Source organism: Mesorhizobium sp. WSM4809 (assembly GCF_055811655.1).
In genome coordinates, this window is record NZ_JBVVQW010000002.1 from 1 (window position 1) to 220391 (window position 220391).

Here is a 220391-nt window from a genome sequence, read left to right on the forward strand (position 1 = left end):
CGGTCCTCCCGGCGGACAAGAAAACTGTCACCCATCTAATCAGTCCATTCTGTTACCTATCTATCGGGTTCGGACAGGCGTGCTTTCCTCTCCCTCCGGAGGGGGGAGAGGAACGGGGTAGAGGAACCCAAGTTCTGAGAAGTCTCTCAAGCCGCCACCGGCCGCCGCGCCAGGCCATCGCGGATGTGCCGCGCGAATTCCTGCGCCGCCGGCCCGACACCGTGCCTCGGCAGATGCAGATTGATGGCAAAATTCGGCAGCGGCGGCAGGCCGGACTCCGCTGGAAATATGTCGAGATCCGCCGGCACGGTGGAGGCTAGCCAGGCGGTGACGGCGAGGTCCGACCGCACCGTCGCCGTCGTCGCGTCGATGTTGCCGTTTTCGAACACGGTGCGCCACTCCAGCCCGTGCTCACCGAGCGCCGCCAGCACCGCCGGGCGGAAGGCGCAGGTGTCGGCGACGATCGAAACCGGCAGCGGCCGCTTGGCGCGGGCAATGCCGCCCTTGGCACCGACCCAGACCAGCCGGTCGATGGCAAGGCACTCACCGGCCGACGGGCCGACGCGTTCCTCGATCACCGCAAGGTCGATGGTCCCGGCCGCAAGGGCAGCCGTCAGCTCCGGCGACGAGGCGCAGACCAGCGATATCTCGATCTGCGGATAGGTCTCGGCATAGGTCTTCAGCACCGGCGCCAGCAAGGTGCCGACAAGGTCGTAGGGCACGCCCAGCCGCACCTGGCCGGCCACCGATGTCCCAGCCATCTCGGCCCAGATCTCGTCATTCAAGGCCAGCAACCGCTTGCCCCTGCCGAACAGCTGTTCACCGGTGCGCGTCAGCCGCAAGCCGCGCCGGTCGCGCGTAAACAGGCTGGAGCCGAGCGCCTCCTCCAGCCGCTTGACCTGCTGGCTGACAGCACCTTGCGTCAGGTGCAGCGCATTGGCCGCCGCCGTCATGCTGGCCTTGTCGGCGACGGTGATGAAGGTGCGGATCAGCGCCATGTCGAGATTTCGGATCATGGGTGGCATTATCTATCCTAATGCTGACCATGGCAAACATTGCATTTACTGAAGTTCGCACGCAGCTACGATCGCAGCCCTCTGACAGAGGACGCCGCATGCTCGAGCCCATTCTCCCGCTCATCCTTTTTGCCATCGTCGCCACCACCACGCCCGGCATCGCCACGACCCTGTCTACGGCGTCCGGCGCGCAGTTCGGCTTTCGCCGTTCCGTGCCCCTGCTGGTCGGCAGCGCCGCCGGCCTCGCCACCGTCACGGGTGCCGCTGCCGCCGGGCTTGCCGGTCTGCTGCTTGCCGTGCCTTCGCTGCAACTGGCCATGAAGGTCGTCGGCTCGCTCTATCTCGTCTGGCTGGCGATCAAGATCGGCCGCAGCGGACCGCCCAATATGGATGTGAGCATGGCCAGGCCGAACAGCTTTCTCGGCGGCGCCGGCATTCAATGGATGAACCCGAAAGGCTGGGCGATGGGTCTAGGTGCCGCGGCCTCGTTCGCGGCATTGGCCAGCGGACCGGTGCAGCTCGCGCTGCTGCTCGGCGCCACCTTCGGCCTCGCGGCCGCCGCCTCGCTTTCACTGTGGTGCGTGGCCGGAATGGTGCTGGCGCGGCTGCTCAAGACCGAATGGCAATGGCGCGCGCTCAACATCGTGCTGGCACTGGTGCTGGCCGCCTCGATCATTCCGATGTGGCGGACGGCTTAGACGGCCATGGAATTGCGAAGAAGGAGCCAAGTCCTGCAAGGTCAGCGCAGACCCCCACCCGGACCTTCGGTCCGACCTCCCCACAAGGGGGAGGTGGGGAGCGTGCCTTTTGCAAGCCTCAAAAGGGGGTTGGCGCGCCCCTAACCCTCCCCCTTGTGGGGTGGGGCGCGGCGCAGCAGCGGGGTGGGGGTACTGGTTTGCGAAGCAAACCAGCCTCTGCGCTCAACCTCAAGCCGCGTAGCGGGCCGCCGGCTTGTCGGCGTGCAGGCTGCCGTAGAAGGCCTGCCGGGCACCGAGGAAAATGTCCAGTTTGGCCGGCTCGGCGAGCGCCGGCACGGTGACGGCTTCACCCCTGGCAAGGCCGACAAGGGCCGCATCCACCATATCGTCGGCGCTCATGATGATTTCCTTCGGAAGCTGGTCGATATCGCTGCCGGCAAGCTCCCAGAAATCCGTCCGTGTCGCGCCCGGCAGCACCACCTGCACCTTCACCTCCGTACCCTCCACCTCGCGGTGCAGAGCCTCGGTGAAGTTGACGACATAGGCCTTGGTGCCGCTGTAGATGCCGCCGAACGAGGTCTCATAGGCGAGCACGGAGGCGATGTTGACGACCGCACCTCTGTTGCGCGCCAAAAACCCCGGCAGCACGGCACGGGTCAGCCGCGTCAGGGCGATGACATTGACCTTGATCATGCGTTCGGCAGCGTCCGCATCGGCGATTGCCACCACGGACTGGCCGCCAAGGCCGGCATTGTTGACCAGCAGCGTCACGCTGTCGTCGCTGGCGATCGCCTGTTCGACGCGGCGGACGTCGCCGTCGTTGGAAAGGTCGGCGCTGATCACGCTGACCTTGCGGCCATAGGTCTGGCGCAGCTGCCCGGCCAGTTCCTCCAGCCGGTCGGCGCGCCGCGCCACCAGCACCAGATCGTAGCCCTGCCCCGCCAGCCGGTCGGCATAGACCGCGCCGATGCCCGACGAAGCACCGGTGACGACCGCCGTGCCCTTGTTGCCCTGTCCACTCATTGTCCTGTTCCTTCTTCGACTGATCTGGTTCGTTTCGACTGACCCGGCGCCGTGGCATCTGCCGCGCTACCGAAAGCCGCGTGATTGATTTAGTGGCATATACCACTAATTGGGAAGTAGGCATATGCCACTATCTTGTCAATGATACGGACGGGGATTATTTGAGGGGTGCAGCCGGGCCTCATTCGCCGGCGCCAAGGACCATCATGTCAAAGGACAGCTTGCCCGGCCTCACGCTCTGCAACAACGCCGCGCTGCGCCGCGCGACGCGCAAGCTCGGCAAGTTTTATGATGATGTGGTGGAGCCATCAGGCCTCAAGGCGACGCAGCAGGGCCTGCTCTACCAGATCCATATCGGCGACGAGCCGGCGATGGGGGCCATCGCCACGTCGCTGATCATGGACCTGTCGGCGCTCGGCCATACGCTGAAGCCACTGATCCGCGACGGCTATGTCGAGACCTTCGCCGATCCGGAGGACCGCCGCGTCAAGCGTGTGCGGCTGACGCCCCAAGGGTTGGCCAAGCTAGAGGCGGCGATGAAACTGTGGCAGATCGCCCAGCAACATTTCGAGGATGTCGTCGGCAGGGACAAGGCTGAAAAGCTGCGCGCGGCGCTGGATGACATCGCCGCGCTCGATTTCGATCTGCCGCCGGCCAGCTGAGCCGGCCGACGGCTTTCAAAGAGATTACTCGGCAGGCATCTCTACAGGCCGAGCCGCCCGGCGGCCGGCCACCACGATGCCAAGCCCGATGATCGGGAAGATCGCGGCGACCAAGCCGAGATCGGCCGGCGCGCCGTAGCGCAGCACGGCACCGCCGACCACCGCGCCGAGTGCGACGCCGAGATAGAGCGCCGAGGCGTTGAGCGACAGCACGATCGGGGCGGCGTCGGGCGCCAGCTTGATGATGCGGCTGGCCTGCGCCGGCGGGAAGGCCCAGCCGACGATGCCCCACGGCACCATCATCGCCATCAGCGCCGGTCCGGCAATATGCGGCGGCAGAAAGGTCGGGATGACCGACAGCAGGACCAGCATGCCGGCACTCAGCGCCAACGACCAGCCGACGGTGCGGGTCGCGCCGAACCGGTCGGCAGCCTGGCCGCCGCCAATGTTGCCGATGACGGCGCCGACGCCGAAGGCGAGCAGCATGCCGGGCAGCGCGATCTGGCTGAGACCGCCGCCCTCGATGGCAAGCGGCGCGACATAGGCAAAGACGGTGAAGGCGCCGATCAGCGCCAGCACTGTCGTCAACAGGATCGGCATCACGCCGGGACGCAGCGCTGCCGCCAGCCTGCGCTTCAAGGGCAGCCTGGTGCCAACGATGCCCCGCGGCAGCCGGTACCACAGGATCGCGCCGGCAAGCGCGCCAAGGCCGGCGATGGCAAAGAAGGTGCCGCGCCAGCCGGCAACTGTGGCAACGAGCGCGCCCAGTGGCGCCCCCAGGGCAACGGCCACCGTGGTGCCGCCGACGACGACGGCGATGGCACGCGCCCGGTGATGATCATCGACCAGCGCCACCGCGGTGCCTTGCGCGGTTGCGGCGAACAGGCCCGACGACAGCGCCATGACGATGCGCGCGATCAGCAGCAGTTCGAAGGAGGAACTCAAGGCAGCGGCGACGTTGCCGAGCACAAAGAACACCAGCGTCCACAGGATGACGCGGCGCCGGTCCCACTCGCCTGTCAGCGTCGCCAGGATCGGCGTGCCGATCGCATAGGCGAGCGCGAAGGCGGTGATCAGCGTGCCGGCCAGCGGAATGGAGATACCGGCATCCGCCGCGATGTCGGGCAGAAGGCTGGAGATGACGAAGCCTTCGGTCGAGATCGTGAACGATCCGAGCGCGAGCCAGAAAAGGCGCTTGTCCATGGCGGGATGTCCTTAGTTCAAAAGTTATTGAACAATTGGACACAATAGGGCATCATGTCAATGAAGCCAGGGAAAAATAGCTGAACCTTCCTGACAGCCCTGTGTCAGCACAGGTCGGGAGCATCGGCGCCAGACGGAGAAAGGTCGCGTGCGGGCCAACAATGATGGATGCGTTGAAATCGGACCCGACTGTGCTTAGTTTCGAGCCATGACCTTGCCACACCCCAATACGGACCAGATCAGCCTGCCGATCGTGCTTGGCGTGCTCGGCGATCCGACCCGGCTCGCCATCGTGAGCTATCTCGCCAGCAAGCAGGGCGTGCCGCTGAACTGCAGCCAGTTCCTCGATTTCGGCTCGAAGACCAATCTGAGCTACCACCTGGCCAAATTGCGCGAGGCCGGCGTCACCCGCGCCGAAGTGGTCGGCACCAACCGCATGATCACACTGCGCCGTGCCGATCTCGACGCCCGCTTCCCCGGCCTGCTCGACAGCGTCATCGCCGCCGCCGGCGACGATCCGGCACTGCCGGCGGTTGGCGGCCACGACATCGAAGTGCACGCCTGACCTTGCAGAACTTGGGTTCCTCGCCCCACGGACGTGGGCAAAAGGAAAAGCGGCGTCACACAGGAGCTTCCCGAAATGCGCATCGCCGTATTCGCCGATATCCACGGCAATGTGCTGGCGCTCGACGCCGTGCTTGATGACCTTCGCCGGCGCGGCGGCGCCGACCTGACCGTCAATCTCGGTGACAGCGTTTCCGGCCCGCTCTGGCCGCGCGAGACATTTGCGCGGTTGGAGGCGCTGAACCTGCCGACGGTGCGCGGCAACCACGACCGCCGTGTCGCCGCCGACCCCGCTGATGACACCATGTGGCCCTCCGACGTCTATGCGCAGGCGCGGCTGACCGAGACGCAGCGCCAGATGCTTTTCGCCCAGCCGCTGACGCTGGAGATCGCACCCGGAATCATCGCTTTCCACGCCCGTCCCGACCATGACGAGAAATATCTCGCCGATACCATCGTCAATGGCCAGCTGGTGCGTGCGCCGTTGGCGGCGATCCGGCGGCGGCTGAAGACGCTCGACCCGGCTTGCCGCATCGCGCTGTGCGGCCACAGCCACCGCGCGGAACTGATCCGCGTCCCCGATGGTCCCGTCATCTTCAATCCGGGCAGCATCGGCTGCCCTGCCTATGACGATTCCACACCGCCGGCGCATGTCTCCGAGCAGGGCTCGCCGTATGCGCGCTACGGCATCGTCACCTTGGGCAGCAACGGCCAGCCCGACCGCTTCGAGGCCATCGCCGTCGACTACGACCATGGAGGCGGCCGCCAGACAGGCCGAACAGGCGGGCCGGCCGGAATGGGCTCACGCGCTCAGAACCGGGTTCATGCCCCTGCCCGGCTGAACGCTCTGGCGTTCATGCCCGGCTGAACGCTCTTGCGCGTTCACGCCCGTCCAGCTGAGCTGCCTCACGGCCCGGCGGTCCGGGTTGAGGCTGGCGAAACGGCGAGCCGAATTTTCGGGCTTACATGGCGCCGCGTCGTCCCTTATAAAACCGGCCGGGCTTGCGGCGGGCTCGATCCGCCGCGGCACGGTATCAGCGCACGGCCAAACGATGAGGCGCACAGTTACGCTCCGAACAACCCTCCATGCGCTGATTGCGGCTCCGCTGTTGATGACGGCGTGGCCGGTGATTGCCCCCGCTATGGCTGAAGAGATGGCCCAAGAGGCGCCGGAGCTCGTCATCTCCGTCGTCACCGGCCTGGCGCCGGACGACCTTCTCAAGGTCCGCACCACCGCATCGCCGGTCGCCACGGTCGAGGCGCGGCTGAGCAGCGGCGACATGGTCACCAATCTCGGCTGCAACGATATCAACGGCTACAAATGGTGCAAGATCGAGAGCACAGGCAAGGAGAAGCTGAGCGGCTGGGCGCCGGCGCGCTATCTCATCCCCCTCAATCCGGCCCCCTATGTCGAAGGTGAGACAAGACCGGCCGATGCGCCGGTGGTTGCCTCCACCGGCAGCGCCAATGAGACCGGGCAGGCCTCGGCGCCGGATCAATCCCAGGCCACCGGCTCGGCCAACAGCGCGCCAGTCCCGCCGCCCGACCTGACAGCGCGGCTTGGCGGCGCCGGTCCGGCAGCCGAAAGCACGCCAAAATCCGCCGCCGAAATCGGCCGCGCCGCGATGCAGGATGCGTACGTACTGGCGCTGGCGGCGCCTGACGTCTCGCCGGATCCCGAGATTCCCTGCGCCCGCTATGTCGGCCAGCCGATGGAGCGCTGCAAGGTCAGCGTGGTGCACACCGCCGACAAGGCGAACATCACTGTGACCTGGCCCGATGGCGGCACGCGCGTCATTTCCTTCCGCGGCGGCCGGCCGGCCAGCTCCGACGCGCCCAGCAATTTCCGCTTCACCCGCGAGGGCAGCCTCAACATGATCCGCATCGGCGACGCCGAGCGGTTTGAGATCACGGATCAGCTGGCGCTGGGGAATTAAAATTTATGGGAGTAAGGGAGTAGGGGAATAAGGGAGTATGTTTGGAATGCCTTCGAACCCACCCTACTCCCCTACTCCCCTACCTCGCATTTTCGGGGTTACATCAGTCAAAACTCTTCCCTATAAGGCCCTCCTAGCCTGATACCAGAATCGCGAGCACAACCGGCCGGGTCTTCCCGTCCCGGTTTTTTGTGCAAGCCGCCCGCCGAACGGACCTTTGACATGCCAAGACGCACTGACATCAAGTCGATCCTGATCATCGGGGCCGGCCCCATCGTCATCGGCCAGGCCTGCGAGTTCGACTATTCCGGCACGCAGGCCTGCAAGGCACTGAAGGAGGAAGGCTTCCGGGTCATCCTGGTCAATTCCAACCCGGCCACCATCATGACCGACCCGGAACTGGCCGACGCCACCTATATCGAGCCGATCACGCCTGAAGTGGTCGCAAAGATCATCGCCAAGGAGCGGCCCGACGCGCTGCTGCCGACCATGGGCGGCCAGACCGCGCTCAACACCGCCCTGTCACTGCGCCGCATGGGTGTGCTCGAGCGCTACAATGTCGAGATGATCGGCGCCGACGCCACGGCCATCGACAAGGCCGAGGACCGCGCGCTGTTTCGCGAGGCGATGAAGAAGATCGGGCTGGAAACGCCGAAGTCGATGCTGGCCAACGCCACCGACGTCAAGAACACTGACCGCAAAACGCATGAGGCCGAGCGCGCCGCCGTCAAGGCCGAGGCGCCTGCCGATCTCGACGCCGCGCTCGACGCGCTGGAAACCCGCTGGAACCTCGGCGAAGGCGACCGCAAGCAGCGCTACATCAGCCATGGCATGGCGATCGCAGCACAAGCGCTCGACCATGTCGGCCTGCCCGCCATCATCCGCCCGTCCTTCACCATGGGCGGCACCGGCGGCGGCATCGCCTATAACCGCGCCGAATTCTACGAGATCGTCCAGTCCGGCCTCGACGCCTCGCCGACCACCGAAGTGCTGATCGAGGAAAGCGTGCTCGGCTGGAAGGAGTACGAGATGGAGGTCGTTCGCGACAGAGCGGACAATTGCATCATCGTCTGCTCGATCGAGAACATCGACCCGATGGGCGTGCACACCGGCGACTCGATCACCGTCGCCCCTGCCCTGACGCTGACCGACAAAGAATACCAGATGATGCGCAACGCCTCGATCGCGGTGCTGCGCGAGATCGGCGTCGAGACCGGCGGCTCCAACGTGCAGTTCGCCGTCAACCCGGCCGATGGCCGCCTGGTGGTCATCGAGATGAACCCGCGCGTCTCGCGCTCGTCCGCTCTGGCCTCCAAGGCGACCGGTTTCCCGATCGCCAAGATCGCGGCAAAACTCGCCGTCGGCTACACGCTGGACGAGCTGGAGAACGACATCACCGGGGGCGCCACGCCGGCGTCCTTCGAACCGAGCATCGATTACGTGGTGACAAAAATCCCGCGCTTTGCCTTCGAAAAATTCCCCGGCGCCGAGCCGGTGCTGACCACCGCCATGAAGTCGGTCGGCGAAGTCATGGCCATCGGCCGCACCTTCCAGGAATCGCTGCAGAAGGCGCTGCGTGGACTTGAAACCGGCCTCACTGGTTTGGACGAGATCGAAATCCCCGGTCTTGGTTCCGCCAACCATGCCGACGACCGCAACGCCATTCGCGCAGCCCTGGGCACGCCGACGCCCGACCGGCTGCGCATGGTGGCGCAGGCGATCCGCATGGGCACCTCGCTGGAAGACGTGCACGCCATGTGCAAGATCGACCCGTGGTTCCTCGAACAGATCGCCGGCATCGTCGCCATGGAAGCCCGCATCCGCGAGCACGGCATTCCCGAGGATGCCGTCAATCTGCGCATGCTGAAGGCCATGGGCTTCTCCGATGCCCGCCTCGCGTCGCTGACGAAGACCGACGCCGAAGTGATTCAGAAAGCTCGCGAAAAGCTCGACGTTCATCCTGTTTATAAGCGCATCGACACATGTGCGGCCGAGTTCGCCTCGCCGACCGCCTACATGTACTCGACCTATGAAGTGCCGTTTGCCGGCGCGCTGGCCAACGAGGCACAGGTCTCGTCGCGCAAGAAGGTCGTCATCCTCGGCGGCGGTCCGAACCGCATCGGCCAGGGCATCGAGTTCGACTATTGCTGCTGCCACGCCGCCTTTGCACTGCGCGACGCCGGCTATGAAGCGATCATGATCAACTGCAACCCGGAGACGGTCTCGACCGACTACGACACCTCAGACCGGCTCTATTTCGAGCCGCTGACGGCCGAAGACGTGCTGGAGATCCTGCGCGCCGAGCAGGCCTCGGGCGAACTGGTCGGCGTCATCGTCCAGTTCGGCGGCCAGACGCCGCTGAAGCTCGCCGATGCGCTGGAGAAGGCCGGCATCCCGATCCTCGGCACCTCGCCCGACATGATCGATCTCGCCGAAGACCGCGACCGCTTCCAGAAGCTGCTGCACAAGCTCGGCCTCAGCCAGCCGAAGAACGGCATCGCCTATTCGGTCGAGCAGGCCCGCCTTGTCGCCGGCGAGCTCGGCTTCCCGCTGGTGGTGCGCCCCTCCTATGTGCTCGGCGGCCGCGCCATGCAGATCATCCATGACGAGGGCATGCTGCAGACCTATCTGCTCGACACCGTGCCCGGCCTGGTGCCGGAAGACATCAAGCAGAAATACCCCAACGACAAGACCGGCCAGATCAACACGCTCTTGGGCAAGAACCCGCTGCTGTTCGACACCTACCTGTCAGGCGCCATCGAGGTCGATGTCGACTGCCTCTGCGACGGCAAGTCGACCTTCGTCTCCGGCATTCTGGAACACATCGAAGAGGCCGGCATCCATTCGGGCGACAGCGCCTGCTCGCTGCCGGTGCACTCGCTGCCTTCCGAGCTGGTCGACGAGCTGGAGCGCCAGACGGCAGCGCTTGCGCGTGCGCTCAATGTCGGCGGGCTGATGAACGTGCAGTACGCGATCAAGGACGGCACGGTCTATGTGCTGGAGGTCAACCCGCGGGCGTCACGCACCGTGCCCTTCGTCGCCAAGACCATCGGGCGGCCCATTGCGAAAATTGCCGCCCGCATCATGGCCGGCGAGAAACTGGAAGACGCCTTCGCCCATTACGGCGCCATGCCCGACCCCAGGAACCCCGGCCACATCGCGGTCAAGGAAGCCGTCTTCCCCTTCGCCCGCTTCCCCGGCGTCGACATATTGCTCGGTCCGGAAATGCGCTCGACCGGCGAGGTCATGGGCCTCGACCGCGACTTCGCGCTCGCCTTCGCCAAGAGCCAGCTCGGCGCCGGCGTCGACCTGCCCCGCTCCGGCACGCTGTTCGTCTCGGTGCGCGACGAGGACAAGAAAGGCATATTGCCGGCGGTCAAGCGCCTCGCCGGCCTCGGCTTCAAGGTGCTGGCGACCTCAGGCACCGCCCGCTTCCTCGCCGAAAACGGCGTCGTCGCCGAGAAAATAAACAAGGTGCTGGAAGGCCGCCCCCACATCGAAGACGCCATCCGCAACCGCCAGGTGCAGATCGTCTTCAACACGACCGATGGCCAGAAAGCGGTGTCGGACTCCAAGTCGCTGCGCCGCGCGACGCTGATGCAGAAAGTGCCGTATTACACGACGCTGTCGGGTGCAGCGGCTGTGGCCGAGGCGATTGCTGCGCTGAAGGCGGGGAGCCTCGAAGTGAGGCCGCTGCAGGAGTATTTTGCTTAGGTGATTAGCTCTCTTCTCCCCGTTCAACGGGGAGAAGATGCCGGCAGGCCAGAGGGGGGCGCTGTCCCGCCGAGGCTGCGTGCTGTGGCATCGCTTAAGCCTGGACACCACGATTTCTGTTTTAATTGTAAACAGAAAACCGGCAGTCAGTTCGAGACATCGACAACAACTGCTTTCGCAACTTTGTTCTTCGCTCTCTCCAGCTTGTTTAATGCTTTACGCATCCTGGCCACAGCTTCTTTCGCCTTGTCGCCTTCAACCGTGTCACGCTTGATCACCTCATTTTCGATGAGCAGCGATAGGTTCTCGTTGCCGACCTTGATGTCTGGAAAGAGCTTACGGATTTCCCTGCGCACCACCGAAATCACTGCCTCGGAACGGATGATCGCGGAAACGGTAAACTTGTTAAACAGCTGGGCCTGCTGATGAAAGGCATCCATTGCATCCGTCGTCAGCCCTTCCTTAGCAAACAGGAAGAGGCACTGCAGATGATCCTCATTCTTGGGATTCATGTCGGCAAGGACAATGCGACAAACTTCTTCGTGGCTGATCTGATTTGCCACGTAGATACGGACCAGCCGCCATTCGACCGCATTGGTCAGGATCACCCAGTGAATGCCTTGATGAGCCCCGTAGTCGATGACTTGCCGTAGATGATTGTCGGCAAGCCCGCTGCCAGCTGATTTCACTTCGACGAGCAGCCGCAGTTTTCCACCAATCTTTATAGCAAGATCGCAGTATGTGGATTTGATCTGATGTTCTGATGTGAGTTCGTCATATTTGTCGTAGCCAAACACCTCGGCCAAAATGTCCTTGATCAACGTAACCGTGTCGGCCTCCGCCACGTCGGATTTCTGCTGAGCCAGCGTGATCCGTTGATATTTCTTGAGATTCGACGCTACACGTTCGACGAATTTCTTCGGCAATTTGTTCAATGACTCGCCCTCCCTATCCCCAATATGAATTGAGGACGAGTTTACTTGAAAGACAAGTAAAAACTTATGTTAGAGATTGCGGCCCTTCGCAGGCTCAGGGCGTTCGAAGCTCGAAAAGCCAAGCAATTGGCTTTTCGTCCGCTACGCGGACCGCTTCTCACCCCTCACGCCACAGCCACACACTCAATCTCAATATCAAACTCCATCGGCCATGAAGCCACTGGCACAAAACTCCGCGCCGGCGGGTTCGTCGTAAAATACTTCGCATAGACCCGGTTGATGGCGTTGTAGAAGCCGGAATTGACGGCGTAGATCCGCACCATCACCACATTGTCCAGCGAGGTGCCGGCCGCTTCCAGGCAATGTTTCAGCGCCTTCAGCGATGCCTCGGTCTGCACCTCGATGTCGCCGCGCACCATCTCGCCGGTCACCATGTCCACCGGCGGCGTCGCCGAGATGAAGACGAAGCCGTTGGCCTTCACAGCCGTCGAGCAGGGCAGGCCAAGCGCCCGCACCTTGGCCGACATGACAGGCACTTCGATGATTTCTTTCTTCACGCAAATCTCCCTCTCCTGCATTTGCAGGGAGCTTATCCCGGCACGGGCGGAACGCCAGCGCCGTTCTTCCCTTCTCCGCCTGTGGGAGAAGGTGGATCGGCGCGATAGCGCCGAGACGGATGAGGGGTGGTCCAGCGGAGTGAGACGTTGGCGTTCCCTGGAACACCCCTCATCCGTCGCCTTCGGCGACACCTTCTCCCACAGGGGGAGAAGGAAGATGCGGCGCTAAAGAAATCCGATGAACCGTCCGGCGAAAAGCACGGATGTCCACAGCAGTATCGAGAGCACAGCCAGGATGGCGCTGCCGGCCGGCTCGTCACCGCCTCTGGCGAAGCGCAGGAAGGTGAAAAAATTGACGCCGGCGAGAAGGATGAGTGCCATCTTGGCGAGGAAGATCGGCATCGCCGCATAGGTGCCCGCCTTGACCGAAAACAGCAGCGAGCCGGTGACAAGCGCACCCGCGAACGCATTCAGTGCGGTGCGGCGCAGCAGCGTGACGAACGCGGCGTAAGGCAGCGAACGGAAGGCGCCGCAGATCCTCAGGTCCATGAGGAAGACGCTGGTCAACAGCGCGCCGATCGACATGATGTGGAGCGCATTGACGATGGGGTAGGCGATGAAGGACGCCTTCAGCCACCGCGCCAAAGCGAGTTGCTCGATGCCGGCGAAAAACTCCGTCATCTAGGCCGGCGGCACGCGGTCGGGATAGACATCATACGTCTTGCCGCCGACGATGACGCGCACCGCTTTCATGCGCTTTTCGCTCGCCTCGAGCGAACGGTTGCCGATCGCGGTCACCTCGTCGCCGACCTTGGCCACCTCCTCCGTGAAGCCGGCGGCGATCGTGCGGGATGGCGGCGCCATCTCCACCCGCCAGGCCTCGCCCTCGGCGTCGACATCCAGCGTGGCGTGCGGATTGCCGATATAGATGGCCGTGATCTTGCCCCTGAGTTCGAAAAACCCGTCCTGCGTCCACGACCAGCCATGATGCGCATAGGCCGCGGTGCCGGCGGCAAGCATCACGGCCGCCGTCAGCGCGACGCTGCGAATTCCATTGAAAGGCGACTGCATCACTCGTCTCCTCGGTTCGTCCAGCAGCATTCGAGAGTAGGACACGGCGCGGCAACGTCAAATCACATCGGCCAAATGACCGGAACCGCCAAGCACCCCGCTCAATCGCCGGCGTGAACGATCCGGCCTTGCTAAAGACATCCATGCACGCCACTCTCGCCTTCCCTGCCCGCTTTTCCCTTGGGCTGAAGATCGGACTCACATCGAACGAGGCAAACCATGAGCAGCATGAGAGACCGTCAGGAAGGCTTCGAAAAGAAGTTTGCGATGGACGAGGATACGAAGTTCAGGGCCATGGCGCGCCGCAACAAGCTGCTCGGCCTGTGGGCCGCCGAAAAGCTCGGCAAATCCGGTGCGGATGCCGACGCCTATGCCAAGGAAGTCGTGCACGCGGATTTCGAAGAGGCAGGCGACAACGATGTCTTCCGCAAGGTACGCGCCGATTTCGACGCGGCGGGCATCGCCCAGTCGGATGCCCAGATACGCACCGCCATGGAAGAGCTGCTGGTGACCGCGGTGGAGCAGATCAGGTCGACCTGAGCGCCGCTCATTATTGTGCTTGGTTTGCCACCGTAGCGCTCTACGGCGCCCCCAGACAGAGGGGGGCGCCATAGAGCGTCGGCCTTGAACCGCCCTCACCCCTGATGCGCGGCGGCCAGTTCCTTCACATGTTTTTCGTGCATCTGCAGCGTCGGCAGGGTTTTCTTGGCGAATTCCTTCATCGCCGGGTCGTCGCCGGATTGCGCATAGCCGCTGAACAGCGCGACGGCTTCCTTGTGCGCGTTGGTCTGCATCTCGATGTATTTGGCCTGGAACTGATCGCCGCTGGCGCCCTTTAATTCATCGAGCATCTTCTGCTCCTTGGGCTGCAGGGCCGGACCGGACGGCGCGGTGGCCGAGGTTGTCTGGCCCTGGGCAAGCGCCGCCTTGAATTCCTCGCCGGCCTTGGTGTGATCGGCGATCATCTGTTTGGCGAACGCCTTGACGTCGGCGTCGGTCGCCTTCTGCTCGGCGAGCTTGCTGGACTCGATCTCGAACTCATTGGCGCTCGGCACCGTCTTGATGAAGGTCGAAGTGTCGACCTTCGTCGTCGTAGCGAGCGGCGTGGTCGTGGCGGTCGTGTTCGACTGGGCAAAGGCCGGCGCGCCGGCAAGCAATGCTGCTGCGGTCAGAATGGTAAGCGTCTTCATGGCATGTCTCCGGTTGGAATTGTCCCTCGGACAATCCAACGTCGCTTGGGCACTCCGGTTGCAGCTCTTGAGGAAGAAGCCTGCGCATATCGCCTCGATCGCCCCACCGTTTCCGTGCCTGACTCGAACGCTCGTCGATGCCCTCGTTCGAGCCAGCCCATGGGACTCATGTTCCGAAAACTGAAACGCGGCGGCTGGCCAGAGCTGCCTTTCAGTGGCAACACGCCTCGCCATATTGCAGCTGCTCGTTCCAGTTCGGGCGGCCTTCCGGCGTGAAATCCATCAGGTTCCACAGCGTTTCGCAGGTGCCGAGGCTGCGCGGATCCTGGCCCGGCTCCGTCGGCGCGAAATCCAGTTCCGAACTCCAGAAATGGCGTATGCCGTCGGGGTCGCGGTGAAACACCGACAGCAGCGGGATCTGTGAGCCGTCGGCCGCCTCCGCATTGTAGTCGCGCTTGAAGCTGTTGGAAGCCGACGAGACCAACCGCATGTTGCGCCAGCCCCTATCGCGGCCGAGCGTGACCAGGTTTTCGAGCGCGGTCTTGCCCACCACGGCGAAATTGAAGCCGGCGGCCTGGAGATGCCCGACCGCGCCGTCGAACTGGTCGAGCAGCGCCGTGCAGGAGGGGCATGGCTGGTCCTGCCGGGCGAGCTTCGCCGTGCCGCCGCTGGTCGCCACATCGCGCTTCTCCTGCGGGTGGCGCGGGAACATCATGTTGTAGAGGATCAAGCTGTCCTTGCCGGGCGCGAACAGCTCCGACAGTCTTGTCTTCGCGGACTTGCCCTGGGCATCCAGTGCGTCGAATTCATAGTCCTGGCGGATCAGCCCGCCCGGCGGCAACGCGCGCCGGGCCTCGGCGACCTCTTCCATGGCGCGGCGCAGCTCGATTTCCTTCTTCAGCAATTTTTCGCGCGCGGTGCGGTATTTGGCGGATTCATTGGGAAAGGTGATCATGATCGGCTCCTTCAAGTCGCGGCGCCGGCGTCCCGGCGCGGTTGCTCTGCGACCCAAGGACGTTTGGCAGCGATCGGTCCCGACATTTATTGCGCATGGTGAGATGTCGTAATACCTGTTCGGGCAGCGTGATCCGGGGAACAACATGCACGACGGCGAGATCGATCTGCGCTGCCCGCAAGTGGTGGCCGACAATGCCGCCAAGGGCCTCAGGCTGCGCGGCGAGTTCGGCCGTGGCGGCACCGAGATCGGCGTCGCCCGAGCCACCGAGCTGAAGAACCGGGAAAAGCTCGCGCCCTCCACCATCCGCCGCATGGTCAGCTATTTCGCCCGCCACGAGATCGACAAGCGCGGCAGGAACTACGGCAATGAGCAAAACCCTTCGGCCGGTTATATTGCCTGGCTGCTGTGGGGCGGCGACGAAGGCCGCGCCTGGGCGCTGGAGCTTAAGCAGAAGATCGGCAACGCGCCGGACATCTGAGGACTCGTCCCTCACCCCTTGACCCCGCCCGCGGTGAGGCCGGAGACGATTTTGCGCTGGAAGATCAGGACCAGCACCACCAGCGGCACCGTGACGATCACCGAGGCGGCCATGATGTTGCCCCATGGGATCTCGAACTGCGAGTTGCCGGAGAGCAGCGCGATCGCCACCGGCACGGTCCGCTGTGCGTTGTTGGAGGTGAAGGTCAGGGCAAACAGGAACTCGTTCCACGCGCCGATGAAGGCCAGCAGGCCGGTGGTTGCCAGCGCCGGCCACATCAGCGGCAGGAAGACCCGGGTGATGATGAGCCACGGCGTCGCGCCGTCTAGGATTGCCGCCTCCTCGACCTCGACCGGCAGGTCGCGGACGAAGGTGGTGAGCACCCAGACGGTGAACGGCAAGGTGAAGATCATGTAGGAGAAGATCAGCGCGAACAGCGAATTGTAGAGGCCGAACATGCGGACCAGTTCGAACAGCCCGGCCAGCAGCGCCACCTGCGGGAACATCGAAACCGACAGGATGATGAACAGCAGGGCCGAGCGGCCGCGGAATCGAATGCGCGCCAGCGCATAGGCCGATGTGACGCCGAGCAACAGCGAAAGGGCAACCACCGCGCCGGAGACGAACAGCGAGTTCAGCAAGTTGCGCACGAAGCTGCCTTCGGTCAGCACATTCCGGTAGTTGGCGAGGCTGATCGTCGTCGGCCACAGATCGGCCCGGAACAGGTCGGTCCCCGATTTCAGGCTGGTGACGATGGCGTAATAGAACGGAAACACGGCGACGAAGACGATGACCGCGACCAGCAGGTAAAAGGCCGTGCGCTTCACGATCCACATGTCAGCGGCCTCCGTCCAGGCTGATCCGGCCGATGCGGATGGTGACGATGGTGAGCAGAGCGAGGATCAGGAAAAGCAAGGTCGAGGCGGCGGAGCCATAGGCGAACTTGTCGAACTCGAACAGGTTCTCGCGGGCGAACACCGACATCGACTTGGTGTGCACATTGTTGGGCGTCAGCACATAGATCAGGTCGAAGATGCGCAGCGCATCGAGCGCGCGGAAGATCACGGCCACCATCAGCGCCGGGCGGATGAGCGGCAAGGTCACCCGCCAGAAGATCTGCCAGGGGTTGGCGCCGTCGAGCCTGGCGACCTCGATGATCTCCCTCGGCAGCATCTGCAGCGCAGCCAGGATGAGCAGCGTCATGAATGGTGTCGACTTCCAGATATCGACGATGAGGACGGCCGCCATCGCCGTGTCGGCGTCGGCCGTCCAGGCGATCTTGGTGCTGATCAGGCCGAGGTTGAGCAGCACGACATTGATGATGCCGAACTGGTCGTTGAGCATCCATTGCCACATCTTCGCCGAGACGATCGTCGGGATCGCCCAGGGGATCAGGATCGCTGCCCTGACGACGCCGCGGCCTCTGAATTCGGCATTGAGAACCAGGGCAACGATCGTGCCGAGGATGATTTCGCAGGTCACCGAAATCACCGTGAAACGAACCGTGTTCCAGACGGCACGCCACCAGACCGGATCGACGAGCAGCCCGTCATAGAGGGTCCGGCCGCTCGGCATGTGCAGCACCGAGAAATAATTGCCGAAGCCGACCCATTGGCGCGCGTCGAGGTCGGCCAGCGAGGCGTCGGTCAAGCTGAAATAAACCGTGCGGGCAAGCGGCCAGCCGGCCGCCGCGGCGAGCACCAGAAGCATCGGCGCCAGGAAAAGCCACGCCGAGCGAACGCGTTGTGCCGTCAATGGCGAGTGCGCGGCCCTGGCTGTTTCCGGTTCCATTCCTGTCATTTCGCTCCCGCTCGTTGCGGTCCCGCCGGGCGTGTGCCCCGGCATCGTCGCGTCACCAGCCTCGGCCCTTCAGCTTGGTCAGCATCGCTTCGAGGTCGCCCAGATTGTCGGCGGCGGTGCCGTCGCCCGACAGCGTGTTGTGAACGGCGTTCCAGAACTGGCTCGAGGCCTCGTTGTATTTGATCCTGGCCGCGGCCGACGGGCGCGGCACCGCATTGAGAAATATCTCCTTCCAGCGCGGAATAATCGGCTGCTCCCTGGCAATGTCGGCATCGTCATACAGCGCCTGGATGGTCGGCAGGTTGGACGTCTTCAGCGCGCGGTATTTCTGCATCGCGGGCGAAGCGATGAACTTGACCAGCTCGATCGCGGCATCCGGATGCTTCGAATATTTGGAGACGGCGAGATTCCAGCCGCCCAGGGTCGCGACCGGTCGGGCGCCCTCGCCCGTGCCGGCCGGCAGCGGCGCCACGTCGAACTTGCCCTTGATCGGCGAGCCCTCGCCGTTGCCGAGCGCGTAGGCATAGGGCCAGTTGCGCATGAACACCGCATTGCCGGTCTGCCACACGCCGCGCGATTCCTCTTCCTGGTAGGCGAGCACGCCGGGCGGCGCGATCGTCCCGACCCAGCCCTTGGCCATGTCGAGCGCCGCCGCCGCTTGACTGTTGTTGACGGAGATGGCGCCGTCCGGCTCGATGATCTGGCCGCCGCCATTCGACATCACCCATTCGAGCGCGTCGCAGGTCAGCCCTTCATAGGCGTTGCCCTGGAAGACGAAGCCCCAGATATCCCGATTGCCGGCCGCACGCTCCTTGTCCATGACCAGCCTGGCGGTGTCCGCCAGTTCCTTCCAGGTGGCCGGCACCTTGGCGCCATATTTGTCGAGGAGATCCTTGCGGTAGTAGAGCGCCGGCGCATCGGTGAAGATCGGCAAGGCGACGAGCTTGCCGTTGACGGTCTGTGACTGGATGATCGATGGGAAATGCTCGGCCACGACGTCCTTGGTCGCTGCCGTCAGATCCACCAGCTGGCTGGCGAGCTGCGGTGCCCAGATCACGTCCGTCTGGTAGACGTCGATGTCACTGTTTCCCGCGGCGAGCCAAAGCCGGTATTGGCCGAACTGGTCGGTCCCGGACGTCGGCATGACGACGATGCTGACCTTGTTGCCGCTGTCTTTCTCGTAACGGTCGAGGATCTCGCGCAGCACCTTGATGCCGTCGCCGGTATCGCCCGACACCATCGACAGCTCGACGGCCCGCGCCGGCGTGCCAGCCAGAATGGCAGTGACGCCGAGCGCCAGGAATGCGCGAGAGAGTTTCATAATGGTGAATGTCCCTCCGCAGCCGGCCGCGGAAAATCCTCCCACCCGCCGGCAGCTTGTCAGGCCCTCACCTCCCATTGAATGCGAAGCGGCGCTTTTGGGTTCCCAAATCGCGCCGTTCCTGCGTGAGGCGACACCCATCAGGGGGTGTTGAGATTCAGGTCAGGCCGAGTCGAAAATGGTGGTTTCCGAGAACCGGAGCGGAGCGTATTTTTGGGTACGTGAGCACCGGAAGCGCAGGAAGCCATCATTTGCAGGCCGGCATCACCTGAATATCAGCACACCCTAGCCTTCCCAGGCGACAGGCATCATGCCCAGCCGCTCATAGAGCCGGACGGCGGCGGGATTCTCGACCGTGTTGGTCTTGAGGTCGACATGATCGGCGCCGCGTTCGCGAAAAACGGCGAAGGCGTGCCACATCAGCGCTTCGGCAACGCCCTTGCCGCGAGCCTCCGGATGAACGGCTAGATCCTTGACGAAGGCGCGGGTCCAGCACAGTGCCGCTGCCGCCAGCCGGCCCTTGGCGTCGATGACGAGAAAGCACAGTGCCGGGTCGAATTCGGGATCGTCGGCGATGCGCGGCCACCACTCGTCGAACGGACCGTCGGCGCCGTCGTCGAACACTTCGGTCAACAGCGCATGCAGGGGCAGCGCATCACCGGGCTCGAAGCTGCGCATGACAAAGCCGTCGGGCCAGTGCGGCGGAACCAGCGTCTCGTCGAGGATTTTGCGCAGCCGGATGTCGTTGAGAGCCGGCGGGCGCGGTTCAGGCATCGCGCTCAGGCGTCGGGCTGCAGGCGACGGCGCTGGCGGTCGCGGCCAAGGCCGGTCGCCTCGAGCAGGCCCTTGCGCTTGGCGTCGTAATAATAGCCGGTCTGGTAGAGCCAGTCGGCCTTCTTGGCGTTGCCGCCGGCCACCAGCCAGGCGCCGCGCAGATATTTCACCGCGTATTTCAGATTGGTTTCGGCATCGAACAGGCCCTTGGCCGGCCCGTCATAGCCCATGCCGCGCGCCGTCGCGTGTTTGATCTGCATCAGCCCCCAATGGCCGTTGTTGTAGGCTTTCGGGTTGAAGGTGCTCTCGCGGTTGACGACATGGCGCACCAGATCCACCGGCACCTGATAGATCACGGCGTATTTCTCGATCAGCCGCTCGACATCGCCACGCACGCCGGTCGCGTGTTCTTCTTGCACGGGCCCTGCCGGGAACTGGACCAGGGCCGCCGGGTTCTGCGGCACGACATAGGCGACCTGCTGGACGCCGGGCATACGATCGCCCTTGGCGGTTGCCGGCACGACCAGCCCCGCGGTCGTATAGGTCTCGGCCGCCTTGACCGGCTTGCTCGCATCTGCCGGCGGCGGCGCCTGCCAGGCATTGGCGGCCATGACCGCGGGCACGGCTGGTGCCGCCGGTGTCGATCCGGCAAAAGCGGCGGTCGCGGCAGCCGGCTGTGCGGCGGGATCGAGCGGCAGCTCGGCCGCCTGAACGGGGGCGATTCCTGATGATTCCGGCAGCACCGAAACCGTCTCCGGCAGCGGCACGGTGAAACCGGCGTCAGTGCCGGCGACGGTCGCTGTTTCGGTGAGAGCAGGCGCGGGCTTCATCTGCGAGGTCGACGTGCAGCCGCTGATGCCGACGGCGGCCAGGATCACGCCGATCGCGATAAGGTTGAGTTTTGCTGGCAAGCCGCGCTCGGGTCCGGTTTGTCGGGTTGTTAAGAAATTCCTTACACCAGCGATTCAGGCCGGGCAATCGGGGCGCTCAGGTGGTTTTCGGGTGGCGAGACGCAGGCGGTGATGCCATATTGTTCCGCATATGTACCGGGACGAATCCCGGATTTCGCCACTTTGCGGGAAGGAACGCATCATGGTCACGACAGCTTCGATCACGGCCGGCCACGCAGTGTTAGAAACAGTGATCGGTTTCATGGGCATTGCCTGGAGCGAAAAGGGCCTGATCCGGCTCTGCCTGCCCGAACGCAGCCCCGAAGCGGTGGAGCGACGCCTGCTGCGCCATGGCGGCGTTTCCAGTGCCACGGCGCAGCCGCCATGGGTGGTCGAGCTGATCGCGGCGATCAAGGCCTATGCGGCGGGCGAGGACATCGATTTCTCCGCCGTGCCGGTCGATCTCGACGGCGTCGACGATTTCCGCCTCGCCATTTACGACGCGGCGCGAAAACTCTCCTTCGGCAAAACAACCACCTATGGTGAGCTGGCCAAAACCGCCGGCCATGCCGGCCTCGCCCGCGAAACCGGGGCCGCCCTTGGCGCCAATCCGGTGCCGCTGGTCATCCCTTGCCATCGCATCCTTGCCGCCGGCGGCAAGATCGGCGGCTTCTCGGCGCCCGGCGGATCGATCACCAAGGAGAAGATGCTGGCCATGGAAGGCGTGCGCGTCGGCCCCCCGCCACCAGCGCAGGTGTCGTTCGGGTTTTGATGTACGCAGGTGCCTAATTGTTGTAGGCAGGTGCCTAGTTGTTGTGGAAGAACCGCCGGCGGAAATGCCGGTCATTGTCCGGCCGCTTGCAGTTGTAGACCGGGCAGGACTTTGTGTCGGCGCTCGGCACGTAGGCCCGTGTCCTCACCTCGCCCATGCTGCAGAATCGCTGGCTCTGCACATAGCGGTCGTAGAGCGGCAGTCCCGGCACCCGCTTCGACTGGTAGCGCAGGATGACCGCCCCTTGCCGGGCGATCGTCCCCTGAACCTTGCCGCAGCTCATACGCGTCGGGTCGTAGCGCGAGATCGCCTGCGCCTGAGCGGCGACAAGCGTCAGGCAGGCGGCAAGCAGAATGATTTTCATGGTCCTCTCCCCCAAAATCCCCTCCCAAGCGGGTGTGGATCGAGCGCCCACAGGCTCCGATCATCGCGACGCTCTCACGCGATTGGGGCGGCCATTGGGCGGCGCCCTCATCACGGCTTTCTCACGCAGTCTTGTTTTTCGTGCGAAAGCAGCCTATATGCCTTCCATTGATATTTCGGCCGATCGATCCGGGCCTCGCGATAATCGCGTTTGCTGACGTCTATCTCCAAAATCTCGATGCACACCGGCTGGACCTCGGTCCGGTCAATCTAAAGCAAATGTGAAGGACTATCTAAATGGCAACTGGAACGGTCAAGTGGTTCAACGCCACCAAGGGCTTCGGCTTCATTCAGCCTGACGCGGGCGGCGCGGACGTTTTCGTCCACATCTCCGCTGTCGAGCGTGCTGGACTGTCGACCCTGGTCGAAGGCCAGAAGATCAACTTCGAGATCGAGCAGGACCGCCGCACTGGCAAGTCGTCCGCTGGATCTCTGAGCAAGGCAGCCTGATTTTGCGATAGCGCGCGCCGGGCGAGAGCTCGGGGCGCGCGGCAAGTCACGGATGTACTGACAGTCGCGCGAGAAGCGCGCTGGAGCGGAAAGACCCGACAAGCTGGATCAGCAGATAGCTGCCAGCCCGGACCGGACCCTCCCGATCAGGCTACCAAGCATGGAAGGCGGGATTTATCCCGCCTTTTTGCTGTCTGGGGTTAGGTGCTGCAACGGGCGCTACAGTCCCACCGGTGGTACTTTTAGCCTAGTAGTGGTATCATTCGGCCATGACCAAGCTTGAGCAAATTGAAAAATCCGTTGCGGAACTGAGCCCTGAAGAACTGAAGGCGTTTGCTGCCTGGTTCGAAGCGCTTCGGGAGGATATGTGGGATCGGCAGATCGAGGCCGATGCGAAGGCCGGCCGATTGGATAAGCTTGCCGAACAGGCACTGACGGACCATCGCGCTGGTCGGACGCGGCCTCTGTGAATCACGTCGCCTCCCCATCGTTCTGGGAGGCTTACGAAAAACTGCCATCGGCGATCAGAGCAAAAGCGGACAGGCGTTTTGAAAGACTCCGCTCCCACCCTTTTGATCCCTCGCTGCATTTCAAACAGGTCGGACGCTACTGGTCTGCGCGAGTTGACGACAATTACCGGGCTGTTGCCACCCGCACCAACGATGATGTGATCTGGTTCTGGATCGGCACCCATGCGGACTATGATCATCTCTTGAAGTAGCTACCCATCCGCCCACCTGGCGCGGGACAAACTACCCCATCCACCCGATCAGCACATGCCCCGGATCCGCTTCCACTCGGCCAAGCCAGGCCGCCACCGCCGGATAGGCGTCGAGCTGGAAGCCGCCCTGCTCCGCCGTATGCGTATAGGCATAGAGCGCGATGTCGGCGACGCTGAGCGCGCTGCCGGCGAAGAAGGCATTGTTTTCCAGATGCCTGTTCATCACGCCGAGCGCCTTGTTGCCGCGCTCCAGCGTCACCGCCAGCCGCTCCGGGGTCGCATCCCCAGCACGTTCGGGGAAGGTCAGCAGCGCCTTGCGCACGGCGATGTAAGGCTCGTGGCTGTATTGCTCGAAGAACAGCCATTGATAGGCAAGCCCACGCTCATACCTGTCCGCCGGCAGGAAGCGTGTGCCTTCGGCGAGATAGAGCAGGATGGCGTTGGATTCGGCCAGCCGCCGGCCATCGTCGAACTCGAGCAGCGGCACCATGGCGTTCGGATTCTTGGCGACAAAGTCGGCTTTGCGCGTATCGCCGGTGTGCGAACTCACTTCGACATTGGTAAAGCCAAGGCCAAGCTTGGCCATCAGCAGGCGCGGCTTGTAACAATTGCCGCTGTCGATCATGCCGTAAAGTATCATGGCTGTTCCCCGGAGCACTGTCTCCGCGCGATTATCGCAGCGGCGGCGGTCTCAACCAATGATTTGTTTTGGTACGACGATCAGCGCCGCTGATGTGTGAATCGCCGAAAATCTGAGGCCGTTGAAGGGCATGTCGAGATTCAGGTCAGGCCGAGCCGAAAACGGTGGGTTCCGAGAACCGGAGCGGAGCGTACTTAAGTACGTGAGCTCAGTTCTACTGCGTGGCAGTAGAACTAGGGAAGCGCAGGAAGCCGCCGTTTGCAGGCCGGCATCACCTGAATATCGACATGCCCTAGCCAAAGAGGGGCACGACCTTGCTGTCCCGGCCCAGCAGCGCATCGATGACCAGCGGTTTCTCCTCGAATACCGTGCCGGCCAAGGCCGGACGGGCAAGGAGAAAACCCTGCAGCAGGTCGACGCCGCCTTCGAGCGCGACGCGCAGATGGGTGGGCTGCTCGATGCCTTCGACCAGCACCTTGGCGCCGCGGTCATGCAGGCTGGAAACCAGCGGGCGGAAGAACCGTTCGGCGGCAGCGTGGCGGCAGAACTCCGCGAACCAGGTGCCGTCGATCTTGACGATGTCGGGCTTGAGCAGGCTCACCCGCTCCTCGGTCGAGTGCCCGGTGCCGAAATCGTCGATGGCGATGCGGATGCCGTCGCGCCGCATCTCGCGCACCAGCCGCACGAGAAGCGCATCGTCCGCCGCCTGTTCGGTGATTTCGCAGACCAGCATGGCCGGCGCCAGGCCGAACTCGCCGAGATGCCTGGTCATCAGGCGAATTTCGGGCAGTGCCCGCCCGGCATGGTCGTTGATCAACGGGTTGTAGTTGAAGAACAGGTCGAGCCCGTCGACGCCGATGTTGCGGAAATTCCTCAGATGCAGCGCCCGGCACATGGTTTCCACAAACAGCCGGTCCGAGACCGCAACGCTTTCAAAGAACACCTTCGGCGCGCCGGGGCGGCCGGCACGGTGCGGCTCGATCAGGGCTTCGGCCGCCACCGCGTGAAGCGACCGGCCGCGCGGCGCGAAAATCGGCTGATAGGCGCTACGCAGCCGGAACTCGCCATAGATGCCGTATTCGATGCCGACTTCGTCGACCTGGATCGCATCGCCGACATTGCGCCGCCGATCGTCTCTCATGTCGCCACCCGGCGCCCGAAGGCCTTGACCGGCCGCGCCGAAGGCATTGCCGCGGCAGGAGCAGCCGTGTCGACGGCAGCAGCGGCAGGCGCCTGCCTGGCCTTGTCGAAGACGCCAAAGCTGGTCGGCGCCAATTCGGGCCGCGCCAGCACGAAACCCTGCACCATCGACGCACCCGATTTCTCGGCGAGCTCCAGTTGCCAGCCCTCCTCGATGCCTTCGAACACCGTATGGATACCTTGCTCCTCGAAGTTCTTCACCATGGTGGTCAGCAACGCAAAGCCGGCGCCGGACTCCATCAGCTGCGTGATCCAGTAGGCATCGAACTTGACGATATCCGGCTTCAATTCCTTGACCCGATTGATGTCGGAATCGTCGGCGCCATAATCGTCGACGGCGATGCGAAAACCGTTGGCCCTCAGTGCCGCGACGAAGCCGTGCAAGGCTTCCTGCGACGCCGACCGCTGCTCGGTCACCTCGCAGACGACGCGACGCGGGTCGATGCCGGCCTCGTGCAGCACGAGCCGCATTTCGCGCAAGGCAGCGTCGGCAACGGCGCGTTCGGTGAACACTGACGGGTCGAAATTGACGAAGATCGATGCTTCCCGCGGCAGGCAGGCACCGGCGTTGAGAAGATGCAGCGTCCTGGTCAGCGCCTCGATATGCAGCCGGTCGGCGGCCGGACAGGTCGAGAAGAAATTCATCGGCGATTGCGGCTCGCCGTCGCGGAACGGTCGGATCAGCCCTTCGAACGCGACCACTGACAGCTTGCCTTCCTTGAAAGCGAAGATCGGCTGGAAGGCGCTTTGCAGCGTGTAGATACCCCAGACACCGGTGGAGGTGCCGTCGTCCTGACGGATGATGTGGGCAAGCCCGACGCTGCGCGACACGGTTCCTCGCTCCGCAATTGGTCTGCCATCCTGCCACTCAAGCCTCTACCGCTCGTTAATGAATTTATTGTTGCCGACCCCGGGTCCCGATCACAGCTCCTTGAGACCTGGATCAGCCGACAATGCTTGCGTTGCGCGAAATCATGCGACATGAGAAGCGCCGCGGTCGCTCCTGGCCGCGCCGATCTTCCATGGAGACGTCAAGCTCATGGCCTTTCTTGCCGACACCCTTTCCCGCGTGAAGCCTTCCGCCACCATCGCGGTCACGCAGAAAGCGCGCGAGCTGAAAAATGCCGGCCGTGACATTATCGGGCTCGGCGCCGGCGAACCGGATTTCGACACGCCAGACAACATCAAGAATGCGGCAATCGAGGCGATCCGCCGTGGCGAAACCAAGTATCCGCCGGTTTCGGGTATCGTGCCGCTGCGCGAGGCGATCGCAAAAAAGTTCAAGCGCGAGAACAATCTCGACTACAAGCCCGAGCAGACCATAGTCGGCACCGGCGGCAAGCAGATCCTGTTCAACGCCTTCATGGCGACGCTGAACGCCGGCGACGAGGTCATCATTCCTCGCCCCTATTGGGTCAGCTACCCCGAGATGGTGGCCATCTGCGGCGGCACCTCCGTGTTTGCCGACACCTCGATCGACAATGGCTTCAAGCTGACCGCTTCCGTGCTGGAAAAGGCGATCACGCCGAAGACCAAATGGCTGCTGATGAACTCGCCGTCGAACCCCTCGGGTGCCGCCTATACCGAGGCCGAACTGCGCGCGCTGGCCGACGTGCTGTTGAAGCATCCGCATGTCTGGACGCTGACCGACGACATGTACGAGCACCTGACCTATGGCGATTTCGTCTTCAGGACCATCGCCGAGGTCGAGCCTAAGCTCTACGAGCGCACGCTGACCATGAATGGCGTGTCGAAAGCCTATGCAATGACCGGCTGGCGCATCGGTTATGCGGCGGGTCCGGTTCAACTGATCAAGGCGATGGACATGATCCAGGGTCAGCAGACATCGGGCGCCTGCACCATTGCGCAATGGGCATCCGTCGAGGCGCTGAATGGCCCGCAGGATTTCATCGCCAAAAACAAGGCGATCTTTCAAGGCAGGCGCGACCTTGTCGTGTCGATGCTCAACCAGGCGCGCGGCATCACCTGTCCGTCGCCGGAAGGCGCCTTCTATGTCTATCCTTCCTGCGCCCAGCTGATCGGCAAGAAGACCAAGGCTGGCAGGCTGATCGACACCGACGAGACCTTCTGCTCGGAACTGCTCGAAGCCGAGGGCGTCGCGGTGGTGTTCGGCTCGGCCTTCGGCCTCGGGCCCAACTTCCGCATCTCCTACGCGACCTCGGAGACGCTTCTGGAACAAGCCTGCACACGGATCCAGCGTTTTACGGCTTCGCTGACCTGACCGACGCACTATGAACGCAAAAACCCGGCTTCACCGCCGGGTTTTTTAATGGGCCGTCAGCCTCACGCCTCGTGCTTGGTCTCTTTGGCCGAGCGCGCCTCGGCCGGCGCCAGCACGGCAACCAGCAATGCGGCGGTGAGGAACGCGCCGATCGCTGCCGTCAGCATCGCGGCGTGGAAGCCGCCGGCATAGGCGGCAGCATAGAGTTCATGCACGCCGCTTTCGCCCATCGCCGCATCGGTTGCGAAATCATGCCGTGAAATCGCAGCACGGGCGACCGCTTCCGCGTTGGCGACACCGGCATCGCCGAGATACCCGGTCAAAAGGTTGGTTGCCCGCATGCTCATCAAGGCGCCGAGCAAGGCGATGCCGATGGCAAGGCCGCTCTGGCGGGTGGCATTGATGACCGCCGACACCATGCCCGAGCGTTCGCGCGGCGCATAGGACATGGCGGCAGCGCTGCCGGTCGGGATTGCAAGCGCGTTGCCGAGGCCGCCAATGGCGAACAGAAGGCACAGCATCGCGTAGGACGTCGAAGGGCCGGCCCAGCACATGCCGAGCATGGACAGGCCGATAGCAACATAGCCGATGGTCATCAGCGCAGAGTGACCATAGCGGGCGCTCAGCCTGCCGATCCATGGCGACACCACGATCTGGACGATGAAGGCCGGCGCCATGCGCAGGCCGGTCTGCGTCGGCGACCAGCCCTGCACCTGCTGCAGGAACATCGAGAAGAAGAAGACGCTGGAATAGGAGGTGAAGCCGAGCGCGAACGAAGCGACATTGGCGACGGCAAAGCGGACATCGCGGAACAGGCCAAGCGGCAGCATCGGGCGTGCAGTGCGCGCCTCGAAGCCGAGGAAAGCAGCCAGGCCGACGACGCCGGCGACCAGCGCCGCGACCGTCCTTGGCTCGCCCCAGCCATTCTCGCCGGCCGAGATCAGGCCGAAGGTCAGCGCCCCCAGCCAAAGGATGCTGAGAGCCAGGCCGACGAGGTCGAGATGGGCATGTTCGGGATGCGCCGTCTCGTTGATCGAAACAGCACCGAGCGCGATCGTGATCAAGCCCAGCGGCAGGTTGATCAGGAAGATGCTTTGCCAGCCGACGGTCTCGACCAGGATGCCACCGAGGACGGGACCAACGAGCAGAGAGATGGCGGCGAACGACGCCCAGCCGCCAATGACGCCAGCGCGCTGGCGCGCATCGGGAAAGGCCTGCGTCAGGATCGACAGCGCGCCTGGAATGAGCAGCGAGCCGGCGATGCCCTGTACCACCCGGCCGGCCAGCAGAACCGGCAGATTGGGCGCGACGGCGCAGATCAGCGAGCCGGCCACGAAGATGCCGACGCCGGCCAGCCACGAGCGCTTGCGGCCATAGCGGTCGCCGATCAGGCCGGACGACAGCATGAAGGCGGACAGGCACAGCGTGTAGGCGTCGACCACCCATTGCAGGCCGCCGAAATCGGTTTGCAACGCCTGCTGGATGGTCGGCAGCGCGACATTGACGATACTGACGTCGAGCAGAGCCACGAACGAACCAAGATAGATAGCGGCGACCAGGGGCAGACGGTGCTTTGACATGGCTATATCCAGACGTGAGTTAGAGGCCATGCAGGTGCTACAGTCAAAGCCGAAGTGGCTCCGAGGGACGTTGCCGGCCGGCATGGCGTGCGAGCCAGACGCGCGAAATCAGCTTACAATCCGGGAAACGTGCGCAGCGAACCCGCGGACCATCGTCATATGACGACGAGGAAGCCGGCCGCATTCGATCAACCATGAAGCCTCGGAAGGGAGATGCATCATGGCCAAAGGCGGCAATCCATCAAACAATCACGACGGCGAATTCATAGTGTCCGGGCCGGGCACTGAAAATACCGAGCGGTTCAAGCAGGCGCTCAGTGTTTCATTTGCCGAGCAGACAGCCACATCAATGAACTATTTCAAGCAGTCGGACCCTAACGACGAGGGCCAGATCTCCGCTCTTGGCGAGGCAAAAATTGATTACCTGAAAGCACAGTCGGGCTGTTACTGGACCGAGGAAACTGAAAAATGGACCAGGGCAAAACTGAAACGCTTTGCCGATCGCAACGATCGAAAGCGAATTCTAGGCAACAGTTTCGATCGCTCCGAAATGGTTGTCTTGCCGCGCCGCAAAGATGGGGCGATGCCGATGGAAACGCGGCAACTGCAAGGCGATCCCTATGAGTATTTCCATTTTTGGCCTGGCACCTTCGGTAACTACAAATACAGCTGGTTCAACCGGACCGGGGACGGACGCATTCTGCGAGACGAATCTTACGAGTGGGATGGAGCGCCGGATTTGGGCGGCTTGGTATTTTTCGAAAACAACAGCGCCGGCGATAGAGATTACCTGCACGCCATGCTCGAAAGCGGCATCTGGTTTACCTACACTCCCAAGAAGACCGGCCGGCTCGACTTGTTTGCGGAATTCGTCTCCACCTACGACACAAGGTACAGGTGGATGCGTGACGAAATCGGCTACAGCCACACCAGAGTCCTTCAGGCGACCGATGTCGTTTTTGGCACCTTTTCAGGCGATCAAGCCGTGGGACGAGATTACCGAAGCAACAGCACCCTTGTCGATTTTCAGCGTTGGTTTGAAGGGGACGTAGGGGGGGTCTCCGATTTCGGAGAAAATGGCTTTGACGACGGAACAATACACAATTTTTTTGGGCGGCCGGGCGCAATGGTTTTGCCGGACAACCGATCGAGATTTTGGTCGGCTGCAGGGTCTTGATGGACTGCTATCTCAACGATGTCAGCATCAGGGCGTGGGAAGGCGCCCGGCGGAGGCTGAATTTTCTGGGCGTCAGAGTGGTTTAAATGCCAGCGGTTTTGCAGCTGGCGCGACGATCGCTGCGGCAGGAAGCCTGCCCTCCGCCGGTTAGGTGTCTCGGCCGCCAAACTGCTCGTCGGTGACCCCCTCCAGCCAATCGACATGGACATCGTCGAGCGCCTCCTGCATCGCGATATGCGTCATCGCCGATTTGGGCGCCGCGCCATGCCAGTGTTTTTCGCCAGGCGCGAACGAGATGACGTCGCCGGCCCTGATCTCCTGGATCGGGCCGCCCCACGTCTGGGCAAACCCGGCGCCCACCGTCACGTACAGCGTCTGGCCAAGCGGATGCGTATGCCAGTGGGTGCGCGCGCCCGGCTCGAAGCTGACCAGCGTGGCCCGCAGCCGCGCCGGCGCCTCTTTCTCGATGATCGGCGTCTGCAGCACCCGGCCGGTGAAGTATTTTTCCGGCGCGATGACGGTCGGCACGCTGCCGCAGGCAATGATCTTCATGGGTCGATGGTCCTTCAAACAGCGGGCGATGGGTCGCCTGTTTTCAGTTTCGGCCGATATCGGTCGACGTGCAACAGCTTCCCGCTGCCAGCCCAGCATATGATCCGCACGGTCCACTGCCGAGCAAAGGGTTTCTATTTTTCTTGCCCTGCCGGCAAACAAGTGGGACGATGGCTTTGGGCAGGTGGCACTTGAAAAGAACCCGCCCGCGACGGTCGAACAGGCCGGCCGCCGCTCAGGACCGATTGACCAAGCCTGAACCATACATGCCAGTCGGTCCTACGGGAAACGCCTGAGTGGAGGTCAGTCATGGGTACTCGCGCCGGAGGACGACGCACGGGACCGAAATGCATTGCCATAGTCGGTCCCTTCGCAAGCGGTAAGACGACACTTCTCGAAGCCATATTGGCCCGTACGGGCTCAATTCCCCGACAAAATCCCGTTTCATCAGGTAACACCGTTTCGGATCATTCGCCCGAGGCGCGCGCCCACGCCATGAGCGTCGAGGCGACGGTCGCCACGACCGAATTCATGGGCGAGCAGATCACCTTCGTCGACTGTCCCGGTTCCATCGAATTCTCTTTCGAGGCCGAACCGGTGCTGGCCGCCTGCGACCTCGCGGTCGTCGTAGCCGAGGCCGATGAAAAGAAGATCCCTGCCCTGCAACTGATCATGCGCAAGCTCGACGATCTCGGAGTGCCGCGCATTCTGTTCCTCAACAAGGTCGACAAGGCAATCACCGGCGTGCGCGACACGCTGAAGATGCTGCAGCCGGCCAGTGCCGTGCCGTTGCTGCTGCGCCAGATTCCGCTGCGCAAGGACGGTGTCGTCATTGGTTCGATCGACCTGGCGCTGGAGCGCGCCTACATCTATCGCGAATATGCCGAAAGCGAGGTGGCGCAGATTCCCGGCGACGACAAGGCGCGCGAGCTCGAAGCGCGTTTCTCGATGCTGGAGACGCTGGCCGACCATGATGACCAGTTGATGGAACAACTGCTCGAGGAGATCGAGCCGCCCAAGGATGCGATCTTCGACGACCTCGCCGCCGACCTGCGTGACGGTGCGGTGATCCCGGTGCTGATCGGCACCGCCGAAAAAGGCAACGGCGTGCTGCGCCTCCTGAAGGCGATCCGCCACGACGCACCCGACATCGAGGCGACCCGCAAACGGCTCGGTGCACCCGACGGCGCGGCTACCCTGGTCCAGGTGATGAAAACCATCCACACCTCGCATGGCGGCAAGCTGTCGGTGTCGCGCATCCTCTCCGGTCAGGTCGTCGACGGTTCCGAACTCTGGCTGCCCGGCGGCGACACGGCCAAGGTTTCCGGCATCTACCGGATGCTCGGCAAGGACCAGTCCAAGCTCTCCATCGCCAAGGTCGGCGACACGGTGGCACTGGGCAAGCTGGACGAGGTCAAGACCGGCCAGACGCTGAGCTCGGCCAAGGGCGGCATCAAGCCGCTCGTCCAGTTCGAGCCGCCGCAGCCGGTCTTCGCCTTCGCGCTCCGCCCCAAGGAGCGCAAGGACGAAGTGAAGATGTCGGCTGCCATCCAGCGGCTGGCCGAGGAGGACCCCTCGCTCAGCCTGCGCCACAATCAGGACTCGGCCGAAACCGTGCTGTCGGGCCATGGCGAGATGCATCTGCGCGTGGTGCGCGAGCGGCTGGAAGGCAAGAACCAGATACCGGTCGAAGGTCATCCGCCGGCGGTGCCCTATCGCGAGACGATCCGCAAATCGGCGCAGCAGCGCGGCCGTCACAAGAAACAGTCCGGCGGCCATGGCCAGTTCGGCGACGTGGTGATCGAGATCAAGCCGCTGCCGCGCGGTTCCGGCTTCCAGTTCACCGACACCATCACCGGCGGCGTCGTGCCCAAGACCTACATCCAGTCGGTCGAGACCGGGGTCCGCGACTATCTGAAATCCGGGCCGCTGGGCTTTCCGGTCGTGGATGTCGCAGTCAACCTGTCGGACGGCTCCTATCATGCGGTCGATTCCTCCGACATGGCTTTCCAGATGGCGGCCAGGCTGGCGATGAAGGAAGGCATGGCCGCGTGCTTGCCGGTGCTCCTGGAGCCCGTGATGAAGGTCGAGATCGTCACCCCCTCCGACGCCACCTCGAAGATCATCGCTCTCATCCCGCAGCGGCGCGGCCAGATCCTCGGCTACGACGCGCGACCCGACTGGCCGGGATGGGATGTCGTCGAGGCAACCATGCCGCAAGCCGAGATCGGCGACCTGATCATCGAGTTGCGCTCGGCGACCGCGGGCGTTGCCAGCTATCGTGCCGTCTTCGACCACATGGCCGAACTCACCGGCCGTCTGGCCGACGACGCCATGAACACCAACGGCAAGGCTGCCTGATGGCGTGGCGTTCCTCTCGAACCTGATTCGGGGGAACAAAAGAAAACGACGTCCGGCGGGGACCGGACGTCGTTTTGTTCGCGGACCGTTTCCTTGGGAGGTAAAACGTCAGGTCCGCCGCATTTGGTACCGCCGAGTTCGGCGGAAAAACGGTTCGGACGCGGTAGCCGCCTGAGCCCGGGCCGTACGAGTGATGCCCCCATCTCCCGTCCGAACCACACCGCGTCCTATGATCTACATAGCAGGTCGCGGGCGTCCGGGATATGTTACCAGAGGTTACATGTCACCGTTACGTGGCAATTGTGATGGAATTTTTGGCCGGCCCAGCAGGGTACAGGCAACAAAAAAGCCGGATCAATGAAGATCCGGCTGAGTTTGATTGGAGTGCCTGTTAAGGCTAACCTCCAGAGGGGAACACTCGAGGGCGCTAATGGGAGGAGAACGCGCCCAGGAGATGATCTATATATGTGCTCATCATGCCCAAGAAACAAGCATCTATTTTGCAACACACACATGCAAAAAGACGCAGGCTGTGGTCTAACCCATTCCAGAAGCCAATAGGACCAGCAAAATCGTCGAAATGGAGCGCTGAATCGGGCAATTGCAACTACAGAATCGCTAATCTCGGCTGGCTTCCGGCTCGAAATGCCAAAACTGGGCAATGATGTGGAAGCGGGCAGCAGGCGTGCATTTCTAAGGCAATCGCGGAGCAAGCAGCCAATGCGGAGGTTTTCGGCGATCGCCGGCAGTGCGGCCTTCTTCATCGCGGCGCCGTGCGTGGTTGCCGGGCTGGTGCCCTGGCTGTTGACCGATCGCTGGGGCTTGCCCTGGTCGGGCCTGCCGGGCTTTGCCCCTGTTGGCGGGCTTCTGATCGTTGCCGCGGGCGCGGCACTCCTGCATGCCTTCGGCCATTTTGCGCTTGAGGGCCTGGGCACACCCGCACCGGTCGCCCCGACCGAGAGGCTGGTGATAGGCGGCATCTACCGCCATGTCCGCAACCCGATGTATGTCGCCGTGCTGTCGATCATCCTCGGCCAGGCGCTGCTGTTCTCGAGCTGGGCGCTGGTCGCCTATGCCGCCGTCAGCGCTGTCTCCATGGGCGCCTTCGTCAGGCTCTATGAAGAGCCGACGCTTAGCCGCCGTTATGGCGCCGAATACGAGACCTACCGCCGCAACGTGCCCGGCTGGCTGCCTCGGCTGATGCCCTGGCGGGGATAATCCCGCAGGGCGTGAAAACGAAAATCAGAAGGACCAGCTTCGGGCTTTGGCGATGATGAAGTCCCGGAACACATGCAGCTTGGCCTGGTTCTTCATCGCGTCGGGATAGGCGAAATAGGTGTCGAAAGACGGCACCTCGGTCTCCGGCAGCAGCTGCACCAGATCGGAGTCCTTGCTGATCACATAGTCGGGCAGCATGGCGATGCCGGCACCGCCCTGCACCGCCCGCTTGATCGACAATATGTCGTTGATCTGCAGCGTCGGCACCCTTTGTCCGCCTTCGAAATCACCGACCGTTTCCAGCCAGTTCAGCTCCGACAGATGCGACGGCACCGGCACGCCGAAGGTGACGATGCGATGGGCCTTCAGCTCGGCGACGGAAGACGGCTTGCCGTGCTTGGCGACATAGGATGGGGCCGCGTAGAGGTGGAAATGCACGGTGAACAGGCGGCGCTGGATCAGGTCCGGCTGCTGCGGCTGGCGCAGCCGGATGGCGCAATCGGCCTGGCGCATGGTGAGATCCAGCTCCTCGTTGGCGAGGATCAACTGCAGGCTGATTTCGGGATAGAGTTCGATGAATTCCTGCACCCGCTCGGTCAGCCAGCCGGCGCCCAGCCCCACCGTCGTTGTCACCCGCAGCACGCCCGACGGGCGATCCTTGGTCTCGGTCAGCCGGGACTTGATGGTCTCCAGCTTCATCAGCACGTCATGCGCCGTGCGAAACAGCATCTCACCTTGCTCGGTCAGCACCAGCCCGCGGGCGTGGCGGTTGAACAGCGGCACGCCGACATCATGCTCGAGCGCGCTGACCTGCCGCGAGATCGCCGATTGCGACAGATGCAATGTCTCGGCCGCATGGGTAAACGACCCCGCCTCCGCCGCAGCGTGAAACACGCGTAGCTTGTCCCAGTCCAACGCCATGATTCCCCTCGTTCTGTTTTGGCGTCTGAATGAAAAATCAGGCTTTTACACGGCGTTTCTAAGCCGCTCTCTGAACTCTCTACTCGGCCGCTTCGCGATGCACTTCGATGCCGGCCAGATACTTCTCCGCCTCGAGCGCGGCCATGCAGCCGAGCCCCGCTGCCGTCACCGCCTGGCGGTAGATATCGTCGGTCACATCGCCGGCCGCGAACACGCCCGGCACATCGGTGCGGGTCGAATCCGGCGCTGTCCACAGATAGCCGTTCGGCTTCTGCTTGAGCTTGCCGGCGAACAGTTCAACCGCCGGCGCATGGCCGATGGCCACGAACACGCCGTCGATCTTGAGGTGCGACACCTCGCCGGTCACCGCATGCTTGAGCTTCAGCCCCTCGACCGAGGGCGGCAGCGGCGTCTTGCCGGGTCGACCGGTGATCTCATCGACGATCGTGTCCCAGATGACGCGGACATTGTCCTTCTTCAGAAGCCGCTCGCGCAGAATACGTTCAGCGCGAAAATCGCTGCGCCTGTGGATGACCGTCACGCTCCTGGCGAGATTGGACAGATAGAGCGCCTCTTCCACCGCGGAATTGCCGCCACCGACCACCGCGACATCCTTGCCCCTGTAGAAGAAACCGTCGCAGGTGGCGCAGGCCGAGACTCCAAAACCCATGAAGTCCTGCTCGGTCGGGATGCCCAGCCATTTCGCTTGCGCGCCGGTGGCGATGATCAGCGCGTCGGCGGTATAGGTCGTGCCGGAATCGCCCTTGGCGCGGAACGGTCGCACGTTGAGGTCGACCTCGGTGATGATGTCGTTGATGATGTCGGTGCCGACATGCTCGGCCTGTTTCAGCATCTGCTCCATCAGCCACGGACCCTGGATCGGGTCGGCGAAGCCGGGATAGTTTTCGACATCGGTGGTGATCATCAACTGCCCGCCCTGCTGCAGGCCGGCGACCAGCATCGGCTTCAGCATGGCGCGGGCGGCATAGACCGCCGCCGTATAGCCGGCCGGGCCGGAACCGATGATGAGAACGGGCGCGTGCTTGGTGGTCATCTAAAGCCTCTGCGGAGGGCTGCCGGCAATTGCGGCATGATCATTGTCGCGCGTAATGTAAGTGTTGCCCACGACGCCAGCAAGGCAAGTTGGAGTTCGTCCCCGGAAAGCTTTGTCGCACCTGTCGGCCGCTGATCCCGCGAAATATTCCGGGCGAAGGATGGAATGGACAGCGAAGTCGTTTAATTACAAAATCACGCAAGATTCTTGCGTATTACCCCTCATGATCGAGAGCCCACATGCCCCTCAAGGCCGACCTCGACGCCATCGACTGGAAGATCCTGCGCGAATTGCAGGGCGACGGCCGCATGACCAATGTCGAACTGTCGAACCGCGTCGGCATTTCGGCGCCGCCATGCCTGCGCCGCGTCAAGCGCCTGGAGGAAGCCGGCATCATCCGTGGCTACCGTGCCTTGCTCAATGCACCAGCGCTCGGCCTCGATGTCGTTGCCTTCTGCCTGGTCGGCCTGCATCATCAGGCCGATGCCGAGCTGCGCATCTTTGCCGAGCGCACCCGCGGCTGGCCGATCGTACGCGACGCCTGGATGGTGTCGGGCGAATCCGATTTCCTGCTGCATTGCGTGGCGAGCGACCTTGGCGCCTTCCAGAGCTTCGTCATCGAGGAACTGACCTCGACCCCGAATGTCGACACGGTGCGCACAGCGCTCACCATCCGCCGGGTCAAGGACGAAGGGCTGGTCTCGTTCGCACAGCCTTGAGCGGGTTGAACCGCAACGAGCTTTCGCCGATGTCGCTTGAAGGCCTCGCCATATCAGCGCCGCTTTGGCGTTCGATAGCTCTCCTGTGAAGCCGGAATTTCTGCCGCAGCCGTCTTGTTGGTTTCCTAGAGCAATTCCAGAAAAAGTATGTAACGGTTTTCCCGGGTAAAGCGCATAGCGCTTTCGGGATTGCGTAAACAGGGGCGCAGGGCAGCCCAATTCCGAGAACAGTGTGCCGTGGGGTGGGACGATGACTCGATTTTCTAGCCCGGTTTCGGCGCTGGTCATCTGCATGAACGAGGCCGACATGATCGGCGAGTGCCTGGAAAGCGTCGATTTCTGCGCCGAGATCATCGTCGTCGATTCGGGCTCGACGGACAGCACTCTGGACGTCGTCAATGGGTACATCGCCAAAGGCTACCCGATAAGGCTTTTTCACAACGATTGGCCGGGCTTTCCTCGTCAGCGGCAATTCGCGCTCGATCAGGCCACGCAACCATGGTGCCTTTCGATTGAAGCCGACGAGGCCATCGACGACGTGCTCAGGCAGTCAATCACGAATGTGACCCAGCTTGGGAATGACGCCTTCGACGGATGGTACATCAGACGCCGCGACAAGCTGAAGGGCTATGGCTATGCGCACCGCTGGGTGCTTCACAACAGGCTGCTGCGTCTTTTCCGCCGCGACAAGGCCACGATGGACCTCAATCTGCGGGTCCATGAGTCGTTCGAGGTGCCAGGCGAAACCGGCACGATAGAAAATGGCGTGCTGCTGCATCGCCGCGAAATGACTATTGCCGAGGATCTGGCAAGGGCCAACACCTACTCCAGCCTCAAGGTTGCCACGCTTGTCGAACGAGCCAAGAAGCCCGGCCTGATAAGACTGGTGCTGTCGCCTCTCGGCAACTTCCTGAAGTTCTACCTGGCCAAGCGCTACTTCCTGTGCGGCCGGCACGGGTTCGTCTATTCGATGCTGGTGATGCTGTATTCGTTCGCGACAGAGGCCAAGCTTTATGAAGCCTGGCGAGACAAAGACCGGACGTAAGCCGTTACGGCGCGCCCGAGGCGGCGCCAAGTGCACCTATTGCGGCGATCAGGCCGTCGAAATCCGCGCGCTCGCACCAAGGCCGAATTGTGAAGCCCGATCGGACAGCCGCTTGCCCGTCTACCAGCCAGCCCCGCGCGAGGCCGGCGCGTTGTCCCGCCTCCATGTCGGCCTCCTTGTCGCCGACGATCAGCGAACGCCGCAGATCGAGCCCGAGGCGCCTTGCCGCCTCCAGCAGCATGCCCGGATTGGGCTTGCGCATCGGATGATCGGCAACCGCAAGCACACCGGAGCCAGCTTCGTGATAGGCGCAGGCGACGACCATATCGACGAACGCATTGTCGGCGCGCAGCAGCTCGAGCACGCGGCAATTGACGGCAGCGAAATCGCCCCAGCCGAAATAGCCACGCGCGATGCCCGACTGGTTGGTGACGATGATGACCGGAATGCCAGCCCGGTTGGCGGCGGCTATCACCGCGGCTATGTCCGCGCGCAGCACCATTTCGGCAGGATCATCCGGATAGCCCGTATCGACATTGATGGTGCCGTCGCGATCGAGGAACAGCGCCGGCGAGCCGGCGGCGAACACCCTTGAGCCGACCCGCTCGACCCATAGGCCCGGCTCCGCCAGCGGAAAGCGGCCAGAGGTCGTGGAATCAGCCATTGCTGAGGCGCGCTTCGACCACCTCGCACAAATGATGGTAAAGGCACAGATGCCCCTGCTGGATGATCGGCGTCGAGGTCGACGGCACGTTGAGCAGGATATCGGACAGAGGCTTCAGCTTGCCGCCGGTGTCGCCGGTCATGCCGATCACCGTCATGTCCATCCTCCGCGCCTGTTCGGCGGCGGCAAGGATGCTCGGCGAATTGCCGCTGGTCGAGATCGCCAGGAGCACGCCGCCGGCAGCGCCATGCGCCTCGACCTGGCGCGAAAACACCGTGTCGAAGCCATAGTCGTTGCCCCAGGCGGTCAGCACCGCTGCATTGGCCGGCAGCGCGATGACATTGTAGGCCTTGCGCTCCTTGAGAAAGCGGCCGACCAGTTCGCCGGCAATGTGGATGGCGTCGCTGGCCGAGCCGCCATTGCCGGCGATGAGCAAAGCTTTCCCCGACGAAAGCGCAGTCACCACGGCGCTCGCTGCCCGCTCCATCTCACCGGTCAGGTCCCGTTCGACCATGGCTGATATGGCAGCCACGGAGCGGACAAGGTAATCGTTCAACTCGGACATGAAACCCTCAGTTTGTGGTGCCGCCGGCGCGCAATTTGCCAATGGTGTTGGTGGTGCTTTTTCCGGCGACCAGATCGACCAGCACGACGCGTCCGCCGGCCTTCTGCACCACATCGGCGCCGACCACGGTGTCGACCGTGTAATCGGCCCCCTTGACCAGTATGTCGGGCAGCAGCGCTTCGATCAGCGCCAGCGGCGTATCTTCCTCGAACACCACGACCGCATCGACCGAGGCAAGTGCTGCCAGCACGCAGGCGCGGTCGTGCTGGTCGTTGACCGGGCGCCCGGCGCCCTTCAGTCGCCGCACCGAAGCATCGCTGTTGAGGCCGAGCACCAGCCGGTCGCATTGGCTGCGCGCCGCGTGCAGCAAGCTGACATGGCCGGCATGCAGGATGTCGAAGCAGCCATTGGTGAAGCCGACGCTCAGGCCCTCTTCCTTCCACGCCGCCACCATGCGCGCGGCCGACGTGGCGTCGAGGATGGCGTCCTTGTGGGCCGTCGGCCCATGCGAACGGAACAGCGCGCCGGTGAGTTCCTCGACCGTCAGCCGCGCGGTGCCGCGTTTTCCCACCACGACGCCACCAGCGGCATTGGCGATCGAAGCGGCCATGACCGTATCGGCGCCCACGGCCAGCGCCAGCGCGAAGCTCGCGATCACCGTGTCGCCGGCGCCCGAAACGTCGAACACTTCGCGCGCCTGGGTGGCGATGTGGCGCGCCTCGTCGGGGCCGACCACGCTCATGCCCTTTTCGCTGCGCGTCGCGACCACGAAATCGAAACCATGTGCCGAAATCAGCTCGCGTGCGGCAGCCACGATCTCGTCATCGGCGAACACCGCATGGCCGGCGGCCTCGCCGAGTTCCTTGCGGTTGGGGGTAATGGCGGTCGCCCCGGCATAGCGCGCATAATCGCGGCCCTTCGGGTCGACCAGCACCGGCTTTCCAGCCTCGCGGCAGATGGCGATCAAGTCGCCGGCGACGCCGTCGAGCAGGATGCCCTTGCCGTAATCGGACAGGATGACGATGTCGGCGTGCGCCAGCGCGGCGCGGAAATGCCGGATCAGGCCGGCTCGCTCCGCAGCGCCGAGCGGCTTGATCTCCTCTTCGTCGAAACGCAGCACCTGCTGGTTGAGCGCGCTGAAGCGGCTTTTGGACGAGGTCATGCGACCACGCTCCTGCGCGAGGCCCGCCGTATCGGCGCCAAGCTCGCCGAGCATCCGCACCAGGCTATCGCCTGCCACATCGGTGCCTATGACCGAGACGGGAATAGCGGCAGCGCCGAGCGAAACGATGTTGGCCACGACATTGCCGGCGCCGCCCATGGTCGAGGTCTCGCCGCGCCCGTGCAGCACCGGTATCGGCGCCTCCGGCGAGATCCGCTCGATGACGCCGTTGACGAAACGATCGAGGATGAAGTCGCCGACCACCAGCACTGTGGCCTGGCCGAACCGCGCAATGGCGCGGTGCAACGGTTCGGGAGAAGGCGGATTGTGCTTGATCATGTCACTGGCAACACAGGGAAAAGGCCGATTTCAATCTCATAAGTGCTCATCAATCGACTGGTCGGATCGTTCATGGCGAAAGCCGATATACCGCAAATTCACGCAGCGCAACGGCAGGGCATGATCCCGGCAGGCTCGGGCGGTCAGCTCTTCTGCAGGGCGACATGGACGCCCAGCCCGACCAGCACAGCCCCTCCCGCCCGTTGCATCAGCCGCTGTGCGCGGCTCGAACGCCGCAAACGGCCGATCACGGCGCCCGCCAGGAACACACAGACGATATCGGCCGAAGAGAACATCAGATTGACGATCGTGCCGAGCACGACGAACTGCAGCCAGACCGGAAACGCCGCCGAGGCGTCGATGAATTGCGGCAGGAACGCCATGAAGAAGATCGCTGTCTTCGGATTGAGCACCTCGACGGTGATGCTCTCGAAAAAGGCGCGCCGCGCCGATTTACGCTCGATCGCAGGCAGCGCCGCATCGCCGTCCGCACGCTTGCGAAACAGTGCGACGCCAAGCCAGATCAGATAGAGCGCGCCGACCAGCTTGACCGCCAGGTAGAGCGTCGGCACGGCATGAAACAGCACCGACAGCCCGGCAGCCGCTGCGAAAACATGCACGTAGCCGCCCAGATGGATGCCAAGTGCCGCCGTCAGGCCGGACCAGCGGCCGCGCGCCATCGTCTGCGCGGCGGCATAGAGCATGGCCGGGCCTGGAATGTAGGCGAAAATCGCCGTGGTGGCGAAAAACGCGATGAGCAGTTCGGTCGATGGCATTTTTGGTCCCTCACGATCGTGCTCTGTTCTATCGATTCAGTCCGCGCGCGGGATGGCTTTGGACTGACCCGTGCGGACAACCGCAGTAAAAGCGAACATAATTTTCTTGTGAAATGACGGGCTGAACGCGCCGATTCGCGCACCCGGCTCGAAATAGGCCGACGCTTCCAGGATATCATGATTGTACTCATCGACCATGACCCAAAGGGGCATAGGGTCGAGGCCCGCACGGTGGCGTTCAATTTCCGGGATGCTAACGGCAACGCGATCACGGCCCGGCTGCGTGGAAGTGATTGCAAGGATGAAGAGGTTCGTACCGCCGGCTTTCCCAGGAAGGACAGCCACAAAGGCCACAGGCCGTGACTTCCGGCCTTCGGTCTCGCCGTCTCCGTGTTGGCGATGCCAAAGATATGGATATCGCCAGACGTCCGCAGCGGCGGGTTTAATCACGGTCCAATTCCGCGGCGTACTCCTCGAGCATCTCGACATGTTCGGTCGGGGCATCCTCCGCAGCGTAGACGCGGCGGCTGTCGTTGCCGAAGCGCGCTTCGTAGGCCTCGATGCTCATCAGGACGTATCTCGGCTTGTTGTGGCGAGTGATGGAGACCGGCTGCTGGCTGGCAGCTGCAAGCACATCTCCAAGATTCTGTTTCAGATCGGTCGATGGATAGTTTTTCATGGGATACCCTGTTTTGTCCATAATAGACAAAACAGACAAAACAGACAAGCGCATAAAAGTGGCAGGACAGGCGCATGCACCTGGCTTTGTCGACAGCCCGCCTAGCCTCCCCTATAAGGACCGGAATCGCAAGCAACCAGAGGCCCTTCATGATCATCGTCACGGGCGGCGCCGGCATGATCGGCTCCAACATCGTCGCCGCGCTGAATGCCGAAGGGCATGACGACATCCTCGTCGTCGACGACCTTACCGACGGTCACAAGATCGCCAATCTTGCCGATCTCAAGATCGCCGACTATCTCGACAAGAACGATTTCCTGGACCGCATGGAGGCCGGCTCGCTCGGCCGCATCGAGGCGGTGTTCCACCAGGGCGCCTGCTCGACCACCACCGAATGGAACGGCAAATTCATGATGGAGGTGAATTACGCCTTCTCGAAACGGCTGCTGCATGCAAGCCAGGCGTTGCGCGTGCCTTTCCTTTATGCCTCCTCGGCTTCCGTCTATGGCGGCGGCTCGGAGTTTCGCGAGGATCCCGCGCTCGAGCGGCCGCTCAACGTATACGCCTATTCCAAGAAGCTGTTCGACGACTACGTCAGGCGAACCGTGTTCGCCGGGCGCACCGCCTTCGATACCGACCATTCACCGGTCGTGGGCTTGCGCTACTTCAACGTCTATGGCCCGCGCGAGGCGCACAAGGGCGCCATGGCCTCCGTCGCCTTCCATCTGTTCAACCAGGTCGAGCGAGGCGAGAACCCGAAACTGTTCGGCGCCTATGACGGGTTCGGACCCGGCGAACAAAGCCGTGACTTCATCCATGTCGGCGATGTCGCTGACGTCAATCTGTGGCTGTGGAAACGGGGCTCAAGCGGCATCTTCAATTGCGGCACCGGCCGTGCCCAGCCCTTCCGCGCCATAGCCGAAACGGTGATAGACACGTTGGGGAAAGGAGAGATTGAATTCATCCCCTTTCCCGACCATCTCAAGGGCAGCTACCAGAGCTTTACGCAAGCTGATATGTCCCGTTTGCACGCGGCCGGTTATAACGGCCAATTCCGGACAGTGGAAACCGGTGTCAGAGACTATGTCGAATGGCTGAAAGCCCAACGATCCTCGTGATCGGCCCACGCTGGGTGGGCGACATGGTGATGGCGCAGTGCCTGTTTTCGGCGCTGAAGGAGTTGCATCCCAACGCCGCTGTCGATGTGCTGGCGCCGGCCTGGGCCGCGCCGCTGGTCAAGCGCATGCCCGAAATCCGCCAGCAGATCGACTTTCCGCTCAAACCCGGCGCGCTCGAATTCACCCATCGCCGCCGCTTCGGCCGGCTGCTGCGCGGCCGCTACGACATGGCCTATATCCTGCCGGGCAGCTGGAAGTCGGCGCTGATCCCGTTCTTTGCCCGTATTCCGCGCCGTGTCGGCAATTTACGCGAGATGCGTTACGGCCTGTTGACCGACATTGTGCCGCTGCCCGATGACGTGAAACGACGCACAGCGCAGGCCTATTTCGGTCTCGCCCAGGGCGGCACTTTCCGGGCGCCACGGCTTAGCGTGGACACGAAAAACCAGGTCGACCTGCTCGGCCGTTTCGGCCTGGCGCCGCAGAAATTCGTGGCCCTGATGCCCGGTGCGGAATTCGGCCCGGCCAAGCGCTGGCCCAGCGAAAGCTATGCCGGACTTGCCCGCGATTTCATGGGCAAAGGCTTGAAGGTCGCTCTGTTCGGCTCGAAGAACGACCGCGGCGTGACGGCGGAGATCGCGGCCCTGGCCCCCGGCCTCGTCGATCTCGCCGGACAGACGCGGCTGGAGGACGCCATCGACCTGATATCAGCCGCGAGGCTGGCCGTGTCCAACGACAGCGGGCTGATGCATGTCGCGGCCGCCGTCGGCACGCCGATCGTCGCCGTCTACGGCTCGACCTCGCCTGAGAACACGCCGCCGCTGGGCGAACGCCGCGAGTTGGTCTGGCTTGGCCTGTCGTGCTCGCCCTGCCACCAGAAGGTCTGCCCGCTCGGCCACCTCAACTGCCTGAAGACGCTTGAAGTCGGCCAGGTCGCAGCAGCGGCGGACCGGCTGCTGGACATCCCGGCCGCGGCATGAAGGTGCTGATCGTCAAGACGTCGTCGATGGGCGATGTCATCCACACCTTTCCGGCCGTCGAGGATGCTCGTCGCAACCGCCCGGACCTGTCCTTCGACTGGTGCGTCGAAGAGGCATTTGCCGGTATCGCCACGCTTCACCCGGCGATCGATCGGATCCACACGGTGGCGATCCGGCGCTGGCGCAAGGCGCTGCTCGATAGCGGCACCTGGCGCGAGGCGGCCGCCCTGCGCCGCACCTTGCGCCATTGCCGTTACGACCTCGTCATCGATGCGCAAGGCCTCCTGAAATCGGCTCTGGTGGCAAGGCAGGCCGGCGCCCCCATTGCCGGCTTCGACCGTTCGAGCGCGCGCGAACCTTCTGCGACGCTGTTCTACGATGCCACTTATCCCGTGCCGCGCGACCTGCACGCCATCGAACGGATACGGCGGCTGTTCGGGCTGGCGCTCGGCTATCAGCCCGATCTTTCGACCCTGGACTCCGGCATCGTGCCGCCCGTCGGCACTCTGGCGGGCATCGCCGGAAAAACCGCCTTCCTGCTGCACGGCACCAGCCGCGAAGACAAGAAATGGCCGGCCGAAGACTGGATTGAAACCGCGCGCCTCCTGATTGAGCGGGGGATAACGCCGGTCACGACCTGGTCGAACGAGCGCGAGAAGGCCGTGGCCGAAGCCATTGCCAAGGCAGTGCCATCGACAGTTGTGGTGCCAAAGTCACCGCTGGCCGACATCGCTGCGTTCATCGGCCGCTCGGAACTGGTCATCGGCGCCGACACCGGGCTGACCCATCTCGCCAGCGCCTTCGGCCTGCCAACGGTTGCGGTGTTCCTGGCGACCGAGCCCGGGTTGACGGGTCCGCGCGGGCAATATGCGTCGACGCTTTTGGCAGTGCCCGGGAAGCGTGTGATGCCGGCGGAGGTGGTGGCGGAGGCAGAGAGGCTGGCGGGACTCCAGGTCCTTGGCAAGGCCAACGCTGGCAAGAATTGACGTCAATCGGAAAGGCTGGCGCTGCCCCTCATCCGCCTGCCGGCACCTTCTCCCCGTATAACGACGGGGAGAAGAGAGCTGAACGCAAGGCCAGCGTCTATTCTGCTACGTTGAAAATCGGCGAAATCGTCGATGAGAGCATCTTTCTCCCCGTCACTATACGAGGAGAAATGCCCGGCAGGGCGATGAGGGGCGGCGCAAACCTCAGCTTAAAAATCGCAGCCGCGCCCCCCTCAAATCCCCTAGATGAACTGCACCTGGACGATCTCATATCCCCTGGCACCGCCGGGCGCATTGACTTCGATGGCGTCGCCGACTTCCTTGCCGATGAGCGCACGCGCGATCGGCGAGGAGATCGAGATGCGGCCGGACTTCACGTCCGCCTCCTGGTCGCCGACGATCCGGTAAGTCTTCTTTTCCTCGGTGTCCTCGTCGACCAGCACCACGGTGGCGCCGAACTTGATCTTGTCGCCGCTGAGCTTGCTGACGTCGATCACTTCAGCCCGCGCGATATAATCTTCAAGCTCGTTGACGCGGCCCTCGTTGAGGCTCTGCGCCTCTTTGGCGGCATGATATTCTGCATTTTCGGACAGGTCGCCATGCGAGCGCGCTTCGGAGATCGCCTCGATGATGCGCGGCCGCTCTTCCTGCTGGCGCCAGCGCAGTTCTTCCTTCAATGACGCGAACCCCTCGCCTGTCATCGGGACCTTGTTCATGATGCCTGACCTTTCCTGCTGCCACCCCCGCGTTTCGGGGAAAGCCTTGTCGATGGGTACAAAAAGAAAACGGGTCCGGCAGCCTCGGGCTAACGGAACCGTTTCACCGCAATTTCCCTGAATATAGCAATGTCAGCGGGTTTTTCACGCCCAAAAATCGGTTTTGCTAAAATCATCCCCGTTTTCATCAGCCAAGGCGGTGAATGAGGCTGGGGGCAACAAAAAGCGGCCGCGATCGCTCGCGGCCGCTTGGTAAAGCCCTGGGATCTTTTCAGCTTCTCATGAAATGGTCGATCTGCTCGGCCAGCATGCCATATTCGCGCGAACCCTTGCCGGTCCGCTTCTCGATTTCCATCAGCTGTTGCCGGGCCCCGGCCAGATCACCGATCTGCAGATGCGCCTCGCCGAGATATTCGCGCACCAGCGTGTAGTTCGGATCGATGCGCAGCGCCTCCTCGTAATAGCCGAGGCCGACGGTGACGCGGCCGGAATGGCGGTGCGAATAGCCGAGATAGTTGAGGATGCGCGGATCCTGCTTGTTGGCGGCAAGGCTGAGCACGGCGATCGCCTCGTCATAGCGCCCGGCCATCGCCAACGCGTGGCCGGCATCATAGATGCTGTCGTCGTCGAGCATGCCCTCCTGGGGTGCGACGCACTTTTTCTTCTTCTTGTCCCAGACTTCGCCCTTCTTGCATTGGGTGACCGTCTGATCGCTGCCGCCACTGTCACCGCCGGCGGCGAACACTGGAACGGCAAGGAACTGCAGCGCGACAAGGGCAGTCGCCACCTGGATCAGCACTCTTTTATGCATCGAAGCCTCCTGGAGGGTGAGAATGCAACACTAACGCCGGTCGGCTTGCGTTTCATCCCGGAAAATTGCGTGCGGAGAACATCAGGTGACGGATGCCGCAAATCCGCTATCATCCGGCAAACGACCTGAGGGAGACGGCCCTTGCAGCGGCGGCTTGAAAAGGACTGGGAGCTTTCGATCGGCCCCGACACTGTGCGCCTGTTCATCCTCAAGGCCAAGGCGCTGAGTGCGGCCGTCAATGAAGACTATGCCGATGGCGCCGAGCATGAGGTCGAGCTCGACGGCGAGTCCCATGTCAACCATCACCATGACGGCCTTGCCGAGGAAAGCTCCGAGAATCTGACCGAGGAAGAGCTGCGCGAACTGATCAACGACCTCAATGTCGATGAAGCAGCCGAACTGATCGCGCTGGCCTGGGTCGGTCGCGGCGACTACGACGCCACCGAATGGGCGGACGCGCTGGCGGCCGCGCGCGAACGCGCCAACAAGCGCACCGCAAAATACCTGCTTGGCATGCCGCTGCTCGCCGACTGGCTGGAGGAAGGGCTGGAAGCGATCGGTGCGTAACGGAGCGGTTACCGTTCGTGATGCGGCCGAGGCAACCACCTTGCGTCGGCGCCGTTGACGGCGATGGGGTCGCTTATCTTTTCCCGAACGTTCAGGATCTTGTTCGTCATGGCCGTCACGGCCTTGCTGATGATGCCGGCCGAGGCGAGACATCGCCATCGGCATCACGAGCCGTTGACGCCGAGGATAGAGCAGCCGTTGACTCCACGAGCCGAACAGCGCCTCAAACAGCGAGGCGGAAAGCACCTGAAACCACGAAGACACCGGTCGGTGACGCCGAAGCAGACACAGCAGAAAACGCAGTTGCGGCTGCCCTTGCCTGCCGATGTTCCGGTGCCTGGACCCAATATTCCGGTGCCCGAGCCACGCCCGACGGACACTCCAAAGGCCGACGCAGCAAAGACCGGGGAGCAGAAGAAAGGTCCGAACACCGCCGGCGCGCCCGACCGTAACCCTGAAGAAAAATCCCGCCAGGAAAAGCAGGCACTTCCCGAACCGCCGGTTCCCGAACCCTCAACCGATACGAAAAGCGAGCCGGAACCGCCGGCGGTCGCGCCAACGCCGACGCCAAAACCGGACATCGCGGAGCCCGAGGCTCAGCCGCCCACCGTTGCCCCGCAACCGCCGCAAAAGCCGGCGGACGCGGACGAGAAGAAGATGCTGCCCGATCCGCGCTCGGCCGATCTCCCCGATGAGAAAATGCCAGCCGAGGAAGTCGCCTGCCGCGAACGGCTGAAGACGCTCGGCGTCGAATTCGAAGAACACAAGGCGGAAAGCCAGCCCGAAATCGGCTGTTCGATCCCCTATCCCATCGTGCTGAAGGACCTTGGAAAGTCCGTCGCCATCGGCCCCGGAACCGAGCTCAATTGCAAAATGGCCGAGGCAACGGCGCGTTTTGCCGCCGATGTCATCCAGCCGGCGGCGAAAGCCGAATTCGGTGAGGACCTGAAATCGATCGGCCAGGCATCGGCCTTTGTCTGCCGGCCACGCAACGGCACCCGAGAACTGTCGGAACACGCCTTTGGCAACGCGCTCGACATCGCCAGCTTCACGCTGTCGGACGGCAAGAAGATCGAGGTCGGCCCGGCGCCGCCGGAGAAGGACGCCAAATTCCTCAACGCCGTGCGCAAGGCGGCCTGTGGACCCTTCAAGACGGTGCTCGGTCCAGGCGCCGATCCTGATCACTCCCTGCATTTCCATCTCGATCTCGAACCGCGCCGGCATGGCGGCACGTTCTGCCAGTGAGCATGGCTGATCCAGGCCGCGTGCCGCAATTCGGCCGCAGGCATGAACGCGGGCGCTGAGTTTTCCTTTACCCTTGATCGTTAAAATGCCGGATATCCATCAACGGGATTCCGCCAATGGCCGGCAAATTTCGGGCCTTGTTTTTCGCCACCGCGCGCCAGACAAAATATGCAGCAATGCTGACCGCCGGCCTGGCGCTGGCGGCGCTTTCCGCCTGCAACACCGGTAGTGTGCTGTCGCTGCAGCCAGCCGTCGACGTCGGCGCGCAGACGGCTGCCGTGCCGCAATATGCCGGCATGCAGAAGCTTGTCCCTTCCAATCCATACATGACGCAGGCCGCCTATCCGCGCATGGACGAGCCGATGTCGCCCGTCGAGCAGATGCCGGCCAGCGAAACCGACTGCCGGCAGCAATTGAAGCGTCTCGATGTCGCCTACACCGACCTGGCGCCGATCCATGAAGGCCAGTGCGGCATCGATTATCCGGTCAAGGTTTCGGCCATCGGCAACATCCAGATGAAACCCGCGGCAACCCTGACCTGCGACATGGCCGCCACCTTTGCCGGCTGGACGAAGAACGAGCTCGTCCCCTCCGCCCGCTGGCGCTATTTCTCCGACGTCAAGACCATCCACCAGGGCTCCAGCTATTCCTGCCGCAGGATTGCCGGCGAAGGTGTCCTGTCCGAGCATGGCAAGGGAAATGCGCTCGACGTCATGAGCATCGAACTCAACAATGGCGACGACATTGACGTGCGTAAGCCCGGCCTGTTCGCTTTCCGCACCCGCGGCTTCCTCAACAATGTGCGCGCCGACGGCTGCCAGTACTTCACCACCGTGCTCGGCCCCGGCTACAATTACGACCACCGCAACCATTTCCATTTCGACATCAAGAACCGCAAAAACGGTTATCGCGCCTGCCGTTAGGAAGAGATCAGCCTAATCGGCGCCACCGGTTGAAGCGGCGATCTGCCGTGCAACCAAGTCCTGGATGCGCCAGAGATTCCGGTCGCGGATGCCGCTCTCTTCAAGCTTGCTCACGGTCCTGAACAAATACTGCGCCGAAGAGCCCCAATGACCGGCAGCCCGCGCCAGAGTGTCGGCAACCTGCTCCAACGGCAACCGGCCGGCATAGGCGCTGCCGTCCGGCGCGGCGACGAAAGCCAAGGCACGCAGCGGCCCGTCCCTGGTCTTGACCTTGATCCAGCATGGCACGTTGGTTGGCGGGTTGGCATCGATCTCGCGGCGCATCAACTGGCCGAGTTGCCCGAAATGATCTTCCGCGGGCAGCCGATAGACGATGCCGTTGCAGCTGCCGCCTCGATCGAGCGCCAGCATCAGGGCCGGCAAATCGCGGGTTCCGCGCCAGCGGGTCAGTTTCAGGCAAAACGAGCGGTGCCATCCCGGCGCCGTGGCCGGGCGCTGCTCGACATGGGCGAATTCGGGGTTCCAGATCAACGACCCGTAGGCAAAGACCCAAAGCGTCTCGGGACGATGCTGCGATAGCAGCTTGTCGACCAGGCCATCGAACTCCGCATCGGTGTGCTCGCTGGTTCCGGGCTCTGGCCCGGGATCAGGCTCGACACGCTCAACTTGCGCGACAAGCTCGGCGGTCAACGCCATTGGCTTGCGGCCTGCCAGCTTCCGCTCCATTGCTGCCCCCGCGAGGAAACGATGCCCACGATAGACCGGCGGCGCGCTGCTGGCCATTGATTTCCAGGGTCCGTCAGGCAACAGATACCGCACGGATCGGGCGGCGTTCATGAGCCAGCGAAGTTTTCGGCGACGCGTTGCAATCTGGGTGGCGACCTTGCTGGCCGCCTATCTGGCGCTCGCCTATTTCGCCGCACCGGAATTCTGGACGTTCCGCGATCGCGGCTTTCGCAAGCACAGCTTCGAGATGGTGACGCACACGCCACAAGGCATTCCGGGCGATCCCATCAATGTCGGTCTTGTCGGTACGCGAAAGGAAGTAGTGCACGCCTTCGCCGTCGCCGGCTGGGACACCGCCGACGCCGTGACCCTGAAGACCGCGATCGAGATTGGTGAAAGCGTGCTGTTCGACCACCCCTACCCCGATGCGCCGGTCAGCAGGCTGCTGTTCGATGGCCGCGCCCAGGATCTCGCCTTCGAGAAGCCGGAGGGCCTCAGCGCCGACCGCCGGCATCATGTCCGCTTCTGGCAGACCGATGCAAGCGGCGACGATGGCCGGCCGCTGTGGCTGGGCTCGGCCAGCTTCGATCGCAGCGTCGGCCTCAGCCACGACACCGGCGCCGTCACCCACCATATCGGCCCCGACATCGACGCCGAGCGCGATTTCCTGATGCGCGACCTGGCCACCGCCGGCACGCTGATCTCGACCAGCGATATATCGGGCGTCGGCGCCACCAGTACGGGACGCAATGGCGGCGGCGATCCCTATTTCACGGATGGCGAGGCAATTGTCGGCGTGTTGAAGCAGTTGCCCTGACCATCGCAAAAGTCAGTTCGTGGTGATCACGATCTTGCCGAACGGCCCTTTCTCCAGATGCTGCAAGGCTTGCGGCACCTCGTCGAAGCCAAAGAGCTTGTCGATGACCGGCTTGATCGCCAGCGCCTCGATCGCCTGATTCATACGTTCGAAGGCGCGGCGATGGCCAACCGACAGGCCCTGCACGGTGATGCGGTTGCGCATGAAGGGCATGATAGGGAAGCTGAGCTCCATCGCGCCCAACAGGCCGATGATCGACAGCCGACCGTCGGCGGCAAGCGCATTCAGCGATCGCCGTGCATTATCGCCGCCGACCATTTCCAGCACGTGGTTGACGCCCAGCCCATTCGTCAGCTCACGCACGGCCTCATCCCAGGCCGGTTGCGTGCGGTAGTTGATCCCTTGCCAGGCGCCGAGCTTTCTCGCCCGCTCAAGCTTTTCATCGCTGCTTGAGGTGACGATGGCGCGCAGGCCGAACGCGGTGGCGAACTGCAGCGCAAACAGCGACACGCCGCCGGTGCCCTGGATCAGAATGGTCTGGCCCGGCACCGGTCTGGTCGCTTCCGCCATGGCGAACCAGGCTGTCAGCGCCGCGATCGGCAATGTCGCGGCCTCGATGTCGCCGAGCGATGGCGGCGCCAGCACCGCGGCGTCCTCGCCGAAGATGACATGGTCGGAAAGCATTCCCGACAGCTACGAGCCCAGCGTGTGCTTATGCAGCACCGGCGGTGCGTCGCCATCCGGCCAATCGGCGATCACCTGGCCGAGCACGCGCTGGCCGACCTGAAAGCGGCTGACCGCACTGCCGACGGCCACCACTTCACCCACCGCGTCGGATGTCGGCACGAAGGGAAAGGCAAGGTCGGGGATCAGCACGCCGTCTACGATCATCTTATCCTTGTAGTTGAGCGACACGGCCTTGGTCCGCACCAGCAAATCGTGCGGCCCTGGCCCGGGCACCTTGCCTTCCACCTGGCTTAGCCTCGACAGGCCAAAACCGCTCATCTGCCAGGATCTGTTGATTGGGGTGCTCATGTCGTGTCGCGCTCCGTGCGTTGATGCCAGGCGAGACATTTATGCCTTTCGACTATAGAAAATAGTGCTTCGGTGTGGTATAATTTGACACTGATTGCGGATCAAAAGTCGACAATAGGAAATCGCCATGGAAACGGCCGACCTGCAAGGCATCGTCGCGTTTGTACAGGCGGTGGAGGCCGGCAGCTTCACCAGCGCCGGCGAGCGGCTGCATGTGACGAAGTCGGCGATCGGCAAATCGATCGCGCAGCTGGAGCAGAGACTCGGCGTTCGCTTGCTGAACCGCACCACCCGCAGCCTCAGCCCGACCAGCGAAGGCGTCAGCTATTATGAAGCCTGCGTCCGGGCCCTTGCCGAGATCGAAGCCGCACAGTCGCTGCTTGCCTCGCGCCGTCAGGTCCCGTCTGGCCGGCTTCGGATCGACGTGCCGCTGGCCTTCGGCCGACGCTGCGTCGCCCCCGTGCTGTTCGAGATTTCGAGGAAATTTCCGGACCTGACGGTGGAAGTCTCCTTCAATGACCGCCGCGTCGACCTGATCGAGGAGGGCATCGACCTGGCGATCCGCATGGGCGAACTCGACGACAGCCTGTCGCTTGCGGCCAGGCGCCTCTACGCCCAGCGCTCGGCCATATGCGCGGCTCCCGACTATCTCGACAGGCATGGCCGGCCGCAATCGGTCGAGGATCTCGCCGATCACAGCGTCATTGGCTACGGTCGCGAGGGCATCGTCCGGCCCTGGGTGATCAGGCATTCCGACGGCCATCTCGCAACCTTCATGCCCAAGGCGCGACTCGTTCTCGGCCATGGCGACCCGATGCTGGATGCAGCGCTCGCCGGCTGCGGCATCGCCTTCCTGCCGACATGGCTGGCCGCCGACAGCCTCAAAAGCGGCGATCTCGAAATGGTGCTGTCGGACTGCCTGGTCGAGAACATCGTCGTGCATGCCGTCTGGCCGGTAACGCGCGCGCTCACGCCAAAGGTACGGGTTGTCGTCGACGCCCTCGTCGAACATTTTTCGACGCCGCCCTGGGATGCCGCGTGACCGAAATGCCGGTCATTTCTCAAAAATCACGTCGGACTATTTTCGAAGACCGCGCCGCAATGCTATTGACCGCTCATGTTATACGTAGAAATCGCTATCGTGGTCGTCCTCATCTGTGTGAACGGCCTTCTGTCGATGTCCGAACTTGCCATCGTCTCGTCGCGACCGGCCCGCCTGAAAGCGATGATCGACCGCGGCATCAATGGCGCCGGCCGCGCGCTCGAGTTGGGTTCCAATCCCGGCAAGTTCCTGTCCTCGGTGCAGATCGGCATCACCCTGGTCGGCGTCCTCTCCGGCGCCTTTTCCGGCGCCACGCTCGGCGAACGGCTGGCGCAGTTCCTGGCCTCGACCGGCATCCGCGAGACCGTCGCCGATCCGCTCGGCGTCGGCATCGTCGTCGCCATCATCACCTATTTCTCGCTGATCGTCGGCGAACTGGTGCCAAAGCAGATCGCGTTGCGTGACCCCGAGCGGGTCGCCGCCAGGGTCGCTCCGGCAATGACCATCCTCGCCACCGTCTCGGCGCCGCTGGTCTTCCTGCTCGATTTCTCCGGCCGCACCATCCTGTGGCTGCTCGGCCAGCGCGGCGAAAGCGAGGAGAAGGTCACCGATGAGGAGATCAAGATGCTGGTCGCCGAGGCCGAGCATCACGGCACCATCGAATCCGACGAGCGGCGCATGATCGCCGGCGTCATGCGGCTTGGCGACCGCGCCGTGCGCGCGGTGATGACGCCGCGCACCGAAGTCGACTGGATCAATCTGCAATCCGACGAGGCGGCCATCCGCAAGCTGCTCATGGAAACCCAGCATTCGCGCCTGCCGGCAGGCGACGGCGGCGTCGACGTCATGGTCGGCGTCGTCCAGACGCGTGACGTGCTGGCCGCGTTGCTTGCCGGCCGCGTTCTCGACCCGCGCAGGCATGTGCGCGCAGCCCCCATCGTCTACGACCAGGCCGACGCGCTGGATGTGCTGCAGAAGCTGAAAGAATCCGACGTGCCGATGGCGCTGGTGCATGACGAATACGGCCATTTCGAAGGCATCGTCACCCCGGCCGACATTCTGGAAGCCATCACCGGCGTGTTCCGCGCCGACACCGACGCCGGCGATGAGGAAAACGCGGTCAAGCGCGAGGACGGCTCGTGGCTGCTCGCCGGCTACATGCAGGCCGACGAGATGGCCGACATTCTCGGCATCGACCTGCCGGAAAACCGCGATTACGAAACCGTCGCCGGTTATGTGCTGTCGCACATGCATCATCTGCCGGCGACCGGCGAATGCGTCGACGCGCAGGGCTGGCGCTTCGAGGTGGTCGATCTCGACGGCCGCCGCATCGACAAGCTGATCGCCACCCGCCTGCCCGGCGCCCACCGCGAGGCGGTGCGCTGACATGTTCGAATGTCAGCTTTTGACCGGTTAGCTGACGCCGCCCTCTGCCAGAGATCGAGCTGGTTTCAACAAACCGAAGAAGCCAATGATGCGCGTTATCCGTTTCTGCTCCTCATCCAGAAAAGCGATGTCCAGGCCCTCGGGCAAAGACGAACCGTCAGGCATCACAAACTTCCACGCGAAGCGCGCAACGCCGTGATGAACATCCACGTTGCTGGTCCGCAGAATGCATGCACCCGGATACTTGCTCTGAATTCCTGCAATGTGGGCTAGAAGTTCTTCGGCACCAACGGCGTGAACGGTTGGATCGGTATACGTCGCGCCATCGCTCAAGATCGATAACAGCGACGCCCGCCGCTTCTCGGCGTTTCGGTGGACCACGATGCACAATACTTATCGATGAGATGCGTCAAAGGCATGCTACTTCCCTGTCGCCAGAAATTGCGAGAGCGCGGCGAAATCATCGTGCAGGTGGCCCGCCGCTATGGCCCGTTTGAATATCGCATCATAACCATCGACTATTGAACGGTCGATTTCGCGGAACTGCATCAACTCCAATAGATGCTGCATTGCGCCGTGGTGCGCCGAGATCGACGAGAGCGTTTCGTTATCGCTGGCAAATCGGCCAGCGCTCGTCCGCTTGATGAGGTCGGTCACCAGGCCGTCAATGACCGGCGCCGTCGCGGACCACTGCCGCGCCAGTTCACCGAGTTCGATCTCTTCGGCCTGCGACACGGCGATCGCATGGAGCGTCCCGAACAGAGCGCCCCACATGATAGCCAGTAGTGCGCTATCGAGCCCGTTCGCACGCCCTGGTTCTTCGCCAACATGCTGAACATTGCCACCCAAAGCGCGAAACACATCGCGGTTCGTGTCGAAAGCCGCCCTTGGCCCGGCAAGCAGGATGGTTCCGGCGTCCGTGCCGATATAATCCGGCGTCGCCATGATCGCGCCATCAAGGTAGCTTGCGCCGTGCTCCCTATACCAATCAGCGGCTTCCCGTGCGCCATTTGGCGTCCCGGAAGTCAACTCCACGATCAGCTTGCCGCGAATGGCTGGCGATGGCGTCACTGTGGAGAAGCGCTTTTGTCACCTCATAGTCGCTGACATTCACAATGATGATCTCGCCTGCGTTCACGGCTTCCTCCACGGAGGAGGCGACGATTGCGCCCAGCCTGGCGAGTGGATCGGTCTTCTGTCTGGTTCTGTTCCAGACAGTCGTCGGATATCCCGACTGAAGCAGGCTGCCGGCGAGCGCCGAGCCCATACGGCCCGTTCCAATAACCGTGATTGAAAGCTTCATTCCACACTCCATATCAATTGGCGGCGTCAGACCGCGTTTTGCTGTGATCGTCTTGAGAGGTATGTCAAAACGAGCGGCGCGCGATACGCACCCGGGCGTAAGTGGTCACCAGAAGGTAAGGAACGCGCGATGAACAATTCCGCGGACAATGGCTTTGCAGCGGCCGTCAGGATGGTCGAAGGAAAGTGGAAAGTAGATATCCTTTGCGAGCTCGGAACGGCGTCGCGCAGATTTGGTCGATTGAAGCAGGCGCTCTCTGGCATCAGTGAAAAGATGCTGGCGCAACAATTGCGAGAACTGGAGGCGGACGGCCTTGTCGACCGCAAGGTCTTTTCCGTGGTTCCAGCGAAGGTAGTCTATTCGCTGACAGAACGCGGCGCGGCGCTCAACGCAGCAGCAGGTTCACTATGTCTGTGGGCCGAGCAATTCGGCCTGCCCGGCTGCACTCAGATTACCAATGGCGTACATATGGATGCCCTCTGATGCATATCGCCCAAAGCGACCTCGGTTTGGGCGCCCATCGCGAGGCGGTGCGCTGACGCCCGACGCAATTGCGGCATTCGCTCTATCGTTCCCAGAAGGGCTTGGCGATCTCTCCCTCGACCTGCTGTATCGTCAGGCCGATATCGTCGATCAGATGCGGATTGTCCTTCGACATCTGCCTGAGTTGCCAGCGAAAGCGTATCCGTTCGCGCCAGATCCGATCGTGCCAACTCGCTATGATGCTTCGCAGGGTCTTCAGGAGCCGGCGCGATGCCGGCCGCACGGGCGTTCCCGCTCGCGCTGCACAACGCTGGGCTGATGCAAGTGTATTGGTCATGGCAACCTCCATATGGTTTGAGGGCCTGGGGCTCTCGATGAGGTTGAATTCTGCGCGATACGGACGGCGCCGTAATTAAGCCCTCCCAAATAGTTCTCAAAACTTCCAAACGAGCTAGAGCAGTTCACCGGCTCACGGAACCGGCAAACTACTCTAACCCTTTGTTTTGACGCAATTCCGAACAGAAAACCGCTTCACACTTTTCCTGGAATTGCTCTATAGATGCGCCTATGCAGGGATCGCGTTTTGCCTTTGGTCCGTTCGTGCTTGATCCGGGTGCGGGAACGCTGCTTCGGAACGACGTCCCCGTTGCCGTTGGCTATCGCGGGCTGAGCCTGCTTGCAGCACTCGTCGGGCGGCCCGGTGAAATCTTGGGGAAGGCCGAGTTGATGGACGCTGCATGGCCGGGCACGGCCGTGGAGGAAGGCAACCTCACCGTCCAGATCGCGCAGTTGCGCAAGCTGCTTGGTCCTGTCGGCGAGAACGGCGAATGGATATCCACCGTTCCGCGCGTCGGCTACCGTTTCACGGGGGCCGTCGAACAGCTCGGCGAGGCCAAGCGAAAACCCTTGCCGCTGCCCGACAAACCATCGATAGCCGTGCTGCCCTTCGTCAATTTCAGCAACGATCCCGAGCAGGATTCCTTCGTGGACGGGTTGACCGAAGACCTCATCACCGACCTGTCCAGGATCTCCGGCCTGTTCGTCATTGCCCGCAACTCGACCTTTGCCTATAAGGGAAAAGCGATGGACGTGCGCGAGATCGCCGGGGATCTTGGCGTGCGCTACCTGCTGGAAGGCAGCGCACGACGCGCCGCGGGGCGCGTGCGCATCAACGCACAGCTGGTCGACGCGGTGAGCGGCGATCATCTGTGGGCGGAACGCTTCGATCGCGGCCTGGAGGATATCTTTGCCGTTCAGGACGAGGTGACGGCCAAGATCGTGGAAGCGCTGCTTGGCCGGCTGCGCGCGCCGCCGCCGCGCAATCGGCCGCGAAATCTGGAGGCCTATGACCTCTGCGTGCGGGCGCGCAAGCTGATCGACGACTCGCCGCAGATGGCGCAGGAAGCGCATCTGATGCTGACGCGCGCGGTGTCGCTCGATCCTGATTACGCCGAGCCCTATCGCTGGCTTGCCATGAACCACTGGATGGGACAGGTGCATTGGGGCGGACCAACCGAGGCTGCCCGCAGCGTTGCCCTGGAGCTGGCGCGCAAGGCCGTGGCGATCGATCCCAACGATGCCGGCTGTCGCTGGATCCTGGCTTATCTGCTTGCCTATGAGCGCAGTTTCACTGAAGCGGATGCGGAATTCGCCAAGGCGATCGAGCTCGACCCGAACGAGGCCGACACCTGGGCGGCATTGTCCGACATCGCCGTCCTGTCCGGCCGGGTCGAAGAGGGCCTCGAGCACATCAGCAAGGCGTTCCGGCTGAACCCGTTTCCAGCGAGCTGGTACTATCTGACGCTCGGCCAGGCGCAATATGCGGCGCGCGACTACCAAGCCGCTATCGAGACGTTGCGCCGTGACGAGACCTATCGCACAAGCTCACGCCGTTTCCTGGCCGCAAGCCTGGCCCAACTCGGCCGGCTCGACGAGGCGCGCGCGGAGGCCGAGCTGTTTCTCGTCGGCAACCCGCATTTCACAACCCATCACTGGGCGACGACCGAGCCATTCCGCGACGCCGCTACGCTCGAGCATTTCGTCGATGGTTTTCGCAAGGCCGGTCTTCCGGAGTGACGCGCCGGTATTCGGCCTGCCCGCAGCAAAACGACGTGGCTAACCCGGGTCTAGGCATGGGCATGATCTCGGTGGCGCGAGACCTTCTCGCGGTTGCCGCAGGTGCGCATGCTGCACCAGCGCCGCTTGCCGCCTCGCGACGTATCGAGGAAAAGCCAGCCACAGCGAGGGCAGGAATGCAGCCTGTCGCGCGGCAGGGTGAAGAACGCTTCAATGGACAGCATGGCCAGCAAGGCGGTGACGGCGTCCGGGTCCCGCCACCGGGCAAGGGCAAGCTTCGGCCTGGTGCCATCCAGTTCGATAGAGCCGGCGGCAAGCGAGCTTGCCGTGCGCGAGAACAACAAACCGAGCGGTTCGACCGCAGACGGTTTGCCCGCGGCGATTGGCTCGAAAACCTGAAATGACGCCTCCCGCATTTCGCGGACACCTTCCACGAACCGCCCGTCCGCTATCTCGGCAACGGCCTGCGCCTGGCGATCGTCGGCAAGCCCTGAGGCGCTGAACCAGTTCGCAACATCCCGGACGGATTTGAAGAGTTCATTGTCTGCTGCCGGCACCCGCCGGTCGAACACGGCGTTCGACAGGTCCAAGGCGGGATGCCCGCCTATGAAGTGATCCGGCACCCATTCGGTGTATGCATCGCCCATGGAACATAACCTCATCAACCGCATTATACGGTTACATGATGTAACCACTATCACAGGGATATGTGGTGTCAAACCCATAGCGCCGCCAGGTCGGCGCGGACCACTGGGAGAGAGAGGATGTGCAGCAATCGTTACAAGACCTACCACGAAACCATCAATGTCGACGGCCTCGACATCTTCTACCGTCATGCCGGCGACCCCGGCAGACCGGCAATCCTGCTGCTGCACGGATATCCGACTTCGTCGCACGTCTATCGCAATGTCATCGAACCGCTGGCGGAAACAGCCTATGTGGTGGCGCCGGACCTGCCCGGTTTCGGCTTTTCGTCCGCCCCTTCCATCGATGCCTATGACTACACGTTCGAGAACCTGGCCAACACGATCGAAGCCTTCGTCGAGGCCCTCGGCATGCAGCGATTCTTCCTCTACATCACCGACTTCGGCACGCCTGTCGGCTACCATCTCGCCACACGGCAGCCGGATCGCATCCTCGGCCTGATCGCGCAGGACAGCAATGCTCATGACGAGGGGCTGGGACCGGAATGGGACGCGCCGAAGGCATTCTTCGCCGAACCGACTGAAGAAAACCGCGCCAAACTGCCGGACTGGATGAATTTCGAGGGGACCCGAAATCAATATATCGGCGGTCTCCCCGAGCGTCTGAAGGTGTTGTTTCCGCCCGAGGGTTGGTATCTCGATACGGAGCGCCTGGCGAGGCCCGGCAACACCGACATTCAGTTCGAACTCTTCACCGATTATGGCTCGCACATCGCGCGCTTCCCGGCCATCCAAGCCTATCTCCGCGACCAACAGCCAGCATGCCTCGTGCTGTGGGGACGGCACGACGCCTTCTTCGCGCTGGACGAGATCATGGCCTACAGCCGCGACCTCGACGCAGTCGAAATCCATGTCTTTGAGAGCGGACACATGCTTCTCGAAACGCATCATCGCCAATGCGCGGCTCTCATCGCTCACTTCATGCACGAGGTGGAGACTGGGGTCTTTCGCGATCCTGCAGGACGCTGAACGTCGGCGCTCAAACCGCCATTTCGATGGGCTCGGCAAGCCTGGGACTGGCCCGCGCGGCGATCAGGCAGCCGGCGACGATCAGGCATGCTCCGGTCAAGGTGGTCCAGGTCGCCTCCTCGCCGAAGAAGAACCAGCCGAGCGCGACCGCCCAGATGAAGGCCGAGTATTCCGTCGGGATCAGATATTGCGCTTCGGCGCGGGCGTAGGACCAACTCATCAGGAACTGCCCGGCAAGCGACAGCACCGTCACCCCGGCCAAAGGAAGCCAAAGATTACTCGGCAGGGCGACGGCGAGCCAGGGTGCCGCGAGGCCGAGCAGGATGGCAACGCAAAGGTTCTGGAACAGCATGATCTCGATCGGCTTGGCCAACTGCGCCTGTTGCCGGGCGAGGATGAGATTGTAGCCGTAGAACACCGTCGATACGAGCACCGCCGCCGTGCCGAGCATGGCATCTTGCGAATAGTCTGACTGCCCGAACTGGCCGGCCATGATGATGGCGACGCCGGCAATGCCGGCCAGCGATGCCCAGACAGCCTGGCGCCGAATCCGTTCGCCCAGCAGTAGCGCGGCGAGAAACAGGGCAAACAAGGGCGCCACGAAACTGAGCCCGATCGCCTCCGCGAGCGGCAGCCTGGCCAAGCCCCAGAAGAAGGATATCAGGACGACGCCGACAACCGCGGCACGCAGCGCATGCAGCCTCAGCACCGGAACGGTTGGCTTTAAGCGCGGTCCCGCCAGCCAGGCCGCGCCCGCGACCACGGTCGCGACCATGCTGCGCCACAGCAAGGTGTTGTAGACGCCGACCGCGATGACCAGGATCTTCATCGCTGCATCCATCCCGGACAGCAGGAAGATCGCCAGCGCGCATACGAGCACCGGGATCATCGGGGAAACGGCGCCGGTCAGGCTGGATGTCTTCACGGCTTCACTCATGTGACGGATTGCAGCCGGATATATCAGGGCAAAGGGCGCGACCAGATGGCAGTCCCGTCGATGTAGCAGTCCAACCCCGATTGGCGTCGTGTTCGCGGCTTTCGCGACATCCGGATATCAGCACCATACCGACGAGTTGGACGAGGCAGACCGCCTCGCCGACTGCATCATCCGGTCACGGCAGGCGACGCACGCACACATGGCATAGATCGAATTGACGGGGCGGGTTGCCGACGCGGCTGGCCCGTCGCATGTTGTCGATTGTTTACAGACGGATCGGAAAAAATGCGCCGCATAGCTTCAGGCGACCTTTATCAGACCTACGATCTTGGTGACTTGCGCATCACCTCCTTGCGCGATGGCTATGTCGACATGCCGATCGGACGGCTTCGGCAACGCGGCGACAAGCCATTTGGCGATGAATTGCCGCAACAAGTCGCGTTGGTTGCTGGTCAACTCAGGCTTTCCGTCAATGCCTTCGCGATTGACGATGGAAACGGGATCATCCTGATCGACACCGGCGCCTCGAACGCCTGGCATCCCACCATGGGCCGACTTCCCGAGGCGCTGGACGAAGCCGGCATCGATGCCGGACGAGTCCGTACCGTCTGCTTCACCCACACGCATCTCGACCACATCCATGGTCTTGTGCTTGCCGACGGCCGCGACGCTTTCCCGCGCCTGGCGCGCTTGCTCGTTCCCGGGGAAGAACTCGGCTTTTTTCGCGCCGAAGCGCGGCTCGAACGATTTCACGGCATGGCAGAAGCCTTCGAAGCCGGAGACCGTATCGGGACACATGTCGACATTGTCGACGCTCATGGCCATGAAGCGGGACATAGCTGCTTTTGCGTTTCGAGCGGCGGCGAACGCGTTCTGATTTGGGGTGACACCGTTCACGTCCCATCGCTTCAGTTCGATCGACCTGAGGTGACGTGGGAATTCGACGCCGATCAGGACCAGGCGCGCGAAAGCCGGTTGCGGTTGCTGGCGCTTGCAGCCAACGAACATTGTTTCGTTGCCGGCGCGCATCTGGATTCGCCCGGCATCGGCCGCGTCGTCCGATCCGGCGCCAGCTTTCAATTCGAGCCGCTATAATCGAAAAAGGGCGACGCAAGCGCCGCCCTGGATCCTTGGGAGGATAATTCGAATTGGCGGTCAGGCCGCCTTGACTTCGTCGGCAACGGCGTCGGCTTGACGCGCTGCCTTGAGCACCTTGGCCCACCACGCAACATCGTTGACCAGCGCGGTGGCGGCCTGGTTCAGATGCTCGAGGTCTTCCAGCTTCTTCTCGCCCTGGCGGACGGCGAGGAAATCGCCCCAGGCGATATGGACGGCCGACTTGACCGGCGCCATCTGCAATTCGACGGCATACAGTCTAAGCTGTTCGACGGCACGCGAGCCGCCGACGCTGCCATAACCGACGAAGCCGGCCGACTTCTTGTTCCATTCATTGGCGGCGTAGTCGATGGCGTTCTTCAGCACGGCCGTCGGGCCATGATTGTATTCGGCGGCGGTGAAGATGAAGCCGTCGAATTCGGCGACCTTCTTCTGCCAGCGCTGTGCCACTTCGTTCTGCGACGGCGCCCAGGCGGAGGATGCGACCTCGTCGAAGAACGGCAGCGGGAAGTCGCGCAGGTCGACGACCTCGACATCGATGTCGGCATGCGACTTGGCGATCTTGGCGATCCACTGGGTTGGCACATCGGCGAAACGAGCGGCGCGCGTCGATCCGACGACGATGGCAATTTTGGGTTTGGACATAAGGGCTCTCCTTGCACGAAGTACTGGTATCATTTGGATACCTGCGCTATATGAGATACTGGAAACGCGATGCACAAGAAGGCACTTTTTTGTTACCGAGGCACCCACACCGCTCCGAAGACTGCCGCGCCATCTCGGAAATCCTGCAGCGCGTCGGCGACAAATGGACCGTTCTGGTCGTCGGCAAGCTGGGCGACGGACCGCTGCGTTTCAACGAATTGCGCGCTGCCGTCGGCGGCATCTCGCAGAAGATGCTGACCACCACCTTGCGCGGGCTGGAGCGTGACGGCTTCGTCACCCGCACCGTGTTTCCAACCATTCCACCGCGCGTCGATTATGAGCTGACCGAGCTCGGCCACGAGCTGCTGATCCCCGTCAGCGCACTGAGCGAATGGGCGCGCGCGAACACCATGCGCGTCAAGGCTGCGCGCGAAAAATTCGACGGCACGCACGCCTGAAACCCTTGCACCGCAAGGGATCCAGCCCGGCACGCAACATCCGGCTTGTCTGATCGGAAATTCTATCTCGGCTGTGCGGATCGTTGCCCGGATGCACGCGCCGTGTCGGCTGGCGGATTGCCGCTCATTCCGTCTCCTGACGGCTGCCGCTCAGGCTCCTGATGCGCGGACATCGCATCGCGCGGCGCCACAGCTATCACACCGTGCGCCCTGCTTGCCGGGAGCCTGTTCCCCATGCGTGCAGGCACTGCGCGAGATATCTTCCTTCACCTCCGCGTAGGCGGTCACGCCGAGCAGGCAGGTCGTCGCGACCAGGGCTGCCACGAGCCAACCGTTCAGCAGATGTTGACGCATTGTCTCTCCTCCGATTGCAGCAGGATCGGGCTTGGAGGCAACCATCGGATGTCGCGAAACGTGTCTCCCCGGAGAGGCATGTTACAAATGACCAAGCGTGGGAAAAACGGCTCGCGTCAGCCTTCGGCGGGAACCGCTTTCGGCTTGCCTTCGCCATCCAGCGCCACCATGACGAAATCGGCATGGGTGACCTTTTCCATCAGGTCGGAGAGGTAGCGCTGCGCCCAGGCTTCGACCTTGAGCGTCATCGAGGTGCGGCCGACGCGCTCGACATGGGTGTAGATGCACAGCGTGTCGCCGATCTTCATCGGCTTGGCGAAGGACATTTCCTTGACCGCCGCCGTCACCACGCGGCCCTTGGCGCGCTCGGCGGCGCGGATGCCGCAGGCCAGGTCCATCTGCGCCATCACCCAGCCGCCGAAAATGTCGCCCGCCGCATTGGCATCCGAAGGCATGGCCAGAGTGCGCAGCGTCAGATCGCCAAGCGGCCGTCCTTCAGCGTAGTGCACCATGCGAGAAATCCTTGTGAGGTGATGATCATCGATCCGTATCGCCGCTGCAGGACCAGGTCAACGCGCCGCAGCTGCTGTTTCCTGGCCTCCATGGCCATAGGCTAACCCTGGCATTCGCGCGGTTGTGCCTGATTTCCAGCGGCTTCGGGTTTTGGAGGAGGCTTCCCCCACTCCGTCGAGCTTCGCTCGCCTCTCCCCCCTTCGGAGGGAGAGGAAGGCACCAAGCTCGACGGAGTGGGGTCGACTGCGCGGCTTAAGACCAGGCGTTAGCTGAGAGGGGCAACTCTCAAAAATAACCTGCAAGGTTAGCTCTGATGCGGTCCAGCACCGTATCCCCGGAAACATCGGGCACGAATTCCTTGCCCGTGATCGCCTCATAGGCCTGCGCGTAAACCCGCGAAGCCTGTTCGACGATCTCGTCGGGTATCTCTGGAATCGGGTCACTGTAGGGATCGCAGCGCGCCGAGACCCATGAGCGGATGAAATCCTTGTCGAAGCTAACCGGCCGGCTGCCGTCGGCAAGCGCCTGTCCGTAGCTCGACGCGATCCAGTACCGGCTGCTGTCGGGCGTGTGGATTTCGTCGGCAAGAATGATGGTCCCGTCCTTGTCGGTGCCGAATTCATATTTTGTATCGGCCAGGATCAGGCGGTGCTCAGTGGCACGCTGCTGGCCACGGGCGAACAGCCGCAAGGCGTAGTCCGATACGGTATCCCACTGCGCTGGCGTAAGCAGGCCCTGCTCGAGAATCTCCGCTTTGGACAGCGGTTCGTCATGGCCGCCATGCGCGGCCTTGCTGGTCGGCGTGATGATCGCCTCCGCCAGTCTTTCATTGTCGCGCAGGCCGTCCGGCAGGCGGATACCGTACATGTCACGGTCACCGCGCTTGTAGCGCGTCAGGATCGAGGTGCTGGTGGTACCCGCCAGATAACCGCGCACGACGATCTCGACCGGCAGGATGTCGAGCCTTGTGCCGACGACGACGTTCGGGTCGGGGTATTCGAGAACATGGTTCGGGCAGATGTCGGCGGTTTCCTCGAACCAGTAGCGCGCCGTCTGGGTAAGGATCTCGCCCTTGTAGGGGATCGACGTCAGGATGGTGTCGAAGGCACTGAGCCGGTCGGTGGCGATGATGATGCGCCTGCCATCCGCCAAGTCGTAGTTCTCGCGGACCTTGCCGCTGTAATGGCCCGGCAGTTCGGGGATGAACGCGTCAGGGAGGGTCCGCATATGATTTCCTGCCTTCCGCAAGGTGGCCGATCCCATCGCATAAGCTGTCGCCCCGGTGCATATCAAGCGCGATTGTCGGGTATCCCCGCAAACTCGACCAGTTCGGCGGTCGCTTTTTTCACAACTGATGCCGGATGGCGCGGCGACTTGGGAGCGCCGCCGCGTCTAGGCTGCAGCCAATTTTCCGGAGCCGCCCGCATCATCATGCAGACCTATGATTTCATCATCGTCGGCTCCGGCTCGGCCGGCTCGGTCCTGGCCGAAAAACTCTCGGCCTCGGGACGCTTCTCGGTGCTGGTGCTGGAGGCCGGCGGCACAGACCGCCGCTTCTACGTCCAGATGCCGCTCGGCTACGGCAAGACCTTCTTCGATCCCGACGTCAACTGGAACTACAAGGCCGAGCCGGACCCGGGCCTCGCCGGCAATGCCGATCACTGGCCGCGCGGCAAACTGCTCGGCGGTTCGAGCTCGATCAACGCCATGGTCTGGATCAGGGGCGCGCGCGAGGATTTCGATGCCTGGGCAGCCGCCGGCAATCCCGGCTGGGGCTATGACGATCTGCTGCCCACCTTCAAGGCGCTCGAGGACAACCAGGCCGGTGCCGACACATGGCGCGGCACGGGCGGCCCGCTACATGTCACCGACTGTTCTAACGCCGTCCACCCGCTGACCAAGCGCTATCTCGCCGCCGGCCAGCAGGCCGGCCTGCCGCTCAACCCGGATTTCAACGGCGCCGCCCAGGAGGGCGTCGGCATCTACCAGATCTCGACCCGCAATGGCCGCCGCATGTCGGCGGCGCGCGCTTTCCTGCGCCCGGCGATGAAGCGCGGGAATGTCCGCGTCGAGATGAAGGCGCTGGCGACAAAAATCCTGTTCGAGGGCAAGCGTGCCGTCGGCGTCGAATACCAGCAGAACGGCGAGATGAAGACGGCGCGTGCCGGCCGCGAAATCATCCTGTCGGGCGGTTCGGTCAACTCGCCGCAATTGCTGCAGCTGTCCGGCGTCGGCCCTTCCGCGCTACTGAAGGGCCTGGGCATTCCGATCGTCCACGGCAACGAGAATGTCGGCGCGCATCTGCAGGACCATGTCGGCATCAACTACACCTTCAAGGGCAAGCTGCCGACGCTCAACCAGACGCTGCGTCCCTGGTGGGGCAAGCTGCTGGTCGGCATGCTGTACATCCTGACCCGCTCCGGCCCGCTGTCGCTGTCGATGAACAATGCCGGCGGCTTCTTCCGCACCGACCCTACGGCGACGCGGCCCAACATGCAGCTCTATTTCCAGGCCTTCTCGACCGTCATTCCCAAGAGCGGCGAGCGCCCCATCCTGACGCCGGACCCATGGCCGGGCTTTTCCATCGGCCTATCCAACTGCCGCCCGTCGAGCCGTGGCGAGATCATGATCCGCTCGGCCAATCCGCGCGACTACCCCAAGATAACGGCCAATGCCTACTCCACCAATGCCGATGTCGAGGAGATGCTGGCAGCGGTGAAATTCGTGCGCAAGATCGCCTCGATGCCCGCCATGGCCGAGATCATCGAGGAAGAGGTCCTGCCCGGTCCCTCGATCACCTCCGATGCCGATCTGGTCCAGGATTTCCGGAAGCGCTCGGGCACCGTATATCATCCGGTCTCGACCTGCCGCATGGGGCCGGATCCCGCGCGCGCCGTCGTCAACCCGCGCCTCAAGGTGCATGGTCTGGAAGGTTTGCGCGTCATCGATGCCTCGATCTTTCCCGACAACATCACCGGCAACACCAACGCCGCCTCGATCATGACCGGTTGGAAAGGCGCCGAACTGGTTCTGGAGGACCAAGAATGAAGATCACCGACGTCAAGACCTGGGTTGTCGGCAATCCGCCGCCCGGCATCGGCGGCAAGTATTTCATCTTCGTCAAGCTGACCACCGACGGCGGCGTCGTCGGCTATGGCGAGGCCTACAACGCCACCTTCTCGGCCCATGTTACCGCCCGGATGGTCGAGGACATGGCCGAGCGCTATCTCATCGGCCGCGACCCGCACGACATCGAGAATTTCTTCCGCCGCGCCTATTCCTCCGGCTTCACCCAGCGCCCCGATGTGTCCGGCATGGGCTGCTTCTCGGCGCTGGAAATGGCCTGCTGGGACATTATCGGCAAGGAAGCCGACAAGCCGGTCTATAAACTGCTCGGCGGCCAAGTGCACGAAACGCTGCGTTCCTACACCTATCTCTATCCGCACAGCGGCAGCGTCCATTCCGAGGATGTGCACGGCAAGAACGTCTACAACGATCCAGATCTCGCCGCTGCCTGCGCGCTCGAATATGTCGAGCAGGGTTTCAATGCCGTCAAGCTCGACCCCGCCGGCCCCTACACCGCCTTCGACGGTCATCAGCCGCGCCTCGTCGATATCGACCTGTCCACCCGCATGATCAAGGCGATCCGCGAGGCGGTCGGCACCCGCGCCGACATCCTGTTCGGCACGCACGGCCAGTTCACAGCGTCCGGCGCGCTGCGCATGGCGCGCGCCATCGAACCCTACGATCCCTTGTGGTTCGAGGAGCCGGTGCCACCTGATATGCCTGAGGTCATGGCCCAAGTGGCCCGCGCGACCTCGATCCCGATCGCCACCGGCGAGCGGCTGACGACCAAGTTCGAGTTCGCCCGCGTCATCGAGAACCGCGCCGCGACCATCCTGCAGCCGGACCTCGGCCGCTCCGGCGGCATCCTCGAGACCAAGAAGATCGCGGCGATGGCCGAGGCCTACCACATCCAGATCGCACCGCATTGCTATTGCGGACCGATCGTGGGTGCGGCCAACATCCAACTGGCGGTGACGCTGCCCAACTTCCTCATCCTCGAATCGCTGAAGCAGTGGGACGGTTTCCACGCCACGTTGCTGAAGAAAAGGATCGAGTGGCAGGACGGCAATGTCATCCCGTCGAAGGAGCCCGGCCTCGGCGTCGAGCTCAACGAGGCGGTCTGCGAAGCACACCCTTACACGGGCAAGGACCTGCATCTGCAGATGATGCAGACGCCGCTGATGCCGTGAACGAAAGCTACGCCTTTATCGGCCTTGGCCATCTCGGCGGCAACCTTGCCGCCAGCCTGGTCCGCAACGGCTTTGCCGTCACCGTCTTCGACCGCGATCCCGCGGCCGTCGAACGCTTGGTGGCGCTCGGGGCCACAGCGGCAAGCAGCCCCGCCGAGGCCGCCGCACGGGCCGGCAACGCAATCTCCTGCCTGCCCTCTCCGAAGGTGAGCGAAGCCGTGCTGGCGGGCGCCGATGGTCTGCTGGAGGGCCTGCCCGCAGGCGGCACCTGGATCGAGATGTCGACCAACGGCCGCGACGAAATTACCCGCCTCGCCGCCGTCGCCTCGGCCAGGGGCGTCGAGACGCTGGAATGCCCGGTCACCGGTGGCGTGCACCTGGCGGCGGCCGGAAAGATCACGGCGCTGGTCGGCGGCGATCCTGCGCTCTACGAGCGTCATCGACCGGCCATCGAGGCGATGTGCGCAAAATCGTTCCTGATGGGTCCGGTCGGCTCGGCGGCGGTGATCAAGGTGATCACCAACATGCTCGCCTTCATCCATCTCGTTGCCGCCGGCGAAGCGCTGATGCTGGCCAAAAAGGGCGGGCTTGACCTCGCCCAATCCTACCACGCCATATCAGCCTCCTCCGGCAACAGCTTCGTCCACGAGACCGAAAGCCAGCTCATCCTCAACGGCTCCTACGACATCGGCTTCACCATGGACCTGGCGCTGAAGGACCTCGGCTTCGCGCTCGCCATCGGCGAGCAGTCCGGCGTGCCGCTTGAGCTGGCATCGCACGTCAACGCCATTTTTCAGCAAGGCAAGGCCGCCTATGGCGGCGGCGCCTGGTCGACCCAGATCGTCAAACTGTTGGAAGATGCCGTCGGCACCGACCTGCGCGCACCTGGTTTTCCGGCCAAGCTCGAACTCTGACGCCGGCTGGATATCAAACGATTTCAGGGCGTTGGCTGGATCGGCGGATCCATCTGAATCAATCTGTCAACGGCTTGATTCAGTATCTGAGCGTCAATGCACCGGGCAGGATCTCGAAGGTCGCGGGTATGCGTCCCGGCGACTCGCCGTCTATGTCGACCAGCGCGCCGTTCTTCTCTAAATCGCCGAGCGGTTCGACCACCACTTTCCTGCCGCGCAGGATGGTGATCGCAGGATGATTGCGATGCCGGCCGCCATAGAGCAGCCGGATGTCCCAGATCAGCTTCAGCTTGCCGGCCGCGCGCAGGATGACGATGTCGAACTGCCCGTCGGTCAGTTCCGCATCCGGCGCGATCATCATGCCGCCGCCGAAGAACTTTCCGTTTGCCACCGCCACCAGCGCCATGCGCGCTTCGACGGGGACGCCGTCGTCGACCGTTATGCTGACCTCCTGGAAGCGGTAGCGGATGAACTCGACCACGGTGCGCCACAGGAACAGCGCCTTGGCCGACATCCTGCCCTTGCGCTTGTCGGCATTGACGGCGCGGTCAGTGGCGCCGGAAAGCCCCAGGCTGGCGATGTTGATGAAATGCCGGCTGGCCAGCGCGCCGTGATCGTCGACGTAGCAGATGCGTCCGGCATCGACCTTGCGGGGCTTGGCTTCGGCGATCCGCTTCAGCACGGCATCGACCTTTTTCGGCAGACCTAGCCCACGCGCGAAATCGATGCCGGTGCCGCATGGCAAGAGCCCAAGCTCGGTGGTCCGGCCGCTTTCCCTGGCCGCTTGCAGCAGCCCGTCGGCCACTTCGCTGGCGGTGCCGTCGCCGCCGGCCGCGATCACCAGGTCGAAGCCAATCATCGCGAGATCGATTGCCAGCCTTTCGGCGTCGCCTTCCGCTTGCGTCTCGCGCAGTTCGAATTCGCCGAAATGCTTTTTCAGCGACACGGCGACATCAGGCCAATGCCGTTTCAGCCGGCCCCCACCGGCAATCGGGTTGAGAACCACTCCAACTTTCAAGCAATCCTCCCGCAAGGATTCGAGGCGCTCGGCGCCTCGAATCCTTTGCCGGCATTGAAGACCGCACCGGGCGGCAGGGCAAGGCCGAATGTCCGCCGATGACGCCCATCGTGGCGGACAGGAAAATTTCGCTGTCCCAGCTTGATCCCCGATAATCCCGTTATCCACAGGCCTCCGGCCATTCCCCAGGACCCTTACCCGGCGTACGTTAAACCCATCTCAGGCGGCTACCGATCATCAAGCCGAAAGGCGAAGTGAAAGGCGGATTTCCTGAGGCCCGTACGGCCCGAAGCGAGAGCAGGCTTGCCTGTTTCGAGGGACGGAGCCGAGACCTACGGGGCCGCGGAAAGCGTGCCAACGCCTACGGCGGACCGATGCTGCCATGAAGGACGGCAAAAACCTTCGATGGTGCGCAGGGCAAAGCCCGCAAGGGTGGAGACCGGCGTGGTCCCGAACGGACGCTGCTCTCGGGTGGCGGACTGGCAGGACCGTCAAAATCAAGGCCGGCAAGGCGCGACGACTTTACGGAAGTTGCTGCCGCGACCGTGTCCTGATCTGACAGGGAGGCGCTGGGAGAAATCCCGGCGCCGACTGCCTTTTTGCCCCTCGATATCCTTCGCCGGCGATCTCGCGGGCGCCGCTTCACCGCGCGCCAAAATCAGTTAGTATCCCAGCGTCAGAGTCTGTTTTCAGGCGGACTCTTCGAGGGGGACACTTCATGACGCTCATCCAGAAGCTTGCCGTCGCCTATGCCTTCCTGTTCTTCGGCGTCGTCGCCATCGGCTACATACCGGCGTTCAACGACGCCGACGGCAATCTGTTCGGCCTGTTCTCGCTGCAATGGTATGACGACCTGCTGCACGCCTTCTCCGGCGTCTGGGCTCTGGCCGCCGCCTTCATCTCGCACCGCCAGGCGGTGTTCTATTTCAAGCTGTTCGGTTCGGTCTACCTGTTCGACGGCGTGCTCGGGCTGATCACCGGTTCCGGCTGCCTCGATGCCGGTATCTTCATCAACGGCTTCCGCTCCCTCAACGATATCGAATTCCCGGCCCGCTTCTTCGCCAACCTGCCGCACCTCGTCATTGGTGGCTTCGCCGTCTATGTCGGCTTCCGGCTGGCCAGGCGCATACACGAACACTTCGCCACGGCCTGACTGGCCATGTTCCTGTTCCGCTGGCTGAAGCGCATCATCAAGACGATCCTCTGGCTGATCGTCCTTGTCATGCTCATCCCGATCGCCGGGCTGAGCTACGGCTTCCTGACGACGCCGTCGCTCGACAAGACGCCGCTGCCCGGAATTGCCGATGGCGCGCCGCCCAAGGCGCTGGCCGACAAGGTTCGCGCCGAGATCCCAGGCTACCAGCGGCCGGAGGAATCGACCTTCCTCACCTATCCGGAATGGGCGATCGTCTACGCCGCGCGCGAATATGCCGGCTTCGTCGACAAGGACCAGCCGAGCGGCTTCCCCTACTGGTCCTATGTCGGCCGCTTCTGGCAGGACTACGCCATGGTCATCCGCGCCAGTTCTCCCTACAAGTTCAACTACGCCAACCACCAGATGCTGGTCATCATCGGCACCAGCCACTCGATCGAGCATATATTGCAGTGGGCCTATGAGAACACGGTCGGCCGCATCACCGAGGCGACGACGGCAAAGCGCACCGCCGCCGACATCTATCAGGCCAAGGTGGCGGCGGACTATGCAGGGTTTCTCGACCAGGTGCCCTGGTATCAGTTCCCCTATGCCGACAAGCGCGCCGGCCTGTTTGCCGTGCAGCCGGCGCCGGGCGACAGCTCGATCCGGACCAGCGAACGCAAGCTGGCGTTCGGCCTCGCCGACACCATCAAGCAGGGCTATGCCGACCTGATCAAAAAGGCCCTCGCCGCCACGATGGACCCCGCCTTGCTCGACATCCATGTCTGGGCCAAGGGACCCGTCGGCGAAGCCACCCGCAACGAGCCCGACACCTTGCTCGAACGCGACATGGGCGCTGACGGCACCATCTTCGTCACCAGGCGCTATCAGGTCTTCACCGAAATGATCCCGCGCCTGATCGACAAGGGCGTCTCCTTCGTCGAGATCGGCGGCAATGACGAGATCATGGTCACCGTGCTCTCCACCGATACGATCGCCATCCCCGAAGGCATGCGCATCCTGTTCAGCTATCCGCTGCCGGCCGACCCGGCGATGCGCCGCACCGGTATGATCGTCGCCGTGCGCAAGCTGCATCTCGTGCTGCCGGCGCTGATCAAGGCCGGCGCCAGGCTTGAACACGTCTACGACTACTGAGGCCTTTCGGCCACGCCCGGCCAGGATCATGCATTTCCTGCGCTCCGCCACGCCCATTCCACAATCGCGGCCAAATCCCGCCTTGTTCGCGCGCGAAGGAATGGGAAGAAATGAATGGGCTGCCGGGGGCATCTCGAAGGGACAAGACCGTGATCAAGACCGCCCTTGTCGCCATGACCATTGTCGGCTGCGACTGCGACGCCAAGCTTTGCGAATATATCGGCGAGACGCCGGCCAAATGGTCGACCGTCGCCGAGTGCGAAGCGGCGATGAAGAGCCAGATGCTACACGAGCGCAATTTCAATTATCCGCTCGTCTCCGGCATCTGCCGCACGAAGGGTTCGTCGTCCTCCTCGCAACTGGCCGCGACCGCATCGCGCCCGGAACTGAAGCCCGCCAGCCGGGTTGTCAGGACCGAAAGCCCATTGCCGCCTGAATTGAGCCACCGGCCAAGCGTCTCGGTCGGTTCGCCGACGACGGCCATGGAAGCCGATGCCGCCCGGCCCGTCGCCTATGAACAGGTGGTCGATGGCGGAACCGGTGTGCTCTATCGCACCAAGAACGGCTACGCCGTGGTCAAGACCGATCTCGGCCGCGCCGCCTCGGCAACCGCCGACGCCGCGAAACGCTCCGTGAACTGGCTGGCCGGATTGATGCCGAAAGGGCTTTAGGCCCGCCGGCGTTTGACGACCGCGTGATCAGGCAGGCACATAGGTCAACCTGATCACGTCGTCGCCTATCAGATCGCTGGCCACGAAGCGAAGCGGTGGCCGGGGGCCGGCGAAGAATGGCTTGCCCTGACCAAGCACGAACGGGTGGAAATAGAGTTGGTACGCATCGATAAGACCAAGGTCGGTCAGGCTTCGTGCCAGGTCCGGTCCGGAAACTGAAATCTCCCCGACGAGCTCAGCCTTAAGCCCACCTATCACCGCCTCGACGTCGTCCGCGACAAGTGTGGCGTTGGGGCCGACCGACTTCAGCGAGCGCGACACAACCCATTTCGGTTGGTTCCGCCACGCCGCCGCGAATTCGTGCGCCTCCGCGCTCCACTCAGGATGGTCTTCGTCCCAATAGCGCATGACCTCGTACATGCCGCGACCGTAAACACTGCCGCTCAAATTGCGCACTTGCTCCATCCAGTGACGAAAGATTGTCGGGCCTGACGGCATCTTCTGGTGGTCGACGTAACCGTCGAGGGACTGGTTCATTCTGAAAATGAGCTTCGCCATGCTGCAGGATCTCCACATCCGGATCGTTAGAATAACTTGAGCCGCCGTTACGCAAAAGTGTGGATCCCAACCGAAATTCAAACCGGGACACGACCCTAGTCCCGCTGCAACTTGACTTTCAGGCTCTGCCAGAACTTGTCGACCAGCGGCTTTTCGGTCGCTGCATCCTCACCGGCAATGCGGGTGATGAACAGCAGCCCCCGATCGGCAAGACCGACGCCGACGATCTCGAAATCGGCGGTGTCGGTGCGTGTCTTCACCTCGGCGTGGATGCCGGTCAATTCCTTGCCGTCGGCGAGTTTGCGCGTGGTCGGCTCCTGCGTCAGCGTGGCGCCGGCCTGCACCGATTCCTTGGTCATCTCCTGCAGCATCAGCTGGTTGAGCGACACCGGATTCATCGCGCCATATTCCTGCACCACGACGATCGTGCCGAGAGCCGACGCCATCAGATACTGCGTGATATCATCGCCGATGTCGGTCTTGGTCACCGAAATGTTGCTGGGGTGAACGAAGGAGAAGACGCTGCCGGAAAAGGTGGCGAAGTCGTTGCGCTCGAGCGTCACCTTGCTCCGCTTGCCGCCAGGCAGGGTCACGTCTGCGCTCTCGCCGGGATCGATATCGACCGTCACACCATCGATGGTCAGCTTGAAGGCCTTGAGATCCTCGGCTCCGGCAGGGCCAGCGCACAGCGCGATGAGGATGAGTGCCGCGGCTGATACCTTGCGCATGAAGTCTCCTAAAGTCTACGCCACCCCGCTCAGCGCCTTGATGGCACGGTAGAAGGTCGAGGAAAACAGTTCCGTCGGGTCATACTGCCGCTTCGCCGCCAGGAAGGCCGGCAGTTCGGGATAGGAGGCCAGCAATTCCCTGGCCGTGTAATGCAGCTGGTAAGGCAGGAAGAAGCGCCCGCCATGCTTGATCGTCACGTCGATCAGCGCCCGCGTCAGCGCCCGCATCCTGGCATTGCCGTCGGCATCGGTCGGCTGGTTGATGTAGAGCACCAGCGAATAGGCCGGCTCCGGCGCGTAGGTCAGCGCCACATCCTCCTTGTGGACGATGCGCACCGAAGCATTGAGCACCGGCAGCGTCTGGTTGCGCAGGATCTCGCGCGCTTCCGCGATGAATTCGACATAGGCGGCACGTGGAATAAAATATTCGTGCAGGATGTCGGTTTCCTCCATCCGATCGTTGAAGAGATAGGGCACCGAATCGTGCATCGGGTTGTTGCGGGTGACGAGACAAGCCTCGCCCTCGGCCATGGCTGAGGTGCGCGCCACCGTGCAGCTTTCGAATTTCGGCTCCAGGGTCTTTTCGGTGAACCACTTCAACTCCTGGAACAGGCTGCCCCATTTCGCCAGGTTGATGATCACCCGCTTCAACCCGACTGAACCCGGCTCGCCGATCTCAGGCTGATCCGCCGGCGGCTGCTCCGCCACCTTGTCATAACGGTAGACGATCATGTCCTCGAGGAAATTGCCGGGCGCCGTCGACAGATGACCGTAGAACAGGCCGATCTCCTTGTTCGGCTCCAGCACCTCGGCGAAGAATTTCGGAAAATCGTCCGATCTGATGATTTCGCGCGAGGTCCGGTAGACGACGTTGTCGACGACATCGAGCGTCGCCTCCAGCACCACGCCGAACAGGCCGTAGCCGCCCACGACGTGCCGGAACAGATCGGTGTTCTCGGTCGGCGAGCAGGTGGTCACCGAGCCGTCAGCCAGCATCACTCGCATCGAGCGGATCGAGCCCGCCACCGAGCCTGCCTGGTGGTCCATTCCGTGCGCATTGACCGACAGTGAGCCGCCGACCGAGAAGATGTCGGTCGACTGCATCGCCTTCACCGCTAAGCGCGGATGCAGAAGGTTCTGGATGTCGTGCCAGCGCGCGCCCGGCTGCAAGGTCATGGTCTTGGCCGCCGCATCGACGGTGACTTTGTTGAACTTTCTGAGGTCGAGCACCAGCGCGTTGTCGTCGAAGGCATGCCCGCCCATCGAATGGCGGATGGCGGCCAGTGAGACTTTCAGGCCATTGGCACGCGCGAAGGCCAGCGCATTGCCGATGTGCTCGTCCTCGCTGATCTCGACGACGCCGTAAACCGGCGTCATCGACAGGCCGCTGGCATCGTTGATGTCGCCGCCTTTTGCCGACCAGGGCAGCGACGCGTCGAAGGCCGGCGCATTGTCCAGCGGCTTCAGAGGCAGCGCGAAGCCGTCTATATCGGCTATCCGTCCTGCGTTCTTCGGCCCCGAAGGCGCGCGCGCCAGCCGCGCCACCGTGTTGCCGCCCCACAGCACCGCGCCGCCGACGACAGCCGCACCCAGCAGCAACCGCCGCGACAGGCGAAACCCTTTTTGTTCGTCGGCCATGATATCCCCCGTTGGCCAAGGGATAGCGCGGCTTTTTGGCAAAAACCATAGCGATGCCGCCGGACAGCATTCCGCCGGCCGGCCCTGGGGTCCAGCCGGAAGACCTTATCCAGGTCGCCCGGCATCGAGAGCCGACGGATGAAAATGGCCGATCCCCGGAGGGACCGGCCATGAGTGGAACAGGGCTTGTAAAATCCGGTCAGCAGGTCTGCCGACGCACGATGTTCTCGCCTTACGAGGCCTTCTTGATCGACGTCACGATGCCGGTCTTGTCATCGACAGTCACAGCCACCTTGGCGCCGACCTTCAGTTTCCCGATCGTCGCCTCCGGCGACAGCTGGTAGATCTTGCCGTCGTCGAGGGTGATCGACTTGGTCGTCGGGTCGACGGCCTGGATGGTGCCCTGAACGGTCGCGGCATAGGCGGTGCCGAGGAAGGCGAGCAGAGCGGCGGTGGTTGCGAGGGTCTTCTTCATTGGTAAGCACTCCGTGCTGTTTCACTTTCCGGACCGCCGCCTTGGGAAACGACAGCACCGGACGGCTTGAAACTGGAACGGAAAGCGCTCCCTCCGCAAATCACGTTGGGTGAATTTTCGCAAACAATATCATAGGCTTAATTCCGACATATTGTCTGCGGCCAAGATTATTTCAGGCCGCTTCGGCTCCCCCAATGGCGCACTTCTGTCCACGAAAAGAGTCGTTTAGCCTAGATGTGGCGGGCGGTTTCGATCACGGCGCGGCCGCCGCAATCCGTCTCGGGCGGCATCACGAAACAGACTGCCGACCGGTCTTCGGTACACATTTTGTTTCATGGATCAGTTCAAAACCGCCACTCCAAAGCGGATCAGAACTCGCGCTCCGGTTGCAAATCGGGAACGGATGCAGGATGGTGCGTCGTTACGATGAAGGGGGGCCTTCCATGAAGCTTGCAGTCCGGGCCATGATATCCCTGATGCTCGCGCTTGCTCCGGGATCGGCCGGCGCACAAGGCGCGGATTCGGGCGACGACAAAACGGTTATGTTTGCCAGGGACGATCCCGAGATGGCGGTAGCGACTGCGAAGGCGCATGCCAGCTTGGATGAGTTCCTGGCCCTGGCCGAAGCACCGCCCTCGGGCACGGACAGGTTCAAATTGAAGGTCGAGGTGCGCGATGGGAATGTCCGCGAGCACTTCTGGGTCATCCCGTTCCGCCGCACGGAAACCGGCTTCGTCGGCATATTGGCAAACCAGCCGGAGGCAGTGCGCAATGTCGTCCTCGGCCAGAATATAGAATTCACCAGGGACGATGTTTCCGACTGGGGATACAGACGCGACGGGCGGCAAGTCGGCAGCTTCACCGTCTGTGTGATGTTCAAGAGAATGTCAAAGGATGAAGCGGACTATATGCGTGACAACTCCGGTTACGATTGTTGATCGTATGCTCGGCCGGACTAGCTTGCCTCGTCCCTCCCGCCGATCTTTCGCACCAGCGCCGCCGTCGCCAGCATCGCGCCCATGTCCGATATCATCGGCGCGACATGCCTGCTGTAGTCGAGCGGCACCGAAATATCCGGCAGTTCGAAGAAGTTCTTCGTCTGCGGCAGCAGCAGGAACCCATCGCTGCCATTGAGCGCGACACGGGCCGGATCGTCGGGCCAGGTTTCGCCAAGCCATTTCAGCGCCTGCGCCAGCCGGCCGCTCACCAGTGGCTGTGCCGCTCCGAGATTGTCGGTGCGGAACTCGTAGGCGGCATCGAGCAAAGCATCGCCACTGGACAGCTCCTGCAGCTTGCTGGCGAATATGCCGCGAAAGAAGCTGATGACCGCGTTGGTCCGGCGCGTCGCCACCAATATGCCGGGGAACGGCGCGATGGTCTCGAAGGCGACGATGACGCCCTGGAAAGCGGTCGACGAGCCCTTGCCCGACCCTTCCCGCAGATGCGCCTCGTAGAGTTCGAACGGAAACCCTTCGTAGCGGCCCGCGACGATGTCGTCGAACGCCTGGCGGTTGAACGGACCAACCGCCGTGCGCGGCAACCGGTCGAAGGAATTCGGCGTCACGCCATGCTGGTAGCGCATGTCGGCGATGAAGCCGAAGATGATCGGCAGCAGCGTCTCGCGGAACGATTGCTGCAGCCGCGTCGCCGGTTTCCTGGCCTGGAAATAGAGCAGGATCGAAGCCGCGAAGCCGATCACATAGAGAAATACATGCGGCGTCGAGACCCATTGCTCGTTGGGGTCGGCGACCTTGTTGAACAGCCACGCGACCAGCACCACGGCCACCAGCACCAGCCCCACGAACACCGGCACCCGCCAGCGCACCTGCCGGACCGCCGAAGCCCTCGCCGCTTCATAGGCCTCGATGTCTTTCCGGATGCCGGCGATGACCGTTTCGCTCGGCATGAAATCCGCTGTTTCCACCGCTACCCCCGCAAGCCTCGACAAATTCATGATAGCTGGTTTTGTTCGATGTATCGACTGCAGTGCCTCTTCAACAAATGTCCGCGCCTGATTACCACGTGGTTCCCCCAATCCGTCGCTGCTTCGCAGCGCCACCTTCCCCCCTCCGGAGGGAAAGGAAAGGAGCGTTGCTGGACGAGCGCTGACGGCAAAAGCTTGGCGCCTTTCCTCTACCCCGTCGATCGGGGGAGAGGTGGCTCGGCGAAGCCGAGACGGAGTGGGGGTCGACCAGCGCCGCAAAAGACAATGCATGCGCCAGCCATGGACCCCATAGGCAACGTCTCGTCACTTGCAGCACTAAGGAAAGACCGCTTTCAGTCGCCCCTCGACCTTGTCACGCACTCGGCCCTCCAATGCCTCCACCACCACCAGCCGCTCACGGTCGCCGGCGCGCAGGCGCATGAAGGGATGCATTTGGTAAGATGCGATCGTGCCGCGCGTACCGGCATCGGCACTGACTTCGACAATGAGGATAGAACCGATGCGACCGGGCCATGGCTGGCGGGCGAAGGCGGTGCCGAGGAAATCGCCGAGCCCATAAGCGACCACCGTCTTGTGGATCCTTTCCACCGGCTGCACGACATGGGCGTGATGGCCGGCGATCAGTCCGACGCCCTGCCCGGCCAGCCGCCTGGCCAGAACTCGCGTCTCGTCGCGGGGAAAATGCCGGAACTCCCAGTCCCAATGCGGCACGGCGCAGAGTAGGTCGAAACCATCGCGCGGCCAGCCAGCCTGATCGCTGTCCATCGACACCCGCCCGGAGAACAGGTTCTCATCGGCGTTGCGCCACAGCGTGAAGGCTGCGAAGCCGATATCAACCGATCCAACCTGCACCGGCACAACCGGACCGTCGGCGGCCAGGCCGATCGTGCGGATGCCGAGCCGCAGCAACGCCGCGACCGTCTCGTCGAAACCGGCGACGCCCTGATCGAGCACATGGTTGTTGGCCAGCGACAGCACGAGCCTTTCTCGCGCAATACCAACCGCCGCCAAGGCCTCGGCCAGAAACAACTCGCTCATCGCATGATGCGTGCCGAGCCTTGTGCCCAGCGCCGCGCTTGGTCTATCCACCACAGGGCTTTCGCAATTGCCGATCACCAGATCGGCGCCGCCAAGCAGTGCCTTGATCGCCGGATCGCAGTCCGGCGCACCGCGATTGGCCACCGCCGAGATGTCGCCGACGAACGCCAGCCGCATTGTCCGCCTTGGCGCTGAATCTATCAGCGTTTCCGCCATGGGCGCAAAGTCTTGCGCGTCGCCGGCCAGCGATGGCTTGAGGAAACGCGGCAGCCAGGACAGCTTGTAGGAAAGCGGATAGTTCGACACGCGATGCCCAATTGTTTGCCCTGTGTAAACCGTCCTCGCGGCGGGTTGAAGCGCAGCGTTGCAAATGGTGTATATTTGCGCGGCGCGACAAATATTGGGGGGAAAAGATGACACGACTGGCAGGCCTGCTGACATCCGCTTTCATTTTGCTCCTGCCGCTGTCTTCCGCGTCGGCGGCAATGCCCGAAGCGGCCACCCGACTGTTCGAGGCGAAGAGCGTGGCCGCGCGCGACGCTGCCCTGTCTATGCTGGAGACCGCCGCGCCAAAAGACCCGGCGTCCGCCTATGCGGCCGGGGCGGGCGAGTTCTTCACCGCACTGGAGATCCTGGCTACCGGCCTGCACCGTCATGGTTTCGAAAGCCCGCAATCCTTCATGCTGCCGCTGATGCGGTTGCCGGTGCCCGATAATCCCAATCCCGAGCCGCTGACTTACGAGCAGTTCCGCGCCATCCTGGTCGGCTTCCGCGACCGGCTGGAGAAATCCGCGGCAACGTTTGCGTCGGTGCCGCCCGATGCCGATATCGGCATGGTCATCGATCTCACCCGTCCGGGCATCGACCTCAACGAGGACGGCACCATCGCGCCGGACGAGAGCATGGCGGCGATCATTGCCGGGTTGTCACGCGGCGGCATTACATCGGACGACGCCGTTCCCACGCTCACCTTCCGTTTCGACCGCGCCGACGGATACTGGCTGCAGGGCTATGCCGAGTTCCTGATGGCGCAGGCCGATTTCTGGCTTGCGCATGATTTCAGGAGCACCTTCGACGGCTCGTTCCACATGCTGTTCCCGCGCGCCAAATTGCCGTTGCAGGATATTCTGGTGCCGCCGGCCGGCGACATGGGCTCGAGCATCTTCTCGTCGGAATGGCGCATCGCCGATTTCATCTCGATGGTGCATCTCGTCAACTGGCCGGTGGTCGAACCGGAGCGCCGGCAAGCGGCGCGCCGCCATTTGCTGGAAATGATCCGGCTGTCGCGTGAGGACTGGAAGGCGATCCGTGCCGAGACCGACAATGACCGCGAATGGCTGCCTGGACCGCAGCAGAAGGGCGAGAACCCACTCACCGGCCTCGAAGTCGGCGAGGAGCAGGTTCAGGCCTGGCTCGCCGCCCTGACCATGGCCGAGGATCTCCTGGAAGGCCGCAAGCTGCTGCCGCATTTCCGCGTCACCGCCGGCACAGGCCTAGGCATCAACATGAAGCGCTTCTTCGATGACCCGAAAAACTTCGATCTGGTGCTGTCGATCACCGGCCCGGCCATCGCGCCCTACCTCGAAAGCGGCGAACTCGTGACCAGCGACGATTTCGACCAGATCCAGCGCCAGTTCGGCGGCGGCGGGTTTTTGACGTTTGCGCTCTGGTTCAACTGAGGACGGGCTGCTTCAGGCCCTTCCGCAGGGGAAATCTTGGCAAGACCGCCAACATTTTTACTGGAAGCAGGCGCCTTTCCCAGGCGATGTCTGCTGGCAGTCACCTCACTGCAGATGCCGCGCGAAGGCGCTTCGCAAAAATTAGCAGCGGCTGTTTTGCTTGACTCGGCCGCCAAAAACAGGCAGCAAAACCAGGTCGGAAGGGCGACAACACCACTTTCCTGGCCGTGGACGAAGCCAAATTTGGCCCAAATCCACATCTCGTCGTTGGTTTTGAGAGGAATTGATTAACCAACTTTGTCCATATTTTGAAGCAATCGGCAACCAACTACAGACGCGGCAAACGCGTCGGGGACCACCTGGGATCACTCACAGAATGGTCGTCGCGGCTCTCAAGGCCACGTACGGGGAAACCGATTGAAGCGAGATTGGTTGCATGGCGTTGTTGAGTACACACAAAAAGAACCGGGGACAGCATGAGGGCGGCGAGTTCGTCGATGCTCCGCGTTCCTCTTCCTTCAACGCTGGCCGGGTGGCCCGCTGGGTCGCGCTGCCTTGCGTCAGCACTGCCATCGGCCTTTGGTTGATCGGCACCATGGCCGGCCTCAGTTCCGTCGGCGCCTCGCTGTCGGCGACTTCGGTTGGCCTGCCCCAGACGCTGTCCATGCCGGGATCGCTCGCACTTACCGATCCGCTGAAACAGCACTTCTTGAAAGCCCCCTTCGTGCTGGCCAATGCCAATGGCGGCACTCAGGCCCTGCATGATCATTCAGTGCAGTGCGGCGCCAGCTGTTTCAAGCTGGCCAGGGTAAGCTCGCAGGCGGAAAAATCCGAACGCCTTGTGGCGCAGGCAAAGCCGACGCCCGCCGCCGTGAAGTCGAAGGCGCAGGAGCGCTTTGAACGCATGGAAGCGTCGCTTTCGCCGATGAAGCTGGCCGCTGCCTTTGCCGACGCCGGAAAGCCTGTCCCCAGTGCCAACACCCGCCCGGTGATCTCCACCGTCGCACCGCGAATTGCCGAGGCGTCGCTGGTGCCGTCCGTCCAGGTGACGGCCAGCCTGTCCGATAACATGCCAGTTCCGGCAGCCGAACGTTTCGCCCGGCTGGATACTGGTTCGGTGGTCGTGCAGACCGCACCGCAGCCGATGGGCTTTGCCCAATCCGATACGCCGGACAATTCGCAGTTGGCGCTTGCCCTCGTGCAGTCGCTGCCGGTCGACGCCGAGGCGTTTGCCTCACCGCTGCCGATCGAGGAATCGTCAGCCGATGTCGCGGTGTCACCCGTCGAAACCCAGCAGGACCAACCCGGCGATGCCGCCTCGCTGCCGGACGCGCTGACCGACGACGTGCCGTTGCCGACCCGCCGCCCGCAATTTGACGCGCCGCAGCCCAAAATCGTCCAGCAAGAGCCTAAGTCCGTCCAGCAGCCCAAATCTGTTCAGCAGCCCAAGCCCGTCCAGCAGCCGAAGCCGGCACGCGAGACGGTCCAGCAGGCTCAGCCGGCAAAACCGACGCGGCAAGGCCGGCCGGCCGACGGCGGTGACGTTTTGGCCTATGCCAAGCCCGACACGCCTTCGGGCGGCCTTGGCAAGGCGTTCAGGAACCTGTTCAACTCGCCGGGATCCAGAAGCGGAGCCGGAAATGGCGTCGCCGTCTACGATATCAGCGCCGGCACCGTCTACATGCCTGACGGCTCGAAGCTCGAGGCGCATTCTGGCATCGGCGCCATGACGGACCAGCCGCGCTATGCCAACCAGAAGAACCGCGGGCCGACACCGCCCAACACCTATAATCTGTCGCTGCGCGAGTCGCGCTTTCATGGTGTGGAGGCCTTGCGCCTGACGCCGGTCGATGGCCGCAACAAATACAATCGCGACGGGTTTCTGGCCCATACGTATCTGCTTCGGGGCCGCTACGCCCAGTCGAGCGGCTGCGTCGCCTTCAAGGATTATGCGCGTTTCCTCGCCGCCTTCAAGAAGGGCAAGATCAAACGCCTCGTCGTGGTGCCGCGCCTGAACGGGTCGGCGACGCAGGTCGCATCAGCCGCCAGGGGCGTGTAGCGATAAGAGGCTTTCGGGCGTACCTTCCCGCCTGCTCCTGACAGCCTGCTGTCAGGAGCAGCGCTGTCCGGCACGCCTCTCCCCACCGCGCTCTTTCCATTTTGGCCAGGAAATCCCATATTCGGGACATGGCCAAATCTCCCGATCAGAAAACGCCGCCGACGGCGAATGACGACCGCGCCGCGCCGAAGCGGCGCAGCCCGCTGACCGATTTCCTGGACGCTTCGGAACCGCTGCACAGAGGCGGCTTCGCCGAGATGCCGCAGCCGGAGCTCTCTGGCACGCCGCTGACCGGTTCGATCGCGGACTGGGCCGAGCAGATCGAGGAGGAAGCCGAAAAGGAAGGACGTCTTGCCGGCAAGGGCGACGGCGGCAAATCGCCGAAGCCGTCGAAGAAGATACCCGAGCGCTCAAGCTCGCCCGGACGCAGTTCGCGCGGCACCTCGATGGGTGGCGCGGCGTCAGCCAGGGAGCGCACGGCAGCGGGCCTCAACCCGGTCGCGGGTCTCGACATTTCGCTGGAAGACGCCGAGACCATGGCTTCGGGCAGCGTCACCGCGACGGTGGCGGCACTGTCGGCGTTGATCGAATCCGGCAATCCGCTGCACAAGGACGGTGTGCTGTGGACGCCGCATCGCCCCGCCCGCCCGGAAAAATCCGAAGGTGGCATTGCCATCAAGATGGTTTCGGATTTCGAGCCGGCCGGCGATCAGCCGACCGCGATCAAGGATCTGGTCGAAGGCGTCGACAACAACGACCGGACCCAGGTGCTGCTCGGCGTCACCGGCTCCGGAAAAACCTTCACCATGGCCAAGGTGATCGAGGAGACGCAGCGCCCTGCCTTGATCCTGGCGCCGAACAAGACGCTGGCGGCGCAGCTCTATTCCGAGTTCAAGAAATTCTTCCCGGAAAACGCCGTCGAGTATTTCGTCTCCTACTACGACTATTACCAGCCGGAAGCCTACGTCCCGCGCACCGACACCTTCATCGAGAAGGAATCCTCGATCAACGAGCAGATCGACCGCATGCGCCATTCGGCGACGCGTTCGCTGCTCGAGCGCGACGACGTCATCATCGTCGCCTCGGTGTCCTGCATCTACGGTATCGGCTCGGTCGAAACCTATACGGCGATGACCTTCCAGATGCAGATCGGCGACCGGCTCGACCAGCGCGCGCTGCTCGCCGATCTCGTCGCCCAGCAGTACAAGCGCCAGGACATCAATTTCGTTCGCGGCTCGTTCCGGGTGCGCGGCGACACGATCGAGATCTTCCCGGCCCACCTGGAAGACCGCGCCTGGCGCATCTCGATGTTCGGCGACGAGATCGAGCAGATCACCGAGTTCGACCCGCTGACCGGCCAGAAGACCGGCGAGCTGAAAAGCGTCAAGATCTACGCCAATTCGCACTATGTGACGCCGCGCCCGACGCTGAACCAGGCGATCAAGTCGATCAAGGAAGAGCTCAAGCACCGGCTGGTCGAACTCGAGCGGGCCGGCCGCCTGCTTGAGGCGCAGCGGCTGGAACAGCGCTGCCGCTTCGACCTCGAGATGCTGGAAGCCACCGGCTCCTGCGCCGGCATCGAGAACTATTCGCGCTATCTCACCGGCCGCCAGCCGGGTGATCCGCCGCCGACGCTGTTCGAGTACATTCCCGACAACGCGCTGGTCTTCATCGATGAAAGCCATGTCACCGTGCCGCAGATCGGCGGCATGTATCGCGGCGACTTTCGCCGCAAGGCGACACTGGCCGAATACGGCTTCCGTCTGCCGTCCTGCATGGACAACCGGCCGCTGCGCTTCGAGGAATGGGATGCCATGCGTCCGCTTTCGGTCGCCGTCTCGGCGACCCCTGGCGGCTGGGAGATGGAGCAGGCCGGCGGCGTCTTCGCCGAGCAGGTCATCCGCCCGACCGGCCTGATCGATCCGCCGGTCGAGGTTCGCCCGGCCAAGACCCAGGTCGACGATGTCGTCGGCGAAATCCGTGACACCACCAAGGCCGGCTACCGCACGCTGGTGACGGTGCTGACCAAGCGCATGGCCGAGGATTTGACCGAATATCTGCATGAGCAAGGCATCCGCGTGCGCTACATGCACTCGGACATCGACACGCTGGAACGCATCGAGATCCTGCGCGATCTGCGCCTCGGCGCCTTCGACGTGCTGGTCGGCATCAACCTGCTGCGCGAAGGCCTCGACATTCCCGAATGCGGCTTCGTCGCCATTCTCGACGCCGACAAGGAAGGTTTCCTGCGCTCGGAAACCTCGCTGATCCAGACCATCGGCCGCGCCGCCAGAAACGTCGACGGCAAGGTCATCCTCTATGCCGACCAGGTGACCGGCTCGATGGAACGGGCGATGGCCGAAACCAACCGCCGCCGCGAAAAGCAGGTGGAGTGGAACGAGGCCAACGGCATCACCCCGGAATCGGTCAAATCGCGCATCTCCGACATCCTGGATTCGGTCTACGAGAAGGACCACGTCCGCGCCGACATCTCGCAGTTCACCGACAGTGCCGGCGCCATGATGGGCAACAACCTCAAGGCCCATCTCGACGCGATGGAAAAGCAGATGCGCGATGCCGCAGCCAATCTCGACTTCGAAAAGGCGGCTCGCATCCGCGACGAGATCAAGCGTCTGCGAGAGATAGAATTGTCCATCTCCGAAGACCCACTGGCCAAATACGCCGATATGGAAAGTCCTGCCTCAGGCCGCGAAAAGGGCAAGCACAACAAGGGCGTGGCCAAACATCGGACAGCAGAGGAACAGGAGCGTTTCCGCAAGCTCGACGCGGCGCGTGCCGCAGAAGAGGCGGCCAAGGCTGCCCGGCCCAACCTCTTCCGCAAGCCTGATCTCGACGAGATGGGCGCCGACGGCGCCGTACCGGTGAAGAAGCCGCTGTTTTCGAAACCCTCGATCGACGATATGGGCCCGGGCACCGACATGCCGACGCCGGCCGGCGCGGTGTCACGCTCGCTGTTCAAGAAACAGTCGGCCGAAGAGGCGCATGGCTCCGATTTCGGCATTCCCGGCGACGTCACCAAGCCACTGTTCAAGAAGAACTCGCTCGATGAGATGACCGTGCGGCGCACGGAAAAGCCGGTCGAGGGAAAAGTGCCTGCCAAGCCCCAGCCAATCTCCCCCCAAGTGGGGGAGATGCCCGGCAGGGCAGAGGGGCGCGCGAAGGAACGCGACGATTCCGCCAAACCGGTTGTTCGTCAGCGCGCCGGCATCGGTTCTTACGAAGACCTAGGCGACGCCCGCCGTGAAAAACGCCGGCCGGGCAAGACGGGACGGCCGGGGAAGTAGGAGCTGCAGCTTCGAGTCTGCGATTGGTTGCGGATTTCAGATGCCGCCGCTTAGAATAGGTGATGGTCGTCGTTCGCAGACTTGATGAAGAAGAGTTCAAGGCTTGCTTTGCCGAGCTGATGACGAATATCACCGCGACGGCGAATGCTGTCGTAGACATATGGCCCTATGTCGACGCGTTAAATCTGGACGAAGTCGGCGTGCCCTATTTGAACGACGTCCATTATGTTTACCGAGATGCCCAAAATCGGTTCGATCAAGTTTTGATTGGCACCGGCAGGTTCAACGCCCTTCTCGTGATCGTCATCGATCTCGGCACAAGCGCGGTGTTCGGGCATTTCCTACTCGATCTCAACAAAGAATATGGACTAAGCGGCGGTTACTTGAGACCTGTCTGATCCGGCCCATTGACCTGTGAAGCTCAATTAATCCGCTGGGCCCAATCAGCTTGGTAGCACAATGGTCAGGGCAGGCGGAATATGCTCCCGCGACGGGATATCCAGCCAACCAAGGTTTGATCGATGCGACAGCGAGGCAAACTCCATATCCTCCCCCTAATCTTAGGCAGCAAGGACACGCCTTTGCGGGCCGGAGCTGATCTCGGTCGGGTCCAGAAACATCTTGGCTTTCCTAAATGGCTATATGTCTATCAGGATCAGCCGTGCGGCTTTCTTCTAGGTTATGGCGATCTGGAAATCGACATTTTGACCAGGCGCAATCGAGCACGCGTCCATCGCATCAGCATCAAACTTTGGCACATGCCTGATGTCCCCAAGCCTTTGCCTTTGAAATGGAGCGGCAACAGCCAAATCGATCTCGATGGCTTTGGCCCGGCAATGACGATTTCGGCCGCCAGGACGCTCCTCGCAGGTCTAGGACTGCAAGCCGAGGAATATAAGGTGGAAAGCGTATCTGAAACTGTCCGCCGGCTCGTGCTCCCCCACGCCGAGCTTCATTTCTTCAAGGGACCGGAAGAACCGATCCTGATGGAGTTTCACTTCCTGACACCGCAGGAAATCCAGCGAACTAAGGGTGACTGGGTAATCCGCCCGCGAGATTAAGGCCTGCCCGCAGAGCATCTACTTGCCATCCGCCCCGCCCTTGGTGTAATCGCTGCGCACACTCAACGTCTTGTCTTGAAAGGAGGGCTCACGTGTTTACGTTTCATCGTCACCATCGTCAGCGTGGCCCGATTTCTGCCCTGCGAGCTTGCTTGCAGGGCTGACCAGGGACGGGTTTTTCCCGCTTCGATTTTTTGGTCTGCCCTTCGTGGTGTTGCAACGCCGAGCCTGATGGCCAGCTGCGCACCGTCAAAGTGCATTGAGCCGGACTTTCCTCCGGCAAGACCAGAGAAATCAAAATGGCCCTGATCAGCCTCAAATCCCTCGGCGTCACCATGAGTGCGCCGCTGTTTTCCAATCTCGACCTCACCATCGGCACCGGCGACCGGCTCGGCATTGTCGCCGCCAATGGCCGCGGCAAGTCGACCTTGCTGAAATGCCTGACCGGCGAGATGGAGCCGACCTCCGGTGACATCACCCGCACGCGCGGCCTGCGCGCCGGTCATGTCGAACAATCCGTTGCCCCGGCCCTTCTCAGCCGCAGCTTCCATCAGGTCGTGGCCGACGCCTTGCCGCCCGAGCAGGCTGAAAGCGAGCTGTGGCGCGTCGACATGGTTCTCGATTCACTCGACGTGCCGGAGCCGATGCCCGAGCGGCCAATGCAGGCGCTGAGCGGCGGTTGGCAGAGACTGGCGCTGATCGCCCGCGTCTGGGTGACAGATCCGGACGTGCTGCTGCTCGACGAGCCGACCAACCATCTCGACCTTGCTCGCATCAGCCAGTTGGAAACCTGGCTCAACGCATTGCCGCGTGAGGTGCCGGTCATCATTGCCAGCCACGACCGCGCCTTTCTCGACGCCGCCACCAACCGGACGCTGTTCCTGCGCCCGGAACAGTCGCCCGTGTTTGCCTTGCCCTATTCCCGCGCCAGGCGGGCGCTCGACGAGGTCGACGCCTCGACCGAGCGCAAGTTCCAGCGCGACATGAAGGTGGCGCAGCAATTGCGCCGGCAGGCGGCCAAGCTCAACAATATCGGCATCAATTCAGGCAGCGACCTGCTGACGGTCAAGACCAGGCAACTCAGCCAGCGGGCCGAAAAACTGGAGGAAGCGGCGAACCCGGCGCATCGCGAGAAGTCGGCGGGTGCCATAAAACTGGCCAATCGCGACACTCACGCCAAAGTGCTGATCACGCTCGACGACGCGGCTGTCGAAACACCCGATGGCACGCTGCTGTTTCGGACCGGCAAGCGCCACATCTGCCAGGGCGACCGCATCGTGCTGCTAGGCCGCAACGGCGTCGGCAAGTCGCGCTTCGTCACCCTGATCCGCAATGCCATTGTCGAACCGGACACGGTGCGGAATGTGAAGGTGACGCCGTCGACGGTGCTCGGCTACAGCGATCAGGCGCTGTCGGGCATCAGCGGCGACGACACGCCGCTGGCGATGGTCTCGCGCCGCTACGATGTCGGCGAGCAGCGCGCACGGTCGTTGCTGGCCGGTGCTGGCGTGGTCATCGAGATGCAGGAGAAAAAGATCGGCGTGCTGTCCGGTGGCCAGAAGGCGCGTCTGATGATGCTGGCGCTGAGGCTCGCCAATCCCAACTTCTATCTGCTGGACGAGCCGACCAACCACCTCGACATCGACGGCCAGGAAGCGCTGGAAGCGGAACTGCTGGCGCATCAGGCAAGCTGTGTGCTCGCCTCGCACGACCGCTCCTTCATCCGCGCCATCGGCAACCGCTTCTGGCTGATCGACAAACGAAAGCTGACCGAAGTCGAGGCCCCCGAGGAGTTCTTCCGCTCAGTGGCCGAAACGGCAGGATGAGGTCAACGGAGGTCGACTGGCATGTAAATTATTTGCTTACAGACCTTGTTTTCTGTAAGCAATCTGTTTACATATATCGATGATCAAGTCCTTCAAGAACAAGGCGCTGTCGGACCTCTTTCAAACTGGAAAGACCGGCAAGATCGACGCCAAGATGCACAAGCGCATTCTTGTCCGGCTTGACCGCCTGGAAGCTTCGGAGAAGCCGGAGGAAATGAACCTTCCCGGCTTCGATTTCCACCCGCTGAAAGGCTTCGATCCAATCCGCTACACGGTCCACGTCAACGGTCCGTGGTGCATCACATTCGAGTTCGACGGCAAGGACGCTGCCCGCGTCGATTTCGAGCAATATCACTGAGGCGGCCAGACTGGAGAAGTTCGACTTATGACCGTGCACGAGCCGACGCGTCCTATTGAGCGTTGTCCCTCCCACCCGGGAGCGCTGCTTGAGGACATTATCCCGGCAACTGGAAAGACCAAGGTGGAAATTGCAAATCTGCTCGGGATCTCCCGGCAGCAGCTCTATGACATCATCCGCGAAAAGAAGCCGGTTTCGCCGGCTGTGGCCGCTCGCCTCGGGAAGCTGTTCGGCGACGGCGCCGCGATCTGGCTTCGAATGCAAGCGGCTTTCGATGCTTGGCACGCAGAGCGTGAAGTTGATGTTTCAGCGATCCCTACGCTCAGGGTTGCGTAGGTCCGCACGGCAGCATTCGGACAGACCATCAGACGCCGCGATAAAAAATCTCGACGGTCTGTCGGATAGCCTCAGCCCGTCGCGTCCTTGGGATGCCGACACGATGATGCCGGCGCCAACCCAGGGAGAATTATCATGTCGGTTCTTTCATCCATCGGTCGCGTCGCAACCCGGTATGCGGCAGCGCGCGCTCGTCACCGCAGCGAGCGCATCCTGCTTTCGCTGCCGGCCTCGCTGCGCAAGGATATCGGCTTTCCGGACGTCTTCGACGCGCAGAACGGCCGCCGCCCCTGACCTCGCGAGGCGCCAGTCAGTCATGCGTATCACCTGAAAGCGGTGTCGCCTGCATCGATACGCGTTTTTCGAAAGCCTCGAACCAGTGCGTCAGCCGTGCCCGCGAGCGAAAAGGCGGCAGGTGGCGGAACGCCATCCAGGACAGCGTGGTGGCCAAGGCGATGTGGCCGACATGGAGCGGTGCCTCGTCGTCAGCGCGCTTTCGATCCAGTCGTAGCTCGCCTCGATCTTTTCCCGGTATCCGTCGGCGAGAGCACCATAGCGCAGCTTTTCGGGTCTCCTTTCTGTCTCCCAGCGCAAAGCGATGCCTGTCTGCGCGAGGCCCTGGGCGACCGACTGAAGCCGCAACGCCTGCCAGCGCGCCTCGCCGTCCTGCGGCAGCAGCTTGCGGCCGTCATGCAGTGTGTCGAGATAGGCGCAAATGACATCGGAATCGAAGATCGGCGACGCATTTGGCCGCAACAGCACCGGCACCTTGCCAAGCGGATTTTCGGCGTAGACATCGGCGTTGCGCAAGGTGGGACTGGTCTCATGATGGATGACCTCCAGCCGATCGGCAATGCCAACCTCATGGGCGAAGACAAGCGCCTTGCGCGCGAAGGGTGAGTGGGTTTGATAGTAGAGGATCATTGTCGTCCCGGGGTTGAAGAGGCGTTCGCGTGATCCATCTGTTCTAGCCTGCGAGCCGAGAGAATTGCGCTCTGATTGGGCGCCGCCGACGCAAGTTCGTTTCACGCCTCTCGCTCGAGCCCGCGGCTGTCCGGGATAATCAAGGGCCGACCGCCAAAAAAATTTCGCCGCCATGTAGGATCGCCGCCGTCCGATCCGTCCTATGGCTCGCAAGGCCAAACGCAAAGAGGAACAACAAATGACTGATCAGACCCCCGTTCAGCCCGCGGCCAAAGTGCTCGGCGGATTGACCCCCTATCTGCAGCTGGATGGCGCCTTCAAGGCTGCCGAATTCTACAAGAAGGCCTTCGGCGCGGAGCAGGTCTTTGCCTACCCGGCGGACGAAAAAGGCCGCACCATGCACATTCACCTCCACATCAATGGCTCGACCCTCATGCTCTCCGATTTCTATCCGGAAAACGGAATGCCCGCCGTCAAGCCGCAGGGTTACACCATGCAGCTTCACCTCGGCAGCGACGACATCGAAGCCTGGTGGAAGCGCGCCGTCGATGCCGGCTGCGAAGTCGCCGTGCCGCTCCAAGTCATGTTCTGGGGCGATCAGTGGGGCAATATGCGCGACCCGTTCGGCGTCGAATGGGCGATGAACGCGCCGGTGAAGAAAGCTTGATCTGCCAACGATGGCCCGAGCCCCTCACCGGCCGGCGCCGGTGAGGCCCTGTGAACTTCCAGGAGGAGATCCAAAATGTCCTATGTCGATGGTTTCGTACTTGCCGTATCCAAGGCAAAACTCGATGACTACAAGAAGCTGGCCAACCTCGCAGGGCCTGTCTGGAGGGAACATGGCGCGCTCGCCTATGTCGAATGCATCGGCGACGACGTGCCCTATGGCGAGGTCACGTCCTTCCCGCGTGCCGTGCAGGCCAAGGACGACGAGATCGTCGTCTTCGCCTGGGCCGTCTATGAGTCGCGGGAGAGCCGCGATGCCGTCATGGCCAAGGTGATGGCAGATCCCCGCTTGAAGGCCGATTGGGCGGACATGCCGTTCGACGGCAAGCGCATGATCTTCGGTGGCTTCAAGCCATTCATTGAGCTTTGAGCAGCCGGTAGCAGATTAGAAGAAGCCTCTCAGCTTCGTCATCCTAGGCGAAGCAGGAGCGAAGCTCCGTCGCGAAGACCCTAGGATGACGACGCGGGTGCTTAGGCCATCGCTAAGGCCACGATCAGCTAGATAGCGTTGCGCTAATCCAGCTTGTCGAGCAGCGGCTTCAGCCGATCTCCATAGCGCTTCCACAGATCGACCGACCCTTGATACATCGGCTGGCGCACCTGTGCGGCCGAAGCCGTGCGAACCGGTCGGTCGGTCTCGTGGAACGATAGAGCCGCGTCGTCCCAGGGCAGGCCGAGATGAGCGATCAATGTCCGCGTCTGTCCTTCTTGGTCGGCGACAAAATCCTCGTAGCGTACATCATGCACGACGCCCGGCAGCACCGTGTGCCAATGCTTCATGATGTCGGTGTAGAGATTGTGGAAGTCGGCGAGCTCGCCGAGATCGTAGCCATAGCGATGGCTGTCGCCGCGGAAATGCACTTTGTAGATCGACAGGCAGGTGGCCGCGGCATCGCGCGCGCAGTGGATGATCCTGGCCTTCGGCATCATCATGTGGATGAAGCCGACAAGCAGGAAGTTGCCTGGCATTTTGTCGGTGACGTGACGCATGTTCGGATAGCGGGCATGCAGCATGTCGAGATAGGCTTGCCCTGCCTCGGCAAAATCCGCATCGCCCATATCCGATACGCCCCATGGGAAGCCACCCGGCATGGTCGCCGGGAACTGCTTGCCGACCGCCTTCTTCAAGATGCTGAGCTCGCCTGCGCCATAGACCTGCGGATGGCTGGCAATGATCTGCTCGACCAGCGTCGTGCCCGAACGCGGCATGCCGACGATGAAGATCGGCGTGTCGTCGCTGATTGAGCTGGGCCTGTGCTTCTCGAAGAAGCCGGCATCGAAGGTGGCCTTCATCGCCTCGAATTCGGCCCGCGTCCTGGCCTGGTCGTAGTTGATGCCTTTGCGGCGGATCGCATTGCCTTCGGCGAAATAGTCGAAGGCCCGGCCATAATCCCTGAGATCGTCATTCGCCTTGCCGAGTCCGAAGGACAGCTGCATGCGTGCCAGGCTGTCCTGCGGCGCTTTGGCATGCTGGGCTTCCATGCCCCCAAGCTCGCTGTCGCGCTCCTTCTGGCGCTTGACCTGCGTCAGCATCAGCCAGGCTGTGGCCATGGCGGGGTTGATCGCCAACGCCTGCCGGAACAGGTCGACCGCCTCGTCGAGCTTGCCCTTTTCCATCAGCCCGACGCCGAGCCCGTGCAGCAGGTCGGCATCCTTGGGGCGTATCGCCAGCGCTTCGCGGAAGGCAGCCAGCGCCTCATCCAGCCGCCCGGCTTCCTGCAGGGTTTCGGCAAGCCCGATGCGGGCGCGCACGTGAAATGGATTGCGTGCAACCGTGCCGCGATAAATCTCTTCGGCCTCTTCGAACTGGCCGACCTGCTTCAGCGATGAGCCGAGATTGTCGCGCGCCGCGAGCTGGTCCGGCCGCAGATCCACCGCACCGCGGAAGAAATCGATGGCCGCAGCAGGGCGGCCGAGGTCGCGCATCACCGTACCGAAATTGTTGAGGAAATCGGGATTCGTCGGCTGCAGGCTCACCGACCGTTCGATGAGATCCAGCCCTTCTTCGCTGCGCCCGGTCTGGTGCAGCAGCAGTCCCAGGAAATGCGCCGCGGCCGCATGCTTGGGCTGACGCGCCAGCACCTGCCGGTAGATCGTCTCAGCCTCTTGCCGGCGCCCCGCCTGATGCAGTTGCAACGCCTGCTGCACATACTGGTCGAGGCCCAGCGGCGGCTGTCCGCCTGCGCCAGACCTGGCTCCCGCACCCGCCGCTCGTCTTTGATCTCTGTTGATGGGAAACCTGCCGTGTTTTATCCGCCTGTGGCGATCTAGGCCATTGGCGCGCCAGGTTCAAGGCTTCGCTTGCTGTCTCGTCCTTTCGTCGGTGCGGAAAGATCAAATCAGGCGATTGGTCTCGGCAACCTGCCTGGCACGCCGAACCGTTCCATCGGTGTCGGCCATCCTTCGCTTTGCCGCCTCGTCACTTCTGACAGTCAGCCGCGGCGACAGGACAACCATCGGCTTTGCCATTACCGGCTTTGCGACCGGCGTGATCGTTACGGGGGTGCCTGTTGGCGTCTTTACGGACATCTCGAGGTCTCCTTCTTCAACTCACAAGAAAAATGAAATACCGGGAGAATTATTCCCGCTAAGCTTCAAACAGTTTTTGAATTGTATGAATTTGTATCATCATTTTTCTGATAGTTACAGCGCGCAATTTTTTGAATGAAGCACAATTTTATTTTAAAACGCCTTGATTAAATTACAACAAAGGCCTATCTGTACAGGATCGCTTTGGGCCAGAATTGGCATCTCGCGGCGTCAGAGGTTCTCGACCCGCCAATCTCATTCCAAATCATCGATACCGGGCGCGCGGCAATTCGCTCCGCGCGGCCATTCTCATTCTTCGAAAGACCGACATGAACACCGGAACCGTGAAGTTCTACAATGGCCGGACCGGCTTCATTCAGCCGACCGATGGCGGCAAGGACGTCTTTGTCCATGTCAGCGCACTGGAGCGCGCCGGCTTCTCCGGCCTCGCCGAAGGCCAGAAGCTGCAGTTCGAGTTGGAGCGTGACACCAAGGGCCGCGAGTCGGCCGCCAATTTGCAATTGATCTGATCCGGCCGAATTCGATGAACGCTGACCACGGATGTACTGGCAGCTCTCGAAAGAGGCTTATTTCCAGCGACTGCCGGAAATAGGAAAGCGGGGCTCGTCCCCGCTTTTTTGTTTTCAGGACCGCTGCTTTGCATAGGTAAGACAATGCCGGACCGCACCACCCACTCCATCGCGCACTTCACCGCACCTTTCGTGCTCGGCGGACTGGAAGGGCAGCTGCCGGCCGGCGACTACGACATCGACCACGACGAAGAGCTGATCGAGGGCATGTCGCGGCTTGCCTGGCGCCGCGTCGCCACTTTCATCCATCTGCCGGCAAGGGCAGCGAAAAACCCGCCCACCAGCCAGCTTGTCGCCATCGATTACCTCGAACTCGAAACAGCGCTGAAGCGCGACAGGGAGAATGCAGCATGATCCGTTTCCAGCAGAATGCGCGCCCGCGCACCGACACACCCGCGCACCAATTTTCGATCGGTCAGACCGTGCGCATGAAGAGCCGCACCGGCCTCGTTCAGAAGACCGCCGAACTGTTCCAGATCAAGAGCAGGCTGCCGGTCAAGGATGGTTCGCCGCAATACCGCATCCGCAGCGAGCAGGAGAGCTATGAGCGGGTCACCACCGAAGACAATCTCGAACCGGCAGATCCGGTTGTTGCCGACAACCCCGTTGTTGCCAGCAACCCGCTCGTCTGAGACCCCACCGCCAAGCCAACACTGAAGCAGGAGCACGACATGTCCAAAGGTCAACAGCGAAGCAACCGCGAGACACGCAAGCCGAAGAAGGACAAGGTCGTGGCAAAGCCCGCCTCCCCGTTCGGTTCGTCGGTCAAGCAGGCGGAGAGCAGCTTGAAGCCGAAGTCGAAAGGCTGACAAACTGGAGGGCGCGCCTCGTGCGCCCTTTCCGTCGTCCTCTGTGAGGTGGCGAATTGACTGGACAGGCCTGCGCAATGCTCTGCCACGGAGGCGCGTTTGAATTTCGTCATCGAGTTCTACCGGTCGCGCGACGCCGACGAAGCCACTCTCGACAAGGTATCGCTGGAGGCGCCGAATCTGCGCGCCGCGCTGCAGGGCGCCACCGCGCTGTTCCACACGCTGGCCATGCCGCAAATCCCCGATCGCCTGCGCATCTGCGACGACAATGGCTGCGAGCTTTACGCCGGCCCGGCCGACGGCGCCTATCCGGTTTAGAGCAGCGGTGCTGCCCACGACTCCATTAAAGTTCACGTAAGATCGAGGCCCTAAGATCCGCCTGAACCGGGCCGCTGCCGCGATTGGTGGCCGAGACGTTGCGGGCGACCACCCACGATCGCCGCTCATACCCGAAGGCAGGAGGCGCATGGACAGGTCGCGCATCATCGTGACGGCGGTGGTGTTGGCCATGCTGGGCGCCATCGTGCCCATCGCGGCGACGTTTCATCTCGCTTGGACCCAGGCCGTCCAAAAGGAACATGAGCGGCTGCGGCTGTTCGCCAGCCGCGCCATCGCCAGGGCCGACATCTCGCTCAACGATGCCACCGCCGCTTTGCGGCAGATCGACCAGTTCACCGGCATCCGCTGTTCGGCGGACCATATAGCCCGTATGCGGCAACTCACCATCAGCACGCGCCCGATCGAAGAAATGGGCTATTTCGAAAACGGCCTGCTCAAATGCTCTTCTTGGGGACCGACCGAAGGGCGCGTGGCGCAATCCACCCCTGACTTCACCACCAGGGACGGCATGGCCGTCACCGCCCGCATGCAGCCGGTGATAAGTGAGGACCATTTTCTGATGGCGCTGCGATACAGGGACCACAACGTCCTTGTCGATCCGGTACGCTTTGTCGACGTCATCGTCGATCCCGGTGTCCAGCTCGCCTTGACGACGCAAACGGGCATCCTTCTTGGCGCGTTGAACGGCCCGAATCCTGCTCGTATCGAGAAGGTCATCGCCGGCCCCGGCGAAGGCATCGATGACGATCTCCTATTTGCCACCGCGCGCGGGACGGACTGGATTGCTGTCGCCACCGAACCGACAAGCCAGATCCTGGGCAGCGTTCGCAAGCAGCAATTCATGCTGCTCCCGCTCGGCGCCTTCATGGCTGCCTTCATCATCGGCGTGGTTGTGTGGCTGTCACGAAGGCGGCTTTCGCCCTCGGGAGAATTGCAGATCGCCGTGCGCAAGCACGAATTCATCGTCCACTATCAGCCGATCGTCGAGCTCAGGACCGGCAATTGCATCGGCGCGGAAGCGCTGGTGCGCTGGAAGCGGCCGAATGGCTCCCTGGTCCGGCCCGATCTTTTCATTCCGCTGGCGGAAGAGAGCGGCCTGATCACGGCGATCACCGATCAGGTCATTGCGATGGTTGTGTTCGACCTGAACAGGCTCCTGGTCGCCGATCGCTCGCTTCACATCGCCATCAATCTCAGCGCAACCGATGTCGGCACCGCGCGGGTCCTGCCTATTATCGAGAAAGCATTGCAGCACACCGGGATCCAGCCGCAGCAAATCTGGCTCGAGGCGACCGAACGCGGTTTCGTCGATATCAACTCGGCGCGCTCGACGCTCATTCGTGCCCGCGAAATGGGGCACGCAGTGGCAATCGACGACTTCGGTACCGGCTATTCCAGCCTGTCCTATCTCGAGGGGCTGCCGCTCGATGCGCTCAAGATCGACAAATCGTTCATCGATACGATCAGCACGAATTCCGCCACCAGTTCCGTCACCCCGCATATCATCGACATGGCCAAGACACTGAAGCTGAAGATCGTTGCCGAGGGCGTGGAAACGCAGGCGCAGGCTGACTACCTCGCGGCGCGCGACGTCGACTACGGCCAGGGCTGGCTGTTCGCCAAACCCATGCCTGCGTCCGAGTTCATCGCCTACTGTCGCCAGGTGAAGCCGACGGCTTGACGCCTGTCGTCCTCAACAAGGCGCAGCGTTCTCAGCACGGCCCGTCGCCAACGACGCGATAGTCCGCGGCGCGGGCTTCGCAGGAATTGGGGAAGGTACGCATCTCGCCATGCCGGCGGCCGCAGACCGGAGCATATTCGCGGGTGCAGAACGTCTGCTCGCCACCGCCACCGCCACCGCCACCGCCGCTGTCGCGGCACGGACCGTCGCGCACGATGCGGTAGCCAGCCCGGTCGGCGAGACAGGAATTGGCGAAGGTCTGGCGGTCGCCGCCGCGCCGGGCACAGACCGGCTCGTACTGCTTGCTGCAATATTGCGGCTCGGGCCGTGGCGGACGCGGGCGTGGCCCTGGTCCCTCATCGACGACAACGGTGCAGGCGGCAAGAATTGCCGACAGCAACAAGATGACAAAACCCTGCCGCGAAAAGATTGCCGCCAGAAATTTCATGATGATCTCCCACGATCGGTCCCCGGTTACCGATCCTCGCCATTCCCTTGCCGAATGCAACCCCCGTTTGAGCTCGGCAAACGATAACGGCGCCTGGACCGCAAGGGAGGTCAGCGCGCCGCGATGTCTGGCCCATTCGTGGCCCGGCTCTGGCCGATGACCCGGCCGGCAAGCAAGCCTATGCCGAGCCCATCGATGCTCAGGTCAGTCGATTGATGCGTCGGGATGCGCCAGTACGGCGGCCCGCGGCGGTATCTTGCAACCATCACGTTTCCGTGCGATAAATTCCGTGTTCGGGCATTTGCGACCCGGAGAGCGGAACGTTTTGGACGACCTTTCCCCGATACTGTGAATCTCTGACGGCCCCGTTTTCGGCGGGGGGTTTGACCATGCGCCAATGCATGACTGCCGAAGCAACCACCGGGAACTGCCCTTTGCGCCAGGCGGCGGGCGGGACCACCAAAGACTGAACGGGTGAAGGAGTTTCCCCAATGGCCCAGACCGGCACCGTTAAATTCTTCAACGCGACCAAAGGCTTCGGTTTCATCACGCCCGATGGTGGCGCCAAGGATGTGTTCGTCCATATCTCCGCGATCGAAGCCTCCGGCTTGCGCACGCTCGTCGACGGCCAGAAGGTCACCTTCGACGTCGAGCCGGACCGCATGGGCAAGGGCCCCAAGGCCGTCAACCTCCGCGCAGCCTGAGCCATCGGCGCGCCGCATGTCACTCGGACGTGCGACGGAGGCTCCATGCCTGCACCTGGCCTGGAGAGGGATCTGAATTTTTGAAAGGCGCGGCGATCTTCGTCGCGCCTTTTCCTTATCGAAGGCGCGGGCCGGTGATGTCGCCCAGCCGCCAGGTTCTGGGCAACGACTTGCATAAAAACAAAGAGCCAAAGCGTGCCGCAACGTGCTTTAGACGCCCGCAAAACTTTCTCTTGCCGATGACGCTAAAATAAAGGACAAATTTCCACTCGGGCATTTGCCGGCCCGAGACTGGAGTTTATGGGACAAAGGAGCTTCCCATGCCGCAGACCGGCACCGTCAAATTCTTCAACCATGCCAAGGGCTTCGGCTTCATCACGCCCGATGATGGCGCGAAGGATGTTTTCGTCCATATTTCAGCCGTGCAGGCGTCCGGCCTTCCCGGCCTGGAGGATGGCCAGAAAGTGTCGTTCGACACCGAGCCGGACAAGCGCGGCAAGGGACCCAAGGCCGTCAACCTGTCGGTCGGCTGAGCCGGCCTGGACCGGCGATGGTTTTCGCTCCCTGGAGGGCGCGTGACCTTTGACGCCTGTTTTGAATAAATTCGTCGAAATCCGTTCAGCCCCCGTTCAGCCACGGTTGCATATTAGTCTTTGGTAAAGCCGGACCGCATCCCCGAAACTACACGGGCCGGCACGAAGGAGACCGAGATGAACCGAATTTTCAAGACCGCCGTCCTGGCCGCTGCCGTGGTCGCCACCACGCTTTCGGCCTTGCCCGCCGCCAACGCACGTGATTGGCGCCGCCATCATGGCCATCATGGCAACGGCGATGCCATTGCCGCCGGCGTGCTCGGCCTCGCGGCCGGTGCGCTGATCGGTGGCGCATTGGCCAATGACCGCCCGCCGCCCGACGCTGACCGCTACTACGATGACGGTTACTACGATCGTGACGTGGTGGTGCGCCCGGCCCCGGTCCGCCGCTACTATGCGGAGCCGCGGGTGGTCTACGCTGATCGTTATGCCGAGCCGTGGACGCGTGATTGGTACGAATACTGCTCGGACCGCTACCGCACCTTCAATTCCCGCACCGGCACGTTCACCGGCAATGACGGCGAACAGCATTTCTGCACGGCGAACTAAACCAGGGCCTCCCTGCCCCAACAGAAAAGCGCTGACCGCAAGGCCAGCGCTTTTTTGTTTGGAGCATCACAGGATTGGGGCAGGCGAATATCGGCACGCCCTACAGCAATTCCAGGAAAAGTGTGAAACGGTTTCCCGGGAAAAGCGCAAAGCGTTTTCCCTTGGGAATTGAGTCAGAACAAAGGTTAGAGCGGCCCCGCCGTTTCCGTGAAATGGTGAATTGCTCTAAACGAGAAAAGGATTGGTCCGCCTCTCCTCGCCAAAACGTCCGCCGGGACCGTGGCCGCAGATGAAGCCGATGTCGTCGCCGAGCGGCAGGAGTTTGTCCTTGATCGAAGCGATCAGTGCAGCATGGTCGCCACCCGGCAGATCGGTGCGGCCGACCGAGCCGCGGAACAGCACGTCGCCGACATGGGCGAACTTGGCCGCGCGGTTGTAGTAGACGACGTGACCTGGTGCATGGCCGGGGCAGTGCAGCACCTCGAACACATGGCCGCCGAACGACACGGTCTCGCCTTCGGACAGGAACCGGTCGGGCACGCAGTTGCGCGCTCCGGCGATGCCGTAGCGCTTGCCCTGGTTTTCCAGATTGTCGAGCAGCGACTTGTCGGCCTCATGCGGACCGATGATCTCGACGCCGAGCGCCTCCTTCAACTCCATTGCGCCGCCGGCATGGTCGATGTGGCCATGCGTTATCCAGATCGCCCCGGCTGAGATCGCATTGTCCTTCAGCACCGCCAGCACCTTGTCGATATCGCCGCCCGGATCGACGACGACGCCATGCTTGTCATCCATGTCGAACAGGATGGTACAATTCTGCTGGAACGGTGTGACCGGCACGATGCCGGCATTGAGCTGACCCATGATCGTCCTTTCGATGTTCACGGGTGATGTAGAGGCGCGGACAAAGGGCGTCCACCCTCGAAAGACGAACAATCGGTAGCTCCGAAAACGGAAATGGGCGGCCGAAGCCGCCCATTTGAAAAGACCGAAACGGCCCGCCTACTTCTTCATGGCGCCCATGACCGCGCCGAGAATGGCGGTCAGGATCGCGCCGCCGCCGGCGCCGCCGACGATGTTCTGCAGGTTCAGCGCGCTGCCGAGACCGCTCGTTGCTGCTGCCGCAGCCGCCGGATCGACCGCACCGCCACCCAGCAGGCTGCCGAGGATCGCCGCACCGCCGACGCCGCCAATGGCTCCGCCCAGGATTTTGGGAAGCTGACCCATCGCCGCCGTCTTGAGCGCCGCACCGACCGCCTGACCACCGATGACGCCAGTAATCACCTGTATGATGATCGGAAGAAGCGTGTTCATGTCCATATGATTAGTCCCTCCATAGCTGTCAGCCTCCCGGGCCGACACCATCATGAGACGCCGAATTGGACGAAAGTCAAATGCAGAAACGCTGAAATAAAAGGGGCGGCCCGAAAACCGCCCCTACTTCCTAAAAAAGCTGTGACTTTCGTTATTCTGCGGCGATCGCGTGCTTGGGCTGAACGGCCGCAGAATAGTCATTCATAAGATTCTTGGCTATTTCGCCGACCTCGAATCGGTAAGGCCCGATCTCGGAAACCGGCGTCACTTCCGCCGCCGTCCCGGTCAGGAAGCACTGCTCGAAGCTTTCCAGCTCTTCCGGCAGGATGGCGCGTTCAATCACCTCCAGGCCGCGATCCTTGGCCAGCCCAATGACCGTGCGGCGGGTGATACCGTCGAGGAAGCAGTCAGGCTTGGGTGTGTGGATCTTGCCCTCCTTGACGAAGAAGATGTTGGCTCCGGTCGCTTCGGCGACCTGGCCACGCCAGTCGAGCATCATGGCGTCGGCATAGCCCTTGGCCTCGGCGGCGTGCTTGGACATGGTGCAGATCATGTAGAGGCCGGCGGCCTTCGACCTGGAAGGCGCGGTGCGCGGGTCGGGCCGGCGCCATTCCGCCACATCGAGACGGATGCCTTTCAGCTTCTGCGCAGGATCGAAATAGCTCGGCCATTGCCAGATGGCGATGGCACAGTTGATGCGGTTGTTCTGCGCCGAGACGCCCATCTGCTCACTGCCGCGCCAGGCAATCGGCCGGACATAGGCGTCCTGGAAACCCTGCTTCTTGAGAAGCGTGGATGAGGCGTCGTTGAGCTCGGCCACCGTATAGGGGATATTGAAACCGAGCAGGCGTGCCGATTCATGCAGGCGCTCGGTGTGTTCGTTGAGCTTGAAGATCTCGCCGCCATAGGCGCGTTCTCCCTCGAAAACGGCGCTGGCGTAATGCAGCCCGTGCGTCAGCACATGGATCTTGGCGTCACCCCATTGGACGAATTCGCCGTTCATCCAGATGGAGCCATCGAGTTGATCGAAGGGAACGGATGCCATGGTAACCTCCCACGGGCGGCAGCCCGGATACTTGTATCGTTGTGTGTTTCGTGTCGGCCGCCCAAAGCGGCTTTTATGGTGGAGCGTAGGCGGATAATTGCGCTCTGGCAAACTTAGGAAATTCCGGAAAAACCGGCTTCCCTTGCCTTTTCGTTCGCAATCCGCCCAAAAGCTTGTCAAAAATTACCATTGCAGGGAAATTACGTCAATAGTACTGACATAATCTCTCTTTCCCACGGAGAAATAATGACGGATCGAAGCCCAGCCGCAGGAAAACCGATCAGGACCGCGATGTCGGTCGAGGACGGCATCGACTTCGCCATCATCGAGCTGCTCTTCTTTGCCTATCGTGACTTCACCTCCGATCCGGACCAGATCCTGGCCGACTACGGCTTTGGCCGGGCCCACCACCGGGTGCTGCATTTCGTCAACCGCAGGCCGGGCCTGACGGTAGCCGAACTGCTCGACGTGCTGAAGATCACCAAACAGAGCCTGGCCCGTGTGCTCAAGCAGTTGATCGACACCGACCATGTCGTGCAGTTGCAAGGTCCGCGCGACCGCCGACAGCGCGAACTTTATCCGACCGCCAAGGGCCGTGCGCTGGCGCTGGCGCTGGCGCGGCCACAGTCGCGCCGCATCCATGCTGCATTGGGGGATTCCGGAGTAACCGAACGGACCTTGGTGGAACGGTTCCTCGAAGCGATGGTCAATCCGGAACTGAGGGCGCAGATCGACGTTGGGTCCGCAAAAATGTCAGGGAAAAGCCATGGAGAGCACTGAACGGGTCGATCACGCGGCCGCGCCGGACGACGACGCGCCGCATCTGCTTGTCGTCGACGACGACACCCGCATCCGCAATCTTCTCAAGCAGTATCTGACCGAAAACGGCTTTCGCGTCACCGTCGCCGGCAATGCCGGCGAAGCCAGGCGCAAGCTTGCCGGCCTCGACTTCGACCTTCTGGTGCTGGACGTCATGATGCCCGGTGAAACGGGCGTCGACCTGACCAAGTCGCTGCGAGCCGAAAAGAACGTACCGATCCTGATGCTGACGGCCCTGTCGGAGACCGACAGCCGCATCTCAGGGCTTGAGGCCGGCGCCGACGACTACCTGCCGAAGCCGTTCGATCCGCGCGAGCTGATCCTGCGCATCAACAACATCCTTCGCCGTGGTGGCCCGGCGACCACGCCCAAGGTCGAGCAGTTGGTCTTCGGCCCCTACACCTTCCAGATCGCCCGGCGCGAGTTGAAGCGTGGCGGCGAGGCGCTGAAGCTGACCGACCGCGAGCAGGAGATCCTGGCGATCTTCGCGGCAAGGGCCGGCGAGACGATACCCCGCCACGAGCTTGTCGGTGACGATTCGGAGGTCGGCGAGCGCACCATCGACGTCCAGATCAACCGGCTGCGCCGCAAGATCGAGCGCGATCCGTCCAACCCGGTCTGGCTGCAGACCGTGCGCGGTATTGGGTATCGGCTCAGCGTGGAATAGAATGCCGCCTGCGGCCTGCTGAGCGGCTGCGGGCAAGCGAAATGAGCGAATGGCAACCACGGAACTGGAACAGCCGGGCAATGGCGGCTTGAGCGTACGCGCCGCGCGGACGCTGAAGGCGGTGCCGCGCGCCTGGAACCGCTTCTGGCGCCTCGTCTCGCTGTATATGCCCAAGCGGCTCTATGCCCGCTCGCTGATCATCGTCATCGCGCCGATGATCCTGCTGCAATCGGTCGTCGCCTTCGTCTTCATGGAACGTCATTGGGCAACCGTGACGCAGCGCCTGTCGCAGGCCACCGTGCGCGACATCGCCGCCATCATCGACCTGATCGAAACCTATCCGCGCGATGCCGACTACACCAACATCATACGCATCGCCCAGGACCGCATGCAGTTGAAGGTCGACCTCTTGCCGCCCGACCCGCTGCCCGCGCCTGGCCCAAAACCGTTTTTCTCGATTTTGGATGATGTTCTCTCGTCGGAGATCACCCGCCAGATTAACCGCCCGTTCTGGATCGACACGGTCGGCAACTCCAACATCGTCGAGGTGCGCGTGCAGCTCGAGGGCAAGGTGCTGCGCGTCTTCGTGCGCCGCAGCCAGGCCTATGCCTCCAACACCCACATCTTCCTTATCTGGATGGTCGGCACCTCGCTGGTGCTCCTGATGATCGCCATTCCCTTCCTGCGCAACCAGATCCGGCCGATCCTGATGCTTGCCGAAGCCGCCGAAAGTTTCGGCAAGGGCCGGCCGATGCCGCGTGACTTCCGGCCGCGCGGCGCCGAGGAGGTTCGCCGCGCCGGCTTTGCCTTCATGCAGATGCGCGAACGCATCGAGCGCCAGATCGAGCAGCGCACCGCCATGCTGACCGGCGTCAGTCATGACCTGCGAACCATCCTCACCCGCTTCAAGCTGCAGTTGGCGCTTTCCGGCGGCAAGGCCGAGACCAAGGCCGCGCTCGACCAGGACATCGACGACATGCAGTCGATGCTCGAAGGCTATCTCGCCTTTGCCCGTGGCGAGGCTTCGGAAGACGCCGGACGGTTCGATCTCGAGGCCTATTTCGAAAAGCTCGGCGAGGAAGCCAGGCTGCGCAAGCGCAAGCTGTCGACGACGCTTGCCGGAGACCCCGATGTGCATGTGCGGCCGAACGCCTTTGCCCGATTGATGTCCAACGTCATCGGCAACGCCTTCCGCTATGCCAAGACGGTGGAAGTCAACGCCACCCATGGCCGCGGCTCGCTGCTGGTCACCATCGACGACGATGGTCCGGGCATTCCCGCCGACCGGCGCGAAGACGTCTTCAAACCCTTCGTGCGGCTCGACGAAGCCCGCAACCTCGATGCCAGCGGCACCGGGCTCGGCCTGTCGATCGCCCGCGACATCGCCCGTTCCCATGGCGGCGACATCACCCTTGAAGACAGCCCGCTCGGCGGACTGCGCGCTATCATCAAGGTTCCCGCATAACCGGCACGATACCGAAAGTGGAAACAGGCTTCATCCGCCCGTCATGAAACCATGATCAAGAACGCGCATGAAGCGCGCGACCTCAATTGATTCGACCTTGCCGCCTCACTTCGACCCCGTGCCCGTCCGGGTGCGCTGGAGCGAAGCGAGAGCAGCGGTCTGGTCGCCGTTCCGGCATCGTCTCAAGGCAACCGTCGACCTTTCCTGCAAAGGGCCGCCATGCGCATATTGATGGTCACCGATGCCTGGCGGCCGCAGGTTAACGGCGTTGTCCACACGCTGGAGCGACTCACCGAGACGCTGAAATCTTTCGATGTCGCCGTGGATTTCCTGACGCCGAACATCTTTCGCACCCTGCCCTTGCCGACCTATCCCGACATCAGGCTGGCGCTGACCACGCCCGGCCATGTCGCGCGCCTGATCGACGCAGGCAAGGCCGACCACATCCACATCGTCACCGAAGGGCCGCTCGGCATCATGGCGCGGCGCTATTGCCGCAATGCCGGCCGGCCGTTCACCACCAGCTATCACACGCGCTTCCCCGAATATCTCAGCGCACGGCTGCCGGTGCCGGAAAGCTGGGCCTATCGCTGGCTGCGCGATTTCCACAATTCCGGCCAAGGCACGCTGGTCGCCACCCAGTCGCTCGCAGACGACCTCTCGGCGCGCGGCTTCACCAAGCTGCGGCCGTGGACGCGCGGCGTCGATACCGATCATTTCCGGCCCGACAAGAAGAAGGATCTCGGCTTCCCGGGCCCGGTCTTCCTCTGCGTCGGCCGCGTCGCCATCGAAAAGAACCTCTCCGCCTTCCTCGACCTCGACCTGCCGGGCAGCAAGGTGATCGTCGGCGAAGGCCCCGAGCTTGCCAGGCTGAAGGCAAAATATCCGCAAGCGCATTTCCTCGGCCATCGCCCCAACGACGAACTGGCCGAGATCTATGCCTCGGCCGATGTCTTCGTCTTCCCGAGCCGCACCGACACGTTCGGCAACGTCATCATCGAGGCATTGGCCAGCGGCACGCCGGTTGCCGCCTATCCGGTGACCGGGCCGATCGACATTGTCGGCGACGGCTTTGGCGGCGCGGTCTCCAACGATCTGCGCGAGGCCTCGCTTGCCGCGCTCAATGTAGACCGTGCCGAAGCACGCGAACGCGCCATGCGCTACAGCTGGAAGGCTTGTGCAGAGATGTTCCTCGACACGGTCGAGGAAGCGCTGGGAACGACGCGCAAGCTGGCGGCCTAAAACAACCTGCCGCCATCCGGCACCTTGCGCTCGATCGCGCCGAGCACCACCGCGCCCTCTTCGTCGGGAAAGCCGAGCGTCAGCACTTCCGACATGAATGGACCGATCTGGCGCGGCGGGAAATTGACCACCGCGAACACCTGCCGGCCGATCAGCGTCTCCGGTGTATAATATTTGGTGATCTGCGCCGACGATTTCTTGATGCCGATGCCGGCGCCGAAATCGATCTTCAGCTTGAATGCGGGCTTGCGCGCCTCGGGAAACGGCTCGGCCTCGACGATCGTGCCGGCGCGGATGTCGACACGATCGAAATCGGCAAAACTGATCTCGGGCTTGCGCTCGCTGTTCGAACTCATCTTGGTTCTTGTCTGCCTTGCGGGGACTCAGGCGTTGCCGTAGGTCTCGAACAGCACGCCGGCCAGGGCGTCCTTGGCCGAGGTTCCCGACCAGACAACGAACTGGAACGCCTGGAAATAGCATTCGCAGGCTTCCAGCGCCGACGACAGCAACACTTCGACCTGCTGGCTCGACGGCTCGACCCCGCCGGCCAGCAGCAGCGACTGGCGGAACATGATCGCGCCCTCCTGCTCCCAGAGGTCGAAATGGCCAAACAGCATCTGCTCGTTGATCAGCGACAAGAGCCGCATCACTTCCAGCGCGCGGGTCTCCGGCACCTTGATGTCGAAGGCGCAGGCAAGGTGCAGCGCCTCGAAATCCTCCATCCACGAGAAGGAGACGTGATAGTCGGTCCAGCTTCCGGCAACCGAGATCGAAATCTCGTCGTCGCCGGCCCGCTCAAAGGACCAGTCGTTGTTGTGGGCCACCTGCTCGATAACATCCACCGGATGGATTTCGCGGGAGAATTCGAGTTCGAGAAGTTCCATGGAATGCTTCCTGTCGTTCTGTACGAGCGCCGCCACACGCTCCGCGGGAGGGCACACACAACGAACAATCTTGTCTAGAACTCGGACGGCTAGGACTTTCTTCGCGCAAAAGACTACCTTCTCGACGCAAAGACCCCAGACCGGACCCCACCGCCCGGTCGCATGACCCTGCTCCGAATCATGCAACAAATTCAGTCTATTGATCGGGAGTCGCGTGAACAGCCCAATTTTTCGCACTGCGTCATTTGCATGTGGAAAGCCGCTGTCACAAAGATTCATGCAATGCCGTTAAGCGATTCACGGCAAAGCGCTTTTCAGGATCGGGCTATGTGGAAAAGTTTAACGATTATTTTTTTGTGCGCGGCTTGGCCGCCGTCGCTGGTGTGGCGTCGCCGGCCAGTTCGGCAAGCTTCGCCTCGAGCGCCTCGATGCGGGCGGCAAGGCGAGTGTTTTCTTCCCGCGCCTTGGCGGCCATCTCGCGCGCGGCTTCGAACTCTTCGCGCTGCACCACGTCCATGGTGTTGAGAATGCGTTCGGCCTGCCCCTTGAAGGCCGTCTCCACCTCCCGGCGCACGCCCTGGGCGGCGCCGGCGGCGTCGGTCATCAGCTTGGCGAATTCATCGAGAATGCGGTTCGGTCCGGTCGACATGGCAAATCCTCGCGCTTGCACAAATTGACGTAGTGGCGCTGCGCGTCGAATGCAAGCATGTTGCGCCGCGCTGCGGCATCAAGTCGAGGGCGCCCACCTTGCCTTGACCCTGCCAAAACCCTGCCGCATGGTCCGCGCGCAAACGCGTTTCGAAATGAGAGTTCCCCGTTGAACGAATATTTCCTGCTGCCGCTGGCCTCCTTGCCCTTCCCCAACATCAACCCGATCCTCATCCAGATCGGGCCGCTGGCGGTGCACTGGTATGGCGTCGGCTATATCGTCGGCATCCTGTTTGCCTGGTGGTACGCCAAGCGGCTCGCCGCCAATGCCAGGCTGTGGCCGAACGGCGTCCTGCCGATGAAGCCGGAGGATCTCGACGACTTCATCGTCTGGGCGGCCATCGGCGTCGTGCTCGGCGGCCGCACCGGCTATGTGCTGTTCTATGATCTGCCACGCTACATCGCCCACCCGCTCGATATCTTGGCGGTCTGGCAAGGCGGTATGTCGTTCCATGGCGGCCTGCTTGGCGTCATCCTCGCCATGACGCTGTTTTCCATCAAGCGCGGCATCCGCACCTGGTCGCTGTTTGACGTCGTGGCGGCCGGCGTGCCGGTCGGCCTTGGCCTGGTGCGCGTCGCCAACTTCATCAACTCCGAGTTGTGGGGGCGCCCAACCGACGTGCCCTGGGCTTTCGAATTCCCCAATGGCGGGCCGTTTGCCCGTCACCCGAGCCAGCTCTACGAGGCGCTTCTCGAAGGCGTGGTGCTGTTCCTCGTGCTGCGCATTCTCACCCATTCGCGCCTCAAGCTGAAGACGCCGCGCTTCGTCGGCGGCGCCTTCATCTGCGGCTACGGCCTGTCGCGCATTTTTGTCGAGTTCTTCCGCGAGCCCGACCAGCAGCTCGGCTACCTCCTCGGCACCAACTGGCTGACCATGGGCATGATCCTGTCGACGCCGATGGTGCTGGCCGGCATCTGGGCGATGCTGACCGCCAAGCCGGTGACGCAGCCGCAGCCGGCATGACACGGCTGAAGACCCGCATCGTCGACCTGATCGAGGCCCTGGGGCCGATACCGATCAACGAATACATGGCGATGTGCCTGTTCGACCCGGCGGACGGCTACTACACGACGCGCGAGCCTTTTGGTGCGGCCGGTGACTTCATCACCGCGCCGGAGATCAGCCAGATGTTCGGTGAACTGGTCGCCGTGTGGATGTACCAGGCGTGGCAGGCGAGCGGCCGGCCGCTGCCGGCCACCATCGCCGAGATCGGCCCCGGCCGCGGCACGCTGATGAAGGACATGCTGCGTACGCTGTCGCGGCTCGATCCTGATCTGGCCAGCGGCGCCACCTTCGCCATGATCGAGACCAGCCCGCGCCTGACCGAGGTGCAAAAGCAGACGCTTGGCGCCACACCCTTCGCGGTTGGCTGGCATGAAACCATCGAGACCTTGCCGCAGCAACCGCTGTTCATCGTCGGCAACGAACTGTTCGACGCCGTGCCCATCCGCCAGTTCCTCCGCGCCGGCGCCGGCTGGCGCGAGCGCGTGGTCGGCCTCGACGAGACCAACGACCTTTGCTTCTTCGCCGGCGCCGGCTCGGTCGACCCGACGCTGCTGCCCGCCGATGCCACCCAAGCGCCGCAAGGTTCGATCGCCGAAGTGGCGCCTGCCCGCACCGCGCTCATGGCAACGATCGCCGAGCGCATATCCAGGCATGGCGGCGCTGGCCTGTTTCTCGACTATGGCCATCTCCAGCCGGGTGTCGGGGACACGCTGCAGGCCTTGCGCAGCCACGATCACGAAGATGTGCTGGCCAATCCCGGTGAGGCCGACCTCACCTCCCATGTCGATTTCGCCGCCCTGGCCGCGATCGTGCGTGCACATGGCCTCGAAGCCCATCTGACGACACAGGGCGACTTCCTGCTCGGCATGGGCATCCTCGAGCGCGCCGGCCGGCTTGGCGCCGATGCCGGCCAGGCGGCGCGCGAAAGGATCGCCGGCGACGTCGAGCGCCTCGCAGGGCCGCAAGCCATGGGCGAGCTGTTCAAGGTGCTTGCGGTACTGCCTCGCGGCGTGGCGGTTCGGCCCTTCGCCGGGGCGGATTGACTTTTTACCGCCGCCCCTCCCAATCTCCCGTCCGCGCTTTGCAGCGCCTGTTCTCGACCAAGCACCTTCTTCTTGACGAAACCGCCCACACGGACAACAACGCCCGCATGCTGAATCAGACCAAACCGGATCCCGTTCGGTCGCCGCTGCTGGACAAGGCGCAGGCACAAGGCATCCGCCACGGCTATTTCACCCGCATCGGCGGTGTCTCCGGCGGCATCTACCAGGGCCTCAACATCGGCACCGGATCGAATGACGACCAGGCGCTGGTCGCAGAGAACCGCGGCCGCGTCGCCGCCTGGATGGGCGTGCCGGCGAACCATCTGTTGACCGCCTGGCAAATCCATTCGCCCGACGTCATCATCGCCAGGGAGCCCTTTGCCGGCGAGCGGCCCAAGGCAGACGCCATCGTCACCGACCGGCCGGGCATCGCCATCGGCGCTTCGACCGCCGATTGCGGTCCCGTGCTGTTCGCGGATGCTGAGGCGCGCATCATCGGCGCCGCGCATGCCGGCTGGAAAGGCGCGTTCACCGGCGTGCTCGAAAACACCATCCTGGCAATGGAAAGCCTCGGTGCCCGGCGTCAAAACATCGTCGCCGTGCTGGGCCCCTCCATCGGCCCTGATAACTACGAGGTCGGCCCGGAATTCGTCGCCCGCTTTGTCGATGCCGACGCCGAAAACATCCTCTATTTCGCGCCGTCCGCCAATGCCGGCCATGCCATGTTCGACCTCAACCGCTACACGGTTGACCGGCTGGCCGAGGCCGGCGTGACGGCTGAGGGCCTCGACCGCTGCACTTACGCCGAGGAAGGCCTGTTCTACTCCTACCGGCGCACCACGCATCGCAAGGAGCCCGATTACGGCCGGCAGGTTTCGGCAATCGTCTTGGAGAGGGAATAATGGCGCTGCATTTTGAACGATCTGAATTTGACGCGCGGCGCGACCGGCTGATCATCGAGATGGCCGAAAAGAAGCTTGATGCCATCCTGCTGTTCGCGCAGGAAAGCATGTACTGGCTGACCGGCTACGACACGTTCGGCTTCTGCTTCTTCCAGTGCCTGGTGGTGAAGGCCGACGGTTCGATGGTGCTGCTGACCCGCTCGGCCGACCTGCGCCAGGCGCGTCAGACCTCGATTATCGACAACATCGTCTTGTGGACGGACCGTAATGGCGCCAATCCGGCGGTAGACCTGCGTAATCTGCTCAACGAACTCGACCTGCTCGGAGCCCGCATCGGTGTCGAATACGACACCCATGGCCTGACCGCGTTCAATGGCCGACGGCTCGACGAACAGTTGCAGACCTTCGGCCAGATCGCCGATGCGTCCGGCATTGTCGGCCGCCTGCGCCTGTTCAAGAGCCCGGCCGAGATCGCCAAGGCCGAGAAGGCCGCCAATCTCTCCGACGATGCGCTCGACGCGGCGCTGCCGCTGATCAAGCAAGGCGGCGACGAAGCCCTGATCCTGGCCGCCATGCAGGGTGCGATCTTTGCCGGCGGCGGCGACTATCCGGCCAACGAATTCATCATCGGCTCCGGCGTCGATGCGCTGCTGTGCCGCTACAAGGCCGGCCGCCGCAAGCTCACCAAAAATGACCAGCTGACGCTCGAATGGGCCGGCGTCTTCAACCACTACCACGCACCGATGATGCGCACGGTGCTGACCGGCAAGGTGTCGAAGCGCCATCAGGAATTGTTCGACGCCGCCCGCGCGGCACTCCTGGCTGTCGAAAAGGCGATGACGCCGGGCAACAGCTTCGGCGACGTCTTCGATGCGCATGCCCGCACCATGGAGGCACACGGCCTGACCAAGCACCGGCTGAACGCCTGCGGCTATTCGGTCGGCGCCCGCTTCACCCCGTCCTGGATGGACATGCCGATGTTCTACCAGGGCAATCCCGAACCGATCGCGCCCAACATGACGCTGTTCGCCCATATGATCATCATGGACTCCGATACCGAGACGGCGATGACGCTTGGCCGCACCTACCTGACCACCGAATCCCAGCCCAAGCCGCTGTCCCGCCATGATCTCGACTTGATCGTACAGTGAATCCACAATGGGAGGCGTTCTTCGCCAAGGAGTTAGAAGGCAAATGAGACGATCGCATGTGACGACCGTGTCATTGCTTGTGGCATTGGCTCTTGCCGCCTGCACCAACGCAAAGGACGTGCTCGAACCGTCGGCGATCACTCCGCCGGCGACGTCGACCCAGACGCTGCCCGCCACCAGCACGGCGGGCGCTCCCGCAACCACCGCCGCACCGGTCACATCAGCCCAAAGCGCTGCCATCCTGTCGAAGACCCGCCTGCAGATCGCGCCGATCGTCGGCGCTTCGGTGGAAGCCGCGACACCTCTGACGGCGGAGTTGCAGACCCGCGCCAGGCAGCGCGGTATCACGCTCGCCGGCAGCGCCGACCAGACCGTGACACATGTGCTGAAGGGCTATTTCTCGACGATGTCGGAAGGCGCCGACACCACCGTCATCTATGTCTGGGATGTCTATGACCCCGCCGGCAACCGGCTGCACCGCATCAATGGTCAGCAGAAGGCCCCGTCGGTCAATTCCGGCGCCAGCGCGGGCGGCGACAGCTGGAAGGGGGTCTCGCCGGCCACCATGCAGACGATCGCCGACCAGACCATCGACCAATTCGCGGCCTGGCTCGGCGGCAAGGCGGGCTAGAGGCATCGGGCCCAAAAAGTGGAGACGGTTTTGGGAAAATCCAATGCCCAACGAGAAGAAGGAGCAGCGCAAGTCCGCTGCTCCCTGTTGCAGCCCGGCGATGGCGCGGAGCTTTCTTGAGTTTAGCCGGCGGATTCCCGATCTCGGCGCTTGCAATACCGGCGCGGGCCGCTAAAAGCCCGGTTAAAGGGCGCAAGCGAGTCCGTCAGGTCTCATCATCCTCCACCAGGAACCGTGCATGAAACTCTTCGCGGGCAATTCCAACAGGGTGCTGGCCGAAGCGGTCGCCCGGTACCTCAACGTCCCGCTGGGCAAAGCCACGGTCAGGCGCTTCGCCGACCAGGAAATCTTCGTCGAAATCCAGGAAAACGTGCGCGGCGAGGATGTCTTCATCCTGCAATCGACCTCGTTCCCGACCAACGATCATTTGATGGAATTGCTCATCATGATCGATGCCTTCATGCGTTCCTCGGCCAAGCGCATCACGGCGGTCATCCCCTATTTCGGCTACGCCAGGCAGGACCGCCGCGCCTCCGGCCGCACGCCGATCTCGGCCAAGCTGGTCGCCAACATGATCACCCGCGCCGGTGTCGACCGCGTTCTGACACTTGACCTGCATGCCGGCCAGATCCAGGGCTTCTTCGATATTCCGACCGACAATCTGTTTTCCGTGCCGGTGATGGCCCGCGACGTGAAGGCCAAATACAAGCAACTCGGCAACGTCGTGGTTGTCTCGCCCGACATTGGCGGCGTGGTCCGCGCCCGTGCGCTGGCCAAGCGCTTCGATGCGCAATTGGCCATCGTCGACAAGCGCCGCGAACGGCCCGGCGAATCGGAAGTCATGAACATCATCGGCGCGGTCGCCGGCAAGGATTGCCTGCTGATCGACGACATCGTCGATTCCGGCGGCACGCTGTGCAACGCCGCCGATGCACTGCTGGCCAACGGCGCCACCAGTGTCACCGCCTATATCACCCACGGTGTGCTGTCGGGCGGTGCGGTTGCCCGCATCAGCGGCTCGAAGCTGCAGGAACTGGTGATCACCGATTCCATCCAGCCCACCCAGGGCGTGCTCGACGCGCCCAACATCCGCGTCATCTCGATCGCCGACCTCATGGGCGAAGCCATTTCGCGCACCGCGACCGAGGAATCGGTGTCGAGCCTGTTCGACTAGAGCAATTCTAGCTAGAGCAATTCTAGGAAAAGTGTGAAGCGGTTTTCCCGGGAAAAGCGCGTAGCGCTTTCCCTAGAGAATTACGTCAAAACAAAGAGTTAGAGCAGCTCGCCGTTTCCATGAAACGGTAAAATGCTCTAGAACAGCACCTGCCGTTGCGGCGCAGGGCTTTCCAACCGAACCGGGCCGACCAGGCGACGAGCGACCTCGACGCTTTCTCGTGCGCCGCGCATATAGCCGCGCGGCGAGGTTCCCAGCATGCGCTTGAACATGGTGATGAAGGCCGGCACGCTGTCATAGCCGAGATCGAGCGCCACCCTGGTGATCGGCTCGCCGTCCGCCAGCCTGGGCAGCGCCGCGAACAGGCAGGCCTGCTGGCGCCATGTCGACAGCGACAGGCCGGTCTGGCGCTGGAAGGCGCGGGTGAAGGAGCGGCGGCTCATGCCGGCGGCATCCGCCCATTCATCGATCGTCGCATGCGGCGACGGTGCCGCGACGAAGCGCCGGCAGAGCGCCGACAGCCTTGGATCGGACGGGAATGGCAGGCCGAGCGGCCGTTCCGGCAAGGTCGGGATTTCGTGCAGCAAAAGGTTCATGATCAGCCCACCACGTCCTTCCAGAACGCCGCCTTGCGGCAGCTTTTCCGATTCCACGATCAGGCTGTGCATCAGGTCGGTGACGCCGACGACGCGCAAGCCTTCGGGCAGCCCGGGGATCGCCTGTGGCATGACATAGACCGAACGCATCGAGACATCGCCCAGCATCTCGACGGAATGCTCGGTGCCGGCTGGAATCCACATCGCGTGGTCGGGCGGCACCATCCAGCGCCCGTAGCGCGTCGTCACCAGCACCACGCCGACAAGCGCATGCAAGAGCTGGCTGCGGCTGTGGCGGTGTTTCGGCACACGGTAGCCATCGGGATATTCGGTCGGCAATGCCACCGCCGGCCCGGCCACTTGCTCAAGCCACTGCCAGCGGCTCTCGTGCAACTGCCCGAGATTGGCGTTGCCAGCGTGAAAGACTTCTTTGCCGTGCGGCATCCGATATGGCCCACTTGCGAAACTATTGGACCAAACCACGAAAGAAGTCATCCCGCAAGCAGCTTATAAGGCACCGGTCCCAAGCGCTCCACAGGAGCGTCCGACAAGGCGGCCGCAGGTGCGTCCGTCAACTGCCTGCGGGCCTGCCCGCCAAAAAGACCACGGAGCCTACCTTGACCGATACGACAGCCGCCAGCGTCGCCCCACCGGCGACCACCAGTCACGCTTCAGCCCAGGCGACGGCCTTCACCGTCATCCTGGCGGTGAGCTTCTGCCACTGCATCAACGACATCATGCAGTCGCTGCTGTCGGCCATTTACCCGCTCCTGAAAGAGAATTATGGCCTCGATTTCTGGCAGATCGGCTTGTTGACCTTCACCTTCCAGGTGACCGCGTCGCTGCTGCAGCCTGTGATCGGCATGATCACCGACAAGCGGCCGATGCCCTATTCGCTGCCCTACGGCATGGCGTCATCGCTGATCGGCCTGATTGTGCTCGCCTATGCCGGGCACTATTCGCTGCTCCTGATCGGCGCCTCGCTGATCGGCATCGGCTCGGCGATCTTCCATCCGGAATCCTCGCGCATCGCCCGCTTCGCCTCCGGCGGCCGCTTCGGCCTGGCGCAGTCGCTGTTCCAGGTTGGCGGCAATTTCGGACAGTCCATGGGGCCGCTGCTGGCAGCCTTCATCGTCGTGCCGTTCGGCCAGACCAGCATTTCCTGGTTCGCCATCGGCTCGCTGATCGGCATCATCGTTTTGTGGCAGGTCGGCGGCTGGTACAGCCGGCTGCGTGCCGCACAGGGCACCCGCAAGGCGGCGAGCTTCGTTTCGCCCTTCCCGCGCCGCAAGGTGATGAACGCATTGATCGTGCTGACCCTGCTGGTGCTGAGCAAGAATGCCTACATCGCCAGCCTCGCCAGCTACTACACCTTCTATTCCATGCATAAGTTCGGCGTTTCGGTGCAGATGAGCCAAGTCATGCTGTTCCTGTTCCTCGGAGCCTCGGCGCTGGGCATCCTGCTCGGCGGCCCATTCGGCGACCGCTACGGGCAGAAGGCGATGATCTGGTTCTCCATCGTCGGCGTGCTGCCCTTCACGCTCGCCTTGCCCTACGCCAATCTGGAATGGACGATGGTGCTGACGGTGCTGATCGGCCTGATCCTGTCCTCTGCCTTCTCGAACATCGTCGTCTTTGCGCAGGAACTCGTGCCGGGCCGCGTCGGCATGATCGCCGGCATCTTCTTCGGCTTCGCCTTCGGCATGGGCGGCATCGCGGCGGCCGTGCTCGGTATCGTCGCCGATATGAAGGGCATCGATTTCGTCTTCCAGATCTGCTCGTATTTGCCGTTTCTTGGATTGCTCACCGTGTTCCTGCCAAACATGAAGGAAGCGCGCAAAGCGCAGGCGGCCGCCTAGATCAGGCGGGTCTGCCGCTGTCACAAAAATGCACCCGCCTGATGACGGGTGCATTTTTGTGGGCCATGGCCTTAAGCCTTGAAGAAGGCCAGCAGGTCGGCGTTGATGATGTCTGCATGGGTCGTGGCCATGCCGTGCGGGAAGCCCTTGTAGACCTTGAGCTCGCCCTTCTTGAGCAGCTTGATCGTCAGCAGCGCCGAATCGGCGATCGGAACGATCTGGTCGTCGTCTCCGTGCATGACCAGGACAGGCACGTCGATTGCCTTCAGATCCTCGGTGAAGTCGGTTTCCGAGAAAGCCTTGATACAATCATAATGCGCCTTGGTGCCGCCCATCATGCCCTGGCGCCACCAATTGTCGATGACGCCCTGCGAGATGTCCGCGCCCGGACGGTTGAACCCGTAGAACGGACCTGATGGAACGTCGCGGAAGAACTGGGCGCGATTGGCTGCCTGGGCGGAGCGGAAGCCGTCGAACACTTCGATCGGCAGGCCGCCGGGATTGGCGGCAGTCTTGAGCATGATTGGCGGCACCGCGCCGATCAGCACCGCCTTGGCGACACGGCCGCCGGCGCCATAGTTGGCAACATAGCGCGCCACTTCGCCGCCGCCGGTCGAATGTCCGACATGAATGGCATTCTTGAGGTCAAGATAAGCGGCGAGTTCCGCGACATCGGCGGCATAGGTGTCCATTTCGTTGCCGATATCCGTCTGGGTCGAGCGCCCATGGCCACGCCGATCATGGGCAATGACACGGTAGCCTTGCGACAGGAAGAACAGCATCTGGGCGTCCCAATCGTCGCTGCTCAACGGCCAGCCATGATGGAAGACGACAGGCTGCCCGGTCCCCCAGTCCTTGTAGTAAATCTGCGTTCCGTCCTTGGTGGTGATCGTACCGCTGCCGGAGCCGGGCTTGGTTTGCGAGGTCATCTCAATCTCCTTTGGTTATGTCCGCAATAAACAATATCGCGATAACCATATAGCTAACGCGGCCCAAAACCCTTGTCCACAAAAATATGTATCGCGATATTATTTTTCGTGGTATCGAATTGATGCCCATATTGGCAAAAGGAATGCGCCGTGCCTCTCCCGTTGGACAATCAGCTCTGTTTCACGCTCTACGCCACCAGCATGGCGATCAACCGCACCTACAAGCCGATGCTGGACGATATGGGCATCACCTATCCGCAGTACCTGGTACTGAACGCGCTTGGAGAGGCCGACGGCATGTCGGTCGGCACGATCGCCCACAGGCTCGCTCTGGAATCGAGCACCGTCACGCCGCTGGTGAAGCGAATGGAGCAGGCCGGGCTGGTGACGCGCCAGCGCAGCCAGACCGACGAGCGCCAGGTGCAGGTCGATCTGACATCAGCCGGGCGCGGGCTGCTTGTCCAGTGCAACTGTCTGAACGAGACCTTGGTCGAACGCTCGGGCATGACGCTGGCCGAGCTCGATGCCTTGAACCGGCAGATCCAGGCGCTACGCAACGCGTTGACCGGCGACCGCTAGCCCCTTGCTTGGCCCTGTCATGGATTAATTGCAATCAGCACGGCTTTTGACGGCGGCTAAGCCAAACGTCGGACAGAGGCCATCATCATGCGGACTTAAGCACGGCAAATGACCGTTTGCGCATGGCCCGCTTTGCCTGGAAACTGACAGCGGGAGCGGGGCGGCCGACATGGAAGCCCTGGATCTTGTCTATGCCGAATTCGCGCATCAAAGCCATCTGTTCGTCGGTTTCCACCCCTTCGACCAGGATCTTGTGGCCGCGATTTCGAACCAGGGTGATGATGTCCTGCAGCATCGCCTTGCCGCTCAGGGAGCTGCAGTCGTGCAGAAAAGAGCGGTCGATCTTCACCGTGTCGAAATCGATCAGGCGAAGCCACGAAAGGCCCGCAAAGCCGGTCCCGAAATCATCAAGCCATATCTTGATCCCCAGCAGCTTCAGGTCGCTGATGCAGCGCAGAATGTCCGAGTGCATCTCCATCTCCAGCCCTTCGGTGATCTCGAAGGCCAGCCTGCTGCCGGCGACGCCGGTTTCGCCCAGAATGGTCGCGACAGACGTTGCGAAGCCAGGTGTCTTAAGCTGGATCGGAGAGACGTTGACGCTGACGACACGGACGTGGTCGTCCGCCAGGAGCTCGGCGCACACCGTCCTTATCGCCCAGCGCCCGAGTTCCAGGATCGCGCCGGTTCGTTCCGCGACGGGAATGAACAGGCTCGGCGGAACCGATGTGCCATCCAGCATTTTGAGGCGCATCAGAGCCTCCACCGCTTCAACCCGGTCCGATTTGACATCCTGGATAGGCTGATAAACCAGTGAAACGAGATTCTGGCCGATCGCGATCTTCAGCAAGGCCGCAATGTTCTCGCTCTCGTCGCTGCTTTGCGGATCGGTTGGGTCGAACAGCCGGGCACAGTTTCGGCCGCCGGCTTTTGCCAGATAAAGCGCGCGATCGGCCTCGTGGATGATCTTCTCCAGCTTGGCCCCGGTCTGCGTCCTGGTGAATGCGGCACCAACGCTCACGGTTACGATCGAGACGCCGTCGCGCCGCAGTTCGTGCGTCAGAGCCAGGTTCTCCACTGTGCTGCAAATGGCTTCCGCGATGTCCAGGATCTGCTCTTTTTTCTCCATGCGAGCCAGGACGATGAACTCTTCACCGCCATAGCGGCCGATGGAGCCATTATACTGTTTGATCATATCGCTAAGGGCATTGGCGACATGGATCAGGCAGCGGTCGCCTTCTTGATGGCCGTAGCAGTCATTGAATTTCTTGAAGAAGTCCACGTCGATGAGGATCGCCCCGAAGCTGGTGCCTACCTTTTGCCATTCGCTCCAGTAGTCCCGCAGCTTTTCGTCGATCGCGCGCCGGTTCTCCAGACCCGTCAGCGGATCGGTCCGCGACAACCTCAGCAGGGCCTTGCCGCGTTCGGTCGCCTCATTGTGCTGGATCTTGGCTTCCAGGGCATTCAGGAAGACGTTGTAGCGTTCCTCATTCAGCTTCCAGTTCACATACGAGGTGAACGTGAAACAGGAAATATAAAAAGCCCCGAATACCATTTTATATGTAAGGGTTGAAGGAACGAAATAATTCACGATGTAAAGTATGCACAATATTATTGCGGAAGTTACGATGGAAAGCTTGAAGTTGAACGTAAAGAAAAGATTTGCGCTCATCATGAATATGGTCCCGAAGACCATATAGTAGGAGACGCTTTCCTTGTCCGCGCCAAGAACCGCTGGGCACAACCAACCAACATAGCCGAAGATGATGGCTCCGGCGCAGGTCACGTCGAGCCATTCCGTTCCAATCCCCCGGCGAAGCTGTGCTTCGAGGATCAAAAGCGCGCTCAAGCCGACCGCGAAGCGCGCCGTGATCGTGTAGGCGGCAACGTCCGGGATCAGCAGCAGATCCATTGCCGAAAACAAGAGATAGATCGCAACCGCAATCCAGAGCCCTGGCCTGGCTTCTCCTCTTCGCGTCGCCTGCGCTTCGGTGCGGTAAAGGGTGCGGAGCTCGTCGGCGCTCAGTTCATAGCGCGGCTCGTACGGCTCCGCATCAACCGTATCAACCAATACGGAGGACAGGTGTTCGTTCATCACAATAGACCCCGTTTGAAAGGGATTTTGTTTTCCGAACTCATTTCCAGCTTCTGCCCCCACGCGGGCCGGCTCCTTTGGGACGCGACGGCGATTGCGACGCCGGGCAAACAAATGCAATCGCGCAAGACAAGTTTCCGTTAACTCGAACCCGGAATTCGGGCCGGAAGCCGTCTAAAGAGGAACATGGTTGGCGGGAAATTAATCATAACGATAAAATGCCGTCAGCCCGACATTGGCAAATGGAGCATTCTACGCAATAAGTTAACCGACTGTTAACTATGGAGTGATGGCGTGCAGACCATTCTTGATGGCAAAAGCTTGATTACTGCCGCGATGCTCGCCGGCACGCTGCCTCGGGGAAAGCTCGAGCATCATGGCGAAGCGTTCGAAACCGCGCGCGCGGAGCTGGCGCTCATTCTCCACGCGACACAGCAGCAGATCGAACAGGACAAGAACCCCGCCGAGATCGTCGGTCGCTTGCTGTCCTTCCTCAATGGCCTGCATTCCAAGGTTCATCCCGACGTCTGGCATGCGTTGATACCGGTGGCGCAGAACCATCCGATCCTGAAGTATTTTCTCGAGGATCCGCTGACGCGCTGGTCCTTCACCAAGCCCAGGGGCTATTCCGGCGACGCGCAGTTGCTTGATTACATCTATTGCGACCCGCACGTGGCAGAGAGCGTGGCCAATGCCTCGGAGATCGGCAAGGCGCTCTATAGCCATACCCAGAACGTACCCTCATGCGTCGCGGCACGGGAACGACGCGACCTCCTGACCCGATATGTCGACGAGATTGCGGTCAAGAATGGACCGCAAACCGAGGTCCTGGCGATCGCGGCCGGCCATTTGCGGGAGGCCAATCGCTCGGTAGCCTTGACGGAGGGCCGTCTCAAGCGCTGGATTGCGCTCGATCAGGATCCCCAGAGCGTTGGGCTGATCGCGCGCGACTTCCAGGGCACCGCGGTCGAAGCCATCGACGGCTCGGTGCGAACCGTGCTCACGCGGGGCCACAAGCTCGGCAAGTTCGATTTCATCTATGCCTCCGGCCTCTACGACTACCTCGCCCACAACGTCGCGGTGAAACTCACGAAGACCTGCCTGCAGATGTTGAAGCCGAACGGGACGTTCCTGTTTGCGAACTACGCCGAGGGCACGCCTGACGCCGGCTACCGGGAGACATTCATGGACTGGGTGTTGCTGCTGCGATCGGAGGTCGATATGTGGAACATCGTCAATGCCAGCGTCGACCGCAACACCGTCGAGGCGCGGGTGTTCTTCGGCGAGAACCGCAACGTGCTTTATGCCGTCATCGAAAAGCGCGGATAGCGACCGCCTGGACTGCACCAGGCTGGGCGTGCCTTTGGCTTGCACCTCCGGCCGCCTTCCGCTATAGAGCCGCCACCCGCGTAGACACCCTTGGAGGCAACGCGGCGGAAGGCCGCCTTCCCGCATGATCCCGAAAAGTGGATTCCGGTTTTCGGACCAGATCATGCATGGGTATGTCGGCTTTCGACGTTTACGGTCCAGGCACTCTGCCAACCGTGAGCGCTCCAGTAAACCGAAAGGAAATGCCATGAGCCACGACACTTACGAGCTCAAGGCCGAAGCACGCGAACAGGTCGGTAAGGGGTCCGCCCGTGCAGTTCGCCGCAACGGTAAAGTGCCTGCAGTAATCTATGGTGACAAGCAGCCTCCCCTGGCTATCGCGCTCACCTACAAGGACATCTACTACAAGATCCATGGCGGCGGGTTCCTGACCACGATCGCCACGATCGATGTCGACGGCAAGAAGATCCAGGTCCTGCCGAAGGACTTCCAGCTCGACCCGGTCAAGGATTTCCCTGTCCATGTCGACTTCCTGCGCATCGGCAAGGACACCGAAGTCAATGTCGACGTGCCTGTCCACTTCATCAACGAGGACAAGTCGCCCGGCATCAAGCGCGGCGGCGTGCTCAACATCGTGCGTCACGAAGTCGAGTTCCACTGCCCGGCCAATGCGATCCCGGAGTTCATCACCGTCGATCTCACCGGCGCCAACATCGGCGACTCGATCCACATCTCGGCGGTCAAGCTGCCGGCTGGCGTCAAGCCTGTGATCTCCGACCGCGACTTCACCATCGCGACCATTGCCGGTTCGTCGGCGATGAAGCCGGAGACGGAAGAGACGGCTGAAGCGGCTGCACCTGAGGCAGCTCCTGCCGCCGACGAGAAGTAACTCTTTCACGCCCGGAGCAGGCGATGCTGCTGTTTGCAGGTCTCGGCAATCCGGGCGCGAAATACGCTGACAACCGCCACAATGTCGGTTTCATGGCGGCGGACGCAATCGCCCGCCGCCATTCCTTTTCGCCCTGGTCGAAGAAATTCCAGGGCCTGATTTCCGAGGGCACGCTCGGCGGCGAAAAAATCGTCCTGATCAAGCCGCAGACCTTCATGAACCTGTCCGGCCAGTCGGTCGGCGAAGCACTGCGCTTCTACAAGCTCGAGCTTTCCGCGCTCACCGTCTTCTATGACGAGATCGACCTTGCCGAAGGCAAGCTGCGCATCAAGACCGGTGGCGGCGCCGGCGGCCACAACGGCATCCGGTCGATCGACGGCCATATCGGCAATGGCTATCGCCGCGTGCGCATCGGCGTCGGCCATCCCGGCGTCAAGGAAATGGTCCAGCACCATGTGCTCGGCAATTTCGCCAAAGCCGACCGCGAATGGCTCGACCCGCTGCTCGACGCGATCGCCGACAATGCCGCCATGATCGTCAAGGGCGACGAATCCGGCTTCATGAATAAGGCCAGTCTCGCCGTCCAGGGCAAGGCCGGGCCGGAGCCCGAAAAGCCAGCGCAGAAGCAGCCGGCGCACAAGCAGCAAAGTCATGTCCGCCAAGCACGGCCTCAACAGCCGGTGGTCAAGCTGCCGGAAAGCGGTCCAATGGCCGCCATGCTGAAGAAGCTGTTCGGCGGCAAGGACTGAGCATCGAGGGACCGAAGGGCTTGACGTTGATCACCCCTATCGCCCATAGCCCTGATCAAATTTCTATTTTCCCGATAGGACCGAACAAAAATGGGTTTCAAATGCGGCATCGTTGGCTTGCCCAACGTCGGCAAGTCGACGCTTTTCAACGCGTTGACCAGAACGGCTGCGGCGCAAGCCGCCAACTATCCATTCTGCACCATCGAACCGAACACCGGCGAGGTGGCGGTGCCAGATCCGCGCCTGCAGAAGATCGCGGCGATCGCCAAGTCGAAGGAGATCATTCCAACTCGCATCTCTTTCGTCGACATTGCCGGCCTGGTGCGCGGTGCCTCGAAAGGCGAAGGGCTGGGCAACCAGTTCCTCGCCAACATCCGCGAGGTCGACGCCATCGTGCATGTGCTGCGCTGCTTCGAGGATGACGACATCACCCATGTCGAGGGCCGCATCGACCCCGTCGCCGATGCCGAGACGGTCGAGACCGAGCTGATGCTTGCCGACCTCGACAGCCTAGAGCGCCGCATCGTGCAGATCCGCAAGCGCGCCGGCAGCAAGGACAAGGAAGCGACGACCGTGCTGCCGTTGATGGAGGCAGCGCTCGAACTGCTGCAGGCCGGCAAGCCGACCCGCATCCTGCTCAAGGGTATTTCGGCCGAAGATTTGCGCATCCTGCAGGGCCTGAACCTTCTGACCTCGCATCCCGTGCTCTATGTCTGCAATGTCGCGGAGGCCGACGCCGCCACCGGCAACGAACACACCAGGGCCGTGGAAAAGATGGCCGCCGCCCAGGGCGCCGGCACAGTGGTGATCTCGGCGGCGATCGAAGCCGAGGTCGCGCAGCTCTCGGACGAGGAAGAGATGGAATTCCTGTCCTCGCTCGGCCTCGACGAGCCAGGCCTCAACAAGGTCATCCGCGCCGGCTACGATTTGCTGCACCTCATCACCTATTTCACCGCCGGGCCGAAGGAGACGCGCGCCTGGACCATTCATAGGGGCGACAAGGCGCCACAGGCCGCCGGTGTCATCCACACCGATTTCGAGCGCGGCTTCATCCGCGCCCAGACCATCTCCTACAACGACTTCGTCACACTGGGCGGCGAAGTGGCGGCCAAGGAAGCCGGCAAGGCGCGCGACGAAGGCAAGGAATATGTCGTCCAGGACGGCGATGTGCTGTTGTTCAAGTTCAACACCTGATGCCTGAAGCGCTCGAGAACATCCCGGCAAGCTGTCGGCGAAGTTCCTCGATACATGCTTCCAAGGCGACGGCGGCCATCCGCCCTACAGCCGGTTGTCTTGATTTTGTCACGTCACAGGTCTAAGCGGCAGACGCACGGTCGGCGCTGACGTCGAGAACCCGTGCAATCCAACACGACGCGTCAATCCGAACGCACCCTTTGGCCCCAGCAAGGGATATCAGGCGATGATCAAGGCCTTCGTCGTGGACAATGACCGCCTGCGCGTCGTCGACGATCTCCTGGCAAACAGCGAGACCATCGTCTGGGCGGACCTGTTCAACCCGACAAAGGAAGAGGAAGCGACGATCGAGAGCTGGCTCGGCGTTGCCATTCCGACGCGCGAGGAGATGGAGGAGATCGAGATTTCGAGCCGCCTCTATGTCGAGGACGGCGCCTATTTCATGACCGCCACCCTGCCCGCCCAGACCGAAATCGACGATCCCTTGATGTCCCCGGTTACCTTCGTGCTCGCCGGCACAAGACTGATCACGGTGCGCTACCACGAACCGAAAGCTTTCAAGACCTTTCCGCAGCGCGCCGAAAAGGTGGCGACCGGCTGCACCAGCGGCGACACCATTCTGATCGGCTTGCTGGAGGCGATCGTCGACCGTCTTGCCGACATTCTGGAACGCGCCGGCCGCGACATCGAGGCGATCTCGCGCGATATCTTCGAGGCGCGGTCGACCAAGGTTTCCAAGCGCAACCGTGATTTCCAGGAGTTGCTGAAAGCCATCGGCCGCAAGGAGGACATCGCCTCCTCGATCCGCGACAGCCTGATCTCGCTGCAGCGCCTGGCAGGCTTCTTCGCCCATGCCTCGACCCGCACCAAGATGAGCAAGGACACCAAGGCGCGCATCAAGACGCTGTCTCGCGACGTGCTGTCGCTCGCCGACCACGCCACCTTCCTGTCGCAGAAGATCTCCTTCCTGCTGGACGCCACGCTCGGCATGATCTCGATCGAGCAGAACGCCATCATCAAGATCTTCTCGGTCGCCGCCGTCATTTTCCTGCCGCCGACTTTGGTCGCCTCGGTCTACGGCATGAATTTCGACATCATCCCCGAGTTGAAATGGCAACTTGGCTATCCCTTCGCCATCGCCATGATGGTGCTGTCGGCGATCCTGCCCTTCTGGTACTTCCGCCGCCGCGGCTGGCTCTGAGTGGCGTTGTCGGTCCTGCCACAGGCTGGCGCAGTAGAAATCGCTTGACCAAATGAACGCCGGCCTGCATCCGGAAACCCCGATCCTGGGGATCGTGGGTCGACAAGCCGGATTCCAGACCATGACTGCAGAGATAAAAGCATGGGCCTATGAGGACTTCATCGAGGGCGCATCGATCGACCTCGGCTCGAAGCTCGTGAGTGCCGCCGAGATCGTCGAATTTGCCGGAGAATTTGACCCGCAGCCGATGCATCTCGACGAGGAGGCCGGCAAGGCCAGCATCCTCGGGGGGCTGGCAGCGTCGGGCTGGCACACCTGCGCCATGTTCATGCGCATGCTCTGCGATGCGTTCCTGCTGGACTCGACCTGCCAGGGCGCGCCCGGAGTCGATCAGGTCAAATGGAAGAAACCGGTCCTGGCCGGCGACCAACTGACCGGCACCCTGATGGTTGTTGCCAAGCGCCTGTCGAAATCGAAGCCGCAACTCGGCTTCGTCACCATGCGCAGCGAGCTGTTCAACCAGCGTGGCGAAAGCGTCTTCGAGCTCGAGAACTCCGTCATGTTCCTCACGCGCGATGCCGCGGGGAGCCAAGCATGACACTGGACGAGTTCTTCCGTATCGGCACCACCATCACGCTCGGCTCGCACACATTCGAGCCCGAGGCGATCAAGGCCTTCGCCCGCAAGTACGACCCGCAAATCTTCCATATCGACGAGGAGGCCGCGAAGAAAAGCGTTCTTGGCGGCCTCTGCGCGTCTGGCTGGCACACGGCCGCGACCTGGATGAAACTCAATCTGGAAAACCGCATGGACGCCGAGATCGCTGCGTGGAGCGGTCCCGGTCCGGTGCCGGAATTCGGCCCCTCGCCCGGCTTCAAGAACCTGAAATGGCTGAAGCCGGTCTATGCCGGGCAAACCATCACCTTCACGCGCACCGCGCTGTCGCACCGCCCAATCGCCTCACGCCCCGGCTGGCGGCTGCTGGCGCTGCGTTCGGAAGCTTTCGATCCCACCGGCGACAAGGTGCTCGAGTTCGAAAGCGCCGTGCTGGTGAAGGTGGAGTAGCTTTTTCCTTCGCCCCGTTTACGGGGAGAAGGTGCCCGAAGGGCGGATGAGGGGCGGCGCCAGCGTTGGTGTCTTAAACTCGACGGTCGTACTTACCCCTCACCCTGCTCCGCTCGCGTTGCTCGCTTCGCTTCCCTCTCCCCGTAAACGGGGCGAGGGAGAAACCTAATGCCCCTCGAACCCTATCAGCGTTCTGACCGGCACACCGAGGGCTTCGAGCTTGGCGCGGCCGCCGAGGTCCGGCAGGTCGATGACGAAACAGGCGGCGAGGATATCGGCGCCGATCTGGCGCAGAAGTTTGACCGCCGCCTCCGCGGTGCCGCCGGTGGCGATCAGATCGTCGACAAGGATCACCTTCTCGCCCGGAGCAACGCCGTCCTTGTGCATCTCCATCTCGTCCAGCCCATATTCCAGGCTATAGGCGACGCGCACCGTCTCGTAGGGCAGCTTGCCTTTCTTGCGGATCGGCACGAAGCCGGCCGAGAGCTGATGGGCGACGGCGCCGCCAAGGATGAACCCGCGTGCCTCGATGCCGGCGATCTTATCGATCTTCTGGCCGGCGTAGGGATGTACCAGTTCGTCGATGGCGCGGCGGAAGGCGCGCGCATTGCCGAGCAGCGTGGTGATGTCGCGAAACAGGATGCCGGGCTTGGGATAGTCCGGAATGGTACGGATCGCGGCGAGCAATGTGTCTTCGAGGGAGGATTTCATGGGTCGAGATTACCTGAAACGGAGGTTCTTGCGCGACAATTGTTCGATCGAACTGCAGCCCATCAGCTTCATGCCGCGTTCGATCTCGACCCGCATCTGCTCAAGCGCCCGTTCGACGCCGGGCTGGCCCGCCGCCGCGAGCGGGAACAGATAGTAGCGTCCGACGCCGACGGCCTTGGCACCGAGCGATAGCGCTTTCAGCACATGGGTGCCGCGCTGCACGCCGCCATCCATGATGACATCGATCCTGTCGCCAACGGCATCGACGATCTCGGCAAGCTGGTCGAACGCCGCCCGCGAGCCATCCAGCTGCCGCCCGCCATGGTTCGACAGCACGATGCCGCTGCAGCCGATGTCGACGGCGCGTCTTGCGTCCTCTACCGACATAACGCCCTTGAGACAGAACGGACCCGACCAAAGCTTGACCATCTCAGCGACATCGTCCCACGTCATCGACGGGTCTAGCATCTCGGTGAAGTAGCGGCTGATCGACATCGTGCCGCCGCCCATGTCGACATGCTCGTCGAGCTGCGGCAGCTTGAACCCCTCATGCGTGAAATAATTGATCGCCCAGGCCGGCTTGAGCGCGAACTGCGCCATACCGGCAAGGTTGAGCTTGAAGGGAATGGCAAAGCCGGTGCGTTTGTCGCGCTCGCGATTTCCTCCGGTGATGCTGTCGACGGTCAGCATCATCACCTCGACGCCGACCTGCTTTGCCCGCTGCATCATCGCCCGGTTAAGACCGCGGTCCCGATGGAAATAGAACTGGTAGACCTGCGGACTGCTGCTGATGCTGCGCGCCTCCTCGAGGCTGACGGTGCCAAGCGACGAGACGCCGAACATGGTGCCATACTTGGCTGCGGCCTTGGCGACCGCGCGCTCGCCCTGATGGTGGAACAGGCGCTGCAAGGCGGTCGGCGAGCAATAGAACGGCATCGCCAGCTTCTGGCCCATGACCGTCACCGACATGTCGACCTCGCTCACTCCGCGCAGCACGTTGGGAACCAGGTCACAGGTCTCGAAGCTTGCGGCGTTGCGGCGGTAGGTGACCTCATCGTCAGCCGCGCCGTCAATGTAATTGAAGATCGGCCCGGGCAGCCGCTGCTGTGCCATCAGCCGGAAATCGGAAAAGTTGTGACAGTCGCTGAGCCGCATCATCGAAATCCAAAAGCCATGGCGGGACGAGCTTCTCGCCACCGTTCGATGCGTCGAATATCAACCTCATGCCGCCATGCCAACGGACTAATTGCCGAACTTCCGCCTAAGCAATGGCGCAGACAAGAAAGGAGCGCCTTAAGCGCCCCTTCCCGTCTAAATCCGGCTGACGAGGATTACATGCCGAGATCGGAACGAAGCTCGGCCCTGGCCACTTCATATTCAGCCTTGAAGTCGTCCCGGTTGAGCAGGACTGCGGCAATGACGCTGCCGGAAATCCTGCCCATCTCGACATCGGACGCAAAATGGATGCCGCCAACCACGCGGTTGTGAGCGTATTTGCTCGCGCGTGCCATGATCTCGGCGCGCTTTTCCGGAACCATGTCGGACAGAATGATGCCCATCATCGTGCCGACGGTGGCGTGTCCGGAAGGCCAGGAACCGGAGCTCGACAGCTTGACCGCAGGCTTGACGAGATCGCTGAGCTGATGCGGGCGCGGGCGCTTCCAGACATCCTTGGCGGGATCGACGACAGCGCCTTTGGTAGCCACCACGCGATCGAAGAAGGCGCTGAATTTCGGCAGCGTTTCCTTGTTGAATTTCGGCCCCATCACGTCGGCAAAGCGCCAGACATTCTCCTCGGCATCGGCCACCGCGCTGGCGACCATCTCCGGGGTGCGCGTGACCTGCAAAGTCAGCACCTCGCCGAGTTCGGCCTTGGTTTGTGCCGAATCGTTTGCCGGCGGCGGCGGCAGGATCATCGTCAGGTCGACATCCTTGTTGGTGATGAAGGGCTGGGCGTCTTCCGCTTGCGCGGCCGAGCCCACGATGAGCAGCAACAGGCCTGCCGCGAGCGATGCGTATCTTTTCATGAATGCGATCCTTTGATGAGAGCAGCACAGGATCGCCGGATGCGGTGACGGCCATGTGACATGACCAGCCTCCGGAAATGCAAAAGGGCGCCTCTCGGCGCCCTTCGCGATCACTTGATTGTGTGGCTCAATGCGCCACGCCTTCCCACACCTTGCGCTTGGTGAGATAGACCAGAGCGCCGAACAGAAGCAGGAACACCAGCACGCGAAAACCGGTCTTCTTGCGGTCTTCCATATGCGGCTCGGCCGCCCACATCAGGAAGGCGGAAACGTCGCGGGAGTACTGGTCGACTGTCTGCGGCGCGCCGTCATCATAGGTCACCTGGCCGTCGGACAGCGGGTTGGGCATCTTCAGCGACACGCCCGACATGAAATAGGGGTTGTAGTGGGTGCCTTCCGGGATAACCATGCCGGCAGGCGGTGTCTCGTTATAGCCTGTCAGCAGCGAGTGGATATAGTCGGGCCCGCCCGCGTCATACTGGGTGAAGATGTCGAAGACGAATTGCGGAAAACCGCGCTCGACGCCGCGCGCCTTGGCCAGCAGCGACATGTCGGGCGGAGCAGCACCACCATTGGAAGCGGCGGCCGCTTCGTCGTTTGCGAACGGTGGCGGGAAGTGGTCGGACGGCTTGCCGGGACGGTCGAACATGTCGCCGGCATCGTTGGGACCGTCATGGATCGTGTACTCGGCCGACAGCGTCTTGATCTGCGCATCGGAATAGCCGAGGTCCGACAGCGTGCGGAACGCCACCATGTTCATCGAATGGCAGGCCGAGCAGACTTCCTTGTAGACCTTGAGGCCGCGCTGCAGCTGCGCCTTGTCATAGGTACCGAACGGGCCGGTGAAACTCCAGTCCATTTCCTTCGGCTCGTCGATCGGGAAATGCGTCGGCGCGGCGGCGTTGTGCGCCTCTTCGGCGGCGATCGCCCAAGTGCCCGCCGACCCGATGCCGACGGCCACGAGGCCGACCAGCGCCAGCGAGATGAGAATCTTTTTCATGCCAAATCCCCTTAGATTCTCTACCCGCTCAGCCTTTGGTTTCCGGCGCCGCCGTAGCGCCCGCCGGATGTCCGCTGCCGCCCTTGTTCTTCTCGAGGACCGCCTCGGTGATCGAGTTCGGCAGCCGTCGCGGCGTCTCGATCAGGCCGAGCACCGGCAGCGCGATCAGGAAGAAGGCGAAGTAGAACAATGTCGCCATCTGCGCCATGAACACATAGCTGCCTTCGGCCGGCTGCGAGCCCAGCCAGCCAAGCAGGATGGCATCGGCCATGAACAGCCAGAAGAACAGCTTGTACCAGGGCCGGTAAACGGCCGAGCGTACCTTCGAAGTGTCGAGCCACGGCACCAGGAACAACATGACGATGGCGCCGAACATGCACAGCACGCCGCCGAGCTTGGAGTTGATCGGCCCGACATTGAAGGTGATGGCGCGCAGGATCGCGTAGAACGGCAGGAAGTACCATTCGGGCACGATGTGGGCCGGCGTCTTCAGCGGGTTGGCGACGATGTAGTTGTCGGGATGGCCGAGATAGTTCGGCAGGTAGAAGACGAAATAGGCGAAGAAGAACAGGAACACGATCATGCCGAACGCGTCCTTGATGGTCGCGTAGGGGGTGAAGGCGACAGTGTCGGTCTTCGACTTGACCTCGATACCCGTCGGGTTCGACTGGCCCACGACATGCAGCGCCCAGATGTGCAAAACGACGACGCCGGCAATCATGAACGGCAACAGATAGTGCAGCGCAAAGAAGCGGTTCAGCGTCGGGTTGTCGACGGCAAAGCCGCCGAGCAGCAGCTGCTGGATCCAGTCGCCGACCAGCGGAATGGCGCTGAAGAAACCCGTGATGACGGTGGCACCCCAGAAGCTCATCTGGCCCCATGGCAGCACGTAGCCCATGAAGCCGGTCGCCATCATCAGGAGATAGATGATGCAGCCGAGGATCCACAGCAGCTCGCGCGGCGCCTTGTAGGAGCCGTAATAGAGGCCACGGAAGATGTGGATGTAGACGGCGACGAAGAAGAACGAGGCGCCGTTCGAATGCATGTAGCGCAGCAGCCAGCCCGAATTCACGTCGCGCATGATCTTCTCGACGGAGCCGAAGGCCAGATTGGTGTCGGCCGTGTAGTGCATGGCCAGCACGATGCCGGTCAGGATCTGCGCCACCAGCATGATCGACAGGATGCCGCCAAACGTCCAAGCGTAGTTGAGGTTGCGCGGCACCGGATAGGCGACGAAGCTGTCATAGACCAGCCGCGGCAGCGGCATACGGGCGTCGAACCAGCGTCCGAAACCGGTTTTGGGCGTATAGGTCGAGTGTCCCTCGCTCATCGAAATGTCCCCTGCCTCAACCGATAAGGATCTTGGTATCGGAAATGAACTTGAATACCGGCACCGCCATGTTCTCAGGCGCCGGGCCTTGGCGGATGCGTCCGGCCGTGTCGTAGACCGAGCCGTGGCATGGGCAGAACCAGCCGCCGAAATCGCCTTCCTGGCCGAGCGGAATGCAGCCGAGATGGGTGCAGACCTGAACCATCACCATCCAGGCTTCCTTGCCGGGTGTGGTGCGGTTGGCGTCGGTCGCCGGTGCATCGGCCGGCAGATTAGCGTTGCGGGCGATCGGGTCCTTGAGATCGGCCAGCTTGACGGCCTCGCCGTCCTTCATTTCCTGTTCGGTGCGGTTGCGGACCACGACCGGCTTGCCGCGCCATTTGACGATCAGCGACATGCCCGGCGTCAGCGAGGCGACGTCGACTTCGACGGAAGCGAGCGCCAGCGTCGAGGCATCGGGGCGCATCTGGTCGATGAACGGCCACGCGAAGGCACCCGCGCCGACCACTGCGGCCATGCCGGTGGCGACGTAGAGAAAATCACGACGGTTGGGATCCTGGGTGTCGGTTGCGCTCACGGGTGCCTGATCCTTTCGCCTCTTCCGTGCCGGTGGCTGAGCCTTGTTCCCCGCTCAATTACGCCAACCCGACAGCGCATGGCGAACAGGCTTGCGAATTCCTCCGGCATTTGGACTTCGGTTTATGCGTGAAGCCCGTTTTTGTCCAGACGGGTGAAGGCACAAGGGCAGATTGTCGCGGGGACAAAATCCGCCACCGCTCAACGCGACGCCGGATAGCCGCCAAACATCGCTAAACAACCGGGAAACAACCGCAAATCCGACGCCCCTGTTCGGCTCGACACAAGGCGCCAGCCGGGTCTATCCTTGTATCATGGCACACGTCATAGACCGCGACACTTGGTCTGTTCGCTCCGACCATTGGAAGGGCGAATTGCAATGTGGCGCCTACGGCTCCAACTCCTGCCTGATCTTCAACTATTTGCCTGGCGTCGGCGGCGGCCCCCGCCTGCACACGCATCCCTACGCGGAGATCTTCATCATCCGCCAGGGCACCGGCCTGTTCACTGTCGGCGACCAGGAGATCGAGGCATCCGCCGGCCAGATCCTGATCGTGCCGCCCAACACGCCGCACAAATTCACCAATCTCGGCCCAGGCCCGCTGGAGACGACCGACATCCACGAGAACGGCAGCTTCATCACCGAATGGCTTGAGTGATCCCTATTTCGCGCCGAGCCTGGCCAGCACCGCTTTCGGGATGTTGTATTCACGAATGACGGCATCGTGCTTGCGCAAGCCGCACAGCTCGCGCTGGATGAAGTAGCCATGCACCGCCTCGGCGGCATCCTTGAGCAGCCGGGGGCGCAGTTGCTCGTCGGCATTGTCGCGCAGCCTGGCCAGCGTTTCCTCTACCCGCTGGCCGGCGCGGCCAAGTGCTGCCGCCTTTTCCGCCAATATTTCATGGCCGAGCGCGTCGAAGGCGGCTTCAGCGGCCGAGCCGCCGGCAAGATGAGATGGCGGACGCAAGGACATTTCAGTCTCCTTTCGCGAAAACCATGCGGTGAGTGACGAATTCTTCGCCTTCCACGCGCGTAAATCCAAGCCGTGCGTAAAAACCAAAAGCCTCTTGCGGCGCGCGGGTGTTCAGCGCGGCGAAATGGTGACGTGCCCTGTCGATAACGGTTTCAACCAGCATCCGGCCAAGGCCGGCGCGACGGTGGCGCGCACTGACGAACAGGTGCCGGACCCGGCCCTGGTCCCTGGCCTCGAAATAGGGATCGATGTTCAACCCGCACACGCCGGCGAGTTCCCTTCCATCCCAGGCTCCGTACAGCGCCTCGCCCCGTTTCAAGAACTTGTTGCGGCCACTTGCCCAGCCATCCGCCAGGCGCACCAGCATCCAGTAGCCTTCCTCCCGGCTCTCTTCCTTCAGCGTGTCGAAGGCCGGAATGGTCGGCCGGAGCCGCTTGAGAACGTAGCCGACCTCTGAGATGGCGCCTGTTGATCCACTCATGGAGCTACTCCGCCGGGCGTGTCTCTTCGAGCACGCTGTCCTCGTGATAGAGAAAACCGCCGGACTGCCGCTTCCACAGCCGCGCATAGAGCCCCTCGAGTGCTACCAACTCGTCATGCGTGCCCTGTTCGACGATGCGGCCGCCGTCGAGCACCACCAGTCGGTCGAGTGCCGCGATCGTCGACAGCCGGTGGGCGATGGCGATGACCGTCTTGTTTTCCATCAGCCGCGTCAGATTTTCCTGGATCGCCGCCTCGATGTCGGAATCGAGCGCCGAGGTCGCTTCGTCGAGAATCAGGATCGGCGCATCCTTGAGGAAGACGCGGGCGATCGCCACGCGCTGGCGCTGTCCGCCCGACAGTTTGACGCCGCGCTCGCCGACAAAAGCCTCGTAGCCGGCGCGGTCCCTGTTGTCGCGCAAGGTCAGAATGAACTCGTGCGCCTCGGCCTTTTTCGCCGCCGCGATCACCTCCGCATCGGTCGCGTCTGGCATGCCGAGCTTGATGTTGTCGCGCAGTGAACGGTGGAACAGCGCCGTGTCCTGGCTGACGACGCCGATATTAGCGCGCAGCGAGTTTTGCGTGACATCGGAGACGTCTTGGCCATCGATGGTGATGGAGCCGCCCTCCAGATCGTAGAGCCGCAGGACCAGATTGGCGAGCGTCGTCTTGCCGGCGCCCGACGGTCCGACCAGCCCGACCTTCTCGCCCGGCTTGACGACAAGGTCGATGCCGTTCAGCACGCCGAACCCTTTGCCGTAATGGAACTCGACGTTCTTCACCTCGATACGCCCGCCCGCCACGACAAGTTCCTTGGCGTCGGGCGCATCGGCGAGGCCGAGCGGCTGCGAAATCAGCGCCTTGGAGTTCTCCAGCACGCCGAGGTTTCGCAAGATGCTGTTGAGCTGCATCATCAGCCGGCCGAGCAGCATGTTGAGCCGCAGCACCAGCGACAGCGTGAAGGCGACTGCGCCGACGGTGATCGAGCCCTCGACCCAGAGATAAACGGCAAAGCAGCCGATCGCCGTGATCATGATGCCCGACAGCGTCGTCAACGCCATGCGCACGCCGGTCAGCCGGCGGGTGAACGGGCGCAATGCGTCGAGGTAGATGTCGAAACCGTTCCTGATGTAGCGGTCGTCGCCGTCGGCCGAGAACAGTTTCAGCGTCTGCACGTTGGAATAGGAATCGACGATGCGACCGGTGATCATCGAGCCGGCCTCGGCGGTTTCCTCGGCATGCTTGCGGATTGCCGGCAAGTAGAGCTTGGCCAGCCAAGCGAAAGCGGAAATCCAGATCACCACCAGCACCGCCAGCCTGAGATCGAGGCCTGCGACCAGCGCCAGCGTCGTCACCGTGTAGACGATCATGAACCAGACGACCTCGATGAAGCTTTCCATCAGGTCGCCGGTGGCTTGCCCCGCCTGCCAGACCTTTGTCGCGATGCGGCCGGCGAAATCGTTCTGGAAGAAGGCGTAGGACTGGCGCGAGACATGCCGGTGCGCCTGCCAGCGCACCAGATTGTAGAAGCCCGGTGTGATCGTCTGTTCGTCGACCAGGGCAGAAAGGCCAACGACGACGGTGCGGATGACCAGCACCACCACGGCCATGAAAACCAGTTCAGGGCCGGCGGCGGCCCACAGTGCGTGCCAGCTGCGCTCGGCGGGAAGCTGGTCGAGAATATCGACCAGCCGCCCGACGAAGTAGAACAGGCCGGCCTCGACCAGCGGCGCGATGCCGCCGATGACCAGCATGGCGAAGAAGGCGAACTTCGCCTGGCCGACATAGTGCCAGAGGAAACCGCCGACGCTGGTCGGTGGCCGAAGATTCGCTGGCTCCCTGAACGGATAGACCCAGTTCTCGAACCAGCGATAGACGGCTGTCATCATGCGGCGGCCATCATTCTGCGGCTTGCCCCTTTGCAAGTGCATCGTTGGCGGGGTCGGCGGGACCGTCCTCAAGCAGGAACCCGCCCGACTGGCGCTGCCAGAGCTGCGCGTAGAGCCCGCCGCGGGCGACGAGTTCCTCGTGCGAACCTTCCTCGATGACACGACCCTTGTCCATCACCACCAGCCTGTCCATCGCCGCGATGGTCGAGAGCCGGTGCGCTATGGCGATGACGGTTTTGCCTTGCATGAGCCTGTAGAGATTCTCCTGGATCGCCGCCTCGGCTTCGGAATCAAGCGCCGAGGTCGCTTCGTCAAGGATAAGTATAGGTGCGTCCTTCAACATAACGCGCGCAATGGCGACGCGTTGCCGCTGGCCACCGGACAATTTGACGCCGCGGTCGCCGACATGGGCATCGAAGCCCTTGCGGCCGCCGGCATCCGAAAGCCCTGATATGAAGTCCAGCGCCTCGGCGCGCCGCGCCGCCTCGACAAGCAGCTCTTCCGAGGCATCGGGCCGGCCATAGAGGATGTTCTCGCGCACCGAACGATGCAGCAGCGAGGTGTCCTGCGTGACCATGCCGATCTGCGCACGCAGCGAATCCTGCTTCACACCGGCGATCTCCTGGCCATCGATCAGAATCCGGCCGGCTTCGAGGTCATAGAAGCGCAGCAACAGGTTGACCAGCGTCGACTTGCCGGCGCCGGAACGGCCGACGATGCCGACCTTTTCGCCCGGCTTCACCGCCAGCGACAAGCCTTCGATCACACCCTTCTGCTTGCCGTAGTGGAAGCGAATGTCCTCGAAGCGGATCTCACCCCTGGAAACGCTGATCTCCTTCGCGTCCGGCCTGTCCTCGACAAGGCGCGGCAGCGAGATCGAGGCGATGCCGTCCTGCACCGTGCCGATGTTTTCGAACAGGCCCGACATTTCCCACATGATCCATTGCGACATGCCCCACATCCTGAGCACAAGGCCGATGACCACGGCGACCGCGCCGATCGTCACGGCTTGCCCCAGCCACAGCCACAGCGCCATCGCGGTCACCGAGAACAAGAGCAGCGCGTTCAGTATGTAGAGCGAGCCGAAAAGCACTGTCACCAGCCGCATCGACCGGTAGACCGTTTCGAGAAAGCCGGACATGCCGTCTTTGGCGAATGACGCTTCGCGGCGTGCATGGCTGAACAGCTTGACCGTCTGGATGTTGGAGTAGCTGTCAACGACCCGGCCCGTCATGATCGAGCGCGCATTGGCCTGCTCCTCGCCGACCTTGCCCAGCCGGGGAATGAAAAATCGCAGCAAAAGGATATAGCCGACCAGCCAGAAGCCGAGCGGCGCGGCCAGCCGCCAGTCGGCCGAGCCGACGATGAGCAGCATGCCGAGGAAATAGACGATAACGTAGTTCAGGACGTCGATCACCTTGATGACGCATTCCCGCACGGCGAGAGCCGTCTGCATCAGCTTTGTCGCGATGCGGCCGGCGAACTCGTCCTGGTAGAAACTCATCGACTGCTTGAGCAGATAGCGGTGCACCTGCCAGCGGATGCGCATGGGATAATTGCCCATCAGCGTCTGCTGGTTGAGAAACGAATGCAGCCATACCGTGCCCGGCAGCGCGAACAGCACGATGAAGGCCATGCCGGCGAGCTTCCAGGCTTCCGTCTGCAGGAAGGTTTCGCGATTCTGTCCCGACAGCCAGTCGACGATGCGGCCGAGGAAGCCGAACATCCATACTTCCGCGATCGCGATGGCCGTCACCAGCACCGCGTCGAAAAGGATATAGGGCCATGCGCCGCGCGTATAATGCAGGCAGAAGGCAACCAGCGTCTTGGGCGGCTCGACCGGTTCCGCTGCGGGGAACGGATCGAGCCTTTTTTCAAACCAGCTAAACAACAACATAGGTTATGCCTGTGAAATGTGTTTGCCGCTTACGCGGCACGTGAGCGTACGAAATCCCCGGAACCCATGGCGTCAAGGGCCGACGGTCTGGAATCACCCGGACCGTCGGCCCTGCTTCGCGCAATATAGGGGCTCGCGGGCTTTTCGCCGACAGCTGCGCCAGACGATCCTGACGACACGGTGCCGCCAGCCCGGTTTTTCGCGCCCGGCCGGATCAGCCGGATGATCCGGCGCACCAGCGAAGGCCGGCTCAGATCGGGAACCGCGCGCGAAAAATCGACATCCGGCAGCATGCCGCGATGCGGCCGGCGGCGAACCTCGGCGTGCACCGCCGACGAATAGGTGTCGCCGATCAGCAGCGCCCAGGTCGGCAGTCGATGGATATGCAGGCTCCTCGAGCCAGGTATTCTGTAGGGATCGAACATCGGTCCGTCCTCCGTGTGAAAATCGAGATAAAAAGGCGAAGCAATATCGTCCGCCGGCATTCGGCCGGAGGCACGCATTGCGTCGGTCTGGACATGACGACGATCATCGGTCCGGACAGCTTCAGATGGGGCGTTCAGCCCTTTTGACTTTTTGAAAAACATCGCAGGATTCCTTCGGGAGCCGAAAAATCGTTTCGGCGGGAATCGGTGCGATCAAGTCTTAGAGAGTCAGGAGAATCGTCGTACCGAAACCGCCGGCAGGCAGGTAAGCCCACGAGAGGGGCGCTGGATGTGCATGGTCATCATGAATTACCCCTCCATCGGTTCGGGTTGACAATGCTGGTTGTATACCCGACTTCGCAGAAAATAGCCACCCGCAGGTCCAGCAATTTCCAAAACCGCCAGGCCGCTGTGGCCGATCCGCCACTTATTAGAAGGACGCGGAAATGAGCTGTCGTCTCCGCATCGCGCTCTACCAGCCTGACATTGCCGGCAACACCGGAACAATCCTGCGCTTCGCCGCGTGCCTCGGACTCGGCGTCGACATCATCGAACCGGCCGGATTTCCGCTCTCCGACAAAGCGCTCAAGCGCGCCGGCATGGACTACCTCGAAATGGCCGCCCTGACCCGGCATGTCGACTGGCACGCCTTCGAGGAATGGCGCAAGGCTGGTTCGCGCCGGCTGGTGCTGCTGTCGACCAAAGCCACGACGGCCTACACCAGCTTCATCTTCGCCGAAGGCGACATACTCCTGTTCGGCCGGGAATCCGCAGGCGTGCCGGACCCTGTCCACCAGGCGGCGGATGCGCGGCTGACCATCCCGATGCAGGGTACGGCGCGCAGCATCAACGTCGCGCTTTCCGTCGCCATGGCGGCGGGCGAAGCCATCCGGCAACTCGGATAGAATCCACAACCCATCGACAACATCACCCCTATCGTCGACGACGACAGAGCTTTCTCCACTTATTCTCACCCAGGCGCACATCGCCTTCTCCTGCATTTGCCCAAACGATATTTCTTCGCTACAAGCTCAACTTAACTTGAGGTCAAGCGGAAAGTGCGAAATGGCTGCTGTTACGGAATTAACAGTCGGCCAGGTCGCCATGCGCAGCGGGGTGGCGGTATCGGCATTGCATTTCTACGAGGCCCGCGGCCTGATCCGCAGCCACCGCACGTCGGGCAACCAGCGCCGCTACGGCCGCGACGTGCTGCGACGTGTGGCGATCATCAAGGTCGCGCAGGAGGTCGGCATCTCGCTGGCCGAGATCGGTGAAGCCCTGGCCTCGCTGCCAGAAGGCCGCACGCCAACGCGCGATGACTGGAACGTTTTGTCGACCGCCTGGCGCGACGGGCTCGATCACAAGATCGCCCAGTTGAAGAAACTGCGCGACGGGCTGACCGACTGCATCGGCTGTGGCTGCATGTCGATCGACAAATGCCCGCTGCGCAACAAGGGCGACCGGCTGGCGCGCGAGGGGACAGGGGCAAGGAGGCTGGTTGCTCCGCCTCTCTCGAGGACATCCTAGTCAGCCGCTGGCAACCGCCTGATGGTGAACTCGATGAGGTCGCCCGGCCGCTCGAACCAGCTTTCGATCTCGGTCCAGTAGGCCTGCTTGGGAAAGCGCTCGAACCATTCCTTGGCCTTGAGCCGCGCATCGGAGCGCGGCAGCACGAAGGTCTCGCGCAGGAAACCATCGCGCGGCATACGCACGCGCTCGGCCCGGCTTTGATCGAGCCTTTTCTTCAGGCCATCCAGCGGCGGTCTTGCCGGGGTGCGCACGAAACAACTCCTTGCACCTGGCGCATGACCCGAAATCGGTATCGAGTTTCGGAAAGGATCATGCGCAAAACCAAAGTGACTTGACCCTTGCCCTTAAGAGATTAGGGATCGCGCCGGCAAAAGACGAGTCATTTGTGGGACTCGCCGCCCCAACCGGAGACGGCACTTGGAACGACCAGAAATACCGGCAGGCCTGCCCGCCGACATCGAACAAAAGAAGATGAAGGCACGGCTGTGGTTCGAGGCCCTGCGCGAACGCATCTGCGCCACCTTCGAGCAGATCGAGCAGGACCTTGGCGGGCCGCTGGCCTCGTGGTCGCCCGGCCGCTTCGAGAAGACGCCATGGGAACGTGACGAGGGGCGCGGCGGCGGCGGCACCATGTCGATGATGCACGGCCGCGTCTTCGAAAAGGTCGGCGTCCACACTTCGACCGTCCATGGCGAGTTCTCGCCCGAATTCAGGAAGCAGATGCCCGGTGCCGAGGAAGACCCACGCTTCTGGGCATCCGGCATTTCGCTGATCGCGCACCCGTGGAATCCCAACGTTCCGGCCGTGCACATGAACACGCGCATGGTGGTCACTTCCAGCCAATGGTTCGGCGGCGGCGCCGATCTGACACCGGTGCTCGATCGCCGCCGCACCCAGGACGACCCTGATACCCTCGCCTTCCACCGCGCCATGCAATTCGCTTGCGAGAAGAATGCCGCGGTCGCCGATTACCCGAAATTCAAGGCCTGGTGCGACGAGTACTTCTATCTGTCGCACCGCAACGAGCCGCGCGGCACCGGCGGCATCTTTTTCGACTGGCTGCATTCGGGCGAGGACAAAGGCGGCTGGAATGCCGATTTCAACTTCGTCCGGGATGTCGGCCGCTCCTTTCTCGTCGTCTACGGTCACCTCGTGCGCGCCAACTTCAACGAGAACTGGACCGATGGCGACCGTGACGAACAGCTCATCCGACGCGGCCGCTATGTCGAATTCAATCTGCTTCACGATCGCGGCACCATCTTCGGACTGAAGACCGGCGGCAATGTCGCGTCCATTCTCTCCAGCCTGCCGCCCGAGGTCCGCTGGCCGTAACAAAATGGTGAGCCTTGCGTGAGTCGCATTGATGTCCCATTCGCTTGAAATAGGCATGGAATGTGGCACACGGTGCGGCGCAAAATTTCTTTTTCGTCTAATAGGCCGTTGAAAAGACTGGCCTATTTGTGGGGCCGGGTCGGGAAGCGCCGGCGGTTCGCCTGCGCGCAATTCCAGGAAAGTGCGAAACGGCTTTCCGACCGGAATTGCGTCAGACAAAGCGAGCCGCGACTCGACGCGACCGGACGGCCCAGACGACGCGGGGCACCTCATTGAGAGGGATGCCCTACTTCCAGGAGTACTTCGCAATGCGCAAGATCATTGTTTCGGCTGCCGCCGCTGCCCTTCTCGCTTCCGGTTCAGTGGCATTCGCCGCCGTCAAGCACACCACCGGGACGATCAAGACCTTTGACACGACGGCCATGAGCCTGGTCCTCGATGATGGATCGTCTTTTACGCTTCCCAAGACCTTCAAGGATCCTGGCCTGACGGTCGGTGAAAAAGTCCGTGTCTCATGGGATATGAAGGGCAAGAACAAGGTCGCCGAGGCCGTCAAGGCCGCAAAATGATGGCTTGCCCGCCAGAGCAGGATGAGACGATGTCCGGTCCTGTTTCGGGATAGTGTTAAGAGGGCGGAGCAGCGCTGCTCCGCCTTTTTGCCGTTGACCGCAACCAATGCCGTCCCATCTGTGTTATGCTTCTCACCCGCTCGCGGTCCGCGGATTAAACCCTGGAACTGGACCATGAGCCAAAAAAGTACCGAAGCCTCGACCAGGCTTCACGGAGGAAAAGGAGAAACCTGATGAAGGAATTTCACTGCGGGTCACTCGTGCCCGGCTGTGACTGGCACACGCGTGCCGACGAGGAGGCCGAGGTGATGCGCCGTGCCGTCGAGCACATGCGCGAGACGCATGGCGAAACGGTTATCCGCGAGACGATGATCGAGGCGATCCGCTCGCGCATCGAAAAGAGCCGCGACGCGGCCTGATCTACCCGGCGTTCAAAGCTTCGGCGGCGCGCTTGAGGAGCGCGTCGCGATCAGGGGTAAACCCGGCTTCGACCCATTCCGCCTCGAGATTCCTGAGGATTTCGCCGAGTTTCGGTCCTGGAGTTGCGCCGAGCGCCGTGAGATCGGCACCTTTCAGCGGAAACAACGGCTTTTCCCATTTGACGGCGAAGGCAAGCAGGCGCGAAAAGCCACCGGCTTCGAGCAGCGCCTCATTGTCCTCGACGGCGCGCACCCTGGCTGCCGCAAGCGACAGCCGCAGCCGGTCGACAAACCCGTTCCGGTCGCCGCGATAGAGCCTTTTCGCCAGTTCGCCCTCGGTCGTCTTCGGTTCGACGGCGGTGGCAAGCGCCCAGTGGCGCAGGCGATCCGCTTCGGCTGTCGAGAATTTGAGCCGCTCGGCGAGCGTCTTCATGCGAGCGGCATCGGGCGGCACGATCGCTTCCAGTCTGAGCAGCGGGTCGGGTGCCCAGCCCAGATCCTTCCCGGCCTTGGCCAACCCATGGATGGCATCGATGCCCCATTTCTCGCTTTCCGGCAGCGCTGCGGTCAAGACGCCTGCCTGCCGCATCCAGAGCAGCGCCCGTGACGGATCGGGCGCCGACAAGAGCTTCTTCAGTTCCGACCAGATGCGCTCGGCCGAAAGCTGGGCCAGCCCTTCCTTAAGCCGGGCGCAGGCTTTCAGCCCTTCGGCGTCCGGCCGTCCATCGCCGTACCAGGCGAAGAAGCGGAAGAAGCGCAGGATGCGCAGATAATCCTCGCGGATACGCGCTTCCGGGTCGCCGATGAAGCGCAGCCGGCGTGCCTCGATGTCGGCAATGCCGCCGACCAGGTCGACAACCCTGCCGTCGGCCTCGGCATAGAGCGCATTGATGGTGAAGTCGCGCCGCTCGGCGTCAAGCTTCCAGTCGCGCCCGAACGACACTTTCGCGCGTCGCCCGTCGGTCTCGATATCGGCGCGCAAGGTGGTGATTTCATAAGGTTTTCCGCCGGCAACCACGGTGATTGTCCCATGTTCGATGCCGGTTGGCACCGCCTTGAACCCTTCCGCTTCGGCGCGGCGGAGGGTTTCCTCCGGCAGGCAGGTGGTGGCGATGTCGATGTCGGCGACGGGCTGGCCCATCAGCGTGTTGCGCACCGCGCCGCCGGCGACTCGCGCCTCTTCACCGCCTTCGGCCAGTGCGAACAGCAGGCGCTGCAGATGCTTGTCGCCGAGCCAGTCGGCCCTGTCCGCGATCGAGACACTCACGCATAGAGCCTTTCATAGAGGGTACGGATGATGCCGGCGGTGACGCCCCAGATGCGCCGGTCGCCGTAAGGCATGTCGTAGAAGAACCATTCGAGATCGTTCCACATGCGGCTGTCGCGCTTGTGGTTGGCCGGATCCATCAGGAAGCGCAGCGGCACTTCGAAAGCGGCGTCGACCTCGTCGGCGTTGAGCGTCAGTTGGAAACCGGGCAGCACGATGCCCAGCACCGGCGCGATGCGGTAGCCGCTGCCGGCCACATAGTCGGGCATGCGGCCAATGATCTCGATGCGGTCTCGGCCAAGCCCGATCTCCTCGGAAGTCTCGCGCAGCGCCGCCGCCTCAGGGCTCGGATCGGTCGGATCGATGGTACCGCCGGGAAATGCCACCTGCCCCGAATGGCTGCGCAGCTTTTCAGCCCGCTTGGTCAGGAGAACCGTCGCATCGCCCTCATGATCGACCACCGGGATCAGCACCGCGGCATTGCGCAGCGCCTTGCCCTGGTTGAGGCGCGGATGGCCGGGGTTGAAGCGATGATCGCCATAATCGTCGCCGGCATGCGCATCGGGCTGCACGGCAAAACGCGCGCGAAAATCCGCGGATGAAAACGGCGCCGGCGTCACCTGGTCCATCACGCACTCAGCCGCTTCAACTGGTCCGCCGGCATGATCGGGAACACGGCGCCCTTGGAGCGCACCGCGAACATCGTCTTGCCGCCGATCTCGACCTCCTCGCCATGCCCGACCAGTTCATACATCACCGGCCGCGCCACCAGCGCTTCCAGGCGGCCACGCACCAGCACATAGGGCTTCAATCCGCCGGTCTCGTTCTCGTCGACAAACCGCAACGGCCGTTCCGGCCCGGCCTCGACGACATCGCCGACATTGGTGCGGAAGGTGATGGTCTGCGCTTCGCCGCTACCCGAAACGTCCATTTCGACCGCGATGAACGGCGCATCGGCAACGCGGATGCCGACCTTTTCCACCGGTGTCACCAGATAGGTCCTGCCATCGGCGTCCTTGCGCAGCACCGAGGAGAAAAGCTGCACCAGCGGCATGCGCCCGATCGGCGTGCCCAGATAGAACCAGGTGCCGTCGGACTTGATCTCCATGTCCAGATCGCCGCAGAAGTCGGGATTCCAGCGTTCGACGGGTGCCGCGCCCTTGCCGGCACGGGCGGCGCGCGAGATGAGCGCCTCGAGGCCACGCGCCTCGGTGGCATCCGTCAGGCTTTCTTCACGATGTCCCAAGGGTCCCGTCATGGTCACGAAATAGTCACTGTTGTTGCGCTTGTCAGCCTAAGTCTGTGATTTAAGTTTCGACATAGGCGCCACGCGAGGCCGAATCGCGGCAACTTATGGTATGGTGCAGCCGTTGTTCCAGCCATGGTATTCCAACCACAAGGATCGATGCGGCATGAGCGTGATGGTCAAGGAAAGCCCTATCAGCGAAAAGGACATGATCGCCGAGGCCGAAAAGGCGCTTGCCGACATCTCCCGGATCCGCGACGGGGTCGGCCGGGTCATCTTCGGACAGGAAAGCGTCGTCGAGCGTACTCTGGTGGCGCTCCTGGCCGGTGGCCATGCGCTTTTGGTCGGCGTGCCGGGCCTCGCCAAGACCAAGCTGGTCGAAACACTTGGCATCGTGCTCGGCCTCGATTCGCGTCGCATCCAGTTCACGCCGGACCTGATGCCGTCCGATATCCTCGGCTCCGAAGTGATGGAGCAGGACGAAACCGGCAAACGCTCCTTCCGCTTCATCTCCGGGCCGATCTTCGCCCAGTTGCTGATGGCCGACGAGATCAACCGCGCGTCGCCGCGTACCCAGTCGGCCCTGCTGCAGGCCATGCAGGAATACCACGTCACCATTGCCGGCGCCCGCCATGACCTGCCGGCGCCCTTCCACGTGCTGGCAACCCAAAACCCGCTGGAGCAGGAAGGCACCTATCCGTTGCCCGAGGCCCAGCTTGACCGCTTCCTGATGCAGGTGGATATCCTCTATCCCGAGATCGAGGCAGAGCGCCGCATCCTTCTGGAAACCACCGGCATCGAGGACGCGAAAGCGCAAAACGTGCTGCAGCCGGTGCGGCTGAAGGAGATCCAGACGCTGATCCGCCGCATGCCGGTGCCTGAAAGCGTCGTCGAGGCGATCCTGACGCTGGTGCGCTCGGCGCGTCCCGGCCAAGGCAATGCCGAGACCGACAAGAACGTCGCCTGGGGTCCCGGCCCGCGCGCCAGCCAGGCGCTGATGCTGTGCACAAGGGCGCGCGCGCTTTACGACGGACGGCTGGCGCCCTCGGTTGACGACGTCCGTGCGCTGGCCGAGCCAGTGCTGCAGCATCGTATGGCGCTGACCTTCGCCGCCCGCGCCGAAGGCACCGGCGTGCGTGACGTGGTGGCGAAACTCGTGAAAGGAATTTGATGCAGCGCATCGGCGAGGTCCAGGCTCCGGCAGCGACGCGCGACGCGCTCGCCCGTGGCCGGTTGCGGGCCTCGCTTGTGCCAGACCTGCTGGTCGAAGCGCGCCGCATCGTCAACACCGTGATCGCCGGCTGGCATGGCCGCCGCAAGCGCGGCATCGGTGAAAATTTCTGGCAGTTCCGGCCCTATGTCGAGGGTGATTCCTCGCGCATCGACTGGCGCCGCTCGGCCCGCGACGACCACACCTATGTGCGCGACCGCGAATGGGAAGCCGCCCATACGGTCTGGCTGTGGGCCGACCCCTCGCCGTCGATGCTATACAAATCGACCGGCGCCAGCGTTTCCAAGCAATCGCGCGCGCTGGTGCTGGCGCTGGCCATGGCCGAACTGTTGTCGCGCAGCGGCGAGCGCATCGCCTGGCCGGGCCTCACCGACCCGTTCACCGCCCGTAACGGCGCCGAACGCATCGCCGCCCAGTTGATGCATGCGGGCGATTTGCCGGCAAAACCCGACCTGTCCGACATCAGGCGCTTCTGCGACATCGTCATCGTCAGCGACTTCCTCGATCCGGTCGAAGAGACGATGGCCTGGCTCGACGTGCTGGCCCGCCACGGCGTGCGCGCGCACCTGATCGAGGTCGCGGACCCGGCCGAGGAGACCTTCCCCTATGCTGGCCGAACCGAGTTCACCGATCCCGAGACCGGCGACAAGCTGACCGCCGGCCGCGCCGAAATGCTGGGTGATGAGTATCGCCTGCTCTACGCCGCCCGCCGCCATGAACTGACGGGCTGGTGCAAACGGCTTGGCTGGAGCTTTACCGTCAACCACACCGATCGGCTCGCCTCCGACGCACTGGTGCGGCTGCACATGGCGATGACTGCTGACGGCCCCTCGGCCAGGCCGACCGCCGGCGGTCATGCAGGCATGATCGCCAGCGGCGATCGGCCAGGAAAGGCTGTCGCATGAGTTGGCTGCCGCTTTCCTTTGGCGCCCCCATGGTGCTGTGGGGCCTGCTGGCACTGCCGGTGATCTGGTGGCTGCTCAGGCTGACGCCGCCCAAGCCGCAGACCGAAATCTTCCCGCCGCTGAAGATCCTGGCGCGCGTGCTGAAGCGCGAGGAGACGCCGCAGCAGAGCCCGTGGTGGCTGACGCTGCTCAGGCTCTTGATGGCGGCCCTCATCGTCGCGGCATTGGCCGACCCGGTCTTCAACCCGCGCGAAAAGCTGCCGGCCGAGGGAGCCGCCCTTGCCCTGGTCATCGACAATGACTGGGCAAGTGCCGCCGATTGGGGCAAACGCGTCGCCACCGCCGAGCGGCTGATCAACGATGCCGGCGCCAACGGCGTGCCGGTCGTCATCGCCTTCACCGCCGAAAAGGCCAATGCCGAGGTCGGCCCGTTCGATGCCGCCACCGCGCTTGACCGGCTGCGCGCCGCCAAGCCGCGGCCGATCCCGACCGACCGGCCCGCCATCTATGCCCGCGTGGCCGGCGTGCTGGAGACCTTGCCCGGGGCCAGCGTCGCCGTGCTTGCCGACGGCCTGGCGGCAAAGGGCGATGAAGCCGCCTTCAACACGCTTCTGTCGAAAAATGCCGCGCGTGTCGTCTGGGCAACCGCGGACAGGCTGTCGCTGACCGGCCTGACCGCCGCCGACAACCAGGTCGACGGCTTTGCACTGACCGCCATCCGCGCGCCGGGCGACCCTGCCCCGGCTCAGGTCACCGCCGGCGCCTTCGATGACAAGGGCCGCCGCATCGCCGATGCGACGCTGACCTTTTCGCCTGGCGAAACCACCGCCACCGGCACCATGGCGGTGCCGTTCGAGCTGCGCAACGACTTCGCTTCCATCGCGCTCGACGGCGAGCGGCAGGCTGGTGCGGTCCGCGTCCTCGACGAAAGCTCCAAGCGGCGGCGCGTCGGTCTATTGTCGCAGGCCGAGGCCGACCAGGCACAGCCGCTTTTGTCGCCGCTCTACTACATCAGGCGGGCGCTGCAGCCCTTCGCCGATCTGGTCGAACCCTCCAGCGCCGATCTTGCCGACGCCATCCCGCAAATCCTCGACCAGAAGCCCGCGATGATCGTTATGGCCGATATCGGCACCATTCCCGGACAGGTCCGGCAGAGACTTGTCGATTGGGTCGACAATGGCGGCACGCTGGTGCGTTTCGCCGGTTCGCGGCTGGCCACCGCGGGCGATGACGACGATTTGCTGCCCGTCCGCCTTCGCACCGGCGAGCGGTCGCTCGGCGGCGCGCTGTCATGGACGTCGCCGCAGCCGGTCACCGAATTCCCCAAGGCCGGCCCGTTCGCCGATCTGGCGCCGCCGACCGAGGTCACCGTCAGCAGGCAGGTGCTGGCCGAGCCGACATCCGATATCGTCGAGCGCACCTGGGCGGCCCTTGCCGACGGCACGCCGCTGGTCACCGGACTGAAGAAAGGCAAGGGCACGCTGGTGCTGTTCCACGTCACCCCCGAGGCAACCTGGTCGAACCTGCCGATCTCTGGCAGCTTCGTCGAGATGCTGCGCCGCATCGTGCAGCTGTCGCGCAACCAGGGCGCGGCCATCGCCAATGCCGAAGCCGCCGCGGCGTCGCTGGCGCCCTATCGCATGATTGCAGCCGACGGCTCGCTGGTGCCGCCGACGCCGGATGCACGGCCGCTTGTACCGGGCGCTGGCGCGCTGCCGGTGACTTTTGAAAACCCGCCAGGTCTCTATGGTTCCGAGACGGGTGTATTTGCCCACAATCTGCTGGAAGCCGACAGCAAGTTGGCGCCCCTGGCGCGCCCGCAAATCACTGTTCCGGTCACCTCGATCCAGTATGCCTTTGACGAATCGCGCAATTTGAAAGGCACGCTGGTCGCGGCCGCCCTGGTGCTGATGCTGCTTGATACGCTGGCGGTGTTCTGGATGGGCGGCCTGTTTTCACGCCGGCCGCGCCGCGCCGGTGCCGTGACAACCACCGCCGCCGTCCTGATTGCGCTGGGTAGCTTGTTCGGTCATGCCGACCTTGCCCGCGCCGACGACGCCAAGCCGGGTGACGAAATTGCCATCGAGGCGATTTCGAAGACCCGCATCGCCTATGTGCTGACCGGTGTGCCGGGCGACGATTCGATCAGCCGCGCCGGGCTCGAGGGGCTGACGCGATTCCTGGTCGAGAAGACGGCGCTGGAACCGGGCGAGCCGGCCGGTGTGGACATCTCCCGGGACGAGCTGTCGTTCTATCCGCTGATCTACTGGCCGATCGATCCGGCCGCACCGATGCCCAGCCAGGCAGCGATCGCCCGCGTCGACGCCTATATGCAGCAAGGCGGCACGGTGCTGTTCGACACCCGCGACCAATTCGCCAACGGCATCGGCGCCGATTCAACCAGCCCGGCGACGGAGCGGCTGCGCGACATCCTCGGCAACCTCAACGTGCCGCCGCTGGAACCGGTACCGTCCGACCACGTGCTGACCAAATCCTTCTTCATCCTGCCCGAATTCCCCGGCCGCTTCGCCGGCAGCCCGCTCTGGGTCGAGGCCTCGCTCGACGCCAGCAACGCCGAGAACCGGCCGGTGCGTACCGGCGATGGCGTCTCGCCGATCATGATCACCGCCAATGATTTCGCTGGCGCCTGGGCGGTCGACCAGAACGGCGATGCGCTGCTGCCAACCGTGCCGGCAGACCCGATGCAGCGCATCTACGCGCTGCGCGCCGGCGTCAACATCATGATGTACATGCTGACCGGCAACTACAAATCCGACCAGGTGCACGTGCCCATACTGCTCGAACGGCTGGGGCAGTAGAATGAGTTTGTTTGGTGCCCTCCGGTCGCGGATAAACCCTCCCCAAAAAGAGGAGGGTAAGGAATGAATTGGTCGATCTCCTTCGAACCGCTGATCTCCTGGCCACTGCTGACCTTGGCGCTGGTGCCGCTGGCGCTGCTTGCGCTGGTCGGCCTGTGGTTTCGCCAGCGCGGTTCGGTCTTCCGCTTCATCGCCCTTCTGGCGCTCGCCGCCGCTTTGTTCAACCCGGTGTTCCTCAACGAGGAGCGCGAGCCGCTGAAAAGCGTTGTCGCCCTCGTCGTCGACCGCAGCCAGAGCCAGGATATCGGCGACCGCACCAAGCAGACCGACGAGGCGTTGGCCGGGCTGCAGCAGCGGCTTGGCCGCTTCAAGCAGTTCGACGTGCGCGTCGTCGAGGCCGGCAAATCCGAGGCCGCCGAGGAACGCACCGAGACACGGCTGTTCGGCGCGCTTGAAGGCGCCTTCCGCGACGTGCCGCCGTCACGGATCGGCGGCGCCATCATGATCACAGATGGCGAGGTCCATGACGCCCCCCCGGGAGCGCCCGATTTCAACGCTCCGCTGCATGCGCTGATAACCGGCAACGATCACGAGAAGGATCGCCGCATACGTTTCGAGAACGCCCCGCGCTTCGGCCTTGTCGGCAAGCCGCTCGACATGACCTACCGCGTCATCTCGACCGAAAAAGAGACCGGCCCGGTCGATGTGCGCGTTTCGGTCAATGGCGAACAGGTCGCGGTCGAGCACGCCACCGTTGGCCAGGCGATGCCGTTGCAGGTCACCATTCCGGGTGCCGGGCGCAACATCGTCGAACTCGCCATCGATCGCGAACCGGGCGAACTGACCGACACCAACAACCGCGCCATCGCGCTCATCGACGGCATTCGCGAGAACTTGCGCGTGCTGCTCGTCTCCGGCGAGCCGCATGCCGGCGAACGCACCTGGCGCAACCTGCTGAAATCCGACGCCTCGGTCGATCTCGTCCATTTCACCATCCTGCGGCCGCCGGAAAAGCAGGACGGCACGCCGATCAACGAATTGTCGCTGATCGCCTTCCCGACCCGCGAGCTGTTCGTCGAGAAGATCAAGGATTTCGACCTCATCATTTTCGACCGCTACCAGCACCGCGACGTGCTGCCGATCCTCTATTACGACTACATCTCCGAATATGTCGAAAAGGGCGGCGCGCTGCTGATCGCGGCCGGCCCCGAATATGCCGGCGAAAGCTCGATCGCGCGTACGCCGCTGATGTCCGCCCTGCCGGCGATGCCGACCGGCGAGGTGGTCGACAAGGCCTTCTATCCGCGCCTCACCGAACTCGGCCAGCGCCACCCGGTGACGCGTGGGCTGGATGGCTCTGCCACCGAGCCGCCGCACTGGAGCCGCTGGTTCCGCACCATCGGCGTGCAGAATCCCGAAGGCGCAGTGGTGATGAAGGGCGCCGACAACCGGCCGCTGCTGTTGCTCGACCGTAAGGGCGAAGGCCGCGTCGGCATGCTGCTGTCCGATCAGGGCTGGCTGTGGGCGCGCGGCTTCGAGGGCGGCGGCCCGCATGTCCAGCTCTACCGGCGCATCGCCCACTGGCTGATGAAGGAGCCTGAGCTCGAGGAAGAGCGGCTGACCGCCGACGGCCGCGGCATGGTGCTGGAAATCCGCCGCCAGACGATGGCCGACGATCCCAGCCCCGCGCAGATCATCACCCCATCCGGCAAGACCTTGACCGTCAAGCTCGAGAAATCCGAGCCCGGCGTCTTCCTCGGCAGCGTCGAGACCAGCGAGGTCGGCCTCTATCAGGTCGCCAATGGCGACCTCACCGCGCTCGCCCATGTCGGGCCGGTCAACGCCCCGGAATTCGCCGACGTCATTTCCACCGAAAGCCGGCTGAAGGCGCCGGCTGAAGCCACCGGCGGCAGCGTGCGCCGGCTGGCGTCGTCCACAGCCCTTGGCAGCGACGTGACGCTACCCTCCATCGTGCCTGTGCGCTCGGCTGGTGCCGCGTCCGGCAACGACTGGATCGGACTGCGCACCACGGACGACAGCGTGCTCAAGGCCGTCTCGCGCGTGCCGCTGTTCGGCGGCTTCCTCGGCCTCGGCCTGCTGCTTCTGGCAATGGGTTCGATGTGGTACCGCGAAGGGCGGTAGAGCTACTCCTCCGGCTCCGTCGTGAACATCAGCGGATAGCCCTTGGCCTTGCCGGCATCGGTGGCGCGCGTCGCCTTGGTCTCGGCGACATCCCTGGTGAACACGGCGACGACGCAGACGCCGCGACGATGCGCGGTGATCATCACCCGATGCGCCTGGTCTTCGCTGAGTTTGAACTCACCCTTCAGCACCGTCACGACGAATTCGCGCGGCGTGAAATCGTCATTGATGAGGATGACCTTGTAGAGCTTTGGCCGTTCGACCTGCGGCTTGACCTGGACGCGCGGTTTTGTGGTGATTTCAGGCATTGGAACCGACAGTTAGAGCAATTCCAGGAAAAGTGTAAAACGGTTTTCCGCCCGGAATTGCGTCAAGACAAAGGATCAGAACGGTTCGCCGTTTCCACGAAACGGTGAATTGCTCTGGCGTAGCAACCCTGCCGCCATTCTGGCACCAGCGAAAGCGGTCGTCCATTTTGGTCGACGCGCGAAAACAGTGTCCGCCGACGCGGCCATTCACAATCATGTGGGAAAGTGTCGGTTGCCGTTCAACGGCCCTGGCGGCCGAACATGCGACGGCTGGGAATCTGCCGCGCGGTCGTGGCGGGCCGCATATCGGGGTGAAAGCGGTTTCCACCCGCATCCGCCCGGCGTTCCAGCCAGACCGTGATCGGCCATGCGGCGACGCAGATCAGCGTCGCGCCTGTCAGCACGATCAGCAGCCAGGTCTGTGCCGGCGTGATGTAGTCCCAGTTGGTGGAAATCGCCGGCGCGAACAGCGAAGGCTCGGTGCGTCCGGTGGCCGGATCGGGCACCGGGCTGGCGGTGAACAGGATCAGCACCCTGGCGACGCCGGTGGCAACCAGGCCGCCGATCACCATCGAGCGCAAAATGGACGAAAGCCGCTTCTTCATGCGGATTGTCCTACACGGCCGGCGTTGCAAACGGGTTAAGTGTCAGTCGAGGCGGAAGCTGCCGGTGCCAGACTTCGTCGGGGCTTCAGTGGCTCGGACAGGAAGAAGGCCGCTCCAGCCGAAACCAGCTGGAGCGTCCTTGGCCAACAGGCCGGCATTTTATGCCGGACCTGATTACGTCTTCGGGGCGTCCTTCTTGACGGCCTTCTCGGCAGCCTTCTTGTGCTTCTTGACGGTCTTCTTGACGACCTTCTTCGGAGCAGCCTTGGCCGGAGCGGCAGTCGCCGGAGCTGTGGTCGTCGAAGCAGCCGGAGCAGCGGTCGTGGTGGCGGCGGCGTTGCCGAGAGCCGGCATCGCGAAAGCCAGAGCGACGGCGAGACCGGTGGCGGAGAGGATGGACTTTTTCATGGCTTCGTTTCCTTTTTATGCGGGTCAAGTTTCTGAGTGTTACTGAACCGGGTCGTTCGGCGTCACTCCAAGCAGCTTCAAAGCATTGGCGAGCATCCGGATGCCCTGCGCCTGTTTCTTGGCGGCGCAGTACCGGTTGCCCTTTCTCTGAAGTGCCTTTGCCGCGGTGACCTGCGTTGCCGTGGCGTGGGTTTCGAGGGCTTCATCAAATTGGTGGCTGAGATTGGCGCACCGTTCGCTCCGGGTTGTGAGCGTCACCTTTGCGTCCGATTGTCCGACAGCGGCAGTGACCAGGCAGAAGCCCAGCAACGCACCCAACAAACTGATCGACAACCTTGGCATCGGTTTATCCGTAAACCCGGAGACTAGCGTCGCAGCCGATGACCTGACCGCCACGAGACCAGTTATGCCCTTGAAATTTTTCAGGAGTTTTTCTGAACTGTAGAATTTTGTTTCTGGATTGTGTCTGAGAAAGCCGGTGTGAACCCATCATAGCCACTGGCCAACATATGGCCTGAATTCTATCGTGTGGGTTGCAACAGAAGGGCTTGGCAATCAAAGACAGAAGGGCTTGGCAACAATGACAGGGCTGCTGTGAAATCCGACGCACACATACTGATCGTCGACGACGACAAGGGCATCCGCGACCTGCTGCAGGAATTCTTCCAGAAGCGGGGCCTGCACACCTCGGTTGCCGCCGACGGCATTGAGATGGAGACCATCCTGCGGCGCGTCCAGGTGGACCTCATCGTCCTTGACGTGATGCTGCCCGGCAAGAGCGGGCTGGAGCTGTGCCGCGACCTGCGCGCCCAGTATTCGACGCCGATCATCATGCTGACCGCCGTCACCGAGACGACCGACCGCGTCGTCGGCCTGGAAATGGGCGCCGATGACTATGTGCCCAAACCCTTCGACCCGCGCGAGCTTTTGGCGCGTATCCGCGCCGTGCTCAGGCGCAATGGCGCCGCCGAGCCTAAGCGCGCCACCACCAAGCAGATCTACCGCTTCGCCGGCTGGACGATGGATTGTGCTCGGCGACGGCTGATCGCACCCGACGATATCAGGGTCGAGCTGACCATGGCGGAATTCAACCTGCTGCAGACCTTCGTCAAGAGCGCGCAGCGCGTGTTGACCCGCGACCAGCTCATCGAACTGTCCGGCGGCGACAGCGACTATTCCTTCGACCGCAGCATCGACATCCTGGTCAGCCGGTTGCGGCGCAAGATGGAAGACGACCCCAAAACGCCCAAGCTGATCCTGACCGTGCGCAGCGGCGGCTACCAGTTCCTGCCCGAGACGACCTCCGAATGAGACGTTTCCTGCCGCAGACCTTGCCTGTCTGGGTGCTGCTGATCGTCATTGCCGGCCTGCTGATCAGCCAGGTCGCGACCCTTTACATCGTATCGCGAGACCGCGCCGCGGCCAACGACGTCGTCGACCTCTACCGGCTCAACGACCGTGCCTTCTCGCTGGTGCAGCTCATGCATGACGCCAGTCCGGACGAGCGCAAGGCGACGGCGACCGGCCTGTTCAATTCCACCTACGCGCTCACCGTTTCGGACACGCCGGCGGTCACTTCGTCGATCGCCGGTGACGACGAACTGGCCGAACTCGAAGACATCCTCGTCGGCAGGCTGTCGAAATTCGGCATCACCGATGCACGCGTACGACGCGATCCGGCGACGCGCGAGGCCGATGACGCGGACGGCACGGCCCCGGGACCCGACATCGGCCAGGTCGAACGCGACCTTCTGGTATTGGCCGCCGACTTCGCCCAGAGCGACAAGCTGACGGCCTCGCTGCGCTTCGCCGACGGCCAATGGCTGAACTTCACCGAGCCGATCACGCCGGTCGGCCCGATCCTGAGCTTCGACAGCCTGCCGCTCTATTCGCTGATCGCAGGGCTGGTGGTGATCATGTCGATCTGGTCGCTGCGCCGACTGACGGCGCCCTACCGGATGATGGAAACCGCCGTGAACCGGATCGGCAAGGATCTGAAGAGCCCGCCGATCGCCGAGAGCGGCAGCCGCGAAGTGCGAGCCGCCGCCAAGGCGATCAATGCCATGCAGGCAAGGTTGCGCGAATATGTCGAGGACCGCGAACATCTGGCGGCGGCACTGGCGCATGATCTGCGCACGCCGATGACCAGGATGCGCCTGCGCCTGGAGCTGTTGCGCAAATCGGCGGTCCGCGAGGCATTGGCGCACGACCTCGCCGATGTCGAGGGCATCGCCAGCTCGGTGATCGACTTCGCCACCTTCGAAGTGACCGAGGAAAAGAACGAACGCATCGATTTCTGGTCGCTCGTGGAATCGATCGCCGACGGCTATGACGACGTGTCGTTCGACGACGAGACCCGTTCGCGCGGGCTGATCTGCATGGCGCGGCCGGTGGCGCTCAAGCGCTGCGTCACCAATCTGGTGCAGAACGCGGTCACCTACGGCAAGAAGGCGCATCTTTCGCTGCGCCGGTCGGAGAACATGATCCTGCTCACCATCCGCGATGAAGGGCCGGGCATACCGCAGGCACAGATCGACGCCGTGTTCGGCTCGTTCGTGCGCCTCGAACAATCGCGCAACCGCCAGACCGGCGGTCTGGGCCTCGGCCTGACCATTGCCCGCAACATCGCGCGTGCCGCCGGCGGCGAGATCCGCCTGTCCAACAACCCGGGCGGTGGCCTGCTGACCCAACTGCGCCTGCCGCTGGCGGCTTAAAAAAGAGGCGCGATTGGTCGCCGCCTCGTCGATATTGAGTTCCGAAGAACCTACCTTCTCAGCACCGCGCTCAGCACATCGCGGATACCGATGGCGCCGACGAAGCGCGACTGGTCGTCGAACAGCGCCACGGGAGCGGTCTGCGAACGGTGCATGGCCAGCATCACGGTTTTCAGCGAGGTGCCCGGATTGGCCCAGAACACTTGCGCGGCTTCTTCGGATTGGCCTTCGACATCGGCGCACGACACCCAGACCGCCGGTTTGCCATCGCGTTCGGCCGCCGCCACCAGCCCGTGATCATCGATCTTGAAGCGCGTCGTCTTGCGGCGGTCGAGCCACACCCAGCCGTCCTTGCCGTGCTCCAGATCGCGACGGTCGCGCATCACGTTCCAGGCGGTCAGCACCGACAGCGGGTTCACATTGGCGATGAAGTCGCGGACATAGTCGTTGGCAGGCCGCAGCACGATGTCCTCCGGCGCGCCGGTTTGCACGATGCGCCCGCCCTCCATGATGGTGATGTGGGAACCGATCTTCAGCGCCTCCTCGAGGTCGTGGCTGACGAAGATGATGGTCTTCTTCAATTCCGCCTGCAGCTGCAGCAATTCGTCCTGCAGCTTGGTGCGGATCAGCGGGTCGAGCGCCGAGAACGGCTCGTCCATCAGCAGGATCGGCGCCTCGGTGGCGAAGGCCCGCGCCAGGCCGACGCGCTGCTGCATGCCGCCCGACAGCTCATGCGCGTATTTCTTCGACCACTGGTCGAGATTGACCAGCTTGAGCTGGCGTTGCACGCGCTCCTTGCGCTCGGCTTCCGGTACGCCGGCGAGTTCGAGGCCGAGACCGACATTCTCCTCCACCGTGCGCCAGGGCAAAAGGCCGAACTGCTGGAACACCATCGCCACCTGTTTCTGGCGCAGGCGCCGCAGGGTCGCCTCGTCGCAGGTGACGACGTCGACGGTTTTGTCGCCATCCTTGACCAGCACCTGGCCGCGCGACACCACGTTGAGCCGGTTGACCGCCCGCAGCAATGTCGACTTGCCCGAACCGGAGAGGCCCATCAGCACGGAGATCTCGCCCTCGTTCACCGTCAGGCTGGCGCCGGCGCAACCCAGTACATTGCCGGTCTTTTCGAGGATCTCGGCGCGGCTGGCTCCGGCGTCGATCATCTTCAGCGATCCGGCCTGGTCGGCGCCGAAGACGATATCGACGTTCCGGAAATCGACGGCGACGGTCATTTCTTGCCTCCAACGGCGATGCGGGTCATCCGGTCGAGCACGATGGCCAAAACGACGATGGCGAGGCCCGCCTCGAGCCCGAGGTCGATCTTGCGCGAACCCAGCGCCCGGTTGATTTCGGTGCCGAGGCCGCCCGCGCCGATCAGTGCGGCAAACACCACCATCGACAGCGACAGCATGATGCACTGCGTCAGACCGGCCATGATGGTGGGCAGCGCCGAGGGCAGCTCCACCTTCCACAGCAACTGGCTCTTGGTGGCGCCGAACGCCTCGCCGGCCTCGACGATCGACTTCGGCACCGAGACAACGCCGAGATGCGTCAGACGAACCGCGGTCGGGATGACGAAGATGATGGTGACGATGAGGCCGGGCGCATTGCCGAGGCCGAACAGCGTCAGCACCGGGATGAGGTAGACGAAGGTCGGCAGCGTCTGCATCAAATCGAGCACCGGCAGCATGACGCGATAGACCTTCGGCTTGTGCGCCGCCCAGATACCGAGTGGCACACCGATGGCCATCGAGGCGGCGGCGGCGGCAACCACCAGCACCAGTGTCTCTACCGTCTGCTTCCAGAGGTTCTGGTTGAGGATGAACAGCAACCCGAGAAAGACAGCCACCGCCAAGCCTCTCGATCGCTGCAGATAATAGGCAAGCAGTGCAATCAGCGCGATGAGAAGGACCGGCGGTACCAACAGCAGCGTGTCGACCACTCCATCGAGCAGGAAATTCAAGCCGCCGGAGAGGCCGCGGAAGAAGGTGTTGAAATTGTCGGTAAGGAAGGTGAAGAACGCTTTGCCCCACTCGCCTATGGGGATTTTATAACTGACAAAGAATTTTGAAATCGGATCCATCTTGCCCCTCTTTGGCAGTCGCCGTCCTTGCCGGACGGTCATCTTGTCACAGGATATGAAAAAGGGCAGCCCTTTCTACAGTGACTGCCCTTCTTGATCGGTCACGCCGAACGCAAGACCTGCTCAGCTTCCGAGCGCAGTCTTCACGGCTGCAGCGGCGTCGCCGCCATCGAAAGTGGTCACGCCGGCAATCCACGGAGCAACCGCGTCCGGATGCTTCTTGAGCCAGTCGGTCGCAGCCGTATTGGCGTCAGCGCCCTTGAGGATCGCGTCCATTATCTCGCCTTCCATATCGAGATTGAACTTCAGGTTGGCGATGAACTTGCCGGCATTCGGGCACTCGGTGGTGTAACCCTTGCGCACATTGGTATGGACAGTGGCGGCGCCGAAGCCGCTGTCGCCCATGCCATCGAGATAGGTGATCTTCATGGCACCCATCACCGGATGCGGCGTCCAGCCGAGGAAGGCGATCCATTCATTGCTCTTCATCGACTGCTCGGCCTGCGTCAGCATCCCGGCCTCCGAGGATTCGACCAGCTCGAAGCCTTCGAGATTGTCTTTCGGGTTCTTGATCATGTCGAGGATAATGCGGTTGCCGTCATTGCCGGCCTCGATGCCATAGATCTTGCCGTTGAACTTGTCCTTGAACTTGCCGATATCGGTCAGCGATTTCACGCCGGCGTCAGCGACATAGGTCGGCACGACGATGCCGTAGCCGGCGCCGGTCAGGTTGGTGCTGATCGTCTCGACCGAGCCATCGGCGGTATAGTCCTTGATGTCGTTGGTCATCGACGGCATCCAGTTGCCGAGGAACACGTCGAGATCCTTGTTCTTCAGCGACGCCATGGTCACCGGCACCGACAGCTGGATCGTCTGCGGCTCATAGCCGAGCGCGGTCAGCAGCACGGAGGCGACGCCGGTCGTCGCCTGGATGTCGGTCCAGCCGACATCGGAAAGGCGCACCGCCTTGCAGCTCGCCGGATCGCCGGCAAAGGCAGCGCTGGTGGACAAAAAAGCCGCCAGACCGAGGCCGGCGACGAAAGAGTTCATACGCGACATAGACAGTCTCCCATTGTGATTCTTTGGCGAAGCGTAGCTACGGTTTCTATGCCCGCCTTGTTTCGTCAGCCAAACACCATTCTGGTGTGGTTTCAAGCATTAAGACAATCGCGATCAACGGCGCGGGCTGGCCAATCAGCGACACATCAGGCGCTTTTGCCATGCCGGACGGTTTTTTCGAAGACGGGCCGGCTTTTTCAGGGGAATGCGGGCGACCGCCCCTCCCCGTATCAGGGCAAGTCGGCTTAAAAGAGCGGCATGGCCAAGCTTTACTTCCACTACGCGACGATGAACGCCGGCAAGACGACGATGCTCTTGCAGGCCTCTTACAATTATCGCGAGCGCGGCATGGGCACGATGCTGTTCGTCGCCGGCCACTACCGCAAGGGCGACACCGGCCTGATCTCGTCGCGCATCGGCCTGGAGACGGAAGCCGAGATGTTCCGCGATGGCGACGATCTGTTCGCCCGCGTCGCCGATCATCACGCGCATACGTCAGTGCATTGCGTCTTCGTCGACGAGGCGCAGTTCCTCAAGGAGGAGCAGGTCTGGCAGCTCGCCCGCATCGCCGACCGGTTGAACATCCCGGTCATGTGCTACGGCCTGCGCACCGATTTCCAGGGCAAGCTGTTTTCCGGCTCGCGCGCGCTGCTGGCTATCGCCGACGATTTGCGCGAAGTGCGCACCATCTGCCGATGCGGCCGCAAGGCGACGATGGTCGTGCGCCTCGGCCCCGATGGCAAGGTGGCGCGCCAGGGCGAGCAGGTGGCAATCGGCAAGGATGTCTATGTCTCGCTCTGCCGCCGCCACTGGGAGGAAGAGATGGGCCGCGCCACGCCAGACGATTTCATCGGCTTTATCAAAGGCTGACTCTGTCTCTTGGTTATTGGAGCAATTCCAGGGGAAGCGCTATGTGCTTTCCCGGGAATTGCTTCGGGCTCACACGGTCGAGACACGCCGTCTTGGAAACCGCCAGCCAAGCCGCACACCAAGCGTTGCCAGCGCAATCAGTGCCATGCCGGCTGCCTGCGCCGGTCCGAGCGGATGCCCATAGATAGCCCAGTCGACGATGATGGCGACGACCGGGTAGATGAAGGTGATGACGCCGATCACCGGTGTCGTCAGCCGTGGGAAGGCCGAATTCATCAACACATAGGCGATGCCAGTGTGCAGCACGCCGATGCCGAGCAGCCAGCCCCATGATGCAGGCGCAATATGTTGGCCGATGCCGGCGAACGGGGCGAGCATGACGACCCCCACCAGTGTTTGGCAGAGTACCGTGATTTCGGCGCGCTGCTGGCCCAGGCCTTTGGCTAGGATCGTTGTAACGGCATAGAGCAGTGCGCCGCCCAGCGTCAGCGCAATGCCCGGCACCCAGTTGGCATCGGCATGACCGTGCGCGAAAACGAGGCCGCTGGCCAGCACGACGCCGAGAAAGGCAGCGAGCATCCACAGCAGTTGGTCGGGCGAGATGCGTTCCCTTAGGAAAACCACGCCGATCAGGACCACGAAGAACGGTTGGATATGGTAGATAATCGTCGTCGTGGCGATCGACGTCATGGCGAAGCCTGCGAAGAAGGCCGTCCAGCTCAGCACCATGCACACGCCGGCAAGTGCTGCAAGGGCAAGCCGGGACGGCAACAGCGTCCGATCCGGCAGGTAGCCGCGCAACAGGCACCATATGAGAAGGAAGATCGCGCCGAACACGCATCGCCAGAAGACGACGGCAACGGGATGCAGCCCCGATTCCGTGGCGAAGGCGCCGACCGTGCCTGCGATCACCATTGCCAGAGCAAGGCTCGCGGCCGGGAAGCGGGCTGTCGAGGCGTCCGTCATGTGGTGGTTCCCAGCGATCCCAACCATCTGGTCACTGGCGCCACCTTCAAACAAGCGAATGGATTTGGAATGATCTATTCGATATGCTGATAGCACCATGGCCGCGCCACTCGAGCTCAACCTGCTGAAAACCTTTGTCGCCGTCGTCGAGAGCGGCAGCCTTTCCAATGCAGCACCTCGGGTCGGCCGCAGCCAGTCGGCGGTCAGCATGCAGATGCAGCGGCTGGAGGAGATGGTCGGCAACCAGCTTCTGGTGCGTGGTCCCAGAACCGTCACTCCCAATGCGATCGGCGAGGATTTCCTGATCTATGCGCGCCGGTTGCTGAAACTGTCGGATGAAGCCTGGGCAAGCGTCACCCGGCCCAAGGAGACAGGCAGCGTCCGCTTGGGGGTGCCCGACGATTATGCCGCCTTCCTCCTGCCGCCCGTGCTCTCACGCTTCGCGGCGGAGCATCCCCTGGTGACGGTGGAGTTGATCTGCGAACAGTCGACCGCGCTGGTGAAGACGCTGGCGGAGGGGCGGCTGGATCTGGCGATCATCACCCGCTTGCCGGAGCAGCCGCTTGAGGTGATCCGGCTGGAACGCTTCGTCTGGGTCGCCTCGCCCAACCATGTCGCCTGGGAGGCCGACCCGCTTCCGGTCGCCTTGTTCGAACCGGGCTGCGCCGCCAGGATGAATGTCCTGCAGGCGCTTGGCGATGCCGACCGCTCCTATCGCTGTACCTATTCAAGCGCCTCTCTGCTTGGCCTGATCGCCGTCGTCCAGGCCGGGCTCGCGGTGGCTGGCCTCGCCCTGCGCAGCGTACCGCCATCGCTGCGCATCGTCGGCGGCAATGAAGGACTGCCGGTGCTGCCGGACCTCGAAATCGGCATCCTGCGCAACCCGCTGTCGACGACCCAGGCGGTCGAGCGGCTGAATGATTTCCTGCGCCGAGATCTGGCACAACAGGCCTGACTCGCGGGCCTGTCTTCCGCAATCCCGCCGCGATGCAGCGTTTGTTAAAGCCTCGGTACTATAAGGCCGCCAGCCAGAACTCTCCGGGGGCAGCATGTTTCGAGCCGCTTCGTCCGCCAGCATCCTTCTCCTTGCCAGCTCGCTTGTGGCCCATGCCGGCGGCGACCCGGCCCTGGGCAAGAAGGCCTTCAACCGGTGCATGGCCTGCCATGAAGCAGCCACGGACCGCGACAAGGTCGGTCCGCATCTGTTGGGCGTCGTTGGCCGCACCGCCGGCAGCGCCGAGAGTTTTCTTGGCCGCTATTCCGAGGCGATGAAGAGTGCCGGCGCCGCCGGCCTGGTCTGGGATGAAGCCAATCTCGCCGAGTATCTCAGGGCACCCAAGCTGAAAGTGCCCGGCAACAAGATGGCGTTTGCCGGCCTGACCAAGGACGACGACATCGCCAATGTCATCGCCTATCTGAAGGCCGATCCCAAGCCCTGATCCGCTGTTCGCCAGCTCTGTAAAACCGGCTTTCTCCTCGCATATCGCGGCCGCGATTGCTTCGGTGGTTTGCCCAATACAAAGGCATCCGTGCGCCTTCGCCTTGCCGCATGAAAGTTCAATGACAGCTGAACTATAGCCGGTCGGCAAGCTAATCACGCTAAGCCCACACCTTCACTGGCTTTCAAGACCCTGACGAATTTTTTTGTTTTCACGCCGCCCTTATCTTCACGTCTTTCAATCCCCTGATGCCCCACATATATTCGCCGCTGTTCGCGACCAGCGACGTCATGCCGAAGCGGGAGGCCCCAATGGCGACATTGCAGAATTTCGACGCCGAAATTGCCAAGACCAAGCAGGTCGTGCAGGACATGCGCTCCAAGATCGAGCAATCCGGCACCATGCTTGATACGCTTGCCACATCAGACAAGAAGATCGGCGACGCCAATTTCGACCTCGAGAACGCCCGCATCGAGGATGTGCTGAAGCAGCAGAAGGTGATGGAAGGCAACATTGCCGACCTGATCATCGGGCTGGAGGACGCCACCAACGTCTTCGGCGCCGAGTTCGAGAGCATGAAGAACTACACCGGCTGGGAAAAATTCATCGGCATCTTCTCCAGCCAGAGCAAGCAGCGCATGCGCACCGACCGCGTTCGCAACATGTCGCTGGCCGGCAATCTGCAGGAACTGCTGGTCAAATCCGACACCATCGTCGGCATATTGAAGGCGCAGAAAGAGGTTCTCGACCAACGCTACAAGACCTCGGAAACCAGCCTGTCGCAGGTGATCGAGCGCCGCAAGACCACCATGACCAACCTCGAAGCCGTGCAAAAGCGCATCGAGGAGCTCAACCCGATGCTGCTCGACATCGAAAACAAGATCGCCGCTTCGACCAGCCAGAAGGACCGCACGCAGCTCGAAGGCGAACGCTCCAAGCTGGCGACGGAATACAACGAAAAGCAGGCCAAGGAGCAGGAACTGCTGGCCGAGAGCCAGACGCTCGAGCGCTACACCTCGATGTTCCAGACCTTCGTCGATTCGCTCAACAACCAGATCGCCGCGCAATCGACGCTGATCAACAAGCTGACCATCGATACCGAGCAGCGCATCGTGCTCTACAAAGCGCTGGAAGATTCGCTGAAGACCGCCGCCCAGCAGGACGTCGCCCACAAGATCAACACGCTGGGCAGCCAGGTCGACAACACCGCCGAGGAAACCATGGCCGGTATCGGTGCTGCTTCGCAAAAGCACATCGGTGACCTGCTTGAGATGCACGAGAAGAACATGGTCGCCACCGCCGATATCCAGCGCCGCAAGAAGCTGGCCGACGATGCCTTCGCCCGCCGCTTCGACGAGGTGCTGAAGAAGCACAATTCGGCTAACTACGTGCAGTCTTAAGGGTGACAGCACTGCCCGCGAGCGACCAGGCATGACCCCCGAAAACGAAGCGGCGGCACGGTATTTTTCCGCCATCACGGCCGCGCTCAGCGGCCTTGAAGTGTTCATGCGCGACGATCGCTCGCCGCTCTACCGGCACGGCATCGTCGCCAAGATCGTCGCCGAACACATCGCCAGGCTCGACAAGTCGTTTTCCTGCTGGCGCAACCGGCTGGGCTTCATGGACACATTCCGCATTTCGCGCGCCGAAAGCGGATTTCCGGTGTTCCAGAACCTGCTCGAACTGGAAAACGACCGACGCCAGGCCGACGCGCGGCTTGCCAACATTCCGCTCGCCGGCGAGTTGCGCGAGGAGATGGCCGACTTCATCCTGCGCCACAAGGAATTCCCCGCGGCGCTGCAGAAGTCGATAGCCGAGCGGCTTTATCTCGAGGACGTGAAAAGCGAGAACACGTTCGGCCCGTTCACCCTGGCGCAAACGGCCAAGGTCTCGGTCAATCCGAAGACGGGGCGGCCCTATTATCTCGTCCACTGGGCGACGTTCGACGGCAGCGCCAACCTGCCTCTGGTCTACATGGTGACGGTGGAGGATTCGTCCGAAACGATGATCCGCCAGCTCGTCGACAGAAACGGCAAGCTGAACGAGACGATCGACATTCCTCTGCCGGTCGATGGCCTGCTCAATCCCGAGCTTGCCCACCGTTTCGACGATTTCACCGAGAAGAACTCCGCCTACACGCTGTCGCCGGCGACCATCGCGGTCAATCTCGACAAGGATTTCGAGCCGCTGCATCCCAAGCAGCTGCGCCGCGTCGTGCTCGGCCCGTTCTATTCGGCTGGCATCACCGACAACAATTCGACGGTGACCGAAGTCCTGGCCAAGGTGCGCAAGCCCGAAAATGCCTGGCTGCTGACCTGGACCATCCAGGAGGTCTATTCCAAGGCCGAGAAACCCGGCCGCAAGGGGCTGTTTTCCAGCGAGAAGACGACGCAGGAATTCTTCATCAACACCGACGATCTGGAAGCCGCGCGCCAGGGCGTGTCGAGCTACGAAAACCATGCGCTGATCCCGCACGAGGCCTATCAGGCGCTCTACGCCGCCGGCGAGGCGCAGAAGATCTTTGCCGGCTACAAGGTTCACATTCTGTCGAACGGACAGGTCATCTCAGACGTCTGACCGTCACACCACGGAGCACCCTTCATGGATACCGGCCTGACCACCATCCCGGAAGCCGCCATCGAGAAGCACCGCGCCACCGCGCAGAGCTTCATCACCCGCGTCGTCGTGCCGGAGGACCCGTCTAGCTCCTCCGGCACAGCACTTGCCGGCACCAACCGCCGCTTCGTTTCGACCGTCTCGGCCGGTTCGGTGCGCCGCACGCGCGAGGTCGAGCTGGCCAAGACCGTCGGCGCCGTTCATCCCGACGACCAGCTGCTGACCATCCCGCAGCACACGCTCCTGTTTCGCGCCCGGCGCGGCACGGCGATCGCGCTGGCAATATCGGACGTCTTTGCCGAGGGCTCGGACCTTGAAAGTCTGCAGGCCAAGAACACCCGCGCGCCGCTCGAGGGCGACGAGGCGTCCACCTTCAAGAAGCTTCTGTCGGCCTCGGCTTACATTTCGGCCTTCAGCCTCGCCTCCTACCTGTTCCAGCTGATCGACAGCGACGGCGAGGCGCCCAACGACAGTCCCGAACCGGACTTCCTGTTCGATACGCCGCAGGATGCGGTGAAGTCGATCCTGGCAGGCCTCGACAAGGCGATCTCGGGATCGTCCGACGACGCCGACCTGATGACAAGGGCGCGCGCCTTCGCCCGCGTCGCCATCGACGGGCTTCTGGCCCGCAAGGGCCGCTTCGACGGCATCGGCCCGTTCGAGAACGCGCATATCCGTATCGATGCCGACGATTTCACCCTCGATGGTTTCGACGTCGCGCCGGGCAAGCGTTCAAAACCGCTGGTGATGACATTCAAGAAGCCGGAAGAGGTCGTCGGCAACCACATCGCCAAATACCAGTCGGTCAAGCTCGCCAAGATGCTGATGGCCTACGACTTCGAGCGCGAACTCAATCCGTTCGTCGAACTCGGCGGCTTCCTGTTCACCTTCATTGGCGACGGCGCCCCCGGCACCGGCAAGACGACGCTGATCCAGATGATCGCCGGCCTCGTCAACGGCTATTGCCAGGTCGCCGGCTATCCCTTCGCCTACGAGAATTTCGGCGTCGACCAGATCTCGTCCTATCAGGGCAAATCAGGCCAGAACTGCCGCCAGTTCATCAACAATGTGCTGAACCCGCGCGTCATCGGATTCGGGACCATCGACGACATCGACCAGGTGGCGGCGCGCCGCTCAGACGACCGCGCCTCGGCCGGCCAGCAGGAAATCACCGGCGTCTTGATGGATGCCTTCGCCGGTGCCGCGACCGTGGTGCGCGGCAACTGCTCGTTCGGCATGTTCTCCAACTATCCCGAAAATGTCGACGACGCGCTGCGCCAGCGCGCCGGCGCCCGCTGGCTGGTCGACGGGCCGCAGAGCCGCAACGACTACATCGACATTTTTGTCCTGCTGGCGGGAAAAAACCACAAGATCCCGCTCGGCGACCACGATCTCTACGCCGCGCAGGAAATCCAGCGCGCCGTGACCGAAGCCTATGAGGAGCACGAGAGGCCGCAAGAAGACGGGCTGATGAAGGTCTACGAGCGCTACATGAAGGAGAACGGCGCACCGAAATCGATGGCCGACATCGGCACCTATCTGCACCTGATCAAGGATGCCGAGCCCCGCTTCACCGGCCGCGCCATCAAGAACGTCACCGACGCTATCAAGATGCGCGCCATGGACATCGAGCTTCCCGACGACTGGTTCGAGAAGCCGGAGGTCTTCATGCACAAGGGCTACGACGAGAAGAAAGCGATGATCGAGGAACTGCGCGGGCCGTTCTCGATGGACATGGTCATGCAGGAGATCAACCGCTATGCCGACTCGGAGTTCCGCTATTCCGACAAGTCCGACGACTCCGCCGTGCAAAAACTGCTGCGCGACGCCCGCCTGCGCGAGCGAGCCGCGCGCGAGATGGAGGAGATGAAGAAAAAGGGGCTATGGAATGCGTGAGCCTGGCACCTCTTCCTTCTCCCCGTTCACGGGGAGAAGGTGCCCGAAGGGCGGATGAGGGGCAGCGCTGTGCGAGGCAGTAATGAGCCAAAGGTAGCAAGCCCGCCCGGCAGCTTCGGAAAGTCGAGAATGATGCCGAGGAATGGCTGTGGCACGAAGTGCGTGGAAGGCGGCTGAATGGCCACAAGTTTATCCGTCAGCTCCCGGTCGGCCCATATTTCGCAGACTTCGCCTGCCGTGAGGCTAATCTGGTAGTGGAAGTCGATGGAAGTCAGCATGCAAATCGGCCCCACGATCGATACAGGGATGAGACGATGAACAGGAACGGCTGGTCGGTGTTGAGGGTTTGGCACGCTGATGTTTTGACGAGCCGTAAGAGCGTGCTGGATACGATTGTTGCTGCGCTGGATGGTCGACTCGATCGGAAAATGATTGCTGTCGATGTGAAGTTTTTGCCAGCTTCAACGTCGGAGGAAAGATGATGAGCGTCTGCGCCGCCCCTCATCCGCCCTTCGGGCACCTTCTCCCCGTAAACGGGGAGAAGGGAAGATGAGCCCCGCCAAGAAACCCGATCTCTTGCGCGACAACGAGCTAATCTATGGCCGGCTGCTGACGGTCGACGAGCCGCACCTGATCCAGCGCTACAACAAGGCGCTGGCCGCATTCGGCTTGAAGCCGACGAAACTGAAGAGCTTCCAGATCGACCGCACCGGCTTCTCGCCCGAAGTGGCCGAGGAATGTGACGATTATGACTATCTCGATCCCAACGAGGTCAACCGCCGTTTCATCATCCTGACGCCGTCGCAGATCGACCTGCCGGTGGTGCACACCGCCTTCTCCAACACCTCGCAACTCATGTTCGAGTTCATGTCCAGGAACCGGCGCGCCATCGATGCGCTGACGATCAAAGACGTCATCTACGGCGAGATCGAGGATTCCATTCCCAAGGTCAACGACATCGAGGATTTGCTGTCGATCAGCCAGGTCGAATTCAAGGTGCTGTCGGCTGAGGATGTGCTGGGCAAGGCAGCCGAACTCGGCAAGCTCGTGGACCGGCTGAAGCAGGAGCCAGATGCCTGGCGCGACAACGCCATGCTGACCCGCATGGTCGAGCTCGCCAAGATCTGCGGCGACATCCGCGAGAACGCGCTGGTACCCGACCAGGTGATCTTCCGACATAACGCCTACTGGACCAGGCATTTCGGCGGGCTCTACGTGTTCGTCGATCCGGATGTGACGACGGTGATCAGCGATCCGGCCGCCCCCGGTTTTCGCCGCTCGCGGCCGTGGCAGGTCAGCTATCTCTCGATCAACGACGCCGACAAGGTGTTCAAGTTCCTCGCCACCACCGGCCGCATCGAGCTGCCGCGTGCCTCCTGGGTCGAGGCCTCGGGCTATCTCGAGCACCGGGCCGAGATGGTGGTGCGCGCGCTGATCCGCGACGCCGAGCCGAACCGCAATTTGACCAATGTCGACAAGGTCTGGCTGCAGACCTGGATCCAGAGCCATGCCGACCTGATCACCAGGGACGGCAATTTTCCCTTCCTCAACGCCGCCAAGCGCGAGATCGCCCAGCTCGGCCACCTGAAGATCGAGGATGTCTTCCCGCAGCAGCGTTTCCTGGTGATCCGCGCCAAGCCAGACCACCCCGACGCCTGGCTGACCAACCGGCTGATCTCGGATTTCGTGCCGTCGGACTTCGTCTCGCGCTACATCTTCAACAAGGACGGCTTCTACAAGGACTATGACGGCTTCAGCGACGCCTGGCGATCGCATGTTGTGGACGTTCTCAAAACCACATATTTGAAGGACAAGGTGGCGTTTCGCACACGCCTCTACGGCCTGACTGACTAGAACGAAATGAACCGTTATTTCGTTCTAACTTCTTGTTTTGGCGTATGATGTTATCCAAAAGTCTGCAACTTTTTGGCATCATGCTTTGAGGGGGTGACACAGCCATGCTCGATCCGATCGTGAATTTCTTCACCCGTATTTTCCAGTGGATCGGCCGCGGCATCGGCCTCCTGATCGGTGTCGTCCTGTGGCCGTTCCTGTGGGCCGGACGCTGGTACACGCAGCGCGGCTGGATCCTCAAGGCCGTGGTCGGCCTCGCTCTGCTGGTGCTGATCGGCCTCTATGCAAACTTCTTCTACGCCACCCAGTGGTGGACCAACTTCAACCCCAATTATCCCAGCACCTACACATTCGAGAAGCGCAACGTCTCCGCCGGTGAACAGGTCGCCGCCGGTGCCGGAACCGACACCGCCAAGACCTGCGGCAACTCCGGCATTGCCCAGATCGCCGCTGACCTGACCGACTTCAACGTGAACCAGAATGCCTGGATCTCGTCGATGATCCTCTACAAGCTGGGCCTGTTCGGTATCGACTGGGACCACACGCCGTGGATGGACAACAAGGCCTCCTTCCAGCGCGGCATCAATCAGGCGGTGCGGCGCACGGCGACCGAACTCGCCGACAATCTCGGCCGGGTCCGTACCACATCGCAGATTGATGCTGATCTGCAGGATGCTCGCGGCAATCTGCAATTCGACGAATACACCTGGTATTTCGGGGTGAGCCCGTTCGGCCCGAAGACGCCGACGCCGAGCTACTACCGCGACGCGGTGCGCAAGCTGCGCTCCTTCAACGCACGACTTGCCACCTGCCAGGCGACCTTCGATGCTCGCGCCGACAATCTGAAGCAATATATCGACCGCATCGCATCCGACATCGGCTCGACCTCGGCCATCCTCAAGGAACGCGCGGAAAACCACAACAATGGCTGGTTCGATTTCCGCGCTGACGATCGTTACTGGTTCGCCTACGGCCAACTCTACGCCTATTACGGCCTGATGAAGGGCGCCCAGGCCGACTTCGAGGACGTCATCAAGGAAAAGCATCTGCAGAGCCTGTGGGACACGATGGACGCGCAGTTCGTCTCGGCGCTGCGCATCCAGCCCTTCATCATCGCCAATGGCCGCGAGGATGGATGGCTGCTGCCGACGCACCTGACGACGATGGGCTTCTATGTGCTCAGGGTGCGCTCCAACATGGTCGAAATCAGCAACGTGCTGACGCAGTAACGCTGTTCCATTAGGGACCAGGCGATGGCGAATTTGCGCCGTCGCCTCTGTCGCATTCCGTGCATTGTGCGGCTGTTTTGAGACGGCGGAACGACGCATCCTCTGGCTTCTATACGGCGCGGAAACGGAGCCAGGAAAAACCGACGCCAGGTCGGCCGGCCCGCAGAGGATTTTCTCTAGAGGAAACATAGTTGCATACAAATTGACGCCGCGGCAGCGACAGGGTTAGAACATGCCCGCGCCCGGTTCCAACCTGCTTGCCAGTAAGATCAAACCCGTCCCCTCCACCGTTCAATCCAGAGGAAAGCCGTCATGGCCGAAGTGAAGTCCGACATCGAGATCGCGCGCGGCGCCAGGAAAAAGCAGATCCAGGAGATCGGCCAGAAGATCGGCATTCCGACCGAACACCTGCTGCCCTACGGCCACGACAAGGCCAAGATATCAGCCGAATTCATCAAGTCGGTGAAGGGCAACAAGGACGGCAAGCTGATCCTCGTAACCGCCATCAACCCGACGCCGGCCGGCGAAGGCAAGACCACGACTACGGTTGGCCTTGGCGACGGCCTGAACCGCATCGGCAAGAAGGCGATCGTCTGCATCCGCGAGGCCTCGCTAGGCCCGAATTTCGGCGTCAAGGGCGGCGCTGCCGGCGGCGGCTACGCGCAGGTCGTGCCGATGGAGGACATGAACCTTCACTTCACCGGCGACTTCCATGCCATCACCACGGCGCACAATCTGCTTTCCGCACTGATCGACAACCACATCTACTGGGGCAATGAGCTCGGCATCGACACCCGCCGCGTCGTCTGGCGCCGCGTCATGGACATGAACGATCGGGCGCTGCGCGAGATCATCTGCTCGCTCGGCGGCGTCGCCAACGGTTTCCCGCGCGAGGGCGGCTTCGACATCACCGTTGCTTCGGAAGTGATGGCTATCCTGTGCCTGTCGACCGACCTGAAGGACCTGGAAAAGCGCCTCGGCGACATCATCGTCGCCTATCGCCGCGACAAGTCGGCCGTCTATGCCCGCGACCTCAAGGCCGACGGCGCCATGGCCGTGTTGCTCAAGGACGCCATGCAGCCTAACCTGGTGCAGACGCTGGAGAACAACCCGGCCTTCGTGCATGGCGGCCCGTTCGCCAACATCGCGCATGGCTGCAACTCGGTCGTCGCCACCACGACGGCGCTCAAGCTCGCCGACTACGTCGTCACCGAAGCCGGCTTCGGCGCCGACCTCGGTGCTGAAAAGTTCTTCGACATCAAGTGCCGCAAGGCAGGCCTCAAGCCGGCGGCGGCCGTCATTGTCGCCACCGTGCGCGCCATGAAAATGAATGGCGGCGTCAAGAAGGAAGACCTCGGCAAGGAAAACGTCGAGGCGGTGAAGAAGGGCTGCGCCAACCTCGGCCGCCACATCGAGAATATCCGCCAGTTCGGCGTGCCGGCGGTGGTCGCGATCAACCACTTCTACTCCGACACCGACGCCGAGATCCAGGCGATGAAGGACTATGTCGCCTCGATGGGCGAAGAGGCGATCCTGTGCAAGCACTGGGCGCACGGCTCGGCCGGCATCGAGGATCTCGCCAACAAGGTGGTGGCACTGGCCGAATCCGGTGCTTCGCAGTTCGCGCCGCTCTATCCCGATGCGATGCCGCTGTTCGAGAAGATCAACACCATCGTCCAGCGTATCTATCGCGGCTCGGAAGCGATCGCCGACAAGTCGGTGCGCGACCAGCTCAAGGCCTGGGAAGACGCCGGCTACGGCCACCTGCCGGTGTGCATGGCCAAGACGCAGTACTCGTTCTCGACCGACCCGAACCTGCGCGGCGCGCCGACCGGCCACACGGTGCCGGTGCGCGAGGTCAGGCTTTCGGCAGGTGCGGGCTTCGTCGTCATCATCTGCGGCGAGGTCATGACCATGCCCGGCCTACGGCGGCGGCCGTCCTCGTAAACCAGCTCCCTCACCGCCTGGGCCCCCATCCACGGCGGGTTCTCCAACCGTTATTTTCCACCACAACGGGCCCCGCCGCGCGGGGGCGCCCTTTCTGTTTTCAGATAGTCCCTACGCGGCGCTGCGTGACAGCGCCCGCTGGTTGGAGCCGAAGATGGTGTCGCGTTCCGGCAGCGCGCCGGTCTTCAGGCACTCGACCCATTCGGCGGTCTTGAGCACGGCGGCAAAGCGCGACTGCAGGATGATCGTGACCACGCGGTGGATCTCCTCGGCCGAGGCGTAGCCGGCGCTGTTGGCGTAAGGCACCGATCCGGTCGCATCCGACAGGAACTCGACGGCAAAGCCCATATGCACGGCGTGGATGATGGTCGACAGGTCGCAATTGTGCGTCATGTAGCCGACCACCGTGATCGTATCGATGGCGTTGGCGCGCAGCCAGTCCTCGAGGTCGGTGCCGGTGAAGGCGGAGGGCAGGTTCTTTTCGACATAATGGTCGCGCCCACGCCTGGCGATTTCGGGATGCAGTTCGCCGCCATGGCTTCCCCCGGCGAAGATCGGCGATGTCTCGGGCGCCATCTGCTTGACGACCACCACCTTGATGCCGGCAGCAGTCGCTGCATCCATCGCCCGCGCCACATGGACGACGCTGTCGCGGAACGGCGGATGCTGGATGGCAAGACTGCCGCCATCATAATCGTTCTGCACATCGACGACGATCAGCGCCCGGCGTGGCGTGGTGTTGGCTGGGTCAGACATGGTGTTTTCCTTTCCGGCTTGAATGTGATGGACCGAAAATAGGCGGACTCCGCGACAGTCGAAAGTGGCCCGATTGACATCATTCGAAAGAATTGGGACAATCCGCATTCAACTGCCGGAAGCACCCATGACCGACCCGATCATTGCCGTACTCGCCTTCGACGGCATCAGCCCGTTCCATCTTTCCGTACCGTGCCTGGTCTTCGCAGAGGACAGGACGGCGCTGGGCCTGCCGCGCTTCGACTTCCGCATCTGCGCGGTCAAGCCCGGCCCGATCCACACCGAGGCCGGACTGACAATTGCCGCGCCGCATGGGCTCGAAGGGCTCGACGGCGCCGATATCGTCATCATTCCAAGCTGGCATCATCTCGGCGAACCGGCATCGCCGCCGCTGATGGAGGCGTTGCGCCGGGCGCACCAACGCGGCGCCTTGATCGTCGGCCTGTGCCTTGGAACCTTCGCCATTGCCGCGGCCGGGCTGCTTTCGGGCCGTCGTGCCGCGACGCACTGGGCCTATTCCGAACAGTTGCAGAAACTCCACCCCGACGTCGCCGTCGATGCCTCGGTGCTCTATGTCGACAATGGTGACATCGTGACCTCGGCCGGCGTCGCCGCCGGTCTGGACTGCTGTCTCCACATTGTGCGCGCCCGCTACGGCGCGGAAGCGGCACTGCGGCTCGCCCGCCAGATCGTCCTTTCTCCGCATCGGCAGGGCGGCCAGGCGCAATTCATCGAGCATCCGGTGGAAAGAAGCGCGGACGCCGACCGGTTCACCCAAGCCCTCGACGCGGTTCGCGCGGCGCTCGGAGAGACGCATAGCCTGGATAGCGTCGCCGAGGCCGCCGGCCTGACCCGGCGCACCTTTACCCGCCGCTTCCAAAAATCGATCGGCACCAGTTTCGGCGATTGGCTGACCAGCCAACGGATAGAACTGGCGCAACGGTTGCTGGAGGCGACCAAAAAGTCGATGGACATGGTCGCCTTCGAAGCCGGCTTCGGCAGCGCCACCTCGCTGCGCCAGCATTTCGCCGCAAGGCTGAGGACATCGCCGGCGCAATATCGGCGCGAATTCTCCAGAAGGACCGACCAGGGCGAGCGCATGACGTACGTTCTGTCGTCCTGATCTATTCAGTCCCGCTTGACCCGATGTGCCGGATTGCCGACCACCGTGGTGTTCGCAGCCACGTCGCGCGTCACCACCGCGCCGCGCCGACGATGGCACCTTCACCGATGCTGACGCCGCCAAGGATGACGGCTGAGCCGCCGATCCACGCATTGGCGCCGATCTCGACCGGCTTGGCGATCTCCAGTCCAGCTTGCCGCCCAGCGACCTCCTTGTGATGCTCGGCGCAATAAATCTGCACATTGGGACCGAGCAGCGTTCCCTTGCCGATGCGCACACTCGCCGTGTCGAGGATGGTGCAGCCGGCATTGAGGAAGACGCCGTCGCCGAGAAAGATGTTGAAACCATAGGCGCAGTGAAACGGCGCCTCGATGCGGGCACCCTCGCCGGCGTTGCCGAGTAAAGCTTTCAAGCCCGACCCGAGATTGCCGCGCTGCCGCGGCGGCAGGCAATTGTGCTCGAACACCGCGTCACGCGCTACCACACGCAAGGACTCCAGCTCATCATCGAGGCAGGTGTACCATTCGCCGGCCGCCATCTTCACGCGCTCGCTTTCGGCCATGACGCGGTCTCCAGTTCACGTCCTTCAAAAGCACAAGTGCGGCCAACAGAAAAGCGCCGATGCAAGTACTGGTCAAATATTGGACCTATGGTAGCCTGCGTCTCAAGGCCGTCCTGGCCCGGGTGATCGAGGGGGATCGACCATGCTCTACATTCTCGCACTTCTGATCGGCGTCATTGCCGGTCTTCGCGCCATGACGGCGCCGGCTGCCGTTGCCTGGGGCGCTTATCTCGGCTGGCTGCCGGTTGCCGGCACCTGGGCGAGCTTCATGAGTCACTGGGCGGCTGTCGGCATCTTCACCATCCTGGCCATCGTCGAACTGGTCACCGACCAGTTGCCGTCGACGCCGAGCCGTAAAGTGCCGCAGCAATTCGGCGCCCGCATCGCCATGGGCGCCTTCACCGGCGCGGTGATCGGCGCGACAGGCGGCGCCACCATCGGCGGCTTGATTGCCGGCGCCATCGGCGCTGTCATCGGCACGCTGGGCGGCGCTGAAGCTCGCGGCCGGCTCGCAGCCGCCTTCGGCAAGGATCCGCCCGCCGCCTTCATCGAGGACGCGGTGGCGATCATCGGCGGCCTGCTGATCGTAGCGGCGGTGGCATGACGACGAAAGCTTTCGACGCCATCATCATCGGTGCCGGACAGGCTGGCCCTCCGCTGGCCGGCCGGCTGACGGCCGCCGGCATGAGCGTGGCGCTGATCGAGCGCAAGCTGGTCGGCGGCACTTGCGTCAACACCGGCTGCATGCCGACCAAGACCATGGTCGCCAGTGCCTATGCCGCGCATCTGGCGCGCCGCGCCGCCGACTATGGCGTGACGCTCAGTGGCCCCGTCGGGGTCGACTATGCCAGGATCAAGGCGCGCAAGGACAAGGTGACGATCGACGCCCGCACCAATCTCGAGACCTGGATTGCCGGCATGGACAAATGCACCCTCTATCGCGGCCATGCGCGTTTCGAATCCGCCAACACGGTGCGCGTCGGCGACGATCTGCTGACCGCCGAAAAGATCTTCCTCAACACCGGCGGCCGAGCCTCGGTCCCAGACCTTCCCGGCATCCACGACATCGACTATCTGACCAATTCCTCGATGATGGATCTCGACGTGCTGCCGCGCCATCTCATCGTCGTCGGCGGCAGCTACATCTCGCTCGAATTCGCACAGATGTTCCGCCGCTTCGGTAGCGAAGTCACCGTCATCGAGAAGAGCCCACGCCTGACCGGCCGCGAGGACGAGGATGTCTCCGCCGCCATCCTGTCGATCCTCGAAAACGAGGGCATCACGGTCCATGTCGGCGCCGACGACATCGCTTTCGCCAGACAGGGCCAGGACATTGCCGTGACCTTCTCCGCCGGCAAACCGCCGGCGGTCGGCTCGCACGTGCTGCTGGCTCTGGGGCGGACGCCCAACACCGATGACCTCGGCCTGGAGAGGGCTGGCGTGGAGGTCGACAAGCGCGGCTTCGTCTCTGTAGACGACCAGTTGCGCAGCAGCGTGCCCGGCATCTGGGCGATGGGCGACTGCAACGGCAGGGGCGCCTTCACCCACACCTCCTACAACGACTACGAGATCGTCGCCGCCAACCTGCTGGACAACGATCCGCGCAAGGTCAGTGATCGCATCGAAGCCTATGCGCTCTACATCGACCCACCGCTCGGCCGCTGCGGCATGACCGAGGCCGCGGTGAAGAAATCCGGCCGTCGCGCGCTGGTCGGCCAGCGGCCGATGACCCGCGTCGGCCGCGCTATCGAAAAGGGCGAGACGCAGGGCTTCATGAGGATTCTGGTCGACGCCGACACCAGGCAGATCCTCGGCTGCTCGGTGCTCGGCCCCGGCGGCGACGAGGTTATCCATTGCGTACTCGACCTGATGTACGCCAAGGCGCCCGTCGACACGCTGGCGCGTGCCGTGCACATCCACCCGAATGTCTCGGAGCTGTTGCCAACCATTGCCCAGGAATTGAAGCCGCTGGCCTGACAGCCTGTTGGCGACCCCATTTCAAAGCTCTTCCTTTCTGCATCGCAGCAATGCAGCTTGCGCACGGTGGCGTCCTTCGCGCAGTTTCAATTTGAACCGATTCAGTCTGGACGCCCCATGCCCTTGCCGATCCTTGCGCTTGCCATTGCGTCCTTCTGCATCGGCACCACCGAATTCGTCATCATGGGCCTGCTGCCCGAGGTCGCAGCCGACCTCGGCGTGTCGATCCCTTCGGCGGGCCTGCTGGTCACCGGCTATGCGCTGGGTGTCGTCTTCGGCGCCCCGATCGTCGCAATGGCCACCGCGCATTTGCCGCGCAAGCCGGTGCTGGTCGGGCTGGCCGTCCTGTTCGTCATCGGCAATCTGTTTTGCGCCATCTCGCCCAACTACTGGACGCTGATGGCCGCGCGCGTTTTCACCGCTTTCGGCCATGGCGCCTTCTTCGGCATTGGCTCGGTCGTTGCCGCCAGCCTGGTACCGCGCAACAAACGGGCCAGCGCCATCGCGCTGATGTTCGCCGGGCTGACGCTGTCCAACATCCTGGGTGTTCCCGCCGGAACCGCACTTGGCGAAGCGTTCGGCTGGCGCTCCACCTTCGTTGCCGTGGTCGGTATCGGCCTGATCTCGGTGGCAGCGATCGCCTGGCTGGTGCCGTCCGATGTCGCCCAGCCAAGCGGTGGCGGCCTGCGCGGCGAACTGCGCGTGCTGGGCAAGCTGCAGGTCTGGCTGGCGATGCTGATCGCGGCGCTGACTTCCGCAAGCCTGTTCACCGTCTTCACCTACATCAAACCCTACCTCACCGAGGTGTCGGGCTTGTCGACCTCCGCAGTCACGTGGGTTCTGCTGCTGTTCGGCGCGGGCATGACCATTGGCAACATTATCGGCGGCAGACTGGCCGACTGGAAACTGATGCCGACAGTGATCGGCACGCTGCTGCTGATGGCCCTGCTCTTCGTTGGCTTCAGGCAGTTCGGCGCAATCGCAAGCGTTGCCGTCGGCATCGTCTTCCTGTGGGGTCTGCTGATCTTCGTCGTCGTCCCGCCGCTGCAGATCCGGGTCGTCGAGGCCGCTTCCGAGGGGCCGAACCTCGCCGCCACGCTGAACCAGGGCGCCTTCAATGTCGGCAATGCCAGCGGCGCCTGGATCGGCGGCGTGGCCCTGTCCGCCGGTGTTTCCTATGCCAATTTGCCGCTGGTCGGCGCAGCACTAGCTTTGTTGGCGGTCACCGTCGCCGTGCTGTCGCAGGCGCTGGACCGGCGCGCGCCGGTCATCCCGCTTCCGGCTGAATAGCCTCTTGCGCCCATAGCGCGGCGGGCTGGACCAATCGACATCGGCGCCTTCAAATCGCATGTCTCTCGCTCTTGATGGAAGAAGTCATGCAGAAATCGATCGAGCGCATCGCCGGCGAAAGCGAAGGGGTTTCCTACGAATTCCCGCTGTTCCGCTTCACTGGTTCCGACAAGGCTGCTCCTTCGGCCTATCTGCAGGCGGCACTCCACGCCGGCGAGTTGCCGGGCGTCGTCGCCATCGACGCGCTGATGCCGATGCTTGCCAGGGCGGAGGCCGAAGGCCGCATCAAGGGCAATCTCACCGTCGTGCCCTGGGCCAATCCGATCGGCCGGGCGCAATATCATTTCGGCGAGCATCAGGGCCGCTTCCATCTGGGCACGCGCACCAATTTCAACCGCGGCTTTCCGCTGCTCGCCGCGCCCGACACAGCGCTCTTGCCCGACACCACCCTTGGCAGCGTCGACCAGCGGCTGAAGACGCGGCTGGTGCAGCTCTCGCTCGGCCATGACATCGTGCTCGACCTGCACTGCGATGACGAGGGCCTCGCCTATCTCTACGTCCACACCAGCCTGTGGCCTGCCATGGCCGATTGCGCCGCCGCCATGGGCGTCAATGCGGTCGTGCTGTGGAGCGAGGACACCGACGGCACCTTCGAGGGCGCCTCGATCATGCCCTACCAGAACGTCCCCGCCGAAATGGCCAAGCTCGACCGCCGCGTCGCCACCACCGTCGAATATCGCGGCATCCTCGATGTCGACGGTGCCCTGGCCGCCGCCGACGCCGACGGCCTCTACCGGCTGTTGGTGGCGCGCGGCGTGATCGCCGATAGCACCCTGCCCGCGCCGGGTCCTTTCACCGGCTTCGTGGCGCCATTGGAAAACATCGACATGATGCCGGCGCCACGGGCCGGTGCCGTGCTCTACGACGTGAAGCCGGGCGACCGTGTTGCCAAGGGAGCGCGCCTCGCCACCATCATCCATGCGCCGGGTGAAGCCGACGGCCGCACCGAAATTTTCGCGCCGCAGGACGGCATCATCCTGACCCGCCGCTCTCGCCGCATTATTCGCGCCGGCGAGGATCTTCTGAAGCTGGTCGGCGACAGGAAGAGCACCGACGCCCGATCGGGGACGCTAGAGGATTGATCTAGCCAGAAATGGCCTGCCTAGCCTTGGCCTCCAGCCATTCGGCCATCTGCCGGTAAGGCACCGGGCCGTGGCTGATGCGGGCGACACCCAGTTCGGCCAGCCGCTGACGCGGCGGTACATGCGCCAGCGCGATGATATTGACCGGCAACGCGATTGCCTTGCAGAGCGTCTCGATCAGGTCCTCATCGCCAAGACCCGGCGCAAAGAAGCCGTGTGCGCCGGCTTTTTCGAAGGCCTGCGCGCGCTCGATGGCCTGGTCGAGCAGGACGTCGTCATGCGCATCCGGTTTCGCCTTGAGGAAGATGTCGGTTCGGGCGTTGATGAACGCCGGTATGCCGGAGGCCTTGACGGCCGCTGCCGCAGCTTCGATGCGTTTTACCTGAACAGAAATGTCGTGCAGGCCGGTGCCGCCGACAACCTGGTCTTCGAAATTGAAACCGATAGCGCCGGCCCGTAGCGCCAACGTCACCGTGCGAGCCACAATCTCCGGATCGACGCCGTAGCCGCCCTCGAGGTCCATGGTCACCGGCAGGTCGACGGCAGTGACGATGCGCTTGATGTTGTCGAGCGCCAGCTCCAGCGGGATTTTCTCGCCATCGGCATAGCCGAACGCGGCAGCCACCGGCCAGCTTCCGGTGGCGATCGCCTTGGCGCCCGCTTTCTCGACGATCTTGGCCGAACCCGGATCCCAGACGTTGTAGAGAACGATCGGGTTTCCCTTGACGTGGAGGGAATGGAACGTCCGCGCACGCTCGATCTGCTCGGTCATGGTGTTTTCCCGTCTCCTGCTGTTAGAGGAACAGTCTAAGCGGCACTGTCCGCCCTGGCGATGTGCCATGAGACGCTGAAGCGGCGGCCACCGGACAGGCTTTTCAAATCAGTTGCGCATCCGGTTTTTCGCGGCTATGGATTTTCGCCATGAACATGCGTTCGATCAAGACCATTTGGTGGTGGGCCTGCTGACAGCGGCCTGTTCGAACACGTGCGCGTGAAAAGAGAGGGTGGCCGCAACGGAAAGTCCGGGCGGCCATTTGTTTTTTCCAAGCCATTCCCGGGTCCGTTGCCCCAAGACGCTGATGGAGACGGCAATGACGATAAAGCTTCTGGAAAACGGCGCGGAAAGTTTCGTGACCGCGGGTGGCATCACCATCACGCGCGCGCGCCACGACCGGCCCTATGCGGGCGCGATCGACGCTTACGTTGACGGCCTGAATTCGCGCCGCGGCGCTGTATTTTCCTCGAACTATGAATATCCCGGCCGCTACACGCGCTGGGACACCGCCATCATCGATCCGCCTCTGGTTATCTCGGCGCGCGGCCGTGCCATGCGCATCGAGGCGCTGAACCGCCGTGGCGAGGCGCTGCTGCCGGTCATCGGCAAGGCGCTCGCCAGCCAGGCGGATGTCACCATCGCCGAGACGTCGAAGACACTCATCCGCCTCGATGTCGCCAAGCCCGGCCGTGTCTTCACCGAGGAGGAGCGCAGCCGCGTCCCTTCAGTCTTCACGGTGCTGCGCGCCATCACCGCTCTGTTCAGGACCGAGGAAGACGCCAATCTCGGTCTCTACGGCGCTTTCGGCTACGACCTCGCCTTCCAGTTCGACCCGGTCGACTACAAGCTCGAGCGCAAGCCAAGCCAGCGCGACCTGGTGCTTTTCCTGCCCGACGAGATCCTGGTCGTCGACCATTATTCCGCCAAGGCCTGGACCGACCGCTATGACTATGCCGGCGAGGGTTTTTCGACCGAAGGGCTGCCGCGCGACGAAATCGCCGAGCCGTTCAAGAGCCCTGACCGCATCCCGCCGCGCGGCGACCATGAACCGGGCGAATACGCGGATCTGGTGCGCAAGGCGATGGATTCGTTCAAGCGCGGCGACCTGTTCGAGGTCGTGCCCGGCCAGATGTTCTACGAGCGCTGCGAGACGCAGCCATCCGAGATTTCGCGCAAGCTGAAAGCCATCAATCCGTCGCCCTATTCCTTCTTCATCAATCTGGGCGAAGGCGAATATCTGATCGGCGCCTCGCCGGAAATGTTCGTGCGCGTCAACGGCCGCCGCGTCGAGACCTGCCCGATCTCGGGCACCATCAAGCGCGGCGACGACGCCATTTCCGACTCAGAGCAGATCCTGAAACTGCTCAACTCGAAGAAGGACGAATCCGAGCTGACCATGTGCTCGGACGTCGACCGCAACGACAAGTCGCGGGTCTGCGAGCCGGGTTCGGTGCGTGTCATCGGCCGCCGGCAGATCGAAATGTATTCGCGCCTGATCCACACGGTCGACCACATCGAAGGCCGGCTGCGCGAAGGCATGGATGCCTTCGATGCCTTCCTGTCGCACGCCTGGGCGGTCACCGTCACCGGCGCGCCGAAATTGTGGGCCATGCGCTTCATCGAGCAGAACGAGAAAAGCCCGCGCGCCTGGTATGGCGGCGCGATCGGCATGGTCAATTTTAACGGCGACATGAACACCGGCCTGACGCTCCGCACCATCCGTATCAAGGACGGCATTGCCGAAGTGCGCGCCGGCGCCACATTGCTGTTCGACAGCATTCCCGAGGAAGAAGAAGCCGAAACCGAACTGAAGGCATCCGCCATGCTCTCCGCCATCCGCGACGCCAAGACAGGCAATTCCGCCAGCACCGAGCGCACGACCGCGCGCGTCGGCGACGGCGTCAACATCCTGCTGGTCGACCACGAGGATAGTTTCGTCCACACGCTGGCCAATTATTTCCGCCAGACCGGCGCCAACGTCTCGACCGTTCGCTCGCCGGTGCCTGAGGAAGTCTTCGACCGGCTGAAACCCGATCTCGTCGTGCTGTCGCCCGGCCCCGGCACGCCGAAGGACTTCGATTGCGCCGCAACCATCAAGAAGGCGCGCGCCCGCGAACTGCCGATCTTCGGCGTCTGCCTTGGCCTGCAGGCATTGGCAGAGGCCTATGGCGGCGAACTGCGGCAGCTGCACATACCGATGCACGGCAAGCCGTCGCGCATCCGGGTCTCCAAGCCCGGCATCATCTTCTCGGGCCTGCCCAAGGAAGTGACCGTCGGCCGCTACCACTCGATCTTTGCCGATCCGGTGCGCCTGCCCGACGATTTCATCGTCACAGCCGAGACCGAGGACGGCATAATCATGGCCTTCGAACACCGCAAGGAGCCTATCGCCGCGGTACAGTTCCACCCGGAATCGATCATGACGCTCGGCCACAATGCCGGCATGCGCATCATCGAGAACATCGTCGCCCACTTGCCCCGCAAGGCCAAGGAAAAGGCCGCCTGACGATCATGGCCGAAGCCGAGAATACGATGGCGATCGCGGCCAAGGCGGCCGCGAAGCGCAAAATCGCCAATCTCGCCTTCTGGTCGATTATCGTCGCTTTTGTCGTGCTCGCGCTGAAGGCTGCCGCCTGGTACGTCACCGGCTCGGTGGCGCTCTACTCGGACGCCTTGGAATCGATCGTCAACGTCATTGCCTCGGTTGCAGCCTTCTGGGCGATCCAGGTCAGCCACAAGCCGGCCGACCAGGACCACCCTTTCGGCCATCACAAGGCCGAGTATTTCTCGGCGGTGCTGGAAGGCGTGCTGATCGTGCTCGCCGCCCTTTTGATCCTCAACGAGGTCTGGCGCCACTGGCAGACCCCGGCACCGCTCGAACAGCCCTGGGAAGGTCTTGCCGTCAACGGCGTCGCTACGGTCATCAACGCCTTCTGGGCCTGGACGTTGATCCGCGCCGGCAGGGCGGAGAAATCACCGGCGCTGGTTGCCGACGGCAACCACATCATGACCGACGTGGTCACCTCGATCGGCGTCTTCGGCGGCCTGGTCGGAGCGATCCTGACCGGTTGGCAGATCCTTGACCCCGCACTTGCCGTCCTCGTGGCTTTGAACATCCTGTGGCAGGGCTGGCATGTCATAGGCTCGTCGATGAACGGCCTGATGGACCGCGCCGTCGACACCCAGGAACACATGCGCATCCGTGACGTCATCTCGGCCAATTGCAAGGGCGCGCTCGAGGTGCACGACCTCAAGACGCGCATCGCCGGCCGCGCCACCTTCATCGAGTTTCATCTGGTCGTCGACGCAGACATGTCGGTCGGCGCCAGCCATGTCATCTGCGACCGCATCGAGGACGCGCTGAAAGCCGAAATTCCCTCGGTGCGCGTCACCATCCATGTCGAGCCCGACGACGAGGCCAAGCTGCCGAAGGGCACAACCGCCGTGCCGTTTGCCTGAGGCGATTTCCTGTAGCGACTTGGGAAAATTAACCGAAGCTTCTCGACTTCGTCATCCACGGGCGAAGCAGGAGCGAAGCTCCGTCGCGGAGACCCGAGGATCCATGCCGCGACCTTGTCCGTAGAGTGCAGCGGAACAGAATTCTGCACCGCAGCAGCGCTCAGATGTCACGCATGGATCCTATGGTCTGCGCCGCCAAGTCTCCTTCCAAAGCTGCCTCAACAAAATCGTCGTCAAGTGGCCCGGTCAAACTGTCGAGCCAGACCCAATCCTGCGCAAGCGGTTCGAGAACGACCGCTCGGCCCTCGCGACGGATTGCAATCTCGCCGGTATCGAAACGGTATTTCTTCGGCATGCGTACTGCTTGCGATCCGCCAGACCAAAAGACTTTTGCCTTATCCATTCGCGCCCTCCATTGAAGCTCAAGGCGAGCAGGCCGATTGCGGCATCGGCTGCAGCCGATAGACCTTGTCGTCGGATTTCGTCTTGCCATCGGCGGCCTTCGAACACAGGTCGACGATCGCGAGCGCGCTGTTGGGATTTGCCAGCATCATCGTGCCATTGAGGCCACGCTTGAGGAAAATCTCCTTCTGCGCGATGTCGCAGGAAGAATCGCTCATCTTCGAACTGGCCGCGCAGCGCCACTGGTCGGCTTCGCCCTGGCAGGAATAGGTCTGAGTAACCTCAGCCGATTTCTGCCGTGTGGTGACGGTAACGGCAATGTCGGCGCCGTCTGGCCAGTTGGCGGCGTCGCCACCCGAGGCGAAGGACGCCAGCTCTACCTTGCCGCGGAAAACCCGGATCGACCGGGTGAGTTGATCGGGGTGCGAGGCGAGATGCGCTGCATCGTAGTCGCGCCCATAGCAGAAGGCCTGGTCCGGCTTCAGCCGCTCGCGCAGCGGCGGGCCTAGCGCCGGGTCGACCGGATCGATGCGCGCGAACTCCGCCTTGCAGGTCGCCGCTGGGATCGGGTCGAGGCGAAAATTGTCGTCATCCTTGCCGAGTGCCTGCCTGCTATATTCCGCAGCGCCAAGCTCTTCTTCCGAACCGGCGTCGAGATAGATGTCGGGCTGCAGATCCGAGAGGAACAGCCGGCCCTTGTCGTCGACCTTCAGCGACGCAAGCGTCCGGTCGCATTCCATGCCGCAATGAACCGGGCCTGTCTTGCCGTCCTCGGACGCATGATTGCACCAGCCGCCGGCCCATTCCGGCGACTTGGCGCCGCGCACGGTGGTGGCGATGAAAGCATTGTAGGACGTGTCGGAATTCACGGTCGGTTCCTCGTTCGGCCGGCTGACCGGATCATGGCCGAAGTAGAAGAAGATCCGCGTCACCTTCTGCTTCGGGTGCGCCTTGAGATGCCCCGCATCATAGACGCGGCCGAAACAGGCATCAGCGCCGTTCGGACTGAGTTCGGTGAGCTTCAGCGCATCGTCGGCGGAGGCCGATCCGGCAAGCAAGCCAAGCAGCGCCGCGCCAAACCCGGCGCCGGCGACTGTCTTCCATTCCCCTGCCCTGAACGCCATGTGATCTCTCCTCCGCATCGACAGGACGCAACGTCAATTTATGCTAGTATTGCGGCCGCAGCCACGCAATTCGCGGCGGGCCGCCAAGCGGAGGAGGATTCCATGCGTCGGCGCGATATGTTCCGCGCGGTTCTTGCCGGAACCGGAACGCTTCTCGGTTTGCGGGCAGCACAGGCAGCCGCCACCGAGCCCGCAAGGCAAAAAGTCGCCTACCACTTGAGCGACACCGACAAGGTCAATTTCGTGCTCGGCAACATCAAGAACCACTATGAGGGCACCGGCGGCAATGTCGACATCGTGCTGGTCGTGCATGGTCCCGCGCTCGCGGCCTTCAAGTCGAAAGGCATATCGGCCGCGATTTCCGGGCGCTTCGCCGGCCTGGTGCGGCAGGGGCTGGAACCCCATGCCTGCGCCAACACCATGCAAGGCATGGATATTTCGCTCCCCGACCTGCTCGCCGGGTTTCATGCCGCCGACAAGGGCGGCGTCGTCAAACTCGCCGAACTGCAAGGCCAGGGTTACGCCTATCTGCATCCGTAGAGCGGTTTGTTGGGCGCAAATTCCCCGAGGGAAGGCGCTACTCGCTTTGCCGGGAAACCGCTCCACACGTTTCCTTGAATTGCTCAAAGGCTTGAACACCGGGGTGGCAAGGGCCTACGAAGGACAGGCAGACCTCCCGGAGGAAGAACCGTGCCAGCCACCACACTCAGCATACCCGATCTTGCCGGCAAGGCGGTGCTGGTCACCGGTGCGTCGACCGGCATCGGAGCGGCGCTCGCGCTGGCCTATGCAGCGCAGAAATGCAAGGTGGCGCTGCACTACAATTCGAGTCAAGACGCCGCCGAGAAGCTCGGCTTGACGATTGCCGACAAGGGCGGCGAGGTGTTTCTCGTTCAGGGCGATTTTTCCGTTGCCGCCGATGTCGAGCGCGTCGTCGAGGACAGCGCGCAATATTTCGGCCGCCTCGACGGGCTGGTCAACAATGCCGGCGGCATGCTTGGCCGCATCCCTTATGCCGAGCAGACCGAGGCGCATTACGACGCTGTGATGGACCTCAATGCGCGCTCGGTGCTGACTGCTTCGCGCAAGGCGATCCCGTGGCTGAAGAAACAGGGCGGCTTCATCGTCAACACCTCCTCGATCGCCGCGCGCAACGGCGCCGGCGGCGGCGCCGGGCTTTACGGCTCAGCCAAGGCCTTCGTCTCCAATGTGACGCGCGGCATGGCCAAGGAACTGATCGGCTTCGGCATCCGCGTCAACGCGGTAGCGCCCGGAACCATTCTCACCCCGTTCCACGAGCGCTATTCGACCGACGAGCAGATGAAGGGCATGGTCGCCACCATTCCGCAGGGACGCGCCGGCACGGCGCAGGATTGCGTCGGCGCCTATCTGTTCCTCTCTTCGGACCTTCTCAGCGGCTACATCACCGGCCAGGTGATCGAGGTGAATGGCGGCCAGTTGATGCCTTGAACGGCTACCGGCATACTGGCGGTCTGCATGTTCTTGTCGAAAACCTCAAAGGGAGACAACGGAATGTACGGACTGATCGGCAAGATGCGGGCGGCGCGCGGCCAGCGTGACGCGGTCATGGACCTTCTGCGCGACAGTACAGGCGCCCTGCCGGGCTGCCTGAGCTATATCATCGCGCGCGACCCCGCCGATGCCGACGCGATCTGGGTCACCGAAGTGTGGACCGACGCCGAAAGCCACAAGGCCTCGCTGCAGCTTCCCGAAGTCCAGGCGGCGATCGCCAAGGCGCGGCCGTTCATCGCCGGCTTCGAATTCCAGGTCGAGACCCACCCCGTCGCCGGCTTCGGGCTGGCTGACGGCAAGACGGGGTGATCCGCCCACGGCTTATGCCGAGGCGAGGTTCGCACTCCAGGTGCAATATCGACAGGTGAACAATCTCGACCCCGGGTTTTGCCAGTCATCGCGCTCCACTTGTAATTCTCTGAAAATTGACTAAGTTCTGTGGACTAAGTCCACTTGGAGAAACCTGCGATGCAGACCGTGAACATCCACAATGCGAAGACCAATCTTTCACGTCTCGTTGACCGAGCTGCCAAAGGTGAGCCGTTCATCATCGCCAAGGCGGGCAAACCATTGGTGAAAGTCGTGCCTATCGATCAGCCGGCCTCGTCGCAGGCGCGAAGGGTCGGTTTTATGGCCGGCCAGTTTTCCGTTCCCGACGATTTCGACCGCATGGGTGGCGAGGAGATTGAGCAACTGTTCGGTGTCAACACTTGAAACTGCTACTCGACACCCATTTGCTGCTGTGGGCGGCTGGCGAACCGGATCGGCTAACACCTGCGGCTCTCGCCGAGATTGAGGACCCCGAGAACGAATTGCTGTTCAGTCCCGCCAGCCTTTGGGAGATCGCAATCAAACGAGGACTGGGACGGGATGATTTCCAGGTCGATCCCCGTTTGCTCCGGCGAGGCCTATTCGACAATGGCTATCACGACTTGCCGATCACCAGTGAACATGCCCTCGCCATCGACGGACTTCCGGCGATCCACAAGGATCCCTTCGATCGAATCCTGGTCGCCCAGGCAACCATTGAGGGGATTACCTTGCTGACGATGGACGATCTTGTCGCCCGTTATCCTGGTCCTATCCGAAAGCTCTGACACCTTGGTAAACTGCGTGACTCGCGCGTCACACAGCTTCCTTTTTAGGCAAAGCGGGGGTTCGCATCGTCCCGCTTCAAGTCTAAGACCGAAACATGGATTCCTCGGCCGAGCAGCCATCCCCGGACCTGCCCACACTCGAGCGCATGGCGCGGATGCGCAAGCTCTGGCAGTGGCTTGCCCTGCTGGTTGTTTCCCTGCTGTTTGCCGGCGCGCTGGAACTCGCCACCCTGCCGGCGGCGCTGCTGATCGGACCGATGCTGGCGGCCATCGTCGCCGGCACCAATGGCGCCACGGTGCGTGTGCCGCGTCTTCTGTTCGGCGCCGCCCAGGCGATCGTCGGCTGCCTCGTCGCCAGCTCGATCTCGGCCGACATGTTTCCGGTCTTCTACCAGGAATGGCCGCTGTTTTTCGGCGTCGTGGTGGCGACCGTCACTGCCTCCAGTCTGCTCGGCTGGCTGATCAGCCGCTGGCGCATCCTGCCCGGCACCACCGCCGTCTGGGGCTCGTCGCCGGGTGCGGCCACCGCCATGGTGCTGATGGCCGGTGCCTTCGGTGCCGACCAGCGTCTCGTCGCTTTCATGCAATATCTGCGCGTCATCTTCGTCTCGATGACCGCAGCACTCGTTGCCAAGATGTGGGTCGACACCTCGGGCGTCGAAATCCCGCCCATCGTCTGGTTTCCGCCGATCGACCGCCAGGCCTTCGCCGCCACCATCGGCATCGCGCTGGTTGGCGGCCTGTCGGGAAAGATTTTCCGGCTGCCCTCGCCCTTCTTCCTCGGCACCTTTATCTTCGGCACCGTCGTCCATCTTGGCTTGGGCGTGGAGATGCAATTGCCGCAATGGCTGCTGGCCGTCAGCTACGCCATGGTCGGCTGGTCGATCGGCCTGAACTTCACAACGGCGATCCTGCGCCATGCAACGCGCGCATTGCCGCAGATCATCGCCTCGATCGTGGCGCTGATCGCCTTTTGCGGCGGCCTTGCCTTCCTGATCAGCCATCTCCTGGGCATCGATCCGCTGACCGCCTATCTGGCGACCAGCCCCGGCGGCATGGACAGCATCGCCATCATCGCCGCCGCCGCGCAGAACGTCGACATCTCCTTCGTCATGGCCCTGCAATCGGCACGCTTCCTGATCGTGCTGCTGGTCGGCCCGAGCGTCGCTCGGCTGGTGGCCAGAAGCGTCAGGCAATAAGCAGCGACTAGTCCTCGCCACCCTCGCCCACGCTATGCGCATCCCGACGCCAGTGGGCCGTAACCAGGTGCCGGTCGCGCGGCAGGCTCCACTGCTTGCGCACGATCTTGCGTATCTCCCGGAAATCGCCGAATTCGCAACTTGCCCAGACGTACAGGCCGTCGGCAAGCGCCATGTGATTGCGCTCACGCAAGGCGGTCGACAATAGGCCCGCGGTGCCGGCCTCGAGGCCGCGCCGGTAAAGCCAGGTGATGTCGATATTGTCCCCTTGCGCCAGCGCCATTCGGTCATCCGGGCTATCGACCTCGATCAGCGCCTCAGCACGTGTTGATGGCGGCAGATGCTCCAAAATCCTGCCGATGGCGGGCAGCGCGGTGTCGTCGCCGAGCAGAAGCAAGGTCTGCGCCACCGGGGCGTCGCCGCCGCCGGGTCCGATCATGCCGATGACTTCTCCCGCCCGTGCGTTTTGCGCGAATGTGGCGGCGGGCGTGTTCTGGCCGGGGTGCAACACGAAATCGACATCGAGCCAACCGCTTGCGGCATCCAGCGCCCGGATCGTGTAGACCCGCACGGCAAGCGCATCGTCGCCAGAAGGCCAGACGATCAAGCCGTCAGCGCCCATCGTCGGCCAAACCAGCCGGCGGCCAGGCGGCGGCAGCAGCAGCCGCATGTGCAGGCCGCCATAGCTAAATCGGCCGAGATCCTTGCCAGCGAAGCGCAGGCGCTGCATATGCGCCGATATCCGCGTCGACGACATCACCGTGATCTCGCGGAAGAAGACCGGAGTACCGGCGTCGCTGCCGTCGCCTTGCCAATGGATGCCCTTGGTCGTGCCGAGATGTTCGGCGACATGGCCGGCGACCGTCATCTTCATGTAGGACAGGCAGGTTTCGTCTGTCGCCGCGACGCGGATCAGCACGCTTTCATCATCGAGCGTAGCGCTCAACGAGCCGTAGTAGAGGCGGAGCTCCCACTGGTCGGCAACGCCAGTGTCAATCTCGAATTCGCTGTGCTCTGCGCGCAGCCGGTCCATCACCGATCTGATCGCCGCGTCGCTGATCCGGGTTTGCGCGCTAAGTTGGTCCATCGCTCAAGTCCTTCGAAACGGTTCGGGCAAGGCGCCGCGCGGCACCCTCACCGTCAGCGGCATGCCACAGCCGCTCCGATGTTTCCACATAAACATGACAATTATAATCATATTTATTCGATGAGTTGGCTACGAGCCGCTTGTCGCAGCAAGTCGCTCGGGAAGGAAATCAACGAAGACGCGCACCTTCGGCGACAGATGGCGATTGGAGGGCCACAGCATCCGGAACTGGCCACGGCCGTCGACATGACCATCGAGGACGGTACGCAGCCTGTCTTCGTGCAGCGCCTCGCGCACCAGGAAATCCGGCATGCAAGCTATGCCGAGGCCGGCGAGCGTGGCGCCCTTCAAGGCTTCCATGTTGTTGCAGGTCAGCATCGAGCGGATCTGCGGTTCGGCGCTTCCGGTAGTGAACGGCCACTCCAGCAGCCTGCCGCTGTTCAGGAAGCGGAAGTTTATGCCGAAATGTCTGATGAGATCAGCCGGCACGCTGGGGGCGCCATGGCGGTCCAGGTAGGAGGGCGCCGCGCACAGCAGCATGCGAAAGGGCGCAACGGGTCTCGACACAAGGCGCGAATCCGGCAGTTCGCCGCTGCGGATCGCGACATCGATACCCTCGTCGATGACGTCGACGATCCGGTCGTTGAAATCGATGTCGAGCTCGATCTCGGGATAGCGTGCCATGAACTCCGACAGCACCGGCAGCAGCAGATGATAGGTGACGATCGGGGTGGATATGCGCAGCCGCCCACGCGGTGTTTCCCGTGTCTGCGACAGCATCGCCTCGGCATCGTCGATGTCGTCGAGGATGCGGCGCACCCGCTCGTTGAACAGCTTGCCCTCTTCCGTCAGGCCAATGCGCCGCGTGCTGCGCTGCAGGAGCCGCACGCCGAGTTCCTGCTCGAGCCGGGCGACACTTTTGCCGACAGCGGAAGCCGAGATGCCAAGCGCCCGCCCGGCGGCGACGAAACTGCCGAATTCGGCGGTGCGGGCGAAGGCCAGGAGCCCGTTGAGACGATCCATTGCGTCATTCCATTCGAGCGTTTCAGTCCGATATGCCAGGAGATATAACACCATTTTTCCTGAAATGCCGACGACCTATCTTGTCATCACGACCGGCTCCGCAATCGCGCGGGCCACCGGCGAGTACTGTTTCAGATAGGGAAATCCATGACTTCCAGGACCACAACCGGCTCTGCCGAGAGATGGCTCGTGCTCTTGTCCGTGTGCCTTGCCGCGATGACGATGCCCTTGACCTTCACCGGTCCGGCCGTCGCTCTGTCGCGCATCGCGGCCGATCTCGGCGGCAGTCCGATCGAGCTCAACTGGGTGACAAACGCCTTCATGCTGACCTTCGGCGCCACCCTGATGGCGTCGGGCGCTCTGGCCGACAATCATGGGCGCAAGCGCCTCTTCCTCGTCGGCCTCTCCCTCTATGTCCTGGCGTCGCTGGGCGCGATGCTGGCGCCGGACATCATCTGGTTAGACATTTTCCGGGCCGCGCAGGGTATCGGCAGTGCGGCCGCCTTCGCTGGCGGCGCCTCGGCACTTGCCCAGGAATTCGAAGGGCCGTTGCGGCTGCGCGCCTTCAGCTTCCTCGGCACCAGTTTCGGCGTCGGCCTCGCCTTCGGCCCAATCGCGTCGGGCCTGCTCATCTCTGCATTCGGCTGGCGGTCGATCTTTCTTCTGGTTGCAGCACTCGCGATTGCCGCCGCCATGCTCGGCCTGCGCACCATCAGGGAATCGCGCGACCCGGATGCGACGGGCCTAGATTGGGCGGGAGCCGGCACCTTCACGATCGCGCTGGCGTCGCTGACCTATGGCGTGCTCCAGGCCCCGCAGAGCGGCTGGGCCGATCCCCTTGTCGTCTCCCTTCTGGCCGCTTCTGCCATCTGTTTTGTCGCCTTCGTCGTTGTCGAGCGGCGAGCACAACGGCCGATGCTCGATCTCACGCTGTTTGCCTATCCCCGCTTCGTCGGCGTCCAGTTTCTGGCGGCGGCACCCGCTTACGCCTTCGTCGTCCTGCTCGTCCTGTTGCCGATCCGCTTCATCGGCATCGAGGGTATGAGCGAGATCAAGGCCGGGCAATTGATGATCTGCCTATCAGGCCCGCTGCTGATCCTGCCGATGCTCGCCGGACAGCTGGCGCGCTGGATCGCGCCAGCCACGATCTGCGGCGTCGGCCTGCTCGTCGCTGCCGCCGGGCTTGTCTGGCTGAGCCTGACACCACCGGTCGATAGTGCGCTGGTGGCGCCGCTGATACTGATCGGCGTCGGCATCGCTTTGCCCTGGGGATTGATGGACGGGCTCGCCGTCAGTGTCGTGCCGAGAGAGCGCGCCGGCATGGCGGTCGGCATCTTCAACACCACCCGCGTCGCTTGCGAGGGCGTGGCGCTGGCGATCGTCATGGCGACCCTTTCCGGCTTTACCGCCGCGCATCTCGCCGCACAGGGAACGGCTTCCGCGAAGGACGCAGGCGCCACAGCGCAGCTCCTGGTGACAGGCAATCTCGGCGAAGCAGCACAACATCTGCCCCAGGCTGGAGCCATTGTTCTGGTCCAGGCCTACGAGGCGGCGTTCGACAGGCTGCTGATCGTGCTGGCGGCAATCACCGTCATGACCGCCATCGTCGTCTTCCTTGGCCTGCGTCGCGGATCGGCGTCGGAAGACGAGACCGTCGCTCTGCCGGCAGGCCAGGAAGGGTAGTCAGGCGATCACCAAACTCGAAATACGATCGCCGTCCAGTGTGATACGGACGATGCCAACGCCGATATTGTTCGACTGGTTCCAGCGCGCGATCTGCTCGCGCCTGGAAAGACCGTCCCAGTCGCTCAGGGATGCGTCGGCGGTAAACGCGACGAGAGAGGCTTCCGTGTCGCCGGCATTGGGGCCTCGACGAAACGGCGGATCGGGTCGGGAGAGATCATTCGTCCGTGCCCGAGGTGCGTTGAGATTCAGGTCAGGCTGAGTCGAAAATGGTGGCTTCCGAGAACCGGAGCGGAGCGTACTTAAGTACGTGAGCACCGGAGGCGCAGGAAGCCGTCATTTGCAGGCCAGCCTCACCTGAATATCAATGCACCTCAATCCAGCCTGTGCATCAGGTCCTCATCCAGCCAACGGCCGAAGAAATAGACCAGTTGCTTGTGCCACCATGGCCAGTCGTGGCTGACATCGCCGCCCCAGTAATCGACCCAGGCGGGAATGGATTTGTCGCGCAGGATCTGTTCCAACTTGCGCGTCTCGACCAACATCCGCTCTTCCCAGGCGCCCTGGCCGCAGCAGAAGATCAGCCTGAGCGTCTTCAGCCGGGCCAGCAGTTTGGGATCGACGATGCCGGGCAGATAGTCGAGCGGCGAGTTGTAGAAAATGTCGCCCTCGAGCGCTTTGCCGAAGAAGTCGCGCGCCGAATAGACGCCCGACAGGGCAATGACGCCGCTGGCGAGTTCAGGAAAGCGGAAGACGAAGTTCGACGAGTGATAGCCGCCCATCGAACAGCCCGAGAACAGCGGCTTCAGCTTGCGCCCGCCATTGGCCTGCTCGGCTGTGGACAGGAAGTCCGGCAGCGCCTCCTCGCGCACATAGCGGAAATAGGCCTCGTGGCGGGCGATGCGGTGGGCGGCGTCGGCATGCTTGTCGAAGAAGGATTCAGAATCGACGCCGTCGACCGTGAACAGCTGGATGCGGCCGGTGTCGATGAATTCGGCCAGTGCGCCCACCCCGCCGGAATCCTCAAACTGGTAGAACCGGCCCTGCGAGGTCGGGAACACCACCACCGGCCGGCCGGCATGGCCGTAGCGCTTGTATTCCATGTCGCGGCCGAGCTGGCTCGAGAAATTCTTGTGATAGGAAATGTCCATCGCCTCACGCCTTTTCCGCGTGGATGTACGCGACCGCTGCACGCAACGCTGCTTCGTCCTTCGAGCGCATCTGGTAGGCGTAATTTCCCATGGCGCGGCTGAAAACCTCTTCGATGGCCTGATGGTGGACGATCTTGTCACGCTGCGCGGCTAGCACGTCCTCATGGCTGTGCAAATAGTGGAGGCGCCGCTTGCGGCTGGCATAGGCGGTGAAATACTTCCCCTCGTAGGGGCCGCCGGCGGCATCCCTGACCACCATGTCGGCCCATGCCGCGTAGACATCGATGTCGAACGTGTAGTTGATCGCATCGGTCATCCAGGCGCCGGGCGGGCGCATGTTGACCTCCAGCGCGATGACCCGGTCGTCCTTGGTCTCGAACAGCTCGATGTGGAAGAAGCGTTCGCGCACGTCGAATGCTTTCAGGATCTTGCGGCCGGCCTCCTCGACCGCCGGGCTGATCCTGGGAAAGCAGGTGTAGCTCATATGGCGGTCCTTGTTGACCACCTCCATGACGCTCTGGTCGTAGCGGTGGCTGGCCGCCAGCACCACCTCGCCGTCGCGGTTGACCAGCCCGTCGAAGGTCACCACCAGCCCCTCGATGAACTGCTCCATGACGAAGGTCACGTCCTCGGGCTTGTCCCGGAAGAACTGGTCGAGCTCTTTGGCGTTTGAGATCTTGAAGGTGTTCGATGCGCCGGAACCGCTGTCGGGCTTGACCACGACGGGGTAGCCGACGCGCCGGATGAAAGTCATGGCCCCGGCACGGTCGGAGCATTTGCGCTGCGCGATGGTGTCGACGCCGCTCTTGCGGAAGAAGGCACGCATGCGGCTCTTGCGCTTCAGGTTCTTCACGAAATCGAGCTTGGTGCCGTAAATGTTGAAGTCGGTGCGTATGTTGGCTTCCAGCTCAAGCCAATGTTCGTTGAGCGATTCAAAACGGTCGATACGGCCCCATTTGTGGACGAAATGCCCCATCGCCCGAAACACCGGATCGTAGTCCTCCATGTTGGCGACGCGGTAATATTCCGAAAGGGCTGCTTTCAGCTTGGCGTCGAGCGCGTCATAGGGCGCGTCGCCGATACCGAGCACCCTGGCCCCGGCCTTCTTCAAACGGTCGCAGAAATCCGCGCCGTTGGCGGGAAAATGCGGCGAGAAGAACACGAAATTCATGGACGACCCCTCCCGCGACAGGGGCATCGAAACCCTGTCGATGCCCGAGTCTGGCGCATTTGCCGCGCGTGGGGAAGAGCGCGCATGTTCGGGACAACATCAGACAGATCACGGCCGCCACGCGGCCCCCACTTGCCTCTCACAAGCCGCTCCTGTAAGAGAACCGCCATGAACACGCGCGCCACCAACGCTTCCCGTTCGACCGGTTTTTCCGGCGAGACCGTGCGCGCGCTGGCTTCGACCCTGCTTCTTCTCGGCCTTATCGGCGATCGCCGGGTTCGCTGAAGGAGCGCCCGGCGGTCGAACCGCCGCGCAAGCGCATGCTCCTTGGCAATCACATCAAGCGAACGAAATTCTGGTAAAGGCGCCGCTCGCCATCAATCCACCGAAGGTGGATCCATGAGCCGCCGGGAGAAACGACGATGAACGCACGAGAAGAAATCCGCTCCGATGCCGCGGTAGCCGACACGGTTTCGGCCAAAGGGATGCCCGACGCGGCTCGCAAATATCAGCCCTATCCGACCGTCGGCCTCACCGACCGGACCTGGCCTTCGAAGGTGATCGACAAGGCGCCGATCTGGTGCTCGGTCGACCTGCGCGACGGCAACCAGGCGCTGATCGATCCGATGGGCCATGAGCGCAAGGCACGCATGTTCGGCCTGCTGCTCGACATGGGCTTCAAGGAGATCGAGATCGGCTTCCCGTCGGCATCGCAGACCGATTTCGACTTTGCCCGCTGGTGCATCGAGGAAGGCAACGTGCCAGCCGATGTCTCGCTGCAGGTGCTGGTGCAGTGCCGACCGGAGCTGATCACCCGCACCTTCGAGGCGCTGAAGGGCGCCACCAACCCGATCGTCCATTTCTACAATTCGACCAGCGAGCTGCAGCGTCGCGTCGTCTTTGAAAAGGACGTCGGCGGCATCAAGCGCATCGCCACCGACGCCGCCAAGATGATCACCGACATGGCGGCCAAGGCCGGCGGAGGCTTTCGTTTCGAGTATTCGCCGGAAAGCTTTACCGGCACCGAACTCGAAGTGGCGCTGGAGATCTGCAACGCCGTCACCGAGATCGTCAGGCCGACGGCGGACAACAAGCTGATCGTCAACCTGCCCTCGACGGTCGAGATGTCGACACCCAACATCTATGCCGATCGCATCGAGTGGATGTGCCGCAACCTCGACAACCGGGAAAACCTGCTGGTCTCGCTGCATCCGCACAATGACCGCGGCACCGGCATAGCCACCACCGAGCTCGGCCTGATGGCCGGCGCCGACCGCGTCGAAGGCACGCTGTTCGGCAATGGCGAGCGCACCGGCAATGTCGACATCGTCACGCTGGCGCTGAACATGTACACGCAAGGTGTCGATCCCTTGATCGATTGCTCCGACATCAACCGGATGAAGGACGTCTACGAATATTCGAACCAGTTGAAGATCCCCGAGCGCCATCCCTATGTCGGCGAACTCGTCTACACCGCCTTTTCCGGTTCGCACCAGGATGCCATCAACAAGGGCATGAAGGCGCTGAAGACGGCCAATACGAGCCTGTGGGAAGTGCCCTATCTGCCGATCGACCCGGCCGATGTCGGACGCAGCTACGAAGCCATCATCCGCATCAATTCGCAGTCCGGCAAGGGCGGCATCGCCTATGTGCTGCAGGCCGATTACGGCCTCAACCTGCCGCGCAATCTGCAGATCGAGTTCAGCCAGGAAATCCAGGCGATCACCGATGCCGAGGGCAAGGAAGTGCCGGCCAGGCGCATCTACGAGCGCTTTATCGAGACCTATGTCGACCAGCCCGGCGCGCGGCTGAAATTCCTCGATCACCACACCTATCCCAGCACCGAGATCAAGGGCCGGCGCGTCGTCGAGGCGGTCATCCTCGACGACGGCAAGGAAGTGACGATTACAGGCACGGGTACCGGCCCGATCGATGGTTTCGTCAATGCGCTGTCGCGCCATGTCGGCGTCGAGATGTCGGTGCTCGACTATTCCGAGCACTCGATGCAGCGCGGCTCGAACGCGTCGGCCATTTCGTATGTCGAGATGGAGTATCCCCAGGGCAAGCTGTTCGGCGCCGGCATCAACACCAACATCGTCGCCGCCTCACTGGAGGCGGTGATGTCTGCCGCGAACCGTATCGTCGGTAAAAAAGCCGGCTGACGCCCGACGGGAACAAAGATCGGAACCCACCCAACCTGGTGATCGGTTCCGATCTTTCGGGCCATTAACCACCGCGGAATTATCCGGTGGGTACGTGATCGCATAACGGGGTGTATACTTGTGTGGTGGTGCGGGACCTATATGATCGCGCCTCAACCTGTGCCGACTTCGAGAGGATCGACACTTGCAGCATGCCACGCCTGCCGCCCCCGCAGTGCGCGAGACACTGGAGCGACTGCTTGCCAGCCAAACGTTCGGCCGATCCGAACGCGCGCGCAAGCTGCTGCGTTATCTTGTCGAACGTGAACAGGCCGGCGAAGCCGACAGGCTCAAGGGCTTTTCCATTGCCATGGATGTTTTCGGCAAGGACGGCGACTTCGATCCGTCCACCGATGCCGTGGTGCGTGTGCAGGCAGGCAGGCTGCGCGAGCTTCTGCAGCACTATTTTGCCAATGAGGGAATTGCCGAGCCGGTCCGCATCGCCATTCCGCGCGGCGGCTATGTTCCTGCCTATGAATTGAACGCGATCCGCCTGCCGGATATTGCCGAGGCGGTTCCCGAACTCAGGCTGGACGGCGCCGCATCCGCCGATCGGTCAAACGAAGCCGGCACGGGCATGCTGGAGGCGATGTCTCTGGCTTCCGTACCGTCTTCGCCTGCCCCCTCGGTGGCGCGCCATCTCCGCTTTTTCTGGATGGCGATCGCCTTGGTCATCGCCATGCTGGGCGTACTGATCCTTCGCCAGGGCAGCACTGCCTTGCTGGCAGGCGGCGACATCTCGGCAATGCCGGAGATCGCTGGCGCAACCGCAAGCATCACGGCATCGGCAAGGGCTGACGCTCTGCCGCAAGTCTATATCGGACTGAAGGCTGACGGCCCCGACGCCAGCCGTGTCGCCGCATCGCTGCGCGCCGGCCTGAGTGGCTTCGATACGATCGACTTCATCGGCCGCGACACCGTCGGCGATCCGGCCGACGACGCGACGAGCTTCATATTCGACGTCCTATCTGGACCGGACGCGGGCGACATCACCATAGAACTGCAAAGCATGGCGTCCGGACGGGTGCTTCTATCGCGCAATCTCACCCCCGCCGACAGCGCACCTGCCGCGGTCGAAGACCGTATCGCCGACATGCTGAGCTCGGCACTCCCCGCCTCCGGCACCATCTACAACTATATCGAGCAGACCGGCACGCCAAACGGTCTGACGCAATGTCTGCTGCTCAACGGCAAATATTACCTCGACCAGAACGCCAGGACCCATGAGGCAGCCTACCGTTGCCTCGAGAAGCTGGCCAATGGTGGAACCAAGTCCTCGCTCGTCTATTCGGAACTTGCTTCCCTGCATCTCGAGGCGGTGTCCGATCATTACGCCTATCCGCCCAGTGCGACGATTGAGACAGCCGTCGAGTTTGCCCATCGCGGCGTGCAGATGGGTCCGACCAGCCCTTATGCCCATCGCTCCTACGGCTATGTCAGTTCGCGCCTCGGCAATACGGACGAAGCGATCCGCTGGATGCGCAAGGCCTATGAACTCAATCCCTACGATCTCGGCATGGCCGCCGCTTACGGCTACGGGCTGATCTTCGCCGGACGATATGCTGAGGGAACGCCGATCCTCGATCATGCGGCGGAGACCTTCAGCGGGCACCCGACATGGTGGGATTATGGGCTGTTCGTCGGTGAGCTCATGCTCGGCGACATGAACAAGGCGGTCGCAGCCAGCATGGCCCTGAGAACGACGGCAACGAAATCACACTATCTGGCGGCGCGGCTGATCGGCGCCAAGGCTGCCGGACAGGATCATCTGGTGAGCACGCTGCTGAAACAACTGACCACCGAGTTCCCCAAATTTGCCGCCGATCCGCGGGCGACTTTCGTCGAGCGGAAATATCCGGCCGACCTGACCGACCGGCTGGTCCAGGCACTCCGCGCTGCCGGGCTCGGCAGCCCAAGCTGACACCATCGACGTCCGCGTACTGGCTGTGCCGCGTCCCGATGGATTTCCTGCGCTCCGATCGCCGATTGCCGATTGGTCGCCAAGTTCTGTACACAACCGTACAAATCGCGAAAATTTTACTGGTCATCACGTTGGACTAGGAGCAATTCAGCCACCATTGGGTGTCGCGCATTCTGCAATAACAAAAAATCAGCTTTCATGACCGCATCACTTTTTGCCGCCGAAGAGGGTGTTGGCTCGAAGGCCATCGTCCTGCTGCACGGTTTCGGCGGCTGCCATGATGTATGGCGCGAGGTGATTTCCGCCCTGACGCCTTCCACGCATACGCTGGCCTATGATCTGCCTGGGCACGGGTTGTCGCTCGATTTTCCCGCCGCCGGTCCCGCCAGGGTGGCAGCCAAGGCCGTGCTCGCCGATCTCTCGGAGCGTCGCCTGAAGCGCGTTCATCTCGTGGGCCACTCGATGGGCGGTGCCGTGGCGGCGCTGATGGCGCTGGCCGAGCCCGAAAAGATAGCCTCGCTGACGCTTCTGGCGCCGGGCGGCCTTGGCCCAGAAATCAATGGACCGCTGTTGCGCCGCTATGCCGAAGCCGCGGATCGGTCCGAGATCCGCTCCTGCCTCGCCGTCATGTCGGGACCTTCAGCCCCGCCGCTCGAACATACGGTGGACACCCTTTGGGAAATGCGCAGGCGACCCGGCCAACTCGAAAAGCTCGTCGAGATCGCAGCCGCCATGACCGTGGACGGTCGGCAAGGCGTCATCCCGCACGATCGCCTCGATGGACTGAACATGCCGGTGATGGTGGCATGGGGAATCAGCGATGCGGTGCTGCCCTTTACCCAGGCGGATGACCTGCCGGCGCATTTTCACGTGCACCACGTGCTGGAGGCCGGCCATATGCTGGCTGAGGAAGCCCCCGACCTTGTTGCCGAGATCATTCGCCGGAACACCAATCGTCGCGCCAGGCCACACCGCCAGAAATTCGCCGCAGCAGCCAGCTGACCTTTTTCGCGCACGACAACCTTCCTGTTCACCCCGGGGCCGTCGATCTCGCCAGTGCATTTTGCCGGCGGCTGTGTTAACCCGGTGTTAACCAAACCTACGAGGCGGACGCCGATGAAGGAAGCAGGCGAGAAGACCATCGACCAGTCCAAGAAACTGTCCGATGCCATCCGTGATGTCAAAAATGCCTTCGCCGACCGCGACGACGTCGTCGTCGACATGCGCGAGGCGCATCGCATGCGTCTCGATCTGCTCGCCGCCGAACTGGCACCGGTTTTTGCCGATGTTCCGGCCGACATGGACAATTTCGACTTTGTCGTCTCGTCCGGCTTGCAGCCGCGCCTGTGGATCGACGCCATCAGCCATGTCGCCATGGGGCGCGACCGCCGGACCTATCGCTTCCTCAAGGACACCCGTATCGGCCGAGTGGTGCTTGCCGAATCCACCGAGATGAAGCCGGTTGCCGATTCCGTGACGCGCTATGTCGCCGAGCGCATCGTCGAGCGTCAGAGGATGCTGGAAGGCGGCGTCGAACCCGCCGTCGCCGGCCTGAAACGTGCCTATGTGCCGGAAGCCGAACCGCCGCTGCGCGCAGCGGAGCGCGGCAAACGCTGGTCGGCCCTTCTGTCCGGGCTTGGCCTGATCGCTGCCGGCGCACTGGTCGGCCTTGTGGTGTCGGTCGTCCTGTTCTGGGACCGCATCGTGGCCATGGTTGTCAATTTGCGGCCATAGCGGCCTCGGCGCCAAGCTCCACCGTCTGCAGATCGGATGGCGGTATGGACGGCCCGGTCAGGCCGCGCCGTGTCAGCCGGATCCGCCAATTGCCCGTCTCGCCGTCAATGTCGAACAGATTGTACTGCGCCGCCGGGTTCTTGCCGCCCGGCGCCTGGCCGGCGGCAGCGACACCGACCGCCGGGATCCTGACGCCGCGACCGCCTATGAAGAACAGCGACGGCAGATGCGAATGGCCGTGCAGCACAAGGTCGGCGCCGTGGCGACGAATGATCTTGTTGAAGCGGGCAATGCCGAACAGCCGCTTGTGCTGCGGGACCGCACCGCGCACCGGCGGATGATGGATCATGATGACGCGGAACAGCCCCTGTCCGGCGGTATCCCCGAGGATTTTGCCGAGCCGCTTCGCTTGGCCCTCCATGAAGAAACCATTGGCCATGAAGGGCGCCGTGGCGCGCGCCGTCGAGACACCGATCAGTGCGACGTTGCCGCGCACGCGCAGATAGGGAAATGCGTTGCGATCGACCGGCGTGTTGACGCCGTCGCCGCTCATCCACGCCGCCCAGGATCGGCAGACCTTGTCGAAGGCGCCTGGCACATAGGCGTCGTGGTTGCCCGGAACGACCGAAACATCATGCGCCGGCCCTAACGTCTCCAACCAGTGCCTGGCCATCTCGATCTCGCCGTCGAGCGCCAGATTGACCAGGTCGCCGGTGACGGCGAGGTGGTCAGGCGTGTTCGCCTTGATGTCGGCGACGATCGTGTCGATGACCGCATCATGCATATGGCGGCGGCGGTTGCGCTGCCAGTTGACATAGCCGAGCACGCGCTTGGAGGCGAGATCGCGATAGGATACATCGGGGAGCGGCCCCAGATGGACATCGGAAATATGCGCGAGCCTGAACATACAACCTTCATAGGCGACCCGCGCACGGCTTTCCACCCACGGTTTCGCTATCAATGACGAGCCCTGAAGATGCCTTCCGCCAGACCGGCTGGCCAGGTTTGAGGGCCAGGCTGTTCCATCTCTATTTCGTGCTGCGGAGGCCGATGACGCTTGGCGTGCGCGGCCTGATCCACGACAGGGCGTCCAGGTCCGTCTTCCTCATTCGCCATACCTACGTACCAGGCTGGCAGCTGCCCGGCGGCGGCGTCGAAGTCGGCGAGACGATGAACGAGGCACTGGCCCGTGAACTGGCCGAGGAAGGCAACATCGCTCTCACCGCCCCGCCGGTGTTCAAATCGATTCATTTCAACCGCCGCTCCAGCCGCCGCGACCATGTCGGCTTTTATTTGCTCGAGCATTTCAGCCAGACGGCGCCGAAGCGGCCGGATCACGAAATCGCCGAAGCTGGCTTCTTCCCGCTCGACCGCTTGCCGCAGGGCACGACGCCGGCGACGCTGCGCCGGATCGCCGAGGTTTTTGACGGCGAGCAGCCCTCGCCCTACTGGTAGATCAGGCTGCCGCTTTCTCGAAGCGCGCCCGGTCGTGCCATGCGGCATAATCCAGATCCGGTCCGACAGGCACGATCCGCGTCGGATTGATCGTCTGGTGGCTGCCGTAATAGTGCGCCTTGATATGATGCATGTTCACCGTCCCGGCCACACCAGGCACCTGGTAGAGATCACGCAGATAGTTGGACAGGTTCGGGTAGTCGGCGATACGGCGCAGATTGCATTTGAAGTGGCCGACATACACCGGATCGAAGCGCACCAGCGTGGTGAACAGCCGCCAGTCGGCCTCGGTGATAGGACCACCGACGAGATAGCGCTGCTTCGACAGCCGCTCCTCCAGCGCATCCAGCGCTGTGAACACTTCACCGAACGCCTCTTCATAAGCGCGTTGCGTGGTGGCGAAGCCGGCGCGATAGACGCCGTTGTTGACCGCGGGATAGACCAGCGCATTGATGCGATCGATCTCGCCGCGCAATGCCTTCGGATAGAAATCGAGGCTGGCGTCGCCCCATTCGTCGAAGGCTGAATTCAGCATGCGGATGATTTCGGAAGACTCGTTGGAGACGATGGTCTGCTCCTTTTTGTCCCACAGCACCGGCACAGTCACCCGGCCCGAATAGGCGGGATCGGCCTTGGCATAGATCTGGTGCAGGAAGTCGAGGCCATAGAGCATGTCGCCCGTGGCGCCGTCCTCAGCCACGAACGTCCAGCCGTTGGCGCCCATGAAATGATGCACCACCGACACCGATATGACGCCTTCCAGCTTCTTCAGCGCGCGAAAGATCAACGTCCGGTGGGCCCACGGACAGGCAAGCGAGACATAGAGGTGATAGCGGCCGGGCTCGGCCTTGAAACCACGCGTCCGGCCTTCGGCAGGCGCCCCGTCAACGGTGACCCAGTCGCGCCATTGCGACTGCGTCCGCACGAACCTGCCACCATTGTCCGCTGTATCGTACCAGCGGTCCTGCCACCTTCCTTCGACCAGCATTCCCATACAAATCTCCTTGCGTCCTGTTGGTTGATGTAGGCGCAAGGCTGCCCTGTCGAAGACGTCAGGTGCTGAACAGACCGTCACTTGGCGGAAATGACGAACAAAACGGCCGATTGCAGCGGCGGGAAATTGATGCTAGCGGACAATCCGCATGTTCGATTTTGCTTCGATCCGGTTTTACCGACGACGAAAGGGCGCCCGCGCTTGATGAAGCGCTGACTGGCGAACGCTGCCGTTTGCAGCAACCTTTCCTCCTTACCGGAACGCAAAGACCATGAGCCTTGCCGACGTGAAATACCTGCCGGAAACCCCGGCGCACGACCCCGAGATCGAAGCCATCAACGACGAAGCCTTCGGGCCCGGCCGCTTTGTGCTGGCCGCCTACAAGATTCGTGAAGCCGGAGGGCACGAGCGCTCGCTGTCCTTTGTCGCCGTCGATGGCGACATCGTCGTCGCCTCGGTGCGCATGACCCGCATCGCCGCCGGTGCAGGCCGCGCGCTAATGCTCGGGCCGCTCGCGGTGCGGCCGGCCTTCAAGAATCTCGGCATCGGCCGCCGGCTAGTGGCAATCGCGCTGGAGGCCGCCGCCAAGACCGGCGCACCTGCCGTCATGCTGATCGGTGACGAGCCCTATTACGGGCCGCTCGGTTTCAAGCGGATTCCGCGCGGCCAGATTTCGATGCCGCGCCCCGTCGATCTCGACCGGCTGCTGTCGCACGAGATCGCGCCGGGCGCGGTCGCCAGGCTCTTGGGCGAGGTCTGCCACGCCGATCAGGCCAGGGTGGCCGATCCTGTCGCGGCGATGGCTTGACCTTTCCCGTCGATCTAGCGCCTGATCCGTCCCACTGTTCCTGAGATCAAAGGATGACGCCATGAACCCGAACGGCCAGATCGCGATCGTCACCGGCGGCGGCTCCGGCCTTGGCGAGGCAACGGCGCGCGCGCTGGCCGCCAAGGGCGCTCGCGTCGCCATCTTCGATGTCGGCATTGACCGCGCGGCCAAGGTCGCGGCCGAGATCGGTGGTATTGCCGTCCAGTGCGACGTCAGCAGCGCCGACAGCGGAACCGCTGCGCTCGCCGACGTCGCCGCCAAGCTTGGCGAGCCGCGGATCCTGGTCAATTGCGCCGGCATCGCCATCGGCGTGAAGACGATCGGCAAGGATGGTCCCCATCCCCTTGATCAGTATCGCAAGGTGATCGAGGTCAATCTGATCGGTACGTTCAACATGATCCGCCTCGCCGCCGAGCGCGCGTCGAAGCTCGAGCCGCTGCAGGGCGGCGAGCGCGGCGTCATCGTCAACACCGCTTCGGTTGCCGCCTATGATGGCCAGATCGGCCAAGCCGCCTATGCGGCATCCAAAGGCGGCGTCGTCGGCATGACGCTGCCGGTGGCGCGCGATCTTGCACGTTCCGGCATCCGCGTCTGCACCATCGCACCCGGCATCTTCAAGACGCCGATGATGGCCGGCATGCCGCAGGAAGTTCAGGATTCGCTGGGCGCCGCCGTGCCTTTCCCGTCGCGCCTGGGCGAACCGTCCGAATATGCCGCTCTCGCCCTGCACATCATCGAGAATCAGATGTTGAACGGCGAGACCATTCGTCTCGACGGCGCCATTCGCATGGCGCCGAAATAGAAGGTCATGAGCACCGGCCTGTCCGCTGCCGCTAAAACCGGCCCGCTTGCCGGGCTGAAGGTGATCAAAGATGGCCGGACTCGGACCGGTGCCGCTGGCGGGCCTGATGCTGTCGGAGATGGGCGCCGAAGTGCTGCGCATCGAACGGATGGGGACGAGCGAACTCCTGTCGCTGCCGGATGAGTACAACATCGACCGCCATGGCCGCGCCCTCCTGCACCTCGACCTGAAGCGCCGTGAAGGCACCGATCTGTTGCTGCGCCTTGCCGAAAAGGCGGACATGTTGCTCGAAGGGTTTCGCCCGGGTGTCATGGAACGGCTTGGCCTCGGCCCCGAAACGGCGCTGGCGCGCAACCCGGCGCTGATCTACGGCCGTATGACCGGCTTCGGTCAGGACGGCCCGCTCGCCGGCCGCGCTGGCCACGACATCACCTACCTCGCCTATAGCGGCGTGCTGCACGCCATCGGCCATGTCGGCAGCCGTCCCGTCCCGCCGCTCAACCTTGTCGCCGACTATGGCGGTGGCGCCATGATGCTGATTGCCGGCGTGCTGGCCGCCCTGTTCCAACGTTCGCGCACGGGCAAGGGTGAAGTCATCGACGCCGCGATGGTCGACGGTGCCTCGATGCTGGCGGTGCCCCTGCACGCCTTGACGGCGGCCGGCTTGTGGAGCGACAAGCGCGGCGCGAACCTGCTCGATTCCGGCGCCCCGTTCTACGACACCTATGAGACGGCGGATGGCGGGCACATCGCCATCGGCTGCCTCGAGCCGCAATTCGCCGAATTCGCCAGGCTGCTGCCGCTCGACGAACGCTTTGCGTCCGGCCAGTACGACAAGGCCCTGTGGCCGCCGATGCGCGCCGCCATTGCCGATCGGATCCGCCAGAAATCGCGCGACGACTGGGACCTGCTGTTCGCGCAAACCGATGCCTGCGTTGCACCCGTCCTGTCGCTGCAAGAGGCGAAGCACCACCCGCACAATCGGGCACGCAACGCCTCTGTGGCGACAGGTGCATTTGAGCGCCCGGCCCCCGCGCCGCGTTTCTCAAGCTCGCAACCGACATTGGCCACTATGCCAGGCAATGAGGATTTGTCACCATCGGCAATACTGGCACGTTTCGGCTTTGCGAAAGCCGAGATCGACGGCCTTGTCAAATCCGGCTTGCTGACCGATAACTAGAGAAGAAGGATCAACTTACTGCGGTGCTGCCTTGGACGAGCCGAAAAAGGACGTGATCCGCGAGACGGACGCCGAAGCGATCCGGCTGGCGAAGACGCTTCTGCGCAGCGCCCGCTTTGGCGCCCTGGCGGTGATCGAACCGCAAACCGGCTCGCCGCTGGCCAGCAGGGTCGGCGTGGCCACCGACATCGATGGCGCGCCGCTGATCCTGGTGTCGATGCTTTCGGCGCACACCGGCGCCCTGCTTGCCGATCCGCGCTGTTCCCTGTTGCTCGGCGAACCGGGCAAGGGCGACCCGCTGGCGCACCCGCGCCTGACATTGATCTGCCAGGCGGCGCGGCTTGAGCGCGGATCTGCCGAACACGCCCGCGTCGAGCGCCGCTATCTCAATCACAATCCCAAGGCGAAACTTTACGCCGGTCTCGGCGACTTTTCGATCTTTCGCCTCGGTCCGCAACGCGCCAGCCTCAACGGCGGCTTCGGCAAGGCCTATCAGCTCGATCAATCGGATTTGCTCACCAGCGGACCGATCGTCGAGGAACTCGCGACGCGCGAACAATCGGCCATCGACCACATGAACGCCGACCATGTCGACGCGATCGCCGTCTACGCACAGCATTTCGCAAGGGCATCCGGCAACGGCTGGCGTGTTGCCGGATTCGATGCCGATGGCATGGACCTGGTGTCGGGCGACGATGTTTGCCGGGTCTTCTACCCACAACCTTTGGTGGAGGCAGGCGAATTGCGGCACGTTCTGATCGATATGGCCAAGGCCGGCCGAGCCATTGTCGACGCCGGGACGGAGACTTAATTATGCTGGACCAAAAGCAACACTTGAGATTTAAGTGAAATGCTCTACCTTTTGGTGACGCTGAATCGCCAGCGCCGATCGACAAGTGAATTTGGAATCAGACGCCATTGCCCCCATGGCGTCGGGATGAACAGGAAGCATGGGGGATCGATGGTCTCGACAAAGCTAATCGTGAACGCCGAATCGGCGGCAGAGTTTCTCATGCTGATGGGCAATGAGAAGCGACTGTTGATCATGAGCTACCTCGCCGAAGGTGAAATGTCGGTGGGAGCCATCGCCGAGAAGGTGATGCTCAGCCAATCCGCCCTGTCCCAGCATCTCGCCAAGTTGCGGGCGCTCGACCTTGTCGACACCCGCCGCGACCGGCAGATGATCTACTACTCCTGCAAATCCGACGCCGTGCGAGAACTGCTTGTCATGCTGGACGGCATTTTCGGCAGCGGCAAGGATGATCTGTCCCAGATGGCGCACCGTTTGCGCCGTGCTGGAACCTGACCACATAGCGCCGATCTCGCCGGCGATTTCAGAGCGACATGCGCCCATCCGGGGCGTACAGAGCTGGCTGACTGTCCCGAATCGTCGCATCGTGCTTTCCAAACAAGGTTAGCGCCGGGAAGCGGTCCGGATTTTCGGGCCGATGCGACGGTCGCGAGGAATGCATGGATCCCATTCGCATCGACGACCCGCAAGATCCGCGCGTCGCTGCCTATCTCGACATTCGCGAGCGTGACCTCGCCGGCCGGCAAGGCCGCTTCGTCGCCGAAGGCAAGGTGGTGCTCGACCTGCTGCTCTCGACCGGGCGCTTTGCCGCCGAATCGATCCTGGTCCTGGAAAACCGGCTGGCAGGTCTCGACAACATCCTGAGCAAGGCGCCCGCCGACCTCCCGGTCTATGTCGCCACAAGCGCGGTGATGGACGCTATCGCCGGATTTCACATGCATCGCGGCATCCTTGCCATTGGCCGCAAGGGAGAGCCGCAGCCGGCCGAAGCCCTGCTCGATGGCTTGCCGCCTCGTGCGCTGGTCGTAGTGCTCGTCGGCATCGCCAACCATGACAATGTGGGCTCGATCTTCCGCAACGCCGCCGCCTTTGGCGCTGACGCGGTTCTGCTGGATGCGACATGCTGCGATCCGCTCTATCGCAAGGCGATCCGCGTTTCGGTCGGCGCCGCGCTCAAGATCCCCTTCGCATCGTTCTCCGACACCGCCGGCTTCACAACGATGCTCGCCCGACGTGGCTTCGAACAATTCGCGCTGTCGCCACGCGGGAAGACCGACATCCGCGATGCGCAGCGCAGCAAGCGCCTGGCGCTCTATCTCGGCACCGAGGGCGAAGGCTTGCCGGACGACCTGCTCGCAAGCCTGCGCAACGTGCGGATCACCATGGCGGAAGGCTTCGACAGCCTGAATGTCGCCGCGGCTTCAGCCATCGCGCTGCATCATTTTTCGGCTAGAGCAATTCTAGACTAAGGAGGCCTGATTCAGCTTGTCGCGTCAGCCTTCTGCAGCGCGCGCACGCGGTCGGCAAGACTGCGGTCACCGTTGCCGGAGCGGGCGTCCGACGGTACCGCCAATGCCTTGGCGATCGGCGAACCAGGCCCCTCGAGCTTCGCCGTCAGATGGACGACCTCCGCCGCCAGCGCGTTCATCTGCTCGCGCAAGGCGGAGCTGCTGTCCGTGGCCTTGGACGCGGCCAGTGCGGTGAGGTCGGCCTTCAGCCGCTTGTTCTCGCGCGCCAGCGCCGTCAGCCTCGCCTCGAGCTGCTCACGGTCACTGTCGAGCTTGGCGATTGCCTTGTCCAAATCATCGCTCTTGGCGACATCGCCGCCCTTGCCGACCAGCCGCAAGGCTGGCGCGCTGTCTTCGGATTTCGATCTTTCGCGCATGCGTGCCAGTTCCTTTTCGCGGCGGTCGAGTTTGTCTTCGCGATCGGCAAGTGTGGCCAGCAGCCGCTCGACCTTCTTGTCGAGCTCGGCGGTCCTTTTCTTCTCGGCTTTCAGGGCCTCCCGCGCGGCCTTGCTTTCGGCCGCGATTTCCTGGCCGCGCCTGTCGGCTTCCTTGCGCTGGCCGCGCAGCATCGCAATGTCACTGGCGAGTTTCTGCATTTCGGACTCTCGCGCCACGAGCTCGATCTGTCGGCTGCTCGAGGAAAAACTGGCGTCGTCATACATGCGCTCCAGCTTTTGCAGCTCAAGTGCACGCTTTTCCAGCTTGCGTTCGGTTTCCTTCAGACGCTCCGAAAGCTGCTGCAACTCGCCCTCTCGCTGGCGCAGCGCTTCGTTCTTCGCGCCCAACTCGGTCAGCGCCTGGTCCTTGTCCGTCCGCTCGACCGCCAGGCCCTTCATGGCCTCGCGACCGCGATTGATCTCGACCAGTTGTTCGGCCGTCTTCTCTCGCAACGCCTTGACGCTGATTTCCAGGCGGCGCGTCGTCATGGCGTATTCGGCGCGGATGCGATCCTTGTCCGCCTGGATTTCGGTTTGCGTCAGAGGGATCGAGGATTCGACGCGTCTGCGTGTAAGCGTGACCGCACGACGCCATATGGCCGGAGCCACCATGAGCGCCAGAAAGCCAGCACAGAGAAAGCCGAGGACGAAGAACAGGACCGACTGGACCAAGTGACTACCCGTTGTGGCCGGTAAGCATCAAACCAGATAAACCAAAAGCGCATAGAGCGCTTTGACTGTGCCACGTTGACATGGCGGAAATCCAGCGTTGCGGCAAGGGTTTGCCGCAACGCCACGAGTTTAATGCATGTCGACCCAAAAGCGGTCCCGGTTTTGGGCAACGACAGCCAAGGACTTCAGCTTAGAACGGATTCCAGGTGGCGCGCTCGGTAAGCTTCAGATAGCCGAGATTGACGCCAAGCCGGGCACCGACACCGGTGCGGATCGGCACCAAAACCACATTGTTGTTCTTCAGCACGTTGAAGCCGACACCAGCCACCACATAGGCCGAACCGGCGACGCCGCCATAGCGGTTGTAGAGGCTGCCCACATCGTCGAGATTGTAGACCAGCATCATCACCCGCGACCCCTCGCCGCCGAAATCCCAGCCGAGCGATGGGCCTTGCCAGAACACTTTGTGATCGCCGGCATTCTTGGTGTAGAGCGTGCCTTCGCCATAGGTCAGGCCACCGATCAGCGCGCCCGAGCCCTCTTCGCCCAGCAGATAGCCGTTGGGCAGGCCGTAGGAAGCAAAAATCTTCTCGACGACCGTGGCGAGCCCGCCCGATGTCGCGCCGAAGAACTTGTGACCGGAATCGACAATCTCCTGAGCGGTGTATTCCTGGGCCCGCAGGGCTGAAGTCGAGAAGACGAGAACGCCCAGGAGCGTGACCGCCATTGAGAAGACACGGAGAAAGCTCCGGTCGTAGTATCGGGAAAACATGCTTCCAATCTCCGTCAGGGAGCACCTTCGCCGACGCCTCGCACCCCGTACGGCTCTTTTAGCCGGCCGTTAAGGGTAACTGTTAGGGGCAAACTATGCCGTAATCCTTTTTCAACCATTAAGCTCCCACATGAACATGGCGGTTCGAAGGCTGTTTGGGGTCGCTCAAGTGGGGCCGGCAGCCTGCGTGAACACGCCATTTGCCACAACCACAATTTGGATTTGTTGCTGCACGCACGGGCGCTGTGTATTCAGAAAGCCCGAGGAGAGAGTGCGTGATTCGTGTGGCAGGCGACGATCGATCGCCCGGCCATGAGTTGTGAGATTTTGCAGGGATTTTTCGCCGATGGCCGATCTGTTCACCCTTTCCGCACCCGATCTGGCAGCGCTTTTGTGCAGTCGGGTCTGCCACGATATCATCTCGCCGGTCGGCGCGATCAACAACGGGCTCGAATTGCTTGATGAAGGCGGCGCCGATGAGGACGCCATGAAGCTGATCCGCCAGAGCGCCCGCAACGCTTCGGCCCGCCTGCAGTTCGCCCGCATCGCCTTCGGTGCCGCCGGCTCGGCCGGCATGTTGATCGATACCGGCGATGCCGAAGCGGTCGCCATCGCCTTCCTCAAGAACGAAAAGCCGGAACTGACCTGGAACGGGCCCCGCGCGTTGCTGCCCAAAAACAAGGTCAAGCTGCTGCTCAACCTGATCCTCGTCGCCAATGCCGCCATTCCGCGCGGCGGCAAGCTTTCCGTGACGCTGGAAAACCTCGAGACCGAGCCGCGTTTCGCGCTTGCGTCGGCTGGCCCGATGCTGCGTGTGCCGCCGAAATTCCTCGAACTGCATTCCGGCCACAAGCCGGAGGAACCGATCGACGCGCATTCCGTGCAGCCCTACTACACGCTGCTTCTGGCGCGCGAAGCCGGCATGACGATATCGATCCACGCGACGCCGGAAGAAATCGTGCTTTCTGCGGCCTGATTGCGCAGCCGATAGCGCGAAGTATTTCTACATTGAAATCTGTAATTCCAGCTCATCGACTTGAGATGCGTCTGGTCGTCCAGGCAGCGCCAAAGCATTCGCGAATAAAAGTAGGCACCTGCCTATCTTTGTAAAAATTTTACCTAACGCCTTTTCGGCTTCTTTACCAGATTGGCCTATGGTGCGTCCTGAATGCCCCCGACGCTACCGGACTGCCAGAAGGCAAAGAGGACCCGGAAATGAAACGCTGCATGTTCGTCGACGATTCAAGCGTCATCAGGAAGGTTGCAAAACGCATCCTGGGCGGCTCCGAAATGATTGTCATCGAGGCCGCCAGCGGACTTGACGCGCTGGAGATGTGCGCCGCCGACATGCCCGACATCATCGTCGTCGATGGCGCCTTGCCTGACGTACCGGCGGTCGATCTCATCCGTCGCGTCCGCGCCATGGAGAGCCCGATAAGGCCGCAGATCCTGATTTCCCTGGTCGAGCTCGATATTGCTTCGATCATGCGGGCCAAGCGAGCCGGCGCCCAGGGCTATCTCTTGAAGCCGTTCAACCGCCCGCAGCTGCTCGAGCGCTTTCGCACCTTGAAGAGCGCACCTGATTCGGTACCCTTGAGCAATTCCAGAAAAAGTGCGTGACGGTTTCCTGCTCAGCAGCCCAAAACAGACCCTTACCAGCCGTCATGCAAAAACCCGGCCGAAGCCGGGTTTTTTATGGAAAAGATTCGAGCGATTCGTCGCTCAGGCGCTGACGCGAATGTCTTCCGGTTCGCGCAGCACATAGCCGCGCCCCCAGACCGTTTCAATGTAGTTCTGACCGCCCGATGCCGCGTCGAGCTTTTTGCGCAGCTTGCAGATGAAGACGTCGATGATCTTCAACTCAGGCTCGTCCATGCCGCCATAGAGGTGGTTGAGGAACATTTCCTTGGTCAGCGTGGTGCCTTTGCGCAGCGAAAGCAACTCCAGCATCTGGTATTCCTTGCCGGTCAGGTGCACGCGCTGGCCGCCGACTTCGACGGTCTTGGCATCTAGGTTGACCACTAGGTCGCCGGTGGTGATGACCGACTGGGCGTGGCCCTTGGAGCGCCGCACGATGGCATGAATGCGGGCAACCAGCTCATCCTTGTGGAACGGCTTGGTCATGTAGTCGTCCGCGCCGAAGCCGAGGCCGCGCACCTTGTCCTCGATGCCGGCCATGCCGGAGAGGATGAGAATAGGTGTTTTGACCTTGGAAAGGCGAAGCGTTCTCAAGACCTCGTAGCCCGACATATCAGGCAGGTTGAGATCGAGAAGAATGATATCGTAGTCGTAGAGCTTGCCTAGATCGACGCCCTCTTCCCCGAGATCGGTCGTGTAGACGTTGAAACTTTCCGATTTCAGCATCAGTTCGATGCTTTGTGCGGTTGCACTGTCATCTTCTATCAGCAGAACACGCATTTCATTCCCCTTTTCTGCTGCCGGACCATTTCACGACCCGTCCGGACCCGGAGCAGTGGTTGCCTTGTGCAGAGGCTGCCATTGAATGGTTAACAAATCCTAATTTCCCGTCCATGACGGTACCAGATTTTTTAACCTCTTTCTACACCCTCTTGAATCTAATAACGAATCTCAGAACCAAATTCCTAATGCAACACATTAACAACCTGGACTAAGCGACTCCAGGGACTCATCGACGTCGCTTCCGCATCGGTGGCCGGAATTTTTACCCGGCCTTAAGTCCTGACCCGTATGATTAACAATGCCCGTAAACGAATGGTTACCGCCGGCAAAAAACTTTAGGGTTTTGTTTCCCATAGTTCGGGGAAAGGCGGTGGACACGGGTGCGGCCTGGGCGTTTCCAGGTGGTTTGGACGATAAGTGCGGGTGTGCGTTTCCGGGAGTACCGAATCATGAAGTCACGTGAAAACCTCGTTCGGCTGAAACAGTTTCAGGTGAATGAGAAGCGGCGGCAGCTGCTGCAGCTCGACATGATGATCGCCGAGTTCGAACGCATGGCCGTCGAGCTGGAGCTTCAGATCACCGCCGAGGAAAAGAAGGCCGGCATCACAGACATCAACCATTTCGCCTATCCGACCTTCGCCAAGGCGGCTCGCCTGCGCCGCGACAACCTCAGGAATTCCCAAAGCGACCTCGCCCAGCAGCGAAGCGCCGCCGAATCATTACTCGGCGAAGCTGAAGCGGAGCTTTCCAAGGCGGAAATGCTGGAATCGCGCGACACGAAGATCCGCGAAGCCGAAGTCGGTGGCCGCAGCGCCATGATCGGCTAAGACCTGGCGGTTTGCCGCACCAACGCTCGCCCTCAGGCTGGCGCATTGTCGCGGCTTGCGGCTCCTGTGGGAAAAATGAACCCGCCCTACGCGGCCCAATCCCCTTCACTCTCGGCAATTGCCCTTGCACGGGCATCCTTGATATCCGGCGCATGCTGCTCCGCCCATGACCTGATCTGGGTAAGCAGCCCCGCCAGGTTCTGGCCGAGCTCGGTCAATTCATATTCGACGCGCGGCGGAATGACCGGGAAAATCTCGCGCCGCACCAGGCCGTCGCGCTCGAGTACCCGCAGCGTCTGCGTCAGCATCTTCGGCGTGATGCCCTCGAGCTTCCGGGCAAGCTCGCCATTGCGCAGCCGGCCTTTGCGTAGCGCGCAAACCACCAGATACACCCATTTGCTGGCCAGCATCTCCAGCACGGTGTGCGAAGGGCACGTTCGCCGGAACGCGTCATAGCCGAAACCGCAATCATCTTCACTATCCATGAGGTGCGTATATATCAGGAAGGTACATACTGGACAAGGGGATATTACTATCCAAATGATAGTGACACCAACCGAGCAGGAGACATCTCAATGCGTGCCGTTATCCAGAATTCCGTCGGCGGACCCGACGTCCTTGTCATCGCCGATCAGCCGGATCCCACGCCAGAGGCCGGCGAAGTGCTGGTCCGCGTCAAGGCAGCAGGCATCAATCCGGTCGACGGCGCCGTCCGTGCCGGCTACTACCCCTTGCTCGGCGAGCCGCCTTACATCCTGGGTTGGGATATCTCGGGAACTGTCGAAGCACTCGGCGCCGGCGTCACCGGCTTCAAGATCGGCGACGAGGTGTTCGGCATGCCGCGCTTCCCCAAGCAGGCGGCGGCCTATGCCGAGCTGGCTGCCGTGCCTGCCGATCAAATCGCACTGAAGCCGAAGAGCGCGGACCACCTTAAGGCAGGCGCCTTGCCGCTGGCCGGCCTCACCGCCTGGCAAGGGCTTGTTCGCCACGGCGGGCTGAAATCGGGGCAGCGCATATTGGTCCATGCAGGAGCCGGCGGCGTCGGTCATCTGGCGGTGCAGATCGCCAAGGCGCGCGGCGCCTACGTTGTCGCCACGGTCAGCCCGGGCAAGCTCGATTTCGTCCGCGAACTCGGCGCCGACGAGGTCATCGACTACACCAAGGGCGATTTCACCGATCAGGTTCGCGACATCGATCTGGTGCTGGATCCAATGGGCGGCGACCACGCCCAACGCTCGCTGAAGGTGCTCAGGCGTGGCGGCGTTTTGGTGTCATTGCTCGATGTCGGCGACAACACCAGGACCCAGGCCGGCGCGCGAGACATTCGGGTCGAGCGTATGTCCGTCGTTCCCGACAGGGAGGGCCTGGTGGAACTGGCTAGGTTGATCGATGCCAACAAGCTCGCCGTCCATGTGGCGAAGAGCTTCCCGCTGGACCAGGCGGGGGCCGCTCACGCCTTCCTCGCCACCAAGCCGATCGGCAAGGTTGTGCTATCGCTCTGAGCGGGAACGGTGAAAACAGAAGGGCGCGAGGTTAGCCGCGCCCTTCGTCTAAATTCGCAATGGTCAGTGCCGGTATTGCTGGATGCGTGTCGTGCGCAGCCCGGCAAGGCCATATTCGTCGATCGACGCCTGCCAGGACAGGAATTCCTCGGTGGTGAGCTTGTAGCGTTGGCATGCCTCGTCCAGGCTCAAAAGCCCGCCGCGCACGGCCGCAACCACTTCCGCCTTACGCCGGATAACCCAGCGACGTGTATTGGTCGGCGGCAGATCGGCAATCGTAAGAGGGCTGCCGTCAGGCCCGATAACATATTTGACTCTCGGTCTAACCAGATCGGTCATCGTACTCTCTACAAAAAACTCAAAGACCCAATCCCCGCCACGTTACCGCCACAGCTTTAAAAATTGCCTAAGCAGACCCTAATGACTAGGTAAGGATCATGAACGCCGCGTTAGTCTTTTCACCGGCATTTGAAACATCGGCCCGGCAACCCTGATTTTGCGGAGAAAATTGCATCTCTTTGCGGGCTCGGCCGCAACCGATGAATCGCCCTGTGCGCTGGCGCGGCCGTAAAGCTTGACCTATATTCTCGACATTGGCATTGAGGCGCCGCGCAGAACGAAAGCATCATGAACAGTCTCGATCTTCCCGGACGTCCCGAAAACACCCGCATCGTCGTCGCCATGTCGGGCGGCGTCGATTCCTCTGTCGTCGCAGGCCTGCTGAAACGCGAGGGCTACGACGTCGTCGGCGTCACCTTGCAGCTCTACGACCACGGCGCGGCGACGCACCGGGCCGGCTCATGCTGCGCCGGGCAGGACATCGACGATGCCCGCCGTGTCTCCGAGACGCTCGGCATCCCCCATTATGTGCTCGACTACGAGGAACGCTTCCGCAAGGCAGTCATCGATCCCTTCGCCGAGAGCTATGTCGCCGGCGAGACGCCGATCCCGTGCGTTTCCTGCAACCAGACGGTGAAATTCGCCGACCTGCTAGCCACCGCCAAGGAGCTCGGCGCCGACGCGCTGGCCACCGGCCACTACATCCGTTCCGGCGCCAACGGCGCCCACCGCGCACTCTACAGGCCGGTCGACGCCGACCGTGACCAGAGTTATTTCCTGTTCGCCACCACGCAGGCACAGATCGATTATCTGCGCTTTCCCCTTGGCGGCCTGTCGAAGCCGCAGGTTCGCGCCATCGCCGAGGAGATGGGGCTGGCGGTTGCCGCCAAGCAGGATAGCCAGGACATCTGCTTCGTGCCGCAGGGCAAGTATTCCGACATCATCGCCAAGCTGAAGCCAACCGCGGCCAATCCGGGCGACATCGTCCACATCGACGGCCGCGTGCTCGGCCGCCATGAGGGCATCCTGCGCTACACGATCGGCCAGCGCCGCGGCATCGGCATCGCTTCCGGCGAGCCGCTTTACGTCGTCCACCTCGATGCCGACCGCGCTCGCGTCGTGGTTGGCCCGCGCGAGGCGCTGGAGACGCACAAGATCTATCTGCGCAATATGAACTGGCTGGGCGACGGACCGCTCACAGACGTCCCTGCAGGCGGCCTGGAGCTGTTCGCCAAGGTCCGCTCGACGCGGCCGCCGCGCCCGGCCGTGCTGCATCATCGTGCCGGCGCCACATGGGTGGAACTGGTCGACGGCGAATCCGGCATCGCGCCGGGCCAGGCCTGCGTGCTCTACTCCGATGACGGCAACGAAGCTCGCGTGTTCGGCGGCGGCTTCATCGAGCGTTCGGAGCGTGGCGCCGAGGCCGAGGCGATGCTGACCCGGCTTGCCGCCAGGCCGGCCCAGATACCTGCCGAATAAGATACCTGCCGAATAAATAATCCGCGCTTCAGGAATTCGACTTGGTGTGGGTGACCGTGCCGGCGGTCAGGATGCGCAGCACCCTGATCGCTTCCTCGCCGCTGGTACGCGGTTCGGCACGCGTCTCGATGCACTGGATGAAATGCTCCAGCTCGCGTGTCAGCGGCATGCCCTGGGCAACCGCGACATAGGATGGCTCATTGGTGGTGAAGGCCCATTGGCCGCTGTCCTGCCACACTGCATGGCGGTAGACGGCAAGCTTGCGTTCCCATGGCTCGACATCGTCGAACACCGCCATCGCCTTGGTGCCGACCACGGTCAGCCGCCGCTCGCGATAGGGATTGAGACGCGAGGTGAAGAGATGGCTGCGCAGGCCGTTGGGGAAGCGCATGTGCAGATGCGCGAAGTCGCTGAGATTGTCGAGCAGGGCGGCCCCCTCGCCGCGCACCTCGATCGGCTCTGTGCCGGTGATCGCCAGGATCATCGACAGATCGTGCGGCGCCAGGTCCCACAGCGCGTCGTTCTCTGTGTGGAACTTGCCGAGGCCGAGCCGGTGCGAGTGGATGTAGCGGACTTCGCCGAGTTCGCCCTTGTCGATCAGCCCTTTCAGCGTCTCGAAGGCAGGGTGGAACCGCAGGACATGGCCGACCATGAAGACGCGGCCATTGTCCTTGGCCGCCTGCACCGCACGCTCGGCATCCGCCACAGTCAGAGCGATCGGCTTTTCCACCAGCACGTCCTTGCCGGCCGCGACGGCACGCACGGCAAGGTCGGCATGGAATTGCGGCGGCAGCGCCATGACGATGGCGTCGATATCGTCACGCACGAACAACTGGTCCGGCTCGATCGCCAGGCAGTCCTGCTCGCTGGCGAAGCCTTCTGCGCGGGCCCGGTTGGTGTCGGAGACCGCGTACAGCGCGCCGAGCGCCTTGAGAGTGCGGATGTGGTTGCTGCCCCAGTATCCGCAACCGAGGACTGCTATGCGCGGCTTCATCTGTTTCAAACTCTAAAAACTCGTGGCCGAGACATAGCGACGTGCCCCTTCGAACTCAACCCCGGCGGCGGCAACCAAATTTCCGCGTGGCAAAGCTTTTCGATAATGACGATAAGCCGGCAAGCCGGTTGCTTCGAAGCTTGACAGGCTCACCCTCCCAACCTTATATCCGCGCGACCTTGGCGAACGCCCCCGACATGCCTTTCGATTTGAGGCGGATTTCGGGCCTTTCGCCGCCCTGGCGGGGTAGCTCAGTTGGTTAGAGCACGGGAATCATAATCCTGGGGTCGGGGGTTCAAGTCCCTCTCCCGCTACCAGCCCTCTTAAAGACGGCAAAAAGATCAATAAAATCGATGGGGCCTATGCCGGTGCGTCCCAATGCATCCCTTGATGTGGAGTCATTTGCGATGGTGAAGGATGGCGCCGGCACGCTGACCCTTTCAGGCACGTCGCTGCTGGACTGGACCGTCGACCAAGGCGGCGTCATCTCGGCGGCCGAGCGCTAGGCGGCGATGTCTCGATCGGTGCGGGCGCCTCGTTCACCTTCGACCTGACAGCTAATGTGAGCTATGCCGGCGCGCTCTCGGGTACCGGCGATTTCGTCAAGGACGGCTTGGGGACAGTGGTTCTGACTTCGGACAACTCGGCTTTCGCCAGCGCCACTTCGGTCAATGGCGGCACGCTCGCCGCAGGCGCGGCCAACACGTTCAGTTCCGCCTCGCAATTCTCGGTCGCGGCGGGCGCGACGCTCGATCTCGCCGGCACTTCCCAAGCCATTGTCGGGCTGACCAATGCCGGGACTGTGGGCATCGCCGGCAGCCTCGGAAGCAAGCTGACCGTCAGTGGCGACTATGTCGCCGAAGGGCGTCATTGCCCTCATCTCGCGGCAGATCCAATGCTCACGCAAGAAATCAGCCGTCGACGGCCGCTCAAAATTTACCATTCTCATGAATAGTCCCAGATGTTTAACACCTACCGGTATTTTGGCGGCTATAGTCCGAGCCGCGCTGGTGGACTTGGAAATATCTCGGCATGTGCGGTTTTAGCGGTTATTTCGGCACTGTCCGGGATGGGAGGGCGCTCCTTGGAAGGATGACGGCTGCCATTGCGCATCGCGGCCCCGATGAGCAGGGATTCTTCACCACAAAGGCGGCCGGCCTCGGCCATGCGCGGCTGTCCATCGTCGGCCTGGGGGACGGCCAGCAGCCCATGTCCGATGCGACGGGCGATCTGACGATCGCCTTCAACGGCGAGATCTTCAACTATGTGGAACTGCGCGAGCAGCTTCGCGCGAAAGGCCGCCATTTCCGGACAGCCAGCGACACCGAAGTGATCCTGCATCTCTATGACGAGATGGGGGAGGATTGCGTCTCCGCGCTCAATGGCGATTTCGCCTTTGCGCTCTGGGACGGCCGCCGCCGCCGCATGGTTCTGGCGCGCGACCGCATGGGGGTCCGGCCGCTCTTCTATACAAGGCAGGGCGAACGGCTTTACTTCGCCTCGGAGATCAAGGCGCTCCTCCAGGCCCCGGACGTCGCGGCCGAGATTGATCCGGTCGCACTCGACCAGATCTTCACGCTCTGGGCCCCGATCGCGCCGCGCACGGCCTTCCGCAATATCTACGAACTCGAACCCGCAAGCCTGATGATCGTGCAAGAAGGCAGCGTCTCGACGCGGCCCTACTGGAGTCTGGAGTATCCCGACCGGGACGCGCCGCCCCGGCACCGGGACGAGCGTGCCGCGGCCGAGGAACTGCGCGCCCTCCTGACGGAGGCGACCCGGATCCGCATGCGCGCCGATGTGCCAGTCGGCGCCTATCTCTCTGGCGGCCTCGATTCCTCCATCACATCGGCGCTGGCGGCGGGCATGGCGCCGGGTGGCCTCAGGACCTTCTCGGTCACCTTCGATAGCGCCGAACATGACGAGAGCCCCTTCCAGCTCGAGATGGCCCGTGCGCTCGGCACGCATCACAGCGCCGTCGCCTGCGGGGAAGGCGATATCGCCGCCGTCTTCCCTGACGTTATCCGCTTCACGGAGCGGCCGATCCTGCGCACTGCCCCTGCCCCGCTCTACAAGCTCTCGAGCCTCGTGCGCGAGGCCGGCTTGAAAGTGGTGCTGACGGGCGAAGGCGCCGACGAAGTCTTTGCCGGCTACGATATTTTCAAGGAGGCCAGGGTTCGGCGCTTTTGCGGGAGACAGCCCAGCTCCCGCATCCGGCCGCATCTGTTCCGCAAGCTCTACCCCTATCTTCCGGGCCTGAGGCAGCAATCGGCCGAGTACCTGTTCTCCTTCTTCGGGGCTAGCGGCGCGGCGCTCGACGATCCGCTGTTCTCCCATCGGCCGAGGTTCGACGGCACGGCGGCGACGAAGCTGTTCTACTCGGGCGATCTGCGTGCCACATTGTCCGGATATGACGCCGCCGAGGAGCTCGCCGCGCGGCTGCCCGAGGCGTTCGCCCGCTGGCATCCCTTGCATCAGGCGCAATATCTGGAAGCCCGCTTCCTTCTCCCCGGCTATATCCTGTCCAGCCAGGGCGACCGCATGGCGATGGCCCACGGCATCGAGGGCCGCTTTCCCTTCCTCGACCATCATCTGGTCGAGTTTGCCGCCGGCCTTCCTCCCGAGATGAAGCTGAAGGGGCTCGTGGAGAAGCATATTCTCCGGGAGGCGACCAAAGACCTGCTGCCGGCCGCCATCGGCCGGCGGACCAAGCAGCCCTATCGCGCACCGGACAGCCAGTCCTTCGTTGGGCCGGGCACGAGGGACTATGTCCAGTCGGCCCTGGGCGACGCCGCAGTCAGCGCCGGCGGGCTCTTCAATCCGAAGGCAGTGGCAAAACTACATGAGAAATGCAGCCGCCAGCCGGCCTCCGGCTTTCGCGACAACGCGGCCTTTGTCGGCATCCTGTCGACGCAGCTGTGGCTGACGACTTTCACCGGCACAGGCATTTGCAACGCAAAGGCCGCCTGACACCACCAAGGAAAGCGAACGACATGACCGATACGATCCGAGACGCAGTGAAGGCCTTTGTCATCGAGAACTTCCTGTTCGGCGACACCACCCACGCCCTCGCCGATACGGACTCGCTGATCGAGAACGGCATCATCGATTCGACCGGCGTTCTGGAACTGGTGGCCTTTATAGAGGACCATTGCGGAATCACAGTTGCGGACGCCGATATCGTGCCGGCCAACCTCGATTCACTGGCGCGCATCACGGCCTTCATCACAGCGAAGGCCGCATCGCTCGTCGCGGCGTGACGGCTGGCAGCGGAAGGCCCGAGCTCATGCGGGTCGAGCAATTCCTCATCACGAACGCGGCCGCGCATGGCGCGAAGACGGCGCTTGTCACCGACCGGAAGCGGTTGCGCTATGACGAGCTCGACGATCTGTCGAACCGGCTCGCGACCGCCCTCGCCGCGAACGGCGTGCAGCGCGGCGACCGCGTTCTCGTCTTCATGGACAATTGCTGGGAAGCCGCCGTCTCGATCTTCGCGGTTCTCAAGGCGGGCGCGACCTTCAGCCCGATCAACGCCTCCACCAAGGCCGACAAGCTCGCTTATGTCATCGACGATTGCGAGGCTGCGGCGATCCTGACCCAGGCCAAGCTGATGCCTGTCGTGATCCAGGCGCGTGCGCTGTCGGACCAACCGCTC

237 protein-coding genes, 1 tRNA gene and 3 pseudogenes (1 of these 241 running past the window's edge) are annotated in these 220391 nt (G+C 62.8%); 138 read left to right on the top strand and 103 right to left on the bottom strand.

Annotated features, from left to right (window positions below; all coding sequences use genetic code 11):
- Positions 1-146 precede the first annotated feature (146 nt).
- Positions 147-1016, bottom strand: a complete 870-nt coding sequence (locus tag AC0L24_RS04430; RefSeq protein WP_127811350.1) for a LysR substrate-binding domain-containing protein — start codon at positions 1014-1016, stop codon at positions 147-149.
- A gap of 98 nt (positions 1017-1114) precedes the next feature.
- On the opposite strand from AC0L24_RS04430, the gene AC0L24_RS04435 reads away from it, so the two are divergent.
- Positions 1115-1714 (top strand): LysE family translocator, encoded by a 600-nt coding sequence (locus AC0L24_RS04435; RefSeq protein ID WP_127398105.1) that lies wholly within the window; start codon positions 1115-1117, stop codon positions 1712-1714.
- Positions 1715-1942: 228 nt separating this feature from the next.
- On the opposite strand, the gene AC0L24_RS04440 is transcribed toward AC0L24_RS04435, so the two are convergent.
- Entirely contained in the window at positions 1943-2737 is a 795-nt protein-coding gene (locus AC0L24_RS04440; RefSeq protein ID WP_127809599.1) for an SDR family NAD(P)-dependent oxidoreductase, read from the bottom strand.
- 206 nt (positions 2738-2943) lie between these two features.
- On the opposite strand from AC0L24_RS04440, the gene AC0L24_RS04445 reads away from it, so the two are divergent.
- Positions 2944-3399 carry a MarR family winged helix-turn-helix transcriptional regulator gene (locus AC0L24_RS04445; protein ID WP_127809598.1) on the top strand — a complete coding sequence of 152 codons (456 nt, stop codon included), beginning with the start codon at positions 2944-2946 and terminating at the stop codon, positions 3397-3399.
- 24 nt (positions 3400-3423) lie between these two features.
- On the opposite strand, the gene AC0L24_RS04450 is transcribed toward AC0L24_RS04445, so the two are convergent.
- Positions 3424-4602 carry an MFS transporter gene (locus AC0L24_RS04450; RefSeq protein ID WP_127383298.1) on the bottom strand — a complete coding sequence of 393 codons (1179 nt, stop codon included), beginning with the start codon at positions 4600-4602 and terminating at the stop codon, positions 3424-3426.
- A gap of 208 nt (positions 4603-4810) precedes the next feature.
- Here AC0L24_RS04450 and AC0L24_RS04455 point away from each other — a divergent pair, with 208 nt between their 5' ends.
- The 4 genes and pseudogenes from AC0L24_RS04455 to carB all read left to right on the top strand — a co-directional run bounded on the left by AC0L24_RS04455 (position 4811) and on the right by carB (position 10817).
- Complete coding sequence (locus tag AC0L24_RS04455) at positions 4811-5167, top strand: ArsR/SmtB family transcription factor (RefSeq protein ID WP_127809597.1); 357 nt, start codon at positions 4811-4813, stop codon at positions 5165-5167.
- Positions 5168-5242: 75 nt separating this feature from the next.
- Positions 5243-6008: pseudogene (locus AC0L24_RS04460) on the top strand (metallophosphoesterase family protein).
- A gap of 300 nt (positions 6009-6308) precedes the next feature.
- Positions 6309-7103, top strand: coding sequence for an SH3 domain-containing protein (locus AC0L24_RS04465; RefSeq protein ID WP_473563480.1), 795 nt, complete (start codon positions 6309-6311; stop codon positions 7101-7103).
- Between the two features lie 222 nt (positions 7104-7325).
- Positions 7326-10817, top strand: a complete 3492-nt coding sequence (gene carB, locus AC0L24_RS04470; RefSeq protein WP_473563481.1) for a carbamoyl-phosphate synthase large subunit — start codon at positions 7326-7328, stop codon at positions 10815-10817.
- 146 nt (positions 10818-10963) lie between these two features.
- On the opposite strand, the gene AC0L24_RS04475 is transcribed toward carB, so the two are convergent.
- From AC0L24_RS04475 to AC0L24_RS04490, 4 genes are all read right to left on the bottom strand, one after another.
- Positions 10964-11752, bottom strand: a complete 789-nt coding sequence (locus tag AC0L24_RS04475; protein ID WP_256747541.1) for a type I restriction enzyme HsdR N-terminal domain-containing protein — start codon at positions 11750-11752, stop codon at positions 10964-10966.
- A gap of 164 nt (positions 11753-11916) precedes the next feature.
- Positions 11917-12309 carry a Rid family hydrolase gene (locus AC0L24_RS04480; RefSeq protein ID WP_127332325.1) on the bottom strand — a complete coding sequence of 131 codons (393 nt, stop codon included), beginning with the start codon at positions 12307-12309 and terminating at the stop codon, positions 11917-11919.
- Between the two features lie 225 nt (positions 12310-12534).
- Positions 12535-12990, bottom strand: a complete 456-nt coding sequence (locus AC0L24_RS04485; protein WP_473563482.1) for a DUF6644 family protein — start codon at positions 12988-12990, stop codon at positions 12535-12537.
- Positions 12991-13380 carry a DUF6152 family protein gene (locus tag AC0L24_RS04490; protein WP_473563483.1) on the bottom strand — a complete coding sequence of 130 codons (390 nt, stop codon included), beginning with the start codon at positions 13378-13380 and terminating at the stop codon, positions 12991-12993.
- A 219-nt stretch (positions 13381-13599) separates the two neighbouring features.
- On the opposite strand from AC0L24_RS04490, the gene AC0L24_RS04495 reads away from it, so the two are divergent.
- Positions 13600-13920 (top strand): DUF1476 domain-containing protein, encoded by a 321-nt coding sequence (locus AC0L24_RS04495; RefSeq protein ID WP_127270441.1) that lies wholly within the window; start codon positions 13600-13602, stop codon positions 13918-13920.
- Between the two features lie 95 nt (positions 13921-14015).
- On the opposite strand, the gene AC0L24_RS04500 is transcribed toward AC0L24_RS04495, so the two are convergent.
- Positions 14016-14570, bottom strand: coding sequence for a DUF4142 domain-containing protein (locus tag AC0L24_RS04500; protein ID WP_127321344.1), 555 nt, complete (start codon positions 14568-14570; stop codon positions 14016-14018).
- 211 nt (positions 14571-14781) lie between these two features.
- On the bottom strand, positions 14782-15525 hold the full coding sequence (locus AC0L24_RS04505; protein ID WP_473563484.1) for a DUF899 family protein: 744 nt from the start codon (positions 15523-15525) through the stop codon (positions 14782-14784).
- A 145-nt stretch (positions 15526-15670) separates the two neighbouring features.
- Between AC0L24_RS04505 and AC0L24_RS04510 the strand changes: the two genes are divergently transcribed.
- The gene (locus AC0L24_RS04510; RefSeq protein WP_127321345.1) at positions 15671-16006 is read left to right on the top strand and encodes a hypothetical protein; all 336 of its coding nucleotides are present in this window, start codon (positions 15671-15673) and stop codon (positions 16004-16006) included.
- A gap of 11 nt (positions 16007-16017) precedes the next feature.
- Here the strand turns inward: AC0L24_RS04510 and AC0L24_RS04515 are convergent, their stop codons facing one another.
- The 5 genes from AC0L24_RS04515 to AC0L24_RS04535 form a co-directional block, all read right to left on the bottom strand.
- Positions 16018-16842, bottom strand: coding sequence for a carbohydrate ABC transporter permease (locus AC0L24_RS04515; protein ID WP_473563485.1), 825 nt, complete (start codon positions 16840-16842; stop codon positions 16018-16020).
- Between the two features lies 1 nt (position 16843).
- Positions 16844-17806, bottom strand: coding sequence for a carbohydrate ABC transporter permease (locus AC0L24_RS04520; RefSeq protein WP_473563486.1), 963 nt, complete (start codon positions 17804-17806; stop codon positions 16844-16846).
- A 52-nt stretch (positions 17807-17858) separates the two neighbouring features.
- Positions 17859-19127: an ABC transporter substrate-binding protein gene (locus AC0L24_RS04525; protein WP_473563487.1), complete on the bottom strand. Its 1269-nt coding sequence runs from the start codon at positions 19125-19127 to the stop codon at positions 17859-17861.
- Positions 19128-19412: 285 nt separating this feature from the next.
- Positions 19413-19901 (bottom strand): GNAT family N-acetyltransferase, encoded by a 489-nt coding sequence (locus tag AC0L24_RS04530; RefSeq protein WP_127326851.1) that lies wholly within the window; start codon positions 19899-19901, stop codon positions 19413-19415.
- A 5-nt stretch (positions 19902-19906) separates the two neighbouring features.
- On the bottom strand, positions 19907-20812 hold the full coding sequence (locus AC0L24_RS04535; RefSeq protein WP_473563488.1) for a transglycosylase SLT domain-containing protein: 906 nt from the start codon (positions 20810-20812) through the stop codon (positions 19907-19909).
- A 181-nt stretch (positions 20813-20993) separates the two neighbouring features.
- Here AC0L24_RS04535 and AC0L24_RS04540 point away from each other — a divergent pair, with 181 nt between their 5' ends.
- Complete coding sequence (locus AC0L24_RS04540) at positions 20994-21563, top strand: methylated-DNA--[protein]-cysteine S-methyltransferase (protein ID WP_473563490.1); 570 nt, start codon at positions 20994-20996, stop codon at positions 21561-21563.
- Positions 21564-21597: 34 nt separating this feature from the next.
- Here the strand turns inward: AC0L24_RS04540 and AC0L24_RS04545 are convergent, their stop codons facing one another.
- Positions 21598-21927: a hypothetical protein gene (locus tag AC0L24_RS04545; RefSeq protein ID WP_023809723.1), complete on the bottom strand. Its 330-nt coding sequence runs from the start codon at positions 21925-21927 to the stop codon at positions 21598-21600.
- Between the two features lie 296 nt (positions 21928-22223).
- On the opposite strand from AC0L24_RS04545, the gene AC0L24_RS04550 reads away from it, so the two are divergent.
- The 3 genes from AC0L24_RS04550 to AC0L24_RS04560 all read left to right on the top strand — a co-directional run bounded on the left by AC0L24_RS04550 (position 22224) and on the right by AC0L24_RS04560 (position 23157).
- Positions 22224-22436 carry a cold-shock protein gene (locus tag AC0L24_RS04550; RefSeq protein WP_010910991.1) on the top strand — a complete coding sequence of 71 codons (213 nt, stop codon included), beginning with the start codon at positions 22224-22226 and terminating at the stop codon, positions 22434-22436.
- A 269-nt stretch (positions 22437-22705) separates the two neighbouring features.
- A complete protein-coding gene (locus AC0L24_RS04555) occupies positions 22706-22906 on the top strand; it encodes a hypothetical protein (RefSeq protein WP_027039317.1) in 201 nt (66 codons plus the stop codon).
- Positions 22903-23157, top strand: coding sequence for a ParE family toxin-like protein (locus AC0L24_RS04560; protein ID WP_127270430.1), 255 nt, complete (start codon positions 22903-22905; stop codon positions 23155-23157). The genes AC0L24_RS04555 and AC0L24_RS04560 overlap by 4 nt, the downstream gene beginning before the upstream one ends.
- 31 nt (positions 23158-23188) lie before the next feature.
- Here the strand turns inward: AC0L24_RS04560 and AC0L24_RS04565 are convergent, their stop codons facing one another.
- The 3 genes from AC0L24_RS04565 to AC0L24_RS04575 form a co-directional block, all read right to left on the bottom strand.
- Positions 23189-23797, bottom strand: coding sequence for a glutathione S-transferase family protein (locus AC0L24_RS04565; RefSeq protein ID WP_127322770.1), 609 nt, complete (start codon positions 23795-23797; stop codon positions 23189-23191).
- A gap of 292 nt (positions 23798-24089) precedes the next feature.
- On the bottom strand, positions 24090-24938 hold the full coding sequence (locus AC0L24_RS04570) for an EAL domain-containing protein (protein ID WP_292700314.1): 849 nt from the start codon (positions 24936-24938) through the stop codon (positions 24090-24092).
- Positions 24935-25828 (bottom strand): EAL domain-containing protein, encoded by an 894-nt coding sequence (locus AC0L24_RS04575; protein ID WP_127321442.1) that lies wholly within the window; start codon positions 25826-25828, stop codon positions 24935-24937. The genes AC0L24_RS04570 and AC0L24_RS04575 overlap by 4 nt, the downstream gene beginning before the upstream one ends.
- Positions 25829-26036: 208 nt before the next feature.
- On the opposite strand from AC0L24_RS04575, the gene AC0L24_RS04580 reads away from it, so the two are divergent.
- On the top strand, positions 26037-27239 hold the full coding sequence (locus AC0L24_RS04580) for a pyridoxal phosphate-dependent aminotransferase (protein WP_127809579.1): 1203 nt from the start codon (positions 26037-26039) through the stop codon (positions 27237-27239).
- A 62-nt stretch (positions 27240-27301) separates the two neighbouring features.
- On the opposite strand, the gene AC0L24_RS04585 is transcribed toward AC0L24_RS04580, so the two are convergent.
- The gene (locus AC0L24_RS04585) at positions 27302-28819 is read right to left on the bottom strand and encodes an MFS transporter (RefSeq protein WP_127396155.1); all 1518 of its coding nucleotides are present in this window, start codon (positions 28817-28819) and stop codon (positions 27302-27304) included.
- A 220-nt stretch (positions 28820-29039) separates the two neighbouring features.
- On the opposite strand from AC0L24_RS04585, the gene AC0L24_RS04590 reads away from it, so the two are divergent.
- A complete protein-coding gene (locus tag AC0L24_RS04590) occupies positions 29040-29996 on the top strand; it encodes a hypothetical protein (protein WP_127809578.1) in 957 nt (318 codons plus the stop codon).
- 147 nt (positions 29997-30143) lie between these two features.
- Here AC0L24_RS04590 and AC0L24_RS04595 read toward each other — a convergent pair whose 3' ends face one another.
- A complete protein-coding gene (locus AC0L24_RS04595) occupies positions 30144-30548 on the bottom strand; it encodes a (R)-mandelonitrile lyase (protein ID WP_127809577.1) in 405 nt (134 codons plus the stop codon).
- Positions 30549-30857: 309 nt separating this feature from the next.
- Here AC0L24_RS04595 and AC0L24_RS04600 point away from each other — a divergent pair, with 309 nt between their 5' ends.
- Together AC0L24_RS04600 and AC0L24_RS04605 are read left to right on the top strand one after the other, a co-directional pair.
- The gene (locus tag AC0L24_RS04600) at positions 30858-32909 is read left to right on the top strand and encodes an elongation factor G (RefSeq protein WP_127267438.1); all 2052 of its coding nucleotides are present in this window, start codon (positions 30858-30860) and stop codon (positions 32907-32909) included.
- Between the two features lie 720 nt (positions 32910-33629).
- The gene (locus tag AC0L24_RS04605; RefSeq protein WP_127809576.1) at positions 33630-34127 is read left to right on the top strand and encodes a methyltransferase family protein; all 498 of its coding nucleotides are present in this window, start codon (positions 33630-33632) and stop codon (positions 34125-34127) included.
- A gap of 24 nt (positions 34128-34151) precedes the next feature.
- Here the strand turns inward: AC0L24_RS04605 and AC0L24_RS04610 are convergent, their stop codons facing one another.
- Both AC0L24_RS04610 and trxB read right to left on the bottom strand, forming a co-directional pair.
- Positions 34152-35048, bottom strand: a complete 897-nt coding sequence (locus AC0L24_RS04610; RefSeq protein ID WP_023809733.1) for a LysR family transcriptional regulator — start codon at positions 35046-35048, stop codon at positions 34152-34154.
- Positions 35049-35127: 79 nt separating this feature from the next.
- Positions 35128-36102 (bottom strand): thioredoxin-disulfide reductase, encoded by a 975-nt coding sequence (gene trxB / locus AC0L24_RS04615; RefSeq protein WP_127267436.1) that lies wholly within the window; start codon positions 36100-36102, stop codon positions 35128-35130.
- A gap of 239 nt (positions 36103-36341) precedes the next feature.
- Here trxB and AC0L24_RS04620 point away from each other — a divergent pair, with 239 nt between their 5' ends.
- Positions 36342-36821: an Lrp/AsnC family transcriptional regulator gene (locus AC0L24_RS04620; protein WP_013530077.1), complete on the top strand. Its 480-nt coding sequence runs from the start codon at positions 36342-36344 to the stop codon at positions 36819-36821.
- 250 nt (positions 36822-37071) lie between these two features.
- Positions 37072-37866 carry a glycosyltransferase family 2 protein gene (locus AC0L24_RS04625; RefSeq protein WP_127809575.1) on the top strand — a complete coding sequence of 265 codons (795 nt, stop codon included), beginning with the start codon at positions 37072-37074 and terminating at the stop codon, positions 37864-37866.
- Between the two features lie 4 nt (positions 37867-37870).
- Here the strand turns inward: AC0L24_RS04625 and AC0L24_RS04630 are convergent, their stop codons facing one another.
- From AC0L24_RS04630 to AC0L24_RS04655, 6 genes are all read right to left on the bottom strand, one after another.
- The gene (locus AC0L24_RS04630; protein WP_127809574.1) at positions 37871-38530 is read right to left on the bottom strand and encodes an HAD family hydrolase; all 660 of its coding nucleotides are present in this window, start codon (positions 38528-38530) and stop codon (positions 37871-37873) included.
- Complete coding sequence (locus AC0L24_RS04635; RefSeq protein WP_127270425.1) at positions 38523-39095, bottom strand: D-sedoheptulose-7-phosphate isomerase; 573 nt, start codon at positions 39093-39095, stop codon at positions 38523-38525. The genes AC0L24_RS04630 and AC0L24_RS04635 overlap by 8 nt, the downstream gene beginning before the upstream one ends.
- A 7-nt stretch (positions 39096-39102) precedes the next feature.
- Positions 39103-40596, bottom strand: a complete 1494-nt coding sequence (gene rfaE1, locus AC0L24_RS04640; protein WP_127395769.1) for a D-glycero-beta-D-manno-heptose-7-phosphate kinase — start codon at positions 40594-40596, stop codon at positions 39103-39105.
- Between the two features lie 143 nt (positions 40597-40739).
- Entirely contained in the window at positions 40740-41372 is a 633-nt protein-coding gene (locus tag AC0L24_RS04645; RefSeq protein WP_127809573.1) for a LysE family translocator, read from the bottom strand.
- A gap of 36 nt (positions 41373-41408) precedes the next feature.
- Positions 41409-41822 carry a hypothetical protein gene (locus AC0L24_RS04650; RefSeq protein WP_236382885.1) on the bottom strand — a complete coding sequence of 138 codons (414 nt, stop codon included), beginning with the start codon at positions 41820-41822 and terminating at the stop codon, positions 41409-41411.
- Positions 41815-42051 (bottom strand): type II toxin-antitoxin system Phd/YefM family antitoxin, encoded by a 237-nt coding sequence (locus tag AC0L24_RS04655; protein WP_023809741.1) that lies wholly within the window; start codon positions 42049-42051, stop codon positions 41815-41817. Before AC0L24_RS04655 ends, AC0L24_RS04650 begins: the two co-directional genes overlap by 8 nt.
- Positions 42052-42200: 149 nt before the next feature.
- On the opposite strand from AC0L24_RS04655, the gene rfaD reads away from it, so the two are divergent.
- From rfaD to waaC, 3 genes are read left to right on the top strand one after another with little or no spacing between them, the layout of a single operon-like run.
- Complete coding sequence (rfaD, locus tag AC0L24_RS04660) at positions 42201-43169, top strand: ADP-glyceromanno-heptose 6-epimerase (RefSeq protein ID WP_127809572.1); 969 nt, start codon at positions 42201-42203, stop codon at positions 43167-43169.
- Complete coding sequence (gene waaF / locus AC0L24_RS04665; protein ID WP_127809571.1) at positions 43142-44149, top strand: lipopolysaccharide heptosyltransferase II; 1008 nt, start codon at positions 43142-43144, stop codon at positions 44147-44149. Before rfaD ends, waaF begins: the two co-directional genes overlap by 28 nt.
- A complete protein-coding gene (gene waaC / locus AC0L24_RS04670) occupies positions 44146-45135 on the top strand; it encodes a lipopolysaccharide heptosyltransferase I (RefSeq protein ID WP_127809570.1) in 990 nt (329 codons plus the stop codon). The genes waaF and waaC overlap by 4 nt, the downstream gene beginning before the upstream one ends.
- A gap of 242 nt (positions 45136-45377) precedes the next feature.
- On the opposite strand, the gene greA is transcribed toward waaC, so the two are convergent.
- A complete protein-coding gene (greA, locus tag AC0L24_RS04675) occupies positions 45378-45851 on the bottom strand; it encodes a transcription elongation factor GreA (protein WP_013530066.1) in 474 nt (157 codons plus the stop codon).
- Between the two features lie 271 nt (positions 45852-46122).
- Positions 46123-46662, bottom strand: a complete 540-nt coding sequence (locus AC0L24_RS04680; RefSeq protein WP_127270421.1) for a tetratricopeptide repeat protein — start codon at positions 46660-46662, stop codon at positions 46123-46125.
- 141 nt (positions 46663-46803) lie between these two features.
- Here AC0L24_RS04680 and AC0L24_RS04685 point away from each other — a divergent pair, with 141 nt between their 5' ends.
- The 3 genes from AC0L24_RS04685 to AC0L24_RS04695 all read left to right on the top strand — a co-directional run bounded on the left by AC0L24_RS04685 (position 46804) and on the right by AC0L24_RS04695 (position 49397).
- Positions 46804-47229 (top strand): DUF3775 domain-containing protein, encoded by a 426-nt coding sequence (locus tag AC0L24_RS04685; RefSeq protein ID WP_013530064.1) that lies wholly within the window; start codon positions 46804-46806, stop codon positions 47227-47229.
- 186 nt (positions 47230-47415) lie between these two features.
- A complete protein-coding gene (locus tag AC0L24_RS04690) occupies positions 47416-48474 on the top strand; it encodes an extensin-like domain-containing protein (protein ID WP_189526171.1) in 1059 nt (352 codons plus the stop codon).
- Between the two features lie 116 nt (positions 48475-48590).
- Positions 48591-49397, top strand: a complete 807-nt coding sequence (locus AC0L24_RS04695; RefSeq protein ID WP_127396635.1) for an extensin-like domain-containing protein — start codon at positions 48591-48593, stop codon at positions 49395-49397.
- A gap of 12 nt (positions 49398-49409) precedes the next feature.
- Here AC0L24_RS04695 and AC0L24_RS04700 read toward each other — a convergent pair whose 3' ends face one another.
- On the bottom strand, positions 49410-50123 hold the full coding sequence (locus AC0L24_RS04700) for a gamma-glutamylcyclotransferase (protein WP_127809568.1): 714 nt from the start codon (positions 50121-50123) through the stop codon (positions 49410-49412).
- Between the two features lie 109 nt (positions 50124-50232).
- On the opposite strand from AC0L24_RS04700, the gene AC0L24_RS04705 reads away from it, so the two are divergent.
- Positions 50233-50940, top strand: a complete 708-nt coding sequence (locus tag AC0L24_RS04705) for an LssY C-terminal domain-containing protein (protein ID WP_127809567.1) — start codon at positions 50233-50235, stop codon at positions 50938-50940.
- Positions 50941-50952: 12 nt separating this feature from the next.
- On the opposite strand, the gene AC0L24_RS04710 is transcribed toward AC0L24_RS04705, so the two are convergent.
- Together AC0L24_RS04710 and AC0L24_RS04715 are read right to left on the bottom strand one after the other, a co-directional pair.
- Positions 50953-51624 (bottom strand): zinc-dependent alcohol dehydrogenase family protein, encoded by a 672-nt coding sequence (locus tag AC0L24_RS04710; RefSeq protein WP_245481683.1) that lies wholly within the window; start codon positions 51622-51624, stop codon positions 50953-50955.
- A 9-nt stretch (positions 51625-51633) separates the two neighbouring features.
- The gene (locus tag AC0L24_RS04715; protein ID WP_473563492.1) at positions 51634-51975 is read right to left on the bottom strand and encodes an alcohol dehydrogenase catalytic domain-containing protein; all 342 of its coding nucleotides are present in this window, start codon (positions 51973-51975) and stop codon (positions 51634-51636) included.
- Positions 51976-52102: 127 nt separating this feature from the next.
- Between AC0L24_RS04715 and AC0L24_RS04720 the strand changes: the two genes are divergently transcribed.
- Positions 52103-53017 (top strand): LysR family transcriptional regulator, encoded by a 915-nt coding sequence (locus AC0L24_RS04720; RefSeq protein ID WP_127809566.1) that lies wholly within the window; start codon positions 52103-52105, stop codon positions 53015-53017.
- Positions 53018-53092: 75 nt separating this feature from the next.
- Positions 53093-54403 (top strand): hemolysin family protein, encoded by a 1311-nt coding sequence (locus AC0L24_RS04725; protein ID WP_127295019.1) that lies wholly within the window; start codon positions 53093-53095, stop codon positions 54401-54403.
- Between the two features lie 27 nt (positions 54404-54430).
- On the opposite strand, the gene AC0L24_RS04730 is transcribed toward AC0L24_RS04725, so the two are convergent.
- From AC0L24_RS04730 to AC0L24_RS04740, 3 genes are read right to left on the bottom strand one after another with little or no spacing between them, the layout of a single operon-like run.
- Complete coding sequence (locus AC0L24_RS04730; protein ID WP_473563493.1) at positions 54431-54793, bottom strand: hypothetical protein; 363 nt, start codon at positions 54791-54793, stop codon at positions 54431-54433.
- 30 nt (positions 54794-54823) lie between these two features.
- Positions 54824-55348 carry an imine reductase family protein gene (locus tag AC0L24_RS04735; RefSeq protein WP_473563494.1) on the bottom strand — a complete coding sequence of 175 codons (525 nt, stop codon included), beginning with the start codon at positions 55346-55348 and terminating at the stop codon, positions 54824-54826.
- A 43-nt stretch (positions 55349-55391) separates the two neighbouring features.
- Positions 55392-55706 (bottom strand): NAD(P)-binding domain-containing protein, encoded by a 315-nt coding sequence (locus AC0L24_RS04740; RefSeq protein WP_473563496.1) that lies wholly within the window; start codon positions 55704-55706, stop codon positions 55392-55394.
- Positions 55707-55835: 129 nt separating this feature from the next.
- Here AC0L24_RS04740 and AC0L24_RS04745 point away from each other — a divergent pair, with 129 nt between their 5' ends.
- Entirely contained in the window at positions 55836-56189 is a 354-nt protein-coding gene (locus tag AC0L24_RS04745) for a winged helix-turn-helix transcriptional regulator (RefSeq protein ID WP_127270482.1), read from the top strand.
- 82 nt (positions 56190-56271) lie between these two features.
- Here AC0L24_RS04745 and AC0L24_RS04750 read toward each other — a convergent pair whose 3' ends face one another.
- Positions 56272-56526: a DUF1127 domain-containing protein gene (locus AC0L24_RS04750; RefSeq protein ID WP_127398419.1), complete on the bottom strand. Its 255-nt coding sequence runs from the start codon at positions 56524-56526 to the stop codon at positions 56272-56274.
- A 230-nt stretch (positions 56527-56756) separates the two neighbouring features.
- On the opposite strand from AC0L24_RS04750, the gene AC0L24_RS04755 reads away from it, so the two are divergent.
- Positions 56757-58265, top strand: coding sequence for a winged helix-turn-helix domain-containing tetratricopeptide repeat protein (locus AC0L24_RS04755; RefSeq protein ID WP_127809563.1), 1509 nt, complete (start codon positions 56757-56759; stop codon positions 58263-58265).
- Between the two features lie 50 nt (positions 58266-58315).
- On the opposite strand, the gene AC0L24_RS04760 is transcribed toward AC0L24_RS04755, so the two are convergent.
- Positions 58316-58855: a CGNR zinc finger domain-containing protein gene (locus AC0L24_RS04760; RefSeq protein WP_245481681.1), complete on the bottom strand. Its 540-nt coding sequence runs from the start codon at positions 58853-58855 to the stop codon at positions 58316-58318.
- Positions 58856-59029: 174 nt separating this feature from the next.
- Here AC0L24_RS04760 and AC0L24_RS04765 point away from each other — a divergent pair, with 174 nt between their 5' ends.
- The gene (locus tag AC0L24_RS04765) at positions 59030-59938 is read left to right on the top strand and encodes an alpha/beta fold hydrolase (RefSeq protein ID WP_127396669.1); all 909 of its coding nucleotides are present in this window, start codon (positions 59030-59032) and stop codon (positions 59936-59938) included.
- 10 nt (positions 59939-59948) lie between these two features.
- Here the strand turns inward: AC0L24_RS04765 and AC0L24_RS04770 are convergent, their stop codons facing one another.
- The gene (locus AC0L24_RS04770) at positions 59949-60875 is read right to left on the bottom strand and encodes a DMT family transporter (protein ID WP_473563497.1); all 927 of its coding nucleotides are present in this window, start codon (positions 60873-60875) and stop codon (positions 59949-59951) included.
- A gap of 372 nt (positions 60876-61247) precedes the next feature.
- Between AC0L24_RS04770 and AC0L24_RS04775 the strand changes: the two genes are divergently transcribed.
- Positions 61248-61970 carry an MBL fold metallo-hydrolase gene (locus tag AC0L24_RS04775; protein ID WP_473563629.1) on the top strand — a complete coding sequence of 241 codons (723 nt, stop codon included), beginning with the start codon at positions 61248-61250 and terminating at the stop codon, positions 61968-61970.
- 60 nt (positions 61971-62030) lie between these two features.
- On the opposite strand, the gene AC0L24_RS04780 is transcribed toward AC0L24_RS04775, so the two are convergent.
- A complete protein-coding gene (locus AC0L24_RS04780; RefSeq protein ID WP_127809560.1) occupies positions 62031-62636 on the bottom strand; it encodes an NADPH-dependent FMN reductase in 606 nt (201 codons plus the stop codon).
- An 89-nt stretch (positions 62637-62725) separates the two neighbouring features.
- On the opposite strand from AC0L24_RS04780, the gene AC0L24_RS04785 reads away from it, so the two are divergent.
- On the top strand, positions 62726-63094 hold the full coding sequence (locus AC0L24_RS04785) for a winged helix-turn-helix transcriptional regulator (protein ID WP_164781857.1): 369 nt from the start codon (positions 62726-62728) through the stop codon (positions 63092-63094).
- Between the two features lie 150 nt (positions 63095-63244).
- On the opposite strand, the gene AC0L24_RS04790 is transcribed toward AC0L24_RS04785, so the two are convergent.
- The 3 genes from AC0L24_RS04790 to AC0L24_RS04800 all read right to left on the bottom strand — a co-directional run bounded on the left by AC0L24_RS04790 (position 63245) and on the right by AC0L24_RS04800 (position 65188).
- On the bottom strand, positions 63245-63448 hold the full coding sequence (locus AC0L24_RS04790) for a hypothetical protein (protein WP_127271958.1): 204 nt from the start codon (positions 63446-63448) through the stop codon (positions 63245-63247).
- Between the two features lie 116 nt (positions 63449-63564).
- Positions 63565-63960, bottom strand: a complete 396-nt coding sequence (locus tag AC0L24_RS04795) for an acyl-CoA thioesterase (protein WP_013530049.1) — start codon at positions 63958-63960, stop codon at positions 63565-63567.
- A gap of 286 nt (positions 63961-64246) precedes the next feature.
- Positions 64247-65188, bottom strand: coding sequence for a phosphoribosylaminoimidazolesuccinocarboxamide synthase (locus AC0L24_RS04800; protein ID WP_473563499.1), 942 nt, complete (start codon positions 65186-65188; stop codon positions 64247-64249).
- 204 nt (positions 65189-65392) lie between these two features.
- On the opposite strand from AC0L24_RS04800, the gene AC0L24_RS04805 reads away from it, so the two are divergent.
- From AC0L24_RS04805 to AC0L24_RS04815, 3 genes are read left to right on the top strand one after another with little or no spacing between them, the layout of a single operon-like run.
- Positions 65393-67009 (top strand): GMC family oxidoreductase, encoded by a 1617-nt coding sequence (locus tag AC0L24_RS04805; RefSeq protein ID WP_473563501.1) that lies wholly within the window; start codon positions 65393-65395, stop codon positions 67007-67009.
- Positions 67006-68217, top strand: coding sequence for a mandelate racemase/muconate lactonizing enzyme family protein (locus AC0L24_RS04810; protein WP_473563502.1), 1212 nt, complete (start codon positions 67006-67008; stop codon positions 68215-68217). The genes AC0L24_RS04805 and AC0L24_RS04810 overlap by 4 nt, the downstream gene beginning before the upstream one ends.
- Positions 68214-69131 carry an NAD(P)-dependent oxidoreductase gene (locus tag AC0L24_RS04815; protein ID WP_127809555.1) on the top strand — a complete coding sequence of 306 codons (918 nt, stop codon included), beginning with the start codon at positions 68214-68216 and terminating at the stop codon, positions 69129-69131. Before AC0L24_RS04810 ends, AC0L24_RS04815 begins: the two co-directional genes overlap by 4 nt.
- A 79-nt stretch (positions 69132-69210) precedes the next feature.
- Here AC0L24_RS04815 and AC0L24_RS04820 read toward each other — a convergent pair whose 3' ends face one another.
- Positions 69211-70149: a diacylglycerol/lipid kinase family protein gene (locus AC0L24_RS04820; RefSeq protein ID WP_473563503.1), complete on the bottom strand. Its 939-nt coding sequence runs from the start codon at positions 70147-70149 to the stop codon at positions 69211-69213.
- A gap of 718 nt (positions 70150-70867) precedes the next feature.
- Between AC0L24_RS04820 and AC0L24_RS04825 the strand changes: the two genes are divergently transcribed.
- From AC0L24_RS04825 to AC0L24_RS04835, 3 genes are all read left to right on the top strand, one after another.
- Positions 70868-71302, top strand: coding sequence for a DUF4383 domain-containing protein (locus AC0L24_RS04825; protein WP_127268292.1), 435 nt, complete (start codon positions 70868-70870; stop codon positions 71300-71302).
- Between the two features lie 6 nt (positions 71303-71308).
- Positions 71309-72439, top strand: coding sequence for a hypothetical protein (locus AC0L24_RS04830; protein WP_127809553.1), 1131 nt, complete (start codon positions 71309-71311; stop codon positions 72437-72439).
- Between the two features lie 149 nt (positions 72440-72588).
- Positions 72589-73110 carry a hypothetical protein gene (locus AC0L24_RS04835; protein WP_013530041.1) on the top strand — a complete coding sequence of 174 codons (522 nt, stop codon included), beginning with the start codon at positions 72589-72591 and terminating at the stop codon, positions 73108-73110.
- A gap of 27 nt (positions 73111-73137) precedes the next feature.
- Here AC0L24_RS04835 and AC0L24_RS04840 read toward each other — a convergent pair whose 3' ends face one another.
- From AC0L24_RS04840 to AC0L24_RS04855, 4 genes are all read right to left on the bottom strand, one after another.
- Positions 73138-73668: a dihydrofolate reductase family protein gene (locus AC0L24_RS04840; RefSeq protein ID WP_127809552.1), complete on the bottom strand. Its 531-nt coding sequence runs from the start codon at positions 73666-73668 to the stop codon at positions 73138-73140.
- Positions 73669-73763: 95 nt separating this feature from the next.
- Entirely contained in the window at positions 73764-74396 is a 633-nt protein-coding gene (locus AC0L24_RS04845; protein WP_127809551.1) for a hypothetical protein, read from the bottom strand.
- A 15-nt stretch (positions 74397-74411) separates the two neighbouring features.
- A complete protein-coding gene (locus AC0L24_RS04850; RefSeq protein ID WP_473563505.1) occupies positions 74412-76034 on the bottom strand; it encodes an FAD-binding oxidoreductase in 1623 nt (540 codons plus the stop codon).
- Positions 76035-76266: 232 nt separating this feature from the next.
- A complete protein-coding gene (locus AC0L24_RS04855) occupies positions 76267-76509 on the bottom strand; it encodes a DUF1344 domain-containing protein (protein WP_013530037.1) in 243 nt (80 codons plus the stop codon).
- Between the two features lie 443 nt (positions 76510-76952).
- On the opposite strand from AC0L24_RS04855, the gene AC0L24_RS04860 reads away from it, so the two are divergent.
- Positions 76953-77447, top strand: coding sequence for a YegJ family protein (locus tag AC0L24_RS04860; RefSeq protein ID WP_027039359.1), 495 nt, complete (start codon positions 76953-76955; stop codon positions 77445-77447).
- A gap of 17 nt (positions 77448-77464) precedes the next feature.
- Here the strand turns inward: AC0L24_RS04860 and AC0L24_RS04865 are convergent, their stop codons facing one another.
- Together AC0L24_RS04865 and AC0L24_RS04870 are read right to left on the bottom strand one after the other, a co-directional pair.
- Positions 77465-78415 carry a hypothetical protein gene (locus AC0L24_RS04865; protein ID WP_245466242.1) on the bottom strand — a complete coding sequence of 317 codons (951 nt, stop codon included), beginning with the start codon at positions 78413-78415 and terminating at the stop codon, positions 77465-77467.
- A 354-nt stretch (positions 78416-78769) separates the two neighbouring features.
- Positions 78770-79798 (bottom strand): CapA family protein, encoded by a 1029-nt coding sequence (locus AC0L24_RS04870; RefSeq protein ID WP_127809549.1) that lies wholly within the window; start codon positions 79796-79798, stop codon positions 78770-78772.
- Positions 79799-79905: 107 nt separating this feature from the next.
- On the opposite strand from AC0L24_RS04870, the gene AC0L24_RS04875 reads away from it, so the two are divergent.
- From AC0L24_RS04875 to AC0L24_RS04915, 9 genes are all read left to right on the top strand, one after another.
- Positions 79906-81171, top strand: a complete 1266-nt coding sequence (locus AC0L24_RS04875; RefSeq protein ID WP_127809548.1) for a hypothetical protein — start codon at positions 79906-79908, stop codon at positions 81169-81171.
- A gap of 436 nt (positions 81172-81607) precedes the next feature.
- The gene (locus AC0L24_RS04880) at positions 81608-83230 is read left to right on the top strand and encodes a DUF2778 domain-containing protein (protein ID WP_127809547.1); all 1623 of its coding nucleotides are present in this window, start codon (positions 81608-81610) and stop codon (positions 83228-83230) included.
- 128 nt (positions 83231-83358) lie between these two features.
- A complete protein-coding gene (gene uvrB, locus AC0L24_RS04885; protein ID WP_127809546.1) occupies positions 83359-86535 on the top strand; it encodes an excinuclease ABC subunit UvrB in 3177 nt (1058 codons plus the stop codon).
- A gap of 62 nt (positions 86536-86597) precedes the next feature.
- Positions 86598-86933, top strand: coding sequence for a hypothetical protein (locus AC0L24_RS04890; RefSeq protein WP_127809545.1), 336 nt, complete (start codon positions 86598-86600; stop codon positions 86931-86933).
- 183 nt (positions 86934-87116) lie between these two features.
- Positions 87117-87596, top strand: a complete 480-nt coding sequence (locus AC0L24_RS04895; protein WP_164919876.1) for a hypothetical protein — start codon at positions 87117-87119, stop codon at positions 87594-87596.
- A gap of 299 nt (positions 87597-87895) precedes the next feature.
- Positions 87896-89422, top strand: coding sequence for an ABC-F family ATP-binding cassette domain-containing protein (locus AC0L24_RS04900; RefSeq protein ID WP_473563507.1), 1527 nt, complete (start codon positions 87896-87898; stop codon positions 89420-89422).
- 79 nt (positions 89423-89501) lie between these two features.
- Positions 89502-89780 (top strand): type II toxin-antitoxin system RelE/ParE family toxin, encoded by a 279-nt coding sequence (locus AC0L24_RS04905; RefSeq protein ID WP_023809788.1) that lies wholly within the window; start codon positions 89502-89504, stop codon positions 89778-89780.
- Between the two features lie 27 nt (positions 89781-89807).
- The gene (locus AC0L24_RS04910) at positions 89808-90116 is read left to right on the top strand and encodes a HigA family addiction module antitoxin (RefSeq protein ID WP_127268663.1); all 309 of its coding nucleotides are present in this window, start codon (positions 89808-89810) and stop codon (positions 90114-90116) included.
- 135 nt (positions 90117-90251) lie between these two features.
- Entirely contained in the window at positions 90252-90410 is a 159-nt protein-coding gene (locus AC0L24_RS04915) for a hypothetical protein (RefSeq protein WP_127268662.1), read from the top strand.
- 16 nt (positions 90411-90426) lie between these two features.
- Here AC0L24_RS04915 and AC0L24_RS04920 read toward each other — a convergent pair.
- Positions 90427-91040: pseudogene (locus AC0L24_RS04920) on the bottom strand (glutathione S-transferase family protein).
- Positions 91041-91278: 238 nt separating this feature from the next.
- Here AC0L24_RS04920 and AC0L24_RS04925 point away from each other — a divergent pair.
- Together AC0L24_RS04925 and AC0L24_RS04930 are read left to right on the top strand one after the other, a co-directional pair.
- Positions 91279-91707 carry a VOC family protein gene (locus AC0L24_RS04925; RefSeq protein ID WP_127268665.1) on the top strand — a complete coding sequence of 143 codons (429 nt, stop codon included), beginning with the start codon at positions 91279-91281 and terminating at the stop codon, positions 91705-91707.
- A gap of 75 nt (positions 91708-91782) precedes the next feature.
- The gene (locus tag AC0L24_RS04930) at positions 91783-92136 is read left to right on the top strand and encodes a DUF1428 domain-containing protein (protein WP_128363673.1); all 354 of its coding nucleotides are present in this window, start codon (positions 91783-91785) and stop codon (positions 92134-92136) included.
- A gap of 143 nt (positions 92137-92279) precedes the next feature.
- On the opposite strand, the gene AC0L24_RS04935 is transcribed toward AC0L24_RS04930, so the two are convergent.
- Positions 92280-93902, bottom strand: a complete 1623-nt coding sequence (locus AC0L24_RS04935; protein ID WP_245481680.1) for a tetratricopeptide repeat-containing sulfotransferase family protein — start codon at positions 93900-93902, stop codon at positions 92280-92282.
- A gap of 139 nt (positions 93903-94041) precedes the next feature.
- Between AC0L24_RS04935 and AC0L24_RS04940 the strand changes: the two genes are divergently transcribed.
- The 7 genes from AC0L24_RS04940 to AC0L24_RS04970 all read left to right on the top strand — a co-directional run bounded on the left by AC0L24_RS04940 (position 94042) and on the right by AC0L24_RS04970 (position 97714).
- Positions 94042-94434, top strand: a complete 393-nt coding sequence (locus AC0L24_RS04940) for a hypothetical protein (protein ID WP_164748817.1) — start codon at positions 94042-94044, stop codon at positions 94432-94434.
- A gap of 190 nt (positions 94435-94624) precedes the next feature.
- Positions 94625-94825 carry a cold-shock protein gene (locus AC0L24_RS04945; protein WP_127809541.1) on the top strand — a complete coding sequence of 67 codons (201 nt, stop codon included), beginning with the start codon at positions 94625-94627 and terminating at the stop codon, positions 94823-94825.
- Between the two features lie 144 nt (positions 94826-94969).
- The gene (locus tag AC0L24_RS04950; RefSeq protein ID WP_023809798.1) at positions 94970-95239 is read left to right on the top strand and encodes a hypothetical protein; all 270 of its coding nucleotides are present in this window, start codon (positions 94970-94972) and stop codon (positions 95237-95239) included.
- Positions 95236-95517 carry a hypothetical protein gene (locus AC0L24_RS04955; RefSeq protein ID WP_127809540.1) on the top strand — a complete coding sequence of 94 codons (282 nt, stop codon included), beginning with the start codon at positions 95236-95238 and terminating at the stop codon, positions 95515-95517. The genes AC0L24_RS04950 and AC0L24_RS04955 overlap by 4 nt, the downstream gene beginning before the upstream one ends.
- 39 nt (positions 95518-95556) lie before the next feature.
- Entirely contained in the window at positions 95557-95694 is a 138-nt protein-coding gene (locus AC0L24_RS04960) for a hypothetical protein (protein ID WP_164482279.1), read from the top strand.
- A 99-nt stretch (positions 95695-95793) separates the two neighbouring features.
- Entirely contained in the window at positions 95794-96012 is a 219-nt protein-coding gene (locus AC0L24_RS04965) for a hypothetical protein (protein WP_127294949.1), read from the top strand.
- A 148-nt stretch (positions 96013-96160) separates the two neighbouring features.
- Positions 96161-97714 (top strand): EAL domain-containing protein, encoded by a 1554-nt coding sequence (locus tag AC0L24_RS04970; protein ID WP_127809538.1) that lies wholly within the window; start codon positions 96161-96163, stop codon positions 97712-97714.
- 31 nt (positions 97715-97745) lie between these two features.
- On the opposite strand, the gene AC0L24_RS04975 is transcribed toward AC0L24_RS04970, so the two are convergent.
- A complete protein-coding gene (locus tag AC0L24_RS04975; RefSeq protein ID WP_127809537.1) occupies positions 97746-98162 on the bottom strand; it encodes a Kazal-type serine protease inhibitor domain-containing protein in 417 nt (138 codons plus the stop codon).
- 491 nt (positions 98163-98653) lie between these two features.
- On the opposite strand from AC0L24_RS04975, the gene AC0L24_RS04980 reads away from it, so the two are divergent.
- The 3 genes from AC0L24_RS04980 (at position 98654) to AC0L24_RS04990 (ending at position 100008) form a co-directional block, all read left to right on the top strand.
- Positions 98654-98866 carry a cold-shock protein gene (locus AC0L24_RS04980; protein WP_006202520.1) on the top strand — a complete coding sequence of 71 codons (213 nt, stop codon included), beginning with the start codon at positions 98654-98656 and terminating at the stop codon, positions 98864-98866.
- Positions 98867-99186: 320 nt separating this feature from the next.
- On the top strand, positions 99187-99399 hold the full coding sequence (locus tag AC0L24_RS04985) for a cold-shock protein (RefSeq protein ID WP_013530020.1): 213 nt from the start codon (positions 99187-99189) through the stop codon (positions 99397-99399).
- A 177-nt stretch (positions 99400-99576) separates the two neighbouring features.
- Positions 99577-100008, top strand: a complete 432-nt coding sequence (locus AC0L24_RS04990) for a BA14K family protein (RefSeq protein WP_127268420.1) — start codon at positions 99577-99579, stop codon at positions 100006-100008.
- Between the two features lie 225 nt (positions 100009-100233).
- Here AC0L24_RS04990 and AC0L24_RS04995 read toward each other — a convergent pair whose 3' ends face one another.
- The 3 genes from AC0L24_RS04995 to AC0L24_RS05005 form a co-directional block, all read right to left on the bottom strand.
- On the bottom strand, positions 100234-100872 hold the full coding sequence (locus AC0L24_RS04995) for an MBL fold metallo-hydrolase (RefSeq protein ID WP_127268419.1): 639 nt from the start codon (positions 100870-100872) through the stop codon (positions 100234-100236).
- Between the two features lie 138 nt (positions 100873-101010).
- A complete protein-coding gene (locus AC0L24_RS05000) occupies positions 101011-101328 on the bottom strand; it encodes a hypothetical protein (RefSeq protein ID WP_023809804.1) in 318 nt (105 codons plus the stop codon).
- 145 nt (positions 101329-101473) lie between these two features.
- Positions 101474-102367 carry a branched-chain amino acid aminotransferase gene (locus AC0L24_RS05005; protein WP_127268418.1) on the bottom strand — a complete coding sequence of 298 codons (894 nt, stop codon included), beginning with the start codon at positions 102365-102367 and terminating at the stop codon, positions 101474-101476.
- Between the two features lie 246 nt (positions 102368-102613).
- On the opposite strand from AC0L24_RS05005, the gene AC0L24_RS05010 reads away from it, so the two are divergent.
- The 4 genes from AC0L24_RS05010 to AC0L24_RS05025 all read left to right on the top strand — a co-directional run bounded on the left by AC0L24_RS05010 (position 102614) and on the right by AC0L24_RS05025 (position 106560).
- Positions 102614-103147, top strand: coding sequence for a MarR family winged helix-turn-helix transcriptional regulator (locus AC0L24_RS05010; RefSeq protein ID WP_027039379.1), 534 nt, complete (start codon positions 102614-102616; stop codon positions 103145-103147).
- Positions 103134-103853: a response regulator gene (locus AC0L24_RS05015; protein ID WP_013530014.1), complete on the top strand. Its 720-nt coding sequence runs from the start codon at positions 103134-103136 to the stop codon at positions 103851-103853. The genes AC0L24_RS05010 and AC0L24_RS05015 overlap by 14 nt, the downstream gene beginning before the upstream one ends.
- 49 nt (positions 103854-103902) lie before the next feature.
- A complete protein-coding gene (locus AC0L24_RS05020) occupies positions 103903-105318 on the top strand; it encodes an ATP-binding protein (RefSeq protein WP_127268417.1) in 1416 nt (471 codons plus the stop codon).
- A gap of 219 nt (positions 105319-105537) precedes the next feature.
- Positions 105538-106560 carry a glycosyltransferase family 4 protein gene (locus AC0L24_RS05025; RefSeq protein WP_127326801.1) on the top strand — a complete coding sequence of 341 codons (1023 nt, stop codon included), beginning with the start codon at positions 105538-105540 and terminating at the stop codon, positions 106558-106560.
- Here AC0L24_RS05025 and AC0L24_RS05030 read toward each other — a convergent pair.
- The 3 genes from AC0L24_RS05030 to AC0L24_RS05040 all read right to left on the bottom strand — a co-directional run bounded on the left by AC0L24_RS05030 (position 106557) and on the right by AC0L24_RS05040 (position 108093).
- The gene (locus tag AC0L24_RS05030) at positions 106557-106916 is read right to left on the bottom strand and encodes a tRNA-binding protein (RefSeq protein ID WP_127261686.1); all 360 of its coding nucleotides are present in this window, start codon (positions 106914-106916) and stop codon (positions 106557-106559) included. The two genes, AC0L24_RS05025 and AC0L24_RS05030, sit on opposite strands and share 4 nt — an antisense overlap.
- A 27-nt stretch (positions 106917-106943) precedes the next feature.
- A complete protein-coding gene (locus AC0L24_RS05035; protein ID WP_013893499.1) occupies positions 106944-107444 on the bottom strand; it encodes a type III secretion system chaperone family protein in 501 nt (166 codons plus the stop codon).
- 346 nt (positions 107445-107790) lie between these two features.
- Complete coding sequence (locus AC0L24_RS05040; protein WP_013530008.1) at positions 107791-108093, bottom strand: accessory factor UbiK family protein; 303 nt, start codon at positions 108091-108093, stop codon at positions 107791-107793.
- Between the two features lie 168 nt (positions 108094-108261).
- Between AC0L24_RS05040 and lgt the strand changes: the two genes are divergently transcribed.
- The 7 genes from lgt (at position 108262) to AC0L24_RS05075 (ending at position 114059) form a co-directional block, all read left to right on the top strand.
- Positions 108262-109116 (top strand): prolipoprotein diacylglyceryl transferase, encoded by an 855-nt coding sequence (gene lgt / locus AC0L24_RS05045; RefSeq protein WP_127396991.1) that lies wholly within the window; start codon positions 108262-108264, stop codon positions 109114-109116.
- The gene (locus AC0L24_RS05050; RefSeq protein WP_127809535.1) at positions 109113-110201 is read left to right on the top strand and encodes a class I SAM-dependent methyltransferase; all 1089 of its coding nucleotides are present in this window, start codon (positions 109113-109115) and stop codon (positions 110199-110201) included. Before lgt ends, AC0L24_RS05050 begins: the two co-directional genes overlap by 4 nt.
- Positions 110202-110308: 107 nt before the next feature.
- On the top strand, positions 110309-111103 hold the full coding sequence (pgeF, locus tag AC0L24_RS05055; protein WP_127380566.1) for a peptidoglycan editing factor PgeF: 795 nt from the start codon (positions 110309-110311) through the stop codon (positions 111101-111103).
- Positions 111103-112254 carry a M24 family metallopeptidase gene (locus AC0L24_RS05060; protein ID WP_127270541.1) on the top strand — a complete coding sequence of 384 codons (1152 nt, stop codon included), beginning with the start codon at positions 111103-111105 and terminating at the stop codon, positions 112252-112254. The genes pgeF and AC0L24_RS05060 overlap by 1 nt, the downstream gene beginning before the upstream one ends.
- Before the next feature lie 43 nt (positions 112255-112297).
- Positions 112298-112885, top strand: a complete 588-nt coding sequence (locus AC0L24_RS05065; protein ID WP_127321245.1) for a hypothetical protein — start codon at positions 112298-112300, stop codon at positions 112883-112885.
- 43 nt (positions 112886-112928) lie between these two features.
- Positions 112929-113060: a hypothetical protein gene (locus AC0L24_RS05070; RefSeq protein WP_256747485.1), complete on the top strand. Its 132-nt coding sequence runs from the start codon at positions 112929-112931 to the stop codon at positions 113058-113060.
- Positions 113061-113123: 63 nt separating this feature from the next.
- The gene (locus AC0L24_RS05075; RefSeq protein WP_013530002.1) at positions 113124-114059 is read left to right on the top strand and encodes a ribose-phosphate pyrophosphokinase; all 936 of its coding nucleotides are present in this window, start codon (positions 113124-113126) and stop codon (positions 114057-114059) included.
- 137 nt (positions 114060-114196) lie between these two features.
- Here the strand turns inward: AC0L24_RS05075 and AC0L24_RS05080 are convergent, their stop codons facing one another.
- Entirely contained in the window at positions 114197-115099 is a 903-nt protein-coding gene (locus tag AC0L24_RS05080) for an AraC family transcriptional regulator (RefSeq protein ID WP_473563511.1), read from the bottom strand.
- A 173-nt stretch (positions 115100-115272) separates the two neighbouring features.
- Between AC0L24_RS05080 and AC0L24_RS05085 the strand changes: the two genes are divergently transcribed.
- Positions 115273-116514, top strand: a complete 1242-nt coding sequence (locus AC0L24_RS05085) for an MFS transporter (protein WP_164873804.1) — start codon at positions 115273-115275, stop codon at positions 116512-116514.
- Between the two features lie 71 nt (positions 116515-116585).
- Here the strand turns inward: AC0L24_RS05085 and AC0L24_RS05090 are convergent, their stop codons facing one another.
- On the bottom strand, positions 116586-117443 hold the full coding sequence (locus AC0L24_RS05090; RefSeq protein ID WP_127809533.1) for an alpha/beta fold hydrolase: 858 nt from the start codon (positions 117441-117443) through the stop codon (positions 116586-116588).
- A gap of 150 nt (positions 117444-117593) precedes the next feature.
- Here AC0L24_RS05090 and AC0L24_RS05095 point away from each other — a divergent pair, with 150 nt between their 5' ends.
- A complete protein-coding gene (locus tag AC0L24_RS05095) occupies positions 117594-118022 on the top strand; it encodes a MarR family winged helix-turn-helix transcriptional regulator (protein WP_127397024.1) in 429 nt (142 codons plus the stop codon).
- Positions 118023-118107: 85 nt separating this feature from the next.
- On the opposite strand, the gene AC0L24_RS05100 is transcribed toward AC0L24_RS05095, so the two are convergent.
- On the bottom strand, positions 118108-120114 hold the full coding sequence (locus AC0L24_RS05100) for a putative bifunctional diguanylate cyclase/phosphodiesterase (RefSeq protein ID WP_473563513.1): 2007 nt from the start codon (positions 120112-120114) through the stop codon (positions 118108-118110).
- Positions 120115-120408: 294 nt separating this feature from the next.
- On the opposite strand from AC0L24_RS05100, the gene AC0L24_RS05105 reads away from it, so the two are divergent.
- The 7 genes from AC0L24_RS05105 (at position 120409) to AC0L24_RS05135 (ending at position 126541) form a co-directional block, all read left to right on the top strand.
- Positions 120409-121443 carry a class I SAM-dependent methyltransferase gene (locus AC0L24_RS05105; RefSeq protein WP_473563515.1) on the top strand — a complete coding sequence of 345 codons (1035 nt, stop codon included), beginning with the start codon at positions 120409-120411 and terminating at the stop codon, positions 121441-121443.
- 247 nt (positions 121444-121690) lie between these two features.
- On the top strand, positions 121691-122332 hold the full coding sequence (locus tag AC0L24_RS05110) for a 50S ribosomal protein L25/general stress protein Ctc (protein ID WP_127270548.1): 642 nt from the start codon (positions 121691-121693) through the stop codon (positions 122330-122332).
- Between the two features lie 23 nt (positions 122333-122355).
- Complete coding sequence (gene pth / locus AC0L24_RS05115; protein ID WP_127809531.1) at positions 122356-123081, top strand: aminoacyl-tRNA hydrolase; 726 nt, start codon at positions 122356-122358, stop codon at positions 123079-123081.
- A 90-nt stretch (positions 123082-123171) separates the two neighbouring features.
- The gene (gene ychF / locus AC0L24_RS05120; protein ID WP_127809530.1) at positions 123172-124275 is read left to right on the top strand and encodes a redox-regulated ATPase YchF; all 1104 of its coding nucleotides are present in this window, start codon (positions 123172-123174) and stop codon (positions 124273-124275) included.
- Positions 124276-124501: 226 nt separating this feature from the next.
- Positions 124502-125476 carry a magnesium/cobalt transporter CorA gene (corA, locus tag AC0L24_RS05125; RefSeq protein ID WP_127396071.1) on the top strand — a complete coding sequence of 325 codons (975 nt, stop codon included), beginning with the start codon at positions 124502-124504 and terminating at the stop codon, positions 125474-125476.
- A gap of 121 nt (positions 125477-125597) precedes the next feature.
- Positions 125598-126074, top strand: coding sequence for a MaoC family dehydratase (locus tag AC0L24_RS05130; RefSeq protein WP_127396074.1), 477 nt, complete (start codon positions 125598-125600; stop codon positions 126072-126074).
- The gene (locus AC0L24_RS05135; protein ID WP_473563518.1) at positions 126071-126541 is read left to right on the top strand and encodes a MaoC family dehydratase; all 471 of its coding nucleotides are present in this window, start codon (positions 126071-126073) and stop codon (positions 126539-126541) included. Before AC0L24_RS05130 ends, AC0L24_RS05135 begins: the two co-directional genes overlap by 4 nt.
- A 165-nt stretch (positions 126542-126706) precedes the next feature.
- On the opposite strand, the gene AC0L24_RS05140 is transcribed toward AC0L24_RS05135, so the two are convergent.
- The 6 genes from AC0L24_RS05140 to petA form a co-directional block, all read right to left on the bottom strand.
- Positions 126707-127252, bottom strand: coding sequence for an adenine phosphoribosyltransferase (locus tag AC0L24_RS05140; protein WP_013529989.1), 546 nt, complete (start codon positions 127250-127252; stop codon positions 126707-126709).
- Between the two features lie 9 nt (positions 127253-127261).
- Positions 127262-128407, bottom strand: coding sequence for an alpha-hydroxy acid oxidase (locus AC0L24_RS05145; protein WP_164873953.1), 1146 nt, complete (start codon positions 128405-128407; stop codon positions 127262-127264).
- Between the two features lie 176 nt (positions 128408-128583).
- The gene (locus AC0L24_RS05150; protein WP_473563520.1) at positions 128584-129279 is read right to left on the bottom strand and encodes an acid phosphatase; all 696 of its coding nucleotides are present in this window, start codon (positions 129277-129279) and stop codon (positions 128584-128586) included.
- Positions 129280-129406: 127 nt separating this feature from the next.
- Positions 129407-130279 (bottom strand): cytochrome c1, encoded by an 873-nt coding sequence (locus AC0L24_RS05155; RefSeq protein WP_473563522.1) that lies wholly within the window; start codon positions 130277-130279, stop codon positions 129407-129409.
- A gap of 28 nt (positions 130280-130307) precedes the next feature.
- Positions 130308-131609: a cytochrome b gene (locus AC0L24_RS05160; protein WP_473563524.1), complete on the bottom strand. Its 1302-nt coding sequence runs from the start codon at positions 131607-131609 to the stop codon at positions 130308-130310.
- Between the two features lie 16 nt (positions 131610-131625).
- Positions 131626-132186 (bottom strand): ubiquinol-cytochrome c reductase iron-sulfur subunit, encoded by a 561-nt coding sequence (gene petA, locus AC0L24_RS05165; protein WP_127270959.1) that lies wholly within the window; start codon positions 132184-132186, stop codon positions 131626-131628.
- A 313-nt stretch (positions 132187-132499) separates the two neighbouring features.
- On the opposite strand from petA, the gene AC0L24_RS05170 reads away from it, so the two are divergent.
- Complete coding sequence (locus AC0L24_RS05170) at positions 132500-132844, top strand: cupin domain-containing protein (RefSeq protein WP_127270961.1); 345 nt, start codon at positions 132500-132502, stop codon at positions 132842-132844.
- A gap of 3 nt (positions 132845-132847) precedes the next feature.
- Here AC0L24_RS05170 and AC0L24_RS05175 read toward each other — a convergent pair whose 3' ends face one another.
- From AC0L24_RS05175 to AC0L24_RS05195, 5 genes are read right to left on the bottom strand one after another with little or no spacing between them, the layout of a single operon-like run.
- Positions 132848-133159: a DUF6665 family protein gene (locus AC0L24_RS05175; protein ID WP_127326788.1), complete on the bottom strand. Its 312-nt coding sequence runs from the start codon at positions 133157-133159 to the stop codon at positions 132848-132850.
- Position 133160: 1 nt separating this feature from the next.
- Positions 133161-133640 carry a GNAT family N-acetyltransferase gene (locus AC0L24_RS05180; protein WP_292138396.1) on the bottom strand — a complete coding sequence of 160 codons (480 nt, stop codon included), beginning with the start codon at positions 133638-133640 and terminating at the stop codon, positions 133161-133163.
- Between the two features lie 4 nt (positions 133641-133644).
- Positions 133645-135528 carry an ABC transporter ATP-binding protein gene (locus AC0L24_RS05185; protein WP_473563526.1) on the bottom strand — a complete coding sequence of 628 codons (1884 nt, stop codon included), beginning with the start codon at positions 135526-135528 and terminating at the stop codon, positions 133645-133647.
- Positions 135529-135538: 10 nt separating this feature from the next.
- Entirely contained in the window at positions 135539-137425 is a 1887-nt protein-coding gene (locus tag AC0L24_RS05190) for an ABC transporter ATP-binding protein (protein WP_128288932.1), read from the bottom strand.
- A 29-nt stretch (positions 137426-137454) separates the two neighbouring features.
- Positions 137455-137850, bottom strand: a complete 396-nt coding sequence (locus tag AC0L24_RS05195) for a hypothetical protein (protein WP_127326784.1) — start codon at positions 137848-137850, stop codon at positions 137455-137457.
- A gap of 446 nt (positions 137851-138296) precedes the next feature.
- Between AC0L24_RS05195 and AC0L24_RS05200 the strand changes: the two genes are divergently transcribed.
- Together AC0L24_RS05200 and soxR are read left to right on the top strand one after the other, a co-directional pair.
- Positions 138297-138755 (top strand): tRNA (cytidine(34)-2'-O)-methyltransferase, encoded by a 459-nt coding sequence (locus AC0L24_RS05200; RefSeq protein WP_473563528.1) that lies wholly within the window; start codon positions 138297-138299, stop codon positions 138753-138755.
- A 160-nt stretch (positions 138756-138915) separates the two neighbouring features.
- Complete coding sequence (soxR, locus tag AC0L24_RS05205) at positions 138916-139377, top strand: redox-sensitive transcriptional activator SoxR (protein WP_473563530.1); 462 nt, start codon at positions 138916-138918, stop codon at positions 139375-139377.
- Here the strand turns inward: soxR and AC0L24_RS05210 are convergent.
- Complete coding sequence (locus AC0L24_RS05210; RefSeq protein ID WP_013529975.1) at positions 139374-139631, bottom strand: hypothetical protein; 258 nt, start codon at positions 139629-139631, stop codon at positions 139374-139376. The two genes, soxR and AC0L24_RS05210, sit on opposite strands and share 4 nt — an antisense overlap.
- A 166-nt stretch (positions 139632-139797) precedes the next feature.
- Here AC0L24_RS05210 and hemF point away from each other — a divergent pair, with 166 nt between their 5' ends.
- The 3 genes from hemF to AC0L24_RS05225 all read left to right on the top strand — a co-directional run bounded on the left by hemF (position 139798) and on the right by AC0L24_RS05225 (position 141700).
- Positions 139798-140712, top strand: coding sequence for an oxygen-dependent coproporphyrinogen oxidase (hemF, locus tag AC0L24_RS05215; RefSeq protein ID WP_473563532.1), 915 nt, complete (start codon positions 139798-139800; stop codon positions 140710-140712).
- 308 nt (positions 140713-141020) lie between these two features.
- The gene (locus AC0L24_RS05220; protein WP_127396775.1) at positions 141021-141281 is read left to right on the top strand and encodes a DUF1344 domain-containing protein; all 261 of its coding nucleotides are present in this window, start codon (positions 141021-141023) and stop codon (positions 141279-141281) included.
- A 233-nt stretch (positions 141282-141514) separates the two neighbouring features.
- The gene (locus tag AC0L24_RS05225) at positions 141515-141700 is read left to right on the top strand and encodes a DUF1059 domain-containing protein (RefSeq protein WP_127269428.1); all 186 of its coding nucleotides are present in this window, start codon (positions 141515-141517) and stop codon (positions 141698-141700) included.
- Position 141701: 1 nt separating this feature from the next.
- Here AC0L24_RS05225 and AC0L24_RS05230 read toward each other — a convergent pair whose 3' ends face one another.
- Genes AC0L24_RS05230 through AC0L24_RS05240 form a run of 3 tightly spaced genes read right to left on the bottom strand, consistent with a single transcriptional unit; the run spans position 141702 to position 144225 of the window.
- Positions 141702-142967 carry a CCA tRNA nucleotidyltransferase gene (locus AC0L24_RS05230; protein ID WP_127809524.1) on the bottom strand — a complete coding sequence of 422 codons (1266 nt, stop codon included), beginning with the start codon at positions 142965-142967 and terminating at the stop codon, positions 141702-141704.
- Entirely contained in the window at positions 142964-143596 is a 633-nt protein-coding gene (locus tag AC0L24_RS05235) for a CoA pyrophosphatase (RefSeq protein ID WP_127809523.1), read from the bottom strand. Before AC0L24_RS05235 ends, AC0L24_RS05230 begins: the two co-directional genes overlap by 4 nt.
- Positions 143596-144225 carry a DUF1285 domain-containing protein gene (locus AC0L24_RS05240; protein ID WP_127326869.1) on the bottom strand — a complete coding sequence of 210 codons (630 nt, stop codon included), beginning with the start codon at positions 144223-144225 and terminating at the stop codon, positions 143596-143598. Before AC0L24_RS05240 ends, AC0L24_RS05235 begins: the two co-directional genes overlap by 1 nt.
- A 154-nt stretch (positions 144226-144379) precedes the next feature.
- Between AC0L24_RS05240 and AC0L24_RS05245 the strand changes: the two genes are divergently transcribed.
- From AC0L24_RS05245 to AC0L24_RS05260, 4 genes are all read left to right on the top strand, one after another.
- Positions 144380-145384: an AAA family ATPase gene (locus AC0L24_RS05245; protein ID WP_127271985.1), complete on the top strand. Its 1005-nt coding sequence runs from the start codon at positions 144380-144382 to the stop codon at positions 145382-145384.
- On the top strand, positions 145384-146349 hold the full coding sequence (locus AC0L24_RS05250) for a DUF58 domain-containing protein (protein ID WP_127809522.1): 966 nt from the start codon (positions 145384-145386) through the stop codon (positions 146347-146349). Before AC0L24_RS05245 ends, AC0L24_RS05250 begins: the two co-directional genes overlap by 1 nt.
- A complete protein-coding gene (locus tag AC0L24_RS05255; RefSeq protein ID WP_127809521.1) occupies positions 146346-149168 on the top strand; it encodes a DUF4159 domain-containing protein in 2823 nt (940 codons plus the stop codon). Before AC0L24_RS05250 ends, AC0L24_RS05255 begins: the two co-directional genes overlap by 4 nt.
- Before the next feature lie 63 nt (positions 149169-149231).
- The gene (locus tag AC0L24_RS05260) at positions 149232-151310 is read left to right on the top strand and encodes a hypothetical protein (protein WP_127809520.1); all 2079 of its coding nucleotides are present in this window, start codon (positions 149232-149234) and stop codon (positions 151308-151310) included.
- Positions 151311-151312: 2 nt separating this feature from the next.
- Here the strand turns inward: AC0L24_RS05260 and clpS are convergent, their stop codons facing one another.
- The 4 genes from clpS to AC0L24_RS05280 form a co-directional block, all read right to left on the bottom strand.
- The gene (gene clpS / locus AC0L24_RS05265) at positions 151313-151618 is read right to left on the bottom strand and encodes an ATP-dependent Clp protease adapter ClpS (RefSeq protein WP_023809857.1); all 306 of its coding nucleotides are present in this window, start codon (positions 151616-151618) and stop codon (positions 151313-151315) included.
- A 239-nt stretch (positions 151619-151857) separates the two neighbouring features.
- Entirely contained in the window at positions 151858-152223 is a 366-nt protein-coding gene (locus tag AC0L24_RS05270) for a hypothetical protein (RefSeq protein ID WP_127809519.1), read from the bottom strand.
- 174 nt (positions 152224-152397) lie between these two features.
- Positions 152398-152631, bottom strand: a complete 234-nt coding sequence (locus tag AC0L24_RS05275; RefSeq protein ID WP_013529962.1) for a hypothetical protein — start codon at positions 152629-152631, stop codon at positions 152398-152400.
- A 39-nt stretch (positions 152632-152670) separates the two neighbouring features.
- Complete coding sequence (locus tag AC0L24_RS05280) at positions 152671-152973, bottom strand: hypothetical protein (protein WP_127266560.1); 303 nt, start codon at positions 152971-152973, stop codon at positions 152671-152673.
- A 252-nt stretch (positions 152974-153225) separates the two neighbouring features.
- Here AC0L24_RS05280 and AC0L24_RS05285 point away from each other — a divergent pair, with 252 nt between their 5' ends.
- Together AC0L24_RS05285 and AC0L24_RS05290 are read left to right on the top strand one after the other, a co-directional pair.
- Positions 153226-153942 carry a response regulator gene (locus AC0L24_RS05285; protein WP_127809518.1) on the top strand — a complete coding sequence of 239 codons (717 nt, stop codon included), beginning with the start codon at positions 153226-153228 and terminating at the stop codon, positions 153940-153942.
- Positions 153939-155345 carry an ATP-binding protein gene (locus tag AC0L24_RS05290; RefSeq protein WP_127809517.1) on the top strand — a complete coding sequence of 469 codons (1407 nt, stop codon included), beginning with the start codon at positions 153939-153941 and terminating at the stop codon, positions 155343-155345. Before AC0L24_RS05285 ends, AC0L24_RS05290 begins: the two co-directional genes overlap by 4 nt.
- A gap of 50 nt (positions 155346-155395) precedes the next feature.
- Here the strand turns inward: AC0L24_RS05290 and choV are convergent, their stop codons facing one another.
- The 3 genes from choV to AC0L24_RS05305 form a co-directional block, all read right to left on the bottom strand.
- Positions 155396-156577: a choline ABC transporter ATP-binding protein gene (gene choV / locus AC0L24_RS05295; RefSeq protein ID WP_024504539.1), complete on the bottom strand. Its 1182-nt coding sequence runs from the start codon at positions 156575-156577 to the stop codon at positions 155396-155398.
- Positions 156574-157428: a choline ABC transporter permease subunit gene (gene choW, locus AC0L24_RS05300; protein ID WP_127266555.1), complete on the bottom strand. Its 855-nt coding sequence runs from the start codon at positions 157426-157428 to the stop codon at positions 156574-156576. Before choW ends, choV begins: the two co-directional genes overlap by 4 nt.
- A 123-nt stretch (positions 157429-157551) precedes the next feature.
- Positions 157552-158487 (bottom strand): choline ABC transporter substrate-binding protein, encoded by a 936-nt coding sequence (locus AC0L24_RS05305; protein ID WP_127809516.1) that lies wholly within the window; start codon positions 158485-158487, stop codon positions 157552-157554.
- Positions 158488-158745: 258 nt separating this feature from the next.
- On the opposite strand from AC0L24_RS05305, the gene AC0L24_RS05310 reads away from it, so the two are divergent.
- Positions 158746-159357: a thymidine kinase gene (locus tag AC0L24_RS05310; protein ID WP_127809515.1), complete on the top strand. Its 612-nt coding sequence runs from the start codon at positions 158746-158748 to the stop codon at positions 159355-159357.
- A 69-nt stretch (positions 159358-159426) separates the two neighbouring features.
- Here AC0L24_RS05310 and AC0L24_RS05315 read toward each other — a convergent pair whose 3' ends face one another.
- The gene (locus tag AC0L24_RS05315; RefSeq protein ID WP_127809514.1) at positions 159427-160323 is read right to left on the bottom strand and encodes a DMT family transporter; all 897 of its coding nucleotides are present in this window, start codon (positions 160321-160323) and stop codon (positions 159427-159429) included.
- A gap of 97 nt (positions 160324-160420) precedes the next feature.
- Between AC0L24_RS05315 and AC0L24_RS05320 the strand changes: the two genes are divergently transcribed.
- The 9 genes from AC0L24_RS05320 to AC0L24_RS05360 all read left to right on the top strand — a co-directional run bounded on the left by AC0L24_RS05320 (position 160421) and on the right by AC0L24_RS05360 (position 171304).
- Positions 160421-161278, top strand: coding sequence for a LysR substrate-binding domain-containing protein (locus AC0L24_RS05320; RefSeq protein WP_127809513.1), 858 nt, complete (start codon positions 160421-160423; stop codon positions 161276-161278).
- Positions 161279-161372: 94 nt separating this feature from the next.
- The gene (locus AC0L24_RS05325; RefSeq protein WP_127809512.1) at positions 161373-161762 is read left to right on the top strand and encodes a c-type cytochrome; all 390 of its coding nucleotides are present in this window, start codon (positions 161373-161375) and stop codon (positions 161760-161762) included.
- A 311-nt stretch (positions 161763-162073) separates the two neighbouring features.
- Positions 162074-163162 carry a hypothetical protein gene (locus AC0L24_RS05330; protein WP_127266549.1) on the top strand — a complete coding sequence of 363 codons (1089 nt, stop codon included), beginning with the start codon at positions 162074-162076 and terminating at the stop codon, positions 163160-163162.
- 31 nt (positions 163163-163193) lie between these two features.
- On the top strand, positions 163194-164339 hold the full coding sequence (locus AC0L24_RS05335; protein ID WP_127266548.1) for a hypothetical protein: 1146 nt from the start codon (positions 163194-163196) through the stop codon (positions 164337-164339).
- A 24-nt stretch (positions 164340-164363) separates the two neighbouring features.
- Complete coding sequence (locus AC0L24_RS05340) at positions 164364-166274, top strand: AAA family ATPase (protein ID WP_473563536.1); 1911 nt, start codon at positions 164364-164366, stop codon at positions 166272-166274.
- Between the two features lie 146 nt (positions 166275-166420).
- The gene (locus AC0L24_RS05345) at positions 166421-166756 is read left to right on the top strand and encodes an endonuclease domain-containing protein (RefSeq protein WP_348629592.1); all 336 of its coding nucleotides are present in this window, start codon (positions 166421-166423) and stop codon (positions 166754-166756) included.
- 67 nt (positions 166757-166823) lie between these two features.
- Positions 166824-168128, top strand: a complete 1305-nt coding sequence (locus AC0L24_RS05350) for a DUF6638 family protein (protein ID WP_127809510.1) — start codon at positions 166824-166826, stop codon at positions 168126-168128.
- A gap of 104 nt (positions 168129-168232) precedes the next feature.
- Positions 168233-169357: a DUF2333 family protein gene (locus tag AC0L24_RS05355; protein WP_127809509.1), complete on the top strand. Its 1125-nt coding sequence runs from the start codon at positions 168233-168235 to the stop codon at positions 169355-169357.
- 312 nt (positions 169358-169669) lie between these two features.
- A complete protein-coding gene (locus tag AC0L24_RS05360; protein WP_473563537.1) occupies positions 169670-171304 on the top strand; it encodes a formate--tetrahydrofolate ligase in 1635 nt (544 codons plus the stop codon).
- Positions 171305-171415: 111 nt separating this feature from the next.
- On the opposite strand, the gene AC0L24_RS05365 is transcribed toward AC0L24_RS05360, so the two are convergent.
- A complete protein-coding gene (locus AC0L24_RS05365; RefSeq protein WP_127266543.1) occupies positions 171416-172060 on the bottom strand; it encodes a cysteine hydrolase family protein in 645 nt (214 codons plus the stop codon).
- 127 nt (positions 172061-172187) lie between these two features.
- Between AC0L24_RS05365 and AC0L24_RS05370 the strand changes: the two genes are divergently transcribed.
- Positions 172188-173183: a GlxA family transcriptional regulator gene (locus AC0L24_RS05370; protein ID WP_292655556.1), complete on the top strand. Its 996-nt coding sequence runs from the start codon at positions 172188-172190 to the stop codon at positions 173181-173183.
- A gap of 5 nt (positions 173184-173188) precedes the next feature.
- On the opposite strand, the pseudogene AC0L24_RS05375 reads toward AC0L24_RS05370, so the two are convergent.
- A pseudogene (locus tag AC0L24_RS05375) lies at positions 173189-173745 on the bottom strand (sugar O-acetyltransferase).
- Between the two features lie 142 nt (positions 173746-173887).
- On the opposite strand from AC0L24_RS05375, the gene AC0L24_RS05380 reads away from it, so the two are divergent.
- The 4 genes from AC0L24_RS05380 to AC0L24_RS05395 all read left to right on the top strand — a co-directional run bounded on the left by AC0L24_RS05380 (position 173888) and on the right by AC0L24_RS05395 (position 178154).
- Positions 173888-174349 carry a DUF4126 domain-containing protein gene (locus tag AC0L24_RS05380; RefSeq protein ID WP_473563538.1) on the top strand — a complete coding sequence of 154 codons (462 nt, stop codon included), beginning with the start codon at positions 173888-173890 and terminating at the stop codon, positions 174347-174349.
- Positions 174346-175722 (top strand): FAD-containing oxidoreductase, encoded by a 1377-nt coding sequence (locus AC0L24_RS05385; RefSeq protein WP_127809507.1) that lies wholly within the window; start codon positions 174346-174348, stop codon positions 175720-175722. Before AC0L24_RS05380 ends, AC0L24_RS05385 begins: the two co-directional genes overlap by 4 nt.
- 117 nt (positions 175723-175839) lie before the next feature.
- Positions 175840-177012 (top strand): MFS transporter, encoded by a 1173-nt coding sequence (locus AC0L24_RS05390; protein WP_127272313.1) that lies wholly within the window; start codon positions 175840-175842, stop codon positions 177010-177012.
- Positions 177013-177098: 86 nt separating this feature from the next.
- The gene (locus AC0L24_RS05395) at positions 177099-178154 is read left to right on the top strand and encodes a peptidase M14 (RefSeq protein ID WP_473563539.1); all 1056 of its coding nucleotides are present in this window, start codon (positions 177099-177101) and stop codon (positions 178152-178154) included.
- Position 178155: 1 nt separating this feature from the next.
- Here the strand turns inward: AC0L24_RS05395 and AC0L24_RS05400 are convergent, their stop codons facing one another.
- Positions 178156-178926, bottom strand: a complete 771-nt coding sequence (locus AC0L24_RS05400) for an isocitrate lyase/PEP mutase family protein (protein WP_473563540.1) — start codon at positions 178924-178926, stop codon at positions 178156-178158.
- Positions 178927-179245: 319 nt separating this feature from the next.
- Here AC0L24_RS05400 and AC0L24_RS05405 point away from each other — a divergent pair, with 319 nt between their 5' ends.
- Complete coding sequence (locus AC0L24_RS05405) at positions 179246-181435, top strand: anthranilate synthase (RefSeq protein ID WP_473563541.1); 2190 nt, start codon at positions 179246-179248, stop codon at positions 181433-181435.
- 5 nt (positions 181436-181440) lie between these two features.
- Complete coding sequence (locus AC0L24_RS05410; RefSeq protein ID WP_023809882.1) at positions 181441-182388, top strand: cation diffusion facilitator family transporter; 948 nt, start codon at positions 181441-181443, stop codon at positions 182386-182388.
- Between the two features lie 160 nt (positions 182389-182548).
- Here AC0L24_RS05410 and AC0L24_RS05415 read toward each other — a convergent pair whose 3' ends face one another.
- Entirely contained in the window at positions 182549-182791 is a 243-nt protein-coding gene (locus AC0L24_RS05415; protein WP_473563542.1) for an antitoxin, read from the bottom strand.
- A gap of 19 nt (positions 182792-182810) precedes the next feature.
- The gene (locus tag AC0L24_RS05420; RefSeq protein WP_473563543.1) at positions 182811-183914 is read right to left on the bottom strand and encodes a hypothetical protein; all 1104 of its coding nucleotides are present in this window, start codon (positions 183912-183914) and stop codon (positions 182811-182813) included.
- 102 nt (positions 183915-184016) lie between these two features.
- Here AC0L24_RS05420 and AC0L24_RS05425 point away from each other — a divergent pair, with 102 nt between their 5' ends.
- The 6 genes from AC0L24_RS05425 to AC0L24_RS05450 all read left to right on the top strand — a co-directional run bounded on the left by AC0L24_RS05425 (position 184017) and on the right by AC0L24_RS05450 (position 187743).
- Entirely contained in the window at positions 184017-184454 is a 438-nt protein-coding gene (locus tag AC0L24_RS05425; protein WP_127270547.1) for a DsrE family protein, read from the top strand.
- A gap of 150 nt (positions 184455-184604) precedes the next feature.
- Positions 184605-185384, top strand: a complete 780-nt coding sequence (locus AC0L24_RS05430) for an SDR family NAD(P)-dependent oxidoreductase (RefSeq protein WP_127270549.1) — start codon at positions 184605-184607, stop codon at positions 185382-185384.
- A gap of 63 nt (positions 185385-185447) precedes the next feature.
- Entirely contained in the window at positions 185448-185756 is a 309-nt protein-coding gene (locus tag AC0L24_RS05435) for a putative quinol monooxygenase (protein WP_127320720.1), read from the top strand.
- 159 nt (positions 185757-185915) lie between these two features.
- Positions 185916-186161 (top strand): type II toxin-antitoxin system Phd/YefM family antitoxin, encoded by a 246-nt coding sequence (locus AC0L24_RS05440; RefSeq protein ID WP_056595839.1) that lies wholly within the window; start codon positions 185916-185918, stop codon positions 186159-186161.
- On the top strand, positions 186158-186544 hold the full coding sequence (locus AC0L24_RS05445; RefSeq protein ID WP_127270551.1) for a type II toxin-antitoxin system VapC family toxin: 387 nt from the start codon (positions 186158-186160) through the stop codon (positions 186542-186544). The genes AC0L24_RS05440 and AC0L24_RS05445 overlap by 4 nt, the downstream gene beginning before the upstream one ends.
- A 95-nt stretch (positions 186545-186639) precedes the next feature.
- The gene (locus tag AC0L24_RS05450) at positions 186640-187743 is read left to right on the top strand and encodes an AbrB family transcriptional regulator (RefSeq protein WP_292337046.1); all 1104 of its coding nucleotides are present in this window, start codon (positions 186640-186642) and stop codon (positions 187741-187743) included.
- 7 nt (positions 187744-187750) lie between these two features.
- On the opposite strand, the gene AC0L24_RS05455 is transcribed toward AC0L24_RS05450, so the two are convergent.
- Both AC0L24_RS05455 and AC0L24_RS05460 read right to left on the bottom strand, forming a co-directional pair.
- A complete protein-coding gene (locus tag AC0L24_RS05455) occupies positions 187751-188830 on the bottom strand; it encodes an SIP domain-containing protein (protein WP_473563544.1) in 1080 nt (359 codons plus the stop codon).
- Positions 188831-188959: 129 nt separating this feature from the next.
- Positions 188960-189853: a LysR family transcriptional regulator gene (locus tag AC0L24_RS05460; protein ID WP_127269787.1), complete on the bottom strand. Its 894-nt coding sequence runs from the start codon at positions 189851-189853 to the stop codon at positions 188960-188962.
- A 147-nt stretch (positions 189854-190000) separates the two neighbouring features.
- Here AC0L24_RS05460 and AC0L24_RS05465 point away from each other — a divergent pair, with 147 nt between their 5' ends.
- Positions 190001-191536 carry an MFS transporter gene (locus AC0L24_RS05465; protein ID WP_473563545.1) on the top strand — a complete coding sequence of 512 codons (1536 nt, stop codon included), beginning with the start codon at positions 190001-190003 and terminating at the stop codon, positions 191534-191536.
- Positions 191537-191910: 374 nt separating this feature from the next.
- Here AC0L24_RS05465 and AC0L24_RS05470 read toward each other — a convergent pair whose 3' ends face one another.
- Entirely contained in the window at positions 191911-192687 is a 777-nt protein-coding gene (locus AC0L24_RS05470) for an esterase family protein (RefSeq protein WP_127809496.1), read from the bottom strand.
- A 4-nt stretch (positions 192688-192691) separates the two neighbouring features.
- Positions 192692-193858 carry an ATP-grasp domain-containing protein gene (locus AC0L24_RS05475; RefSeq protein ID WP_127271680.1) on the bottom strand — a complete coding sequence of 389 codons (1167 nt, stop codon included), beginning with the start codon at positions 193856-193858 and terminating at the stop codon, positions 192692-192694.
- A gap of 422 nt (positions 193859-194280) precedes the next feature.
- Here AC0L24_RS05475 and leuA point away from each other — a divergent pair, with 422 nt between their 5' ends.
- The 4 genes from leuA (at position 194281) to AC0L24_RS05495 (ending at position 199714) form a co-directional block, all read left to right on the top strand.
- Positions 194281-196020: a 2-isopropylmalate synthase gene (gene leuA / locus AC0L24_RS05480; protein WP_127809495.1), complete on the top strand. Its 1740-nt coding sequence runs from the start codon at positions 194281-194283 to the stop codon at positions 196018-196020.
- A 184-nt stretch (positions 196021-196204) separates the two neighbouring features.
- A complete protein-coding gene (locus AC0L24_RS05485) occupies positions 196205-197980 on the top strand; it encodes a tetratricopeptide repeat protein (RefSeq protein WP_292679834.1) in 1776 nt (591 codons plus the stop codon).
- 198 nt (positions 197981-198178) lie between these two features.
- Positions 198179-198982, top strand: a complete 804-nt coding sequence (locus AC0L24_RS05490) for an alpha/beta fold hydrolase (protein WP_127811348.1) — start codon at positions 198179-198181, stop codon at positions 198980-198982.
- A 114-nt stretch (positions 198983-199096) separates the two neighbouring features.
- Positions 199097-199714: a hypothetical protein gene (locus tag AC0L24_RS05495; RefSeq protein ID WP_127397201.1), complete on the top strand. Its 618-nt coding sequence runs from the start codon at positions 199097-199099 to the stop codon at positions 199712-199714.
- Here the strand turns inward: AC0L24_RS05495 and AC0L24_RS05500 are convergent.
- Positions 199698-200621 carry a metallophosphoesterase family protein gene (locus tag AC0L24_RS05500; protein ID WP_127317849.1) on the bottom strand — a complete coding sequence of 308 codons (924 nt, stop codon included), beginning with the start codon at positions 200619-200621 and terminating at the stop codon, positions 199698-199700. The genes AC0L24_RS05495 and AC0L24_RS05500 overlap by 17 nt on opposite strands.
- Positions 200622-200674: 53 nt before the next feature.
- On the opposite strand from AC0L24_RS05500, the gene AC0L24_RS05505 reads away from it, so the two are divergent.
- Positions 200675-201169 carry an NUDIX domain-containing protein gene (locus AC0L24_RS05505; protein WP_473563546.1) on the top strand — a complete coding sequence of 165 codons (495 nt, stop codon included), beginning with the start codon at positions 200675-200677 and terminating at the stop codon, positions 201167-201169.
- A 1-nt stretch (position 201170) separates the two neighbouring features.
- On the opposite strand, the gene AC0L24_RS05510 is transcribed toward AC0L24_RS05505, so the two are convergent.
- Positions 201171-202163, bottom strand: a complete 993-nt coding sequence (locus AC0L24_RS05510) for a glutathione S-transferase family protein (protein WP_127809492.1) — start codon at positions 202161-202163, stop codon at positions 201171-201173.
- Positions 202164-202240: 77 nt separating this feature from the next.
- On the bottom strand, positions 202241-202405 hold the full coding sequence (locus AC0L24_RS05515; protein WP_164748917.1) for a hypothetical protein: 165 nt from the start codon (positions 202403-202405) through the stop codon (positions 202241-202243).
- Between the two features lie 29 nt (positions 202406-202434).
- On the opposite strand from AC0L24_RS05515, the gene AC0L24_RS05520 reads away from it, so the two are divergent.
- From AC0L24_RS05520 to AC0L24_RS05545, 6 genes are all read left to right on the top strand, one after another.
- A complete protein-coding gene (locus tag AC0L24_RS05520; RefSeq protein ID WP_127809491.1) occupies positions 202435-202971 on the top strand; it encodes a GNAT family N-acetyltransferase in 537 nt (178 codons plus the stop codon).
- A gap of 61 nt (positions 202972-203032) precedes the next feature.
- Entirely contained in the window at positions 203033-203794 is a 762-nt protein-coding gene (locus tag AC0L24_RS05525; protein ID WP_127809490.1) for a 3-hydroxyacyl-CoA dehydrogenase, read from the top strand.
- A 70-nt stretch (positions 203795-203864) separates the two neighbouring features.
- Entirely contained in the window at positions 203865-204974 is a 1110-nt protein-coding gene (locus tag AC0L24_RS05530; RefSeq protein ID WP_245481878.1) for a CaiB/BaiF CoA transferase family protein, read from the top strand.
- Positions 204975-205005: 31 nt separating this feature from the next.
- Positions 205006-205785, top strand: a complete 780-nt coding sequence (locus tag AC0L24_RS05535) for a HugZ family pyridoxamine 5'-phosphate oxidase (RefSeq protein ID WP_127809489.1) — start codon at positions 205006-205008, stop codon at positions 205783-205785.
- 150 nt (positions 205786-205935) lie between these two features.
- A complete protein-coding gene (locus AC0L24_RS05540; protein ID WP_013529913.1) occupies positions 205936-206280 on the top strand; it encodes an ArsR/SmtB family transcription factor in 345 nt (114 codons plus the stop codon).
- Positions 206281-206444: 164 nt separating this feature from the next.
- Positions 206445-207254: a TrmH family RNA methyltransferase gene (locus AC0L24_RS05545; protein WP_127809488.1), complete on the top strand. Its 810-nt coding sequence runs from the start codon at positions 206445-206447 to the stop codon at positions 207252-207254.
- A gap of 11 nt (positions 207255-207265) precedes the next feature.
- Here AC0L24_RS05545 and AC0L24_RS05550 read toward each other — a convergent pair whose 3' ends face one another.
- Together AC0L24_RS05550 and AC0L24_RS05555 are read right to left on the bottom strand one after the other, a co-directional pair.
- Positions 207266-208402 (bottom strand): coiled-coil domain-containing protein, encoded by a 1137-nt coding sequence (locus tag AC0L24_RS05550; protein ID WP_473563547.1) that lies wholly within the window; start codon positions 208400-208402, stop codon positions 207266-207268.
- A gap of 190 nt (positions 208403-208592) precedes the next feature.
- Positions 208593-209129, bottom strand: coding sequence for a DUF1134 domain-containing protein (locus AC0L24_RS05555; protein WP_236382921.1), 537 nt, complete (start codon positions 209127-209129; stop codon positions 208593-208595).
- A gap of 391 nt (positions 209130-209520) precedes the next feature.
- Between AC0L24_RS05555 and chpT the strand changes: the two genes are divergently transcribed.
- Both chpT and AC0L24_RS05565 read left to right on the top strand, forming a co-directional pair.
- The gene (gene chpT / locus AC0L24_RS05560; RefSeq protein WP_024504504.1) at positions 209521-210150 is read left to right on the top strand and encodes a histidine phosphotransferase ChpT; all 630 of its coding nucleotides are present in this window, start codon (positions 209521-209523) and stop codon (positions 210148-210150) included.
- A 239-nt stretch (positions 210151-210389) separates the two neighbouring features.
- Positions 210390-210794: a response regulator gene (locus AC0L24_RS05565; RefSeq protein WP_127268016.1), complete on the top strand. Its 405-nt coding sequence runs from the start codon at positions 210390-210392 to the stop codon at positions 210792-210794.
- A gap of 102 nt (positions 210795-210896) precedes the next feature.
- Here AC0L24_RS05565 and ctrA read toward each other — a convergent pair whose 3' ends face one another.
- On the bottom strand, positions 210897-211592 hold the full coding sequence (gene ctrA / locus AC0L24_RS05570) for a response regulator transcription factor CtrA (RefSeq protein WP_006203583.1): 696 nt from the start codon (positions 211590-211592) through the stop codon (positions 210897-210899).
- 452 nt (positions 211593-212044) lie between these two features.
- Between ctrA and AC0L24_RS05575 the strand changes: the two genes are divergently transcribed.
- Positions 212045-212422, top strand: a complete 378-nt coding sequence (locus AC0L24_RS05575; RefSeq protein WP_013529907.1) for a flagellar export protein FliJ — start codon at positions 212045-212047, stop codon at positions 212420-212422.
- A gap of 86 nt (positions 212423-212508) precedes the next feature.
- Here AC0L24_RS05575 and AC0L24_RS05580 read toward each other — a convergent pair whose 3' ends face one another.
- The gene (locus AC0L24_RS05580) at positions 212509-212907 is read right to left on the bottom strand and encodes a winged helix-turn-helix transcriptional regulator (protein WP_023809911.1); all 399 of its coding nucleotides are present in this window, start codon (positions 212905-212907) and stop codon (positions 212509-212511) included.
- A gap of 90 nt (positions 212908-212997) precedes the next feature.
- Here AC0L24_RS05580 and AC0L24_RS05585 point away from each other — a divergent pair, with 90 nt between their 5' ends.
- Positions 212998-213924: an NADP-dependent oxidoreductase gene (locus AC0L24_RS05585; RefSeq protein WP_127809486.1), complete on the top strand. Its 927-nt coding sequence runs from the start codon at positions 212998-213000 to the stop codon at positions 213922-213924.
- A 63-nt stretch (positions 213925-213987) separates the two neighbouring features.
- On the opposite strand, the gene sciP is transcribed toward AC0L24_RS05585, so the two are convergent.
- Positions 213988-214263: a CtrA inhibitor SciP gene (gene sciP, locus AC0L24_RS05590; RefSeq protein WP_013529904.1), complete on the bottom strand. Its 276-nt coding sequence runs from the start codon at positions 214261-214263 to the stop codon at positions 213988-213990.
- A gap of 288 nt (positions 214264-214551) precedes the next feature.
- Here sciP and mnmA point away from each other — a divergent pair, with 288 nt between their 5' ends.
- Positions 214552-215742, top strand: a complete 1191-nt coding sequence (mnmA, locus tag AC0L24_RS05595) for a tRNA 2-thiouridine(34) synthase MnmA (protein WP_127317831.1) — start codon at positions 214552-214554, stop codon at positions 215740-215742.
- A 28-nt stretch (positions 215743-215770) separates the two neighbouring features.
- Here the strand turns inward: mnmA and AC0L24_RS05600 are convergent, their stop codons facing one another.
- Complete coding sequence (locus AC0L24_RS05600; protein WP_127317829.1) at positions 215771-216736, bottom strand: Gfo/Idh/MocA family protein; 966 nt, start codon at positions 216734-216736, stop codon at positions 215771-215773.
- Between the two features lie 240 nt (positions 216737-216976).
- On the opposite strand from AC0L24_RS05600, the gene AC0L24_RS05605 reads away from it, so the two are divergent.
- From AC0L24_RS05605 to AC0L24_RS05630, 6 genes are all read left to right on the top strand, one after another.
- Positions 216977-217053: transfer RNA gene (locus tag AC0L24_RS05605), tRNA-Met, on the top strand.
- 90 nt (positions 217054-217143) lie between these two features.
- Complete coding sequence (locus AC0L24_RS05610; RefSeq protein WP_164873802.1) at positions 217144-217242, top strand: hypothetical protein; 99 nt, start codon at positions 217144-217146, stop codon at positions 217240-217242.
- Positions 217243-217298: 56 nt separating this feature from the next.
- Positions 217299-217691, top strand: coding sequence for an autotransporter-associated beta strand repeat-containing protein (locus tag AC0L24_RS05615; protein ID WP_164873801.1), 393 nt, complete (start codon positions 217299-217301; stop codon positions 217689-217691).
- Between the two features lie 77 nt (positions 217692-217768).
- Positions 217769-219706 carry an asparagine synthase (glutamine-hydrolyzing) gene (asnB, locus tag AC0L24_RS05620; protein ID WP_127809483.1) on the top strand — a complete coding sequence of 646 codons (1938 nt, stop codon included), beginning with the start codon at positions 217769-217771 and terminating at the stop codon, positions 219704-219706.
- 23 nt (positions 219707-219729) lie between these two features.
- Positions 219730-219996 (top strand): acyl carrier protein, encoded by a 267-nt coding sequence (locus tag AC0L24_RS05625; RefSeq protein WP_127809482.1) that lies wholly within the window; start codon positions 219730-219732, stop codon positions 219994-219996.
- Between the two features lie 26 nt (positions 219997-220022).
- On the top strand, positions 220023-220391 hold the start of the coding sequence (locus AC0L24_RS05630; protein ID WP_127809481.1) for a class I adenylate-forming enzyme family protein. 1176 nt of this gene lie beyond the right edge of the window; only the first 369 of its 1545 coding nucleotides appear in the window; the start codon lies at positions 220023-220025; its stop codon lies beyond the right edge, outside the window.

Coding starts and splice junctions, on each gene's coding strand:
- AC0L24_RS04430 (WP_127811350.1), bottom strand. CDS start 1,016: ATGATCCGAAATCTCGACATGGCGCTGATCCGCACCTTCATCACCGTC.
- AC0L24_RS04435 (WP_127398105.1), top strand. CDS start 1,115: ATGCTCGAGCCCATTCTCCCGCTCATCCTTTTTGCCATCGTCGCCACC.
- AC0L24_RS04440 (WP_127809599.1), bottom strand. CDS start 2,737: ATGAGTGGACAGGGCAACAAGGGCACGGCGGTCGTCACCGGTGCTTCG.
- AC0L24_RS04445 (WP_127809598.1), top strand. CDS start 2,944: ATGTCAAAGGACAGCTTGCCCGGCCTCACGCTCTGCAACAACGCCGCG.
- AC0L24_RS04450 (WP_127383298.1), bottom strand. CDS start 4,602: ATGGACAAGCGCCTTTTCTGGCTCGCGCTCGGATCGTTCACGATCTCG.
- AC0L24_RS04455 (WP_127809597.1), top strand. CDS start 4,811: ATGACCTTGCCACACCCCAATACGGACCAGATCAGCCTGCCGATCGTG.
- AC0L24_RS04465 (WP_473563480.1), top strand. CDS start 6,309: ATGGCTGAAGAGATGGCCCAAGAGGCGCCGGAGCTCGTCATCTCCGTC.
- carB (WP_473563481.1), top strand. CDS start 7,326: ATGCCAAGACGCACTGACATCAAGTCGATCCTGATCATCGGGGCCGGC.
- AC0L24_RS04485 (WP_473563482.1), bottom strand. CDS start 12,990: ATGACGGAGTTTTTCGCCGGCATCGAGCAACTCGCTTTGGCGCGGTGG.
- AC0L24_RS04490 (WP_473563483.1), bottom strand. CDS start 13,380: ATGCAGTCGCCTTTCAATGGAATTCGCAGCGTCGCGCTGACGGCGGCC.
- AC0L24_RS04495 (WP_127270441.1), top strand. CDS start 13,600: ATGAGCAGCATGAGAGACCGTCAGGAAGGCTTCGAAAAGAAGTTTGCG.
- AC0L24_RS04500 (WP_127321344.1), bottom strand. CDS start 14,570: ATGAAGACGCTTACCATTCTGACCGCAGCAGCATTGCTTGCCGGCGCG.
- AC0L24_RS04505 (WP_473563484.1), bottom strand. CDS start 15,525: ATGATCACCTTTCCCAATGAATCCGCCAAATACCGCACCGCGCGCGAA.
- AC0L24_RS04510 (WP_127321345.1), top strand. CDS start 15,671: ATGCACGACGGCGAGATCGATCTGCGCTGCCCGCAAGTGGTGGCCGAC.
- AC0L24_RS04515 (WP_473563485.1), bottom strand. CDS start 16,842: ATGTGGATCGTGAAGCGCACGGCCTTTTACCTGCTGGTCGCGGTCATC.
- AC0L24_RS04520 (WP_473563486.1), bottom strand. CDS start 17,806: ATGACAGGAATGGAACCGGAAACAGCCAGGGCCGCGCACTCGCCATTG.
- AC0L24_RS04525 (WP_473563487.1), bottom strand. CDS start 19,127: ATGAAACTCTCTCGCGCATTCCTGGCGCTCGGCGTCACTGCCATTCTG.
- AC0L24_RS04530 (WP_127326851.1), bottom strand. CDS start 19,901: ATGCCTGAACCGCGCCCGCCGGCTCTCAACGACATCCGGCTGCGCAAA.
- AC0L24_RS04540 (WP_473563490.1), top strand. CDS start 20,994: ATGGTCACGACAGCTTCGATCACGGCCGGCCACGCAGTGTTAGAAACA.
- AC0L24_RS04545 (WP_023809723.1), bottom strand. CDS start 21,927: ATGAAAATCATTCTGCTTGCCGCCTGCCTGACGCTTGTCGCCGCTCAG.
- AC0L24_RS04550 (WP_010910991.1), top strand. CDS start 22,224: ATGGCAACTGGAACGGTCAAGTGGTTCAACGCCACCAAGGGCTTCGGC.
- AC0L24_RS04555 (WP_027039317.1), top strand. CDS start 22,706: ATGACCAAGCTTGAGCAAATTGAAAAATCCGTTGCGGAACTGAGCCCT.
- AC0L24_RS04565 (WP_127322770.1), bottom strand. CDS start 23,797: ATGATACTTTACGGCATGATCGACAGCGGCAATTGTTACAAGCCGCGC.
- AC0L24_RS04570 (WP_292700314.1), bottom strand. CDS start 24,938: ATGAGAGACGATCGGCGGCGCAATGTCGGCGATGCGATCCAGGTCGAC.
- AC0L24_RS04580 (WP_127809579.1), top strand. CDS start 26,037: ATGGCCTTTCTTGCCGACACCCTTTCCCGCGTGAAGCCTTCCGCCACC.
- AC0L24_RS04585 (WP_127396155.1), bottom strand. CDS start 28,819: ATGTCAAAGCACCGTCTGCCCCTGGTCGCCGCTATCTATCTTGGTTCG.
- AC0L24_RS04590 (WP_127809578.1), top strand. CDS start 29,040: ATGGCCAAAGGCGGCAATCCATCAAACAATCACGACGGCGAATTCATA.
- AC0L24_RS04595 (WP_127809577.1), bottom strand. CDS start 30,548: ATGAAGATCATTGCCTGCGGCAGCGTGCCGACCGTCATCGCGCCGGAA.
- AC0L24_RS04600 (WP_127267438.1), top strand. CDS start 30,858: ATGGGTACTCGCGCCGGAGGACGACGCACGGGACCGAAATGCATTGCC.
- AC0L24_RS04605 (WP_127809576.1), top strand. CDS start 33,630: ATGCGGAGGTTTTCGGCGATCGCCGGCAGTGCGGCCTTCTTCATCGCG.
- AC0L24_RS04610 (WP_023809733.1), bottom strand. CDS start 35,048: ATGGCGTTGGACTGGGACAAGCTACGCGTGTTTCACGCTGCGGCGGAG.
- trxB (WP_127267436.1), bottom strand. CDS start 36,102: ATGACCACCAAGCACGCGCCCGTTCTCATCATCGGTTCCGGCCCGGCC.
- AC0L24_RS04620 (WP_013530077.1), top strand. CDS start 36,342: ATGCCCCTCAAGGCCGACCTCGACGCCATCGACTGGAAGATCCTGCGC.
- AC0L24_RS04625 (WP_127809575.1), top strand. CDS start 37,072: ATGACTCGATTTTCTAGCCCGGTTTCGGCGCTGGTCATCTGCATGAAC.
- AC0L24_RS04630 (WP_127809574.1), bottom strand. CDS start 38,530: ATGGCTGATTCCACGACCTCTGGCCGCTTTCCGCTGGCGGAGCCGGGC.
- AC0L24_RS04635 (WP_127270425.1), bottom strand. CDS start 39,095: ATGTCCGAGTTGAACGATTACCTTGTCCGCTCCGTGGCTGCCATATCA.
- rfaE1 (WP_127395769.1), bottom strand. CDS start 40,596: ATGATCAAGCACAATCCGCCTTCTCCCGAACCGTTGCACCGCGCCATT.
- AC0L24_RS04645 (WP_127809573.1), bottom strand. CDS start 41,372: ATGCCATCGACCGAACTGCTCATCGCGTTTTTCGCCACCACGGCGATT.
- AC0L24_RS04655 (WP_023809741.1), bottom strand. CDS start 42,051: ATGAAAAACTATCCATCGACCGATCTGAAACAGAATCTTGGAGATGTG.
- rfaD (WP_127809572.1), top strand. CDS start 42,201: ATGATCATCGTCACGGGCGGCGCCGGCATGATCGGCTCCAACATCGTC.
- waaF (WP_127809571.1), top strand. CDS start 43,142: ATGGCTGAAAGCCCAACGATCCTCGTGATCGGCCCACGCTGGGTGGGC.
- waaC (WP_127809570.1), top strand. CDS start 44,146: ATGAAGGTGCTGATCGTCAAGACGTCGTCGATGGGCGATGTCATCCAC.
- greA (WP_013530066.1), bottom strand. CDS start 45,851: ATGAACAAGGTCCCGATGACAGGCGAGGGGTTCGCGTCATTGAAGGAA.
- AC0L24_RS04680 (WP_127270421.1), bottom strand. CDS start 46,662: ATGCATAAAAGAGTGCTGATCCAGGTGGCGACTGCCCTTGTCGCGCTG.
- AC0L24_RS04695 (WP_127396635.1), top strand. CDS start 48,591: ATGGCCGGCAAATTTCGGGCCTTGTTTTTCGCCACCGCGCGCCAGACA.
- AC0L24_RS04700 (WP_127809568.1), bottom strand. CDS start 50,123: ATGGAGCGGAAGCTGGCAGGCCGCAAGCCAATGGCGTTGACCGCCGAG.
- AC0L24_RS04705 (WP_127809567.1), top strand. CDS start 50,233: ATGAGCCAGCGAAGTTTTCGGCGACGCGTTGCAATCTGGGTGGCGACC.
- AC0L24_RS04710 (WP_245481683.1), bottom strand. CDS start 51,624: ATGCTTTCCGACCATGTCATCTTCGGCGAGGACGCCGCGGTGCTGGCG.
- AC0L24_RS04715 (WP_473563492.1), bottom strand. CDS start 51,975: ATGAGCACCCCAATCAACAGATCCTGGCAGATGAGCGGTTTTGGCCTG.
- AC0L24_RS04720 (WP_127809566.1), top strand. CDS start 52,103: ATGGAAACGGCCGACCTGCAAGGCATCGTCGCGTTTGTACAGGCGGTG.
- AC0L24_RS04725 (WP_127295019.1), top strand. CDS start 53,093: ATGTTATACGTAGAAATCGCTATCGTGGTCGTCCTCATCTGTGTGAAC.
- AC0L24_RS04735 (WP_473563494.1), bottom strand. CDS start 55,348: ATGGCGACGCCGGATTATATCGGCACGGACGCCGGAACCATCCTGCTT.
- AC0L24_RS04740 (WP_473563496.1), bottom strand. CDS start 55,706: ATGAAGCTTTCAATCACGGTTATTGGAACGGGCCGTATGGGCTCGGCG.
- AC0L24_RS04745 (WP_127270482.1), top strand. CDS start 55,836: ATGAACAATTCCGCGGACAATGGCTTTGCAGCGGCCGTCAGGATGGTC.
- AC0L24_RS04750 (WP_127398419.1), bottom strand. CDS start 56,526: ATGACCAATACACTTGCATCAGCCCAGCGTTGTGCAGCGCGAGCGGGA.
- AC0L24_RS04755 (WP_127809563.1), top strand. CDS start 56,757: ATGCAGGGATCGCGTTTTGCCTTTGGTCCGTTCGTGCTTGATCCGGGT.
- AC0L24_RS04765 (WP_127396669.1), top strand. CDS start 59,030: ATGTGCAGCAATCGTTACAAGACCTACCACGAAACCATCAATGTCGAC.
- AC0L24_RS04770 (WP_473563497.1), bottom strand. CDS start 60,875: ATGAGTGAAGCCGTGAAGACATCCAGCCTGACCGGCGCCGTTTCCCCG.
- AC0L24_RS04775 (WP_473563629.1), top strand. CDS start 61,248: ATGCCGATCGGACGGCTTCGGCAACGCGGCGACAAGCCATTTGGCGAT.
- AC0L24_RS04780 (WP_127809560.1), bottom strand. CDS start 62,636: ATGTCCAAACCCAAAATTGCCATCGTCGTCGGATCGACGCGCGCCGCT.
- AC0L24_RS04790 (WP_127271958.1), bottom strand. CDS start 63,448: ATGCGTCAACATCTGCTGAACGGTTGGCTCGTGGCAGCCCTGGTCGCG.
- AC0L24_RS04795 (WP_013530049.1), bottom strand. CDS start 63,960: ATGGTGCACTACGCTGAAGGACGGCCGCTTGGCGATCTGACGCTGCGC.
- AC0L24_RS04800 (WP_473563499.1), bottom strand. CDS start 65,188: ATGCGGACCCTCCCTGACGCGTTCATCCCCGAACTGCCGGGCCATTAC.
- AC0L24_RS04805 (WP_473563501.1), top strand. CDS start 65,393: ATGCAGACCTATGATTTCATCATCGTCGGCTCCGGCTCGGCCGGCTCG.
- AC0L24_RS04810 (WP_473563502.1), top strand. CDS start 67,006: ATGAAGATCACCGACGTCAAGACCTGGGTTGTCGGCAATCCGCCGCCC.
- AC0L24_RS04825 (WP_127268292.1), top strand. CDS start 70,868: ATGACGCTCATCCAGAAGCTTGCCGTCGCCTATGCCTTCCTGTTCTTC.
- AC0L24_RS04830 (WP_127809553.1), top strand. CDS start 71,309: ATGTTCCTGTTCCGCTGGCTGAAGCGCATCATCAAGACGATCCTCTGG.
- AC0L24_RS04840 (WP_127809552.1), bottom strand. CDS start 73,668: ATGGCGAAGCTCATTTTCAGAATGAACCAGTCCCTCGACGGTTACGTC.
- AC0L24_RS04845 (WP_127809551.1), bottom strand. CDS start 74,396: ATGCGCAAGGTATCAGCCGCGGCACTCATCCTCATCGCGCTGTGCGCT.
- AC0L24_RS04850 (WP_473563505.1), bottom strand. CDS start 76,034: ATGGCCGACGAACAAAAAGGGTTTCGCCTGTCGCGGCGGTTGCTGCTG.
- AC0L24_RS04855 (WP_013530037.1), bottom strand. CDS start 76,509: ATGAAGAAGACCCTCGCAACCACCGCCGCTCTGCTCGCCTTCCTCGGC.
- AC0L24_RS04860 (WP_027039359.1), top strand. CDS start 76,953: ATGAAGCTTGCAGTCCGGGCCATGATATCCCTGATGCTCGCGCTTGCT.
- AC0L24_RS04865 (WP_245466242.1), bottom strand. CDS start 78,415: ATGCCGAGCGAAACGGTCATCGCCGGCATCCGGAAAGACATCGAGGCC.
- AC0L24_RS04875 (WP_127809548.1), top strand. CDS start 79,906: ATGACACGACTGGCAGGCCTGCTGACATCCGCTTTCATTTTGCTCCTG.
- AC0L24_RS04880 (WP_127809547.1), top strand. CDS start 81,608: ATGGCGTTGTTGAGTACACACAAAAAGAACCGGGGACAGCATGAGGGC.
- uvrB (WP_127809546.1), top strand. CDS start 83,359: ATGGCCAAATCTCCCGATCAGAAAACGCCGCCGACGGCGAATGACGAC.
- AC0L24_RS04890 (WP_127809545.1), top strand. CDS start 86,598: ATGGTCGTCGTTCGCAGACTTGATGAAGAAGAGTTCAAGGCTTGCTTT.
- AC0L24_RS04900 (WP_473563507.1), top strand. CDS start 87,896: ATGGCCCTGATCAGCCTCAAATCCCTCGGCGTCACCATGAGTGCGCCG.
- AC0L24_RS04905 (WP_023809788.1), top strand. CDS start 89,502: ATGATCAAGTCCTTCAAGAACAAGGCGCTGTCGGACCTCTTTCAAACT.
- AC0L24_RS04910 (WP_127268663.1), top strand. CDS start 89,808: ATGACCGTGCACGAGCCGACGCGTCCTATTGAGCGTTGTCCCTCCCAC.
- AC0L24_RS04915 (WP_127268662.1), top strand. CDS start 90,252: ATGTCGGTTCTTTCATCCATCGGTCGCGTCGCAACCCGGTATGCGGCA.
- AC0L24_RS04925 (WP_127268665.1), top strand. CDS start 91,279: ATGACTGATCAGACCCCCGTTCAGCCCGCGGCCAAAGTGCTCGGCGGA.
- AC0L24_RS04930 (WP_128363673.1), top strand. CDS start 91,783: ATGTCCTATGTCGATGGTTTCGTACTTGCCGTATCCAAGGCAAAACTC.
- AC0L24_RS04945 (WP_127809541.1), top strand. CDS start 94,625: ATGAACACCGGAACCGTGAAGTTCTACAATGGCCGGACCGGCTTCATT.
- AC0L24_RS04950 (WP_023809798.1), top strand. CDS start 94,970: ATGCCGGACCGCACCACCCACTCCATCGCGCACTTCACCGCACCTTTC.
- AC0L24_RS04955 (WP_127809540.1), top strand. CDS start 95,236: ATGATCCGTTTCCAGCAGAATGCGCGCCCGCGCACCGACACACCCGCG.
- AC0L24_RS04960 (WP_164482279.1), top strand. CDS start 95,557: ATGTCCAAAGGTCAACAGCGAAGCAACCGCGAGACACGCAAGCCGAAG.
- AC0L24_RS04970 (WP_127809538.1), top strand. CDS start 96,161: ATGGACAGGTCGCGCATCATCGTGACGGCGGTGGTGTTGGCCATGCTG.
- AC0L24_RS04975 (WP_127809537.1), bottom strand. CDS start 98,162: ATGAAATTTCTGGCGGCAATCTTTTCGCGGCAGGGTTTTGTCATCTTG.
- AC0L24_RS04980 (WP_006202520.1), top strand. CDS start 98,654: ATGGCCCAGACCGGCACCGTTAAATTCTTCAACGCGACCAAAGGCTTC.
- AC0L24_RS04985 (WP_013530020.1), top strand. CDS start 99,187: ATGCCGCAGACCGGCACCGTCAAATTCTTCAACCATGCCAAGGGCTTC.
- AC0L24_RS04990 (WP_127268420.1), top strand. CDS start 99,577: ATGAACCGAATTTTCAAGACCGCCGTCCTGGCCGCTGCCGTGGTCGCC.
- AC0L24_RS04995 (WP_127268419.1), bottom strand. CDS start 100,872: ATGGGTCAGCTCAATGCCGGCATCGTGCCGGTCACACCGTTCCAGCAG.
- AC0L24_RS05000 (WP_023809804.1), bottom strand. CDS start 101,328: ATGGACATGAACACGCTTCTTCCGATCATCATACAGGTGATTACTGGC.
- AC0L24_RS05005 (WP_127268418.1), bottom strand. CDS start 102,367: ATGGCATCCGTTCCCTTCGATCAACTCGATGGCTCCATCTGGATGAAC.
- AC0L24_RS05010 (WP_027039379.1), top strand. CDS start 102,614: ATGACGGATCGAAGCCCAGCCGCAGGAAAACCGATCAGGACCGCGATG.
- AC0L24_RS05015 (WP_013530014.1), top strand. CDS start 103,134: ATGGAGAGCACTGAACGGGTCGATCACGCGGCCGCGCCGGACGACGAC.
- AC0L24_RS05020 (WP_127268417.1), top strand. CDS start 103,903: ATGGCAACCACGGAACTGGAACAGCCGGGCAATGGCGGCTTGAGCGTA.
- AC0L24_RS05025 (WP_127326801.1), top strand. CDS start 105,538: ATGCGCATATTGATGGTCACCGATGCCTGGCGGCCGCAGGTTAACGGC.
- AC0L24_RS05030 (WP_127261686.1), bottom strand. CDS start 106,916: ATGAGTTCGAACAGCGAGCGCAAGCCCGAGATCAGTTTTGCCGATTTC.
- AC0L24_RS05035 (WP_013893499.1), bottom strand. CDS start 107,444: ATGGAACTTCTCGAACTCGAATTCTCCCGCGAAATCCATCCGGTGGAT.
- AC0L24_RS05040 (WP_013530008.1), bottom strand. CDS start 108,093: ATGTCGACCGGACCGAACCGCATTCTCGATGAATTCGCCAAGCTGATG.
- AC0L24_RS05050 (WP_127809535.1), top strand. CDS start 109,113: ATGACACGGCTGAAGACCCGCATCGTCGACCTGATCGAGGCCCTGGGG.
- pgeF (WP_127380566.1), top strand. CDS start 110,309: ATGCTGAATCAGACCAAACCGGATCCCGTTCGGTCGCCGCTGCTGGAC.
- AC0L24_RS05060 (WP_127270541.1), top strand. CDS start 111,103: ATGGCGCTGCATTTTGAACGATCTGAATTTGACGCGCGGCGCGACCGG.
- AC0L24_RS05065 (WP_127321245.1), top strand. CDS start 112,298: ATGAGACGATCGCATGTGACGACCGTGTCATTGCTTGTGGCATTGGCT.
- AC0L24_RS05070 (WP_256747485.1), top strand. CDS start 112,929: ATGCCCAACGAGAAGAAGGAGCAGCGCAAGTCCGCTGCTCCCTGTTGC.
- AC0L24_RS05075 (WP_013530002.1), top strand. CDS start 113,124: ATGAAACTCTTCGCGGGCAATTCCAACAGGGTGCTGGCCGAAGCGGTC.
- AC0L24_RS05080 (WP_473563511.1), bottom strand. CDS start 115,099: ATGCCGCACGGCAAAGAAGTCTTTCACGCTGGCAACGCCAATCTCGGG.
- AC0L24_RS05090 (WP_127809533.1), bottom strand. CDS start 117,443: ATGACCTCGCAAACCAAGCCCGGCTCCGGCAGCGGTACGATCACCACC.
- AC0L24_RS05100 (WP_473563513.1), bottom strand. CDS start 120,114: ATGAACGAACACCTGTCCTCCGTATTGGTTGATACGGTTGATGCGGAG.
- AC0L24_RS05110 (WP_127270548.1), top strand. CDS start 121,691: ATGAGCCACGACACTTACGAGCTCAAGGCCGAAGCACGCGAACAGGTC.
- pth (WP_127809531.1), top strand. CDS start 122,356: ATGCTGCTGTTTGCAGGTCTCGGCAATCCGGGCGCGAAATACGCTGAC.
- ychF (WP_127809530.1), top strand. CDS start 123,172: ATGGGTTTCAAATGCGGCATCGTTGGCTTGCCCAACGTCGGCAAGTCG.
- corA (WP_127396071.1), top strand. CDS start 124,502: ATGATCAAGGCCTTCGTCGTGGACAATGACCGCCTGCGCGTCGTCGAC.
- AC0L24_RS05130 (WP_127396074.1), top strand. CDS start 125,598: ATGACTGCAGAGATAAAAGCATGGGCCTATGAGGACTTCATCGAGGGC.
- AC0L24_RS05135 (WP_473563518.1), top strand. CDS start 126,071: ATGACACTGGACGAGTTCTTCCGTATCGGCACCACCATCACGCTCGGC.
- AC0L24_RS05140 (WP_013529989.1), bottom strand. CDS start 127,252: ATGAAATCCTCCCTCGAAGACACATTGCTCGCCGCGATCCGTACCATT.
- AC0L24_RS05145 (WP_164873953.1), bottom strand. CDS start 128,407: ATGCGGCTCAGCGACTGTCACAACTTTTCCGATTTCCGGCTGATGGCA.
- AC0L24_RS05150 (WP_473563520.1), bottom strand. CDS start 129,279: ATGAAAAGATACGCATCGCTCGCGGCAGGCCTGTTGCTGCTCATCGTG.
- AC0L24_RS05155 (WP_473563522.1), bottom strand. CDS start 130,279: ATGAAAAAGATTCTCATCTCGCTGGCGCTGGTCGGCCTCGTGGCCGTC.
- AC0L24_RS05160 (WP_473563524.1), bottom strand. CDS start 131,609: ATGAGCGAGGGACACTCGACCTATACGCCCAAAACCGGTTTCGGACGC.
- AC0L24_RS05170 (WP_127270961.1), top strand. CDS start 132,500: ATGGCACACGTCATAGACCGCGACACTTGGTCTGTTCGCTCCGACCAT.
- AC0L24_RS05175 (WP_127326788.1), bottom strand. CDS start 133,159: ATGTCCTTGCGTCCGCCATCTCATCTTGCCGGCGGCTCGGCCGCTGAA.
- AC0L24_RS05180 (WP_292138396.1), bottom strand. CDS start 133,640: ATGAGTGGATCAACAGGCGCCATCTCAGAGGTCGGCTACGTTCTCAAG.
- AC0L24_RS05185 (WP_473563526.1), bottom strand. CDS start 135,528: ATGATGACAGCCGTCTATCGCTGGTTCGAGAACTGGGTCTATCCGTTC.
- AC0L24_RS05190 (WP_128288932.1), bottom strand. CDS start 137,425: ATGTTGTTGTTTAGCTGGTTTGAAAAAAGGCTCGATCCGTTCCCCGCA.
- AC0L24_RS05195 (WP_127326784.1), bottom strand. CDS start 137,850: ATGTTCGATCCCTACAGAATACCTGGCTCGAGGAGCCTGCATATCCAT.
- AC0L24_RS05200 (WP_473563528.1), top strand. CDS start 138,297: ATGAGCTGTCGTCTCCGCATCGCGCTCTACCAGCCTGACATTGCCGGC.
- soxR (WP_473563530.1), top strand. CDS start 138,916: ATGGCTGCTGTTACGGAATTAACAGTCGGCCAGGTCGCCATGCGCAGC.
- AC0L24_RS05220 (WP_127396775.1), top strand. CDS start 141,021: ATGCGCAAGATCATTGTTTCGGCTGCCGCCGCTGCCCTTCTCGCTTCC.
- AC0L24_RS05225 (WP_127269428.1), top strand. CDS start 141,515: ATGAAGGAATTTCACTGCGGGTCACTCGTGCCCGGCTGTGACTGGCAC.
- AC0L24_RS05235 (WP_127809523.1), bottom strand. CDS start 143,596: ATGGACCAGGTGACGCCGGCGCCGTTTTCATCCGCGGATTTTCGCGCG.
- AC0L24_RS05240 (WP_127326869.1), bottom strand. CDS start 144,225: ATGACGGGACCCTTGGGACATCGTGAAGAAAGCCTGACGGATGCCACC.
- AC0L24_RS05245 (WP_127271985.1), top strand. CDS start 144,380: ATGAGCGTGATGGTCAAGGAAAGCCCTATCAGCGAAAAGGACATGATC.
- AC0L24_RS05250 (WP_127809522.1), top strand. CDS start 145,384: ATGCAGCGCATCGGCGAGGTCCAGGCTCCGGCAGCGACGCGCGACGCG.
- AC0L24_RS05255 (WP_127809521.1), top strand. CDS start 146,346: ATGAGTTGGCTGCCGCTTTCCTTTGGCGCCCCCATGGTGCTGTGGGGC.
- AC0L24_RS05260 (WP_127809520.1), top strand. CDS start 149,232: ATGAATTGGTCGATCTCCTTCGAACCGCTGATCTCCTGGCCACTGCTG.
- clpS (WP_023809857.1), bottom strand. CDS start 151,618: ATGCCTGAAATCACCACAAAACCGCGCGTCCAGGTCAAGCCGCAGGTC.
- AC0L24_RS05270 (WP_127809519.1), bottom strand. CDS start 152,223: ATGAAGAAGCGGCTTTCGTCCATTTTGCGCTCGATGGTGATCGGCGGC.
- AC0L24_RS05275 (WP_013529962.1), bottom strand. CDS start 152,631: ATGAAAAAGTCCATCCTCTCCGCCACCGGTCTCGCCGTCGCTCTGGCT.
- AC0L24_RS05280 (WP_127266560.1), bottom strand. CDS start 152,973: ATGCCAAGGTTGTCGATCAGTTTGTTGGGTGCGTTGCTGGGCTTCTGC.
- AC0L24_RS05290 (WP_127809517.1), top strand. CDS start 153,939: ATGAGACGTTTCCTGCCGCAGACCTTGCCTGTCTGGGTGCTGCTGATC.
- choV (WP_024504539.1), bottom strand. CDS start 156,577: ATGACCGTCGCCGTCGATTTCCGGAACGTCGATATCGTCTTCGGCGCC.
- choW (WP_127266555.1), bottom strand. CDS start 157,428: ATGGATCCGATTTCAAAATTCTTTGTCAGTTATAAAATCCCCATAGGC.
- AC0L24_RS05305 (WP_127809516.1), bottom strand. CDS start 158,487: ATGTCGCGTATGAACTCTTTCGTCGCCGGCCTCGGTCTGGCGGCTTTT.
- AC0L24_RS05310 (WP_127809515.1), top strand. CDS start 158,746: ATGGCCAAGCTTTACTTCCACTACGCGACGATGAACGCCGGCAAGACG.
- AC0L24_RS05315 (WP_127809514.1), bottom strand. CDS start 160,323: ATGACGGACGCCTCGACAGCCCGCTTCCCGGCCGCGAGCCTTGCTCTG.
- AC0L24_RS05320 (WP_127809513.1), top strand. CDS start 160,421: ATGGCCGCGCCACTCGAGCTCAACCTGCTGAAAACCTTTGTCGCCGTC.
- AC0L24_RS05325 (WP_127809512.1), top strand. CDS start 161,373: ATGTTTCGAGCCGCTTCGTCCGCCAGCATCCTTCTCCTTGCCAGCTCG.
- AC0L24_RS05330 (WP_127266549.1), top strand. CDS start 162,074: ATGGCGACATTGCAGAATTTCGACGCCGAAATTGCCAAGACCAAGCAG.
- AC0L24_RS05335 (WP_127266548.1), top strand. CDS start 163,194: ATGACCCCCGAAAACGAAGCGGCGGCACGGTATTTTTCCGCCATCACG.
- AC0L24_RS05340 (WP_473563536.1), top strand. CDS start 164,364: ATGGATACCGGCCTGACCACCATCCCGGAAGCCGCCATCGAGAAGCAC.
- AC0L24_RS05350 (WP_127809510.1), top strand. CDS start 166,824: ATGAGCCCCGCCAAGAAACCCGATCTCTTGCGCGACAACGAGCTAATC.
- AC0L24_RS05355 (WP_127809509.1), top strand. CDS start 168,233: ATGCTCGATCCGATCGTGAATTTCTTCACCCGTATTTTCCAGTGGATC.
- AC0L24_RS05360 (WP_473563537.1), top strand. CDS start 169,670: ATGGCCGAAGTGAAGTCCGACATCGAGATCGCGCGCGGCGCCAGGAAA.
- AC0L24_RS05365 (WP_127266543.1), bottom strand. CDS start 172,060: ATGTCTGACCCAGCCAACACCACGCCACGCCGGGCGCTGATCGTCGTC.
- AC0L24_RS05370 (WP_292655556.1), top strand. CDS start 172,188: ATGACCGACCCGATCATTGCCGTACTCGCCTTCGACGGCATCAGCCCG.
- AC0L24_RS05380 (WP_473563538.1), top strand. CDS start 173,888: ATGCTCTACATTCTCGCACTTCTGATCGGCGTCATTGCCGGTCTTCGC.
- AC0L24_RS05385 (WP_127809507.1), top strand. CDS start 174,346: ATGACGACGAAAGCTTTCGACGCCATCATCATCGGTGCCGGACAGGCT.
- AC0L24_RS05390 (WP_127272313.1), top strand. CDS start 175,840: ATGCCCTTGCCGATCCTTGCGCTTGCCATTGCGTCCTTCTGCATCGGC.
- AC0L24_RS05395 (WP_473563539.1), top strand. CDS start 177,099: ATGCAGAAATCGATCGAGCGCATCGCCGGCGAAAGCGAAGGGGTTTCC.
- AC0L24_RS05400 (WP_473563540.1), bottom strand. CDS start 178,926: ATGACCGAGCAGATCGAGCGTGCGCGGACGTTCCATTCCCTCCACGTC.
- AC0L24_RS05405 (WP_473563541.1), top strand. CDS start 179,246: ATGACGATAAAGCTTCTGGAAAACGGCGCGGAAAGTTTCGTGACCGCG.
- AC0L24_RS05410 (WP_023809882.1), top strand. CDS start 181,441: ATGGCCGAAGCCGAGAATACGATGGCGATCGCGGCCAAGGCGGCCGCG.
- AC0L24_RS05415 (WP_473563542.1), bottom strand. CDS start 182,791: ATGGATAAGGCAAAAGTCTTTTGGTCTGGCGGATCGCAAGCAGTACGC.
- AC0L24_RS05420 (WP_473563543.1), bottom strand. CDS start 183,914: ATGGCGTTCAGGGCAGGGGAATGGAAGACAGTCGCCGGCGCCGGGTTT.
- AC0L24_RS05425 (WP_127270547.1), top strand. CDS start 184,017: ATGCGTCGGCGCGATATGTTCCGCGCGGTTCTTGCCGGAACCGGAACG.
- AC0L24_RS05435 (WP_127320720.1), top strand. CDS start 185,448: ATGTACGGACTGATCGGCAAGATGCGGGCGGCGCGCGGCCAGCGTGAC.
- AC0L24_RS05440 (WP_056595839.1), top strand. CDS start 185,916: ATGCAGACCGTGAACATCCACAATGCGAAGACCAATCTTTCACGTCTC.
- AC0L24_RS05450 (WP_292337046.1), top strand. CDS start 186,640: ATGGATTCCTCGGCCGAGCAGCCATCCCCGGACCTGCCCACACTCGAG.
- AC0L24_RS05455 (WP_473563544.1), bottom strand. CDS start 188,830: ATGGACCAACTTAGCGCGCAAACCCGGATCAGCGACGCGGCGATCAGA.
- AC0L24_RS05460 (WP_127269787.1), bottom strand. CDS start 189,853: ATGGATCGTCTCAACGGGCTCCTGGCCTTCGCCCGCACCGCCGAATTC.
- AC0L24_RS05465 (WP_473563545.1), top strand. CDS start 190,001: ATGACTTCCAGGACCACAACCGGCTCTGCCGAGAGATGGCTCGTGCTC.
- AC0L24_RS05470 (WP_127809496.1), bottom strand. CDS start 192,687: ATGGACATTTCCTATCACAAGAATTTCTCGAGCCAGCTCGGCCGCGAC.
- AC0L24_RS05475 (WP_127271680.1), bottom strand. CDS start 193,858: ATGAATTTCGTGTTCTTCTCGCCGCATTTTCCCGCCAACGGCGCGGAT.
- leuA (WP_127809495.1), top strand. CDS start 194,281: ATGAACGCACGAGAAGAAATCCGCTCCGATGCCGCGGTAGCCGACACG.
- AC0L24_RS05490 (WP_127811348.1), top strand. CDS start 198,179: ATGACCGCATCACTTTTTGCCGCCGAAGAGGGTGTTGGCTCGAAGGCC.
- AC0L24_RS05495 (WP_127397201.1), top strand. CDS start 199,097: ATGAAGGAAGCAGGCGAGAAGACCATCGACCAGTCCAAGAAACTGTCC.
- AC0L24_RS05500 (WP_127317849.1), bottom strand. CDS start 200,621: ATGTTCAGGCTCGCGCATATTTCCGATGTCCATCTGGGGCCGCTCCCC.
- AC0L24_RS05505 (WP_473563546.1), top strand. CDS start 200,675: ATGACGAGCCCTGAAGATGCCTTCCGCCAGACCGGCTGGCCAGGTTTG.
- AC0L24_RS05510 (WP_127809492.1), bottom strand. CDS start 202,163: ATGGGAATGCTGGTCGAAGGAAGGTGGCAGGACCGCTGGTACGATACA.
- AC0L24_RS05520 (WP_127809491.1), top strand. CDS start 202,435: ATGAGCCTTGCCGACGTGAAATACCTGCCGGAAACCCCGGCGCACGAC.
- AC0L24_RS05525 (WP_127809490.1), top strand. CDS start 203,033: ATGAACCCGAACGGCCAGATCGCGATCGTCACCGGCGGCGGCTCCGGC.
- AC0L24_RS05530 (WP_245481878.1), top strand. CDS start 203,865: ATGGCCGGACTCGGACCGGTGCCGCTGGCGGGCCTGATGCTGTCGGAG.
- AC0L24_RS05540 (WP_013529913.1), top strand. CDS start 205,936: ATGGTCTCGACAAAGCTAATCGTGAACGCCGAATCGGCGGCAGAGTTT.
- AC0L24_RS05545 (WP_127809488.1), top strand. CDS start 206,445: ATGGATCCCATTCGCATCGACGACCCGCAAGATCCGCGCGTCGCTGCC.
- AC0L24_RS05555 (WP_236382921.1), bottom strand. CDS start 209,129: ATGGCGGTCACGCTCCTGGGCGTTCTCGTCTTCTCGACTTCAGCCCTG.
- chpT (WP_024504504.1), top strand. CDS start 209,521: ATGGCCGATCTGTTCACCCTTTCCGCACCCGATCTGGCAGCGCTTTTG.
- AC0L24_RS05565 (WP_127268016.1), top strand. CDS start 210,390: ATGAAACGCTGCATGTTCGTCGACGATTCAAGCGTCATCAGGAAGGTT.
- ctrA (WP_006203583.1), bottom strand. CDS start 211,592: ATGCGTGTTCTGCTGATAGAAGATGACAGTGCAACCGCACAAAGCATC.
- AC0L24_RS05575 (WP_013529907.1), top strand. CDS start 212,045: ATGAAGTCACGTGAAAACCTCGTTCGGCTGAAACAGTTTCAGGTGAAT.
- AC0L24_RS05580 (WP_023809911.1), bottom strand. CDS start 212,907: ATGGATAGTGAAGATGATTGCGGTTTCGGCTATGACGCGTTCCGGCGA.
- AC0L24_RS05585 (WP_127809486.1), top strand. CDS start 212,998: ATGCGTGCCGTTATCCAGAATTCCGTCGGCGGACCCGACGTCCTTGTC.
- sciP (WP_013529904.1), bottom strand. CDS start 214,263: ATGACCGATCTGGTTAGACCGAGAGTCAAATATGTTATCGGGCCTGAC.
- mnmA (WP_127317831.1), top strand. CDS start 214,552: ATGAACAGTCTCGATCTTCCCGGACGTCCCGAAAACACCCGCATCGTC.
- AC0L24_RS05600 (WP_127317829.1), bottom strand. CDS start 216,736: ATGAAGCCGCGCATAGCAGTCCTCGGTTGCGGATACTGGGGCAGCAAC.
- AC0L24_RS05610 (WP_164873802.1), top strand. CDS start 217,144: ATGGTGAAGGATGGCGCCGGCACGCTGACCCTTTCAGGCACGTCGCTG.
- asnB (WP_127809483.1), top strand. CDS start 217,769: ATGTGCGGTTTTAGCGGTTATTTCGGCACTGTCCGGGATGGGAGGGCG.
- AC0L24_RS05625 (WP_127809482.1), top strand. CDS start 219,730: ATGACCGATACGATCCGAGACGCAGTGAAGGCCTTTGTCATCGAGAAC.